At 59.8% G+C, this 230,148-nt stretch carries 204 protein-coding genes, 3 tRNA genes and 2 riboswitches (2 of these 209 running past the window's edge); of the genes, 124 read left to right on the forward strand and 83 right to left on the reverse strand.

Translation table 11 applies throughout. The annotated features are described in order from the left end of the window. The 3 genes in view from AC07NR_RS07320 to AC07NR_RS07330 are tightly spaced (each overlapping or abutting the next) and all read right to left on the reverse strand, a layout consistent with a single transcriptional unit that may run on beyond the window. On the reverse strand, positions 1-254 hold the beginning of the coding sequence (locus tag AC07NR_RS07320; protein WP_495078211.1) for a 3,4-dihydroxy-2-butanone-4-phosphate synthase. The gene continues 859 nt to the left of window position 1, outside the view; the window shows 254 of its 1,113 coding nt (coding positions 1-254); its start codon is at positions 252-254; its stop codon lies off the left edge, out of view. Further along, a complete protein-coding gene (lipP1, locus tag AC07NR_RS07325) occupies positions 251-1,177 on the reverse strand; it encodes a LipP1 family hormone-sensitive lipase (RefSeq protein ID WP_495078212.1) in 927 nt (308 codons plus the stop codon). The genes AC07NR_RS07320 and lipP1 overlap by 4 nt, the downstream gene beginning before the upstream one ends. Continuing rightward, positions 1,164-2,003 (reverse strand): SDR family NAD(P)-dependent oxidoreductase, encoded by an 840-nt coding sequence (locus tag AC07NR_RS07330; RefSeq protein ID WP_495078213.1) that lies wholly within the window; start codon positions 2,001-2,003, stop codon positions 1,164-1,166. The genes lipP1 and AC07NR_RS07330 overlap by 14 nt, the downstream gene beginning before the upstream one ends. 143 nt (positions 2,004-2,146) lie before the next feature. On the opposite strand from AC07NR_RS07330, the gene AC07NR_RS07335 reads away from it, so the two are divergent. The 3 genes from AC07NR_RS07335 (at position 2,147) to AC07NR_RS07345 (ending at position 4,750) form a co-directional block, all read left to right on the forward strand. Further along, positions 2,147-3,190 carry a 3-ketosteroid-9-alpha-monooxygenase, oxygenase component gene (locus AC07NR_RS07335; protein ID WP_495078214.1) on the forward strand — a complete coding sequence of 348 codons (1,044 nt, stop codon included), beginning with the start codon at positions 2,147-2,149 and terminating at the stop codon, positions 3,188-3,190. Positions 3,191-3,322: 132 nt separating this feature from the next. Beyond that, positions 3,323-4,453 (forward strand): helix-turn-helix transcriptional regulator, encoded by a 1,131-nt coding sequence (locus tag AC07NR_RS07340; RefSeq protein WP_114883150.1) that lies wholly within the window; start codon positions 3,323-3,325, stop codon positions 4,451-4,453. A 129-nt stretch (positions 4,454-4,582) separates the two neighbouring features. Continuing rightward, positions 4,583-4,750: a hypothetical protein gene (locus AC07NR_RS07345; protein ID WP_167443775.1), complete on the forward strand. Its 168-nt coding sequence runs from the start codon at positions 4,583-4,585 to the stop codon at positions 4,748-4,750. 79 nt (positions 4,751-4,829) lie between these two features. Here AC07NR_RS07345 and dmpG read toward each other — a convergent pair whose 3' ends face one another. From dmpG to AC07NR_RS07365, 4 genes are read right to left on the reverse strand one after another with little or no spacing between them, the layout of a single operon-like run. Next, entirely contained in the window at positions 4,830-5,864 is a 1,035-nt protein-coding gene (gene dmpG / locus AC07NR_RS07350; RefSeq protein WP_495078215.1) for a 4-hydroxy-2-oxovalerate aldolase, read from the reverse strand. A 13-nt stretch (positions 5,865-5,877) separates the two neighbouring features. Further along, positions 5,878-6,786, reverse strand: coding sequence for an acetaldehyde dehydrogenase (acetylating) (locus AC07NR_RS07355; protein ID WP_085709925.1), 909 nt, complete (start codon positions 6,784-6,786; stop codon positions 5,878-5,880). An 18-nt stretch (positions 6,787-6,804) separates the two neighbouring features. After that, positions 6,805-7,596, reverse strand: a complete 792-nt coding sequence (locus tag AC07NR_RS07360; protein ID WP_495078216.1) for a fumarylacetoacetate hydrolase family protein — start codon at positions 7,594-7,596, stop codon at positions 6,805-6,807. Next, complete coding sequence (locus AC07NR_RS07365; RefSeq protein ID WP_495078217.1) at positions 7,593-8,435, reverse strand: alpha/beta fold hydrolase; 843 nt, start codon at positions 8,433-8,435, stop codon at positions 7,593-7,595. Before AC07NR_RS07365 ends, AC07NR_RS07360 begins: the two co-directional genes overlap by 4 nt. Before the next feature lie 162 nt (positions 8,436-8,597). On the opposite strand from AC07NR_RS07365, the gene AC07NR_RS07370 reads away from it, so the two are divergent. Together AC07NR_RS07370 and AC07NR_RS07375 are read left to right on the forward strand one after the other, a co-directional pair. After that, a complete protein-coding gene (locus AC07NR_RS07370) occupies positions 8,598-9,371 on the forward strand; it encodes an SDR family oxidoreductase (protein ID WP_495078218.1) in 774 nt (257 codons plus the stop codon). 23 nt (positions 9,372-9,394) lie between these two features. Next, positions 9,395-9,850, forward strand: a complete 456-nt coding sequence (locus AC07NR_RS07375; RefSeq protein WP_495078219.1) for an SRPBCC family protein — start codon at positions 9,395-9,397, stop codon at positions 9,848-9,850. Positions 9,851-9,892: 42 nt separating this feature from the next. On the opposite strand, the gene AC07NR_RS07380 is transcribed toward AC07NR_RS07375, so the two are convergent. Genes AC07NR_RS07380 through AC07NR_RS07405 form a run of 6 tightly spaced genes read right to left on the reverse strand, consistent with a single transcriptional unit; the run spans position 9,893 to position 15,125 of the window. Beyond that, positions 9,893-10,276 carry a steroid Delta-isomerase gene (locus AC07NR_RS07380; RefSeq protein WP_495078220.1) on the reverse strand — a complete coding sequence of 128 codons (384 nt, stop codon included), beginning with the start codon at positions 10,274-10,276 and terminating at the stop codon, positions 9,893-9,895. Further along, a complete protein-coding gene (locus AC07NR_RS07385; protein ID WP_134826986.1) occupies positions 10,277-11,479 on the reverse strand; it encodes an acetyl-CoA C-acyltransferase in 1,203 nt (400 codons plus the stop codon). Then, the gene (locus AC07NR_RS07390) at positions 11,476-11,964 is read right to left on the reverse strand and encodes a MaoC family dehydratase (protein ID WP_495078221.1); all 489 of its coding nucleotides are present in this window, start codon (positions 11,962-11,964) and stop codon (positions 11,476-11,478) included. The genes AC07NR_RS07385 and AC07NR_RS07390 overlap by 4 nt, the downstream gene beginning before the upstream one ends. Position 11,965: 1 nt before the next feature. Continuing rightward, on the reverse strand, positions 11,966-12,748 hold the full coding sequence (locus AC07NR_RS07395; RefSeq protein ID WP_495078222.1) for an SDR family oxidoreductase: 783 nt from the start codon (positions 12,746-12,748) through the stop codon (positions 11,966-11,968). A gap of 14 nt (positions 12,749-12,762) precedes the next feature. After that, the gene (locus tag AC07NR_RS07400) at positions 12,763-13,956 is read right to left on the reverse strand and encodes an acyl-CoA dehydrogenase family protein (RefSeq protein ID WP_495078223.1); all 1,194 of its coding nucleotides are present in this window, start codon (positions 13,954-13,956) and stop codon (positions 12,763-12,765) included. Continuing rightward, complete coding sequence (locus AC07NR_RS07405) at positions 13,953-15,125, reverse strand: acyl-CoA dehydrogenase family protein (protein WP_495078224.1); 1,173 nt, start codon at positions 15,123-15,125, stop codon at positions 13,953-13,955. Before AC07NR_RS07405 ends, AC07NR_RS07400 begins: the two co-directional genes overlap by 4 nt. 636 nt (positions 15,126-15,761) lie before the next feature. On the opposite strand from AC07NR_RS07405, the gene AC07NR_RS07410 reads away from it, so the two are divergent. From AC07NR_RS07410 to AC07NR_RS07465, 12 genes are all read left to right on the forward strand, one after another. Further along, on the forward strand, positions 15,762-17,636 hold the full coding sequence (locus AC07NR_RS07410) for a 3-dehydroquinate synthase (protein ID WP_495078225.1): 1,875 nt from the start codon (positions 15,762-15,764) through the stop codon (positions 17,634-17,636). Then, a complete protein-coding gene (locus AC07NR_RS07415; protein WP_265814426.1) occupies positions 17,633-18,523 on the forward strand; it encodes a UbiA family prenyltransferase in 891 nt (296 codons plus the stop codon). The genes AC07NR_RS07410 and AC07NR_RS07415 overlap by 4 nt, the downstream gene beginning before the upstream one ends. Further along, complete coding sequence (locus AC07NR_RS07420) at positions 18,520-19,275, forward strand: EboA domain-containing protein (RefSeq protein WP_495078226.1); 756 nt, start codon at positions 18,520-18,522, stop codon at positions 19,273-19,275. The genes AC07NR_RS07415 and AC07NR_RS07420 overlap by 4 nt, the downstream gene beginning before the upstream one ends. Before the next feature lie 36 nt (positions 19,276-19,311). Further along, positions 19,312-20,196, forward strand: a complete 885-nt coding sequence (locus AC07NR_RS07425) for a TatD family hydrolase (protein ID WP_134826994.1) — start codon at positions 19,312-19,314, stop codon at positions 20,194-20,196. Further along, positions 20,193-21,425, forward strand: a complete 1,233-nt coding sequence (gene eboE / locus AC07NR_RS07430; protein ID WP_495078227.1) for a metabolite traffic protein EboE — start codon at positions 20,193-20,195, stop codon at positions 21,423-21,425. Before AC07NR_RS07425 ends, eboE begins: the two co-directional genes overlap by 4 nt. After that, entirely contained in the window at positions 21,415-22,860 is a 1,446-nt protein-coding gene (locus tag AC07NR_RS07435; protein ID WP_495078228.1) for an alkaline phosphatase family protein, read from the forward strand. The genes eboE and AC07NR_RS07435 overlap by 11 nt, the downstream gene beginning before the upstream one ends. Next, a complete protein-coding gene (locus AC07NR_RS07440) occupies positions 22,839-23,981 on the forward strand; it encodes a hypothetical protein (RefSeq protein ID WP_495078229.1) in 1,143 nt (380 codons plus the stop codon). Before AC07NR_RS07435 ends, AC07NR_RS07440 begins: the two co-directional genes overlap by 22 nt. A 10-nt stretch (positions 23,982-23,991) precedes the next feature. Beyond that, positions 23,992-26,361, forward strand: a complete 2,370-nt coding sequence (locus AC07NR_RS07445; RefSeq protein WP_495078230.1) for a hypothetical protein — start codon at positions 23,992-23,994, stop codon at positions 26,359-26,361. Positions 26,362-26,426: 65 nt separating this feature from the next. Next, positions 26,427-27,320, forward strand: coding sequence for a hypothetical protein (locus tag AC07NR_RS07450; protein WP_495078231.1), 894 nt, complete (start codon positions 26,427-26,429; stop codon positions 27,318-27,320). A gap of 46 nt (positions 27,321-27,366) precedes the next feature. Then, a complete protein-coding gene (locus tag AC07NR_RS07455; RefSeq protein WP_495078232.1) occupies positions 27,367-28,659 on the forward strand; it encodes a hypothetical protein in 1,293 nt (430 codons plus the stop codon). Positions 28,660-28,662: 3 nt separating this feature from the next. Next, positions 28,663-30,480 carry a hypothetical protein gene (locus AC07NR_RS07460; protein WP_495078233.1) on the forward strand — a complete coding sequence of 606 codons (1,818 nt, stop codon included), beginning with the start codon at positions 28,663-28,665 and terminating at the stop codon, positions 30,478-30,480. A gap of 30 nt (positions 30,481-30,510) precedes the next feature. Further along, positions 30,511-31,560: a hypothetical protein gene (locus AC07NR_RS07465; RefSeq protein WP_495078234.1), complete on the forward strand. Its 1,050-nt coding sequence runs from the start codon at positions 30,511-30,513 to the stop codon at positions 31,558-31,560. A 44-nt stretch (positions 31,561-31,604) separates the two neighbouring features. Here the strand turns inward: AC07NR_RS07465 and AC07NR_RS07470 are convergent, their stop codons facing one another. Then, the gene (locus AC07NR_RS07470) at positions 31,605-31,913 is read right to left on the reverse strand and encodes a cupredoxin domain-containing protein (protein WP_248739771.1); all 309 of its coding nucleotides are present in this window, start codon (positions 31,911-31,913) and stop codon (positions 31,605-31,607) included. 14 nt (positions 31,914-31,927) lie between these two features. Further along, entirely contained in the window at positions 31,928-32,899 is a 972-nt protein-coding gene (locus AC07NR_RS07475; RefSeq protein WP_495078235.1) for a metallophosphoesterase family protein, read from the reverse strand. A 154-nt stretch (positions 32,900-33,053) separates the two neighbouring features. On the opposite strand from AC07NR_RS07475, the gene AC07NR_RS07480 reads away from it, so the two are divergent. Together AC07NR_RS07480 and AC07NR_RS07485 are read left to right on the forward strand one after the other, a co-directional pair. Further along, entirely contained in the window at positions 33,054-33,566 is a 513-nt protein-coding gene (locus tag AC07NR_RS07480) for a sigma-70 family RNA polymerase sigma factor (protein ID WP_495078236.1), read from the forward strand. After that, positions 33,559-34,305: an anti-sigma factor family protein gene (locus tag AC07NR_RS07485; RefSeq protein ID WP_495078237.1), complete on the forward strand. Its 747-nt coding sequence runs from the start codon at positions 33,559-33,561 to the stop codon at positions 34,303-34,305. Before AC07NR_RS07480 ends, AC07NR_RS07485 begins: the two co-directional genes overlap by 8 nt. Before the next feature lie 7 nt (positions 34,306-34,312). Here AC07NR_RS07485 and AC07NR_RS07490 read toward each other — a convergent pair whose 3' ends face one another. Continuing rightward, complete coding sequence (locus AC07NR_RS07490) at positions 34,313-35,497, reverse strand: DUF2252 family protein (protein ID WP_495078238.1); 1,185 nt, start codon at positions 35,495-35,497, stop codon at positions 34,313-34,315. An 82-nt stretch (positions 35,498-35,579) separates the two neighbouring features. Then, positions 35,580-36,485, reverse strand: coding sequence for a helix-turn-helix domain-containing protein (locus tag AC07NR_RS07495; RefSeq protein WP_305832871.1), 906 nt, complete (start codon positions 36,483-36,485; stop codon positions 35,580-35,582). 162 nt (positions 36,486-36,647) lie between these two features. On the opposite strand from AC07NR_RS07495, the gene AC07NR_RS07500 reads away from it, so the two are divergent. The 5 genes from AC07NR_RS07500 (at position 36,648) to AC07NR_RS07520 (ending at position 42,851) form a co-directional block, all read left to right on the forward strand. Next, a complete protein-coding gene (locus AC07NR_RS07500) occupies positions 36,648-38,006 on the forward strand; it encodes a glutamine synthetase family protein (RefSeq protein WP_065257395.1) in 1,359 nt (452 codons plus the stop codon). Positions 38,007-38,147: 141 nt separating this feature from the next. Further along, complete coding sequence (locus AC07NR_RS07505; protein WP_495078239.1) at positions 38,148-39,236, forward strand: polyamine ABC transporter substrate-binding protein; 1,089 nt, start codon at positions 38,148-38,150, stop codon at positions 39,234-39,236. Further along, positions 39,233-40,534: an NAD(P)/FAD-dependent oxidoreductase gene (locus AC07NR_RS07510; protein ID WP_495078240.1), complete on the forward strand. Its 1,302-nt coding sequence runs from the start codon at positions 39,233-39,235 to the stop codon at positions 40,532-40,534. Before AC07NR_RS07505 ends, AC07NR_RS07510 begins: the two co-directional genes overlap by 4 nt. Before the next feature lie 96 nt (positions 40,535-40,630). Then, positions 40,631-42,286, forward strand: coding sequence for a PqiB family protein (locus AC07NR_RS07515; protein WP_495078241.1), 1,656 nt, complete (start codon positions 40,631-40,633; stop codon positions 42,284-42,286). A gap of 16 nt (positions 42,287-42,302) precedes the next feature. After that, entirely contained in the window at positions 42,303-42,851 is a 549-nt protein-coding gene (locus AC07NR_RS07520; RefSeq protein WP_248739781.1) for a PqiC family protein, read from the forward strand. Here the strand turns inward: AC07NR_RS07520 and AC07NR_RS07525 are convergent. Continuing rightward, positions 42,812-44,122: a sensor histidine kinase gene (locus AC07NR_RS07525; RefSeq protein WP_495078242.1), complete on the reverse strand. Its 1,311-nt coding sequence runs from the start codon at positions 44,120-44,122 to the stop codon at positions 42,812-42,814. The two genes, AC07NR_RS07520 and AC07NR_RS07525, sit on opposite strands and share 40 nt — an antisense overlap. Before the next feature lie 316 nt (positions 44,123-44,438). On the opposite strand from AC07NR_RS07525, the gene pmrG reads away from it, so the two are divergent. The 6 genes from pmrG to AC07NR_RS07555 all read left to right on the forward strand — a co-directional run bounded on the left by pmrG (position 44,439) and on the right by AC07NR_RS07555 (position 52,495). Further along, on the forward strand, positions 44,439-45,092 hold the full coding sequence (pmrG, locus tag AC07NR_RS07530) for a lipopolysaccharide core heptose(II)-phosphate phosphatase PmrG (protein ID WP_248739783.1): 654 nt from the start codon (positions 44,439-44,441) through the stop codon (positions 45,090-45,092). 293 nt (positions 45,093-45,385) lie between these two features. After that, complete coding sequence (gene arnT / locus AC07NR_RS07535; RefSeq protein WP_495078243.1) at positions 45,386-47,098, forward strand: lipid IV(A) 4-amino-4-deoxy-L-arabinosyltransferase; 1,713 nt, start codon at positions 45,386-45,388, stop codon at positions 47,096-47,098. Continuing rightward, on the forward strand, positions 47,095-48,624 hold the full coding sequence (locus AC07NR_RS07540; protein ID WP_495078244.1) for an ArnT family glycosyltransferase: 1,530 nt from the start codon (positions 47,095-47,097) through the stop codon (positions 48,622-48,624). Before arnT (AC07NR_RS07535) ends, AC07NR_RS07540 begins: the two co-directional genes overlap by 4 nt. A 203-nt stretch (positions 48,625-48,827) precedes the next feature. Then, positions 48,828-49,841, forward strand: coding sequence for an iron ABC transporter substrate-binding protein (locus AC07NR_RS07545; RefSeq protein ID WP_085709962.1), 1,014 nt, complete (start codon positions 48,828-48,830; stop codon positions 49,839-49,841). A gap of 3 nt (positions 49,842-49,844) precedes the next feature. Next, positions 49,845-51,440 carry an ABC transporter permease gene (locus AC07NR_RS07550; RefSeq protein WP_305832860.1) on the forward strand — a complete coding sequence of 532 codons (1,596 nt, stop codon included), beginning with the start codon at positions 49,845-49,847 and terminating at the stop codon, positions 51,438-51,440. Then, positions 51,437-52,495 carry an ABC transporter ATP-binding protein gene (locus tag AC07NR_RS07555; protein ID WP_495078245.1) on the forward strand — a complete coding sequence of 353 codons (1,059 nt, stop codon included), beginning with the start codon at positions 51,437-51,439 and terminating at the stop codon, positions 52,493-52,495. Before AC07NR_RS07550 ends, AC07NR_RS07555 begins: the two co-directional genes overlap by 4 nt. Before the next feature lie 7 nt (positions 52,496-52,502). On the opposite strand, the gene AC07NR_RS07560 is transcribed toward AC07NR_RS07555, so the two are convergent. Then, positions 52,503-53,348, reverse strand: a complete 846-nt coding sequence (locus AC07NR_RS07560; RefSeq protein ID WP_305832858.1) for a site-specific integrase — start codon at positions 53,346-53,348, stop codon at positions 52,503-52,505. A gap of 466 nt (positions 53,349-53,814) precedes the next feature. Here AC07NR_RS07560 and arnB point away from each other — a divergent pair, with 466 nt between their 5' ends. From arnB to AC07NR_RS07650, 18 genes are all read left to right on the forward strand, one after another. Beyond that, complete coding sequence (arnB, locus tag AC07NR_RS07565; protein WP_495078246.1) at positions 53,815-54,966, forward strand: UDP-4-amino-4-deoxy-L-arabinose aminotransferase; 1,152 nt, start codon at positions 53,815-53,817, stop codon at positions 54,964-54,966. Next, positions 54,963-55,985, forward strand: coding sequence for an undecaprenyl-phosphate 4-deoxy-4-formamido-L-arabinose transferase (gene arnC / locus AC07NR_RS07570; RefSeq protein ID WP_114883231.1), 1,023 nt, complete (start codon positions 54,963-54,965; stop codon positions 55,983-55,985). Before arnB ends, arnC begins: the two co-directional genes overlap by 4 nt. Beyond that, a complete protein-coding gene (gene arnA / locus AC07NR_RS07575; RefSeq protein WP_085709967.1) occupies positions 55,982-57,973 on the forward strand; it encodes a bifunctional UDP-4-amino-4-deoxy-L-arabinose formyltransferase/UDP-glucuronic acid oxidase ArnA in 1,992 nt (663 codons plus the stop codon). The genes arnC and arnA overlap by 4 nt, the downstream gene beginning before the upstream one ends. Further along, positions 57,973-58,857: a 4-deoxy-4-formamido-L-arabinose-phosphoundecaprenol deformylase gene (gene arnD, locus AC07NR_RS07580; RefSeq protein WP_085709968.1), complete on the forward strand. Its 885-nt coding sequence runs from the start codon at positions 57,973-57,975 to the stop codon at positions 58,855-58,857. Before arnA ends, arnD begins: the two co-directional genes overlap by 1 nt. Beyond that, on the forward strand, positions 58,854-60,503 hold the full coding sequence (arnT, locus tag AC07NR_RS07585; protein ID WP_248739789.1) for a lipid IV(A) 4-amino-4-deoxy-L-arabinosyltransferase: 1,650 nt from the start codon (positions 58,854-58,856) through the stop codon (positions 60,501-60,503). The genes arnD and arnT (AC07NR_RS07585) overlap by 4 nt, the downstream gene beginning before the upstream one ends. Next, complete coding sequence (gene arnE / locus AC07NR_RS07590; RefSeq protein ID WP_065257283.1) at positions 60,500-60,844, forward strand: 4-amino-4-deoxy-L-arabinose-phosphoundecaprenol flippase subunit ArnE; 345 nt, start codon at positions 60,500-60,502, stop codon at positions 60,842-60,844. The genes arnT (AC07NR_RS07585) and arnE overlap by 4 nt, the downstream gene beginning before the upstream one ends. After that, positions 60,841-61,254 (forward strand): 4-amino-4-deoxy-L-arabinose-phosphoundecaprenol flippase subunit ArnF, encoded by a 414-nt coding sequence (gene arnF, locus AC07NR_RS07595; protein WP_248739790.1) that lies wholly within the window; start codon positions 60,841-60,843, stop codon positions 61,252-61,254. The genes arnE and arnF overlap by 4 nt, the downstream gene beginning before the upstream one ends. Continuing rightward, positions 61,251-62,630, forward strand: coding sequence for a UDP-glucose dehydrogenase family protein (locus tag AC07NR_RS07600; protein WP_495078247.1), 1,380 nt, complete (start codon positions 61,251-61,253; stop codon positions 62,628-62,630). The genes arnF and AC07NR_RS07600 overlap by 4 nt, the downstream gene beginning before the upstream one ends. After that, complete coding sequence (locus AC07NR_RS07605) at positions 62,627-64,225, forward strand: ArnT family glycosyltransferase (protein ID WP_495078248.1); 1,599 nt, start codon at positions 62,627-62,629, stop codon at positions 64,223-64,225. Before AC07NR_RS07600 ends, AC07NR_RS07605 begins: the two co-directional genes overlap by 4 nt. Before the next feature lie 62 nt (positions 64,226-64,287). After that, on the forward strand, positions 64,288-64,806 hold the full coding sequence (locus AC07NR_RS07610) for a GNAT family N-acetyltransferase (protein WP_495078249.1): 519 nt from the start codon (positions 64,288-64,290) through the stop codon (positions 64,804-64,806). A 100-nt stretch (positions 64,807-64,906) separates the two neighbouring features. After that, complete coding sequence (locus AC07NR_RS07615; RefSeq protein WP_495078250.1) at positions 64,907-66,085, forward strand: MFS transporter; 1,179 nt, start codon at positions 64,907-64,909, stop codon at positions 66,083-66,085. Positions 66,086-66,244: 159 nt separating this feature from the next. Next, a complete protein-coding gene (locus tag AC07NR_RS07620; protein ID WP_495078251.1) occupies positions 66,245-66,931 on the forward strand; it encodes an HPP family protein in 687 nt (228 codons plus the stop codon). Between the two features lie 414 nt (positions 66,932-67,345). After that, positions 67,346-68,959 carry an acyl-CoA dehydrogenase family protein gene (locus tag AC07NR_RS07625; protein ID WP_495078252.1) on the forward strand — a complete coding sequence of 538 codons (1,614 nt, stop codon included), beginning with the start codon at positions 67,346-67,348 and terminating at the stop codon, positions 68,957-68,959. Continuing rightward, entirely contained in the window at positions 68,956-70,194 is a 1,239-nt protein-coding gene (locus AC07NR_RS07630; RefSeq protein WP_495078253.1) for a cytochrome P450, read from the forward strand. Before AC07NR_RS07625 ends, AC07NR_RS07630 begins: the two co-directional genes overlap by 4 nt. Further along, on the forward strand, positions 70,191-70,595 hold the full coding sequence (locus tag AC07NR_RS07635; protein ID WP_495078254.1) for a RidA family protein: 405 nt from the start codon (positions 70,191-70,193) through the stop codon (positions 70,593-70,595). The genes AC07NR_RS07630 and AC07NR_RS07635 overlap by 4 nt, the downstream gene beginning before the upstream one ends. 34 nt (positions 70,596-70,629) lie before the next feature. Then, the gene (locus AC07NR_RS07640) at positions 70,630-71,442 is read left to right on the forward strand and encodes an alpha/beta hydrolase (protein WP_495078255.1); all 813 of its coding nucleotides are present in this window, start codon (positions 70,630-70,632) and stop codon (positions 71,440-71,442) included. A 167-nt stretch (positions 71,443-71,609) separates the two neighbouring features. Beyond that, entirely contained in the window at positions 71,610-72,716 is a 1,107-nt protein-coding gene (locus AC07NR_RS07645) for an enoyl-CoA hydratase/isomerase family protein (protein ID WP_495078256.1), read from the forward strand. 3 nt (positions 72,717-72,719) lie between these two features. After that, positions 72,720-73,871: an acyl-CoA dehydrogenase family protein gene (locus AC07NR_RS07650; RefSeq protein WP_495078257.1), complete on the forward strand. Its 1,152-nt coding sequence runs from the start codon at positions 72,720-72,722 to the stop codon at positions 73,869-73,871. Positions 73,872-73,960: 89 nt separating this feature from the next. Here AC07NR_RS07650 and AC07NR_RS07655 read toward each other — a convergent pair whose 3' ends face one another. From AC07NR_RS07655 to AC07NR_RS07680, 6 genes are all read right to left on the reverse strand, one after another. Beyond that, positions 73,961-74,734, reverse strand: coding sequence for an enoyl-CoA hydratase (locus AC07NR_RS07655; RefSeq protein WP_085709980.1), 774 nt, complete (start codon positions 74,732-74,734; stop codon positions 73,961-73,963). A 14-nt stretch (positions 74,735-74,748) separates the two neighbouring features. Beyond that, positions 74,749-75,876, reverse strand: coding sequence for an acyl-CoA dehydrogenase (locus AC07NR_RS07660; protein WP_011334278.1), 1,128 nt, complete (start codon positions 75,874-75,876; stop codon positions 74,749-74,751). 20 nt (positions 75,877-75,896) lie between these two features. After that, positions 75,897-77,087: an acetyl-CoA C-acyltransferase gene (locus AC07NR_RS07665; protein WP_305832848.1), complete on the reverse strand. Its 1,191-nt coding sequence runs from the start codon at positions 77,085-77,087 to the stop codon at positions 75,897-75,899. 12 nt (positions 77,088-77,099) lie between these two features. After that, a complete protein-coding gene (locus tag AC07NR_RS07670; protein WP_007918867.1) occupies positions 77,100-77,861 on the reverse strand; it encodes an SDR family NAD(P)-dependent oxidoreductase in 762 nt (253 codons plus the stop codon). A gap of 15 nt (positions 77,862-77,876) precedes the next feature. Continuing rightward, a complete protein-coding gene (locus AC07NR_RS07675) occupies positions 77,877-79,541 on the reverse strand; it encodes an AMP-binding protein (RefSeq protein WP_495078258.1) in 1,665 nt (554 codons plus the stop codon). A 141-nt stretch (positions 79,542-79,682) separates the two neighbouring features. Then, positions 79,683-80,699, reverse strand: coding sequence for an AraC family transcriptional regulator (locus AC07NR_RS07680; RefSeq protein ID WP_495078259.1), 1,017 nt, complete (start codon positions 80,697-80,699; stop codon positions 79,683-79,685). A gap of 219 nt (positions 80,700-80,918) precedes the next feature. Here AC07NR_RS07680 and efeU point away from each other — a divergent pair, with 219 nt between their 5' ends. The 4 genes from efeU to efeO (AC07NR_RS07700) are packed head-to-tail and all read left to right on the forward strand — an operon-like array spanning position 80,919 to position 85,137. After that, positions 80,919-81,767, forward strand: a complete 849-nt coding sequence (efeU, locus tag AC07NR_RS07685) for an iron uptake transporter permease EfeU (RefSeq protein WP_248739800.1) — start codon at positions 80,919-80,921, stop codon at positions 81,765-81,767. A gap of 8 nt (positions 81,768-81,775) precedes the next feature. Beyond that, positions 81,776-82,975, forward strand: coding sequence for an iron uptake system protein EfeO (gene efeO, locus AC07NR_RS07690; protein ID WP_495078260.1), 1,200 nt, complete (start codon positions 81,776-81,778; stop codon positions 82,973-82,975). Positions 82,976-82,992: 17 nt separating this feature from the next. Beyond that, on the forward strand, positions 82,993-84,291 hold the full coding sequence (gene efeB / locus AC07NR_RS07695) for an iron uptake transporter deferrochelatase/peroxidase subunit (protein ID WP_119428205.1): 1,299 nt from the start codon (positions 82,993-82,995) through the stop codon (positions 84,289-84,291). A gap of 21 nt (positions 84,292-84,312) precedes the next feature. Further along, positions 84,313-85,137, forward strand: a complete 825-nt coding sequence (gene efeO / locus AC07NR_RS07700; protein WP_085709988.1) for an iron uptake system protein EfeO — start codon at positions 84,313-84,315, stop codon at positions 85,135-85,137. Between the two features lie 65 nt (positions 85,138-85,202). Here efeO (AC07NR_RS07700) and pssA read toward each other — a convergent pair whose 3' ends face one another. Further along, positions 85,203-86,546, reverse strand: a complete 1,344-nt coding sequence (pssA, locus tag AC07NR_RS07705) for a CDP-diacylglycerol--serine O-phosphatidyltransferase (protein ID WP_423203528.1) — start codon at positions 86,544-86,546, stop codon at positions 85,203-85,205. Between the two features lie 205 nt (positions 86,547-86,751). Here pssA and AC07NR_RS07710 point away from each other — a divergent pair, with 205 nt between their 5' ends. The 4 genes from AC07NR_RS07710 to AC07NR_RS07725 all read left to right on the forward strand — a co-directional run bounded on the left by AC07NR_RS07710 (position 86,752) and on the right by AC07NR_RS07725 (position 89,471). Then, on the forward strand, positions 86,752-87,318 hold the full coding sequence (locus tag AC07NR_RS07710) for a TetR/AcrR family transcriptional regulator (protein WP_096821489.1): 567 nt from the start codon (positions 86,752-86,754) through the stop codon (positions 87,316-87,318). 52 nt (positions 87,319-87,370) lie between these two features. Then, positions 87,371-87,850, forward strand: coding sequence for a nuclear transport factor 2 family protein (locus tag AC07NR_RS07715; RefSeq protein WP_085709991.1), 480 nt, complete (start codon positions 87,371-87,373; stop codon positions 87,848-87,850). A gap of 212 nt (positions 87,851-88,062) precedes the next feature. Next, complete coding sequence (locus AC07NR_RS07720) at positions 88,063-88,584, forward strand: hypothetical protein (protein ID WP_248739804.1); 522 nt, start codon at positions 88,063-88,065, stop codon at positions 88,582-88,584. Between the two features lie 107 nt (positions 88,585-88,691). After that, positions 88,692-89,471 carry a TSUP family transporter gene (locus AC07NR_RS07725; RefSeq protein WP_119428211.1) on the forward strand — a complete coding sequence of 260 codons (780 nt, stop codon included), beginning with the start codon at positions 88,692-88,694 and terminating at the stop codon, positions 89,469-89,471. On the opposite strand, the gene nudC is transcribed toward AC07NR_RS07725, so the two are convergent. The 3 genes from nudC to AC07NR_RS07740 form a co-directional block, all read right to left on the reverse strand. After that, entirely contained in the window at positions 89,439-90,269 is an 831-nt protein-coding gene (gene nudC / locus AC07NR_RS07730; RefSeq protein ID WP_248739806.1) for an NAD(+) diphosphatase, read from the reverse strand. The two genes, AC07NR_RS07725 and nudC, sit on opposite strands and share 33 nt — an antisense overlap. Before the next feature lie 6 nt (positions 90,270-90,275). Further along, on the reverse strand, positions 90,276-91,088 hold the full coding sequence (locus AC07NR_RS07735) for a crotonase/enoyl-CoA hydratase family protein (protein WP_248739807.1): 813 nt from the start codon (positions 91,086-91,088) through the stop codon (positions 90,276-90,278). An 82-nt stretch (positions 91,089-91,170) separates the two neighbouring features. Continuing rightward, positions 91,171-91,944 (reverse strand): class I SAM-dependent methyltransferase, encoded by a 774-nt coding sequence (locus tag AC07NR_RS07740; RefSeq protein ID WP_495078261.1) that lies wholly within the window; start codon positions 91,942-91,944, stop codon positions 91,171-91,173. Between the two features lie 158 nt (positions 91,945-92,102). Here AC07NR_RS07740 and AC07NR_RS07745 point away from each other — a divergent pair, with 158 nt between their 5' ends. The 4 genes from AC07NR_RS07745 (at position 92,103) to pncA (ending at position 94,616) form a co-directional block, all read left to right on the forward strand. Further along, positions 92,103-92,636: a tetratricopeptide repeat protein gene (locus AC07NR_RS07745; RefSeq protein WP_495078262.1), complete on the forward strand. Its 534-nt coding sequence runs from the start codon at positions 92,103-92,105 to the stop codon at positions 92,634-92,636. A 62-nt stretch (positions 92,637-92,698) separates the two neighbouring features. Continuing rightward, a complete protein-coding gene (locus tag AC07NR_RS07750) occupies positions 92,699-93,184 on the forward strand; it encodes an RNA polymerase sigma factor (protein WP_114886697.1) in 486 nt (161 codons plus the stop codon). Beyond that, the gene (locus tag AC07NR_RS07755; protein WP_495078263.1) at positions 93,181-93,939 is read left to right on the forward strand and encodes an anti-sigma factor family protein; all 759 of its coding nucleotides are present in this window, start codon (positions 93,181-93,183) and stop codon (positions 93,937-93,939) included. The genes AC07NR_RS07750 and AC07NR_RS07755 overlap by 4 nt, the downstream gene beginning before the upstream one ends. A 50-nt stretch (positions 93,940-93,989) precedes the next feature. Next, positions 93,990-94,616, forward strand: coding sequence for a bifunctional nicotinamidase/pyrazinamidase (pncA, locus tag AC07NR_RS07760; protein WP_495078264.1), 627 nt, complete (start codon positions 93,990-93,992; stop codon positions 94,614-94,616). A 39-nt stretch (positions 94,617-94,655) separates the two neighbouring features. On the opposite strand, the gene AC07NR_RS07765 is transcribed toward pncA, so the two are convergent. Beyond that, the gene (locus AC07NR_RS07765) at positions 94,656-95,957 is read right to left on the reverse strand and encodes an ATP-binding protein (RefSeq protein ID WP_495078265.1); all 1,302 of its coding nucleotides are present in this window, start codon (positions 95,955-95,957) and stop codon (positions 94,656-94,658) included. Positions 95,958-95,961: 4 nt separating this feature from the next. Then, positions 95,962-96,663 carry a response regulator gene (locus tag AC07NR_RS07770; RefSeq protein ID WP_007960391.1) on the reverse strand — a complete coding sequence of 234 codons (702 nt, stop codon included), beginning with the start codon at positions 96,661-96,663 and terminating at the stop codon, positions 95,962-95,964. Positions 96,664-96,846: 183 nt separating this feature from the next. Here AC07NR_RS07770 and AC07NR_RS07775 point away from each other — a divergent pair, with 183 nt between their 5' ends. The 4 genes from AC07NR_RS07775 (at position 96,847) to AC07NR_RS07790 (ending at position 102,526) form a co-directional block, all read left to right on the forward strand. Further along, complete coding sequence (locus AC07NR_RS07775) at positions 96,847-98,004, forward strand: efflux RND transporter periplasmic adaptor subunit (RefSeq protein ID WP_134827046.1); 1,158 nt, start codon at positions 96,847-96,849, stop codon at positions 98,002-98,004. Between the two features lie 15 nt (positions 98,005-98,019). Further along, positions 98,020-101,118 carry a multidrug efflux RND transporter permease subunit gene (locus AC07NR_RS07780; protein WP_495078266.1) on the forward strand — a complete coding sequence of 1,033 codons (3,099 nt, stop codon included), beginning with the start codon at positions 98,020-98,022 and terminating at the stop codon, positions 101,116-101,118. Positions 101,119-101,193: 75 nt separating this feature from the next. Further along, the gene (locus AC07NR_RS07785; protein WP_114883288.1) at positions 101,194-101,835 is read left to right on the forward strand and encodes a DUF1345 domain-containing protein; all 642 of its coding nucleotides are present in this window, start codon (positions 101,194-101,196) and stop codon (positions 101,833-101,835) included. A 223-nt stretch (positions 101,836-102,058) separates the two neighbouring features. Then, complete coding sequence (locus AC07NR_RS07790) at positions 102,059-102,526, forward strand: hypothetical protein (RefSeq protein ID WP_248739814.1); 468 nt, start codon at positions 102,059-102,061, stop codon at positions 102,524-102,526. A gap of 49 nt (positions 102,527-102,575) precedes the next feature. Here AC07NR_RS07790 and AC07NR_RS07795 read toward each other — a convergent pair whose 3' ends face one another. The 3 genes from AC07NR_RS07795 to AC07NR_RS07805 all read right to left on the reverse strand — a co-directional run bounded on the left by AC07NR_RS07795 (position 102,576) and on the right by AC07NR_RS07805 (position 108,243). Continuing rightward, positions 102,576-104,984, reverse strand: coding sequence for an autotransporter outer membrane beta-barrel domain-containing protein (locus tag AC07NR_RS07795; RefSeq protein WP_423203535.1), 2,409 nt, complete (start codon positions 104,982-104,984; stop codon positions 102,576-102,578). Positions 104,985-105,200: 216 nt separating this feature from the next. Further along, a complete protein-coding gene (locus tag AC07NR_RS07800) occupies positions 105,201-107,348 on the reverse strand; it encodes a hypothetical protein (RefSeq protein WP_495078267.1) in 2,148 nt (715 codons plus the stop codon). A gap of 76 nt (positions 107,349-107,424) precedes the next feature. Next, positions 107,425-108,243 (reverse strand): hypothetical protein, encoded by an 819-nt coding sequence (locus AC07NR_RS07805; RefSeq protein WP_248739817.1) that lies wholly within the window; start codon positions 108,241-108,243, stop codon positions 107,425-107,427. A 204-nt stretch (positions 108,244-108,447) separates the two neighbouring features. Between AC07NR_RS07805 and AC07NR_RS07810 the strand changes: the two genes are divergently transcribed. The 5 genes from AC07NR_RS07810 to AC07NR_RS07830 all read left to right on the forward strand — a co-directional run bounded on the left by AC07NR_RS07810 (position 108,448) and on the right by AC07NR_RS07830 (position 113,684). Beyond that, positions 108,448-109,473 carry a LacI family DNA-binding transcriptional regulator gene (locus tag AC07NR_RS07810; RefSeq protein ID WP_318653937.1) on the forward strand — a complete coding sequence of 342 codons (1,026 nt, stop codon included), beginning with the start codon at positions 108,448-108,450 and terminating at the stop codon, positions 109,471-109,473. A 64-nt stretch (positions 109,474-109,537) separates the two neighbouring features. Next, on the forward strand, positions 109,538-110,320 hold the full coding sequence (locus tag AC07NR_RS07815) for a sugar phosphate isomerase/epimerase family protein (protein ID WP_423203536.1): 783 nt from the start codon (positions 109,538-109,540) through the stop codon (positions 110,318-110,320). Then, positions 110,313-111,332, forward strand: a complete 1,020-nt coding sequence (locus AC07NR_RS07820; RefSeq protein ID WP_495078268.1) for a sugar kinase — start codon at positions 110,313-110,315, stop codon at positions 111,330-111,332. The genes AC07NR_RS07815 and AC07NR_RS07820 overlap by 8 nt, the downstream gene beginning before the upstream one ends. A 66-nt stretch (positions 111,333-111,398) precedes the next feature. Further along, a complete protein-coding gene (locus tag AC07NR_RS07825) occupies positions 111,399-112,697 on the forward strand; it encodes an MFS transporter (protein ID WP_495078269.1) in 1,299 nt (432 codons plus the stop codon). Between the two features lie 21 nt (positions 112,698-112,718). Beyond that, positions 112,719-113,684: a 2-hydroxyacid dehydrogenase gene (locus tag AC07NR_RS07830; protein WP_495078270.1), complete on the forward strand. Its 966-nt coding sequence runs from the start codon at positions 112,719-112,721 to the stop codon at positions 113,682-113,684. A gap of 6 nt (positions 113,685-113,690) precedes the next feature. Here AC07NR_RS07830 and AC07NR_RS07835 read toward each other — a convergent pair whose 3' ends face one another. The 4 genes from AC07NR_RS07835 to AC07NR_RS07850 form a co-directional block, all read right to left on the reverse strand. After that, the gene (locus AC07NR_RS07835; protein ID WP_495078271.1) at positions 113,691-114,878 is read right to left on the reverse strand and encodes a pyridoxal phosphate-dependent aminotransferase; all 1,188 of its coding nucleotides are present in this window, start codon (positions 114,876-114,878) and stop codon (positions 113,691-113,693) included. Positions 114,879-114,919: 41 nt separating this feature from the next. Then, positions 114,920-116,545 carry a methyl-accepting chemotaxis protein gene (locus tag AC07NR_RS07840; RefSeq protein ID WP_305832822.1) on the reverse strand — a complete coding sequence of 542 codons (1,626 nt, stop codon included), beginning with the start codon at positions 116,543-116,545 and terminating at the stop codon, positions 114,920-114,922. A gap of 224 nt (positions 116,546-116,769) precedes the next feature. Continuing rightward, positions 116,770-117,909 carry a glycerate kinase gene (locus AC07NR_RS07845; RefSeq protein WP_248739823.1) on the reverse strand — a complete coding sequence of 380 codons (1,140 nt, stop codon included), beginning with the start codon at positions 117,907-117,909 and terminating at the stop codon, positions 116,770-116,772. 91 nt (positions 117,910-118,000) lie between these two features. After that, on the reverse strand, positions 118,001-119,125 hold the full coding sequence (locus tag AC07NR_RS07850) for a sugar diacid recognition domain-containing protein (RefSeq protein WP_039768706.1): 1,125 nt from the start codon (positions 119,123-119,125) through the stop codon (positions 118,001-118,003). A 170-nt stretch (positions 119,126-119,295) separates the two neighbouring features. Between AC07NR_RS07850 and AC07NR_RS07855 the strand changes: the two genes are divergently transcribed. Beyond that, positions 119,296-120,606, forward strand: coding sequence for an MFS transporter (locus AC07NR_RS07855; protein ID WP_495078272.1), 1,311 nt, complete (start codon positions 119,296-119,298; stop codon positions 120,604-120,606). Positions 120,607-120,673: 67 nt separating this feature from the next. On the opposite strand, the gene AC07NR_RS07860 is transcribed toward AC07NR_RS07855, so the two are convergent. The 3 genes from AC07NR_RS07860 to AC07NR_RS07870 all read right to left on the reverse strand — a co-directional run bounded on the left by AC07NR_RS07860 (position 120,674) and on the right by AC07NR_RS07870 (position 123,973). After that, positions 120,674-122,698, reverse strand: coding sequence for a YncE family protein (locus AC07NR_RS07860; protein WP_495078273.1), 2,025 nt, complete (start codon positions 122,696-122,698; stop codon positions 120,674-120,676). 185 nt (positions 122,699-122,883) lie between these two features. Further along, complete coding sequence (locus tag AC07NR_RS07865; protein WP_495078274.1) at positions 122,884-123,255, reverse strand: DUF6124 family protein; 372 nt, start codon at positions 123,253-123,255, stop codon at positions 122,884-122,886. A gap of 352 nt (positions 123,256-123,607) precedes the next feature. After that, complete coding sequence (locus tag AC07NR_RS07870) at positions 123,608-123,973, reverse strand: VOC family protein (protein WP_495078275.1); 366 nt, start codon at positions 123,971-123,973, stop codon at positions 123,608-123,610. 97 nt (positions 123,974-124,070) lie between these two features. Here AC07NR_RS07870 and AC07NR_RS07875 point away from each other — a divergent pair, with 97 nt between their 5' ends. The 3 genes from AC07NR_RS07875 (at position 124,071) to rarD (ending at position 127,073) form a co-directional block, all read left to right on the forward strand. Further along, entirely contained in the window at positions 124,071-124,970 is a 900-nt protein-coding gene (locus AC07NR_RS07875) for a LysR family transcriptional regulator (protein ID WP_495078276.1), read from the forward strand. 69 nt (positions 124,971-125,039) lie between these two features. Then, positions 125,040-126,053: an aldo/keto reductase gene (locus AC07NR_RS07880; RefSeq protein WP_495078277.1), complete on the forward strand. Its 1,014-nt coding sequence runs from the start codon at positions 125,040-125,042 to the stop codon at positions 126,051-126,053. 138 nt (positions 126,054-126,191) lie between these two features. Next, positions 126,192-127,073 (forward strand): EamA family transporter RarD, encoded by an 882-nt coding sequence (rarD, locus tag AC07NR_RS07885; RefSeq protein WP_423203544.1) that lies wholly within the window; start codon positions 126,192-126,194, stop codon positions 127,071-127,073. A 62-nt stretch (positions 127,074-127,135) separates the two neighbouring features. Here rarD and hppD read toward each other — a convergent pair whose 3' ends face one another. Next, positions 127,136-128,212, reverse strand: a complete 1,077-nt coding sequence (hppD, locus tag AC07NR_RS07890; RefSeq protein ID WP_495078278.1) for a 4-hydroxyphenylpyruvate dioxygenase — start codon at positions 128,210-128,212, stop codon at positions 127,136-127,138. A 246-nt stretch (positions 128,213-128,458) separates the two neighbouring features. Further along, a complete protein-coding gene (locus AC07NR_RS07895; protein WP_495078279.1) occupies positions 128,459-129,406 on the reverse strand; it encodes a DMT family transporter in 948 nt (315 codons plus the stop codon). Between the two features lie 77 nt (positions 129,407-129,483). Between AC07NR_RS07895 and AC07NR_RS07900 the strand changes: the two genes are divergently transcribed. The 3 genes from AC07NR_RS07900 (at position 129,484) to AC07NR_RS07910 (ending at position 132,608) form a co-directional block, all read left to right on the forward strand. After that, positions 129,484-130,356: a LysR family transcriptional regulator gene (locus tag AC07NR_RS07900; RefSeq protein WP_495078280.1), complete on the forward strand. Its 873-nt coding sequence runs from the start codon at positions 129,484-129,486 to the stop codon at positions 130,354-130,356. A 115-nt stretch (positions 130,357-130,471) separates the two neighbouring features. After that, the gene (locus tag AC07NR_RS07905) at positions 130,472-132,007 is read left to right on the forward strand and encodes an EAL domain-containing protein (protein WP_305832814.1); all 1,536 of its coding nucleotides are present in this window, start codon (positions 130,472-130,474) and stop codon (positions 132,005-132,007) included. Between the two features lie 235 nt (positions 132,008-132,242). Continuing rightward, entirely contained in the window at positions 132,243-132,608 is a 366-nt protein-coding gene (locus AC07NR_RS07910) for a histone-like nucleoid-structuring protein, MvaT/MvaU family (RefSeq protein ID WP_064381416.1), read from the forward strand. Positions 132,609-132,816: 208 nt separating this feature from the next. On the opposite strand, the gene AC07NR_RS07915 is transcribed toward AC07NR_RS07910, so the two are convergent. After that, a complete protein-coding gene (locus AC07NR_RS07915) occupies positions 132,817-133,335 on the reverse strand; it encodes a DUF4946 domain-containing protein (RefSeq protein ID WP_305832813.1) in 519 nt (172 codons plus the stop codon). Between the two features lie 142 nt (positions 133,336-133,477). Between AC07NR_RS07915 and gloA the strand changes: the two genes are divergently transcribed. Further along, positions 133,478-133,999: a lactoylglutathione lyase gene (gene gloA, locus AC07NR_RS07920; RefSeq protein ID WP_085730808.1), complete on the forward strand. Its 522-nt coding sequence runs from the start codon at positions 133,478-133,480 to the stop codon at positions 133,997-133,999. A gap of 60 nt (positions 134,000-134,059) precedes the next feature. Here the strand turns inward: gloA and ahpF are convergent, their stop codons facing one another. The 3 genes from ahpF to AC07NR_RS07935 all read right to left on the reverse strand — a co-directional run bounded on the left by ahpF (position 134,060) and on the right by AC07NR_RS07935 (position 137,391). After that, positions 134,060-135,622 (reverse strand): alkyl hydroperoxide reductase subunit F, encoded by a 1,563-nt coding sequence (gene ahpF, locus AC07NR_RS07925; RefSeq protein WP_495078281.1) that lies wholly within the window; start codon positions 135,620-135,622, stop codon positions 134,060-134,062. Between the two features lie 130 nt (positions 135,623-135,752). After that, positions 135,753-136,316, reverse strand: coding sequence for an alkyl hydroperoxide reductase subunit C (gene ahpC / locus AC07NR_RS07930; RefSeq protein WP_003224621.1), 564 nt, complete (start codon positions 136,314-136,316; stop codon positions 135,753-135,755). Positions 136,317-136,452: 136 nt separating this feature from the next. Then, positions 136,453-137,391 carry a site-specific integrase gene (locus tag AC07NR_RS07935; protein WP_495078282.1) on the reverse strand — a complete coding sequence of 313 codons (939 nt, stop codon included), beginning with the start codon at positions 137,389-137,391 and terminating at the stop codon, positions 136,453-136,455. A gap of 177 nt (positions 137,392-137,568) precedes the next feature. Here AC07NR_RS07935 and AC07NR_RS07940 point away from each other — a divergent pair, with 177 nt between their 5' ends. After that, positions 137,569-138,573, forward strand: a complete 1,005-nt coding sequence (locus tag AC07NR_RS07940) for a DNA-binding protein (RefSeq protein ID WP_495078283.1) — start codon at positions 137,569-137,571, stop codon at positions 138,571-138,573. Here AC07NR_RS07940 and gorA read toward each other — a convergent pair. Further along, positions 138,570-139,928: a glutathione-disulfide reductase gene (gene gorA / locus AC07NR_RS07945; protein WP_248740571.1), complete on the reverse strand. Its 1,359-nt coding sequence runs from the start codon at positions 139,926-139,928 to the stop codon at positions 138,570-138,572. The genes AC07NR_RS07940 and gorA overlap by 4 nt on opposite strands. Positions 139,929-140,057: 129 nt before the next feature. Continuing rightward, on the reverse strand, positions 140,058-140,897 hold the full coding sequence (gene galU, locus AC07NR_RS07950) for a UTP--glucose-1-phosphate uridylyltransferase GalU (protein WP_007912230.1): 840 nt from the start codon (positions 140,895-140,897) through the stop codon (positions 140,058-140,060). Positions 140,898-141,144: 247 nt separating this feature from the next. Here galU and AC07NR_RS07955 point away from each other — a divergent pair, with 247 nt between their 5' ends. Together AC07NR_RS07955 and AC07NR_RS07960 are read left to right on the forward strand one after the other, a co-directional pair. Then, positions 141,145-141,333, forward strand: coding sequence for a hypothetical protein (locus tag AC07NR_RS07955; RefSeq protein WP_305832807.1), 189 nt, complete (start codon positions 141,145-141,147; stop codon positions 141,331-141,333). Between the two features lie 139 nt (positions 141,334-141,472). Next, entirely contained in the window at positions 141,473-141,769 is a 297-nt protein-coding gene (locus AC07NR_RS07960; RefSeq protein WP_248740572.1) for a hypothetical protein, read from the forward strand. A gap of 3 nt (positions 141,770-141,772) precedes the next feature. Here the strand turns inward: AC07NR_RS07960 and AC07NR_RS07965 are convergent, their stop codons facing one another. Then, a complete protein-coding gene (locus tag AC07NR_RS07965) occupies positions 141,773-142,003 on the reverse strand; it encodes a hypothetical protein (RefSeq protein ID WP_085710032.1) in 231 nt (76 codons plus the stop codon). Positions 142,004-142,075: 72 nt separating this feature from the next. Beyond that, the gene (locus AC07NR_RS07970; protein ID WP_134827072.1) at positions 142,076-142,432 is read right to left on the reverse strand and encodes a hypothetical protein; all 357 of its coding nucleotides are present in this window, start codon (positions 142,430-142,432) and stop codon (positions 142,076-142,078) included. 212 nt (positions 142,433-142,644) lie between these two features. Here AC07NR_RS07970 and AC07NR_RS07975 point away from each other — a divergent pair, with 212 nt between their 5' ends. From AC07NR_RS07975 to ada, 5 genes are all read left to right on the forward strand, one after another. Continuing rightward, positions 142,645-142,947, forward strand: coding sequence for a DUF1883 domain-containing protein (locus AC07NR_RS07975; RefSeq protein ID WP_007958929.1), 303 nt, complete (start codon positions 142,645-142,647; stop codon positions 142,945-142,947). A 28-nt stretch (positions 142,948-142,975) separates the two neighbouring features. After that, positions 142,976-143,152 (forward strand): hypothetical protein, encoded by a 177-nt coding sequence (locus AC07NR_RS07980; RefSeq protein WP_158593095.1) that lies wholly within the window; start codon positions 142,976-142,978, stop codon positions 143,150-143,152. 92 nt (positions 143,153-143,244) lie between these two features. After that, complete coding sequence (locus tag AC07NR_RS07985) at positions 143,245-143,958, forward strand: 2OG-Fe(II) oxygenase (protein WP_495078284.1); 714 nt, start codon at positions 143,245-143,247, stop codon at positions 143,956-143,958. Positions 143,959-143,963: 5 nt separating this feature from the next. Beyond that, the gene (gene alkB, locus AC07NR_RS07990; RefSeq protein ID WP_495078285.1) at positions 143,964-144,620 is read left to right on the forward strand and encodes a DNA oxidative demethylase AlkB; all 657 of its coding nucleotides are present in this window, start codon (positions 143,964-143,966) and stop codon (positions 144,618-144,620) included. 88 nt (positions 144,621-144,708) lie between these two features. Continuing rightward, positions 144,709-145,776, forward strand: a complete 1,068-nt coding sequence (gene ada / locus AC07NR_RS07995) for a bifunctional DNA-binding transcriptional regulator/O6-methylguanine-DNA methyltransferase Ada (protein ID WP_305832805.1) — start codon at positions 144,709-144,711, stop codon at positions 145,774-145,776. Here ada and AC07NR_RS08000 read toward each other — a convergent pair. Next, a complete protein-coding gene (locus tag AC07NR_RS08000; protein ID WP_248740577.1) occupies positions 145,773-146,231 on the reverse strand; it encodes a GyrI-like domain-containing protein in 459 nt (152 codons plus the stop codon). The two genes, ada and AC07NR_RS08000, sit on opposite strands and share 4 nt — an antisense overlap. A 61-nt stretch (positions 146,232-146,292) precedes the next feature. Continuing rightward, positions 146,293-147,276: an acrylyl-CoA reductase (NADPH) gene (gene acuI / locus AC07NR_RS08005; protein ID WP_495078286.1), complete on the reverse strand. Its 984-nt coding sequence runs from the start codon at positions 147,274-147,276 to the stop codon at positions 146,293-146,295. A 179-nt stretch (positions 147,277-147,455) separates the two neighbouring features. On the opposite strand from acuI, the gene AC07NR_RS08010 reads away from it, so the two are divergent. From AC07NR_RS08010 to AC07NR_RS08065, 12 genes are all read left to right on the forward strand, one after another. Beyond that, on the forward strand, positions 147,456-149,903 hold the full coding sequence (locus AC07NR_RS08010; RefSeq protein ID WP_495078287.1) for an autotransporter: 2,448 nt from the start codon (positions 147,456-147,458) through the stop codon (positions 149,901-149,903). A gap of 108 nt (positions 149,904-150,011) precedes the next feature. Beyond that, positions 150,012-151,073: an NAD(P)H-dependent flavin oxidoreductase gene (locus AC07NR_RS08015; protein WP_495078288.1), complete on the forward strand. Its 1,062-nt coding sequence runs from the start codon at positions 150,012-150,014 to the stop codon at positions 151,071-151,073. 176 nt (positions 151,074-151,249) lie between these two features. Then, positions 151,250-152,017 carry a molybdate ABC transporter substrate-binding protein gene (modA, locus tag AC07NR_RS08020; RefSeq protein WP_248740581.1) on the forward strand — a complete coding sequence of 256 codons (768 nt, stop codon included), beginning with the start codon at positions 151,250-151,252 and terminating at the stop codon, positions 152,015-152,017. Next, positions 152,018-152,698 (forward strand): molybdate ABC transporter permease subunit, encoded by a 681-nt coding sequence (modB, locus tag AC07NR_RS08025; RefSeq protein ID WP_085710042.1) that lies wholly within the window; start codon positions 152,018-152,020, stop codon positions 152,696-152,698. Positions 152,699-152,701: 3 nt separating this feature from the next. Further along, positions 152,702-153,781: a molybdenum ABC transporter ATP-binding protein gene (modC, locus tag AC07NR_RS08030; RefSeq protein WP_423203558.1), complete on the forward strand. Its 1,080-nt coding sequence runs from the start codon at positions 152,702-152,704 to the stop codon at positions 153,779-153,781. A gap of 72 nt (positions 153,782-153,853) precedes the next feature. Further along, on the forward strand, positions 153,854-154,882 hold the full coding sequence (locus tag AC07NR_RS08035) for a DNA topoisomerase IB (RefSeq protein ID WP_423203559.1): 1,029 nt from the start codon (positions 153,854-153,856) through the stop codon (positions 154,880-154,882). Between the two features lie 144 nt (positions 154,883-155,026). Next, positions 155,027-156,664, forward strand: a complete 1,638-nt coding sequence (locus AC07NR_RS08040; protein WP_495078289.1) for an ATP-binding cassette domain-containing protein — start codon at positions 155,027-155,029, stop codon at positions 156,662-156,664. 71 nt (positions 156,665-156,735) lie between these two features. Beyond that, positions 156,736-156,969, forward strand: coding sequence for a hypothetical protein (locus AC07NR_RS08045; protein WP_495078290.1), 234 nt, complete (start codon positions 156,736-156,738; stop codon positions 156,967-156,969). A 117-nt stretch (positions 156,970-157,086) separates the two neighbouring features. Continuing rightward, entirely contained in the window at positions 157,087-157,317 is a 231-nt protein-coding gene (locus AC07NR_RS08050; RefSeq protein ID WP_085710047.1) for a hypothetical protein, read from the forward strand. 86 nt (positions 157,318-157,403) lie between these two features. Further along, positions 157,404-157,688 carry a hypothetical protein gene (locus AC07NR_RS08055; RefSeq protein WP_495078291.1) on the forward strand — a complete coding sequence of 95 codons (285 nt, stop codon included), beginning with the start codon at positions 157,404-157,406 and terminating at the stop codon, positions 157,686-157,688. A 113-nt stretch (positions 157,689-157,801) separates the two neighbouring features. After that, positions 157,802-158,464, forward strand: a complete 663-nt coding sequence (locus AC07NR_RS08060; RefSeq protein WP_495078292.1) for a TetR/AcrR family transcriptional regulator — start codon at positions 157,802-157,804, stop codon at positions 158,462-158,464. Positions 158,465-158,583: 119 nt separating this feature from the next. Then, positions 158,584-159,420 carry an NAD(P)H-binding protein gene (locus AC07NR_RS08065; RefSeq protein ID WP_305832795.1) on the forward strand — a complete coding sequence of 279 codons (837 nt, stop codon included), beginning with the start codon at positions 158,584-158,586 and terminating at the stop codon, positions 159,418-159,420. Here AC07NR_RS08065 and AC07NR_RS08070 read toward each other — a convergent pair. Next, positions 159,375-159,833 (reverse strand): aldehyde dehydrogenase family protein, encoded by a 459-nt coding sequence (locus tag AC07NR_RS08070; protein ID WP_318653958.1) that lies wholly within the window; start codon positions 159,831-159,833, stop codon positions 159,375-159,377. The two genes, AC07NR_RS08065 and AC07NR_RS08070, sit on opposite strands and share 46 nt — an antisense overlap. 590 nt (positions 159,834-160,423) lie before the next feature. On the opposite strand from AC07NR_RS08070, the gene AC07NR_RS08075 reads away from it, so the two are divergent. Continuing rightward, complete coding sequence (locus AC07NR_RS08075; protein ID WP_248740588.1) at positions 160,424-162,301, forward strand: acyltransferase family protein; 1,878 nt, start codon at positions 160,424-160,426, stop codon at positions 162,299-162,301. A 269-nt stretch (positions 162,302-162,570) separates the two neighbouring features. Further along, a complete protein-coding gene (locus tag AC07NR_RS08080; protein ID WP_305832794.1) occupies positions 162,571-164,037 on the forward strand; it encodes a hypothetical protein in 1,467 nt (488 codons plus the stop codon). A gap of 506 nt (positions 164,038-164,543) precedes the next feature. On the opposite strand, the gene AC07NR_RS08085 is transcribed toward AC07NR_RS08080, so the two are convergent. The 7 genes from AC07NR_RS08085 to AC07NR_RS08115 all read right to left on the reverse strand — a co-directional run bounded on the left by AC07NR_RS08085 (position 164,544) and on the right by AC07NR_RS08115 (position 168,734). After that, positions 164,544-164,630 (reverse strand) — tRNA-Leu (locus AC07NR_RS08085). 194 nt (positions 164,631-164,824) lie between these two features. Next, positions 164,825-164,898 (reverse strand) — tRNA-Cys (locus AC07NR_RS08090). A gap of 47 nt (positions 164,899-164,945) precedes the next feature. Next, a tRNA-Gly gene (locus AC07NR_RS08095) sits at positions 164,946-165,021 on the reverse strand. 60 nt (positions 165,022-165,081) lie between these two features. Continuing rightward, a complete protein-coding gene (gene pgsA, locus AC07NR_RS08100) occupies positions 165,082-165,642 on the reverse strand; it encodes a CDP-diacylglycerol--glycerol-3-phosphate 3-phosphatidyltransferase (RefSeq protein WP_085603312.1) in 561 nt (186 codons plus the stop codon). A gap of 32 nt (positions 165,643-165,674) precedes the next feature. Then, on the reverse strand, positions 165,675-167,498 hold the full coding sequence (gene uvrC / locus AC07NR_RS08105) for an excinuclease ABC subunit UvrC (RefSeq protein WP_495078293.1): 1,824 nt from the start codon (positions 167,496-167,498) through the stop codon (positions 165,675-165,677). 2 nt (positions 167,499-167,500) lie between these two features. Further along, entirely contained in the window at positions 167,501-168,142 is a 642-nt protein-coding gene (gene gacA / locus AC07NR_RS08110; protein ID WP_032829778.1) for a response regulator transcription factor GacA, read from the reverse strand. Positions 168,143-168,269: 127 nt separating this feature from the next. Then, positions 168,270-168,734 (reverse strand): GNAT family N-acetyltransferase, encoded by a 465-nt coding sequence (locus tag AC07NR_RS08115; RefSeq protein WP_495078294.1) that lies wholly within the window; start codon positions 168,732-168,734, stop codon positions 168,270-168,272. Positions 168,735-168,905: 171 nt separating this feature from the next. On the opposite strand from AC07NR_RS08115, the gene AC07NR_RS08120 reads away from it, so the two are divergent. Then, the gene (locus AC07NR_RS08120) at positions 168,906-169,034 is read left to right on the forward strand and encodes a hypothetical protein (protein ID WP_263860270.1); all 129 of its coding nucleotides are present in this window, start codon (positions 168,906-168,908) and stop codon (positions 169,032-169,034) included. Between the two features lie 334 nt (positions 169,035-169,368). After that, complete coding sequence (locus AC07NR_RS08125; RefSeq protein WP_305832792.1) at positions 169,369-170,445, forward strand: 3-deoxy-7-phosphoheptulonate synthase; 1,077 nt, start codon at positions 169,369-169,371, stop codon at positions 170,443-170,445. A gap of 46 nt (positions 170,446-170,491) precedes the next feature. On the opposite strand, the gene AC07NR_RS08130 is transcribed toward AC07NR_RS08125, so the two are convergent. Then, positions 170,492-171,601, reverse strand: coding sequence for a hypothetical protein (locus tag AC07NR_RS08130; RefSeq protein WP_495078295.1), 1,110 nt, complete (start codon positions 171,599-171,601; stop codon positions 170,492-170,494). A gap of 337 nt (positions 171,602-171,938) precedes the next feature. Here AC07NR_RS08130 and AC07NR_RS08135 point away from each other — a divergent pair, with 337 nt between their 5' ends. The 10 genes from AC07NR_RS08135 (at position 171,939) to AC07NR_RS08180 (ending at position 184,782) form a co-directional block, all read left to right on the forward strand. Further along, positions 171,939-172,808, forward strand: a complete 870-nt coding sequence (locus AC07NR_RS08135; protein ID WP_495078296.1) for an esterase/lipase family protein — start codon at positions 171,939-171,941, stop codon at positions 172,806-172,808. A gap of 96 nt (positions 172,809-172,904) precedes the next feature. Further along, positions 172,905-173,186 (forward strand): peptidylprolyl isomerase, encoded by a 282-nt coding sequence (locus AC07NR_RS08140; RefSeq protein ID WP_041478733.1) that lies wholly within the window; start codon positions 172,905-172,907, stop codon positions 173,184-173,186. Between the two features lie 135 nt (positions 173,187-173,321). After that, on the forward strand, positions 173,322-175,190 hold the full coding sequence (locus tag AC07NR_RS08145; RefSeq protein ID WP_495078297.1) for an extracellular solute-binding protein: 1,869 nt from the start codon (positions 173,322-173,324) through the stop codon (positions 175,188-175,190). After that, the gene (locus AC07NR_RS08150; protein ID WP_495078298.1) at positions 175,190-176,251 is read left to right on the forward strand and encodes a microcin C ABC transporter permease YejB; all 1,062 of its coding nucleotides are present in this window, start codon (positions 175,190-175,192) and stop codon (positions 176,249-176,251) included. Before AC07NR_RS08145 ends, AC07NR_RS08150 begins: the two co-directional genes overlap by 1 nt. Beyond that, a complete protein-coding gene (locus AC07NR_RS08155) occupies positions 176,251-177,273 on the forward strand; it encodes an ABC transporter permease (RefSeq protein ID WP_495078299.1) in 1,023 nt (340 codons plus the stop codon). The genes AC07NR_RS08150 and AC07NR_RS08155 overlap by 1 nt, the downstream gene beginning before the upstream one ends. 13 nt (positions 177,274-177,286) lie before the next feature. After that, positions 177,287-178,861, forward strand: a complete 1,575-nt coding sequence (locus AC07NR_RS08160) for an ABC transporter ATP-binding protein (protein WP_495078300.1) — start codon at positions 177,287-177,289, stop codon at positions 178,859-178,861. 40 nt (positions 178,862-178,901) lie between these two features. After that, positions 178,902-180,317: a sigma-54 interaction domain-containing protein gene (locus AC07NR_RS08165; RefSeq protein ID WP_495078301.1), complete on the forward strand. Its 1,416-nt coding sequence runs from the start codon at positions 178,902-178,904 to the stop codon at positions 180,315-180,317. A 273-nt stretch (positions 180,318-180,590) separates the two neighbouring features. Beyond that, positions 180,591-181,982 carry a GntP family permease gene (locus AC07NR_RS08170; RefSeq protein ID WP_248740600.1) on the forward strand — a complete coding sequence of 464 codons (1,392 nt, stop codon included), beginning with the start codon at positions 180,591-180,593 and terminating at the stop codon, positions 181,980-181,982. A 7-nt stretch (positions 181,983-181,989) separates the two neighbouring features. Beyond that, positions 181,990-182,763 carry a 3-hydroxybutyrate dehydrogenase gene (gene hbdH / locus AC07NR_RS08175; RefSeq protein WP_495078302.1) on the forward strand — a complete coding sequence of 258 codons (774 nt, stop codon included), beginning with the start codon at positions 181,990-181,992 and terminating at the stop codon, positions 182,761-182,763. A gap of 63 nt (positions 182,764-182,826) precedes the next feature. Further along, positions 182,827-184,782 carry an acetoacetate--CoA ligase gene (locus AC07NR_RS08180; RefSeq protein WP_495078303.1) on the forward strand — a complete coding sequence of 652 codons (1,956 nt, stop codon included), beginning with the start codon at positions 182,827-182,829 and terminating at the stop codon, positions 184,780-184,782. A gap of 24 nt (positions 184,783-184,806) precedes the next feature. Here AC07NR_RS08180 and AC07NR_RS08185 read toward each other — a convergent pair whose 3' ends face one another. Beyond that, the gene (locus AC07NR_RS08185; RefSeq protein WP_305832783.1) at positions 184,807-188,685 is read right to left on the reverse strand and encodes a hypothetical protein; all 3,879 of its coding nucleotides are present in this window, start codon (positions 188,683-188,685) and stop codon (positions 184,807-184,809) included. A 39-nt stretch (positions 188,686-188,724) separates the two neighbouring features. Next, positions 188,725-189,831, reverse strand: a complete 1,107-nt coding sequence (locus AC07NR_RS08190) for a PilT/PilU family type 4a pilus ATPase (protein WP_495078304.1) — start codon at positions 189,829-189,831, stop codon at positions 188,725-188,727. 127 nt (positions 189,832-189,958) lie between these two features. On the opposite strand from AC07NR_RS08190, the gene AC07NR_RS08195 reads away from it, so the two are divergent. Together AC07NR_RS08195 and AC07NR_RS08200 are read left to right on the forward strand one after the other, a co-directional pair. Continuing rightward, positions 189,959-192,496 carry a PAS domain-containing hybrid sensor histidine kinase/response regulator gene (locus AC07NR_RS08195; protein ID WP_495078305.1) on the forward strand — a complete coding sequence of 846 codons (2,538 nt, stop codon included), beginning with the start codon at positions 189,959-189,961 and terminating at the stop codon, positions 192,494-192,496. 50 nt (positions 192,497-192,546) lie between these two features. Continuing rightward, a complete protein-coding gene (locus AC07NR_RS08200) occupies positions 192,547-192,822 on the forward strand; it encodes a peptidylprolyl isomerase (protein ID WP_065260528.1) in 276 nt (91 codons plus the stop codon). 48 nt (positions 192,823-192,870) lie between these two features. On the opposite strand, the gene AC07NR_RS08205 is transcribed toward AC07NR_RS08200, so the two are convergent. From AC07NR_RS08205 to AC07NR_RS08240, 8 genes are all read right to left on the reverse strand, one after another. After that, positions 192,871-193,806 (reverse strand): sugar kinase, encoded by a 936-nt coding sequence (locus AC07NR_RS08205; RefSeq protein ID WP_423203576.1) that lies wholly within the window; start codon positions 193,804-193,806, stop codon positions 192,871-192,873. Beyond that, entirely contained in the window at positions 193,806-195,026 is a 1,221-nt protein-coding gene (locus AC07NR_RS08210; protein WP_495078306.1) for an amino acid deaminase, read from the reverse strand. Before AC07NR_RS08210 ends, AC07NR_RS08205 begins: the two co-directional genes overlap by 1 nt. Positions 195,027-195,065: 39 nt before the next feature. After that, a complete protein-coding gene (locus AC07NR_RS08215) occupies positions 195,066-195,830 on the reverse strand; it encodes an IclR family transcriptional regulator (RefSeq protein ID WP_248740732.1) in 765 nt (254 codons plus the stop codon). Positions 195,831-195,908: 78 nt separating this feature from the next. Then, complete coding sequence (locus AC07NR_RS08220) at positions 195,909-196,298, reverse strand: RidA family protein (protein ID WP_007912330.1); 390 nt, start codon at positions 196,296-196,298, stop codon at positions 195,909-195,911. 31 nt (positions 196,299-196,329) lie between these two features. Further along, positions 196,330-197,127: an amino acid ABC transporter ATP-binding protein gene (locus AC07NR_RS08225; protein WP_495078307.1), complete on the reverse strand. Its 798-nt coding sequence runs from the start codon at positions 197,125-197,127 to the stop codon at positions 196,330-196,332. Then, a complete protein-coding gene (locus tag AC07NR_RS08230) occupies positions 197,124-197,786 on the reverse strand; it encodes an amino acid ABC transporter permease (RefSeq protein WP_115078105.1) in 663 nt (220 codons plus the stop codon). Before AC07NR_RS08230 ends, AC07NR_RS08225 begins: the two co-directional genes overlap by 4 nt. Positions 197,787-197,795: 9 nt before the next feature. Then, positions 197,796-198,458 (reverse strand): amino acid ABC transporter permease, encoded by a 663-nt coding sequence (locus tag AC07NR_RS08235; protein ID WP_248740608.1) that lies wholly within the window; start codon positions 198,456-198,458, stop codon positions 197,796-197,798. A gap of 51 nt (positions 198,459-198,509) precedes the next feature. After that, complete coding sequence (locus AC07NR_RS08240; RefSeq protein ID WP_102622731.1) at positions 198,510-199,358, reverse strand: transporter substrate-binding protein; 849 nt, start codon at positions 199,356-199,358, stop codon at positions 198,510-198,512. Between the two features lie 338 nt (positions 199,359-199,696). Between AC07NR_RS08240 and AC07NR_RS08245 the strand changes: the two genes are divergently transcribed. The 6 genes from AC07NR_RS08245 (at position 199,697) to AC07NR_RS08270 (ending at position 208,723) form a co-directional block, all read left to right on the forward strand. Beyond that, the gene (locus AC07NR_RS08245) at positions 199,697-200,128 is read left to right on the forward strand and encodes a thioredoxin family protein (protein ID WP_495078308.1); all 432 of its coding nucleotides are present in this window, start codon (positions 199,697-199,699) and stop codon (positions 200,126-200,128) included. 176 nt (positions 200,129-200,304) lie between these two features. Next, on the forward strand, positions 200,305-201,459 hold the full coding sequence (gene wecB / locus AC07NR_RS08250) for a non-hydrolyzing UDP-N-acetylglucosamine 2-epimerase (protein ID WP_495078309.1): 1,155 nt from the start codon (positions 200,305-200,307) through the stop codon (positions 201,457-201,459). After that, positions 201,456-203,630, forward strand: coding sequence for a cyclic di-3',5'-guanylate-activated glycosyltransferase NfrB (gene nfrB, locus AC07NR_RS08255; protein WP_495078310.1), 2,175 nt, complete (start codon positions 201,456-201,458; stop codon positions 203,628-203,630). Before wecB ends, nfrB begins: the two co-directional genes overlap by 4 nt. Continuing rightward, positions 203,627-206,785 (forward strand): NfrA family protein, encoded by a 3,159-nt coding sequence (locus AC07NR_RS08260; RefSeq protein WP_495078311.1) that lies wholly within the window; start codon positions 203,627-203,629, stop codon positions 206,783-206,785. Before nfrB ends, AC07NR_RS08260 begins: the two co-directional genes overlap by 4 nt. Beyond that, positions 206,785-207,663 (forward strand): DUF4434 family protein, encoded by an 879-nt coding sequence (locus tag AC07NR_RS08265; RefSeq protein WP_495078312.1) that lies wholly within the window; start codon positions 206,785-206,787, stop codon positions 207,661-207,663. The genes AC07NR_RS08260 and AC07NR_RS08265 overlap by 1 nt, the downstream gene beginning before the upstream one ends. After that, the gene (locus AC07NR_RS08270) at positions 207,647-208,723 is read left to right on the forward strand and encodes a GGDEF domain-containing protein (RefSeq protein ID WP_085710077.1); all 1,077 of its coding nucleotides are present in this window, start codon (positions 207,647-207,649) and stop codon (positions 208,721-208,723) included. Before AC07NR_RS08265 ends, AC07NR_RS08270 begins: the two co-directional genes overlap by 17 nt. A gap of 5 nt (positions 208,724-208,728) precedes the next feature. Here AC07NR_RS08270 and AC07NR_RS08275 read toward each other — a convergent pair whose 3' ends face one another. Further along, positions 208,729-210,285 carry a TerC family protein gene (locus AC07NR_RS08275; RefSeq protein WP_495078313.1) on the reverse strand — a complete coding sequence of 519 codons (1,557 nt, stop codon included), beginning with the start codon at positions 210,283-210,285 and terminating at the stop codon, positions 208,729-208,731. Between the two features lie 295 nt (positions 210,286-210,580). Next, positions 210,581-210,991 (reverse strand): MerR family transcriptional regulator, encoded by a 411-nt coding sequence (locus AC07NR_RS08280; protein WP_495078314.1) that lies wholly within the window; start codon positions 210,989-210,991, stop codon positions 210,581-210,583. A 79-nt stretch (positions 210,992-211,070) separates the two neighbouring features. Between AC07NR_RS08280 and AC07NR_RS08285 the strand changes: the two genes are divergently transcribed. After that, positions 211,071-212,294: an NADH:flavin oxidoreductase/NADH oxidase family protein gene (locus tag AC07NR_RS08285; protein WP_495078315.1), complete on the forward strand. Its 1,224-nt coding sequence runs from the start codon at positions 211,071-211,073 to the stop codon at positions 212,292-212,294. Between the two features lie 50 nt (positions 212,295-212,344). Here the strand turns inward: AC07NR_RS08285 and AC07NR_RS08290 are convergent, their stop codons facing one another. The 6 genes from AC07NR_RS08290 to cobW are packed head-to-tail and all read right to left on the reverse strand — an operon-like array spanning position 212,345 to position 223,250. Further along, positions 212,345-214,987, reverse strand: a complete 2,643-nt coding sequence (locus AC07NR_RS08290) for a P-loop NTPase fold protein (RefSeq protein ID WP_495078316.1) — start codon at positions 214,985-214,987, stop codon at positions 212,345-212,347. A 59-nt stretch (positions 214,988-215,046) separates the two neighbouring features. Beyond that, a complete protein-coding gene (locus AC07NR_RS08295; RefSeq protein ID WP_495078317.1) occupies positions 215,047-216,690 on the reverse strand; it encodes a phospholipase D-like domain-containing protein in 1,644 nt (547 codons plus the stop codon). 40 nt (positions 216,691-216,730) lie between these two features. Continuing rightward, positions 216,731-217,414: a vWA domain-containing protein gene (locus AC07NR_RS08300; protein ID WP_495078470.1), complete on the reverse strand. Its 684-nt coding sequence runs from the start codon at positions 217,412-217,414 to the stop codon at positions 216,731-216,733. Next, a complete protein-coding gene (locus AC07NR_RS08305) occupies positions 217,396-218,397 on the reverse strand; it encodes a magnesium chelatase ATPase subunit I (RefSeq protein ID WP_495078318.1) in 1,002 nt (333 codons plus the stop codon). Before AC07NR_RS08305 ends, AC07NR_RS08300 begins: the two co-directional genes overlap by 19 nt. A 2-nt stretch (positions 218,398-218,399) precedes the next feature. Beyond that, positions 218,400-222,173 (reverse strand): cobaltochelatase subunit CobN, encoded by a 3,774-nt coding sequence (gene cobN / locus AC07NR_RS08310; protein ID WP_495078319.1) that lies wholly within the window; start codon positions 222,171-222,173, stop codon positions 218,400-218,402. Positions 222,174-222,176: 3 nt separating this feature from the next. Then, positions 222,177-223,250 carry a cobalamin biosynthesis protein CobW gene (gene cobW, locus AC07NR_RS08315; RefSeq protein WP_495078320.1) on the reverse strand — a complete coding sequence of 358 codons (1,074 nt, stop codon included), beginning with the start codon at positions 223,248-223,250 and terminating at the stop codon, positions 222,177-222,179. 99 nt (positions 223,251-223,349) lie between these two features. Then, a riboswitch (cobalamin riboswitch) is annotated at positions 223,350-223,559 on the reverse strand. Between the two features lie 764 nt (positions 223,560-224,323). After that, positions 224,324-224,543: riboswitch (cobalamin riboswitch) on the forward strand. Positions 224,544-224,665: 122 nt separating this feature from the next. Between cobW and AC07NR_RS08320 the strand changes: the two genes are divergently transcribed. The 4 genes from AC07NR_RS08320 to cobM all read left to right on the forward strand — a co-directional run bounded on the left by AC07NR_RS08320 (position 224,666) and on the right by cobM (position 226,824). Further along, positions 224,666-224,863, forward strand: a complete 198-nt coding sequence (locus AC07NR_RS08320) for a CbtB domain-containing protein (RefSeq protein ID WP_016983301.1) — start codon at positions 224,666-224,668, stop codon at positions 224,861-224,863. A gap of 11 nt (positions 224,864-224,874) precedes the next feature. Next, on the forward strand, positions 224,875-225,576 hold the full coding sequence (locus AC07NR_RS08325) for a CbtA family protein (protein WP_495078321.1): 702 nt from the start codon (positions 224,875-224,877) through the stop codon (positions 225,574-225,576). Next, entirely contained in the window at positions 225,573-225,986 is a 414-nt protein-coding gene (locus AC07NR_RS08330; RefSeq protein WP_085710087.1) for a cobalamin biosynthesis protein, read from the forward strand. The genes AC07NR_RS08325 and AC07NR_RS08330 overlap by 4 nt, the downstream gene beginning before the upstream one ends. A 91-nt stretch (positions 225,987-226,077) precedes the next feature. Beyond that, positions 226,078-226,824, forward strand: coding sequence for a precorrin-4 C(11)-methyltransferase (gene cobM, locus AC07NR_RS08335; RefSeq protein WP_495078322.1), 747 nt, complete (start codon positions 226,078-226,080; stop codon positions 226,822-226,824). A gap of 144 nt (positions 226,825-226,968) precedes the next feature. Here the strand turns inward: cobM and nfuA are convergent, their stop codons facing one another. The 3 genes from nfuA to AC07NR_RS08350 all read right to left on the reverse strand — a co-directional run. Continuing rightward, positions 226,969-227,553 carry a Fe-S biogenesis protein NfuA gene (nfuA, locus tag AC07NR_RS08340; protein ID WP_007959519.1) on the reverse strand — a complete coding sequence of 195 codons (585 nt, stop codon included), beginning with the start codon at positions 227,551-227,553 and terminating at the stop codon, positions 226,969-226,971. A 90-nt stretch (positions 227,554-227,643) separates the two neighbouring features. Then, on the reverse strand, positions 227,644-228,678 hold the full coding sequence (locus tag AC07NR_RS08345; RefSeq protein WP_495078323.1) for an acyltransferase family protein: 1,035 nt from the start codon (positions 228,676-228,678) through the stop codon (positions 227,644-227,646). 59 nt (positions 228,679-228,737) lie between these two features. Then, positions 228,738-230,148 carry the 3' portion of a fatty acid cis/trans isomerase gene (locus tag AC07NR_RS08350; protein WP_248740624.1) on the reverse strand. 884 nt of this gene lie beyond the right edge of the window, so 1,411 of the gene's 2,295 nt are visible here — the last part of the coding sequence; its start codon lies beyond the right edge, outside the window; it ends in the stop codon at positions 228,738-228,740.

Consider the following 230,148-nt stretch of genomic DNA (forward strand, 5'->3'; position numbering starts at 1 on the left):
CCCACGCCGTGCTGCGCCCGCGAATGGGGCACCATCAGGTCCAGCCCCAGCTCGCGGCAGCGCTGCTCGGTCAGTGCCAGGCAGATCAAACCGCGCGCCTGCACTGCCATGAACGTCACTGCCTCGGCCCCGGCCCGTTCGGCGGCCATCAGCAGTGAGCCTTCGGCGTTGTTCTCGTCATCGGTGATGACCACCATCTGCCCCGCCGCGATGGCTTCGAGCAGTTGCGGCACGCTGTCGAACGCCAGACTCATTGCAGCGCCTCGCGCAGGTCGGCAGCGGCTTCAGACAAAACCTGGGCCGCACCTTCGACAAACGGCGCCATGCTGATGAAACCGTGAATCATCCCTTCGCAGCGCTGCACCCGCACCGGTACTTCGGCTGCACGCAGGCGCTCGGCAAATGCCTCGCCTTCGTCACGCAGCGGATCGAATTCGGCGGTGATCAACGTCGTCGGCGGCAAATGCGCCACGCTCCCGGCGCGCAATGGCGAGGCCAGTGGGTCCTCGCCCTGCCCGTCTTCCTGCAAATACTGCTGCCAGAACCAGTTCATCATGGCGCCGGTGAGGAAGAAACCATCGGCAAATTCCCGGTAGGAATGGCTGTCGCAACCAGCGTCGGTGACAGGATAGAACAGGCATTGATAACGAATCTTCGGTCCCTGCCGCTGTACCGCCAACTGACTGACCGCCAACGCCAGATTGCCCCCGGCGCTGTCCCCCGCCACTGCGAGCCGGCTGGCATCGACGCCCAGTTGCGCCGCGTGCTCCACCAGCCAGCAGGTCGCCCGGTAACAATCCAGTGGCGCCGCCGGGAACGGGTGTTCCGGCGCCAGGCGATAAGCCACCGACACCACGACGGCGTCGGTCAGGTGGGCCAGCGAGCGGCACAGGTTGTCGTGGGTGTCGAGGTTGCCGACGACAAAACCGCCGCCATGGAAATACACCAGCAACGGCAGGTTGCTCTCTTCCGACGGCCGATACAGACGCGCATCCAGTTCGCCAATCGCACCCTCGACCCGCAAGTTGCGTACCTCGGCCATTGGCAAACCGGGAATCGCCGGCTGCATGTTGTCGCAGAACTGCCGGTAGTGCGCCGCATCGAGCTGGCTGTAATCGGGTGCCGGCAGGTCGCTGAATTGCTGGAGAATCAGCGCGATCTGTTTATCGAGCGGCATGGGCATCTTCCTCTACATCGGACATGTTGAATTGTGGGTTGGACTCTTCGAGGATGCTCTGCACCCGCTGTTGCAGGGCGGCCTTGAAACCTTTGTGGGGAAAGACCCAGAAGCGCTTTTCGGCGATGGCGGCGAATACCTGTTCTGCCAGTTCCGCAGGCGTCATGCCCTGGCGGATGCTGCTGTCGAGCAGTTGGCTGAAGGACGAACCGGCACCGTCGACCACCTGATTGGAAGCCATGATTTCACTGGCCACCGGCCCCGGGCACACCACCGAAACCGACACGGGCGCGCCGAGCATGCTCAGTTCGTAATGCAGGGTTTCCGACAGTGCGACCACCGCCTGCTTGGTCACGTTGTAAGGCGCCATCAACGGGCTGCTGAGCAGACCGGCCAGGGACGCGGTGTTGATCACATGGGCCGCACGGCCCTGACGCAGAAACAACGGCACGAAACAGCGAATGCCGTTGATAACCCCGCAGAGGTTGACGTCGAGCATCCGTTGCCACTGCTGCGCGGTGATTTCCCAGCTGTAGCCGGTCTGCATCACGCCGGCATTGTTGAACAGCAGATCGACCCCGCCAAATTGGTCGAGGGCAACATCGCGCAAGTGCTCCACCTGTTCCAGATCGCCGACGTTGGTGACGCAGGCGACCACCTGCGTTCCGCCGCTTCGCAGTTCTTCGCAAAGTGCTTCCAGCCGCAACCCATCGAGATCGGCCAACACCAAACGCATCCCCAACCTGGCCGCATGTTCGGCCAGCCCTCGTCCTATGCCACTGGCGGCACCGGTAATGACCGCGACCGGCCCTGATTGCTGATTCATTGCCTGCTCCTGACAAACGTCCGATGACGTCAGTAGAGCGGGCGCCGCTCGGCCGGCCATCGTCCATTCAGACGATGCCCGCTTCTACAGGGGCGGCAGAATCTCCAGCAAGCTCAAACCCGTGAACCTGGGAGAATAACAAGATGAGTACCCTGCACCGTATCGAAGCCAAACTGCTGGAAGACCGCTACGCACGCGGCTGGCACTGCCTGGGCCTGGCCGCCCCCTACCGCGACGGCAAGGCCCACCGCCTGGACGTGTTCGGCACCCGGCTGGTGGCGTTTCAGGGCGAGGACGGCGAGTTGCACATTCTCGACGGTTATTGCCCGCACATGGGCGCCGACCTCAGCACCGGTTGCGTCGAAGGCAATTCGATTCGCTGCCCTTTCCACGCCTGGCGCTGGGGCGCTGACGGCGTTTGCGATGACATTCCCTACGCCAAGCGCATTCCGCCTCGGGCCAGGCTCAAAAGCTGGCCGCTGATGGAAGAAAACCATCTGCTGTTCGTGTGGAACGACCCCGAAGGCAACCCGCCACTGCCCGAGCAACGCATCCCGCGCATCGACGCCTGCTTCAGCAACGAATGGGCCGAGTGGGAAGTCGCCGAATTGCAGATCGACACCAACTGCCGCGAACTGATCGACAACGTCGCCGACATGGCGCACTTCGGCACGGTGCACGGCGCGCCGGTCGAGGCCTTCAGCAACGTGTTCGAAGGCCACCTCGCCACGCAGATCATGAGCGCCCGCAGCGAGCGGCTGTCCGGCGACAGTGCGTTGAGCACCGTGGCCACCTATTACGGGCCGGCCTACCAGATCACCGAAATGACCGGTGCCATGAACGGCCAGCCGATCCATTCGATCCTGCTCAACTGCCATGTGCCGATCGACCTCGACAGTTTCACCCTGCGCTACGGCGTGCTGGTGAAAAAGATCCCGGGGCTCAGCGAAGAACAGAATCAGGCGATGGCCAAGGCCTATGTGCAACAGGCCCAGGCAGCCTTTTACGAGGACGTGTCGATCTGGCACAGCAAGACCCGCGTCGACAACCCGTTGCTGTGCGATGGCGACGGCCCGGTCTATCAATTACGCCGCTGGTACGAGCAGTTCTACACCGACGTCGCGCTGCTTTCCGCAGAGGTGAAGGAGCACAAAGAGTTCATCGTGCGGGCCCGCGAACCCGCCTGATTAAAGGGTTTTCGCGATCCTGCGCCTGACCGGCCGCCGCCGGTCAGGCCTCGTGCCCGGGCGTTGCAAGTGGTCGATACAGGCGCTTATTCTCGGGCACCGCAAACCACTAATAATAAGAACGGGTTCCCCATGCAGCAGAGCCTCAGCCTCGACACGTTCAGCGATCTCATCGGCAACCTGTATCAGGGGCCGCTGGAAACCATTCCCTGGGCGACCTTTCTCAACCAGCTCAACGTTCATCTTGAAAGCAAATACGTGACTTTCATCCTGCGGCCGCCCAGCACCCACGTTGACGGACTGATGGTCAACACCACCGGCACCTCCACCGAGGCGGTCGCTTCGTACAACACACACTTTTTCACCCTCGACCCCTTCGTCGGCCTGCCCAACCGTCAGGTGGTGACCCTTGCCGAATTCGTCTCCAGCGATGACTGGCAGAAATCCGAGTTCTACAAGAACTTCCTCGAAGCGGTGGACGTGTTCCATATCCTCGGCGCCGACATCAATACCTGCGACGGCGCCCAGTGCCGGATCCGCATCAGTCGCGGGCGGGACGACAAGCCTTTCGGCGATGAAGAGAAAACCCTGCTCGCGCATTTCATTCCGCACCTCGAGCGCTCGATCAAGGTGCACATGCAGCTCAACCGCATCGAGGTCGAACGCAACCTCTACGCCGGTGCGGTGAATCAGATGGCGGTCGGCACGATCATCCTCGACGAGGCCGGCAAAGTGCTGCAGACCAACCAGGTCGCCGACCGGCTGATCCAGGAAAAGGACGGCATCAAACTGGTCAACGACGGCCTGCAGGTCGGTACGGACCGCGACACCCAGGAATTTCGCCGCTTGGTGAAGCAATCGCTGCTCTCGCAGAAAAGCAGCAACCCGTCGATGGTCGAGGCGCTGCGCGTGCAGCGGCCGTCCGGGCGCGCGGACCTGGGCATCATCGTGCGTTCGGTGCCGCTGTCGGAGTGGAGCGAAGGCAAACAGTGCCCGACGGTGGTGATCTTCATCAGCGATCCGGAGCAGCAGTCCACCGCGCCCCAGGAGATCGTCCGCGCCCTGTTCGACTTCACTCCGGCCGAAACCCAACTGGCCATGTTGCTGGCCAACGGGCTGACCCTTGATGAAGCCTCGGAAGAACTGGGCATCAGCCGCAACACCGCGCGTGCGCACCTGCGTTCAACCTTCTCCAAGACCGGCGTGACCCGCCAGACCATGCTGGTGCGGCTGATCCTGCGCAGCGTGGCGACACTGGGCTGACACGCCTCCCGCGCCATCGCCCGCCCGGGCGATGGCTTTTGCAAACAACTAGTCCATTCAGACGAAGCCGAAGATCCCCCGCCGCCTTACCTTGCCTCTACAACAATAAAAATCCGTATGAGGCCCGCCATGCGAAATTCCACCTGCGCCCTGCTGCTGATCGTCTGCGTCGGCAGTTCCGTCAGCCTGTGTCAGTTGTTCAGAAACGAAGCCTATCGACCGAGCGCCGCGCTTCTGGGTTGTTCGAGCACAGCGGTGAACTGCTACCCGCCGCTGGTACGCAATCTGCTCCCATAAATCTGCGTCCATAGATCTGTTCAAATAGAAAAGCACCGGCCTGCAAGCAGCGCCGGTGCTTTTGGTTGTCTGCCGAGGATCAGCTCGGCAGGAAGCCCCGCGCCCGGGACAGGGTCAGCGCCAGGTCTTCGATCATGTCTTCCTGGCCGCCGACCGTACCGCGCCGCCCCAGCTCCACCAGCAGTTCGCGGGCGGCCACCAGGTACTTTTTCTCGGCCCGTTTCGCGAACAGCAGGAACGAGCTGTAGACCCCGGCATAGCCCAGCGTCAGGGCATCGCGGTCGAGGCGGATCGGCTGATCCATCATCGGCACGATCAGGTCTTCGGCCACGTCCATGATCCCGTACAGATTGACGCCGCTTTCCACGCCCATCCGCTCCAGCACCGCCACGAACACTTCCAGCGGCGTGTTGCCTGCGCCGGCCCCAAGACCCGCTGCCGAGCCGTCGATACGCGCAGCGCCCGCTTCGATCGCGGCAAGGGAGTTGGCAATCGACATGCCCAGGTTGTGGTGGCCGTGAAAGCCCACTTCGGTGGCGGAGTTCAAACCGGCGCGCAGTACGCCGATTTTCTCGCTGACTTCGTCCGGAAGCATGTAGCCCGCCGAGTCGGTGCAGTAAATGCAATTGGCGCCGTAACTCTCCATCAGTCGCGCCTGTTCCAGCAGTTTTTCTGCGCTGACCATGTGGGCCATCATCAGGAAACCAACAGTGTCGAGACCCATTTTTGCCGACATGCCGATGTGCTGGCCGGAGACGTCGGCCTCGGTGCAATGGGTAGCGACGCGGATGGTCGACACCCCGTGTTCATGGGCCATGCGCAGGTGATCGAGGGTGCCGATGCCGGGCAGCAACAGTGCCGAGACTTTCGCCTGGCGCAGGCGCGGAATCACCGCCGAGAAGTATTCCTCGTCGCTGTGGGCCGGCATGCCGTAGTTCAGCGACGCACCGCCGAGGCCATCGCCATGGGTGATTTCGATCAGCGGCACGCCGGCGGCATCGAGGCCGGTGGCCACGGCGATCATCTGGTCCAGGCTGATCTGATGCTGTTTGGCGTGCATGCCGTCGCGCAGGCTCATGTCGTGCAGACGAACGCGTTTACCTTGCAGATTCATGGTCATTCTCCACTTAACGGGCGGGCAGTTGCAGGGCGCCCTTGTGGGCTTCTTCGGCGAACATTTCGGCGGTGCGCAGGCCGGCGGCGGTCATGATGTCCAGGTTACCGGCGGACTTGGGCAGGAAATCCCCGAGCCCTTCCACCTCAATGAAAATCGAGACCTTGCGGCCATCGAACACCGGGCCGTTGATCAGCTTGTAACCGGGCACATAACGCTGCACTTCTTCGACCATCTGCAGCACCGAGGCGCGAATCCGCTGCTGATCCGGCTCGTCGTCCGTCAGGCAATGGATGGTGTCGCGCATCATCAGCGGCGGTTCGGCCGGGTTGATGACGATGATCGCCTTGCCGCGACGGGCGCCGCCGATCTTCTCGACCGCACCGGCCGTGGTGCGGGTGAACTCGTCGATGTTCTGCCGGGTGCCCGGGCCCACCGAGCCGGACGACACGGTGGCGACAATCTCGCCGTAACTGACCGATTGCACCCGTGACACCGCCGCGACCATCGGGATCGTCGCCTGGCCACCGCAGGTGACCATGTTGACGTTCATTGCCAGCGACGCCGCGTGTTCCTTGAGGTTGACCGGTGGCACGCAGAACGGGCCGATGGCCGCCGGCGTCAGATCGATCATGATCACCCCCAGCTCGTTGAGCTTGCGGCTGTTCTGTTCGTGGACGTAGGCCGAGGTCGCATCGAAGGCGATGCGAATGTCATCGTCGAGCACATGGGGCAGCAATCCGTCGACACCTTCGGCGGTGGTTTTCACCCCCAGTTCGCGGGCACGCTTGAGTCCCTCGGACTCGGGGTCGACGCCGACCATCCACACCGGCTCGATCCATTCGGACCGACACATTTTCATCAGCAGGTCAGTGCCAATGTTTCCCGGGCCGATAATGGCCGCTCTGAGTTTCTTGTTCATCCGGTTAAACCCCACGGGTCAGGCGCAGAAAGACACCCGGGCAGTGCCCAGGCCATCGATGGTCAGAGAAAAACGGTCGCCCGCACGGGCAGGCTCAAGTGGAACCAGAGAGCCTGAGAGAATCAGCTCTCCAGCCTTGAACGGAATACCGAAGGCGCCCAGGGTGTTGGCCAGCCAGGCAACCGCCGTCAAAGGGTTGCCCTGCACGGCCGAGCCCAGTCCTTCGCTCAGCGGTTCGTCGTTCTTGAATACGCGCATGTGCAGGTTCGGCAGGTCCAGCGCTCGCGGATCGGCTTGCACGTCACCCAGCACAAACACACCACAGGAGGCGTTATCGGCGACGGTGTCCTGGATGCGGATGCGCCAGTCGTGGATCCGCGAGTCGACGATTTCGAAGCACGGCGTCACGTATTCGGTCGCCGCCAGTACATCGGCTTCGGTCACGCCGGGGCCGATCAGGTCATGCTTGAGCCGGAACGCGATTTCGCCCTCGGCACGGGGCTGGATCAGACGGTTGGCCGACAGGGAAATGTTCGCGTCATTGCCGAACGACATCTGCCGGGTGATGAAACCAAAATCCGGCTGATGCACGTTGAGCATTCGCTGAACCGCCGCCGAGGTCACGCCGATCTTTTTGCCGACGATCCGGTCACCGGCCGCGACCCGACGTTCGATGCAAAAGAGCGAAACGTGATAGGCGTCTTCGATGCTGATCGACGGCCAGCGCTCGGTCAGCGGGGCCACGGTGTTGCCCGTAAGCAACGCCTGATACAACTCTTCGCCGAACTGGCGACGCAATTGCGCGCTCATCGCTGGCCTTCCTGAAAGAAGAACAGGCATTCGCGATTGAACAGCTCGCGGTACTCGACCATCACCCAATGCCCGCATTCGCTGAGCAGCACAAACCGAATGTTCTGGCAAAGCTGCATCATCGTTTGCGCACCCGACACCGGGCAGAACTTGTCGTCCATGCCCCAGAACCCGAGGATCGGGCACTGCAATTCCTTGAGGCGCTCGCTCATGTTCGGCACTTGCATGGTCGACAGCACGCAGACCGGCTGCTCGCGCACCACGGCGACCCGTTCGTTGACGGTCTCGGCGCTGATCAACGACTCGTCGAACAATTGCAGGGTCAGCAAACGGCGCATGCCGTCGGCGTCGTGCAGCTCACCTCGGGCAAACGCGGCGCCCATTTTCTGGATGCCTTCCATCTGCAGGTAATACTGTTCCTTGTCCATCAACCCGCCCGGCGCCATCAGCACCAGTCGGCTGACCCGCTGCGGCTGGTCCAGGGCCAGTTTGATGGCGATGGCGCCGCCCAGGGAGTTGCCCACCAGAATGCAGCGCTGGACATCCAGAGCATCGAGCAGTCCGCTCAGGGCGCTGACGAAAAAGTCCAGGGTGTAGAGGGTGTCCGGTTTGTCGGAAGCGCCATAACCCGGCAGGTCGGGCACGATCACGCGGTAACCGGCGGTGACGAACAGCGGGTAATTCTGCTTGAAGTTGCTGTGGCCGCTGGCCCCGGGCCCGCTGCCGTGGATGAACACCACCGTCTCGGCGCTGCCGGTGCCCTCCCCGCCGATATCCAGATAATGCAGCCGCAACCCCTGCGGCAGCGTAACGAAGTGCCCTTGCGCCATTGCGCTCATAAGGTGTGCTCCCGGCTATTGTTGTGGCCGGATTATTTCCGCTGACCAGCCCCCCAACATCGTCCGACAGGACTAGCCGTCCTAGTCTTTTCGGACGTTGGCCGCCGGGGCCCGCGCCCCTAGCATCAAGGGCATTGATCTTTGACAGAACGAGGCTTTTGCATGCTGGATGCGCTGGATTTTCGCGGCAAAGTGGTGCTGGTTACCGGAGGCGGCAAAGGGGCTGGCCGGGGCATCACTCAGCGGTTTCTCGACGGCGGTGCCGAGGTGGTCATCTGCGGACGTGAGGCGCCGGAGTCACTGCCTGCCAGTGCGGGGCGCGAGGCGGTTTTCCTGCCGTGCGATCTGCGCGATGTCGAGCAGTCCGGGCGGTTGATCGACACCATCGTCGAGCGCTTTGGCCAGCTCGACGTGCTGGTCAACAATGCCGGCGGTTCACCGAATGCCGACGCTGCCAGCGCCTCGCCGCGTTTCAGCGAAGCGATCATTCGCCTGAACCTGCTGGCGCCGCTGAATCTCTGTCAGCAGGCCAATCGGGTGATGCAGGCGCAAGTCGACGGCGGTGCAATCATCAATATCTGTAGCGTCAGTGCGGTTCGGCCTTCACCGGGTACGGCGGCTTATGGCGCGGCGAAGGCCGGTGTGCTCAACCTGACCCGCTCGCTGGCTGTGGAATGGGCGCCGAAAGTTCGGGTCAACGCGGTCACGGCCGGGCTGATCCTCACCGAACAGGCCGCCCTGCATTACGGCGATCAGGCCGGCCTTGCCCGCGTGGCGGCGACCATTCCGTTGCAACGCCTGGCGGCGCCGGAAGACATTGGCGACACCTGCCTGTACCTCGCCTCCCCTCTGGCGCGTTATGTCAGCGGCGCGGACATCACCGTGCATGGCGGTGGCGAACGCCCGGCGTTTCTCGACGCAGCCCAATCTCATTGAGCTCAACAAAAAGGAAATCCAGCATGCCGGCAACTGCCTGCCACAGCGTTCTGCTCGAACTGACTCTGCCCGCCGCCTGGGCCAAGCTGCGAGATCTGCGCCTCGCGCCTCACTATGTGCCGGGACTCACCGGCTGCCAGCTGCATCCCGGACCAATCGAAGGGCTTGGCGCCAGTCGCCGGGTGTTTCGCAAGGGCGGCCAGTGGCTGGATGAAAGCGTGGTGCAATGGCAGGACGGCGTCGGTTTTGTCCTGGTGCTGCACAAGGCCAGCGCCGGCGCGCCCTTCCCGTTTCGCGAAGCCAGTTTCAGTTATGCCTTGCAGCGCGAGGGTGAATTCAGTCGCATGACCACCCAGATGCACTACAGCCTGCGCGGCGGCAGGCTGATGGAAAAACTGCTGGGCAAGGCGTTCGACAAGGTGGTGCGGCAGATCGCCGAGAATCTCAAGGTCTATTACGAAAACGGTATCTCGCAATGAATCGGGTTGCAGGCTGCGATATGGCGCAGCCTGCAACTGAAATCAGGGTTGCGGCCCTACGTTGGCTTCGCTCCAATAGGCTTTCATCGAGCGGATTTTGCCGGCGTCATCGAATTCCATCACGTCGATTACATGCAGCGAGCATGGTTGCCCCGCCCACTGCATGTCGACCCGAAACGGCATCGCCCCACAGCCGTTCAACGTCGCGCGAACCGGGCCGGTCAACGTGGCCGACACCTGGCTCGCGCCCAGGCCCTGGCGGTAGAAACGCTCGATGTCCGCGAGGCCCTGAATCGGTGGCTGACCGACCGGGTCTTCGACCGTCGCACCCTCGCTGTACAGTGCAAGAATTCCGTCGATGTCACCGGCATCCACCAATTCCACATAACGGGCCATGGTGGTTTGAATCTGCTGTGCGCTAATCATTCAGACCACCTCGAACAGTGCCGCAGCGCCCATACCGCCGCCAATGCACATGCTCACCACGACGTAGCGCAAGCCACGGCGCTGACCTTCGATCAACGCGTGGCCGACCATCCGCGCACCGGACATGCCGAACGGATGCCCCAGCGCAATTGCCCCGCCGTTGACGTTCAACCGCTCCTGAGGAATGCCCAGCGTGTCGCGGCAATACAGCACCTGACAGGCAAACGCTTCGTTCAGCTCCCAGAGGCCGATGTGATCCATGGTCAGACCCTGACGCTTGAGCAGTTTCGGAATCGCGTAGATCGGGCCGATGCCCATCTCGTCGGAGTTGCAGCCCGCGACGGCCATCCCGCGATAAATCCCCAAGGGTTCCAGCCCACGTTTCTCAGCCAGTTTGGCGCTCATCAACACCGAGGCAGACGCGCCGTCGGACAGCTGCGAGGCGTTGCCGGCGGTGATGAAACGACCTTTCTCGGTCCATTCACCGCCGGCCCAGACCGGTTCCAGTGCCGCGAGATTCTCGCGGGTGGTATCAACGCGGTTGCACTCGTCGCGTTGCAGGCTGAGGGTTTCGAAGCGGGTTTCGCCGGTGGCCTTGTCGAAGATCGCCTTGCGGCTGGTCATCGGCGCCAGTTCCCGGTCGAACAGCCCGGCACTCTGGGCCAGCGCGGTACGCACCTGGCTGTGGTAGCTGTATTCGTCCTGTTCCTCGCGGCTGATGCCGTAGCGGGCGGCGACGATCTCGGCGGTTTCGATCATCGGAATGTAGGCGTGCGGATCGCGCTCGAGCACTGCCCCGGACTGATTCCGATAGAGGTTCTTGTGCTTGTTCTGCACCAGCGAAATCGATTCCAGGCCACCGGCCACGGCGATGTCGATTTCGTCGCACATGATGCTTTTCGCGGCCATGGCAATGCTCATCAACCCCGACGAGCATTGGCGTTCGACGGCCATGCCCGACACGGAAAACGGCAAGCCTGCGGCAATCGCGCACTGGCGGCCGAGGTTATAGGACTGCGTGCCCTGCTGCGCCGCCGCGCCGATGATCACGTCGTCCACTTCACCGGGCTCGATGCCGGCCCGGCGCACGGCTTCGCGCACCACGTGGCCACCGAGCAGCGGCGCTTCGGTGTCGTTGAACGCACCGCGAAAGGCTTTGCCGATCGGGGTACGGGCGGTCGAAACGATGACGGCTTCTTTCATGCGGGACTCCTCGAAGGTGCTGCTGAATCTTGCGGGTAGTAGCGGCTGATGGTGTCGACCACGCAGCCCGGTCGTTCTTCGCCATCGATCTCGACGCTGACGCGGATGGTCGCCTGGACACCGCCCTTGACCTCGCCGACGGCCATCAACTGCGCACGCCCGCGCACGCGGGCACCCACTGGAACCACCGTGGGGAAACGCACGCGCTCGCAGCCATAGTTGACGCCCATGGCGATGCCGCGAACCTCGACGATCTGCGGCAGAAACAGGTTGACCAGTGACAGGCTCAGATAGCCGTGGGCGATGCAGCCGCCAAAGGGTCCGCTGGCGGCTTTGACCGGATCGACGTGAATCCACTGATGATCGCCAGTGGCTTCGGCAAACAGATTGATGCGGTCTTGCGACAGCTGCAGCCAGTCGCTGACGCCCAACTCCTCTCCCACCGCGTCGCGCAGGGCGAAAGGCGTTTCGAAAATACGCGGCATGTCACGCCCTCTGGCTGGAGACCGACAACACTTCGCCGGTCATGTAGGAGCTGTAGTCGCTGGCCAGGAACATCATCACGTTGGCCACCTCCCAGACTTCTGCGGCGCGGCCGAAGGCTTCGTTGGCCGCCAGTTGCTCGAGTACCGCCTGGGGCGCGGATTTGCGCAGGAAATCGTGCAAGGCAATGCTCGGGCTCACCGCGTTGATACGGATTCCGTAATCGGCGGCCTCGACCGCTGCGCAGCGAGTCAATGCCATGACCCCGGCCTTGGCCGCTGCGTAATGCGCCTGCTCTTTTTGCGCCCGCCAGCCGAGTACCGAAGCGTTATTGACGATGACCCCGGCGCGGCGCTCCATCATCTTCGGCAACATGGCGCGGGTCATGCGCATGGTGCCGGTCAGCGTCACATCGAGGACCCGGTTCCATTGCTCATCGGTCATCTCCACCAGCAACGCCGAGCCGCCAAGGCCAGCGTTATTGATCAACACGTCGACGCCTTCAAGGTCACGCTCGGCGCAGGCAATCAAACGCTGCACCTGGGCTTCGTCGGCGACGTTGCAGACTTGCCCGAAAACCTGCTGAAGACCGGTGGCTTCGCGGATTTTCAGCACCGCTTCGGCCAGCCGGCCTTCATGGATGTCGCTGATCATCAGGGCGCGACAGCCTTCCTCGGCGGCTCGCAGCGCGGCGGAAAAACCGATACCGGCGCCGGCCGCCGCCGTGATCAGCACCGACTTGCCACGCAACAGACCGTGACCGGCGACATAGTGAGGAACAGACATGGAAAACTCCTTGATCACACAGGAAGGCGTGGCTCTTTGGGCATGCCCAAAGCGCGCTCGGCGATGATGTTGCGCTGGATCTCGTTGCTGCCGCCGTAGAGGGTGTCGGCACGACTGAACAGATAAAGCGATTGCAGACGCGTGAGTTGATACGGCGCGGCTTCAAGCAGTTCGGCATCGGCGCCAAGCACATCCATCGCCAACTTGCCGAGACTGGCGTGCCAGGTGGACCAGAACAGCTTGTAGATGGTCGCTTCCTTGCGCAGCGAACCGTCCTGGGCACCCGACAGCATGCGCAGCGAGTTGTAACGCATGATCCGCAGGCCGCTCCAGGCCTGGGCCAGACGCTGACGCAGGGCCGGATCGCGCGCGGCACCATTGGCCCGGGCGATGCCGATGATCTCGTTCAGTTCATTGTGAAACTGCATCTGCTGGCCGAGGGTCGACACCCCGCGCTCGAAACCGAGCAGCGCCATGGCGATCTTCCAGCCTTCGCCGGGCAAACCGACGATGTTGGCGGCATCGGTGCGGGCGTCGTCGAAGAACACTTCGTTGAATTCCGACGTGCCGGTCAGTTGCTCGATCGGCCGCACGGTGATTTCGGCCTGCGCCATCGGCACCAGCAGGAACGACAGGCCACGATGGCCGACACTGCCGGGCTCGGTGCGGGCCAACACAAAACACCAGTCCGATTCATGGGCGAGCGAGGTCCAGACTTTCTGCCCGTTGATGACCCAAGTGCCGCTGTCCTGATCGAGCACGGCCCGGGTCTTGACGTTGGCGAGGTCTGACCCTGCGCCCGGTTCCGAATAGCCCTGGCACCAGAATGCCGTGCCGTTGACGATGCCCGGCAAGAATCGCCGCTGCTGTTCAGCACTGCCAAAGGCGGCGATGGTCGGGCCGGCCAGGCCTTCGCCGATATGCCCCATGCGTCCGGGACCACCGGCACGGGCGTATTCCTCGTGGAAGATCACTTGCTGACTGATCGACAGACCACGGCCGCCGTGCTCCGGGGCCCAACCCACGCAGGTCCAGCCACCCTCGGCGAGCTTGCGTTCCCAGGCTTTGCGTTCCTCGGGGAACATGTGCTCGTCACCCGGGCCGCCGCGAAAACGCAGGGCTTCGAATTCGCCGCTGAGGTTGACGCGCAACCAGTCGGCCACTTCCTGACGGAAGCGTTCATCGTGTTCGCTGAAACTGATCTTCATGGCTGCTCCCCCAGAATCGCCTCGGCGATACGCTCCAGATGCCAGGCCGGCAGACCGAGAAAACTCTCGCTGGCGCGGGCGCGTTTGAAATACAGGTGCACGTCGTATTCCCAGGTGAAACCGACCCCGCCGTGCAACTGGATGGCTTCCGAGGCGCAGTGAAAGAAGGTTTCAGAACACTGGGCCTTGGCCAGCGCGGAGGCTGTCGACAACTCGGCGGCCACCTGCGGATCGCCTTCGGGATCGAGTACTTCCTGGGCGACGCAGGCCGCGTAATAACTGGCCGAACGGGCGCATTCCACTTGCAGCATCATGTCGGCGGCGCGGTGTTTGAGGGCCTGGAAACTGGCGATCGGCCGGCCGAACTGCTGGCGTTCCTGCATGTAGGCGACGCTCAGATCCAGCACCTGTTGCGCGCCGCCGGTCTGTTCGCAGGCCAGGGCGATGCAGGCCAGTTGCAGCACGCGCTCAAGGTGCGGCCAGCCTGCGCCGAACTCGCCGAGCAGGCATTGCCCGTCGAGGTACACGCCGTTGAGCCGGATGCGGGCCTGGCGACGGGTCTGGTCCATGGTCGGCAGCATCTGCCGCTCGATTCCGGGGTGATCGGCATCCACGGCGAACAGGCTGATGCCTGCCTCGCCAGCGGATCCGGGCAGCCGCGCGGCGATGATCAGCAGGTCAGCGCCATGCCCGTCGAGCACATGATTGAGCGTGCCGTTGAGCACAAAACCGTCGCCCTCCTTCACCGCCGTGGCCTGCACGTCTTCGGCGGCCCGGCCATTGGCGCTGCTGAATGCCAACGCGGCGGTGACGCTGCCGTCGGCAATCAAAGGCAGCCAGCGCTGTTTCTGCTGATCGTCAGCGGCCAGCAGCAACGCCGGCGTGGCCATGCAGGCGGTAGCGAAAAAGGGAGAACACATCAAACGCCGGCCCATCTGTTCCAGCAGGATTCCCAGTTCGACAAACCCGAGCCCCAGCCCGCCATAGGCTTCGGGAATGTGAATCGCCGGCCAGTACATTTCACTGCACAGACGCTGCCACAACGCCTCGTCGAAACCCCGCTCACTGACCATCGCCGCGCGCACGGCGGCTGAATCCGAGACATCAGCCAGAAAACCTTCGGCGGATTCGCGGATCATTTCCTGTTCGTCGCTGAATGCAAACTCCATCGCGGCGCCTTCTACTCGTCTGGCGGAGCACCCGTGAAGTGGTGCCCCTTTGAGCAGCGAGTCTGGTCCGGGCGGTGCACGGCAGAATCGTCAGGCTTGCCTAGTCCGAATGGAGGTTGTCGAAAGTTTTGAACGAATCGGCTTTCATCCGGATCTTTATTTCGAGGTTAACTTGCAAGTTCAAGGACCAACTAACCGAGTAAACCACTCAACTATCAAGAACACTTATAGCCAGCCGCAATAACTCAAATAACAAAAAATAATGCCACATAGCCACCATCTAAGTAGCTTGCTAACAAACTCAGTTGAAACAGTTTCTCATCTGGCGCTTTAAACAGTATTTAAATAACTTCAACAAAAGCGCCCATCCTGTTGAATAGGCTAAGCAAATCCAATAACAAATCCCGATACCTGGCGACACTCTCACACCCACTAAACACCCTCTGAAAAACGCCATCACCCAATCGACTTGCAAAACCACGACAACCGTCTAGGTTCATGAATATCTTCGCAAGCGCTATCAATCGAATAATAAAAACAGCCCTCCCGGCGGGAGCGTTCATTCTTCTGAAACAAACAAGACGCTGCTTTAGTTGCTGAACGGAACTCAGTCATCACAATCAAGAGGGATGCTTGATGAAGCACAGCCGTTGGTATCGTGCGCTCTCGAAAAATGCGTCGGCCGGACATTTCTGGCTGTCACTGTTTTGCTTTGCAGTACTGGTGATTGCCAGCTTCCTGTTGTTCGAACAGCAGATCCAGGACTTCCTCAATCATCTCGACCTGTACCTGCCGAGTTCCCCCACCCAACAACTCAACCTGGCGCTTTTACTGATCGCCTTGTTGGCGCTGGACGTCGTGTTGCCCGTGCCCTCCAGTGTGGTCGCGCTACTGGCCGTGGCCATGCTCGGCAGCGTCGGCGGTTATCTGGTGATTTTCATTGGCCTGTGTCTGGGTGCCGGATTGGGTTACGCATTGGGCGCCGGCTATTTCCGGATGCTGTCCAGTCGTCTCGGCCTGCATCAACGCAAGCCTGGGCAGATGGCTTATCGACTGGGCACGCTGTCGTTGATCTGCCTGCGCGGCGTGCCGGTACTGGCGGAAACCTCGGTGGTGGCCGCCGGCATGCAGCGTTATCCGCTGCGCTCATTCCTGCTGGTGACGACCCTGGCCAACGCCGGGTTGGCTCTGGCCTACAGCGCCATCGGTACATTCCTCGTCGAGGAGAACGCGTTACTGGTGACGATTCTCGCCAGCATGGTGTTGCCGGGGCTGTTCATCGCCGGCTACAGCCTGCTCAAGGCCCTGCGCAAACACGCCGCCGGGCAAGTGCTACGCGGGCGCTTCGAGGTCAGTTACGACTACCCGGTGGTGTTCACCGATCACCTCTTCGATTCTTCCAACCCTTGTCTGCATCAACAACTCACCGCCCGGCAAAACGGCCGGGTGACGGTGATGGTGTTCGCCGATGAACAACTGCTGAAAAGCGCGCCACACCTGCTGGATCAGATCGATGGCTACTTTGCCGCCCATGCAGCGGACCTGCATTTGCAGGCGCCGCCGATTGCGGTTCCGGCCGGTGAACTGAGCAAGGATTCTCAGGTGCTGGAGCAACTCTACGCCGACATGCTGAAACACGGGCTGGACCGGCACTGTTATGTGCTGGCCCTTGGCGGCGGCGCGGTGCTGGACTCCGTGGGCTACGCCTGCGCCACCTTCCATCGCGGTATACGCCTGATCCGCGTGCCGAGTACCGTACTGGCCCAGAACGACGCCGGCATTGGCGTGAAAAACGGCATCAATGCCTTCGGCCAGAAAAACCTGCTCGGCGCCTTCTACCCCGCCACCGCCGTGATCAATGACTTCCAGTTGCTGACCAGCCTCACCCGCCGCGACCAGATCGCCGGGCTGGCCGAGGCGGTGAAAGTCGCGCTGATCAAGGACCGGGAATTCTTCGAATGGATGGAGCAACAGGCCGACGCCCTCGCCCGCTTCGATCATCCGGCCAGTCGCTACGCGATCCGCCGCTGCGCCGAACTGCACCTGGCGCACATCACCGGCGCCGGTGATCCCTTCGAACGCGGCAATGGGCGGCCGCTGGACTACGGGCACTGGGCCGCGCACAAACTGGAAAACCTCAGTCACCACCGCTTGCGCCATGGCGAAGCCGTTGCGGTGGGCATGGCCCTCGACGGGCTCTACGCCAATGCCCTCGGGCTGTTGAGCGATGTCGACTGTGAACGAGTGATGAGCCTGTTGACCCGGCTCGGTTTCAATCTGTGCCCAGCGGAGCTGACCCTCAAAGATGCGCAAGGTCGCTCACCGGTGTTGCTCGGGCTGGAAGAGTTCCGCCAGCACCTCGGCGGACAACTCTCGATCCCGATGCTCAGCGGAATCGGCCAGTCGGTGGACCTGCATGAAATCGACGACACGCGAATGGAACGGGCGCTGCAAAAGCTGTCCGCCCGCAGCGTCCCGGTGCTCGACCTGAGCGAGGGCTTCGCGAAATGAGCCAGACGCCGCAAAGCCTCAAGACCTGGCTGACCCTCGGCCGTGTCTCCAACCTGCCCACGGTGTGGACCAACACCCTGGCCGCCGCGCTGCTGGCCAGCAGCGCGGGTGCACTGGCGCCGCCCTCGTGGCTGGTGTGGATTCTGCTGCTGTTCACCCTGTCGCTGCTGTATCTGGCCGGCATGTTGCTGAACGATCTGCTGGATGCCGACTGGGATCAGCAACACCACAATCCTCGGCCCATCACACTGGGGCTGGTGAGCCGCCAGCAAGTGCGCCTCGCCACCGTGTTGTTGCTGACACTGGCGGCAGCGTCGGTGCTGGGCCTGAGCCAGTTGATCGATCAGCCGCATTGGCTGCTGGCCAGCGTCACGTTGTTGGTGGGCTGCATCATCGGCTACAACGTGCTGCACAAAAAATACGCCCACAGCGTGTGGTTGATGGGCGCCTGTCGCTCGGCGCTGTACCTCACGGCGGCGGCCAGTCTGGCGGTGCCGCCGGAGCCGATCTGGCTCTGCGCGATTTTGCTGGGCGTCTACATCAGCGGGCTGACTTATCTGGCGCGCAATGAGCACAACAACCAGTTGCTCAGTCGGCTGCCGCTGCTCCTGATGCTGAGCCCGCTGGCGTTGGCGATCTACGCCGACAACCTGTGGTTCTGGCCGGTGCTGCTGCTCTGGCTCGGCTGGCTGGGCTGGCATTACCGCCAGCACCTTGCCGACCCGCAGCAGCGCAAGGTCCGCGCCTTTATCGGGGCCGGCCTCGCGGCGCTGCCACTGTTCGATGCGCTGGTGATGGCCGTGGCCAACCAGCCGTTGGGCAGCCTGTTGTGTGTTCTGGTGTTTTTCCTGCTCCCACACTTTCAACGCTGGATCAAACCGACATGAACATGGACGTCACCGCGCCGCCGACGGCGGCCCTCGGCATGCGCCGCGATTGCCTTGCCGAACACCATCAGGCCCTCGCCCGGCAACTCGATGACAGCGAATTGCACTGGTGGCGTCAGGCACGGGAACAACTGGCCCGGCAACCGGACGCCAATACCGCATCGCTCCTGAGCGGCCAGTGCAAGCGTCACCTGCGTGACCGGGCACTGCCCGACAGCCACTGGAGTCTGATCCAGTTGGCACGTGCGTTATTGCTGGCACAGGTCCTTGAACAGTCCTCCGAGGGCGGACAATTGTCCTTGCTGCGCCAGCTTTTTCTATGGGGCGACGATCAGGAAAAGATCGCCACCCTCAAAGCCTTCGACTGGCTCGACAGCCATGGGCACTGCGTGGATCTGGCGTTGCAGGCCGGGCGCACCAGCAACAGCCAGGTGTTTGCCGCCCTCGCCCTCGATACGCCCTACCCGTCCCGTCATTACCCGGAACGGGCCTTCCACCAACTGGTGCTGAAAGCGCTGGGCATGGGGCTCGATGTGCGACGCCTGACCGGCCTGAGCCAGCGACACAGCCTCACCCTCAATCAACTGGCCCTCGACCTGTTGGAAGAGCAACTCGCGGCTGACCGGGCGGTGTCCGTCGGCTTGCCCCTGGCGATTGCCTTCGACCGGCTCACCCCGGCGCAGCGTCAGCGACTGGTCGAGCTGAACCAGCAGCAACGTTTACCACCGGAATGGCGCGCCCACCTGAACTGATACCCAACGTCTCCTTTCCCTTGACGAGGATTCACCATGCCCAAGTATTTCGATCCGCATATTCATATGGTCAGCCGTACCACCGACGACTACCAGAACATGGCTGCCGCCGGCATCACCGGGGTGATCGAACCGGCCTTCTGGCAGGGTCAGGCTCGCACCAGTGTTGGCAGCTTCATCGATTACTTCGACACCCTGCTGGGCTGGGAGCGCTTTCGCGCCAGCATGTTCGGCATCCATCACTTCTGCACCATCGGCCTCAACCCCAAGGAAGCCAATGACTTGTCGGTGGCCAATGAAGTGCTGGAAATCCTGCCGCGCTATCTGGTGAAGGACGGCGTGGTGGCGGTCGGTGAAATCGGCTACGACGACATCACGCCCGAAGAAGACCGCTTTCTCGCCGCACAGCTGGAACTGGCCAGACAGTTCAATCTGCCGGTGCTGGTGCACACCCCGCACCGCGACAAGATCGGCGGCACCAAGCGCACGCTGGCGGTGATTCGCGAGGTGGGGATCAATGAGAATCTGGTGATCATCGACCACCTCAACGAACTGACGTTGCCGCTGGTACTGGACAGCGACTGCTGGCGCGGTCACTCGATCTACCCCAACACCAAAATGTCGGAACAGCGCATGGTCGCCCTGCTCCAGCAGTACGGCACCGAAAAAATGGTGGTCAACAGCGCCGCCGACTGGGGCATCAGCGATCCGCTCAAGGTGCCGAAAACCGGTCAGGCGATGTTGGCGGCGGGCTTCAGCGAGGCTCAGGTCGAACAGGTGCTGTTCCACAACCCGGTGGATTTTTTCGCCCAGAGCGGGCAACTGGACAAAACCCTGATCAGCACCCCGCTGCCCATCGATCAGCGCCGGCAATGGCAGGACAACTCTGCCCTGCGCGGGCAGGAGCCGGTGATCAAATGAGTGCCGGCATGGGTTGGGCTGCCGCGCAGGTCGGGTATTGCAGCAACGTGCACCCGACCCATGACCTGGCCAGGCTGAAGGCCTCCATCGAACAGCACTTTCAGGGCGTGCGCGCACAACGCGGGCTGAAACAACAGGACAGTGGACTGTGGATCAGCGCCCTCGCCGCCACCGGGTTACAGCAGAAAACCGCGCGGGCGGAGTTCCTCGAACTGCTGCAACGCAGTGGATTGCGACTGACCTCGCTCAACGGTTTCCCCTACGGGCAGTTTCATGAGGGGGCGGTGAAAGCCGCCGTGTACCTGCCGAGCTGGGCCGAGCCGAAGCGCCTGGCGTACAGCCTCGAACTGGCGCAGATCCTCGCGCAGGCGTTGCCGGCGGATTGTCATCAAGGGGTGATTTCCACCGTGCCGCTGGGATACGCCGCCACCTGGAACCCGACGCTGCAACAACGCGCCGAGTTTCAACTGCGCGAGCTCACGACCTCACTGGCGAGGCTGCATCGGGAGACCGGCAAGAAAATCGTGTTCTGTCTGGAGATGGAACCGGACTGCGTGCTGGAAAACACCGTTCAGGCCATCGCCTTCTTCCGCCGCTGGCAAACCACCGATCCGCACCATGAGTATCTGGCGCTGTGTTTTGACGTCTGCCACCAGGCCGTGATGTTCGAAGACTGTTATCGCTCGCTGGTGAGGCTGCGTCAGGCGCGGGTGCCCATCGGCAAGATCCAGCTGTCGAATGCTCTGGTCTGTCGCCTTCCCTCTGCGGACGACAGCCGCCGCGAACTGGTCCTCAAGACCCTGCGCGACTTTTGCGAAACCACCTACCTGCATCAGGTGAAGGCGCTGGACGCACCGGGACGCTTGGTGGCCTGGGCCGATCTGCCAGCTGCCCTCGACGATTGCGCAAAGCATCCGGATCGCTATGCCGAGTTGCGTATTCATTTCCATATCCCGCTGTTCAGCGAACAACTGGTGTTGCCCGAGCTGAGCGGCAGTCAGATCGCTCTGGCGCAGACCTTCGACTATCTCGCCGACCATCGGGAGTTTCGCCCCGTGCTGGAGGTGGAAACCTACAGCTGGGGCGTCCTCCCCGCCCAGTTGCGCCCGACCACCGAACACGCCCAGCTGCAGGGCATCGCCGCGGAACTGAAATGGGTCGAGGAGCAGTTGCGCCAACGGCAACTGTTGCAGCCACAAGCGCAGGAGACGTACGCCGATGCCCTCTGAACAAACACGCCAACCGCTGCTGCTGATCAACGTGGTCGGGCTGACGCCGGCGTTGCTGGGCGACGCGACCCCGAACATCAATGCCCTGCTCAAAACAGCCAAAATGGCCAGCCTGCAACCGGTGTTTCCGGCCGTCACGTCGTCGGTGCAGGCCTCGATTCTCACCGGGCGGCCGCCGTCCGAACACGGCATCGTCGGCAACGGCTGGTACTTTCGTGATCAGGCCGAAGTGCGTTTCTGGCTGCAGCCCAATGCGTTGATTCAGGGTGAAAAGGTCTGGGAAACGCTCAAGCGCGAGATCCCCGGGTTTCGCTGCAGTCAGTTGTTCTGGTGGTACAACATGTACGCCGACGTGGACGCCGCCATCACCCCGCGCCCTCATTACCCCGCCGATGGCCGCAAGCTGTTCGGCCTTTATTCGTCACCGGCTTCGTTGCACGAAACCATCGAACGGCAGATTGGCGAGTTTCCCTTTCCGGGGTTCTGGGGGCCGGCGGCGGGCATTGCGTCGAGCCGCTGGATCGTCGATTGCGCCATCGCCGAATTCCAGCTCGACCGGCCCGACCTGCAATTGATCTACCTGCCGCACCTCGACTACAGCCTTCAGCGTGTCGGGCCCGAGCATCCGTCGATTGCCGATGAGGTGCGGGCCATCGATAAGGAAGTCGGGCGTCTGTTGGCGTTCGCCGATCAACAAGGCGCAGCGGTGATGTTGCTGTCCGAATACGGCATTGAAGCGGTCAGCCAATCGGTGTCCATCAACCGCGTGCTGCGCTCGGAAGGCTTGCTGGAAGTACGTCAGTCGCTGACCTGGGAATTGCTCGACCCCGGCGCCAGTGCAGCCTTTGCCGTGGCCGATCACCAGATCGCCCATGTCTACGTGAAAAACGCTCGGGACATTGCCCGCGTCAAAGCGTTGCTGCAGCGCCAGCCCGGTATCGAGCAGGTGCTGGACAAGGCCGAACAACGGGCGTTTGCGCTGGATCACCCGCGCAGCGGCGAACTGGTGGCCGTCGCCGCAGCGGGTTACTGGTTCGATTACTTCTACTGGTTCGACGATCGCAAGGCCCCCGACTTTGCCCGCACCGTGGACATCCACCGCAAGCCGGGCTACGACCCGCTGGAGCTGTTCATCGACCCGGCCATTCGCTTCCCGAAACTGCGAGTCGCGCGCCGCCTTTTGCAGAAAAAACTCGGTTTTCGCTACTACATGGACCTGATTCCACTGGACACCGGACTGGTCCGTGGCAGTCACGGCCGTCTGCCCGAGCGCGAGGACACCGGCCCGCTGCTCATCACCAATTGCGATCTGCCGCTGCCGCAAACCCTGGCGGCTACGGCGGTGAAACAACTGCTCCTTCAGCATTTTCTGGGGCACCTCTACCACCACTCGGCCAATGCCAAGGAGCTTCCATGCGGCGAGCCATTTCTTTAACCGTTCTCAGTGCACTGGCCGGTTTGGCTCAGGCACAGGACACCAACAGTTTCGATTGCAATCAATTCCTCAAGTTTGGAACCGACATTGCCAAGACCCGGGCCGCGTTCGAGCAGAGTCCCGAAACCATGGCCTGGAACTGGTTTGTCTGCCTGAACCAGTTCAGCCCCACCCAGGCCAGCAACCGGGTGTGGGAAACCATGAAGCCTTCGGACCAGGTTTACCTGCCCGATGGCGCGGCGCCCGGCGCCTACGCCAGTCCCGTGCCGCCTCCGACCGAGGTGCTGACACAGGCCCGAACGCTGGGGATGGACCTGAACCGGACCTTCCACAACATCAATGCCACGCAACAGGTCGACGGCCTGGCGCTGCACATGGGCGGTGCTGTGCCTGCCTCTCAGCGAGGCAACCCGGTGCGCTTTCAACTGCTGATGGGTCAGGACACCTTCGACTACATCGTGCAGCGTCAGGTCTACAACATGAATGGTCAGGCCGCGCTGCCGGACAACCTGGACTTCCCGGCCACCGCGTGGGAGTTGAAGGCCGCGTGGCTGTGGATCGGCTCGGACACCACCTACCGGCAAACCCTGGCCAACGACGGTTACTACATTGGCCAGGCTTATTACGAGCAGGATGACGGCACCTATCAGGTCGGCTATGCGGCGTTGAGCGGGCTGCATGTGGTCAACAAGCTGGACGCCAACTGGGTCTGGACCACCTTCGAAAACGTCAACAACAGCAAGTACACGGTGACCAACTCCCCCACACCGACGCCGATGACCAACACCACCGGGCCGACTCCGGCCGCCAAACCGGTGAACGTCAGCTTCCAGGCGAGCAACCCGACGCTATCGAAGTACGAGCTGATCGGGGTCGAGTTCCAGCCCGTCACTCAGGTGCTGGCCAACTCGCAGCTGGAGTCGGCGTTCCAGAACACCTCGTCCTGTCTGGCCTGCCACGGCACTGCGGCCTACTCGAACGACAAGGGCTACTACAACTTCGCCATGAAACAGGATGGCGGCATCGTCTACCCGACCACTCCGCTGCCGGCCTCCGACTTCGAAGGCTACAAAAAACTGGACTTTGTCTGGTCGCTGAAGCGCGCCCAGTGGCAACGCTAAGGAGCACGACATGAGCGTATTGAATTTCCCCCGGATCTACCTCAACGGCCATATGTTCTGGAATCCGCCGACGGCCAACAACAACGATGTGCTGCCGCTGTATGACGCGGTGAAGATGGACATCAACTGGCCGTTCACCCGCTACTACGACATCACCCAGGAGAACGCTCCCACCACCCTGATGCCCTGGATCATTTCACCCGTGCAGCAGAATGATCTGCCGCCCTATGTGCAGCAGGTGCCGACCAACGGAGGCCCGAACACCTTCCCGTTCATACCCGCCGAATGGGACCTGTTTGGCGACAACGCCTGCGGGACGGTGAGTTACCAGAGTACCCGCTCGACCATTATTGGCGGCGAGTTGCAGGCCAACACCTACATTGCTCAGGATGCACTGGTCGGCAGGGACTTCCAGCTGCTCGGCAATCCCTTTGGCAGTCAGAGCCCGACGGCCGCGCGCTTCGTCGATATCAGCCCGTGGCAGAACACTTTCACGGCGCTGTACTTCGACAAGTTGCAGCTGGGGGATGCCACCTGTGGCCTGACACTGAACCGGCAATACCGGATGCTCGACCGCTTCCTGACGTTCAATTGGGCCGGCGACTTCGGTGGTCTGGCGTATGTCACCACCACCTGGCAGACCTGCTTTCCCCGGGACAATCTGGAATGGGTCATTGGCGATTCCGTCCTGCTGAGCAATCTTCAGCAACAGATGGAGGCGCAAAACGCTCAGGGCCTGATGTTCAGGTTCGCCACGTACCTCACCTGTTACGACAGGAACGGTGTGTTCAACGACTTCCCGTACGTCAACACCCGCGACAATGGCCCAGCGGCGCAGGCCCGTTTGACGGCGATGTATCAAAAGGGGCTGGACAACGTTTCCGGTATTTTCTTCAACCCCGCCTACAACCGTACCGTAGCGACCCTGGGTCTGTGGCTCGACCACGAATACCCCACGGCGCCCGCCGGCCCGCGTCTGGTCACCGACCAGAAGATCATGGTCACTCGCCCCGACATGCCTAAGCCGACCAGCACCAATCTGGGTGTGACCTCGGCGCAGATCACCAACAACACGCTGTCGCTGGATCTGGCCAACACGTTCCCGTTCTATCCGCTGGACAAGAACGCCGATGTCCTGACGGCCGAGAAGTTCCAGGCCGGCGACTTCAAGCTGGGCGTATCGCAGAACGGGAATTTCGTGCCCGTGGTCGACATCGGCTTCGAGCAGTACCGACAGTCGGCCTTCGACAAGCGTTCGGGCCTGCTGGATATCCCTCTCAGCTCCACGCAAGCGACCACCTTGCAATCCGGCCCGCTGGAGTTGCAGCAACAGACTTCATCAGGCTCAGTGAAAGCCGCCACTCAGCAAATCTGGACTGCCGAGGTGGTAGAAAGCGGCACCTTCGTCGACGTGAACGATCGCAAGACGCTGAACATCATGGTGCAAAAAGATGGTCAACCAGCCGCCAACACCACACTCTGGGTGGTGGAATACGGCAACCCTTACAACGTGACCACCAGCGACTACTACCTGACGTTCTCGAATAATCCCGACTTCACGCTGTTCTACGACAACGCAGACCGCAACAAAAACACCGCCAACCTGCCACAGTTCAAGGGCACGGCGCCTGTAGCGAACTACCTGGCCACCGGCAGCGGTCGTCGACTGGTCAATCTGGAAACCAAAGACAAACCGGTGGGCGTTGAGGTCAGTTATCAGTCATTCATGAATGGCTCAAGTAAACCGATCACGGTGCCCCTGACCCCTTGCCTGGAATTCGACGCCGGCGTCTACACCCATGGAACGCTGGATAACGATCAGACGGTGGATTATTCCTACGTCGCCACCACCACCAACGCCGAAGGCATCGCCCAGGTGAGTTTCAAGGCTGTGGCCCCGGGTTTCCCTACGCTGCGCTTCATCATCAAGGAAGGCACCAGCGACCCGGCCATCCCATTCAGCTTCGCGCTCAACCAGGCCCAGATCGACTTCCTCGCCCCCCTGCGCGTCCTGCCTCTGGACATGCAGCTGCAGCAGGACTTCGTCAACTACTGGAACGAGATCTACAAGAACAAGAATGCGCCCGAGGCGATCTGGGATGACTTCATCTACCCACGGGTCCTGAAGACGTTCTATTACCTGTACCCGATCATGAACAAGTTCATGCCGCTCAACTCCCGCACACGGGTGGAAGGCGCTGTCGATCAGTTGATCCGGCTGATCAGCAAGGAGTACCAGGAAGAAAGCACCCTCGCAATGCCCATCACCCGTGACCTTTCGCAAAGCCGTCGTGCGGTACTGGAGTTGTGGGCGCAGAAACTGGTCAAGCGCAACTTCCCGCCCATGCAACTCAAGATGAGCGATTACGACGACCTCTGATCCATCAGGAAAGATGAGCCACTGCGGGACTCACGCCCGCAGTGCGCCTTGCCAGGGAGTGACCCATGAACGTCAGCCTCTTGAACCGTCTGTTGCTGTTGATCCTGCTGTTTTGCCCGCCTGCATTCGCCCAGGACAGCGGCGCCGTCTACTTCACCAATGGCGTACACAACACGCTGGGGTGCAATGAACAGAACGGCAACTGCATCGCCAAACGCAATCCGGGTGAGCCTTCCGACCCGTTTTTTCCGGCGTTCTGGATCAGTAACTGGACCATGTACCGGGTGATGCACAACTACGAAAACAACCCGCCGCCCTACAGCAACCCGCCAACGACCCTGAAACCTGCGGACTACACCGTCTCTCGCGGCACCAGCTACTACGACACGACGTACATCCCGCCGGACGGCGACGGTTTCGGCGCGATGATGGAGCACTACGAGAAATACTGCCTGCCGATCTTCCCGATCAAGAACAACAACTACACCTGCTCGTTCGTGTCCCTGGGCAACAAGGCGTACTTCCTGACCTACCCGCAGGATCGTCCGAAAGACATGCCGGCCTGCTGCATGTTTTCGCCGATGAATCATCCGCCACGGCAGGACTTCATCGAACACCTGCCCTACAGCGCCGAGCGCAGCAAGAATCTCGATGGCAGCGTGCAGGCCTACGCCCTGGATCTCGACTCGCCACAAGGCCCGATCCTGTTCGGCTACGCCTTCTACAAAAAGATGTCGGGGCAACCACCCTACCGGCCGCCGCAGTCATTCTTCTTTTCCGGCGATACCAGCGTCGCCAACGCACCGATCGTGAGCCAGAACTACACCGACTTCCGCATCGCCAAACCGGACCCGAAACAGACCTGGGCGCAGGTCGCCGCCATGTGTCCCTCGAACCCGCCGCCCTGCCAGTTGTTCGAGCCGCCGGCTTCGCAGAGCAACGGCCAGAAGGCGCAGTAGAACAAGCTCATGCAGCGTAAACCGTGATCAACGACGAAGGATCGCCATGAAAACCACACTCTGTTTTTCCGTGATGTTGCTGGGGCTGGCCAGCCTGCCGGCGCTGGCCAGGGAACAAGCCATGCCATCGGTGCAGGCCAGCCAGTTGAACTGCCAGCCGCCGAGCACCGCACCGGCCGCCACGGCCGGTCAGGACCAGTTCGATCAATACAGCTGGCAGATGTTCATCGCCCTGAGCTGGCCGGCCAAAAGCGGGCAGCGCGGCAATCCCGACTGCACCAAGCAGCCCGGTGCGGCCGGCTACACCGTCTGGCAGACCTACAAGACCGTGGGGGAAATCTTTCTGCCGAACGCCGCCAATCCGGGGCCGTGGAATTCCCCGCAGATCGCAAAAAGCTTCAACATCATCAACATCGCCTCTTTGAAAAACAGCGCGCAGGTGAACGCCGTCGATCAAGCGGTTGGCGGCTGGTTGATCGATCAGGCGAAAAACCCGACCTACTACGACATTTCGGCCAACGAGACTTCATACAACTACATCGTCAACAATAACTTCTACAACGCCGATGTCGTCTCCAAAGCCAACAACATCACGTTCCCGTGGGGTGTTATCGAGATCAAGTCGAGCTGGCGCATCCTCACCGCCCATGACAACGCCAGCCGTTACCTGACCCTGCTCGCCCGGGTGGCGACCTTCGATGAGCAGGGCCAGAAGAACGGTGTCACCGAGGCGTTTCTGGGGCTGGTCGGCCTGCACATCATCACCAAGGCCAACGGCTATCCGCAGTGGATCTGGTCGACGTTCGAACAGGTCGACAACGTTCCGCCAAAGGCACTGGTGAACGGCCAATGGGTCGATCAGCCCGTCGCGGGCACGGCCTATTCCTACTTCAACGCCGCTGCGCCCGCCGCGTCCCTCAACCAGTCGCCGTGCGACTGGCAGACCCAGGGCCCGCATCAGGTTTGCGTGCCCAAACCCGGCACCACGTTCCAGACCCCGAACCCGCTGAACCGGGTCACGCCGATCGCCGATATAACCAATCAGATCAACGCCAGTTACCAGGCCGACCCGGGGCTGCAAAACAGCGTGTTGAGGTACTACCAGCTCATCACCACCCAGCGCCCGCTGATGCCGGACAACCCCGGCAACCCGCTGGGCCAGCCGACGCCGGCACTCTCGGCCAACGTGACCATGGAAAGCTACATCCAGCCCAACAGCAGCTGCATGAACTGCCATTCCATGGCGACGCCGGTCAAGAGTCCCTACAAGTCCGATTACTCCTACCTGTTCAAATTCGCCAATTCGCCGCTCGGCAAAACCATCAAGGACGGGAAATAAATCATGAGCATCCTCAACGGCCCGCGACTGAATTTCTGGGGAGGCATCCGCACGGATGTCAGCCTGCCGAACAATTCACCGACCATTCCTTATGACGGCGATGACAACTGGCCGATCTTTGACCTGACCACTTCGACCCTGGCATCGGGGGCCCGGTCTTATACCGACGATCAGTTGAACAGCATGATCAATGCGCCTACGGGCGACTACTACACCGCCGGCGGCTGGAATCATTACGGGCAGCATGTCGTCGACATGCAGAATGCGCTGATCAGTTCTCAGGGCAGCCCGGGCAGCGTCAGTACCACCGGGGATATGGTGGGCCAGCCGGTCTATCTGCTGGGTTCCGTGGACCCGGTGACCGGACAGAAGCCGGTTTCAGGCCCTATGATGGTGGACCTCGACCCTACCTCGACCACCACCACCCAGATATTTGTCGGTGGCCTGCAAATCGGTGGCAGCAGCAACATCCAGTTGCTGATTCACGACAATGCAGTCTGCAGCAGCCTGGATCTCGGCAAGCGGGTGCTGCAGCCAACGCCGAAGGAGCTGGATGCACCCGGTTCCTGCCGTATCAGCGGCACTTTCCAGCTGACCTTTCCGCTGAGCAGTATTGTCAGCTGGAACCAGAACAGCGCCGGTTTGCGATCGATCATCCAGGCACCGGGTGCCACCGGTATCGTCCTGCGTTTCGTGATGTTCGAAATGTGCCCGACGATGACCACGCCCCAGTTGCAAGCCGATTATGCCGCCGGCAGAGACACCCCGAACCCGAGCATCGGCCGGGTCATCGGTACATTGGCGCCGGCGTTCGCCAATGAGCCGCGGGACTGTCAGGCGGGCCGTCAGATCGTCAATCAGGGCACGGGCGGCACCGGCTACGCAGACCTGAGCAACCCGGCCATGCTGAGCGTCGACATGGTCAATATCATTCCGAAACAGACGTTCAGGGCCGTCCGGGATGACATCACCAGCCCTATCGGACCTAACGGCAATTACGGCACTGTCACCGTGGCAGCCGGCGAGACCACCCTGGGCACGCTCGATCCGACCAGCAGTCCCCTGTTCGACTATTACGTGTATGGCGGCATTGTCGATCTGCCGCTCAATACGACTCAACAGTCGGCGGTCAGATCCTCGGCGCTGGCCATCAGCGCCCCCGGCAAGGTCGCAGAGACTACGTTGCAGGCCTCGGAGTCCGTCTACCGGATCTACGCGGATCAACGCAGTGTCTATACCGAGGACTACCCGCAGGGCCTGTCGATTACGCTGCAGGTCAGGTATCTGGGGGCTGCGGTGCCCAGCACAACCGAAATCGATCTCACTGCCGCGCCTTCGGGACCGTATTACACGCAACAGCGCTACTGCGACTTCCTTTATTTTCCCCCTGCGTTGACGCTGAGCCCCGGTCAGTTGTCCGTCACCTTCTCCGTCAACGTAAAACCCGCAGCGGCTCCCCTCGCCGGTTTCGTTGCCCTGACCTACACCGTCAACGGTCAGGACAGCGGCACGTATTTCACCAATTTCCGCAAATACGCCCAGACCGACTTCGGCATCCCCAGAGGCACCACCATCACCTGGGAACAGATGTACCCGAACGTCCTGCGTTTTCACTATCTGGCCTTCCCGGCCATGTCCCGCTACATCCCGCTGAACCAGCCCGACGCGATCATGGGCGCGAAGAACCCGATCCTCGCCCGGACCTCGGATGCCTACAAAGGCACCACGCTGTTCATGCCTGTGGTGAGGTCGATGTCGCCCTGTCAGCGGGCGCTGTTGCGGGCCTATCTCACGGGCGAGCCGTGGCAGCCGCCGCAGTAATCGCGCCCCTCAGCCCATGGAGAGAAACCTATGACTGTTCATATTCCTGCGCGCCCCCGCGAGACGCTGCGCCCCAGCACCATCATCGCCGAAGGCCTGCTGAACCCGCGTGGCGCCTGCCTGCAGGCCGATGGCAGCCTGCTGCTGGTCGAAGCCGGTTCAGGCCTGCCGGACCAGACATTCAGCGGCCGCATCAGCCGCCTGCAACCCGACCCGCTCCACCCCGGCGCCTGGCTTGCCCGGGAAACCCTGGCTCAGGGCTTTCGCTCGATGAACATGCAGGCCCGCATGCTGCGCGATGAAATCATGGGCCTGTCGGACATCGCCTGCGGTGACGGGCGCTGTCTGGTGAGCCAGACCGACTATGTCGCGGGCTCGAAACTGCTGGACCTGCAATACACCCCGCCGGAGCCTGTGTTTCACAGCCGGGGCAATCTGAATGCGCTGTGTTATCACCCGACCCGCCGCAGCTGGCTGGCGGTCAAACCCGATACCAATCAACTGGTGGAGTTCAGCACTGGCGAGGATGAACAGGTATTGGTGCAGTTGCCGGATCTGGACATGGGCCAGGAAGCCGTGCCCGTCACGCTAGTGTACGAACCGACGACAGACGCGGTGCTGATCAGCCTGTTCTCCGGGGAGCTGCAAAGCGACCCGGCCCGCAAAGGTATCGACTTTGACGATCAGGCCGGCCAGGTGATCCGGGTCTGGCCCGACACCGGCCGGATCGAAGTGCTGATTCGCGGCCTGCAATTGCCCACCGGGCTCGCGCTGTGTCCGCAAGGAAATGTGTTGGTGCTGGAGCTCTGCAGCCGTCTGCAACAACCGCTGCCGCCTGACTGGAATGGCGAAACCCTGCATGGCGGCTTCACCCGGTTCAGCGGGCGACTGTTGAGCTGCAATCTGCAAACCGGAGAAGTGACCGTGCTCGCCCGTGACCTGGATACCCCGTCCAACCTGTGTCTGGTACAGGATGCAGTGCTGGTGAGCGAAGGCATGGGTTTGACCGGGCGCCCCTTGCCCACGCCGGATAACAAGGTGGTTGCGTTGAGCGGCAGGCTGCGTCGGGTGCAGCTCTGAAAACAGAAAAAAGGGCGCTGCCTCATTGAAGCCGCGCCCTCTGTTTACTGAGTCACCACAATCTTCCCGATCATCTGCGGATGCAGCACGCAGAAATACTCGAACTCGCCCGGCGTGTTGAACACCCAGGAAAAACTGTCATTGGTGTCCAGCGCCCCCGAGCGAAACACCTTGTGGGTCTCGGCCACCGTGTGCGGGATCTGATCGTCGTTCACCCATGTCACCTTGGTGCCCACGGCCACGGTCAGGTCCTTGGGGCCGAACATGAACTCCTTGATATCGACCTTCACCTCCTGCGCCCACGCCGGCATCGACAGCATCAGGCACAGCACAACCAACAGTCGCGATTTCATCTGGCTGCCCTCCCCTAGACCAGTGTCGAATCGATCAGCGCCAGCGGATGATCGCCCTGTGTCGCACGCACATCGGTGATCCCCAGATAATTGCGCAATTGATCGGCCGCCACGGTCATCGGTCCCGGCGACGGCGCCGCGCCCGGTGCCGGTTGCGGATACGCTGTGCCACGTGCGGTGTGGAAGGTGATGTTGCCTTCGACCTTCTGGATGACCTGATGGATATGCCCGTTCAATACCGTCACCGAGCCGTACTTGCGCAACATCGCAATCGCCTGATCGCCATCCTCGGTGCCCCAGCCCCAGGGCTGATAGATCGTCCACAGCGGAATGTGGGTGAACACGACGATGGGCGTGCTGGTAGTCACCGCGCGCAGATCATCGGCCAGCCACGCCAGTTGATCGGCGCCGAGGGTGGCTTCATGGCCGGCCTGGAAGTTGAAGACATTGACCAGCGCGATGAAATGCACGCCATGGTCATCGAAGCTGTACCAGCCATTGCCTTTGGTGCCCTTGCCGTAACGCTCCAGATAGAGCTTGCCGCCGCCCTCGTCGAGGGTGTCGTGTTCGCCGGGGATGTAATGCACGGTGGACGGCAGACCTTTGAGCACCTGCGCCGCGGTGTCGAATTCTTCGGCCTTGGACAGGTGGGTGATGTCGCCGGTGTGCAGGATCAGCGACGGCCGTTTCGGCAGCGCGATGACCTTGTCGATCGCCACTTGCAGGGTTTTCACCGGCTCCGGATTGGCTTCCTTGTTGAAGCCGATGTGCGAGTCGCTGATCTGCACGAAATGAAAAGTGCTGGCCAACGCCTTGGGATCGCTGACGTTGCCCGCTTCATCCATCGCAAAGGCTCTGGGAATGCCGCCACTCAGGGCCCAGAGCACCCCGGCCCCGGCCCACGCCGAGCATTTGAGCAACGTTCGCCGGTCCGGATTGTTCAGAAAGCCGTCGGTGCGCAGTGGATGTTTTGCTTGATTGTCCATCGGTAGGTCCTCGCTGGCGGACTACAGTGATGTAGCTGACACCAGAGAGAACTTTGCGGTCCGGGCGTTTATTCCACGCCGCAAAACAAATTCTTTTCAGGGAATAAAACACGACGCATCACGGTTATAGGGGTGTGACGGTGCGGAAGCCACTATGAATCGATTCGAGGAACTGATTGCGCCGCACCTGGACGCGGCTTACAACCTCGCGCGCTGGATCACGGGCAACGACGCCGCTGCACGGGATGTCGTGCAGGAAAGCGCCTTGCGCGCCTTCCGGTTTTTGCAGCGATTTGCCGATGGCAACGCCAAGGCCTGGTTCCTGACCATCGTGCGTAACGAAAGCTACACCTGGCTCAAGGCTACGGCCGGGCGCCACTGGGTCGCCATTGATGACGAGACGGGTGATATCGACGGCGCACTGAATCACGGCCAGAGCCCGGAACTGTTGGCCATTCACACGGAAAACGCGGCGTTGCTCCAGCAAGCCCTGAGCGCCTTGCCGCCGGCGTTTCGCGAGGTCATTGTGCTCAAGGAACTCGAAGACTTGCCCTACAAGGACATCGCCCTGGTGGTCGATGTTCCCATCGGCACCGTCATGTCGAGGCTGGCCCGGGCCCGCGCCATGCTCAAGCTCGAACTACTGAAGTTGCACGATCATGAATGAACTCCACTGCACGGTTTGTCAGACACAACTGCATGGCTATCTGGATCAGGAGCTTGATCCGGCGATGGCGGCGGATGTCGCTGCACATCTGTGCACATGCGCTGACTGTGCGCGACTGCATGATGAGGCGAAACTGTTGAAGGTCAGTGTGAAGCGGCATGCACCGTATTACTCCGCGCCGGCATCAATGACGGCCAGCGTGCTTGCCGCCGTTGCGCCGGCTTCGCCGAGCCCGTTCGAACGCTGGCGAAAATGGTTCGCCCCGGCATTTTCCGCAGCGGCCCTGGCCCTGGCGATGGTGCTTTACGTGGCAACGCCAGGCAGCGAACAACCGTTGATGGACGAAGCCGTCTCCAGCCACGTGCGCTCGTTGATGGGCCAGCACCTGAACGATGTGGTGTCGTCCGACCGGCACACTGTAAAACCCTGGTTCACCGGCAAACTCGACTTCTCGCCGCCCGTCGTCGATTACTCGGCGCAAGGCTTTCCACTGCTCGGCGGGCGGCTGGATTACCTGCAGCACCAGACCACCGCCGCCCTGAGTTACGGTCGGGCCAAACACATCATCAACGTGTTTATCCTGCCGACTACGGAAGCCGACAAGTCGACGCAGAGTCAGTCGATTCGCGGTTTCAACGTGGTTTCCTGGCAGGCTGGCCACATGCGTTTCGTGCTGGTGTCCGATGTTGAAAAAGGCGAACTGGAAACGTTCGGCAAGTTACTCAGGGATGGTGTTTGAGAGTCCCTCAATGGTGCAGCGCGTACAAACGACAATGCTCCAGATAACCGCGTTCATGCTGCCCCACCAATTGCACGACACTGGACCAAAGCCACGACGGTGCATCCAGCGTCTTGGTGTGGCAACTGTTCAGGTCGCGGATCCAGGCCGCTCGCGTCACAAGGTCCATTTGCCGCGCATGAGCAAGGCCGACGACGTTGGCCAGATAAGCGGCGGCAAGCAACGCTTCAGACTGGCTCAATTGGTTCAACTCCAGCTTCATGTCTTGAGGCAGCAGTTCGCGCAGGAAAAAACCCTCGTCCAGGACGCGTGTTGCAATCATTCGATTGCCCAGACCGGGTGAGAGATGTCGGGCCCCTTCCACCACCCGCCGGCCATTGTCACGCGGCATGGAGGCTTTCGGCACACGTGGTGCCGCAGCGGCGACGGCTTGCTTGAGATCGAGCAGGCAAAACTCCTGATCGTCTCCGGCACCCACACCCAGCAACAGCGCATAGCGTTTCAGTCCCAGTGAACTGCAACCTTTGACCCAATAGGCGGAGTCGAGCAATTGGACCTTGTCGTCCTTCGACCTGCCCTTGAGCGACGTCACCAGCGTATGGACATCATCGGTCGCGCACAGCGTTTTCAGCGCGGCGCGTTCCGCTCGCGAAAGTGCCCAGAAGTGCTTGCCCAGAGGAATGGAAGGTTTGGTGTTTTCGATACGCTCATAGGCCAGGTGTTTCCAGGTGCGCTGCACGGCGCTGCGCATGCTGGCCTTGACCTGAGGCGGGCGCGTCGGGTCTTCATCTACGTTGCCTTCAAAGGCGCTTTCGTAACCTCGCATCATGCCTTCGAGCATTCTGGCGGTGGTTACACCTGGCAGATCCGAGCCTCTGGCAGCCGTCGCCAGGGACAATGCCAGCCGCACGAGGTCATGCGCCGGGTTGCCGATGACCGTCTGATCGAGGTCACGAATGTGAATATCGATCCGGCCCTTCGAATCCCCCGTCGGCCCCAGATTCCCGGCGTGGCAATCGCCACAGATCCACACCGCCGGCCCCCGTGGCAAACGCCTGCCGGGCTGGCTGTGCAGCCATTCGTAGAATTGAACGGTACTGCCCCGGACATAAGCATGGGCAGACCTGGCCATCTTGAGATTTCTGAGTTCGCTGAGTGTTTCCAGACGCTGGGAGGGTCGAGGGGTCTTCATGGAAAATACTTGAGTGGGTGTATTCCATCGACCCTTCGTGCGCGCGAATGTTTCAATTTGTTTCAGAGCAATAACTGTCTCTTCAGCGACATGTTCGCTTCAAGGTTTCACTCGGCAACTCATTGAACAGCGCCCGATAGCTATTGGAAAACCGCCCCAGGTGCCAGAACGACCAGTTCATCGCCACTTCGGCCACCGTGGTGCCCGAAGCGGCACCCTTGAGCAGTTCCCGGCGGGCACTGTTGAGCCGGCGCAAACGCAACCATTGAGTCGGTGACATCCCGGTATAGGCCTTGAACGTCTGTTGCAACTGCCGCAACGACACCCCGGCCACCTGGGCCAGCTCCAGCAGATTGAGGGTTTCTTCCGGCGAGTCCGCCGCCCATTCCCCCACGCGCTTCATGGTTTGCCGCTCTTCGGTGCGACGCTGTAAACCACCGCTGTCCAGGCACACCCGGGCGTTGTCGAGGATGAACAGGCAGTCCTCCAGCAACTGCTGGGTCAGTGCTTCTTTGCTTGGCTGATCAAGGGTTTGCGACAACTTCGTGAGAGTCGAGCTCAACCAGCGGCTGAACAGCGCGTTCTGCGCGCCGTTGAGCGGCGCCATGAACAGGCCTTCCAGCCGGGCCACGTCCAGACCGTTGCGGCGCACGAACTCGGGGCCGAACACCACGGCGATTTCCTGGTAGTTCTCCGGGGTGATCCAGATGTTGCGGCTCTCTTCGTTCAGCAGATAGAGCGCGTTGTCACTGCGATCGAAACAGAACGCCAGAGACCCCGAGGGCGCACTGAAATTCTGCTCCACCCGGGTGTTCATCTGTTCTTCGTAGACCTCCACGCCTTCCAGGTCCAGATAGCGGATTCGCCCGGCGAAATGCCCCGGCGACATCTGTTGGTAATGCTGGACCCAGCCCGGCGTCGCACGGATTTGCTCGGCGACATCGGCGGTGTTGAAAGCTTGAACCTGTAGCGGATTACACGTCGTCATGGGAGACCTTGCGCACTCTTTTGGTGCGCTTTGGTGCTGCTGAAAGTGGATAGATGGAACGGCAAGGCCCGCCCAAGATAGTCGTCAACGCGCCACAGGGGAAGCCTGCGAAAGATGAAATCGCATTTCCCCCGCGTCAATAAAACCAACGACGAGGTCTTTATGAATGCCCCTTTCGATCAGCTGTTCACATGGCTGAAAGATCACAAGATTACCGAAGTGGAATGCGTGGTCAGCGACCTGACCGGCATCGCCCGCGGCAAAATTGCACCGACCAACAAGTTCCTGCATGAGCGAGGCATGCGCCTGCCGGAAAGTGTGCTGCTGCAAACGGTAACCGGGGATTTTGTCGACGACGACATCTACTACGACCTGCTCGACCCGGCCGACATCGACATGGTCTGCAAACCGGTGAGCGACGCGGTGTACGTGGTGCCATGGGCCATCGAGCCGACGGCCATCGTGATCCACGACACCTTCGACAAGTTCGGCAATCCGATCGAACTGTCGCCGCGCAACGTGCTGAAGAAAGTCTTGCAGCTGTACACCGACAAGGGCTGGAAGCCGATCGTGGCGCCGGAAATGGAGTTCTACCTGACCCAGCGCTGCGAAGACCCGGACTTGCCGTTGAAGGCACCGCTGGGCCGCTCCGGTCGTGCCGAAAGCGGTCGTCAGTCGTTTTCCATCGATGCGGCCAACGAATTCGACCCACTGTTCGAAGACGTCTACGACTGGTGCGAACTGCAAGGCCTGGACCTCGACACGCTGATCCACGAAGACGGCCCGGCGCAGATGGAAATCAACTTCCGCCACGGCGACGCGCTGGATCTGGCCGACCAGATCACCGTGTTCAAGCGCACCCTGCGTGAAGCCGCGCTCAAGCACAACGTCACCGCAACCTTCATGGCCAAGCCGATTGGCGATGAACCCGGCAGCGCCATGCACCTGCACCAGAGCGTGGTGGAAATCGCCACCGGCAAGCCGATTTTCGCCAATGCCGACGGCAGCATGAGCGACCTGTTCCGCCATCACATCGGTGGTCTGCAGAAACTCATCCCAAAAGTGCTGCCGATGTTTGCGCCGAACGTGAACTCGTTCCGCCGCTTCCTGCCGGACACTTCGGCGCCGGTCAACGTCGAGTGGGGCGAAGAAAACCGCACTGTCGGCTTGCGGGTTCCGACCTCCGGGCCTGAGGCGATGCGCGTGGAAAACCGTCTGCCCGGCGCTGATGCCAACCCGTATCTGGCGATTGCCGCGAGCCTGCTGTGTGGCTACATCGGCATGGTCGAAGGCATCGAGCCAAGCGCTGCCGTCGAAGGTCGCGCCTATGAGCGCCGCAACCTGCGCCTGCCGATCACCATCGAAGAGGCCCTGACCCAGATGGAAGAGTGCGACACCGTCGCCGAGTACCTGGGCAGCAAGTTCGTGCGTGGTTACGTGGCGGTGAAGCGTGCCGAGCATGAAAACTTCAAGCGCGTGATCAGCTCCTGGGAGCGTGAGTTCCTGTTGCTGAGCGTCTGAGACCTTCATTGACTGATCCATCGCTATCGCGAGCAGGCTCGCTCCCACATTTGAAATGCATTCCCCTGTGGGAGTGAGCCTGCTCGCGATGGCACACCAGAGAATCACCTGAAAAATCCAATAATTCGAAGAGGTGTCGATATGCGTCTGTTGAAATCCCTGATCCCCGCCGCTCTGGCCCTGGCCTGCAGTGCAGGTGCCCAGGCCGAACCCCAGGTCAGCGTCTACAACTGGACCGATTACATCGGGCCTACCACCCTCGCCGACTTTCAGGCCGGCAGTGGCATCAAGGTGATCTACGACGTTTTCGACTCCAATGAAACCCTCGAAGGCAAACTGCTCGCCGGTCGCACCGGTTACGACGTGGTGGTGCCGTCCAACCACTTCCTCGCCCGCCAGGTGAAGGCCGGCGCGTTCCTCAAACTGGATCGCTCGCAACTGCCGAACTGGAAGAACCTCGATCCGAAACTTCTGGCCCTGCTCGAGAAGAACGATCCGGGCAACGAACACTCGGTGCCGTACCTGTGGGGCACCAACGGCATCGGCTACAACGTCGACAAGGTCAAACAGGTGCTGGGCGTCGACCACATCGATTCCTGGGCTGTGCTGTTCGAGCCGGAGAACCTGAAAAAACTCACCCAGTGCGGTGTTTCGATGATGGACTCGGCGGACGAAGTGTTCCCGGCCGTCCTCAACTACATGGGCATGGACCCGCGCAGCGAAAACCCTGAAGACTTCAAGAAGGCGGAAGCCAAACTGCTGAGCATTCGTCCGTACATCACCTACTTCCACTCGTCGAAATACGTGTCGGACCTGGCCAACGGCGACATCTGCGTGGCCTTCGGTTATTCCGGTGACGTGTTCCAGGCCGCCAACCGCGCCAAGGAAGCGAAGAACGGCGTGAACATCGCTTATGCGATTCCCAAGGAAGGCGCCAACCTGTGGTTCGACCTGCTGGCGATCCCCGCTGATGCCGGCAACACCAAAGAGGCCCACGCCTTCATCAATTACCTGCTCGACCCGCAAGTGATCGCCAAGGTCAGCGCCTCGGTCGGCTACGCCAACCCGAACCCGGCGGCCAAGCAATACATGGACGTGGCACTGGTCAGCAATCCAGAGGTGTATCCGCCTCAGGAAGTGCTCGACAAACTCTACATTTCCACCACCCCGCCCCAGTCGATCATGCGTCTGATGACCCGCTCCTGGAGCAAAGTGAAGTCGAACAAATGAATCAGTACACCCAGGAACACGCCCGCTCCTACTACGCCGCATCGGCCCGGGCGAGCACGCGATACCCTGCACTTGAAGCCGACCTGATCGCCGATGTCTGCGTGATCGGCGGCGGCTTCACCGGCGTCAACACTGCCATCGAGCTGGCCCAACGCGGTCTCTCGGTGGTGCTGCTCGAAGGCCGGCGCATCGGTTGGGGCGCCAGCGGGCGCAACGGCGGCCAGTTGATCCGTGGCATCGGCCATGAAGTCGAGGGCTTCGCCCGTCATGTCGGCGCCGAAGGCGTGCGCTACCTGCAACAGGCCGGCGTCGATTCGGTGGAGCTGGTGCGCCGACGCATCGAAGACAACACGATCGAGTGCGACCTGCGCTGGGGCTTCTGCGAACTGGCCAATACCCCGGCGCAGTTCGAGGCATTCAAGGCCGAACAGGACAGTCTCGCGGCTTCGGGTTATGACCATGCAACGCGACTGGTCGGCCCTGAAGACATGCGCCGGCAAGTCGTCAATTCGGGTGTCTATAAAGGAGGCCTGATCGACATGGGTTCGGGCCACCTGCACCCGCTCGATCTGGTGCAGGGCGAAGCACGACTGGCGGCATCGCTCGGGGTGCGGATCTTCGAGCAGAGCCCGGTGCTGGAAATCGTCCACGGTGCGACGGTAAAAGTGCGCTGCGCCTCGGGCACGGTGCGCGCCGGCAGTCTGGTGCTCGGTTGCAACGCGCATCTGGATGAACTCGAGCAGCAGCTCAGCGGTAAAGTCCTGCCGGCGGGCAGCTACATCATCGCCACCGAGCCTCTGTCCAGGGAACGCGCCGCCGAGCTGATCCCGCAGAACCTGGCGCTCTGCGACCAGAAAGTCGGCCTCGACTATTACCGGCTCTCGGCGGACCGACGCCTGCTGTTCGGCGGTGCCTGCCACTATTCAGGTCGTGACCCGTCAGACATCGCTGCCTACATGCGACCGAAGATGCTCAAGGTGTTCCCGCAACTGGCGGACGTGGGCATCGAGTTTCAGTGGGGCGGCAAGATCGGCATCACCGCCAATCGCTTCCCGCAGGTCGGGCGGCTCAAGCAACACCCGAACGTCTTCTACGCCCAGGGTTACTCCGGCCATGGCCTGAACGTCACCCACTGGTGCGCAAAACTGTTGGGCGAAGCGATTCATGCCGGCCACAGTCAGGGCATGGACGTGTTCAGCGGCGTGCCGCACATGACCTTCCCCGGCGGCCCGGCGTTGCGCTCGCCGCTGCTGGCACTGGGCATGTTCTGGTATCGCCTGCGGGAAATGCTGGGCTGAGGCTCGCCGATTTGCTCTATCGCAAAGCACTTCTATATTGATGAAGTGCTTTTGCGTTCCTGACGCTCAGTGCCCAACACACTCTGGAGGTCATGGATGGAGTCGTCAGCCGCCGATCAACCGCGAGCACCCGGCCAGGCACCGGTCAAGACCCGGCGCTTCAGCATTTCGCTGGTGTGGATCGTGCCGATCGTCGCGGTGCTGGTGGGCATTTCGCTGGTGGTGCACAACCTGATGCAGGAAGGCCCGACCATCGTCGTCACCTTCAAGACCGGCAGCGGTCTGACCGCCAACAAGACCGAAGTCAAATACCGCAACGTGGTGGTCGGCCAGGTCTCGGACGTCGAGCTGGCCGACGACCAGAAGAGCGTCAACGCCACGATCAAACTGGCCAAGCAGGCCGAAACCTTTACCCGCGAAGACTCCAAATTCTGGGTCGTACGCCCCCGTATCGGCGCCGGCGGCGTGTCGGGCATCGACACCCTGCTGTCCGGCGACTACATCGGGGCCGACATCGGCCAGTCCGACTCCCGCGGCAAATACTTCAAGGGCCTGGAAAACCCGCCGCCGATCACCTATGGCGAACCGGGCAGACGCTTCAACCTGCACTCCTCGGATCTGGGCTCGCTGGACATCGGCTCCCCGGTCTATTACCGCAAGATTCCGGTTGGCCAGGTCGTGGCCTACGCACTCGATCCCGATGGCAAAGGGGTGAATATCGAAGTGTTCATCCACGCGCCGAACGATGCCTTCGTCACCGAGAACACCCGGTTCTGGAACGCCAGCGGCATAGACGTGAACGTCGGCGCCAATGGTTTTGCGGTGAAGACCGAATCGCTGTCCACCCTGCTGGTCGGTGGCATTGCCTTCCGCGCGCCGGATTACAGCCCCAACGATGTGGCGGCAGCGGATGAAAAAACCTTCGACCTGTTCGACGACCAGCAGACCGCCCTCGCCCCGCCCGCCGGCAAACCGCAGTACCTGAGCCTGCGTTTCGATCAGGCCATGCGCGGTCTCAAGGTCGATGCGCCGGTCGAATTCCTCGGCATGGAAATCGGCCGTGTGGTGAGCATCAACCTGGACTACGACGAGAAGAAACGCAGCTTCCCGGTCAACGTCGGCATCGTGATCTACCCGCAGCGCCTCGGACGGGCCCACGAAAAGATGCTCAAGGTGCTCAACCACAACCCGGAAGACGAAGCCGCCGCCGTGCGCCTGATCGGCACTTTCGTCGACAACGGACTGCGCGCCCAGGCCCGCAGCGGCAACCTGCTGACCGGTCAGCTGTACATTGCTCTGGATTTCTTCCCCAAGGCCGAAAAAGTCGCGTTTGACCCGACGGCGCGTCCGATCGTCATTCCGACCATTCCCGGCAGCCTCGAACAACTGCAGGAAAAACTCGAGGCGATGGTCGACAAGCTCAACAAACTGCCGGTGGAACGCATTGCCGGCAATCTCGACGGCAACCTCGTCGAACTGCGCAAAAGCCTGACCCAGTTCAACGCGAAGACTTTGCCCGGTGTCCAGAACACTTTGGCGGACGTGAGCAAGACCCTGCAATCGGCCAATTCGACGCTGGCCGAAGATTCGCCGCAACGCGAAAAACTCACCCAGACCCTCGACGAACTCGGGCGCATGTCGCGTTCGCTGCGTGAACTGTCGGATTACCTCGGTCGCCATCCGGAATCGCTGATTCGCGGGCGCCCCGACAACGCTGCGCCACTGGATCTCAAGGGACCGCCGCGCAATTGAGCACAGGAGCCTTGCCATGGCTTTACCGCTGAAGTTCACCGTGCTCGCCGCGTGCCTGCTGCTGGGTGCCTGTCGCAGCGACCCGATCAGCTTCCACACCCTGACCCCGGCACAGCCGATGCCTGGCCGATCAGGGCAGGACATCGCAATTGAAAGCATCAGCGTGCCGCCCCAGGTCGACCGCCCGCAAATCGTCATTCGCCAGGGCAACAGCGGCCTGGCGATTCTGGAAACCCAATGGTGGGGCGCCAGCCTCGGCGATGAGTTGCGCAGTGCGCTGGTGGATCAGTTGAGCAACGCTGGAGTTGCGCGCAAAACGTCGGTGCGCATCGATGTGCAGCGTTTCGATTCGGTCCCCGGACAATACGGGCTGATGGACGTGAAATGGCGCCTGCGTCCGGCCGACGCGGGCGATAGCGGCCTGCTCACCTGCCGCTCGATTCTGCAGACCCCTTCCGGATCGAGCATCGACGATCTGGTGAACGCTCAGCAGAACAACGTCAAACGCCTCGCTGCGCTGATCCGTCAGGCCGCCGGCAATGCGCGCAGCTGCCCGCCGTCCTGAGCCGCCGGCTTCAATTCCACGCTGAAGCGGCTGCCGCTGGACTGGCCACTGCTCAATTGCACCCGCCAGTGCTGGCGCTTGCAGATCCGCTGCACCAGCGACAAACCCAGGCCAAGGCCCTCGCCGCGGCCCTCATCGCCACGCACGAACGGCTGGAACACCGCCTGACGCTGCTCCTCCGGGATGCCGATGCCGCTGTCTTCCACCACAAAACCGTTGCCGGTCAGGGTCAGCCGGACGAACCCGTGATCGGTGTAGTGCCAGGCATTGCGCAACAGGTTGCCCATGACCGACTGCAGGAACGTCAGGTTGAAGCGTTCCATGCACGGCTGCTCCACCTCGTAGAAAAAATCCAGGCCCTTTTCACGAATCAGTCGGCCCCAGATCTCGCTCTGGGCATCCGCGACGTCCTTGAGCGTGACGCAAATGTCGCTGCCGGTATCGTCCTCGGCGCGAGCCAGCATCAGGAAGGTATCGACCAGTTGGCGCATCTCGTGACTGGCCCGGGCGATGCGATTGACCTGCGCGGTTGAACGGGCATCGAGCGACGGATTGGCGAGCAACAACTCGCAGGAGCCGCAAAGCACCATCAACGGCGTGCGCAGTTCATGGCTGACATCGCTGGTGAACAGTTTTTCGCGGCTCAGGGTTTCGCGCAGGCGGCCCAGGGTCTGATCGAACGACAGCGCCAACTCCCCCACTTCGTCTGCGGCGTAGTCCGGGTGCAGCGGAGGCGCCAGCACCAGCAACTGATCGCGATGGCGCACCTGACGCGCCAGACGAATCACCGGCGCCATGACCCGGCGTGCCAGCAATCGCCCCAGCACGAGCGCCAACAGAACACTCAGGACAAAACCGACCGTGACCACGATGAACAGCAATCGCTCGCGCTGTTCGAGGCTTTCCTGATCGCGCAACAACACATATTTGCGTCCACCGACCACCTCGACCATGGCAAAGAAGTCATCGCCATCGAAGCTGATTTCCTGAAAACCGGGAGCCAGTGCCGCCAGTGAAGGAATGAGCGCCATCGGGCCCGGGCCGCCTTCGAAGAAGAACAACTCGCTCTTTTCCGGCTGATGGCTCCAGCGATTGATGTCTTCCATGGCCAGCAGGCGATGCAGGCCGCCGCTCAAGGTGCTGGTGGCCAGCCGGTGCTCGACGACGTGCACGGCGGCGACAATGCCCAGCGCAAACACCCCGGCGACGAGAGCGCTCATCAAAGCGAACACGATGACGATCCGTTTCGTCAGGCTTTGCTTGAGATCCATTCGGGTCGATGACTCCACTGCTGAATTCAGACTTCACGGTCAAAAACAGCGACATTGACCGAACCTGCGCAGCTTCACCGCAAACATAAACATTTGTTAAGACTGGCCGGTAAAAAAAGGGTATTTGAGTCTGGTTATCAAACACCGGATTAGTTGGGTTTTATCGACTCTCGCGAAATTTTCACATGTTCTTCACCGCCCCCCGACGTGCACAAACGTAATGTTCAGCCATTATTCAAGTTCACAACTATAAAAATTGGTTAAATCGCCGGCCAATCTCGCCTGCGACGTCAAGGGGCATGCCGTGGAGCGACAGATGCAATTAACAGCGACATATAAACAACGCCGCACGCTTCGACTTGGAAAACTGTTGACCGGCATCGGTGTAGTGGTCGCCATCGGACTGGTCAGCGGCTTCGTCTGGGTGACCCGCTCGCCCGTCGACCTGGGCAACGCCGGCAAGGCTGCCCGGGCTGACTGGACCCAGGCCTGGCAGGATGGCGAAGTGGTGGCGCTGGTGCGTCATGCCGAACGTTGCGACCGTTCCGACAACCTCTGCCTGGGCCCGGCCGACGGCATCACCCAGGCTGGCAACGACTCTGCAGCGCTTGTAGGTAAAGGCTTTGTGGGCCTGGGCATGCAGCAGGCGCAGGTGTTCACCAGCCCGCTGACCCGTACCGTGCAGACCGCACGCGCCATGTTCGGTCAGGACGCCACGACCCAGATCTGGCTCGAGTCCTGCGGTTCTTCTCTGCGCAACGACGTGGTGGCGCACAAGGTTGCCAAGCGCAATCTGGTGCTGGTCACCCACAGCGGATGCATCAGTGACTTCGAAAAACAGACCGGTTTTCCTCACGCGGTCGCCGCCGAATACGGTAGTACCCTGTTTGCTCGCATCGATGACAAAGGCCAACTTAAAGTGTTGGGCATCATGAATGCCGATGCCTGGTCTCAACTCAATAGTCATTAATGCTTTAGTTGGGGCGAACCGACAAGGTTGCACTTTTTTCAACTAGTCAGGAACGGACTTCATTAATTTGTAATGAAAGATGTATCTGCCCCCGATTTACTGGACAACGGTTTTTTTTAAGCTTGGCTATAGTGCGAGAACTCCGGCCTGGAGGTTCGGCAGCTCTCTGGATACAGGAAACGCCCGTCCCCCGATCGCACACCTGCATTCATTCAACACGATGACCCGCCCGCTCAGGAACACGCCGGGCAGGCCATCGACACAAGAACTTCGTTTGGCACCAAGGCTTTGTCATGACGTCTGAAAATAACCCGCTGCGACACGCTGCCCGTCATTTCTCCCCCACCACGACTTTCGAGCGTTGGGCCATTCCCGGTCTGATTCTGGCTTTCGTGGTGTTTTATCTGTTGCCGCTGATGACCCACGGCCTGTGGATCCCCGATGAAACCCGCTACGGCCAGATCAGCCAGGAAATGCTGCTCAGCGGCAACTGGGTCGCGCCGCATTTCATGGGCATCCGCTATTTCGAAAAGCCGATTGCCGGCTACTGGATGATCGCGATCGGCCAGGCGATCTTCGGTGAAAACCTGTTCGGCGTGCGTATTGCTTCGGCCCTGAGTACCGGTGTCAGCGTCTGGCTGACTTACCTCATGGCCCGCCGGCTGTGGAACAACCCGCGCATCAGCGTCGCCAGCGCCCTCCTTTATATGAGCTTCGGGCTGATTGCCGGCCAGGCCGGCTACGCCAACCTCGATCCGCAGTTCACCCTGTGGGTCAACCTGAGCATGGTCGCCGTTTGGTTTGCCATCGACAGTCAGACCCCTCGCGCCCGTCTGGGTGGCTGGGCGCTGCTCGGTGTCGCGTGCGGCATGGGCCTGATGACCAAAGGGTTCCTGGCGTTATTGCTGCCGGTGCTGATCGCCCTGCCCTACATGATCTGGCAACGCCGCTTCGGCGAACTGGTGCGTTACGGGCTGGTTGCCGTGGTGGTTTGCGTGCTGATCAGCCTGCCGTGGGTCTTGGCTGTTCATTACCGGGAACCCGATTTCTGGCGCTTCTTCTTCTGGCACGAACACATCCGTCGTTTTGCCGCCGGCGATGCCGCGCAGCACGCCCGTCCTTGGTGGTTCTACCTGCCGCTGCTGTTTGCCTCCACCCTGCCGTGGGCCGTTCTGCTGCCTTCGACGCTCCTGCGCACCTGGCGCGAAAAGCGTGACCCGAAAACCGCCTACCTTGCATTGTGGTTCCTGTTGCCACTGGCCTTTTTCAGCCTGAGCAGCGGCAAGCTGCCGACCTACATCATGCCGTGCCTGCTGCCGATCGCCCTGTTGATGGGGCAGACCGTGGTCAACTGGCTGAATCAGAACAGTGGCCGTGTCCTGCGCCTGAACGGTGTGATCAATACCGTCATCGCCAGTGCGGCGCTGGTGGCGCTGCTTTATTTGCAGGCAACCAAGGAAATCTACGAAAACACCGAGATGTTCAGCCTGTCGCTGGCCTATATCGTGCTGGTGGGCTGGATCATCGCCAATGCCTTGCAAGTGCTGCGTCCGCTGACGTTGTGGGCCATGCCGGCGCTGGGTATCGGCCTGCTGGTGGCGTTGTTGCCGGCGGCCATGCCGGGGCAGATCGTCAACAGCAAGATGCCCGACCAGTTCATTGCCGAGCATCAACAGGAACTGAGTGAAACCGCGTCGCTGCTGAGCAACGACCTGGGCGCAGCCTCGGCACTGGCGTGGCGCTTGAAACGTCCGCAGGTGGATCTGTTCAACACCATCGGTGAACTCAAATACGGCCTCGAAGACCCGGCCATGGAAGCACGTAAAGTCACGATGGACGGCGTCGGCCAGTGGATGACCGAAGCGCGGAAGAAAGGCGCGGTCGGTGTGGTCTTGCGCGTCAACAGCACGCAGGAAGAGCAGGAAGTCGGATTGCTGCCGGTAGACGGCAAGCATTACCGTCGCGGCAATCTGCAGATCTTCATCTTCCCGCAGCTCCAGCCATGATCTTGCGCAATAACGACCGGGGCGCCCTGCTGCTCCTGCTGGCCGCCAGCGCCCTGATGTTGCTGCTCGGTCTGGGCAGTCGCGAACTCTGGGGCGCGGAAACCCGCTGGGCGAACATCGCGTTGCAGATGATGCAAAGCGGCGATTACTTCGACCCGTACCTCAAGGGTGATCCCTACTACGACAAGCCGCTTTTGTCGTACTGGCTGATCACCGCGACCGCCTGGTTGACCGGCAGTCTCGATCACTGGTCGCTGCGCCTGTCTTCGGTGGTGTCCGCGTGGCTCAGCGTCTGGCTGGTGTATCTGCTGGGCGAGCAGCTGTTTCGCAAAGGCACGGGGCTGATCGCCGGCTGGATGCTGGCGACCACCTTCTATTTCGTGTTCTGGGCGCGGGTCGCCACTGCCGACATCCTGACGGTCTGCGGTGTGCTGGCGGCGGTCTGGTGGTACTGGCGCGGGCCGGACGATACGCGGTTTTCGCGCTATCTGGTGTTCTGCGTCCTGCTGTCCCTGACGTCATTGTTCAAAGGCCTGATCGGTTTCATCCTGCCGGGGCTGGTGCTGCTGCCGCACCTTCTGAATGAAGGCCGCTGGAAGCGCCATCTGAACCTGCGTCTGCTCGCGGCGCTGGTGATTGCCGGGGCGTTCTACATGACGCCGTTCCTGCTGTCACACCTCTACGGCGCACCGAATTACGGGGAAAGCGGCCTGGGACTGGTGTTGCGGGAAAACGTCGTGCGGTTTTTCCAGCCGTTCGACAACATCGGCCCGATCTACACCTATTTGCTGTACTTGCCGATCTACACCCTGCCCTGGGCGCCGTGCTGGATCATTGCCCTGTGGGTCGCGGCGAAGAACTGGAAACACATCGAACCGGACACCCGCTGGCTGATTCAGGGCCTCGGGCTGTTGATGCTGTTTTTCACCGCCAGCGGCAGCCGGCGCAGTTACTACGTGCTGCCACTGGTGCCGTTCGCGCAACTGCTCGGGGCCTGGTGGATTACCCGGCGCATGGCCGCGCGAAACGCCGAGAGCCCGTTTGGCGGGCGCGGCCTGAAAATCGGTTTCGCGGTGACCACGGTATTGCTGCTGGGGATTCTCGGCGTGCTCTACCCCTGGACCAACAGCGGTGGCGGCGCGATCCGCTTCGGCGAGACCGTGCGCCTGCAAGCCAGCCAGCGTGCGCCGTTGAGCCAATGGCACTTCGTCATGGTCGAGGTGGACAACAAGGTCCCGATGTACCTGCAGACCGGCGGCGAGCCGTTCTACTACGTGCCGGAAACCCGCGACTTCCCTCGCGATGGCGATGCTGCCGCGATGTTCGAATGGCTGGAACGCACCAGCGGCAAGCACTGGGATCCGAAGCGTACGATCTTCGTCGCCCAGTACCGCACCGGCGAACCCGTGCCGCTCTCCAAACTCGGTCAAGACCATCAAGTCATCACGACCACCCCGACCCGCGGCGAACAAGTGTTCCATGGCCGCGAGGATCAAAGCGTCGCCTACCTGCCCCAAGGCTCCTGAAAGACAACGCCGGGTTCGCCCGGCGTCCCCGCCCAGTGACTGCTAACCTGAATGGCAATGACATGTATTAACGGTTTGTTTGACGTTTTTTTCTCATTTGCCTCTCTACATTGCCAGCCAGCCAACATATGCAAATCATTCGCATTGAAGTTTTCCGGCGAATGCTTGCCCATAACGTCTAAAAAAACAGGAGCTGCTCCGTCATGAGTCCATCCCTTCCGTCCTTTCTCAAGCACGCTACTCTGGCAACCGCGCTGCTCGCAGCCGGTCAGGTGTTTGCCGCCGATTCCGTCGGCATCGTGGTCTACAACGCTCAGCACGAAACCCTGACCAAGGCCTGGGTCGCCGGCTTCACCGAGGAAACCGGGATCCCGGTCACGATCCGCAACGGCGACGACACGGAAATGGGCAACCAGCTCGTGCAGGAAGGCGCAGCCTCTCCGGCGGACGTGTTCCTGACGGAAAACTCCCCGGCCATGGTGCTGGTGGACAATGCCAAACTGTTCGCCCCGGTGGCACCGGCCACCCTTGAACAAGTGGGTTCGGCTTATCGTCCGGCCCATGGCCAGTGGGTCGGCATCGCCGCTCGCTCGACAGTCTTTGTCTACAACCCGGCCAAACTGCCGGAAAAAGACCTGCCAAAATCCCTGATGGATCTGGCGACCCCGGCATGGAAAGGTCGCTGGGCTGCATCCCCAGCCGGTGCGGACTTCCAGGCCATCGTCGCCGCCGTGCTGGAACAGAAAGGCGAAGCCGCCACTCTGGAATGGCTCAAGGGCATGAAAGCCAACTTCACCGCCTACCGTGGCAACAGCTCGGTGCTCAAAGCGGTGAACGCCGGCCAGGTGGACAGCGGCGTGATCTATCACTATTACGCTTTCGTCGATCAGTCCAAGACCGGCGAAAACAGCAAGAACACCGCGCTGCACTACTTCAAGCATCAGGATCCGGGCGCGTTCGTGAGCATCTCCGGGGGTGGCGTGCTGAAGTCCAGCAAACACCAGGAAGAAGCACAGAAATTCCTCCAGTACATCACCGGCAAACAAGGCCAGGAAGTGCTGCGCACCGGCAACTCCTTCGAATACGCCGTGGGCAAGGACTCGGCGTCCAACCCGAAACTGGTGCCGTTGAAGGATCTGGACGCACCGAAAGTCGACGCATCGAAGCTCGACAGCAAGAAAGCCGTCGAACTGATGACTCAGGCGGGACTGCTTTAATTGATGCCTGAAACTCTGCCGGCGGGGATCGCTGCGGCGCCCTCCGCCAACCTTTCACGCAGGTCCCGCGCCCTCAACGGGCGCGGGAGTCCCTGGGTGGTCGTACTGGCGATCGGTGTTTCATTGCTGTCGTTACTGCCGATCGGCTTTGTGGTCGGCGTGTCGTGGTACACCGGCTGGGCGACCATCGAAGCCTTGATCTTCCGCCCTCGAGTGGCCGAATTGCTGATCAACACCGTGCTGCTGGTGTTGATCACCCTGCCGATCTGCATTGTGCTGGGCATCACTCTGGCCTGGCTGACCGAGCGCACCAACCTGCCCGGTCGGCGTTTGTGGTCAGTGCTGGCGGTTGCGCCGTTGGCGGTGCCGGCGTTCGTGCACAGTTATGCATGGGTCAGCCTGGTTCCGTCGATCAATGGGCTGCCGGCCGGTGTGCTGGTGTCTGTGATCGCTTACTTTCCGTTCCTTTATTTGCCGATTGCGGCGACGTTGCGTCGTCTCGACCCGGCGATTGAAGACGTGGCCGAATCCCTCGGCCTGAAACCGTGGGCCGTGTTCTTCCGGGTGGTGCTGCCGCAATTGCGCCTGGCGATCTGTGGTGGCGCGCTGTTGGTAGGCCTGCACTTACTGGCCGAATATGGCCTTTACGCGATGATCCGCTTCGATACCTTCACCACGGCCATTTTCGATCAGTTCAAATCCACCTTTAACGGCCCGGCCGCCAACATGCTCGCCAGTGTTCTGGCGCTGTGCTGTCTGGCGATGCTGACCGTGGAATCTGCCGCTCGTGGCCATGCGCGTTATGCCCGGGTCGGCTCCGGCAGCGCCCGGGAACAGCGGACCGTGCGTCTCAAACCCGGCATCGCAGCTCTGGGTCTGTGTCTGCAAACCCTGACCTGCCTGTTGGCTCTCGGTGTCCCGATGCTGACGCTGGGCAGATGGCTGGTCGCGGGCGGCGCTGAAGTCTGGCAAGGCGAAGAGTTGTTGCCGGCCTTGCTCCAGACCTTGTCGTTCGGCGTGGCCGGTGCGGTGTTGACCAGCCTTGCAGCGATCCCGATTGCCTGGCTGTCGATCCGCGCGCCCGGCAAACTGCAACGCGTGCTGGAAGGCTGCAACTACATCACCAGTTCCCTGCCGGGGATTGTCGTGGCGCTGGCGCTGGTCACCGTGACGATCCACTTCGCCCGGCCGATCTATCAGACCACCATCACCGTGCTGCTGGCGTACCTGCTGATGTTCCTGCCGCGGGCGCTGGTCAGTCTGCGTGCCGGTTTCGCCCAGGCGCCCGTGGAGCTGGAAAACATCGCGCAAAGCCTCGGTCGCTCGCCGCTGCGCGCCTTGTGGCTGATCACCCTGCGCCTGGCCGCGCCGGGTGCGGCGGCGGGTGCAGCGCTGGTGTTTCTGGCGATCACCAATGAATTGACCGCAACCCTGTTGCTCGCGCCCAACGGCACGCGCACCCTGGCCACCGGTTTCTGGGCCATGACCAGCGAAATCGACTACGCCGCCGCAGCGCCTTACGCGCTGCTGATGGTGGTGCTTTCGCTGCCGCTCACGGCCATCCTCTATCACCAATCCAGGCGCAGTGCCGGCCGATGAACGCTCTCGACATCATCAATCTCAGCAAATCCTTCGGCGCGCAAACGGCGCTGGACACCATCAACCTGTCCGTCCCGACCGGCAGTCGCACCGTGATCGTCGGCCCGTCAGGCTCCGGCAAGACCACGCTGCTGCGGATGATCGCCGGCTTCGAGTTTCCCGATGCGGGAAGCCTGACGCTCAACGGTCAGACGCTGGTCGACAGCACCCACGCCGTGCCCGCCTACCAACGCCAGATTGGCTATGTTCCGCAGGATGGCGCGCTGTTTCCGCACATGACCGTGGCCGACAACATCGGTTTTGGACTGACTGAAACCGGCAGCGCCAGAACCGAACGCATCCAGGCATTGATGGACAGCGTGGCCCTCAACACCAACATGGCCGCACGCTGGCCCCATGAGTTGTCCGGCGGCCAGCAGCAACGGGTGTCGCTCGCCCGGGCACTGGCCCAGCAACCGCGCCTGATGCTGCTGGATGAACCCTTTTCCGCCCTCGACACCGGCCTGCGCGGTGCCATGCGCAAGATGGTCGCCCGTCTGCTCGAGGAGAGCGGCGTGACGACGATTCTGGTCACCCACGACCAGGGCGAAGCCTTGTCGTTTGCCGATCAGTTGGCGGTCATGCGTGACGGGCGACTGGTGCAGTCGGGGCATCCGATGGACCTCTACCGCTATCCGGACGATGAGCAGACCGCACGGTTTCTCGGCGAAGCAGTGGTCATGCCGGCGCAGATCGAGGCCGGTTGGGCCCATTGCGATCTTGGGCGGATCGCGGTGAACAGCAACGGTTTTTCCGGTCCCGCGCAGATCATGCTGCGCCCGGAACAGCTTCAGCTGTCCGACCTTCCCGCCGACTCAGAGGGCTGCAATGCCGTGGTCACCGAACGCGATTTCGGCGGCAACACTTGCACTCTGACGGTCGAGTTGCGCGCCGCAGCCAATGAAGAATCCGGTCGTTCGCTGCTGGTACGCAGCACCGGGATGCACGCGCCGCCGGCCGGCAGCGCGGTACAACTGTCGATTCTAGGGGCGGCGCACGTCTTCGACGCGTCGTAACAATCGACTACAGATCGAAACGATCCACGGCGCGACGCCGTTCATTGTCGTCGCGCACGTCGTAGTTGGCGGTCGTCTGGATATTGCTGTGGTGCGCAAGTTTCTGGGCGATCGACAGATCGTGCTCTTCGATCACCCGGGTAATGAACGAACGCCGGAAATCGTGGGGCATGATCTTCACCCCGACCTGAGTGCCGCGCTGGCGGGCGATGTAATAGATTGCATGCTTGGTGATGCGCTCGCGGGTGATGTGGCTGCCCCGGCGGATGCGGTTGAACAGAAACGTATCGTCGCTCTCGCCTTCCTTGAGCTCCGAGCGGCGAAACTCCAGCCAGGCATTGAGCTTGGCGAAGGCCCAGGCCGGCGCATATTTGATCAGTTGTTTGTTGCCCTTGGCGGTGACGCACAGGCTGCGTTCAGCGAAGTCCACCTGGTTCAGGTCCAGATCCACCGACTCGGATTTACGCATGCCGGTGCCGTACAACAGCGCAATCACCGCCGCATCCCGCAGCCCCTGCGGACGCGGATCGGCGGCGCAGACTTCCATCAATTCATGAATCAGCGTGCGCTTCAGGTTGCGCCCCTGAGACAGCCGCGTACCGGCAATCCCCTTGACCGAGCGCATCTTCAACAGGTGATCCTGGCTGATCAGGCTCATGCGCCAGGCTTCGTTCATGACGCCACGAATGGCGTTTACATAGAGTGAAGAGGTGTTGGGGGCGTAGTTATCGGCGCGCAATGCCGCGACTAACGCGACAACATCCTCGGGCTGCAGGGCGTGCCAGGGAATGTCCTCGACATTCATGTCTTCAAAGCCGAGGCGATCGGCGGCATCTTGTAAAACGTACCGCATGGTGAGTTGGCTGGAAGGTGCCAAACGTGCCAAATACAAGGACAAAGGGTTACTTGCGATAGATTCTGAAGAGGTAATGGATAAGCTGCTCAAACGAAAGGCCTTGAGTAAAAAACAGTCCAGCACAACAACTAACTACTGCAATGAACTTGATGTAAGGAAGAGTCTTGTAGTAGGACTTTTCCGATAAAGCCGCGGAAATCTGAACAGCGGCTGTATGAATTTGAGATAAACGATTCACCGACCGGTTTTTCATATTCCTTTCACAAAATCGGGAATAACCTTAGCTAGATAGGTCCTCAGTCGGTACCGCCCAACCTGCCGGGCAACGCCTGAAAAGTCAACCAACCCCCGACGTCATGCTTTCCAAGCAACTCGTTGATGCAAAACCTGTTTTTTGCGTCTACGCTGGGATTGGATCCGATGAACAGATGGATCTGTCCATTTTTTTCGCAATGAGGTGTCCATGAGTCAGGCGTTTCTCCCCTTCTCTCGCCCGAGTATCGGCGATGAAGAAATTGCGGCCGTCGAGCAGGTTCTGCGCTCGGGCTGGATCACCACCGGGCCGAAAAACCAGGCACTTGAAGAACAGTTCGCGCAGTACGTGGGATGCAAGCACGCCGTTGCACTGTCATCTGCCACCGGCGGCATGCACATCACCCTGCTGGCCCTGGGCATCGGTCCCGGCGATGAAGTCATCACGCCGTCGCAGACCTGGGTCTCCACCGCCAACATGATTTCCCTCCTGGGCGCCACGCCGGTGTTCGTCGATGTCGACCGCGACACCCTGATGACCGACGCCGCCCGTATCGAAGCCGCCATCACGCCACGCACCAAAGCCATCATTCCGGTGCACTACGCCGGTGCCGCGTTCGATCTGGATCCGCTGTACGCACTGGCGGACAAGCACGGCATCGCCGTCATCGAAGACGCTGCCCACGCCGCCGGCACCCGCTACAAGGGCCGCCACGTCGGCTCCCACGGCACCGCGATCTTCTCGTTCCACGCGATCAAGAACATGACTTGCGCCGAAGGCGCGATGTTCGTCACCCACGACGAAGCACTGGCCAGTCGCGTGCGCATGCTCAAGTTCCACGGTCTGGGCGTCGATGCCTACGACCGTCTGACCGGAGGCCGCAAACCGCAGGCCCAGGTCATTGAGCCGGGCTTCAAGTACAACCTGTCCGACATCAACGCCGCCATTGCCCTGGTGCAACTGGAGCGTCTGGACGCCATCAATGCCCGCCGCACCGAGCTGGCCGGTCAGTACCTGCAAAAGCTCGAAGGATTGCCGGTGCAGCCGCTGGCCGTGCCGCAGCAATACGCCCAGCAACACGCCTGGCACCTGTTCATCCTGCGCATCGACAGCGAGCGTTGCGGGATGGATCGCGAAACCTTCATGAAGGGATTGCAGGAGCAAGGCATCGGCACCGGCATCCATTTCATCGCAACCCACCTGCACACCTGGTACCGCCAGCGTGACCCTGACCTGTACCTGCCCAACACCGAATGGAACTCGGCGCGGCTGTGCTCGATTCCGCTGTTCCCCGACATGACCGACCAGGATCTGGATCGTGTTGTCGGCGCCATCGCCACTCTTATGGACAAACGCTCGTGAGACCTTACCCGATTAAATGCGTGTCGATCGTCATCCCGGTCTACAACGAACAGGACAGTCTGCCTGAGCTGCTTCGGCGCACAGAGGCGGCCTGCGCCCAACTCAAACATGACTACGAAATCGTGCTGGTCGACGACGGCAGCCGCGACGAGTCGGCCAACATGCTGGAAGAAGCCGCCGGACGCGAAAACAGCCCGTTCGTGGCGGTCATCCTCAACCGTAACTATGGCCAGCACGCCGCGATCATGGCCGGTTTCGAGCAGTGCAAGGGCGACGTGGTCATCACCATCGACGCTGACCTGCAGAACCCGCCGGAAGAAATTCCGCGTCTGGTGGCCGAAGCCGAAAAGGGTTACGACGTCGTCGGCACCGTGCGTGGCAACCGTCAGGATTCGGCCCTGCGCCGCTACCCGTCGAAGTTGATCAACCTCGCGGTGCAACGCTCCACCGGCGTGGCCATGAGCGACTACGGCTGCATGCTGCGCGCCTACCGCCGCACCATCATCGACGCCATGCTCGCCTGTCGTGAACGCAGCACGTTCATTCCGATCCTGGCCAACAGCTTCGCCCGCCACACCACCGAAATCGTCGTGGCCCACGCCGAGCGTGAGCACGGCGACTCGAAATACAGCCCGATGCGCCTGATCAACCTGATGTTCGATCTGGTCACCTGCATGACCACCACGCCGCTGCGTCTGCTGAGCATCGTCGGCTTCGCGATGGCAGGTCTGGGCGCACTGTTCGCCGTTGCGCTGATCGTCCTGCGCCTGGCGTTCGGTGCAGGCTGGGCCGGTGACGGCACGTTCGTACTGTTTGCGGTGCTGTTCGTGTTCACCGGTGGCCAATTCATCGGCATGGGTCTGCTGGGTGAATACCTGGGACGCATGTACAGCGACGTGCGCGCCCGCCCGCGCTTCTTCATTGAAAAGGTGTTGCGCAGCCAGCCGGCCTCCCCGGCACCTGCGGTCACCGTTGACGGCCTTACTTCCAATTCCACTTCCGATCAGGTTCTCTCATGAGTGCAAAAACTGTTGTCTTCGCTTACCACGATATTGGCTGCGCCGGCATTGAAGCCCTGCTTAACAGCGGCTACGACATTGCAGCAGTGTTCACTCACGCCGACGATCCGAAAGAAAACGCCTTCTACGCCTCGGTTGCACAGCTGTGCGCCAGCAAAGGCATCCCGGTCCATGCCCCGGAAGACGCCAATCACCCGCTGTGGATCGAGCGCATCGCCAAGCTCGACCCTGAGTACATTTTCTCGTTCTACTACCGCAACCTGCTGAGCGAACCGCTGCTGGCACTGGCCAAAAAAGGCGCGTTCAACCTGCACGGCTCGCTGCTGCCACGCTACCGTGGTCGCGCACCGGCCAACTGGGTGCTGGTCAACGGCGAAACCGAAACCGGCGTCACCCTGCACCGCATGGTCAAGCGCGCTGATGCCGGCGCTATCGTTGCCCAGCAACGTGTTGCCATCGAGCGCAGCGACACCGGTCTGACCCTGCACGCCAAACTGCGCACTGCCGCCAGCGACCTGCTGCGCGACACCCTGCCGAACATGCTGCAAGGCAAGATCACCGAAACCCCGCAAGACGAATCCAAGGCCACCGTATTCGGCCGTCGTACTCCGGCGGACGGCAAACTGGTCTGGGCCAAACCGGCCGAGCAACTGTTCAACCTGGTCCGCGCCGTGACCCGTCCGTACCCGGGCGCCTTCTGCGCCGTGGGCGAGCACAAGCTGATCGTCTGGAGCGCCGAAGTCGTCAAGGGCAACGAAGGTCAGGCCCCTGGCCGTGTGATCAGCGTCGATCCACTGCGCATTGCCTGCGGTGAAGACTCGCTGGTGATCAACGCCGGTCAGCGCAACGACAACGGTCTGTACCTGAGCGGCCCGCAACTGGCCAATGAACTGGGTCTGGTAGACGGCTCGCTGCTGCGCGGTGCCGAATCCGGCCGTGCGCCACGTCGCACCCGTGTGCTGATCCTGGGCGTCAACGGCTTCATCGGTAACCACCTGTCCGAGCGCCTGCTGCGTGACGACCGCTACGAAATCTACGGCCTGGACATCGGTTCCGACGCCATCGACCGTCTGCGCGACCACCCACGCTTCCACTTCGTCGAAGGCGATATCAGCATTCACTCCGAGTGGATCGAGTACCACATCAAGAAGTGCGACGTGGTCCTGCCGCTGGTGGCCATCGCCACGCCGATCGAATACACCCGCAACCCGCTGCGCGTATTCGAACTGGACTTCGAAGAGAACCTGAAACTGGTTCGCTACTGCGTCAAGTACAACAAGCGCGTGATCTTCCCGTCGACCTCGGAAGTCTATGGCATGTGCCAGGACAAGAACTTCGACGAAGACAGCTCCAACCTGATCGTCGGTCCGATCAACAAGCAGCGCTGGATCTACTCGGTTTCCAAGCAACTGCTGGACCGCGTGATCTGGGCTTACGGCGCCAAAGGCCTGAACTTCACCCTGTTCCGTCCGTTCAACTGGATGGGCCCGCGTCTGGACCGTCTGGACTCGGCCCGTATCGGCAGCTCCCGCGCCATCACCCAGCTGATCCTGAACCTGGTGGAAGGCACCCCGATCCGTCTGTTCGACGGCGGCGAGCAGAAGCGCTGCTTCACCGACATCGCCGACGGCGTCGAGGCGCTGGCCCGCATCATCGACAACGACAACGATGTCTGCAACGGCCAGATCATCAACATCGGCAACCCGGAAAACGAAGCCAGCATCCGTCAGTTGGGCGAAGAACTGCTGCGTCAGTTCGAAGCTCACCCGCTGCGCAGCAACTTCCCTCCGTTCGCCGGTTTCCGCGACGTGGAAAGCAAGGCGTTCTACGGTGCCGGTTACCAGGACGTGGAACACCGCAAGCCAAGCATCGCCAACGCCAAGCGCCTGTTGAACTGGGAGCCGACCGTGGAAATGCGCGAGACCATCGGCAACACCCTGGACTTCTTCCTGCGTGAAGCCATGCTCGAAATCGCGGACAAGCGTTAATGCAGGCAGGTCTTCGTATCGATGTCGACACCTACCGAGGCACCCGTGAAGGGGTGCCCCGGTTGCTGGAAATCCTCGACGAAGCGCAGGTCAAGGCAACGTTTTTCTTCAGTGTCGGCCCGGACAACATGGGCCGACATCTGTGGCGCCTGATCCGCCCGCAATTCCTCTGGAAAATGCTGCGTTCCAACGCCGCCGGCCTGTACGGCTGGGACATCCTGCTGGCCGGGACCGCCTGGCCGGGCAAACCGATCGGTCGCGACCTCGGGCACCTGATGCGTCAGGCCCGGGACGCCGGCCATGAAGTCGGCCTGCACGCCTGGGATCACCACGGCTGGCAGGCCAATGCCGGCACCTGGAGCGACGCGCAACTGATCGAGCAGATCCGTCGCGGCGTCGACACCCTGAGCGACATCATCGGCGAGAAAATCCAGTGCTCGGCCGCCGCCGGATGGCGCGCGGACGAGCGCGTGGTCGAAGCCAAAGAAACCTTCGGTTTTCGCTATAACAGCGATTGCCGCGGGAATCGGCTGTTTCGACCACTGCTGGCCGATGGTTCAGTGGGTGCGCCGCAGATTCCGGTGGACATGCCGACCTTCGACGAGGTGGTCGGCCCGACCGTGGCGGCGAAGGACTTCAACGCCTTCATCCTTGACCGGTTTCGCCCGGACAACCTCAACAACTACACCATTCATGCCGAAGTAGAAGGGATTCTGATGGCCGACGATTTTCGCCGTTTGCTGGCCGATGCACGCCAGCGAGAAATCGAGTTCAAGCCTTTGGGCGATCTGTTGCCCGAGTTTCTCAACACATTGCCTGTGGGTCGTGTGCAGCGTGGCGTCCTCGAAGGCCGTGAAGGCTGGCTGGGAGTGCAAGGGGCATGAGCAAACGCTGGGCACTGCCGCTGCTGATCGGACTGTTTCTGCTGGCCTACCTGCTGCCGCTCGGCACCCATGGCCTGTGGATTCCCGATGAAACCCGTTACGCCCAGATCAGCCAGGACATGCTGCTGAGCGGCAACTGGGTGTCCCCGCATTTCATGGGCCTGCGTTATTTCGAGAAACCGATTGCCGGTTACTGGATGATTGCACTGGGCCAGGAACTGTTCGGGCAAAACCTGTTCGGCGTGCGTTTCGCCTCGGCCCTCAGCACCGGTTTGAGTGTGCTGCTGTGCTTCCTGGTCGCCCGTCGCCTGTGGAACGAGCCGCGCAAAAGCTTCATCTGCGCCCTCCTCTACATGAGCTTCACGGTGGTTGCCGGTCAGGCTGGTTATGCCAACCTCGATCCGCAATTCACCTTCTGGGTCAACCTGAGCCTCGTGGCCCTGTGGTTTGCCGTCGACAGCCGCAGCACTCGGCAACGCGTAATCAGTTGGGCTGTGTTGGGGCTGGCCTGCGGCATGGGGTTCATGACCAAGGGTTTTCTCGCCTGGCTGCTGCCGGTGCTGATCGCCCTGCCCTGGATGCTCTGGCAGAAACGCTGGCGTGAACTGCTGATCTACGGCCCGGTGGCGGTTGCCGTGGCGATCATCGTCAGCCTGCCGTGGGTGCTGGCCGTGCACAGTCAGGAACCGGATTACTGGCGGTTCTTCTTCTGGCACGAACACATCCGCCGCTTTGCCGGTGACGATGCCCAACACGACGCGCCATGGTGGTTCTACCTGCCATTGCTGGTTGCCTTCAGTCTGCCATGGGTCGGCATGCTGGTGCCGGCGTTCAAGCAAGCCTGGCAGACCCGTACCCAACCGGGCATTGCCTTCCTGCTGCTGTGGCTGGTGATGCCACTGGCGTTTTTCAGCACTGCCAACGGCAAACTGCCGACCTACATCCTGCCGTGCCTGCTGCCGCTGGCGCTGTTGCTGGGTCATGCCCTGGCCGACCGTCTGCGTCTGGAACAAGGCCGGGCCTTGAGCATCAACGGTTTGCTGAATCTGGTGCTGGGCGTGGTAACGCTGATCGCACTGGTCTATCTGCAACTGAAAAAGCCGGTGTACGACCATGAGCTGCACAGCATGGTGCTCGTGTTCATTGCCCTGATCGGCTGGATCATCGCCAACCTTGCGCAGGCGTTTCTGCCGCTGCAGTGCTGGGCCGCTCCGGCGCTCGGCAGTCTGCTGCTGATCGGCGTGCTGCCGGCCGCGCTGCCAAAGTCGGTGGTGGCCAACAAGACGCCGGACCAGTTCATCCTGCATCACCTCGACGAACTGTCCGGCACCACGCACCTGCTGAGCAACGATCTCGGTGCTGCTTCGGCACTGGCCTGGCGTCTGAAGCAACCCAAAGTGGCGTTGTACAACACCGTGGGCGAGCTGAAGTATGGTCTGAGCTATCCCGAAGGTGCGGAACAGCGGATCACCACCGATGAAGTCCAGCAGTGGGTACGCGATGCCCGCCGCACCGGCTCGGTCGGCGTGGTCATGCGGGTCAAGGGCGACGACGAGCTGCATGAAGTCGACCTGCTGCCCAAGGACGGCACCCGCTACGAGCAAGGCAACCTGGTGATCATCGTCCTGCCCAAGGATCCGTCATGAGCTGGTTGCTGTTGCTGACGGCGTGTCTGCTGACATGCCTGGGCCAGGTTGCACAGAAGTACGCGGTGGAGAGCTGGCGCGGTGTCGACTCGTCCTGGGCCGACAAACTGCGCTCGCCGTGGCTGTGGCTGGCGCTGTTCGCACTGGGTTCGGGCCTGCTGGTCTGGCTGCTGGTGTTGCAACGCCTTGAAGTGGGCATCGCTTACCCGATGCTCAGCCTCAACTTTGTGCTGATCACCTTGATCGCGCGTTTCGTGTTTCGCGAACCGATCGATCGCCAGCACTGGATCGGCGTGGCGCTGGTGATCGGCGGCGTGGCACTGCTGGGGCAACAGTCATGAGTCAGGGTCGCGGAATCGGCTTCGCCCTGGGCAGCGTTTTGCTGGTCAGTGGCGCCCAGCTGGGCATGCGCTGGAGCATGACGCGCCTGCCGCAGCCGGAACAATGGTTGTCAGCCCTGAGCAGCGGCAGCGTCGATCTGTCGGCGCTGGCGGTGGTGTTCACGGCCATTCTCGCCTACGCACTGTCGATGCTCTGCTGGCTCGCCGCCCTGCGCGACCTGCCGCTGGGCCGGGCCTATTCGCTGCTGAGCATCAGCTATGCGCTGGTGTACCTGTTGGCGGCCAGTCTGCCGCTGTTCAACGAATCCTTCAGTTTCACCAAATCACTGGGCGTGGCACTGGTCATGCTCGGTGTCATCACTATCAACACTCGTCCGGCACAAGCGCCCGATTTGAGGAGTGCTCCATGAAAATCACAGTATTTGGAAGCGGTTACGTCGGCCTGGTGCAAGCCGCGGTTCTGGCCGAGGTCGGCCATGATGTCGTGTGCATGGATATCGATCAGAAGAAGGTCGAACTGCTCAGCCAGGGTCACGTCAGAATCTTCGAACCGGGCCTGTCGAGCCTGGTCCGTGAAGGCCTGGATTCCGGTCGTCTGCACTTCACTTCCGATGAGAAAACCGCCGTGCTTCACGGTCGCGTCGCCTTCATTGCCGTGGGCACACCGTCCAGCGAAGATGGCTCGGCCGACCTGAAATACGTGCTGTCGGTGGGCGACGCCGTTGCCCGTCATCGCGAGCAACCGCTGATCCTGGTGGAAAAATCCACCGTACCGGTCGGAACTGGCGACACCCTGCGCGCCCATATCCAGGCCGCGCTGGACAAGGCCGGTCGCGCGCTGCAGTTCGATATCGTCTCCAACCCGGAATTCCTCAAGGAAGGTTCGGCGGTCTCCGACTGCCGTCGTCCGGACCGCATCGTCATCGGCTGCGAAGGCGATGAAGTGCGCGACGTGATGCGCGACCTGTACTCGCCGTTCAACCGCAACCATGACCGCATCATGTTCATGGACCTGCGCAGCGCCGAGCTGACCAAGTACGCCGCCAACTGCATGCTGGCGACCAAGATCAGCTTCATCAACCAGATCGCCGAACTGGCCGAACACCTGGGCGCCGACATCGAGTCGGTACGCCAGGGCATCGGCGCCGACACGCGCATCGGTTACCACTTCATTTACCCGGGCTGCGGCTACGGCGGCTCGTGCTTCCCCAAAGACATGCGCGCGCTGATCCACAGTGCCGAACAGGCCCATTGCTCCAGCGACCTGCTGCAAGCGGTCGAAGCGATCAACGAGCGTCAAAAGCACAAGCTGTTTGACCGCATCAATGCGTTCTACAAGGGTGATCTTCGCGGCAAGACCTTCGCCTTGTGGGGCCTGGCGTTCAAGCCGAACACCGACGACATGCGCGATGCGCCAAGCCGCGTTCTGCTTGATTCGCTGTTCGCCGCCGGCGCCAGCGTTCGCGCGTTCGACCCGGAAGCGATGCAGGAAACCCAGCATCTGTACCCGAACGAAGAAAAACTGATGCTGATGGGCACTCCTGAATCGGTGCTTGCCGGTTCCGACGCGCTGATCATCTGCACCGAATGGCAACAGTTCAAGGCGCCGGATTTCGACCTGATCCAGCAACGCCTCAAGGATCCGGTGATCTTCGACGGCCGCAACCTGTACGACGCCGACCGTCTGGCACGCAATGGCTTCAAGTACTTCCCGATCGGCCGTGGGGACTCGCGCAAGCTGCCGATCCCGCTGCAACAATGGCCTAACACTGCGGACGTCGCTTGATTACGTTGTCGCCTGCCATCCGCCGGCAGTCCCTGATCGCAGGGCTGCTGGCACTGTTGTTGTTTATCGCCGGGGTTTATGGACAGGCACCCATTGGCTTTGATTCACGCTTTGTGCTGTTTGCCCAGGAAATGCTGCGACACGGGCCGACGGTATTCCCGACCACCTACAGCCAGCCGTACGCCGATTATTCGGCGTTATCGACGTTGTTCATCTGGCTGTTGGCGTTGCCTTTCGGCGCGATCAATACCCTGACTGCGTGGTTGCCCAGCGCCATCGCCGGCGGGGTGATCGTGACGTTGATGTACCGCTTGCTCGCGGTGCATTCGCAACGCTGGGCATTGATCAGCATTGCGCTGCTGATGCTCACCAGTACGTTCATCACGGAAGTCCGCGCCGTGTCGCAAGACCTGATGCTGGCCGCCGTCGCGCTGTCGGTGTTCTACCTGGGTTACGCGCACGACCATTTCGGCTCCAGCCGACGCTGGCCGCTGATTTTCGTCCTGTTGTTGCTGGGTTTTGGCATTCGCGGGCCGATCGGGCTGGTGGTGCCGACCGGCATGCTCTGCAGCTATTACCTGCTCAATCGTCAGTGGACACGGCTGTTCGTGTTCGGTGTGCTGGCGTCGATCCTGCTCGCGGCGTGTGTCGGCCTGTTGTTGTGGCTGGCCAAGCTCAGCGGCGGCGAGGCTTTCCTGCAAGACGTGATCCGCATGCAGTTCATGGGGCGCATGGATGGCAGTGAAGGCGTCAGCGGTTCGCTGTACTACTTCACCAGTTCGCTGGGCAACTACGCACTGGCTTATCCGCTGGCCATTGTGGTGCTGGCGGCGGCGTGGCTGAGCAAACCGCATCAGCGCGGACCGGCCTTGTGCCTGGTGCAATACTGCGCGGCGGCCGGGTTGATCGTGATGATCGGTCTGTCGATTCCACAGGCGAAGAAGGCGCGTTACCTGCTGCCGATGTTGCCGATGGCCGCGATCATCGCCGCGTATCCGTTCCAGGTGGCTCACGGTCGGGTATTCGCCTGGTTGCGCGGGATCATTCAGGCCCTGTGGCTGCTGACGCCGCTGTTGCTGATCGTTGCCCTGCTGGTTGCGCGACGCAAGTTCCCGGAGCTGTTGACCGGTGTCATGCCGGTGCTGATCGTGCTGGGCCTGCTGCAACTGCTGGCGCTGTCCCGACTGTGGAAGCCGCGCTGGCGTGCCGAGGTGTTGGCACTTAGCGCCGTACTGGCGTTGTGGACGGTCTATGCCGCCGTGTTCGAGCCGGTGGAACGCGCACTCTACGACACCCGTTCTTTCAGTCGGGCGGCGTTCGCCCAGGTTCAACAGAATCCGGCCCCGCTGGTGCTGCACGGCATGGGCAAGGACGCCAAGGCGATCAAGTTCATGGTCAACGTCGAGCAGGACCTGCAACCGCAGTTCACCGAAACCGTTCAGCAACTGGAAGCACTCCAGGGGCCGGCCTGGCTGATCATGGACAGCAAGGATATGCAGTCACTGCAAGGCACACCGCTGGCCAGCCTGCAACCGGTACTGAGCGGTCGCTTCGACAAGAACGATTATGTGCTGTTGTACCTGAAACCCTTGTAGACCTCGCTGAAGGCTGCGATCTTGCGGAGCTTCCCAGGATCGCAGCCATCGGCAGTTCCCGCATGACATTTCTCATTCGCCCCGCCCGGCCCGCAGACGCGGCCACCCTCCCCGCCATCGAACGTTCGGCCGCTGAACTGTTTCGTCTGGATCCTGCACTGGCCTGGCTGGCCGACAGCGATGTACCCGACGCCGCGCAGCATTTGCAGGCCATCGAGCAAGGACATGTATGGATTGCAGAAAATACTGTCGGACAACTTGCCGGTTTTTTAAGGGCCGTTGAAATCGACAACCAGTTGCACGTTGAAGAGCTGTCCGTCAGCCAACATTTTCAGGGCCAGGGCATCGGTCGCAAGCTACTGTTGGGCGTGATTGAACACGCGCGACGGCAGCAACTTGAGGCCGTCACGCTGACCACTTTTCGCGACCTGCCGTGGAATGCGCCGTTTTATCAGCGAATGGGGTTTGTCGTACTGGACGACGAAAATATCGGAACTCATCTTGCCGAGGCCTTGCGCGACGAAATTGCCCACGGCCTTCCCGGTGAACGTCGCTGCGCCATGCGCCTGTCGCTTCCCTGATATCACGACCTCCTTGCGCACGCTTGACCGGTAACCGGCACGCGGTGAGGATGGCTACGCCGCTCGTATTCGAATCTGAAATAAGGACATTGATCTTTTCGTGGCCACTTACTCGCGCCTTATTCGCCGGCTGATGATCACCTCGTTGACCATCGTCATCAGCCGCGCCCTGATCAGCCCTCTGTTGACCCTGTTCCTGAGTAATAAACTAGGGCTCGACCCACAGGAAGTCGGTCTATTGCTGGGCATCGCGGTGTTCAGCGCCACGCTGCTGTCACTGTACGGCGGCTACATCATCGACCGCCTCGACAAACGTCGGTTGCTGATCCTGACTATGCTGTCGAGCGGCGTTGGCCTGATTCTGCTGACGTTCGCGCAGAACCTGTATCTGGTCACCCTGGTGCTGATCATCAGCGAAACCGCTTCGGCGCTGTTCCTGATTGGCTCCAAGGCGATCCTCAGTGAAAACCTGCCCGTCGGCCAACGGGTCAAAGCGTTCTCGTTGAATTACACCCTGACCAATATCGGCTATGCCATTGGCCCGATGATCGGCGTGGTGATTGCCGGCATCCAGCCCACCGCGCCGTTTATCGTTGCTGGCGCGATTGCCTGCGGCAGCATGTTTCTGCTGCTCGGCGTCTCGCGGGAAGCTGATCCGCAATCGTCGGGCAAACAGCCGCAGAGTTTCCTGGACACGCTGAGAATCCTCAAGAACGACCGCACGATGGTCCTGTTCACTTTGGGCTGCCTGCTCAGCACACTGGTTCACGGGCGGTTCACCCTGTACCTGTCGCAGTATCTGTTGGTCACCCACACCCAGCAGCAGACGCTCGACACCATGGCCGCTTTGCTCGCCTGCAATGCGATTACCGTCATCCTGCTGCAATACCAGATCGGTCGTCTGCTCAAGCGTGAACATCTGCGGCGCTGGATCGCCGGCGGCACAGCGTTGTTCATCGGCGGGCTGATCGGCTTCAGCATGGCCGACAGCCTCATCGGCTGGTGCGTAGCCATGTTCATCTTCACTCTGGGCGAAATGATCATCTATCCGGCAGATTTCCTGTTCGTCGACACCCTGGCCCCGGAAGCCTTGCGCGGCAGCTACTACGGCGCGCAGAACCTGGCGGCTCTGGGCGGCGCCTTGAGCCCGGTGATGTGTGGATTCCTGCTGATGCACACCCCGGCGCCGAGCATGTTCTATGCCTTGAGTGCACTGGCCGCGCTGGGTGGATACTTGTGCGTGGTCAGTGGCCGCCGAATTAAAACAGTTCAAAAATAATGCACTGAAGATGCATTTATATGAATTTGTCAGCATCGAGATTGCTTGGCACACTGTGCGCGTTCCTCCCCCAATAGTTGGAACGCTTCGAAGGACTTTCCGGGTTGACGGACAAGTCCTTTTTTTTGCCTCCGGTTTTCTTCAAAGGATCGCGTCTTCATGCTCGCTCGCTGGTTGCCCGCTGCCATCAACACTCGCCCCACCGAATGGAGCCGCGCCGCCATCGGCATGGCACTGGGAACGTTGTTCAGTGTTTGGGCGTGCAGTCAGGTGTTCGGCATCGAAGTGGCCTACCACCTGATCGGCCCGCTGGGTGCGTCGGCGGTGTTGCTGTTCGCCGTGTCCTCCGGCGCCCTCGCCCAGCCATGGTCGATCATTGGCGGTTATCTGTGTGCGGGCGTCGTCGCATTGCTGGTGGCCCATGTGCTCGGCCGAACCCTCGGCAGTGCCTGTCTGGCGGCGGGCATGGCGTTGATCCTGATGTGCTGGCTGCGCTGCCTGCACCCGCCGGCCGGCGCGGTGGCATTGACGATGGTGCTGGCCGATCCGACGACCATCGCGATGGACTGGAAAGCCCTGGAACCGGTGATGCTCAGCGCCGCGTGCATGCTGCTGGCCGCACTGGCCTACAACAACCTGACCCGCATCCGCTACCCGAAACGCCCCGCCGAACCTGCGCCGGCCGTGGCGCCGGTCGATTCTCAGGCCATCACGGCCGAGGATCTGAAATTGGCGCTGGCCGATATGGAGGCGTTTATCGACGTCACGCCAGAGGATCTCGAACAACTGATTCATGCCAGTGAGTTGCATGCCAAGCGGCGGAGCATTGGTAAAGTCTTCACCTGAAGGCCGCGTCCTCCTCAAAAGAGGAGACGGAACCGACATACAATTGCGCCCTTTCGTCCGCGTCCGACCAAAGGGAGCTCATTGACCTTGCCAAGTGGCGAGCAACAACTAGATTTCAAATCTGTACCGCACAGAGTTGTCTGCCTTTCACTTGGAAGTCTGGCCCGCAGTTATGTCCAGTAGCGATGACACCGGTAGTCTGGCTATGGAGAAACGCTCAACGTCGTTGAGAAGCGAGCTGGCTTTACGCTTTGATTGAAACGTTCCTTTCAGAAAACACCGCTTTTTTTTGCGTAACCTGTTGTCCGCCAAAATGCCCTGCCTGCATCAGACGGGTGTGTGTGTTTTTCGCCAGCTCCGCGAATCTGGTGGTTTTCGAACTCAGTGTTTCGAATTCTGCGAGAGGAACGTTTCATGAGCGATCCACTACTGCAATTACTGCAAACACCCCTTTTCGACCCCGGGAAGCGTCATAGTCTGTCACTGCGCGAATACATGGATCTGAATATCGATCGTATGCGCGCAATCATCGACAAGGGGCTCATGACCAATGACATGTGGCTGGGCCAGCGCGATCAGTCCGCTTTCAGATTGATGCTTGAACGAGCAGCGTTTATCGGCGCCTGGGACTATTCATTGCTTGCCTGCATTGTCGACCACTTCATTGCCGGCGATGCATTGTTTGCCCACGGCAGTCAGCCCCAGATCGCGCAATATCATCAGGAAATTTGCAAGCTGGACGCGGTTTACGCTTTTGGCTGCACAGAGATCGCCAGCGGCTCCGATGTCGGCAACCTGCAAACCACGATCACCTATGACCCGCACAACGATTGCCTGATTCTGAACTCTCCCACACCGCAGTCCTGCAAGTTCTGGATCGGCAACGCATTGCACGCAGCAGGGGTGGTCATGGTGCTGGGACGTCTTATCGTCAATGACGTGGACGAGGGGTTGCACTGGTTCCGGGTACGAATTCGCGAGAAAGAGAACGGTCTGCTCCTGCCTGGTGTCAGCGTTACCTCCTGCGATCCCAAGGGAGGCATCCACGCCAATCAAGTTGCCGGAATCCGATTTTCTGAAATGAAGCTATCGCCGGACTCGATGATGCAACGCTATGCCAGGTTATCTCCCGAAGGTGTTTTCACCAGTGAGGTTCCACGAAAGGAGCGCCTGACATGCGCGATGCAGACCTTCATTCAGGAGCGCCTTTTCCTTATCGCTGGCGCGCGTGGTGCCGCCAGTATGTGTGTTTATCTGACGTACCGTTTCGCTTGCCATCGTTTGGTCAGGACTGACGACAACAATCAACCTCTCCTGACCAGGCCGCTGTTTCGACAGAGACTTTATGTCGAGCAACTCAAAGTCTTGGCCTTGAGGTTGCTGGAGCAAGCAGTGCTGTCGCGATTCGAAGCGTGCTGGCATCAGCCGTCCCGCAGAACAGAGCTGCATATTCTCGCGGCCATCGTCAAAAGCACCGGCACATGGCTGGGACTTGAGGTCATGAGGGCATGCAGAGAACTTTGTGGTTCGCAGGGTTTTCACCATGACAATCAAATCATCACTTTGTGCATGGATCACGAGATCAGCAGCACCTTCGCAGGCGATAACAACGTGCTGTGCCGTCAGGTTGCCAGGGATGCGATAACCCGACCACGGTTTACCTCCCACAACATCGCCCAGCGAATTGAGACGTTGATTGTTGATCATTGCCGCAGCGCTGGTGATTTTTCTCATCGCCAGGCGGTGGTGCTCACCCACTCCCGCGCACTGGATCTGATACTCGAAGAGGGACGGCGCAATCAGCTCGTTTCATCCGGGACACTTCAGGATATCGTCCACATATTTTCTTCGAGGCTTTATCCATGGGGGCTATCCGATGCCGGCGACGAACTGGAACGGCACGCCACCGACGCTCAACTGCGCCTGATAAACGACCTGCTCACACCGCCGTCAGAGCTGGTCAGTGCCCCTATCGACAAAGTGAACTACGTGGAGCACTTCACAAAGCCGCTATATGAGGGGCAATGAAAATGAACACCCAATCACCGCCTGACTTTTCGAATCCCGACACGATTCAGGACCCTTACGCGGCCTACGGCTGGCTGCGGGAACATCAGCCAGTCTATTGGTGTGAACATTTGAATGCCTGGTTTCTGACCCGTTATCGCGATGTCTTCGCTGCACAGGCCGATTCCCGGCGATTCTCTTCAGACCGCATGCAACAACTGATCGACACCCGGGTGCCTGAAAGCAAGCGCACGCAGCTGACCGAATTCATCAAGTTGGCGTCCAGGTGGATGTATTCCCAGGATGGCGACACTCACAAGGCCAGCCGTCACTTGCTGGGCAATGCCTTTACACCGCGCTCCATCGAATCCTTGAGAAAAATCATTCAAGACATCACTGATCGAGAACTGTCCGGCCTGCACGGGCAAATCGATTTGAAGGCCGGGCTTTTCGACCGGATTCCAGCCCTGATTCTGGCCAGTCTGTACGGCTTGGAGGATGACGAGGCACTGAAGCTTCGCCGTTGGACACGAGACATCGTTATGTTTCTCGGCGGCAGCCAGGACGCAGGTCAAGGGCCGGATCAGGCTCTGGAAGGCATCAAGGAAATGTACGCCTTTTTCGCTGAGCTCATTGAACAACGGCGCAGGCAACCCAGGGATGATCTCGTGAGCCGGGTACTGGAGAGTGGCCAGAACAGCGCCGCCAGTCTTGATGAAGTGCTGGCACAGATCGTGTTCATTCTGGTGGCGGGCTACACCACCAGCGCAGACCAGTTGAGCCTCGGCCTGTTGCATTTGCTGAAGCATCCCGGACAACTCAAAACTCTGTTGGCAGACCCGACATTGATTGGCTCCTTCATTGAAGAAATGCTGCGCTTCGATCCTGCCGGCTCCCTGAGCCATCGGTTGCTGATGGAAGACGTCACCATCGATGACGTCACGATGAAAAAAGGACAGCTGGTTTACCTGATCCGGGCCTCCGCCAATCGTGATCCGGAAAAATTCCCCGATCCCGACAAATTCGACATTCGTCGTGCAAAGAACGAGCACCTGACGTTTGGAAGAGGTGAACATTTCTGCATGGGCACGGCGCTGTTCAGACTTGAGGCCGAGATTGTATTCAGCTCGCTGTTGAAACGCTTCCCCGACTTGCACCTCATTGCGCGGCGGCCTGCCACGTGGCGCAACAGCAACCTGCAGTTCCGAGGGTTGAAGACGCTTCCGGTCGATCTGGGACAGGAGTCTGAACCATGAAATTCAAACGTGTTTATTCCGGAGCACCTTGGGAACGCCTTGCCGGTTACTGCAGAGCCGTGAAGGCTGGTAACACTATTCTGGTCGGAGGTACGGTGGCATTTCGCAAGAACGGCAAGCCCTTCAAACCCGGCGATGCCTATGCCCAGACACGGCGATGTCTGAAAATCATCGAACAGGCGCTGAAGCAACTGGGTGAGGATCGTACCCGCATCATTGCCACGCGCATGTACACCACCAACATGGATCTCTTGCCAGAAATCGCGCGGGCACACAAAGAGTTCTTCGAAGGGTATCCACCGACGACAATGCTGCTGGAAGTCTCTCGACTGGTCAGCCCTGAATACGTTATCGAGATCGAGGCAGAGGCCCGTTCGGGCAAGGGCTGCGGCCGTGGATGAAACCTCGTTGACTGTAGAGGACGCCAGATCGGCGTTGCGTCAGGCGCAAGTGACCTGCGTTCATGATCTGGCGATTGAAAGCCAGGGCCGGTCACTGCCGCTGCGCCTTTACACGCCACCCGGCAAGGGGCCGTTTCCCGTGCTGGTTTTCTTCCACGGCGGTGGCTGGGTGACGGGAGACCTGGACACCCATGACGGGTTCTGTCGGTTGATGTGTGAGTGGGCCGGTTGCAAAGTGGTTGCCGTCGATTACGCCCGTCCTCCGGAACACGTGTTTCCGGCAGCTCTGGAAGACTGTTGGACAGCTTTCAAGTGGGTGACACGGCAAGGCGTCGGTTCCGGACTGGACACTTCAGCAATTGCAGTCGCAGGCGGTGGCTCAGGAGGCGGGATGGCCGCCGTTATCAGCCAGCGCGACGCTGAATGTGACAGACCACGTATCTGCTTTCAGTTGCTGCTTTATCCTTTGCTCGACTGCCACACGCGCCGTCGCTCCCATACAAAATTCACGCAAGGGCATGGGCTGACCACAGACATGCTCGAATGGTACCTCGGTCACTATCTACCGCCCGGAACATCGCGAGCCGATACCCGGTTATCGCCGTTGCTGGGCGACTCGCTGTGCCGACTGCCCCGGACATTGATCATCACCTGCGGACATGACGTTCTGCGTGATGAAGGCCGTGCCTACGCTGCACAACTGCGCAAAGCAGGTGTCACAGTCAAACACAAAGAGTTTTCGGGCATGCGCCACGGCTTCATGAACTATCCCGCCGCCCATGAAGAAGCCAGACGCGCCCTGCTGTTTTGCGCCCGGACCCTTCAGGCACAGTTCTGCGGCAAATGACGGCCGGGACTGGAATCAACGTCTGCAAGCGGCTTTCCGGGCCAAGCAAAAATGCAGACACCCCATGCACATATCCCCGTTGTACACGGCAAATTTGCACTGTTACGATCCGCTAACGCCCGCGCGCGGGCTTCTCGAATAAAGACAATAAAAGCAGGGAGTTAGTGATGACTGCTCAGGCTTCATCCCCGCGGACTTCGTCCATGGATGCCACGCAAAACGAAGTGCTGGCCGAGGTTCGCAATCACATCGGTCACCTGACCCTCAACCGCCCCGCCGGCCTCAATGCCCTGACCCTCGACATGGTGCGCCAGCTCCAGCAACACCTGGATGCCTGGGCCGCTGATGCCAATATCCACGCCGTCGTGCTGCGCGGTGCCGGTGAGAAAGCCTTCTGTGCCGGTGGCGACATTCGTTCCCTGTACGACAGCCATAAAAGCGGCGACACGCTGCACGAAGATTTCTTCGTCGAGGAATACGCCCTCGACCTGACGATCCACCACTACCGCAAACAGGTGCTGGCACTGATGGACGGCTTCGTTCTCGGCGGCGGCATGGGCCTGGTGCAAGGCGCCGACCTGCGGGTGGTCACCGAGAAGAGCCGTCTGGCGATGCCGGAAGTGGCCATCGGGTATTTCCCGGATGTGGGCGGCAGTTATTTCCTGCCGCGCATTCCCGGTGAGCTGGGGATTTACCTGGGCGTCAGCGGTGTACAGATTCGTGCGGCGGATGCGCTGTATTGCGGCCTCGCCGACTGGTATCTGGACAGCAGCAAACTCGGCACCCTCGACGAACAGCTCGATCACCTGGAGTGGCACGACACGCCGCTGAAAGACCTGCAAAACCTGCTGGCCCGCCACGCCGTGCAAACCCTGCCGGATGCGCCGCTGGAGGCCTTGCGCCCGGCCATCGACCACTTCTTCGCCTTGCCTGACGTGCCGAGCATCGTCGAGCAACTGCGCGCCGTGACCGTCGCCGACAGCCACGAATGGGCGACCACCACCGCCGACCTGCTGGAAACCCGTTCGCCGCTGGCCATGGGCGTGACCCTGGAAATGCTGCGTCGCGGCCGACACCTGAGCCTGGAACACTGCTTCGCCCTCGAACTGCATCTGGATCGCCAGTGGTTCGAACGCGGCGACCTGATCGAAGGCGTGCGCGCCCTGCTGATCGACAAAGACAAATCACCACGCTGGAACCCGCCGACCCTCGCCGCGCTGCACGCCGAGCGCGTCGCGAGTTTCTTCCACGGTTTCGAAGAGAGCGGGAGCTGAGCCATGCACGATCTCGAATTGAATGAAGACCAGGTAATGATCCGCGACATGGCCCGGGACTTTGCCCGTGGCGAAATCGCGCCCCACGCCCAGGCCTGGGAAAAGGCCGGCTGGATCGATGACGGTCTGGTGGCGAAGATGGGCGAACTCGGCCTGCTGGGCATGGTGGTGCCGGAAGAATGGGGCGGCACTTACGTCGACTACGTGGCCTATGCGCTGGCGGTGGAAGAGATTTCCGCCGGTGACGGCGCCACCGGCGCCTTCATGAGCATTCACAACTCGGTGGGCTGCGGCCCGGTGCTCAATTACGGCAGCGAAGAACAGAAACAGACCTGGCTGGCGGATCTGGCCAGCGGCGCAGTGATCGGCTGCTTCTGCCTGACCGAACCCCAGGCCGGCTCCGAAGCGCACAACCTGCGCACCCGCGCCGAGCTGCGCGACGGGCAATGGGTGATCAACGGCGCCAAGCAATTTGTCAGCAACGGCAAACGGGCAAAACTGGCGATTGTGTTTGCCGTCACCGATCCGGATCTGGGCAAGCGCGGTATCTCGGCGTTTCTGGTGCCGACCGATACGCCGGGTTTCATCGTCGACCGCACCGAACACAAGATGGGCATCCGCGCTTCCGACACCTGCGCCGTGACGCTGAACGATTGCCGTATTCCCGAGGCCAATCTGCTGGGTGAACGCGGCAAAGGCCTGGCCATTGCCCTGTCCAACCTTGAGGGCGGACGCATCGGCATTGCCGCGCAAGCACTGGGCATCGCCCGTGCAGCGTTTGAAGCGGCGCTGGGATACGCCCGCGATCGGGTGCAGTTCGGCAAGGCCATCGTCGAGCACCAGAGCATCGCTAATCTGCTGGCGGACATGCAGATGCAGATCAACGCGGCGCGGCTGATGATCCTGCACGCGGCGCGGTTGCGCACGGCGGGCAAACCCTGTCTGTCGGAGGCTTCGCAGGCCAAGCTGTTTGCATCGGAAATGGCTGAAAAGGTGTGCTCGTCAGCGATTCAGATTCATGGCGGGTATGGGTATCTGGAGGATTACCCGGTGGAGAAGTATTACCGGGATGCGCGGATTACCCAGATTTACGAGGGGTCCAGCGAGATTCAGCGGATGGTGATTGCTCGGGAGTTGAAAAACTACCAGCTCTAAAAGCATCGCCAGCAGGCTGGCTCCCACAGGGATTTGTGTAATCACAGATCCAATGTGGGAGCCAGCCTGCTGGCGATGGAAGCGCCGCGTTACTTGCCTTGGAACTCCGGCGGCCGTTTGGCAACAAACGCCGCCATCCCTTCCTTCTGATCCTGCGTCGCAAACGCCGCATGGAAAACCCGGCGCTCGAAGCGCACGCCTTCAGTCAGGTTAACCTCGAACGCGCGGTTGACGCTTTCCTTGACCATCATCGCAATCGGCAGCGACTTGCTGGCGATCACCGCCGCGACTTTCAGCGCTTCATCCAGCAACTCGTCGCTCGGCACGATGCGAGCGACGATGCCGCAACGCTCGGCTTCCACCGCGTCGATCAAACGCCCGCTCAGGCACATTTCCATGGCCTTGGCCTTGCCCACGGCGCGGGTCAGGCGCTGGGTGCCGCCCATGCCCGGCAGCACGCCGAGGTTGATTTCCGGCTGGCCGAATTTGGCGTTGTCGCCGGCCAGAATAAAGTCGCACATCAGCGCCAGTTCACAGCCGCCACCGAGGGCAAAACCGTTGACCGCTGCGATGATCGGCTTGCGCCGGTTGGCCACGCGGTCGCTGTCGCTGAACAGGTCGTCCATGTAGATCTGCGGGTAGGTCAGCTCGGCCATTTCCTTGATATCGGCGCCGGCAGCGAAGGCTTTCTTCGAACCGGTGATGACGATGCAACCAATGTTCGCGTCGGCTTCCAGACCATCAAGGGCGCGGTTCACTTCGCTGACCAGTTGCGCGTTCAGGGCATTCAGCGCCTGCGGGCGGTTCAGGGTGATGACGCCGACGCGGCCATGGGTTTCCAGCAAAATCGTTTCGTAACTCATGTACAGATTCCTTCTCAAAGATTGCGCGAAATGACCATGCGCTGAATGTCGCTGGTGCCTTCGTAGATCTGGCAGACCCGCACGTCGCGGTAGATGCGCTCCAGCGGGAAGTCGTTGAGGTAACCGTAACCGCCCAGGGTTTGCAAGGCCATGGAGCAGACCTTCTCGGCCATTTCCGAGGCGAAAAGCTTGGCCATCGACGCCTCGACCAGCGCGGGCTGACCGCTGTCGCGCAGGGCGGCGGCGTAATGCACCATCTGCCTCGCCACGGCGATCTGGGTGGCCATGTCCGCCAAGCGGAACGCCACAGCCTGATGCTCGATGATCGGCTTACCGAAGGTGTCACGCTCGCGGGCGTAATCACGGGCCGCTTCGAATGCGGCGCGGGCCATGCCCACCGATTGCGAAGCGATGCCGACACGACCGCCTTCGAGATTGGCCAGGGCGATCTTGTAGCCCTCTCCCTCCTCGCCCAAACGGTTGGCCACCGGCACTTTGACGTCTTCGAACAAAATCTGGCAGGTGTCCGAGGCGTGCTGGCCGAGTTTGTCTTCGACGCGAGCGACTTTGTAGCCCGGCGAGTCGGTCGGCACGATGAAGGCGCTGATCCCGCGCTTGCCGGCACTCGGGTCGGTGACCGCAAACACGATCACGATCCCGGCGTTCTGCCCGGAGGTGATGAACTGTTTGCAACCGTTGAGCACATAGTGATCGCCTTCCAGCCGTGCACGGGTTTTCAGGCTGCTGGCGTCGGAACCGGCCTGAGGTTCGGTCAACGCGAAGGCACCGAGCATCTCGCCGCTGGCCAGCGGTTTGAGGAAACGTTCGCGCTGGTCGTCGTTGCCGAACTTGAGGATCGGCACGCAACCCACCGAGTTGTGCACGCTCATGATCGTCGAGCAGGCGCCGTCGCCGGCGGCGATTTCTTCCAGGGCCATGGCGTAGGCCAGGTAACCGGTGTCGCAACCGCCCCACTGCTCCGGCACCAGCATGCCGAAGAAGCCCAGCCCGGCCATTTCGCCGATGGCTTCTTTCGGGAAGCGGTGCTCGCGATCCCATTCGGCGGCGAACGGTTTCAGCCGTTCCTCGGCAAACTGCCGGGCCATGTCGCGGATTTGTTGTTGGTCGTCATTGGGAATCATGGCAAATCCTTAACTCGGGTTCAGACGCACTCGACGGCCATCGCCGTGGCTTCGCCGCCGCCGATGCAGATCGCCGCGACGCCGCGTTTCAGGCCTTTCTGGCGCAGGGCCGAGAGCAAGGTCACCAGAATCCGCGCACCGGAGGCCCCGATCGGGTGACCGAGTGCACAAGCGCCGCCGTGGATGTTCAGCTTGTCGTGTGGGATTTCCAGATGGGTCATCGCCGCCATGCCGACCACGGCAAACGCTTCGTTGACCTCGAACAGATCGACCTGATCCAGCGACCAGCCGGTTTTCTTCATCAGCTTCTTGATCGCGCCAATCGGTGCCACCGGGAACAGGCCCGGGGTGTCGGCGAACGCTGCGTGGCCGTGAATCACCGCCAGCGGTTTCAGCCCCTGTTTCTGCGCTTGCGACTGACGCATCAGCACCAGTGCGGCGGCGCCGTCGGAGATCGAGCTGGAGTTGGCTGCGGTCACGGTGCCGCCCTCGCGGAACGCCGGTTTCAGCGAAGCAATCTTGTCCAGTTTGGCTTTTGGCGGCTGCTCGTCGTTGCTGATCACCACTTGTTCCTTGCCGACGGTCACGGTCAGCGGAACGATTTCGTCCTTGAAGCTGCCGTCCTTGATCGCCTGCTGGGCACGGGTGGTCGAGGCGATGGCGAAAGCGTCCTGAGCTTCGCGGCTGAAGTCGTTGGTTTCGGCGCAATCCTCGGCGAAGGTGCCCATCAGGCGACCCTTGTCGTAGGCGTCTTCGAGACCGTCGAGGAACATCGAGTCCAGCACCCGGCCGTGGCCCATGCGGTAACCGGCACGGGCGCGATCCAGCAGGTATGGCGAATTAGACATGCTTTCCATGCCGCCGGCGATCACTACGTCGGCGCTGCCGGCCAGCAACATGTCGTGGGCCAGAATCGTAGTTTCCATACCCGAGCCGCACATCTTGTTGACCGTGGTGCAACGGGTGGACTTATCCAGCCCGGCGCCCAGTGCAGCCTGACGCGCAGGCGCCTGGCCGAGACCGGCCGGCAGTACGCAGCCGAACAGCACTTCATCGACCGCATCAGCGGCGACACCGGCACGTTCAACCGCAGCTTTGATCGCGGCAGCGCCGAGTTGTGGCGCGGTCAGGCTTTTCAGTTCGCCCTGAAAACCGCCCATCGGGGTGCGGACGGCGCTGACGATGACAATCGGATCGTTGGAGATGGTCATGGGAAATCCTCCTTACTTGGCGGCCATGCGCAAGGCGCCGTCGAGACGGATCACCTCGCCGTTGAGCATGCTGTTTTCAATGATATGCCGCACCAGCGCGGCGTACTCGGCAGGCTTGCCCAGGCGCGGCGGGAACGGTACGCCGGCGGCCAGCGAATCGCGCACTTCCGGGGTCATGCCGGCCATCATCGGGGTTTCAAAAATGCCCGGAGCAATGGTCATCACGCGGATGCCGAAGCGCGCCAGTTCACGGGCGGCAGGCAGGGTCAGGCTGGCGATGGCGCCTTTGGACGCGGAATACGCGGCCTGACCGATCTGGCCGTCGAAAGCAGCCACGGACGCGGTATTGATGATCACGCCGCGTTCGCCGTCGGCGTTGGCTTCGCTTTCGGCAATCGCCGCCGCTGCCAGACGCAGCATGTTGAAGCTGCCGATCAGGTTGACGTTGATCACCTGGGCGAAGCTGGACAAGGCGTGCGGGCCGTTCTTGCCGAGGATCTTCTCGCCGCGAACGATGCCGGCGCAGTTCACCAGACCATTCAGGCTGCCAAAGGCTTTGACGGTCGCCTGTACAGCGGCTTCGGCGGCGGCTTCGTTGCTGATGTCGGCGACCACGCTCTGCGCACCGAGGCGCTGAGCCTGAGCGGCAACGGCCTCGGCGTTCATGTCCACCAGCATCACTTTGGCGCCGGCGCTCACCAGCAACTCAGCGGTGGCGGCACCCAGGCCGGATGCGCCGCCGGTGACGATAAAAACCTTGTTCTCGATCTGCATGACTGACTTCCTGATTCAAGCTGAAACGTTGTGCACCGCGGCCTCTTGAGCCTTGGCGATTTCCTGGTTGCGCAAGATAAAGCGCTGCAATTTGCCGCTCGGGGTTTTCGGCAACTCGCTGACAAATTCGATTTCACGGGGGTACGAATGCGCGGCCAGACGCTTGCGCACGTGTTGACGCAACTCTTCGGCCAGCGCGGGTTCCGCGCGGTATTGCGGGTTGAGCACGACGAAGGCTTTCACCAGTTCGGTGCGCTCCGGATCGGGCTTGCCGACCACCGCAGCTTCGACCACTGCCGGGTGCTCGATCAGGGCGCTTTCCACATCGAACGGGCCGACCCGGTAGCCGGAAGTGGTGATCACGTCATCACTGCGGCCGACGAAGCTGATGCTGCCGTCCGGGTTCCACTCGACGGTGTCGCCACTCAGGTAGTAATCACCGACGAAGGCCTTGGTCGGCACCCCTTCGTAACCGGCGAACCAGCACATCGGCGACTGTGTGCGGTCGATGGCGAGGATGCCGGGCTGGCCGACGCCGAGTTCGTTGTATTGATCGTCGAGCACCACGATGCGATGGCCCGGCGAAGCAAAACCGGCGGCGCCGAGGTGGATCGGGTGTTCCAGGCCGTGGTGGTTGCACAGGACCATGCCCAGTTCGGTCTGGCCATAGTGATCGTGAATGACCACGCCGAGGTTGTCGGCGAACCAGCGAATCACTTCCGGGTTCAGCGGCTCGCCGGCGCTGCTGACGATGCGCAGTTTGCCCTTGATCGATTTGGCGAACTCGTCACCGCCGGCAATCAGCAGGCGATAGGCCGTGGGCGACCCGGTGAGGTTGGTGATTCCGTATTTGTTGATCACCCGGCAGGTGCTCTCGAGGGTGAACGGACCATCGTAGAACGTGATCGGATGGCCCATGGACAACGGGCCGGTCACGCCGAAATAAATGCCATAGGCCCAGCCCGGATCGGCGACGTTCCAGAAGGCATCTTCCGGGCGCAGATCCACGGCATCGCGGGTGTAGCTCTGGAACGCGACGACAGCCTTGAGCGGCACCGACAGCGCTTTCGACGGGCCGGTGGTGCCCGAGGTGAACATCAGCAGGAACGGGTCTTCGCCGGTCAGCATCACCGGTTCGCAGACGCTGGAATGATTGGGCAGTTCGGCCCAGAAACTGAAATCACCCCGGACAATGCCCTGGCCTTTCGGGCCGCCGACGGTAACCAGCGTCGGGCAGTCGGCGACTTCACTGAGCTTGGGCCGGTTGACGGCGTCGGTGACCACGACTTTGGCGCCGGAGCTGTTCAGGCGATGTTCGAGGGCTTTGGGGCCGAACGCGGTGAACAGCGGTTGATACACCGCGCCGATGCGCCAAGTGGCGAACACGGTGATTAGCAATTCGATATTGCGCGGCAACAGACCGGCAACCTTGTCCCCTTTCTGCACGCCCTGGGCGAGCAGGAAATTGGCGAAACGCGCGGCCTTGTCCTGCAGGTCGCTGAAGGTGTAGGTCGCACTGGCGCCATCGCGACCTTCCCAGAACAGCGCGATGCGCCCCGGCAAGGCGTGGCGGTCACAACACTCGACGCAGGCGTTGAGCGCCTCGAGCGAGCCGCTGAGTGCGGCGTCCACGGTGTGCTGATAATTGAACTGTTCGGTGGCAGACAAGTAATCGCGCATTGCCAGAATCCCTCTGTGTTTTTATTAGGTCGGGGAACCGTAAACATCAGAGGAATACTCGCGCCGCACGCCGGTTGCGGCAATGGCCAAAGCCTTCAAAGTGGATGACTGGTTTGGCCAAGGTTTGCGTCGATTCGAGGATCAGACCGCCTCGTTGAGGATCAGGCTGCGGTAATGCCCCGGATTGGTCCCGGACCACTTGCGAAACGCCTTGTAGAACGAGCTCGCGTCGGCAAATCCCAGGCGTGTGGCGATGTCGACAAAACTGATTGAAGGTTCCGCCAGCCAGGTGATCGCCAGTTCCTTGCGCACGCTGTCCTTCAACCCCTGATAGGTCTGCCCTTCTTCCGCCAGACGCCGACGCAGGGTCGAGGCCGACATGCACAACTGCTGGGCCAGGGATTCGGTCTCTGGCCACTGCTCGGCGGGCAACTGCCGCAGATCCTGCTTGATCCGGCTGGCGAGGCTTTCCGGATCGCGGTACTTCACCAGAATGTTGGCCGGGGCATGGGCGAGGAAGCGTTTCAACTCCTCGGCACTGCGCTTGAGCGGCAGATCCAGCACCTCGGCGGCGAAAATCATCCGCGTACGCGGCCGGTCGAAGCGCAGGTTTTCGGAGAACATCACCCGGTAGTCATCGCAGAAATCCGGCGCCGGGCAGCGCAGCTCTATGGCCAGAATCGGAATCCGCCGTCCCGCCAGCCAACACGCCACGCCGTGGACGATCATCCAGTAAGTGAAATAGGTGAAGGCGCGGCGCGGCTCGGGGTCGTCCTCCAGCAGCACGATCTCCGCCAGACTTTGCTGGTGCACCAGTTGCGCCGGCATACGTTCAAGCATCAGCGACAGGAAATTCAGACCGGTACTCAATCCCGCAGCCAGGTTCGGCTGGGCCATCGCGCTGCGGCAGAGGAACTCCAGGCTGCCGGATTTCAGCTTGCGCGGGTCCATGCCAAAGAACTCGTCATCGCCGCGCCGCGCCAGCAATCGCCATAACCGCGCGTACTGGCTGGCCGGCACACGGGCGTCATCGGTGGCCAGCAGCGCCGGATCGATGCCGACCTTGTTCAAGACTTCTTCCGTGGCCACGCCCGGGGCACAACTTTGCTGCAGTGCTTCACGCACCAGTTGAATGGCGATGGTGTCTTTTTCCGACATGGATCGAGGCAAATCCTGTTGTTGTTCGAGTGGCTGGCATCTTAACGCAGCAGCCCGGACACGGCTCGCTTCATCCGGAATGGCCGTGACGCATTTGAGAATGGTTGATCTTCAAGCCTGTTCAGCTACCGTTCAGGTAAATGTCAATGACTGACATGTGAGAATGACTTTCATTATGTTACAACTTGTAACCTCATTTCGTTACACAGTGGATGCCGAATGCTCGTTCCCTTTCTGATCATGCTGCGTGAAGGCATTGAAGCCGCGCTGATCGTTGGCATTATCGCCAGCTACCTGCAACAGACCGGTCGTGGCCAATGGATGCCGGCGGTGTGGATCGGCGTGTTTCTTGCCGCTGCGCTGGCCTTGCTGGTGGGCGGTGGCCTGGAGCTCGTCAGCGCCGAATTCCCGCAGAAACAGCAGGAACTGTTCGAAGGCGTGGTCGGCCTCGTCGCCGTGGGCATTCTCAGCTCCATGGTGTTCTGGATGCGCAAGGTCGCGCGTTCGATCAAGCATTCGCTGCAGGCGTCCCTCGATCATGCGCTGACGGCGTCGAAACATCAGGTCATCGCGCTGATCGCCATGGTGTTTTTCGCCGTGGCCCGGGAAGGACTGGAAACGGTGTTCTTCCTGCTCGCCGTGTTCCAGCAGAGCGAAGGCCCGGGCGCGCCGATCGGTGCCCTGCTCGGCCTGATCCTGGCCATCGTCGTCGGTTTCCTGATCTACAGCGGCAGCATGCGCCTGAATCTGTCGGCGTTCTTCCGCTGGACCGGGCTGTTCATCCTCGTGGTCGCCGCCGGCATCCTCTCCAACTCGGTGCAGGCACTGCATGAAGCCGGCGTCTGGAATCACCTGCAAACCGTGCTTTTCGACTTCAGCGCAACGCTGCCGATGGACGGCCCGCTGGGCTCGGTGCTGGCCGGCATGTTCGGTTATCAGGATGCGCCGACCGTCAGCACCCTCGGCGCGTACCTGATCTATCTGGTGGTGGCGCTGGTGATGTTCTTCTATCCGGCTCCCGCCCCGGCGCCCAAAGCCGCCGCCTCGAATTCCGCTTCCAGTCAATAAGGGCCTCCATGTCAAAGCCTAATATTCCTCAGGCATCCCCTCCCCGCGCCTTGCGCTGGGCAGTGGCCGGTTCGGTGGTCGTGATGATCGCCGCCGGTGGCCTGTTCTACTACGCCTCGAAAATGGCTGCGGCCAAGCGTCAGCACAACCATGACGAAGTGGTGGTCAACATCCACCCCGGCAGTTGCGAGCCCAACGAGCTGAGCGTGCCGGCCGGCCGCGCCAGTTTCCGCATCGTCAACCGCTCCGACCGGGCGGTGGAATGGGAAATCCTCGACGGCGTGCTGGTGATCGAAGAGCGCGAAAACATCGCACCGGGCCTGAGCCAGGTGATCAACGCTAACCTGCAACCCGGCGACTACGCCATTACCTGCGGCCTGCTGAGCAACCCGCGCGGCGTGCTGCATGTGACGCCAACCGCTGCCTCCGATGCCGCCGCCAAGGCCAAGCCGTCGATGGTGGCTTTTGTCGGGCCGCTGTCGGAGTTCCGGGTTTATCTGGCCACCCAGGGCAGCGCGCTGATCAGAGCCGTCACGGCGTTGAATCAGGCGATTAACAGCGGTGATCTGGCCCAGGCGCAAGCGGCGTACCTGCCGGCCCGTGCCGCGTATCAGCGTCTGGCCCCGGCCGCACAACGCCTGGCCGAGCTGGACAACAGCATCAACGCCCGCGCCGATTACTTCGAGAAACGCGAACAGGATCCGGCCTTCGTCGGCTTCCATCGCATCGAGTACGCGCTGTTCCAGCAACGCAATCTCGACGGTCTGTCGCCGATTGCCGAGCGCCTGCTGGGCGACGTCACCACGCTGAAGCAACAGTTGCTGGCCCAATCGCTGCCGCCGGAGCAACTGGTGGAGATCCTCGTGCGCAACCTCAACACCCTGGCCGACGTGCGCGCCGCCAGCGGCGAAGAGGAACGCTACAGCCACGGCGACCTCAACGGCTTCGCGGCGAATCTGGAGACGGCGCACAAAGTCATCGAACTGCTGCGACCCCTGCTGACGAAATCCGCCGCCGACCTGCTGCCGAAGATCGACAGCGCGCTGACTGACTTCGACAACACCCTCAACGGCTTCAAGGTCAAGGACGGCTACGCGAGTTACGACACCGTCAGCGGTGAACAACGCAAACAGATCGCCGACAAGGCCAAGACCCTGGCCGACGCTCTCGACGGCATCGATCCCGCCCTCGGCCTCTCCGGCCTGTAAGTAGAAGACGAATACCGATGAACGATTCCGAACACTTCAACCTGCAACGCCGTCGCGTACTGATGGGCATGGGCGCCGCCGGCGTCGCTCTGGCCGGCACCGCCCTGAGCTGCCCGGCCATGGCCGCTGCGCCTGCACAAGTCACCGAAGCGCCGAGCAGTGACAAGACCCAGGATCACCACGATTTTCACGGCGTGCACCAGACCGGCATTGTCACCCCGCGCCCGGCGTCGGGCATGCTGGTGTCGTTTGATGTGCTGGCCAGCGACCGTGAAGACCTCGAACGCCTGTTCCGCACCCTCAACGAGCGCATCGCGTTCCTGATGAAGGGCGGCCCGGTGGCGCAGATCGACCCGAAACTGCCGCCGCCGGATTCCGGCATTCTCGGCCCAGTGGTCACACCGGACAACCTGACCATCACGGTGTCCGTGGGCGAGTCGCTGTTCGACGAGCGTTTCGGCCTCGCCGCCGCCAAACCCAAGCGCCTGATCCGCATGGTCGGTTTCCCCAACGATGCGCTGGAAGCCGATTGCTGCCACGGCGACCTGAGCCTGCAGTTCTGCTCCAACACCGCCGACACCAACATCCACGCCCTGCGCGACATCGTGAAAAACCTGCCGGACCTGCTGCTGGTGCGCTGGAAACAGGAAGGCAGCGTACCGCCGCAAGCCCCGGCCAAACCCGGTGTACCGGCGCAATCGGCGCGTAACTTCCTGGGTTTCCGCGACGGTTCGGCGAACCCGGATTCCAACGACGGCAAGGCCATGGATCGCATCGTCTGGGTGCAACCGGGCAGCGACGAACCGGCCTGGGCGGCCCACGGCAGTTATCAGGCGGTGCGGATTATCCGCAACTTCGTCGAACGCTGGGACCGCACGCCGTTGCAGGAACAGGAAAGCATCATCGGCCGGGTGAAAACCACCGGCGCGCCGATGGGCGCCAGCCATGAGACCGAAGTCCCGGACTACAGCAAGGACCCGGAAGGCAAGCTGACCAAGCTCGACGCGCACATCCGCCTGGCCAACCCGCGCACCGCCGCGAGTCAGGCCAACCTGATCCTGCGCCGCCCCTTCAACTATTCCAACGGTGTGAACAAGAACGGCCAACTCGACATGGGCCTGCTGTTCATCTGCTACCAGGCCGATCTGGAAAAAGGCTTCATCACCGTGCAGACCCGCCTCAACGGCGAGCCGCTGGAGGAATACCTCAAGCCGGTCGGCGGCGGTTACTTCTTCACCCTGCCGGGTGTTACGGGCGACAAGGATTTCATCGGTCGCTCGCTGCTCAACGCTACCCAACCAAAAACAACTGCATAGCATTCAACAGGAGCCGCCCCCATGAAAAAGACGCCCATCGCGTTATTGCTGACCCTTGGTCTACTCAACACCCCGCTGTCGGCGTTCGCGGCGACTGCACCGCTGGATCTGGTCGGGCCGGTTTCGGACTACAAGATCTACGTCACCGAGCAACTGGACCAGTTGGGCACCCACACCAAGCAATTCACCGACGCCGTGAAAAAGGGCGACCTGGCGACCGCGCAGAAGCTCTATGCACCGACCCGCGTCTACTACGAGTCGATCGAGCCGATTGCCGAGCTGTTCAGTGACCTCGATGCGTCCATCGACTCCCGCGTCGACGACCACGAAAAAGGCGTTAAGGCCGAAGACTTCACCGGTTTCCACCGCCTCGAGTACTCGCTGTTCTCGGAGAAGAGCACCCAGGGCCTGAACGATCTGGCCGACAAGCTGGATAAAGACGTGCAGGACCTGCAGACCCGCGTCGCCGGCCTGACCTTCCCACCCGAGAAAGTCGTGGGCGGCGCTGCCGCCCTGCTGGAAGAAGTCGCCGCCACCAAGATCTCCGGTGAAGAAGACCGCTACAGCCACACCGACCTCTATGACTTCCAGGGCAACATCGACGGCGCGAAGAAAATCGTCGACCTGTTCCGTCCGCAGATCGAGAAGCAGGACAAGGCCTTCGTGGCCAAAGTCGACAAGAACTTCGCCACCGTGGACAAGATCCTGGCCAAGTACAAGACCAAGGATGGTGGTTTCGAGACCTATGACAAAGTGAAGGACAACGACCGCAAGGCGCTGGTGGGCCCGGTCAATACCCTGGCGGAAGACCTGTCGACCTTGCGTGGCAAGCTCGGTCTGAACTGAGTTCCGCGCATAAAAAATCCCCCGGACGCGTTCTGCGCGTTCGGGGGATTTTTTGTTTTCCGGCGTTACAGAATCCGGTACAGCAACCGCTCGACCCGCACCCGGCTCACGCGCTTGAGGAACTTGGCCACCCCGGCCGGGTAGTCCGGCAAGGCTTCCAGATCCTGGAATCGCTCGATCCGCGTGGTGTGTTCGAAGATGTTTTCCAGCTCCAGACGGCGCGGCTCCAGCCACTCGCCTTTCGGGTCATCGATCAGCAGCGCGTTTTCCAGATCGAGCCGGAACGCCCGCGGGTTGAGGTTGTTGCCGGTCAGCAGCGTGTAGCGCTGATCGATCCACATGCCCTTGAGGTGATAGCTGTTGTCGCCCTCACGCCACAGATGCAGGTTCAACTGGCCGCTGTCGATGTTGCGCTGATGACGCTTGGCGAAACGGCGCAGGCTGATCTCGTACAGATACGGTAGCGCGGCGATCACCTTGAACGGCTCGCTCGGCGGAATGTAGAAGTCGTTGGCGGTCTTGTCGCCGACCACGATGTCGATCTTCACGCCACGGGCCAGCGCCCGGTTGATCTCGCGGATCACCCCCAGCGGCAGGTTGAAGTACGGCGTGCAGATGGTCAGTTGCTTCTGGGCGCTGGCGATCAGCTCCAGAATCACCCGGTTCAGCGGGTTGTTCTTGCCCACGCCGAGCAACGGGCTGACCGACAGGCCGGTATGCGCCGTGCTGCCGGCGCTGGTGTCGTACGCCGCGTATTTGAGACGGCTGCGCAGATCGCCGATGTCGTTGCGCAGGCTGCGGGTGGTCGGCAAGTGCGGCAGATCAAGACGATGCACCGCTTTCGATTCGATCAGGCCGTGCTTGACCAGATGGTGCATCGAGTCCGCCAGTTCGCGGCTCTGCAACACGTGATAACGGTCGAAGCGGTACTTGTCGAATTTGTGCAGGTAGACGTTGTTCAGGCTGGCGCCGCTGTAGACCACGCAATCGTCGATCACGAAGCCTTTCAAGTGCAGAACGCCGAACAGCTCGCGGGTCTGCACCGGCACGCCGTAGACCGGCACCACGCTCTGGTGGGTACGGGTCATCTCCTGATACCAGGCGGCGTTGCCCGGCTGCTTGCCGGCACCGATCAAGCCACGCTGGGCGCGCAGCCAGTCGACGACCACAACGATTTCAAGCTCGGGGCGCTTGAGTTTCGCGGCGTGCAAGGCATCGAGGATTTCCTGACCGGCTTCGTCGTTTTGCAGATAGAGCGCGACGAGGTAGATGCGCTGGGTCGCCCGGGCGATTTTCTCCAGCAGGCAACGACGGAACTCGGCGGCGCCGGACAGAATGGTCACGGCCTCGGCGGTCAGCGGAAAGCTGCGCAACTTGGGCAGCAGAGAGCGTTTGAAAAGCAACGGCATAGGGCTCGCAATGGGTCGAATCCGAAGAACCCGAGAGCTTACACCATCAACTCCTTCGGGTCTTGTGAGTGTCTGTAATAACTTCGTCGCCAGCAGCCTGATTCCCACGTGAATCACATTTCCAATGTGGGAGTGAGGCTGCTCGCGAAAGCCAATTCAAAATCAGCGCTTGACCAAGGAGAACGATCGTTCTACTGTTCGCCACATGAACGAAATCACCAGCAACGACACGACCCGCGACATCATTCTGGATGTCACCGAAAAGTTGATCTACAAAAGTGGCATTGCGGCCACCGGCATGGATCTTCTGGTGAAAACCGCCGGTGTCTCCAGAAAGAGTATCTACCGCTACTTCGCCAACAAGGAGGAGCTGACCGTCGCCGCCCTGCAGCGCCGCGACGTGCGCTGGATGCACTGGTACAGAAGCGCCGTCGATCAGGCCGAAACCCCGGCCGATCGCCTGCTCAACCTGTTTACCGTGCTCAAGGGCTGGTTCGCCTCGGAAGGCTTCCGGGGCTGCGCCTTCATCAATACCAGTGGCGAAACCGGCGATCCGCAGGATCCGGTGCGCCTGGTCGCCAAAGACCACAAACAGAAGCTGCTCGACTACGTGTGCGAGCTGTGTACCGAACATGGTGCCGAGGACCCGCAACTGCTGGCCAAACAGTTGCTGATCCTGATTGACGGCGCCATTACCGTAGCGCTTGTGATGGGTGATCACAGTGCCGCCGATAATGCGCAATGCATGGCGCGAAAGTTATTGGACCTGTAAAGCCTCAATAAGCGAAAAGTTGTTAAATCGTTAATTTGATCGGGAGACAAACATGTCTACTGCAGCCGAAGTGCGTCCGCCATTGCCACCCTTCAACCGTGAATCGGCCATTGAAAAAGTTCGCCTGGCCGAGGATGGCTGGAACTCCCGCGACCCGCAGCGGGTGTCGCTGGCCTACACCCTGGATACCAAATGGCGCAACCGCGCCGAATTCGCCAACAACCGCGAAGAAGCCAAGGCTTTCCTGACCCGCAAATGGGCGAAGGAACTGGATTACCGCCTGATCAAGGAACTCTGGGCTTACTCCGACACCCGCATCGCCGTGCGCTACGCCTACGAATGGCACGACGACTCGGGCAACTGGTTCCGCTCCTACGGCAACGAAAACTGGGAATTCGACGAGCACGGCCTGATGTTCCAGCGATATGCCTGCATCAACGACATGCCGATCAAGGAAAGCGAACGCAAGTTCCATTGGCCGCTGGGTCGGCGCCCGGATGATCACCCGGGGTTGTCAGAGCTGGGTCTGTAACTGCGGACCTCGCTACTTCCGGTGGAAGCACGGATGCTTCCACTTAATGCTTTTCCTCAGAAACAGAAGTCAGTCGCTTTTATCGCAAAAGGTACTAATGGACTGTCAGTAATGACAGTAGCAGCCATAGAGGATCTATCAAATCATTGCCATGCAGCCAGATTTGGCCGAATTAACGGCCTCTCCTCTACCCATGACAGTGAGCGACTGATATGACCCAGAAAAACATGGTTCCAAATGGTGATTTCAGTACCGGTGATTTCAGCAAATGGATTCCACAAGGTTACGACACACCTATATCCGTCGAACGCCACAACGGTAACTATGCCGCACGCTTGGTCGGTGGTAGAAACCAGGGTCAGAGTCTGGCAACCGAGACCTTTCAAATTCATCCGGGAGAGTTCGATTTCAGTTTCCAGATCCAGGCTCCCGATGCCGCCCCGTTGCAAGGCACCAAGGATCGACGAATTCACCTCCCAGTCCTCGGCAAAACCTCCAACCCTCTGTTTCACGCGCACATCTATTACACCCTTTGGGCGACCAATCGCAACACTGGTGAACATGAACTATGGCCCGAAGTGCGCTTTATCGATTCGCAAACAAGAACGATGACGCTCAAAGGCACTATCCGGCCCGGTTACGAGTGGTTAAGTGTTCACTTCGCCATTCCCAACGATTTCTTTGGAAACAAAGGGCCGTATTTCATCGACAACGTCTGGTTCTCGACTATGTAGCCACTGACATTCAGACATTATTGGATCGATGAGTATCCCAGTCGCGATGAACGGGTGTTACAGCTATGATGACCGCCCGTTCCTGCCCTGCCGAATAAGCCGATTCCATGCCTTTCGAACTCAGCGTTGACCTCACCACCCTGGCCGTTCTGGCCCTTGTCGCTTTCATTGCCGGATTCATCGACGCCATCGCCGGCGGTGGCGGTCTGTTGACCACACCTGCGCTGCTCACCGCCGGCCTGCCGCCGCATCTGGTGCTGGGCACCAACAAGTTGAGTTCGACCTTCGGCTCGGCCACCGCCAGTTTCACCTTCTACCGGCGCAAGCTGTTTCACCCACGGCAGTGGATGCACGCGATCATCGGCACCCTGGTCGGCGCGCTGACCGGCGCCATCGTCGCCCACTATCTGCCGGCGGAATGGCTGAACAAGATGCTGCCAGTGATCGTCTTCGCCTGTGGCCTGTACCTGTTGTTTGGCGGCACACCCAAGGCGCCTCTGGACAGCGACGCACCGATCAAGAAGAAGTGGCAATCGAGCCAGGGCTTCAGCCTCGGTTTCTACGACGGCGTGGCCGGCCCGGGCACTGGCGCGTTCTGGACCGTCAGCAGCCTGCTGCTCTATCCGATCGATCTGGTCAAGGCCAGCGGCGTGGCGCGCAGCATGAACTTCGTCAGCAACATTGCGGCGCTGTCGGTGTTCGTGTTTTCCGGGCAGGTGGACTGGATCATCGGCCTGAGCATGGGCCTGTCGGTGATGGTCGGCGCGTTCTTCGGGGCGCGCACCGCGATCAGCGGCGGCGCCAAGTTCATTCGTCCGGTATTCATCACCGTGGTGCTGGGGTTGACCGTGCGTCTAGCCTGGCAGCACTGGTTCAGCGTGGCCTAAGCGCCGCGCCACGTAGACGTCGATCAGGTAACGTGCAATCGATTTGGACGCCGGCAACGGCGGCAGATCGTGCACGTTGAACCACTGGGCGTCTTCGATCTCGTCTTCCTGACAGACAATCTCGCCGCCGGCGTATTCGGCATGAAAACCCAGCATCATCGAGTGCGGGAACGGCCAGCACTGGCTGCCCATGTACTGGATGTTCTTCACTTCGATGCTGACTTCCTCGCGCACCTCGCGAATCAGGCAATCCTCGGCCGACTCCCCTGGCTCGGCAAACCCGGCCAGCGTGCTGTAGACCCCGGTGACGAAACGCGGCGAGCGCGCCAGCAGGACCTCATCGCCACGGGTCACCAGCACGATCATGCTTGGCGAGATGCGCGGGTAACTGCGCAAGTCGCACGGCTGGCAATACATCGCCCGCTCCCGTGCCACCTGAGTCATGGGCTGACCGCAGTTGCCGCAGAAACGGTGTTCACGGGCCCACGTCCCGATCTGCGCGGCGTAGCCCAGCACTTTGTAGATCGTGTGATCGCCATCGAGCATGAACGCCCGCAAGCCTTTCCAGTTACAGCCCGGCACCTCGCTGGCGCTGCGCAGTTCCAGCAGGTAGACCGGCTCGCCATCGAGGTGACCGATACCGTGCTCGGCAAGGATCGACAGGTCTTGGCGCTTGAGCCATTCCCGGGGGAACAGCGCGCCATTGTCATCGAACAGAAAACCCTCGGGGCTGCGCGCGACGGCCCAGCCGCCGGGTTGATCGGTGTCCAGTACTGCGGTGGTCCAGCGAGATGTCATGGTTTCTCAATCCAGAAATTCGGGTTTCTGTTTGCTCATATGGGCGGCCATGGCCACGCGCAAGTCGGTGGATTGCAACATGGCGGCGTTCCAGGTGGCAACGTACTCCAGACCATCGTCGATACGGTGGTCGCGCATGTAGCTGATCATTTCCTTGGTGCCGGTGACCGCGATCGGCGACTTGCCGGCGATGTCCCGGGCAATGTCCATCACGCCTTCGATCAGGCTGTCCTTGTCGCTGTAGACGCGATTGACCAGTCCGATGCCGCGGGCCTCTTCGGCGCCAAAGGTGCGACCGGTGTAAGCCAGCTCACGCAGCATGCCGTCACCGATGATCCGTGGCAACCGTTGCAAAGTGCCGACGTCAGCCGCCATGCCGATATCGATTTCTTTAATGGAGAATTGTGCGTCTTCGGCGGCGTAGCGCATGTCGCAGGCCGCGATGAGATCGATCGCACCGCCCAGGCAATAACCCTGGATCGCCGCGAGCACCGGTTTGCGGCAATTGTCGACGGCATTGAACGAGGCTTGCAGGGTCAGGATCTTTTTGCGCAGCAGGCGTGCATTGCGGCCGACGTCCTTGCCCAGTTCATTGGCGACGCCGGCCAGCATCATCAGGTCGATGCCCGAGGAAAAGTGTTTGCCGGCACCGCTGAGCACCACCACCCGCACTTCGTCGGTGTCGTCGATCCACTGGAACACCTCGACGATTTCGCTCCAGAACGCAGCGTTCATCGAGTTGATCTTTTCCGGCCGGTTGATCTGCACATGAGCGATGTTGTCGGCCAGTTCGACGCTGAAGGCGGTGTATTGAGTCATGGCAGAAATCCTTTACCGGTCTGAAAATGAGGCCTGAACTATATCAAGGCCTCAGAACGGCGGTTCGGCCAAATGCAGGACTCTAGCCGCCCTTCACCGCCACGAACGCTGCGGTCTCGTAAGGCACGGTCATCACATCCCGACCTCGCAGTTCGGGATCGGACGCAACCAACGCCCGCAGCTGCTCATCGATCCGCGCACGTTCTGTATCCGGCAGCGCCGCGATGAAACTGGTGGAGCGCACCCGGTTGAAAATCACATCTTCCGGCGAGCCGGTATGACCATGGTGAAAATGTTCGGCCTGCAACGGCCCGAATGCCGGATGCGGGAACACTTTGCGCCAGGCGCCGGTGTAGTAACGCGGCGTGTCACCTTCCCGGGCGTTGACGATGGCATCGAGCTTGGGCACCCAGCCGACCCGGGTATCGCGCAGGTTCCAGATCAGCCCGAGCTTGCCGCCGGGCTTGAGCACCCGGGCGATTTCGTCCAGCGCCTCGGTGCTGGCGAACCAGTGAAAGGCCTGGGCGCAGACCACCGCGTCCACCGAAGCGTCGGGCAGCGGCAAATCCGTCGCCATGGCGCTCACGGCCAGCACATCGGGCCAGTTGGCAGACAGTTTTGCCAGCATCTGCGCCACCGGCTCCACGGCAATCACCTGGGCACCGGTCGCCACCAGTCGTCCGGTGAACTTGCCGGTACCCGCGCCGAGGTCGATAACAGTCTTGTGGCCGTCCAGGTCCAGTGTTGTCGTCAGCCAATCGGTGACCGCCGGCGGATAGTCCGGCCGGCCTTTGACGTAGGTTTCCGCTGCGGTCTTGTAACCGGCGGCAGCGGAGTGGTGAACCTGATCTTTCATGGCGCAACTCCCGGGGTAGAACGGCGGATTGACGACAGACGACACGAGCATAGCCCGCGACTTTGAGCTTTCCTTGAATGGCACCTGACAAAGCAATGAATAAAACTTCACCTTGCGGTGTTCAACGTGACACATGACCCCACTATGGAGCCTTGCCCATGACTATCCGTTCCGTTATGTTCGCCGCCCCGTTGCTGATGGCCGCCATGTTGTCCAGCTCTTTGGCCCTGGCCCACGGTGATGAAGACGAGCCGGTGCAGAAACCCAACTGCCCGAAAGGTCAGGTGTACGACAGCAAAACGCAGAAATGCGTGACGCAGACCAGCAGCCTGGTACCGGATGCCGACCGCACCGACTACGCCTATCGTCTTGCGAAGGACGGTCGCTATGAAGAAGCCCTGGCCTTGCTCGACACCCTGAAACAGCCGAACACCGCCAAGGCCCTCAACTATCGCGGTTACGCCACGCGCAAGCTGGGCCGCACCGACGAAGGCATCGGTTATTACCTGCAATCGGTGAAGCTTGATCCGCAGTACGCGCAAGTCCGCGAATATCTGGGCGAGGCTTATGTCATCAAGGGTCGGGTCGATCTGGCGCAGGAGCAATTGCAGCATATCCAGAAGATCTGCGGCACGACCTGCGAGGAATACCGGGACCTGGCCGAAGCCATCAACGATTCATCGAAAACCTGACACGACACGCGGAGGCGAACATTTTCAGCGATCAGGCATTCAGAGCCGAACTCGGACAACACCTGGCGCGCTTGTGGCGCTACGGCTTGCTGCTGTCGCGCAATCGGCACGTGGCCGAGGATCTGGTGCAAGCCACTTGCGTGCGGGCGCTTGAACGTTCAGGCCAGTACGTAGCCGGCACGCGCATGGATCGCTGGCTGCTGAGCATCCTGCATTCGATCTGGCTCAATGAAGTGCGCGCCCGCCGGGTGCGCCAGGGCCAGGGTGTGGTGGACGCCGACAGCCAACTGACGTTCGACGGCGAATACGCCGCACAGACCCACGTCATGGCGGCACAGGTGATCCGCCGCGTCGATGCGCTGCCGGAGACCCAGCGCGAAACGGTCTATCTCGCCTACGTCGAAGGACTGTCCTATCGCGAAGTCGCCGAGATCCTGCAAGTGCCGATCGGCACGGTCATGAGTCGCCTCGCCACCGCCCGCCTGAAACTGGCCGAATACCCACCGCTGCATGCGGTACCGAACACCCCCGCAGGAGACCGGCAATGAATACGCCTTCCGACGAGCAACTGGTGGCGTATCTGGACGACGAGCTCGACGGCGAACAACGCAGCCAGCTCGACAGTCTCATCGCCGACGATCCGCTGCTCAATCTTCGGGTACAGTGGCTGAGCCGCAGCAACCTGCCCTATCGCGACGCCTACGATGAGCTGGCACGACAGGCACCGCTCGATCGCCTGCAAGCCCGGCTGGATGCCGCGCCCTCCCCGCAACGCCCCGGCTTCAGTCGTCGCTGGTTCATCGGCACAGCAGCAGCGGGCATGGTGCTCGCGGGCGTCGCGGCGGATCGGTTGTTCCTCGGCTGGCAAGCGCAGCAATCGCATGGCTGGCGCGAGCGGGTGGGCGATTACATGGCGCTGTACGTGCCGCAAACCCTTGAACATCTGGCCACCGACGAAGCCTCGCAACTGGCGCAGTTGCGCACGGTTGACGCTCGACTGGGCCTGAACTTGTCGCCCGCGAAGCTGAAACTGCCCGGTGCGCAGTTCAAACGTGCGCAACTGCTCGAATACGACGGCGTGCCGATTGCGCAGATGACTTGGCTCGATGCGACCCATGGCCCGCTGGCACTGTGTGTCACGCGGTCCAACAGCGGCAGTCAGGCGCTGGCCCATGAGCGTCGGCACGGGATGAACGTGGTGTACTGGACCGAACGTGAGCACGCGTGGATGCTGATCGGGCATAACCCGCCGGCCGAGCTCGAAGAGATGGCGAAAATGTTTAAGACCCGGCTGAACGTTTAAAGAATTTTGTCACTATGCTGCCTGGGTGATTTTTCAAGAAGGATGGATTCATGCCGATTTCGCCACGCACAGCCCTGCTGGTCATCGACGTACAGAACGATTTCATACCGGGCGGCCAACTGGCCGTGCCCGAGGGCGACCGGATCGTTCCGCTGATCAACCGTCTCGCCGAACAGTTCAAGCAAGTGGTCATTGCCCAGGACTGGCATCCGGCGGGTCATGCCTCATTTGCCTCCAGCCATCCCGGTCGCCAGCCTTACGACGTGATTCAATTGCCGTACGGCGAGCAAACTCTGTGGCCGGATCACTGCATTCAGGGCTCACGCGGCGCCGAGTTTCACTCGGGACTCAATCTGCCCCACGCTCAACTGATCATCCGCAAGGGCTGCAACCCGGACATCGACAGCTATTCGGCGTTTCTGGAAGCGGACCGGACGACCACTACCGGGCTGGCGGGATATCTCAAGGAACGCGGCATCGACACGGTGTACATGGTCGGGCTGGCGCTGGATTTCTGCGTGATGTTCTCCGCGCTGGACGCACGGGCGGCGGGGTTCAATACCTTTGTGGTGCTGGATGCCTGTCGGGCGATCGATATGAATGGATCACTGGCCTCGGCGATAGAACGGATGCAAGTGGCCGGGGTCGGGTTGATTCAATCCACTGAATTGCTCTGATCACGGATCGCTCCCGCGCCATACGCGGGAGCGATCGAATCAAACCGGAGTCGGCAACCAAAGCCTGAACCGCGCCCCACCCAACGGCGAACCTTCCACCGTCAACGTCCCGCCCTGGGCTTCCAGCGCCCGACGGCTGATCGCCAGTCCCAGGCCAAACCCGCCAGTGGCCCGGTCACGGCTGCGATCCAGCCGATAGAACGGCTCGAAAATTCGCTCCCGCTCGTCTTCCGGAATGCCGATGCCATCGTCATCCACCCAGATCTCACAGCCCTTCGGGCAGACCTGCACACCGATCTGAATGCGTTTTTCGCAATAGCGCATGGCGTTGCGCAGCAGGTTCTGAATCGCGCGAGCCGTCAAACGCGGGTCGAGGGAGAAGCGTTCCAGTTGATTGTGCAGCAACACATCAATGACGATTTCCGGTGATTCCAGTTCTTCGTCGACGCTGCCCAGAATGCTGTCGATGAACTCGTCCAGCGCCACTTCGACCTGCTCCGGCAAGCGCGCCGGGTTTTGCAGGCGGCTGTAGGACAGCAGCTCCAGCACCAGCTCATCCAGTTCACGAATGTGCGCGACCAGACCTTGCAGGCGTTCACGACTGGTTTGTGGCAAATCATCGGACAGCGCCAACGCCAGTCCGAAGTCCAGTCGGGTCAGTGGTGTACGCAGCTCATGGGACACAGCGTTGAGCAAGTCACGCTGTTGATTGAGCAGGTTTTCAATGTCGCCGGCCATGGTGTCGAAGACGTTGGCCAGGCTGCCGATGTTCGAACTCGAGCCGATTTGCGTACGTTCGCTCAGATGGCCTTTGCCGAAACGCTCGGCGGTGCCCTTCAGGCGTTCCAGGTCACGCCAGTGCGGACGCAGCCAGAGCAGCAGGCACGCCAGCAAACTCGCACCGATCAGAACGTTGATGCTCCAGTACAGCAAGTTCACGTCCATCGGATCCGGCGGCACCACCATTTGCACGGCGACCTGGTCGTTCAGCGGTGTCACCGCCAGCGTACGCCAGCCCCAGTCGCCGATGCGCACCACGTTTTCACCACGGCGCAGGCGTTCTTGCTCGATCGGGGTGAAGTCGGCGTTATCGATACGGGCGAGGACGATGTGCAGCGGCTGGAAGTCCTTGTCCATCGCAGCGGCGACCGCCGGCCACTGATCCTGCGGCACCGCGCGAAACTGCTTGGTGATCAGCGATTGCAGGCCCCGGGAATAGTCGAGGTTGTAAGTCACGAAGCGATCCCTGAACGCCATTACCACCAGATCCGGCACCAGATAGATTGCCGCGCTGTAGGAAACGATCGTCACCAGATAAAGGCGAAACAGGATTCTGAACATCGACTCAGCATTCCCACTCGGAACGGCTGAACAGATAACCCTTGCCCCACACGGTCTTGATCTTGCGCGCTTCGCCCGCGTGGTCGTCGAACTTGCGTCGTAGCTTGGAAATTGCCACGTCCACCGAACGGTCGGTACCGTTGAACTCTATGCCGCGCAGGCGTTGCAGGATCTGGTCGCGACTCAGCACTTCACCGGCATGACGGGCCAGTACCACCAACAGGTTGTACTCGCCGCTGGACAGCTCCACCGGTTGTTCGCGCCAGGTCACGGTGCGTTCGGACAAATCAATGCACAGATTGCCCATCAGGATGCGGTCGTTGGCGGTCATCGGTTCGCCGAGGCTGCTGCGGCGCAACAACGTGCGTACTCGCGCTAGCAAGACCCTTGGCTCACAGGGCTTGGTGACGTAATCGTCGGCGCCCATTTCAAGGCCCAGCACCTGATCGTGGCTGTCGTCGCGGGCGGTAAGCATCAGGATGGGTAGCGTTGCCGAGTCGGCGCGCAACAGGCGACAGACCTGCAAACCGTCGAGGCCCGGCAGCATCAGGTCGAGAATCACCAGGTCCGGCGGATTGAGCCGCGCCCGTTCGCGCACATGGTCGCCCCGGCCGATCACGCTGACGGAATAGCCGTTGCGCTCGAGATAGCTGGAGATCAGTTCGGCGAGGGCGGTGTCGTCTTCGACCAGGAGGATGTTGGGCATTGAGGTGTCCAGAGCGAGCGATAGCGACGGTCATGTCGCAATAAATTTCAAGGCGTAAAGGATATACGCCCTCACTCGTCCCTGAGCAAAACCCTTACACAATTTCACACAGCACCTACAAAGCTTCACCGCTACCTTCGGCACCTGGCCGTAGGATGCGCAGATCAATATTGGGGGTTGTACATGTCGAAGAATCTGCTGGCCGGGCTCGGCCTGATCGCATTGGCGCTGACGCTGAGTGCCTGTGGTAAATCCTCGAGCACTGAGGAACAGGCGCCACCGGCCACCGTGCGGGTCGAAACCCTTGAGGCACGCCCCCTGTCGATCAGCAGCGAACTAAGCGGGCGCATTGCCGCACCGCGCATTGCCGAAGTCCGCGCCCGGGTCGCCGGCGTGGTGCTGCAACGCACCTATCGCGAAGGCAGCGATGTGAAAAAGGGCGACGTGCTGTTTCGCATTGACCCGGCACCGTTCAAGGCCGACCTGGACAGCGCCGAAGCCGCCCTGCGCAAAGCCGAGGCCAATGCGTTCCAGGCAAAACTGCAGGAGCAGCGCTACGCCCAGTTGATCGACGACAAGGCCATCAGCGCTCAGGACTACGACAACGCCCGCGCCAACGCCCGGCAGACCGCCGCCGACGTCGCCGCCAACAAGGCCGCTGTAGAACGGGCGAAACTGAATCTGGGTTACGCAACCGTCACTGCGCCGATTTCCGGTCGTGTCGGTCGTGCCCTGGTCACCGAAGGCGCACTGGTCGGCCAGAACGAAACCACGCCCATGGCGCTGATCCAGCAACTGAACCCGATCCACGCCGACCTCACCCAGTCGACCCGTGAATTGAATGAATTGCGCCGGGCCTTCCGTTCCGGCCAGTTGCAGCAGGTCGGCCAGGATCAGGTCAAGGCCACGCTGATTCAGGACGACGGCAGCCTCTATCCGCTGCCGGGCAAGTTGCTGTTCAGCGACATCACGGTCGATCCGGGCACCGGGCAGATCGTTCTACGCAGCGAATTCCCCAACCCGGACCTCGATCTGCTGCCCGGCAGTTATGTTCGCGTGCGTCTTGAACAAGGCGTGATCCAGCATGGCCTCACCGTGCCGCAACGAGCCGTGCAACGTGACAGCGCTGGAGTCGCGCAGGTGCTAACCGTCGACGATCAGATGCGTGTCGCCCTGCAACCCGTGCAACTGGGCGCTGTGCAGAACGACCGCTGGATCGTCACCGGTGGCCTGAAGGCCGGCGACCGCGTGGTCATCGAAGGCCTGCAGCACGCCCGCCCCGGCGAAACCGTGCAGATCGACGACACCCCTCTTCCACTTGCCCAGACCTCTGGTCAGTAAGCAGGACGCTCTTCTATGCCGCAGTTCTTTATCGACCGCCCGGTGTTCGCCTGGGTCGTCGCATTGTTCATCCTGTTGGCCGGTGCGCTGGCCATCCCGCAATTGCCGGTGGCGCAGTACCCCGACGTCGCACCGCCGCAGATCGAAATCTATGCCGTGTACCCGGGCGCCTCGGCGCAGACCGTCGACGAAAGCGTGGTCAGCCTGATCGAGGAAGAGCTCAACGGCGCCGATCACCTGCTGTATTTCGAATCGCAGAGCAGTCTGGGCAGCGCCACGATCAAGGCCACGTTCCAGCCGGGCACCAACCCGGAGCTGGCGCAGGTCGATGTGCAGAACCGCCTGAAAGTGGTCGAGTCGCGCCTGCCGCAAGCGGTCAATCAGCAAGGCTTGCAGGTGGAGAAAGTCTCCGCCGGTTTCCTGCTGCTGATCACCCTGACTTCCAGCGACGGCAAGCTCGACGACGTAGCGCTCAGCGATTATCTGGCGCGCAACGTGATGAACGAGATCAAACGCATCGACGGTGTCGGCAAGGCCCAACTGTATGGCGCCGAGCGGGCGATGCGGATCTGGGTCGATCCGCAGAAGCTGATCGGTTTCAACCTGACGCCGGCCGACGTCAACGCCGCCATCGTCGCGCAGAACGCCCAGGTTTCGGCGGGCAGCATCGGCGATCTGCCAAACCCGAGCACCCAGGAAATCACCGCGACGATTCTGGTCAAGGGACAACTGTCGACGCCGGAAGAGTTCGCCGACATTGTGCTCAAGGCCAACCCGGACGGCTCCACCGTGCGCATCAAGGATGTGGCGCGGGTCGAGATCGGCAGTCAGGAATACCAGTTCGGCACCCGCCTGAACGGCAAGCCGTCCACCGCCGTCGGCGTGCAACTGTCGCCGGGCGCCAATGCCCTCAGCACCGCAACGTTGATCCGGGCGAAGATGGATGAACTGTCGCGCTACTTCCCGGCGGGCGTGGAATACAAGATCCCCTACGACACTTCGCCGTTCGTGAAGGTCTCGATCACTAAAGTGGTCTACACCCTCGGCGAAGCGATGCTGCTGGTGTTCGCGGTGATGTTCCTGTTCCTGCAGAACATCCGCTACACGCTGATCCCGACGCTGGTGGTGCCAGTGGCGCTGATGGGCACCTTCGCGACCATGCTCGCGCTGGGTTTCTCGATCAACGTGCTGACCATGTTCGGCATGGTGTTGGCCATCGGCATTCTGGTGGACGACGCCATCGTGGTGGTGGAGAACGTCGAGCGAATCATGGCCACCGAAGGCCTGTCGCCGAAAGAAGCAACGCGCAAGGCGATGACCCAGATCACCGGCGCGATCATCGGCATCACGCTGGTGCTGGTGGCGGTGTTCATTCCGATGGCGTTCATGCAGGGTTCGGTGGGCGTGATTTACCGGCAGTTCTCGCTGTCGATGGCCACCTCGATCCTGTTCTCGGCTTTCCTCGCCCTGACCTTGACCCCGGCGTTGTGCGCAACCTTGCTCAAGCCGATCGCCAAGGGCGAGCATCACGAGAAGACCGGGTTCTTCGGCTGGTTCAACCGCCGCTTCGAGCAACTGACCGATCGCTATCAGGGCTGGGTCGGTTACGCGCTGAAACGCACCGGTCGTTATCTGCTGATCTACGTTGTGTTGCTGGTCGGCCTGGGCCTGTGCTTCGCGCGCCTGCCCTCTTCGTTCCTGCCGGTCGAAGATCAGGGTTACACCATCACCGACATCCAGTTGCCGCCGGGCGCGACCAAGAATCGTACGGTACAGGTCGCCGAACAGCTTGAGGCCCACAACAACGGTGAGCCGGGCATCAGTGACAGCGTGGTGATCCTGGGTTTCAGTTTCTCCGGCAGCGGGCAGAACGCCGCACTGGCCTTCACCACACTCAAGGACTGGTCGCACCGTGGCAGCGACGACTCGGCAAGCTCGATTGCCGAGCGTGCCAACATCGCCCTGAGCCAGATCAAGGACGCGATGGCATTCTCTGTACTGCCACCGCCAGTTGACGGTCTCGGCACTTCCAGCGGCTTCGAGTTCCGTCTGCAGGATCGTGGCGGCCTCGGTCATGCGACCCTGATGGAGGCGCGCACCCAACTGCTGGAAGCCGCCGAGAAAAGTCCGATTCTGATGAACGTCCGTGAAAGCGCACTGGCCGAAGCGCCGCAAGTGCAGCTGGAAGTGGACCGCAAACAGGCCAACGCGCTGGGCATTTCCTTCGCCGACGTCGGCAACGTGCTGTCCACCGCCATTGGCTCTTCCTACGTCAACGACTTCCCCAATCAGGGGCGGATGCAACGCGTGGTCGTACAGGCCGAAGGCGACCGTCGCAGTCAGGTCGATGACTTGCTGAAGATGCACGTGCGCAACGACGCCGGGAAAATGGTACCGCTGTCGGCATTCGTCCGAGCCACCTGGACTCAGGGCCCGGCGCAGCTGACCCGTTACAACGGTTACCCGGCAATCTCGATTTCCGGCGAACCGAAACCCGGCCACAGCACTGGCGAAGCCATGGCGGAGATCGAACGTCTGGTAGCGCAAGGGCCGAAAGGCATGGGTCAGGAATGGACCGGTCTGTCGTTGCAGGAACGTTTGTCCGGCAGCCAGGCGCCGATTCTGCTCGGCCTCTCGTTGCTGATCGTGTTCCTGTGTCTGGCGGCGTTGTACGAGAGCTGGTCGATTCCGACTTCGGTGCTGCTGGTGGTGCCGCTCGGGGTGCTTGGCGCAGTGCTGGCGGTGACGTTGCGCGGGATGCCCAACGATGTGTTCTTCAAGGTCGGCCTGATCACTATCATCGGTCTGTCGGCGAAGAACGCGATCCTGATCATCGAGTTTGCCAAGAGCCTGTATGACGAAGGTCACGATCTGATTGATGCCACGCTGCAAGCGGCGCGTCTGCGGTTGCGGCCGATTGTCATGACGTCGCTGGCGTTCATTCTGGGCGTGGTGCCGCTGGCGATTGCCACGGGCGCGAGTTCGGCGAGCCAGCAGGCGATTGGTACCGGGGTGATTGGCGGGATGATTACCGCAACATTGGCAGTGATATTCGTGCCAGTGTTCTTCGTTGTCGTGATCAAGCTTGTGCGCCGGTTCACCAAGCCTGATTGATTGCTCCCGGCGCGGTGGCCAGAGGTCGCCGCGCTGGGCTAAGGTGTCTGAACCACCCTGGCCCATCGAGTCCCCATGCGCTTCCTCGCCCGCACCCACCCTCGCCTCTCCGCTGCCGCGTTGCTCGGCCTTGCCGCAGGCCTCCTGGCCCCGGCGGAATCTGTCATCAGCAAAATCCTCATCGGCTGGAACGCCGGGGTCTGGACGTACCTGATCCTGATGCTTTGGCTGACCATCCGCGCCAAAGCGCCGGACGTCAAACGCATTGCCGAAGTCGAGGATGAAAATGCCGGGCTGGTGCTGTTTGTCGTCTGCATCGCCGCTTTGGCGAGCCTGGCGACCATTACTGTCGAGCTGGCTGGCAGCAAGGATCTGGAAACCACCCGCAAACTCCTGCATTACGGTTTTACCGCGCTGACGGTGATCGGTTCGTGGCTGCTGATCGGGGTGATTTTCTGCGTGCACTACGCCCGGCTGTTTTACACCTGGGACGGCAAGGAGCCGGCGCTGCGATTTGCCGAGGGGCTGACCACACCCAATTACTGGGACTTCCTGTACTTCTCGTTCACCATCGGCGTGGCGGTGCAGACGGCGGATGTCGGTGTGGCAACGCGGGAGATCCGCAAGATCGTGCTGGCACAGTCGTTGATCGGGTTTGTGTTCAACACGGCGATTCTGGGGTTCTCAATTAATATTGCTGCTGGTTTGTTCGGCTAATGAAAGTTTCTTTCCAAAGTCGATGGCGCATATCCAATCTGTCACGATGCTTGTTTTTTATATAGCGGAAATGTATAAAAACCAATCCATACTTTCTTCCATCTGCCTACCTGTCAACTCTGACAGTATACAAAATCAAGTACTCGCGCTTATATAGTCCATCCATGCTTTAGGCTGGATCCGGCTTATGGATTAGTTCCCCCTTAACTCTGGAGAAACATTCATGAATGCGCTAGTAAAACCACAAATCAGACTCGTCAACTCATTCACTGCAAAAGTACTTCGCAATGGAGACACTGAAGATTTCGCCGCAAAATTTTTCACTCTTGAGCTTAAAGACCTACCGGACCTAGGTGGGCACTATTGGGTGTTTGCTGCCGAATACACCGTAAGAGTAGATGAGAATCGAGTTGACAAGAAAACTATTACTTTAGCCCTTCCAGAAAAATCAAAATCAGGCGAATTTTTTATTCCGGACGACCCGAAGGGTCTGTACATCGACTATACCGACACCTCTGACCCAGAGCCGTATATTCATACAGCGACGAAAGGCACGGTGATATTGACACTCGGCTACAAAGGAGATGAATTGAGCAACATATCAGGCAAGATGGACATCACAGTCAGTGATACGGATGGACAGTCATTCATGATCTCCGGGGATCTGACTTACAGCACTTCTGTCATTTGACCCGTTTCATGGAAAAACAAAAAAGGAAGCAATCGCTTCCTTTTTTATTCTAGAAATTGTAACTCAAGCCTACACTTGCGCCCCATTCCTGGCTGACCGTCTTCCCTTTGCTGGAGCTGACTTCGGAGTATACCTGCCAGCTTTTCCGCGCTGGGACCCAGTTAATGCCTGCGCCCAACTCCACGCTTGTGGACGAAAGGTCATTAGTGAAGTCGGTCCCATTTACACTGACTTCGTTATTTTTTATAAACTCATGCGCCAGGGCTACCTTTAGCCGAGGCTGCAGTTCTCCGCCGCGATCCAGGCGAATTTGACTACCGACCGATGCCCCTACCTTGCCTACGAGTGAGCGTGCGTGATCATTGCTCACTCGCATGCCATTATCGAGCGTGTAGTCCTTGCCCTGCGCAACGGCAGCGGCAAACTGGGTAAAAGGTTCAATAAAAATTCCGTTATCAAACGCAACATATTTACCCACTTCAACAGAGCCGCTCACAGCAAGGTTTTTATAGTGTCCTTTGGTGCGAGTTCCATCGCTCATGGTGATTTTGGAACTGTTGTCAAACTGGTTGATCTTGCTCACTGTGTCGACGTAATAACCACTTCGAGCATCGTACCAGGTCAAATAACCACCCGCGTAGTAACTGTCGATGGCAGCAGTACTCCCCCACTTCAGATCCATATCCGTCTTGCTGTAGCCACCGAATCCACCTATTAGCCATTGTCCATCACCAAACGGAAATGGCGTGTCGGCACCCACTGATATCCCACGCTGTTTTTGTGAGAAACCGTCACCATAGGCGTTAGCCACGTTGTACTGGTTCGCATAGCTGCGGATCCATACACCGGAGGGGGATTCGCCAGTGGCCCGCGTCAAGGTATTGGGCTCGCTACCACTCAACCGTCGGTCACCAAGACGACTATTCAACGTCGTCATTTCCGAGTACAGGATAGTCGGCGCGGTGCCGGCAATCGCCAGAGCTGCATTGGTACCGGTACTGACGACTTCCTTGTCTGGCGCCAGGTACACCCCGCCATTTTCGCTCAATAGTTTATAGGTGAAAGCGCCTGCATCTACCGGTCGCCCGTTATACAGGCTGAATGCGGCATCTCCCGTGTTAACGCTACCGACTTTTACCGCGTTGCCTGTTGCAAATTCAGTTCCGCTCGCGGCTACCCGCAGTTGATGATTACCTGTCGCCGTACCGGTCACATTGAAGAAGTCGCTCTTGTCAGCTGCAAAATCTGCTCTTATATCAAACAAACCATTACCAGACAGGTTGACAATATCCAGCGTTTTGAAATCGCCACCAGTACCCAGAACAACATTACCGCCATTGAGGTGCAACCTATTGAGCTGGTTATTACCTGCCATGGTCCACCGGGAGCCGTTGCTGATATCTACACGCGAAGAATTAACAATATCCCCGACTATCGCAGAGCCGTTATCAATCAGCACTGAGGAACCGCCGGCCACGCCACCGACCACATTCCCTTTGAGAGAGCTTTGATTATTCAAGCTGATCACTGCTACGTTATTCAGATTACCAGTCAACGAACTGGCGTTTTGCAAAGAAATATTGGTGGTTGCTCCACCTGTCACGACCACATCGCCTTTCAGTACGGCATTGTCAGCAGTAAGATTTACCGTTCCCCCGTTACCGACTTCCAGAAAATTACCATTCCCGCCGGTCAAACTGGCGCCATTGAGTATATGGATATTGGTAGCAATTGGGCGTCCGCTGGGGTCCACGGAAATAGCTGCGCCACTTCCCCCTGTCACCTTCGTGCCATCCAGTACAAGTGTATTGGCCTGACTGATGAAGTTATCGCCACTCAGAAGTATGCCGTTAAGCCCGCCTTCCATTCGCCCCCCTTTAGCGAAGACATCTCCACTCGCGAGACGCAATCCGTAGCCCGTAGAGCTCTGAGACACCAGGTCTGAGTTGCTCATATTGAGTGTGGTTTGTGCGCTGACCACGGCTCCACTTGTCCCACCCATTACAGTGCTACCGGACAACGAGACCACCGTCGTAAGTGGAGAATTGGGCACCCGAGCAACTTGTAGCCCAGCACCATCACTTGTGATGGTGCTGTTGTTGATCGTTGCCGTCGAGTTGGTGATTGTGACCCCTGGCTGATTTGCTCGAGCAATGACGGTCGCTTTGTCAAGCGTGACAGTGGAACCATTATTAGCTCTGATATCCTGCAACGTGCCAGTATTGACCACCAACTGTGCCGCATTCGTAGAAATATTAAGAGTGGTAGCGTCATTAACTGTTAACGTCGCACCTTGACCAACAATGAAATCCTCCACAGGCGCTCCGTTGTTGATAGTCTCGTCAACAATAATGGGTCGAGCCTCGGCAAAAGATGTAATCAGGAGGGAAAGTGCAACAAGGCACAGCTTTTCTTTGTGAGGAACAGATACGTCTGTCGAACCAATGTGCGAAGCCATAAGAATAACCACTCGGAGGTATCATATTGTTGACCAGGATGACTCACTCATCAGAGCAGTCCGACCCGAAAGCGCACGCAAGACTACAGACCAGCCGCCTACGTTTATGTAGGATTAATCCTCAAGTCATGGAGGGTAAATCCGGATCTATCCGAAGACAGATAACGCAAGGAGGCACTTTCATGCCTCCTTGTCATTCATGGAACTCCGTACGCGTCACCTCACCTCGTGACAGAACTCACGATTGCCGTTCACCAGTGAAACCATTTTCACGGTGGCGTTCGAAGTGGCTTTTGTACCGTCTGTCCATTCCACCGAATACTTGAGCGATGCATAAGTAATGGGTGGAGGGGGCGCAGGGAAAGGATCCGGCCGAGTCTGGATAGGTACGATTTTAGTCAGATACTCAGCAATCGACCCAACGATCCCCGTCGTGGCTTCATTACCCGTCACTGGAATGACAACATCCTGGTCCGTACCGGCGATCGGCCCCGTCCCGTCAGCATTACTTGTTCCGACCCAATGCGCAGTGATGCTCTTCAAGCCTGCCAGAACCGGGCCTGCTGCTGTCTTGAATGTGAGAGAAGGGAATTCAGGTTTGTTTCCCCTGACAAATCCAACGGTCGGGCAGTTGATCGTTGTGGTGAGATACAGTCTTTCAATTTCAGGAGCTGGTACCTCTTTTCTGACCGTTGTCACGGTCACCGTTTCATCGAGTGAGCGTTGCAGGTTGATGCCACCGATATACGAACAACTCCAGTATGTAAGCTTGTCCCCCGCACCACCGCTGACAACCTCTGCAGCCGGCAGCTCACCTTCATATTGAGTCAATCCATCAGGGGAAAATTCGGCGATCGGCTTCCCGTTGTAATACCAGGTACCAACAGTGTTGGCAGGCAATTCGGCGCTGCCAGTCGGCATAGGGATGACGACCTTCGGATTTGTAACCAGGTCACCTGGCCCAAGGATATTGAGCAGATTGTCGACACCACGCAGTTGTACCTTGGCGAAATTGCGGTTGATCACGCTGGGTTCATCCGGGTTGTCACCTGGATAGGACAAATCCAGATCCGGCGTAGCCGGCGGGGAGTCTTTGGTCTGGACACCTCGTACCCAGGTCCATTTGAAACTCAGAGGAATTTCCCGGGCATCCGGGTCTCCCCCCGTTTCAGTGGCATAGATCAACTTAAGATCTGCGTACTTCATTCTGAACACCAACTCATTGTTGGTTCCAAACGCGTCCACCGGCGGAACAAGATCAAGGGTTTCATAGCCTTCTACGAAGACCGTAGCCTGATCCGTATCTTGAGTATTGAGCGGTCGAGTGACCCTGACGGTGATACCGTCTGGCTCGGCATCCTCGGCATCCTTGATATCGATCGTGTTATCTCCGGCCTGGCTAGCGGCATCAACCACAGGAGGCGCAGGCACAGGCAGGGGCACAAACTCGACGATTCGGCTGTTGGCAAGCATATCGAGGCTGCGGTTACCGGCCACATCCTCATAGGCCATGATCAGCCAACAGGTTCCGTTTGGCAGTTTGCCGATCTCTGATGCGGGTATTGAGACTTTTCCGTCCGCAGGCACCGGGTCAACAATCAACGTGGGTACAAGCTGGCGTGATGGCCGCAAGTTCGGACTCAGATAAATAAAGGCCTTATCCGTCGCCTTGCGGTCCCACTTGGCGTCAGTGACCGGGAGCGTGAATTCCATCCCGGTGGTTGCGATGGCTCCCAGATAAGCGCTATCAATTTTGGCACCGGGGGGTAACGGAAAGTCGATACGAGTTGGAGGGGCGAGTCGTACATCGCCCTTGTTGTGAAAAGGAGCATAAATATCGACGTAATAATCCGCGATCTCAGAGTATTGCGGGTTGCCATCCAAGGATCCGGAGCTCTGGATTTTCCAGTGCGTGGGCGAAACTGATCCCGTAGCTGGAAGGTCCGTCAATTTGCCCGCAGGTATCGTGACGTTCCAGGCGCTCGGGCGATTTGCAACCGGAGGCGCCGCTTCAGTATGGAGTACTTCCCAAGCCCATTCCTCCGGCTTGTCGGGATCATCCACACCGTCCTTAAAAGGGTAGCCCTCGATCACCACCATATCCCGGTCATTCGGAAACTCCCAGCCGGAAACCCTCAATGTGACAGGCAGATCCGGCTGGCGAGCGGCTGTCGTGGTTCCCGCTTGCGCCGCAGTACTTTTTAACAACGCGACCGGAACCGTGCCTCCATCCGGCACACCGACGATCACGGGCTTCGGTGAATCCGCCTGTACTCCGCCTGCACTCAGTCTTTTTTGCCTGAGTGCTACCCGAGAGTTTTCGGCAGCCTGTTGAACCGCATTCAACTTCATATCGATTGTCATGTGACAGTTCCTTTCGTCTAGTAGTGATACCCGCACTAACACATTTCATTAACCAACATCGAACACACGCCATTGATCATGATCCACAGAAATAACTTTTCCCGGGGATGGTACGATCAATCTTTACGAGTCCCGCAGCGGACTTGGCAATAAGTGATCCTTTACGGTAAATCGAATATACCGCGAGGACTGAGGCGTCCTTTTCCAACGGCTCTATAAAATTCTTGAAATCAGTTATTCGAAACTCATAATCGCCAATCACATCCTGCGCTGTCAGTGTTTTAATCACCGTATGCGAGAAAAGCGCAGTTCCGGATCCATTCAGTGTTTTATATCCTGACCACAAAAGATGCAGTTCATCATCTACCTGCCAGTTTGTTTTTGTGGGTAACGGAATCCGCACAATCACGACCACCCAAATTGGCGGCTGGGTAGAACAGTTCAGGTATCCCCACAGTGTAGCGGCCGGGAAAACGGGCTCAGGCAGCAAGACCACAGGCAATCGCCTGACAGTAAGATCCCGGGGATCGGAATAAGCGTGATTACCGGTGGTAACAGTTTCATACGTAAGTCGATACGTACCATCGATCGAGAAGTACTTCGGATCAATGACCGGACGATACTCTGGCTGAGTGAGAGGGCTGATATAAGTACCGTGAAAAACCTCCATGCCATTCAAATACAGATACAGTTCATTCGGCAATCCGTCCGGGGAAGGTGAATCCCATCGTGGAACAATTACAGTCAATCCATTTTGATGGGCAATATCGAGGATGACCCAGTTCGCATCGACTTCCACGACACCGGGAGGTGCATAGTCCAGTATCGAGACAGGATCAGCTGAGGCGGGGCTGACCACAGTTTTTTCATCAGCCGGTGATTTTTTCTCGGACATTGGGGGCTGCCTCTATAACGCAAATACAACTTAACGAGATGGTGTTTATTAAGCGCTCATGCAGGAATATCGCCCACTGTCAGATCTGACAGGTCTCGCTACCGCTGGTCGGATTTGCTCATTATTTAGAAATTTTTCAGCTTGACGGGAGTGGTCATTATCCTGTCTCCTGAAACCGGTTTCAGACAATAAGAAGACTCAACCGTGAACGATTTCTCCGCCGCCCAGCGCAGCCGCGTGACCATGCTCGACGTCGCCGAACACGCGGGCGTGTCCAAGGCCAGCGTCTCGCGCTTTATCGGCGACGACCGTGCCCTGCTCTCCGATGCCATCGCCCAGCGCATCGAGCAGTCGATTGCCGAACTCGGCTATCGCCCCAATCAAATGGCCCGAGGCCTGAAACGCGGCCGCACCCGCCTGATCGGCATGCTGGTAGCCGATATCCGCAACCCTTATTCGATTGCCGTGATGCACGGGGTGGAAACCGCCTGCCGTCGACACGGCTACAGCCTGGTGGTGTGCAACACCGACCGCGATGACGAGCAGGAACGCCAGCACCTGGCGCTGTTGCGCTCGTACAACATCGAAGGGCTGATCGTGAACACCCTGGGCCATCACCGGGATGAACTGGACGAGTTGAAGCGGGAAATGCCGCTGGTACTGGTGGATCGCAAGGTCGACGGGCTGGAGAGCGACATGGTCGGGTTGAACAACCCGCAAGCCATTGAGATGGCTCTGGAACATCTTGAGCAACGCGGCTATCGCGATGTGCTGCTGGTGACTGAACCCTATGACGGCACCAGTTCGCGGATCGAACGGGTCAGCAGTTTTCAGCAGCAGATTGGCCAGCGCGAAGGCATGCATGGCGCGGTGTTGGAGACCGGCTCAAGCCTTGCGAACGATCTTCACACCTTCTTGAACACACCTGATAACGGCCCGAAAGCCCTGTTCTGCGCCAATGGCGTGGCGGCGCTGGCTTGCACACTGGCCTTGCGCGATATCGGCTGCCGGCTGTTCGAGGATGTCGGGCTGATCGCGCTGGATGATCTGGATTGGTATCCGTTGGTGGGCAGCGGGATCACCGCCCTCGCCCAGCCAACCGCCGAGATTGGGGCGCAGGCATTTGAATGCTTGCTCAAGCGTTTACGTGGGAATGATGAGGCGGCGCGAACCGTGGATTTTGCACCGGTGCTGGTCGAGCGTGGTTCGACGCGCAGCAAGGCGGAATAAGGCCGTACGGGGCCACCCAAATTTTTTTGAACAAAAATGAAACCGGTTTCAGAGGTAGATAACAATGAATAAACCTGACGTTTCCATCAGTCTTTCCAGCTACGGCGCTGACCTTGTACGCCGTCGTGGCCAAGGCTCTTTCATCGAGGTTTTGGCCACTGCCGGCGCCAATCGCATCGAATGGCGCGAAGAGCTGCTGACCAACGAAGTCCCCGGGCAACTCGCCGCCGCCACGCAAGCTCAAGGCCTGCAAAGCATCTACTCCTCGCCCACCGAACTGTGGCTCGCCGGACAGTCGCGGCCCAATCCCGAACTCATCACCGCACTGCAAAACGCCGAAGCGTTCGGTTCGAAGTGGCTGAAGGTTTCCCTTGGTTTTTTCACCGACAACAACGATCTGCAGGCGGTGGCGCAGATCCTTGCGCAAAGCCCGGTGCAATTGCTGGTGGAAAACGATCAGACCCTGCACGGCGGTCGAATCGAACCGTTCCAGCGCTTCTTTGCCGCCGTCGAACAACACAACCTGCCGATCAAGATGACCTTCGACATCGGCAACTGGCAGTGGCAAGACCAGTCCGCCACCAGCGCCGCACGACTGTTGGGCCGCCACGTCGGCTACGTGCATTGCAAAGCCGTGGCCCGCCGTGCCGACGGCAAACTCGTAGCCGTACCACCCGCCGCCACTGACCTGCATCTGTGGGAACAACTGCTGCGGCACATGGCCCAAGGTGTCATGCGCGCCGCCGAGTATCCGTTGCAGGGCGATGACCTGGTGCAACTCACCACCGAACACGTCGCCGCCCTCGCCCGCCTCGGCCAATCCTGCCTGGAGCCTGCTCATGTCTGAGATCGATATTCTGTCGTTCGGCGAAACCATGGCCATGTTTGTCGCCGAACAGAGCGGCGATCTGGCATTCGTCGACCAGTTCCACAGGCGGATTGCCGGGGCGGACAGCAATGTGGCCATCGGTTTGTCCCGGTTGGGTTTCAATGTTGCGTGGCTGAGTCGGGTCGGTGCCGATTCGCTGGGACGATTTGTCGTCGAGACCCTGGTCCGCGAAGGTCTGGATTGCAGCCATGTCGAAGTCGACAACGCGCACCCGACCGGTTTCCAGCTCAAGTCGCGCAACGATGACGGCAGCGATCCGACGGTCGAGTATTTCCGTCGCGGTTCGGCGGCCAGTCATATGTCGCCGCAGTCGATTACCCCGACGCTATTAAGTGCCCGGCATCTGCACGCCACCGGCATTCCGCCGGCGCTGTCCGCATCGGCCCGGGAAATGTCCCGTGAATTGATGACCCGCATGCGCAACGCCGGGCGCAGCGTGTCGTTCGACCCGAACTTGCGCCCGAGCCTGTGGGGCAGTGAGCGGGAGATGATCACCGAGATCAACCGCCTCGCCGCCCTCGCCCATTGGGTGCTGCCAGGTTTGAGCGAAGGCCGGTTGCTGACCGGGTTTGAAGACCCGGCGGATATCGCTGCGTTTTATCTCGATCAGGGTGCCGAAGCCGTGGCGATCAAGCTCGGGCCGCAGGGCGCGTATTACCGAACGCATCTGGATCAGGGGTTTGTCGCCGGGGTGCCGGTCGAGACCGTGGTCGATACGGTCGGCGCCGGCGATGGATTTGCGGTGGGGATGATCAGCGCCCTGCTGGAGCACCAGAGTTTTCCGGAAGCCGTCAGACGCGCCAACTGGATTGGCAGCCGGGCGGTGCAGAGCCGAGGCGACATGGAAGGACTGCCGACCCGATCCGAACTTTCGGCTGAGCTGGAGGCCGTCAATCGCGAGCAGGCTCGCTCCCACAAGGGTTCTGAGTTGGAATCCGATCCAGTGTGGGAGCGAGCCTGCTCGCGATAAGGCCAGTGCAAACAACAGATTTTTTGAACCTGCTGCGACAAAAACAACAAGCTCAGGAGCAAGACCATGAAAACCGCAACCCTCGCCACCCGCCGCTGGTGGTACATCATGCCGATCGTGTTCATCACCTACAGCCTGGCGTACCTCGACCGCGCCAACTACGGCTTCGCCGCCGCCTCCGGAATGGCCGCCGACCTGATGATCACCCCAGGCCTGTCCTCGCTGCTCGGCGCGCTGTTCTTCCTCGGTTACTTTTTCTTCCAGGTGCCAGGCGCGATCTACGCGCAAAAGCACAGCGTGAAGAAGTTGATTTTCGTCAGCCTGATTTTCTGGGGCGGACTCGCCACGTTGACCGGCGTGGTCTCCAACGCCTATTGGCTGATCGTCATCCGCTTCATGCTCGGCGTGGTCGAAGCGGCAGTGATGCCAGCGATGCTGGTGTACCTGTGCCACTGGTTCACCCGTGCCGAACGCTCGCGGGCCAACACCTTCCTGATCCTCGGCAACCCTGTGACCATGCTGTGGATGTCGGTGGTTTCGGGGTATCTGGTGCAGCATTTCAGCTGGCGCTGGATGTTCATCATCGAAGGGTTGCCGGCGGTGCTTTGGGCATTCATCTGGTGGAAGCTCGCCGATGATCGTCCGGCCCAGGCCAAGTGGCTCAGCGACCAGGAAAAGCACGATCTGGAAAGCGCTCTCGCCGCCGAACAGGTCGGGATCAAAGCGGTGAAGAACTACGCCGAAGCCTTCCGTTCGCCGAAGGTGATCATCCTGGCGTTGCAGTTTTTCTGCTGGAGCATCGGCGTCTACGGCTTCGTGCTGTGGCTGCCGTCGATCCTCAAGGCCGGTGCGCAGATGGACATGATCGAGGCCGGCTGGCTGTCGGCATTGCCGTATCTGGCGGCGGTAATCGGCATGCTGCTGGTGTCCTGGGGCTCGGACAGACTGCAAAAGCGCAAACGCTTCGTCTGGCCGCCGCTGCTGATTGCCTCGGTGGCGTTTTACGGTTCCTACGCCCTCGGTGCCGAGCATTTCTGGTGGTCGTACACGCTGCTGGTGATTGCCGGCGCCTGCATGTACGCACCATACGGCCCGTTCTTCGCCATCGTCCCGGAGATCCTGCCGGCCAACGTTGCCGGCGGCGCCATGGCGCTGATCAACAGCATGGGCGCCCTCGGTTCGTTCGGTGGCTCCTATCTGGTCGGTTACCTGAACAGCTCCACCGGTTCGCCCGGCGCTTCGTACCTGTTGATGAGCGGCGCGCTGATGCTCTCGGTGGTGCTGACGATTTTTCTCAAGCCCGGCGCCAGCGACCGGGTGACGGCCAAGCGCGTCGCACCGCGTCCGCTGCCGGCCCATTCCTGAATTGACAGAGAGATGACTGCGATGAAAAAGCAGGTTGTGTTGTACAAGAAACTGTCGCCTTCTCTGATGGCGCGTCTGCAAGAACAGGTTGATGTAACGCTGATCGACAGCCTCGACGCCGACGGCCTGATGAAACTGCGCGACGCCCTGCCCGCCGCCCACGGTCTGCTTGGCGCCAGCCTGAAACTGGACGCGGCGCTGCTCGATCTGGCGCCGCAGCTCGAAGCGATTTCCAGCGTCTCGGTGGGCGTCGACAACTACGACATCGACTACCTGACCCGGCGCAGGATCCTGCTGACCAACACCCCGGACGTGCTCACCGAAACCACCGCCGACACCGGTTTCGCCCTGATCCTGGCCACCGCCCGGCGCGTGGTGGAACTGGCGAACATGGTGCGCGGCGGTCACTGGCACCGCAGCATCGGCCCGGCGCATTTCGGAACCGATGTACACGGCAAGACCCTGGGCATCATCGGCATGGGACGGATCGGTGAGGCTTTGGCCCAGCGCGGGCATTTCGGGTTCGGGATGCCGGTGATCTATCACAGCCAGTCGCGCAAACCGGCGGTCGAAGAGCGTTTTGATGCGCAGTACCGCAGCCTTGAGGATTTGTTGCAGCAGGCGGATTTCATCTGCCTGACCTTGCCGTTGACCGCGCAGACTGAAGGTTTGATTGGTGCGGAACAGTTTGCGTTGATGCGCCCGGAGAGCATCTTCATCAACATTTCACGGGGCAAGGTGGTGGACGAGGCGGCGCTGATCGACACCTTGCGCCATAACCGGATTCGCGCAGCGGGGCTGGATGTGTTCGAACGCGAGCCGCTGAATCATGACTCGCCGTTGTTGCAGTTGAACAACGTGGTGGCGACGCCGCACATGGGGTCGGCGACCCATGAGACGCGCGAAGCGATGGCGCGGTGTGCGGTGGAGAATCTGTTGGCGGCGTTGGCGGGAGAAAGACCCGCCAATCTGGTGAACCCACTCTGATCGAGGTCAGGCGCTGCGCACTTGCAGAAGCTGCGCAGCGCACAACGCAATCCTTGAACACGCATCCGCCAGCTTCACCCGATCCACTACCAGCCCGATGCGAATATGCCCCGCCGCACTCGGCCCGAACGCTTCACCGGCCAGCACCGAAACTCCATACCCTTCCAGCAGCCGCTCGGCAAAACCCTGCGCACCGATCCCGGTCTGGCGCACATCGACCATCACGAACATCCCGCCATCCGGCTTGATCGGGTACAACCCCGGACAGCCGCGCAGGCGCTCGCACACGAGATCCCGGCGCAACCGGTATTCCTCGCGCATCTGCGTCACTTCAGGCAAATCTTTTTCCAGTGCGACCTGCGCGGCTTTCTGTACGAAGTCCGGCAGACCGAACAACATGCTCAGCGACAGGTTCACCAGATGCTCGGCCAACGGCTTGGGCCCGATCATCCAGCCGATGCGCCAACCGGTCATCGCATGGGATTTGGACAGGCTGTTGATAGTCGCCGTGCGTTCGGCCATGCCCGGCAAACTCGCCGGGCTGACGTGCTCACCCTCGTATAACAATTCGCTGTAGACCTCATCGCTGATCAGCCACAGGTCATGACGGATGCACAGCGCTGCCAGCTCCTGCCAGATCAGCAGCGACAGACTGGCGCCGGAAGGATTGTTGGGACTGTTGAGCAGCATGGCCCGAGTCTTCGGGGTGATCCGCGCCGCGACATCTGCCGGATCGACACGAAAGCCGTTTTCCGGGCGAACCGGCACCGGCACCACGGTTGCGCCGCAGGCACCGAACACACCTTCGTAGGTGACGTACATGGGTTCGGCGACGATCACTTCATCGCCCGGATCCAGCAGACATTGCGCCACCGAATACACCGCGCATTGCGCGCCGGGCAGCACAATCACATGGTCAGCGTCCACGTCCTGGCCGCTTTTTCGCCGATGGCGCTCGGCGATCCGCTTGCGCAGCTCCAGCCGGCCGCGCACTTCGGAATAATGGGTATCGCCCGCCAACAGGCTGTCGATGGCGCCATGGATGATCGGCAACGGCGTATCGAAATCCGGATCACCCACCGACAGCAGCAATACATCGACCCCTTCGGCGCGCAGCTCCAGCGCTCGGTCGTGAATCCGCCAGGCCGCTGCTCCCTCCCCGGCGATTCGTTGGGTCAAGGCTGAATAGCGCATGTACGTCTCCTGATTGCGCGGTCTCCAGCCTTCACCCTAGGTCAAATCACAAACCGCGCCACCATCGCATTCAAATCCACCGCCAGACGCGACAGTTCGTGGGTCGCGGCGCTGGTCTGGTTGGCCCCGGCCGCCGATTGCGTGGCCAGATCACGGATATTCACCAGGTTGCGGTCGACTTCACGGGACACTTGCGCCTGCTCTTCGGACGCGCTGGCGATCACCAGATTGCGCTCGTTGATCTGGTGAATCGATTGAGTGATCTGCTCCAGCGCGACGCCGGCGGCCCGTGCCATTTCCAGGGTCGTCTGGGTGCGCTGGTTGCTTTGCTGCATCGAATCGACGGCTTCGCCGGTGCCATTCTGGATGCCGGCGACCATTTTTTCGATTTCCTGGGTCGATTGCGCGGTGCGATGGGCCAGGGCACGAACCTCGTCCGCCACCACGGCGAAACCACGCCCGGCCTCACCGGCACGGGCCGCTTCAATGGCGGCGTTGAGTGCCAGCAGGTTGGTCTGTTCGGCAATGGCACGGATCACGTCCAGCACCTTGCCGATGTCACGGCCCTGAGCGGCGAGGCCTTCGATCATCTGTGCGGTGTTCTGCACGTCCCGGGTCATGGTCTGGATCGCATCGACGGTTTTCACTACCTGATCGCGACCTTCACGGGCGGCGTGGGTGGACTGGTTCGACGCTTCGGAGGTCGAGACGGCATTGCGCGCCACCTCTTCCACCGCTGCGGTCATTTCGTTGACGGCAGTGGCGGCCTGTTCGATTTCGTCGTTTTGCTGCTGCAGGCCACGGGACGCTTCTTCGGTCACGGCGCTGAGTTCTTCGGCAGCGGCGCCCAGTTGCGTGGCGGAACCGGCAATCTGCTCGATGGTCTTGCGCAGGTTGGCCTGCATCACAGACAAGGCTTCAAGCAGACGCGCCGGCTCGTCCTTACCGTCGACTTCGATGGTTTTGGTCAGGTTGCCGCCGGCGATGGTTTGTGCGGCGGCCACGGCACGGTTCAACGGGGTGACGATGCTGCGGGTCAGCATCAAGGCGAGCAGCACGGTAGCCACGGCAGCGATGACCGCCACAATGACCACGCCAGTAATGGCGCTGTCGTAATGCTCACCGGCCTGAATCGAGGCGTCTTTGGCGCCGGCGGCATTGATCGCAATCAGCTTGTTAAGCTGCTCGCCCATCTGGTCGGTGCCGTCCTTGATCTTCGTGTTGATCAGGGTGCGCATGTCCTCGACCTTGTCCTGACGGGACAGCTCCATCATCTGGTTCTGCGCTTGCAGGTAGTTGTCCAGCGTCGTCGCGAAGGCTTGATATTGTGCCTTCTCATCGCTATCAGCCGGCAATGCGGCGTAAGCGGCCTGGGCACTGCGCACCTTGTCGACGAGAACGCCGATGCGGGTCTGTGCATCCTGCAGACCGGCGGCGTCACGGTTGACCAGAATGCGGAACGAGAGGATCCGCAGGCGCAAGACGTTTTCCGTCACCACGCCAAGGTAGGCGACGCTGGGCAACTGATTGGTCTGCATTTCGACGGACGCCTGACGGATGACCGACATGCGGTTGACGGCGAAAACGCCGAGCACGATCACCAACAGGGCAATAAAGGCAAAACCGAGGAAGGCACGGGGCGCGATGTTCAGATTACGCAAGGACATAGTAGGACTCTCGGATGATTGAAACTGCGAGCGTCCATGCCGTAATCACTGCCCCGCTAAAGCGGGTTTCAGTCCGGCGTCACTGTTTGTGGAAGTCTTGTGCGCGCCTGATCTTTATATCGGCCAGGCTTGAGGAATTTTGCAGGTAAAGAGCAAATATTTTTCAAATTATTGCGAGTGTTTCGCTATTGAAACACCCGACGCTTTATATGGTGGGTGACAGGTCAGCCCGGCGTCGCCATGCGCCAGACGCGGGCAATGTCCGTAGCACGTTCACGTAACAGACGCGGCGCTTCGGCGCAGGCTTGTTCCAGCGTCATCGGGCCGCTGGTGACGGCGAAAGCTGCGTCGATGCCGTGATCGTAAAGTGCTTGATAGCCCTCGCCCAAGGTGCCGGCAATCACGATCACCGGTACGCCGTGTTGCTTGGCAATCCGCGCCACGCCGAACGGGGTTTTGCCGCGCAGGGTCTGGGCATCGAAGCGCCCTTCGCCAGTGATCACCAGATCTGCGCCTTTCACTGCATCGGCCAGTCCGACCAGTTCCGCGACCACTTCGACCCCGGCCTGAAACCGTGCGCCGAGAAACGCCTTGGCCGCAAAACCCAGTCCACCCGCTGCACCGCTGCCCGGCTCGTCCCGAACATCCTTGCCCAGCGCTTGCGCGCAGAGTTCGGCGAAGTGACCGAGGGCTTGATCCAGTTGCTGCACTTGCGCGGGGGATGCGCCTTTCTGCGGGCCGAAAATCGCCGAGGCGCCGTGGGGGCCGCACAGCGGATTGTTGACGTCGGCGGCGATGTCGAAACGCACCTGCGCCAGACGCGGGTCGAGTTCGCTCAGGTCCAGTCGTGCGAGTTGCGCCAGCGCCAGACCACCCGGCACCAGTGATTGCCCTTGAGCATCCAGCAGTTTCACGCCCAGCGCCTGCATCGCCCCGGCGCCGCCGTCGTTGGTGGCACTGCCGCCGATGGCCAGAATCACCCGTTGTGCGCCGGCATCCAGCGCAGCGCGAATCAGTTCACCGGTGCCGAACGTGCTGCTGATGCACGCATCACGCTGCCCCGGCGGCACCAGTTGCAGGCCGCTGGCTTCGGCCATTTCGATGATCGCGGTGTGGTTGTGCGGCAACCAGCCCCACGCGGCTTCAACCGCCGCACCCAACGGGCCACGCACGCGGGTACGGCGCAACTCGCCTTCACAGGCGTCGAGAATCGACTCCACCGTCCCCTCGCCACCGTCGGCCATCGGGCATTTGACCAGCGTCGCCTGCGGCCAGACCTGCGCCAGGCCCAGCGCAATGGCTTCCGCAACGCCTTGGGCACTCAGGCTGTCCTTGAACGAATCGGGGGCGATGACGATTTTCATGCGAATTCTCCAGTTCCAATGCCCCTCATGCTGCCAGTCGCTTGAAACGTTGACGCCTGTCCGCTGCACAAGTGGCGCAGGCGTTTATTGTTCATTTCGACAAATCGTCGGTCTGCGGCAGCAATTGCACCCCGAGATACAACGCCAGCATGCCGTCGAGTTTCAGCGGATCGACCCCGCTCAACTCGGCAATCCGCTCCATCCGGTAACGCAGGCTGTTGCGGTGAATCCCCAAGGCATCGGCGCAGGCCTGGCTCTGCCCGTCGTGGTCGCACCAACTGCGCAGGGTCGCCAGCAACTGGCCGTTGCTGTCCTTGGCGATGACTTTGCGCAACGGTTTGAGCAGTTCATCCAGCGCATCATCGTTGCGATGGCGCCAGAGCATCACCGGCAAGCGATAACGATTGAGTGTCAGCAGGCGTGAGCGCGGGAGCACTTCGCGGCCATAGGCGAGCAAGTCGCCGACCCGCCGATAACAACGGCGCAACCCGGCCAGCCCATCGGCCTGCCCGCCGACCGCAATGCGCAGGATGTTCCAGCCCAGACCATCGAGTTTTTCCAGCAGCCGATCATGCTCGACGTTCTGACTTGCCGGCCGGCACCACAACAGTGACGACTTGGCCGAACTCACGCACCAACTGTCGGGGTAGCGCGACATCAGCCAGGCACTCAGTGCCTCGACGGTTTGCCCCGGCCCATGCTCCAGACCCAATTCAAATAGATAGGGCACCCGCGTCAGTTGCGGCTTCAGCCCAAGTTGCTGAGCTTCATCGACCAGCCTTGGCGAATCCCCCGCTTCGCTCAACAGCAACGCCAGCAAGTCATCGCAACGTTGCCGACGCCATTGCTGTTCGGATTGCTGGTTGCGTTGGCCGACCAGCATTTCGGCGGTCATGCGCACCAGTTCGGCGTAAGTGCGCAGTTGCTCCGGCTCGCCGGTAATGCCGAGTACACCGATCAAGCGCTGATCGAGCAACAACGGCAGATTGATCCCCGGCTGCACACCTTTCAAATGCACAGCGGTCTGCGCGTCGATCTCCACCACCCGACCGTTGGCCAGCACCAGTTGCGCGCCTTCGTGGCGGGTGTTGATCCGCTCCGGCTCGCCGCTGCCAAGGATCAGCCCCTGGCTGTCCATGACGTTGACGTTGTACGGCAAAATGGCCATGGCCCGGTCGACGATGTCCTGGGCGAGGTCGTGATCGAGTTCGAACATAAGGGTAAAATCCTTGAAAACAGGCGCGGACGGTTGTTCACCCGCACAGGGTCTGGCAGCAAAGCCTGTGCTCAGGCACAAAGACAATCCGGCCAAAGGTGACCGAGACTCTCAGGGCGATCAACGTTACCCTTTGCATCGCAAAAAATCATAATAAAGAGAGAGCCGCCATGTCGCAGAGCGCCGCTGCCGCCCAGACCATCGCTGACGATAAAAATGCCGTCTACAAACGCATCACCCTGCGTTTGATCCCCTTCATCTTCATCTGCTACCTGTTCAACTACCTCGACCGGGTCAACGTTGGATTTGCCAAACTGCAGATGCTCGACGCGCTGAAATTCAGCGAAACCGTGTACGGCCTCGGTGCCGGTATCTTCTTCATCGGCTACGTGCTGTGCGGCGTACCGAGCAACCTGGCGCTGACCAAATTCGGCCCACGGCGCTGGATCGCGCTGATGATGATCACCTGGGGCACGCTGTCGACTTGCCTGCTTTTCGTCACCACCCCGACCGAGTTCTACACCCTGCGCCTGTTCACAGGTGCGGCCGAAGCCGGGTTCTTCCCGGGCGTTGTGCTCTATCTCTCGCAGTGGTTCCCGACCTTCCGCCGTGGCCGGATCATGGCGCTGTTCATGTCGGCGATCCCGGTGTCGGGCCTGCTTGGCAGCCCGTTTTCCGGCTGGATCCTCAATCACTTCGCTGCGGGCCAAGGCGGTTTGGCCGGTTGGCAGTGGATGTTCCTGCTGCAAGGTATTCCGACTGTGATCCTCGGCGCACTCGCCTACTTCCTGCTCAGCGACAACTTCGCCGCTGCCAAATGGCTGACCCCGCATGAGCGTTCGGTGCTGGAAGCCGATCAGGCGGAAGACCTGGCGAACAAACCGAAAACCACTTCCGATTCGCTGATCGCCGTGTTCAAGAACCCCGCGATCTGGGCCTTCGGTTTGATCTACTTCTGCATCCAGAGCGGCGTGTACGCGATCAACTTCTGGTTGCCGTCGATCATCAAGAACCTCGGCTTCAGCGACAACCTGGTGATTGGCTGGTTGAGTGCGATTCCTTATCTGTTGGCCGCTGTGTTCATGCTGGTGGTCGGTCGTTCGGCGGACTTGCGCAAAGAACGTCGCTGGCATCTGGTGGTGCCGATGTTGATGGGCGCTATCGGCCTGTTGATCGCGGTGAACTTCGCGGCGAATCCGGCGATTGCGATTCTCGGCCTGACCATCGCGACCATGGGTGCGCTGACCGGTTTGCCGATGTTCTGGCCGGTGCCGACCGCCATGTTGAGTGCGGGTGCGGCGGCGGGTGGATTGGCGTTGATCAACTCCATGGGGCAGATGGCTGGATTCCTCAGCCCTTATCTCGTGGGTTGGGTCAAGGACAGCACCGGATCGACGGATGCGGCGTTGTATCTGCTGGCGGGTGTGATCGTGGGCGGGAGTCTGCTGGCGTTGCGGATGACGCGGACGTTGCGGGTTTAAGCCTTGGCGGAACACAGAAACGGCCCTTTTTCGGGCCGTTTTTTTATACGCCCTTTTCCATGAACGATCACCGAAACAGAGGCGAATCAGCAACACTCCCGCCTCCAAACTGCGGATCATCAGTTGGTACGCCAGCAACGTTAGACGACATGCTTTGCAATCCTGCTTCGAGAGAAATGACGTACACACTGTCGCTCCCACCACTGGCGACATAAGCTCGCGTGTCATCGTGGCTGATCGTGACACTGACAGATCCAGGTCCGATCGATGTGTAGGCGATGATTATCCCCCTGAGCAAGTCGATGGTCGCAAGCTTGTCGGATTCCACCAGACAGCAATAAGCCAGAGTTCCGGCACGATTAAGAACAATATCTCTTGGTGTTCCACTAACAGGTATAGCTCTGACGCCTGCCAGTGTTTGAGTATCTATTTGCCGTATCTCACCGTTATAGTTTGATGTCCAAAAACCGCAATAGATGTATCTACCGTCTGGACTGACAGCCAAACCATACGGAACATTTGTCCCGATTAATGGAATCGTGGCAGTCACCGTCAATGATTGCGTGTCAATGATCGAAATCGATTTGTTTGTTCCTGTAGCACCATCAACGCAGCAAACAAAGAGACGATCTTGATTCGCAGTGATCGCCAGTGACCATGGATTGACGCCTACCGGGATACGTTGGACGACCGACTGGCTTTTAAGATCAACCACTGAAACGCAGCGCTCGTGATAACTGGACACATAGGCCAGACCACCCGATCGGCTCAATACAACCCCAGCGGTATTCTTGACAGCAGCCAGCGTCGCAACAACTACCGAACGCTCAAGATCAATGATCGCAAGCGGCTGTGTAGTTGTTGGTGAACTGTCGAGGTCACATGCATAAGCGCGCGTCCCCTCTTTGTTGACACCTATGTCCCAAGAAATTTTCTGTCCCGGCACCGCTATATTCTGAATAACACGTGACGTTGTCGTATCGATCACGGCCACCGATGAACTGCTGGATTTGGCGACATACAATCGGGTGCCATCTGCACTGATCGTAACGCCAAGCGGCTGTGCGCCTACTGGCACTACCCCGGCGGGACCATAGGCCTTGATTGTAAAGGCAACATTTGTCGCTGCGCCTCCACTGCTGGCAGTGAATGAAAAGACTCCAGGCTTATCACCGGCAATAACCCCGCTGACGTTAACCGTGCCGTCCGGCTGGGTAGGAAAATCGCGTGCCCCCCCTGCTCCATCGGCATACACCGTACCCACTGGAAGCGTCACCTCGATAACGCCTGCAACCGGCTGGCCTGCCTTGGTCAGGCTCAGTTGGACATCCTTTACTTGCCCGCCGGCAGCCACGGTGTAAGGCCCATTGAGAAATGTGACCACAACCTGTGACTGATTGGCACGAATATCGATAGTGGTCGTTGGCGACACATTGCGGTTACCTAGCTGATCGGCCACTGTGGCGCTCACCGGATGGGTGCCGTCACCGATCTGCTGAAGATCGGTGGTTGTCAGGGTGTAGGTGACCGGGTTGGCAGGATGGACGTAGGTGATGGTTTTGCTCCACGTCCCCACCGTCAGCGTCACCACGTCATACTCGCGCGGATAGCTGCGCGTTAAAGTGAATGTGGCCGGCTGCCCCGGGCCAATGCTGGCCGGATGGCTGACCGTGATACCGGAGACCGGGTTGTTGAACAGCACGTTCAGTATCGGATCGGATTTATCTTTATTGCCGCTGACCCGGGTGACTTCGTAGTGCAGCGTATTGAGACCATCCTTCAACCCTCCCCAAGGCAACTCCATAAAAATGCGGTCGTTCTCTTCACCCGGCTTGATAGGCTTGATCACGGATGTCGCCTGGCTGTTGACCCACAGCCTTACAGAGTCACCTGCCGCGAAGGGAGTAGAAAACAACGTGACCGGGTCGATCACCATGAAGAGTTTGGTGGAGGGCGAATGAATGCTTTCGGGAATGCCGAGATGGTAGACCCCTGGCGGTTGCAGGTTTTCTTCTGCGCCCGGGATGGCCATCGGATACAGCTGGAGCAAGGCGCTGATCTGTGTGGAATTGATGTTGATGCTCGTACTCATGCTGCTCTCCTGGCGTAGCGTGCGAAGCCATCTTCGGGACGTACCCCATCACACCGCGAGAGAAGAGAATCGTCACCTGTCAGATCTGACAGGTGAGTGTGATTTCAAGACGAATGGTCGTCGGTGAACGGTTTTCCTGCAGACACAAAAACGGCCCCACAAAGGGGCCGTTTCGGTTTTATCACTCAGGGCCGAGGTTCAGCCGCCACGTCCTGGTTATCCAGCACCCGGTTCACCGCCAGTTCCGCCAGCATGATCAGTTGCCCGATGCCCAGCAGCACATGCCGCTGCGGCGCATCGATCATCCCGGCGAAATCGCTGGCCATGGTTTTGGCGGAGGTCAGGGTTTCGCAGGCATCCGCCAATAGTTCTTCGCTCGGGATGCCGGGGGCGATGAGGTAGCGGGTGTTGGGTTTGAGCAGCGGTTTTCTGGGGTGGAACGGATTGAGGTAGTGATCGAGGGCGCGTTCGGCGGCTTCGTGGAATTTCTTGGAATCGAGGGTTTCGTAGGGGGACGTTGAATCGGCTTCGGGTGGGTTGGGTGTTGGTTTGATCATGGTGAAACTCCTAAGGCACTTATATAGAGCCACCACTCTCGCTACCAAACGATGGTGGTGGCCAGACGCAGGTTGGTAGACCGGGCCTTAGGAGAAACGGCGCGCCCGAAGGCGCCCTGCGAATGGCCACCATAAAACAGAGACGAAAGACTCTGCAAAATGGAGCACTCTGCATTTAAAGACCCGGGCTACCAAACCCGATCGCTGTTCTTTTCAGCGACAGAACAACGATAAAACCCGGCCTATAAGCGCACAAGCCGGCGGATTCTGGCTTAGTCGTAGGCAACGGCGCAAGGTTGTGTAGCCTGGGGTGCGTGTCTGAACGTGTCCTTTAAACACCACAATTAAACACTCACAAAATCCCCGTCTTTGCGTCCAGCTCCAGCACCAATCCCCCCGGCATCTGCACAAAAATTTGCCAGATCCCGTCCTCCGGCACCTGCGCCAGTTGATACGGCAACCCACTGCCCTGCACCCGTTTCAAAACCACCGCCGCGTCTTCATCGGTACGAAACGCAATATGACTCAACGCAGCCTCATCCAGCGCCGGCTGTTCAATCACATGAACCAGCGCCTGCGCGTCCTGATACAACCAGCGCCCGGGAAACGGAAACGGCGGCCGACGCCCCGGTTTCAGTTCCAATAGCGCACCAAAAGCGTCCTGCAGCGCCTGTCCGTCAGCGGTGTTGAACGCCAGATGATCGAATGTCCACGTCATGTCTGTCTCCTGCGGTTATTCAGGATTGCAGTATCTGCGCTTGCCAATCCCGGAAAAATCCCGCAAAACGCCAAGGATCTTCAACGGATTTTTACTAATGAGCTCAATCCTCGATCTGGAAATCTTCGTCCGCACCGCCGACTCCGGCAGCATTTCCGCCGCCGCCCGGGCGCTGGAGCTGACCCCGGCCGCCGCCAGCATCGCGCTGAAACGTCTGGAAACCCGCCTCGGCATCCGCCTCTTCGCCCGCTCGACCCGCAGCATGCGCCTGACCGAAGAAGGCCGGCGCTACCTGGAAAGCGTGCGCCTGGCACTGGCCACCCTGGCCGAGGGCGAACAGGCGCTGAAGCAGCAGACCGAAGGCCTGAGCGGCGTGCTGCAACTGGCGGCGCCGTCGGACTTCGGGCGCAATGTGTTGCTGCCGTGGCTGGACGATTTCAAGCGCGAGCACCCGCACATTCAACTGCAATTACTGCTTAACGACCGGCATGCGGACCTGTTTCGCGAGACAGTGGATGTGGCGCTGCGCTTTGGCGTGCCGAGTGATTCGACGCTGGTGGCGTTGCCCATTCTGCCGGAGCATCGGCGTGTGGCCTGCGCCAACCCTGCGTATCTGGAGCGTCACGGCACACCGCAAAACCCGGCCGAATTGAGCGAGCACAGCGCCCTGCTCTACCTGCGCAACGGTCGGCCCTATAACACCTGGCGTTTCCATCGCGAAGACGAAACGGTCGAGGTCGAAGTACGCGGCGATTACCTCAGCGATGACGGCGAAGTCGCCCGCCGCTGGGCGCTCGCCGGCCATGGCATCGCCTACAAGGCCTGGCTCGATGTGGCCGAAGATGTCCGCGCCGGGCGGCTGGTGACGCTGTTCGATGACTGGCACGGCGAGAGCGTGCCGTTCAATCTGCTGTGCCCGCATCGGGTGCAGGTGTCGGAACGGGTGAAGGTGTTGCAGGCGTTTTTGCGCGAGCGCTGCGAGGCATTGCGCCGATAAATTCACTTTGCCGCGCCGGATGCTTCTGGTATTTGATGGAAGCTTTCCCACCGACAAAAGGATTTCGGCATGAGCTATCGCACACTGGGTCAATCGGGGTTGCAGGTGTCCACCCTCACCCTCGGCACGATGATGTTCGGCGAGCAGACCAGCGCGGAAGACTCGCTGCGCATCATCGACAAGGCGTGGGATCAGGGCATCAATTTCATCGACACGGCGGACGTGTACACCAGCGGCCGCTCGGAAGAGATCGTCGGTGAAGCCATCGCCCGTCATCGTCATGAATGGGTGCTGGCGACCAAGGTCGGCTTCGGCCCGGTGGACGGTGTGCCGAACCGCAGCGGTTTGAGCCGCAAACACATCTTCAATGGTCTGGAGGCCAGCCTGACCCGGCTCGGCACCGACTACCTCGACATCTATTACCTGCACCGCGAAGACCACAACACGCCGCTGGAAGTGACGATCTCGGCCATTGGTGACCTGATTCGCCAGGGCAAGATCCGTTATTGGGGCCTGTCGAACTATCGCGGCTGGCGGATTGCCGAGGTGATTCGCGTGGCGGACAAACTGGGCGTCGATCGCCCGGTGATCAGCCAGCCGCTGTACAACATCGTCAACCGTCAGGCCGAGACCGAACAGATCACCGCCGCCCAGACTTACGGCCTCGGTGTGGTGCCGTACAGCCCGCTGGCCCGTGGCGTGCTCAGCGGCAAGTACGCACCCGACGTAACGCCGGACGCCAATAGCCGCGCCGGGCGTCAGGACAAACGGATTCTGGAGACTGAATGGCGGGTGGAGTCGTTGCGCATTGCCCAGCAGATTCAGCAATACACCCAGGAGCGCGGGGTCGGGATTGTCGAGTTTGCGATTGCCTGGGTGCTGAACAACGGCGCGGTAACGTCGGCAATTGTCGGGCCGCGTACGGAAGAACAATGGGATGCGTACACCAAGGCGCAGGCGGTAAAGATTACGGCGGAGGATGAGGCGTTTATCGATTCGCTGGTGACACCGGGGCATGCGTCTACGCCGGGGTTTAATGATGTGAGCCATTTTGTGTCAGGGCGCAAACCGCGCCAGCCTTAAGCACCTATGCTTCGACACAGGTCCTGCTCTCACAGGATCTGTGTCGAATGTTGGAAATATCGATCACTCGACCAATATTCACCACAAAAACCACGTATCCTGCGCGCCCCGTTTGACCATCACCCCCGCGAGGACAGTTTGTCTAAAGGTATCGCTCTCTCGGTAACAGCCTCGACGCTGTTTGCCGTCATGTATTACTACACCTCGTTGCTCACCCCGTTGAGCGGCGTAGAAATCTACGGTTGGCGGATGCTGCTGACCGTGCCCTGCATGACCGTGTTCATGTTGCTGTCCGGCGAATGGCGGCGGGTGCTGGAGCTGCTGCGCCGGGTTCCTGCGCTGCCGAAGTTGATCGGCGGCCTGATCCTCTCATCAGCGCTACTCGGCGTGCAGTTGTGGCTGTTCATGTGGGCGCCGCTCAATGGTTACAGCCTCGATGTGTCGCTGGGCTACTTCCTCTTGCCATTGGCCATGGTGCTGACCGGGCGCATCGCTTATGGCGAAAGCCTGTCGTACTTGCAGAAAGTCGCGGTGTTCTTTGCCAGCCTCGGCGTGTTGAACGAGCTGTATCAGGTCGGCGGGTTTTCCTGGGCGACGCTGGTGGTGGTCGTCGGTTACCCGCTGTACTTCGTGCTGCGCAAATACCTCAAGACCGACAACCTCGGTGGCCTGTGGGTGGACATGACCCTGATGCTGCCGGTGGCGTACTGGTTTGTGCGCGGCGGTGAACAGGGTTTCGGCGTGTTCGATCAGTATCCGGCGCTGGCGTGGCTGATTCCGCTGCTCGGTCTGATCAGTGCGTCGGCGCTGGTGGTGTACATCATTGCCAGTCGTTTGCTGCCGTTCAGTCTGTTCGGATTATTGAGTTACGTGGAGCCGGTGCTGTTGCTCGGTGTGGCGCTGCTTCTGGGTGAGAGCATCAAGCCCGGCGAATGGCTGACCTACATTCCGATCTGGCTCGCGGTAGTGGTGCTGGTGTTTGAAGGGTTCAAGCATCTGATGCGCCAGCGGCGCCCGTAAGACGCGCAATAAAAAGCCCGGCCTGCAACATTGCAGGCCGGGCTTTTTACATCTGATGCGAATTACTCGGTGGCGAGCACACCGCGACGCACCTGGTCACGCTCGATCGACTCGAACAGTGCCTTGAAGTTGCCTTCGCCGAAGCCATCGTCGCCTTTGCGCTGGATGAATTCGAAGAACACCGGGCCCATCAGGGTTTCCGAGAAGATTTGCAGCAGCAGACGCTTGTCGTCTTTGTCCGATGCGCCATCGAGCAGGATGCCGCGCGATTGCAACTGATCCACCGGCTCGCCGTGGTTCGGCAGGCGGCCTTCGAGCATTTCGTAGTAGGTGTCCGGCGGCGCGGTCATGAAGCGCATGCCGATCTTCTTCAACTGATCCCAGGTCTTGACCAGATCGTCGGTGAGGAACGCCACGTGCTGGATGCCTTCGCCGTTGAACTGCATCAGGAACTCTTCGATCTGCCCGGCGCCCTTCGACGATTCTTCGTTGAGCGGGATGCGGATCATGCCGTCCGGCGCGGTCATCGCTTTCGAGGTCAGGCCGGTGTATTCGCCCTTGATGTCGAAGTAACGGATCTCGCGGAAGTTGAACAGCCTCTCGTAGAAGTTCGCCCAGTAGGCCATGCGACCGCGATACACGTTGTGGGTCAGGTGATCGATGATCTTCAGGCCGGCACCGACCGGGTTGCGGTCAACACCTTCGATGAACACGAAGTCGATGTCATAGATCGAGCTGCCTTCGCCGAAACGGTCGATCAGGTACAGCGGCGCGCCGCCAATGCCTTTGATCGCCGGCAGGTTCAGCTCCATCGGACCGGTTTCGATGTGGATCGGCTGGGCGCCGAGTTCCAGCGCGCGGTTGTAGGCCTTCTGCGAATCCTTGACCCGGAACGCCATACCGCATACGGACGGACCGTGCTCGGCCGCGAAGTACGAGGCCACGCTGTGAGGTTCGTTGTTGAGGATCAGGTTGATCGCGCCCTGGCGATACAGGTGCACGTTCTTGGAACGGTGGGTCGCTACCTTGGTGAAGCCCATGATCTCGAAGATCGGCTCCAGGGTGCCGGGTGTCGGCGATGCGAACTCGATGAACTCGAAGCCCATCAGGCCCATTGGGTTTTCGTATAAATCTGCCATGGTTGGCGCCTCATCATTCTTATCAATTAACCAGAGTTATTTGTCAGTAATGCTGAGACCGGTGGGCGGCGCACAGGAAATGCCACGCACACTGCGGGCGAGAAAGTCACCGTAGATCAGTTGAAACCCGAATATCTTCATTGTCGACCCAAGGCTCTTGCGGGCGAGGCTTCTGCTGCCAGAAGACGATTATTATTGTATGCGTAACCCGATTCTACACAGCGTAAATAGGGTTGTCTGCCCTCTCTATAAAATCCGCTTTTTTCGGCCCGGTGCAAGGGGTTTGTTGCACAGCCAGATGCCCGCCAGAATCAGCACGCCGCCCAGGCACATGGGCAGCGTCAGTTGCTCGCCCAGCAGGACGGCACCAGCCAGCACGGCGGTCAGCGGGTTGAGCGCAATGAACACGCCGGAGCGGGTCGCGCCGATCTTGCGGATGCCGTCGTAGTAACCGATGTACGCCAGGGCCGATCCCAAGACCCCGAGATAGATCAGGCTCAGCCATTGCGTCATCCCCAGACTGACCACCGCCGCCCCGCTCACTTCGCCACGAACGGCGGCCAGCGCCCAGAGCATCAGCGTGCCGAGCAGAATCGAAAAGGTCACCGTCTGCAACGGGCCGATGCTTTGGTTGAGGGTGCGGGAAAACAGCGAGTAAATACCCCAGCTCAACACGCAGCCGAAAATCAGCAGATCACCGATCCAGGCATCTGGTGTCGCGGCCAGCAGTTGCGGATTACGGCTGACGATCACTACACCGGCGCCGCCGATGCAGATCAGGATTCCGATGACTTTCAGTCGACTCAGACGCTCCTTGAACAATAGCCATGAAGCCAGGCCAATCACCGCCGGATTCAACGCAACGATCAGCGAGGCCCGCGACGCATTGATGTATTGCAAGCCGTAAAAGAAACACAGGTTGTAGAAGAAGATCCCGAAGAACCCCAGCCATGCCAGTTGCAGCCATTGCCCGGCATTCGGGCGTGCGAGGGGAATTCGCGCCAGCCACAAAAATCCGAGCAACGCGACGCTGGCCAGCAAGAACCGAAGGCTGGCAGCGAGGATCGGACTCAGGCTGCCGGCGAGAAATCGCCCGGCCACCCAGGTCCCGCCCCATATCATGCTGACCATGGCGAGGTTCAGATAGACGGGCATGTCCGAGGCCACCGGATGGATTGATTCATGACTATTCATAACGCGCTCGACGACGAAACTGACGGATGCCGTATCATTCGAGTAATTGTCGATCATCGTAAAATGAGCTTTTACTCATGACTTTGACCCAGCTCGAAATCTTCTCTCTGGTGGCCGAACTGCGCGGCTTCACCCTCGCCGCCCATCGTCTGGGGATTTCGCAGTCAGCGGTTTCCCATGCCTTGAAGTCACTGGAGCAGGAACTGGGTGTCGAATTGTTTCGCCGGCATCAATCGCAAGTCGAACTCAGCGATATTGGCGAGCAATTGCTGCTGCGCGCACGGGCGATGCTCGGGCTGGCCAACACATTGCGCCAGGAGGCCGCCGATGCGCGCGGGCTGAAAAGCGGCACCTTGCGTATCGGCTCGTTCGGCCCGACTTCATCGATCAGGTTGCTGCCGCGGATCCTCCAGCAATTTCGCCGGGCGCACCCGGGCATCGAGGTTCACATCGACGAAGGGCCGGACCGGCAGGTGCTCCAGTGGCTTGACGAGCGGCGGATCGACATCGGTTTCGTGGTATTGCCCGAAGAACGCTTCGATACGTTCGCCCTGATGGAAGACCAGATGGTCGCCCTGCTCCCGCTCGACCATCCTCTGGCCTCGCAGGTGGAACTGAGCCTGAAAGACCTGTGCAGCGACCCGTTCGTGCTCACCGAAGCAGGCTCTTCGGAACTGGTCTCGCGACTGTTCAACGCGGCAAGGCTGAGCCCGAATATCCGCTACCGCTGCTCGCAACTGCTGAGCACCCTCGATACCGTGAGCCGGGGCGACGCCATCACCCTCGTTGCCGAAGGTTCGCTGCCCATCGAGTCAAATCCGCAATACGTGAAGCGGCCATTGTCACCCGCCGTGGTGCGCCACATCGGCCTGGCCGTGCTGGATCAGCGTCAGGCATCACCCGCCACTCTGGCTTTCATCAAACTGGCGACTGCACTCGATAACCGCTGAGCGGCGCAAGCGCCAACGGCCATCTATCATGGGCACAGACCCAACGCTTTCCAGAAGGTGCATCCTTGCCCCGCCTGCCGTCGAGAGCCCCACACCACCGCAACAGGATGCGCCCATGCCTCTGACCGTCAGGCCCCGCCGCAAACGCAGCACCCGAATCATCGTGACGCTGCTGTGCGGTTTGCTGCCGATCATCATCGGCACAGTGATTCTGCATATGCAGGCCGAGCGCACGCTGGAACAGAGCTCCCGGCAAACCGCCGAAGAAGCCTTGCGCCAGTTCGACCTGATGCTCGACAACACCGCCCAGTCCGCCCGGGAATTGCTGCCGCTGGCGGGCCAGACCTGCGAGGATGTCAAACTGGCCCTGCGCGAACAGGTCACCCGTCGCCCGTTCGTGCGTTCGACCAATCTGGTGTGGGACAACAACCTCTATTGCAGTTCGCTGTTCGGCGACTTCAAGGAAGCCGTCAATCCGGGGGACTACACCCAAGGCAAGTTATGGCTCATGAACGGCAACCCGGTTACGCCTGATACGGCGCTGCTGGTGTATCGACTGAGCGAAGGCCGGGGCGGTGCGCTGACGACGCTGGACGGCTATCACCTGAGCAATATTCTGCGCCTGATCGGCCGGCAGACATTGTTATTGCTGCAAGTGGGCAATAACTGGCTTTCGGCCGACGGCAAAGTGCATCAAGGTGCCCTTCCCGAGTTGCCGGTGGCCCAGAGCACGTTGAACTCTCCGCACTATGCCTACACGGTGAGCGCCGGTTTCCCTGAAGATGAAACCTGGAACTACATGAGCGACGAATACCCGCCGCTGTTCAGTCTGTTGATTTTCTTTGGGGCGGTGTCAGGGGCAATCGGTTATATCGTGCAGAACCGCGCGACATCCCCCAGTCACGAAATGCTGCGCGCGCTGGAAGCCGGAGAGTTCATTCCCTACTTCCAACCGGTGGTCTATGGCGACAGCAAACGCTGGTCGGGCTGCGAAGTACTGATGCGCTGGAATCATCCCAAAGAAGGCCTGGTGCGTCCGGATCTGTTCATACCGTTCGCAGAACATTCCGGGCTGATCGTACCGATGACCCGTTCCTTGATGCAGCAGACCGCCGTAGTGCTCGGGCCGCTGTCGGCTTCCTTCGAGGCCCCCTTTCATATCGGCATCAACATTACGGCCAGTCACTGCCACGATCTGGAGTTGCTGGAAGACTGCCGCGAGTTTCTGGCGGCATTCGTCCCAGGCAGCATCAGCCTGGTCCTGGAGTTGACGGAACGCGAGTTGATCGAGCCGACCGACATCACCCATCAGCTGTTTGCACAACTGCGTGCCATGGGTGTGAAGATCGCGATCGACGACTTCGGCACCGGTCATTCGAGCCTGGGCTATTTGAGAACATTCAATGTCGACTTCCTGAAGATCGACCAGACATTCGTTGCCATGATTGATAAGGACGCCCTGTCCCGACACATTCTGGACAGCATCATCGAACTCTCCGCCAAACTGGATCTGGGCATTGTGGCCGAAGGCGTGGAAACACAGGTCCAGGCGGATTATCTGGCCGCGCATCACGTCAACTTTCTGCAAGGCTATCTGTTTGGCAAACCGATGCCGGCCGCAGACTTCATCGATGCATTAACTCACCATTAACTAATCGCGATAAAACCGGCGGGCTCAGACCGTCCGCACCAAATTGATACAAGACATCGCTGTTTTTACATAAAGAAAACGTCAGGATTTACTCTTGACGCATTAACTACTACAATTTTTCTTACCTGTTGCTATATTGACAGGTGAGCCACTATCACCGAGTCGCTTCAAGGCTCTTGGCTTATAGCTTTGTTTGCGGTTGGTATCAGCCAAACACACTATTGGAGTAAAGATATTGTCCAGACTCGCTGAATTTCGTGCAGCTGAAAAGGCCCTTCAGGAACAGCTCAAGCAGCTGGAATCGCTGAAGAACGATGCCGGGCTCAAGAAAGAAATCGAATTCGAAGAAAAGCTCCAGGGGCTGATGAAAACCTACGGCAAAGGCCTGAAAGACATCATCGCCATTCTCGATCCGAACCCGGCCAAATCCGGTCTGCAACTGACCGCAGCACCTAAGACCCGCCGCGCTCGTGTGGTCAAGGTCTATCAGAACCCGCACACCGGCGAGCTGATCGAGACCAAGGGTGGCAACCATCGCGGCCTGAAGGCCTGGAAGGAACAATACGGTGCAGCCACCGTTGATTCCTGGTTGCGCGGTTAATCCCCCGCAAACATAAAAGCCCTGCAGATGCAGGGCTTTTTTTTGGACAATATCTAACAAATGCAACAATTTCCCGTCTCTAAAGTTCAGAGCCAAACAGCCTCTTGCACTGGAACTATGCTTCCGGATGTTGCGTCTTCGCAGGGCGAGCAACTTTGTATTTAATCACTTCAGGTATCTAACGGGCTGAGGATCACCGAACAGCTGACTAAAATTTCAAGCTGTTTCTCGCCGCCACTATTTCATCAGCGCTGGCCTTGTAAACCTCGGCTTGCCCGGCATACGAAAGTACATAGGCCTTGTCTGCCTCTACTGCAGCAACCAATGTTTGTGATAGCACATGACGGCCGTTTTCGGTGACGGTACAAGTGGTCTCGAGCGCCGCGAGCGAACCGAGTGTGCTCGAATGAACCTTGTTACAGACACTCTGATAACCGCCCTGGAAAAAGTCCTTCTGCACCGACTTGCGCATCTCCAGCAGCACGCCTTGCAGATTGACCTGATGACCCGTTTCCACACGCGTCATCGTCAACTCCATCACCATCACCTGATTGCCATCGGCATCGGTCTTCACCGCCCGCTGACGGGAAACATCCGGTGCTGTTTCGGGCAACGCTTCGACTTGCCAGCCCGCAGGCCAGGTAATGCTCGGAGCATCCGCGCAGGCCGAAGCGGCGATGAGGGACAAGCCGAAGAAAACGAACAGCGATTTGAACGGTCGGATCATTACCAGAGGCACTCGCGGATTGAACCGTAAAGTCTGAGGTTCGCCCGCTTGCAGGGCAAGCCCGCGCTTTCGGTTTGGCGATGCCGCAAGGCATGCGTATCATTGCGCCCATTCACTCGCCCCAATTTGTTACGGAGGGCCCATGAGCCTGCAAGAACTGAACACCTTCCCTGGCGTCACCGCCACCCCAGACAGCGCAACCCGCAACTTCGTGTTCAATCACACCATGCTGCGCGTCAAGGACATCACCAAGTCGCTGGACTTCTACACCCGCGTGCTGGGTTTCTCGCTGGTAGAGAAGCGTGATTTCCCGGAAGCGGAATTCAGCCTGTACTTCCTCGCCCTGGTCGACAAATCGCAGATCCCGACCGACGCCGCTGCCCGCACCGAGTGGATGAAGTCGATTCCCGGCATCCTGGAACTGACCCACAACCACGGCACCGAAAACGACGCTGATTTCGCCTACCACAACGGCAACACCGACCCGCGCGGTTTCGGCCACATCTGCATTTCGGTGCCGGACATCGTCGCTGCTTGCGCACGCTTTGAAGAACTGGGCTGCGACTTCCAGAAGCGCCTGACCGATGGCCGCATGAAGAGCCTGGCGTTCATCAAGGACCCGGATGGCTACTGGGTCGAGATCATTCAGCCGGCGCCGCTGTAAACGCTGAAAAGAAAAAACCCCATCATCGCTGATGGGGTTTTTCTTTTTTCGGTCCGGGATTTACGCTGGGGCCGAAGTACGGATCAGGTGATCGAAAGCGCTGAGAGAAGCCTTGGCGCCCTCGCCCACCGCAATCACGATCTGCTTGTACGGCACGGTGGTCACGTCGCCGGCCGCGAAGATACCCGGAATCGAAGTCTCACCCCGGTTGTCGACGATGATTTCGCCACGCGGCGACAGCTCGATGGTGCCTTTGAGCCAGTCGGTGTTGGGCAGCAGACCGATCTGCACGAAGATCCCTTCCAGCTCGACCGTGCGCAACTCGTCAGTGTTGCGATCCTTGTAACGCAGGCCGTTGACCTTCTGGCCATCGCCAGTGACTTCAGTGGTCAACGCACTGGTGATCACGGTGACGTTCGGCAGGCTGTCCAGCTTGCGTTGCAGCACCGCGTCAGCACGCAGTTGTACGTCGAACTCAAGCAAGGTTACGTGGGACACGATACCGGCCAGATCAATCGCTGCCTCGACGCCGGAGTTGCCGCCGCCAATCACCGCCACACGCTTGCCTTTGAACAGCGGGCCGTCGCAGTGCGGGCAGTAAGCCACGCCCTTGTTGCGGTATTCCTGTTCGCCCGGCACGTTCATTTCGCGCCACCGTGCACCGGTCGCCAGAATCACGCTCCTGGCCTTGAGGGTTGCGCCACTGGCGAAGCGGACTTCATGCAGCTCGCCGTTCTTGCCCGGGATCAGCTTGTCGGCGCGCTGCAGGTTCATGATGTCGACGTCGTACTGCTTGACGTGTTCTTCAAGCGCGGTTGCCAGTTTCGGGCCTTCGGTTTCCTGCACGGAAATGAAGTTCTCGATGGCCATGGTATCCAGCACCTGACCGCCAAAGCGCTCGGCGGCAACGCCAGTGCGAATGCCTTTACGTGCGGCATAGATTGCCGCCGAAGCACCGGCCGGGCCACCGCCCACTACCAGCACATCAAAGGCTTGCTTGGCGCTGATTTTCTCGGCCTGACGCTCGATGGCGCCGGTGTCGAGCTTGGCGAGGATCTCTTCCAGGCCCATGCGGCCCTGGCCGAAATTTTCGCCGTTCAGGTAAATGCTCGGCACGGCCATGATCTTGCGATCGTTGACTTCGTCCTGGAACAGCGCGCCGTCAATGGCGACGTGGCGGATGTTCGGGTTCAGCACGGCCATCAGGTTCAGCGCCTGGACCACGTCCGGGCAGTTCTGGCAGGACAGCGAGAAGTAAGTCTCGAAGTTGAACTCGCCCTTGAGCGAGCGGATCTGTTCGATCACTTCGACACTGGCCTTCGAAGGGTGACCGCCGACTTGCAGCAGGGCCAGCACCAGCGAAGTGAATTCATGGCCCATCGGGATGCCGGCGAAACGCAGGCTGATGTCGGCACCCGGGCGGTTGATCGAGAACGACGGTTTGCGTGCATCGTCGCCGCTGTCGATCAAGGTAATCTGGTGCGAAAGACTGGCAACGTCTTTCAGCAGGTCGAGCATTTCACGGGATTTCGCACCGTCGTCGAGTGAGGCAACGATCTCGATCGGCTGGGTGACCCGTTCCAGGTACGATTTCAACTGGGCTTTAAGATTGGCGTCCAACATACGGGCGATCTCCTGACTTTATTTGAGGCGAAAAAAAGCCCGAGCGAATCTCGCCCGGGCTTTTCTATTGGGCGGTGCAGCTTACTGAGGTAGGTGCGGAGTCCCGCCCTGCATTGCGTGTGTCACAGACTCAGATCTTGCCGACCAGGTCCAGGGACGGAGCCAGAGTGGCCTCGCCTTCTTTCCACTTGGCCGGGCAAACTTCGCCTGGGTGAGCAGCGACGTACTGAGCAGCCTTGATCTTGCGCAGCAGCTCGGAAGCGTCACGGCCAACGCCGCCGTCGTTCAGTTCAACGATTTTGATCTGGCCTTCAGGGTTGATCACGAAGGTGCCACGGTCTGCCAGGCCAGCTTCTTCGATCAGCACGTCGAAGTTGCGGGAGATGACGTGGGTCGGGTCGCCGATCATGGTGTATTCGATTTTGCCGATGGCTGGCGAAGTGTTGTGCCAGGCAGCGTGGGCAAAGTGGGTGTCGGTGGAAACGCTGTAGATCTCTACGCCCAGTTTCTGGAAGGCAGCGTAGTTGTCGGCCAGGTCTTCCAGCTCGGTTGGGCAAACGAAGGTGAAGTCGGCCGGGTAGAAGAAAACTACGGACCATTTGCCTTTCAGGTCAGCGTCCGAGACTTGTACGAAGTCGCCGTTTTTGAACGCGGTAGCTTTGAACGGTTTTACTTGGCTGTTGATGATAGGCATTGATGACTCTCCGTCAGGGTTGTGAATTCGATGGGTGAATCCTACCCACTCACTCGACGGATGGCTCATTGGCAAACCTGATGCTGCTGATTTGTTTTCGCTATTAGCTGACTGTATTAATAGAAGAAAACGATATCTACGAAGACAACGGCTTATCCGTAATCCGGGCCATCCCGTGAAAGGGGCTCGCTTCAACATAGCGCATCGCGGACTTCATATCCTTCCAGCCCACGTAACTCATCAGCGACTTGAGATCCCAACCGCTTTGATGGGCCCAGGTGGCAAAGCCACGGCGCAACGAGTGGCTGGTATAGCGCTCGGCGGAGATCCCGGCGCGTTCCAGGGCCTGACGCAGCAGCGGAATCACACTGTTGGCGTGCAAGCCCTCCTCGCTCAGATTGCCCCAGCGATCGACACCGCGAAACACCGGGCCACGTACGAGCGCCGCTTCGGTGATCCAGTCGATGTAGGCCTGCACCGGGCACAACTTCAGTAACGCCGGAGCCTGATAGGTCTGACCGAGGTTCTCACGGTCGCCCTTGCTGCGTGGCAGGTACAGGGTGATGCCGCTGCCGGCGTGGGCCTGGACGTGCTCGATTTGCACCCGGCACAGCTCGTCACTACGAAAGCCGCGCCAAAACCCCAGAAGAATCAGTGCGCGGTCTCTACAGGCTCTTAGCAGCAACGGCCGGTCCTGTTTTTCTCGGGCCTCTTTCATTTCCTGCTCAAGCCAGGCAACGGTCTGCTCAAGATCCTGCAGCTGTAACGGCTCGGCCTGTTTTTCCTGCGCGGGATGTAGCGCACGGATGCCCTTGAACACTTTGCGCACCACCGGCGTCTTGGTCGGATCGGCGAACCCCTGACTGTTATGCCACTGCGCCAGGGCCGACAGGCGCAGCTTCAGCGTATTGACCGACAGCACACCCGCGTGAGCCACCAGATAGCGCGCGACGCTGTCCGCCGTCGCGGGCAGGAACCCGCCCCATACCGTTTCGAAATGCTCGACGGCCGCACGATAGCTGCGGCGGGTGTTGTCACGGGTGGCGGCTTGCAGATAGCGATCCAGATCGCTCATGGGCTGTTTTCTCGCAGATGTACTGATTTGAAGATTGAAAAGCGGATTCTGGCGCTTCACACGGGGTAATACCAGTATATCCCGCCCGTTTATCTTGAAACATTTAACTTTATTTTCAGCATGGTACACTGCGTACTTTGGTGGCATGTACCACAGTACGTAATCGTAGGAGCATATATGGCCCGTGGCGGCGTTAACAAAGCAGTAGTCCAGATCGCGCGCTCAGCGATCCTCGCCCGTGGCGAACACCCAAGCATCGACGCAGTACGCATCGAGCTGGGGAATACCGGATCGAAAACCACGATTCATCGCTATCTGAAGGAGCTGGATGACGGCAGCGCACCGGCGGATCCTTCGGCAGAACCCATCGATGACGAGCTCCTGGCACTCGTCACGCGCCTCGCACAACGCCTGAAAGAACAGGCACAGGACCCGATCGATCAGGCGCGCGAACAGTACGAGCAACAACGCCAGGCGCTGGAATCTGAGCTGAATCAGCTTCGTCAGGACCATGCGCAGCTGGAGAAAAAGCACGACATCCAGGGCGCAGCGCTAACGAAAGAGTCCGAAGTCTTGAGCGACACCCGCTCGATGCTGCAAACCGAACAGACACGCAATGCCGGCCTGAATCAGGCGCTGGCAGATTTCGAATTGCGCTTGCAGGACAAGGACGAGCAGATCCGCTCGCTGGAAGAAAAGCACTTGCATGCTCGAGATGCGCTTGAACACTACCGCAATGCCGTTAAAGAGCAGCGCGAACAGGAACAGAGCCGTCACGAAAGTCAGGTTCAACAATTGCAGATGGAGTTGCGTCAGGCGCAGCAAAGTGCGCTGGTTCGTCAGGACGAAATCACTCAATTGCACCGTGACAACGAACGCCTGCTGACCGAGAACCGTGGCACGCTGCGTGAACTGAGCCTGCTGCAGGACCAGCTCAAGCACAGCAATCAGCGTCAGGATCAACTGCTGGAGCAAGCGACGCGTGTCGACAGCGAGCGCACCCTCCTCCAGGAACGCTTGCGCGTGGCGCTGCTGGAAAGTCAGACGCTCAAGCAGAACGTCGACGAGCAGTCGCAGCTCAATCAGTCATTGGAGAAGGAATTGACCAAGGCGCAAGACAGCCTGCGCCTGGCCACCACCGTTGCGGCAGCGCCAGACGCAGCAGAGGCGAAAAAGACTTAAGCGCCGACCGGCGTACGCATGGTGACAAACTCTTCGGCCGCCGTCGGGTGCACCCCGATGGTGTCGTCGAAGTCACGCTTGGTGGCGCCAGCCTTCAGCGCGATCGCCAGTCCCTGCACGATCTCGCCGGCATCCGGCCCGACCATGTGGCAGCCCAGCACCTTGTCGGACTTGCCATCGACCACCAGCTTCATCAGCGTGCGCTCCTGGCATTCGGTCAGGGTCAGCTTCATCGGGCGGAAGCGACTTTCGAAGATCACCACATCGTGCCCCGCTTCACGCGCTTCTTCTTCGGTCAAACCGACAGTGCCGATGTTCGGCAGACTGAATACCGCTGTCGGGATCATCTTGTAATCCACCGGTCGGTATTGCTCCGGCTTGAACAGACGTCGCGCCACCGCCATGCCTTCAGCCAGCGCCACCGGCGTCAGCTGAACGCGACCGATGACATCACCCAGCGCAAGAATTGACGGCTCGGTGGTCTGGTATTGCTCGTCGACCTTGATGAAACCTTTGTCGTCGAGCTGTACGTCGGTATTTTCCAGCCCGAGATTGTCCAGCATCGGACGCCGGCCAGTGGCGTAGAACACGCAATCTGCTTCCAGCACGCGACCATCCTTGAGGGTCGCTTTCAGGCTGCCATCTGGTTGCTTGTCGATCCGCTTGATATCGGCATTGAACTGCAGATCCATGCCGCGCTTGGTCAGCTCTTCCTGCAGATGTTTGCGCACCGAACCGTCGAAGCCGCGCAGGAACAGATCACCGCGATACAGCAACGTGGTATCTGCACCGAGACCGTGGAAGATGCCGGCAAATTCGACGGCGATGTATCCACCACCGACGACCAGGACGCGCTTCGGAAGCTCTTTCAGGAAAAACGCCTGATTGGAGCTGATGGCATGCTCATGCCCCGGGATTTCCGGAATCTGCGGCCAGCCGCCCGTGGCGATCAGAATGTTTTTTGCAGTGAAACGCTCACCGTTGACCTCGACTTCATGCGGGCCAACGATTTTCGCGTGCGCTTCGTGCAGGGTCACGCCACTGTTGACCAGCAGATTGCGATAAATGCCGTTCAGGCGATTGATCTCGCGATCCTTGTTGGCGATCAGGGTCGCCCAATCAAAGTCCGCTTCGCCCAGGCTCCAGCCGAAACCGGACGACTGCTCAAAGTCTTCGGCGAAATGCGCGCCGTACACCAGCAGCTTCTTCGGCACGCAGCCGACGTTGACGCAGGTGCCGCCCAGATAACGGCTCTCGGCCACCGCCACTTTCGCGCCGAATCCGGCCGCAAAACGCGCAGCACGTACACCGCCGGAACCGGCACCAATCACATAAAGGTCAAAATCGTAGGCCATTTCTTTCTCCTCGGCAGGGGATCAGCATACCCGCCGTCGTCCTTTGGGCAAGCACTCCTGCCGATATAGGGGCGGAAAATGAAAAAGCCACCCGAAGGTGGCTTTTTCGTACAGACAGGTCAGGCGCTATCAGTAGGCCTTGCCGGTCTTGTAGAAGTTTTCGAAGCAGAAGTTGGTTGCCTCGATGTAACCCTCGGCACCACCGCAGTCGAAACGCTTGCCCTTGAACTTGTAGGCCATCACGCAGCCGTTCTGGGCCTGCTTCATCAGGGCGTCAGTGATCTGGATTTCACCACCCTTGCCTGGCTCGGTCTGTTCGATCAGGTCGAAGATGTCCGGGGTCAGGATGTAACGACCGATGATCGCCAGGTTCGACGGCGCGTCTTCCGGCTTTGGCTTCTCGACCATGCTGTGTACGCGGTAGATATCGTCGCGGATCATCTCGCCGGCAATGACGCCGTATTTGCTGGTTTCTTGCGGATCGACTTCCTGAATGGCAATGATCGAGCAGCGGAACTGCTTGTACAGCTTCACCATCTGGGTCAGTACGCCGTCGCCTTCGAGGTTGACGCACAGGTCGTCCGCCAGCACTACCGCGAACGGCTCATCACCGATCAGCGGACGACCGGTCAGGATCGCATGGCCCAGGCCTTTCATTTCAGTCTGACGGGTGTAGGAGAACGAGCACTCGTCCAACAGCTTGCGGATACCGACCAGGTATTTCTCTTTGTCGGTGCCCTTGATCTGGTTTTCCAGCTCATAGCTGATGTCGAAGTGGTCTTCCAGGGCGCGCTTGCCACGGCCGGTCACGATGGAGATCTCAGTCAGACCAGCATCCAGAGCTTCTTCGACGCCGTACTGGATCAGTGGCTTGTTTACCACCGGCAGCATTTCTTTGGGCATGGCCTTAGTCGCTGGAAGGAAGCGAGTACCGTAACCGGCTGCTGGGAACAAGCATTTCTTGATCATATAAGTCCTTGAAAGGGCTGTGTGTACGAGTTTCGGCGCAGTCTAATCAGGCGGCGTGCACCTTACAATGCCCCGCACTGGCTAACCGATGTCAACATAGAGAAATATTCTGGCGGATAGTTCAATCCGCACGCAGAAGCTGCGCATTCAGCGTAGCCCAAAGATTCAGGAACACCGCATCGAACCGCGCCTGCTCGCCCGTTTCCCGTTATCATGACGCCTTTGAACCAGCCAACGAGGCCGCTAGATGTCCGCAGCAAAAATCATCAACGGGTACACCGTCGCCAAGGCAAAAGATGGCCAGTGGCATATCACCGCCGCCAACGGCGAAGATGTGTCCGGCCCATTGCCCACTGAAGCGATGGCGGTTGAAGTAGCCGCGGTGCTTGATTACACGCCTCCCTCGCCGAAGCGTCGCGGCAAGGATCAAGACTGATCGGCGACCACAAATCCCGGCCCTGCCACTGTGCAGGGCTTTTTTTGGCCCGCACACAAAGACGTGGCCAATCGCTATAACCTTTTCGCACCGGCGCTGTCATAGCGTCTAGCCCTCTCCTTCCGAAGACGACATCGCCATGAACATCCGTACCCTGCACCGCATGCTGCCACTGATTGCGCTTCTGGCCCTGGCCGGCTGCGCCACGTCCGAAACGACTTATCTGAACAATGGCGAACAAGGCTTGAGCATCGACTGCTCCGGCGAGGCGAACTCCTGGGCCAGTTGCTATGAAAAGGCCGATGCCTCCTGCGCCGGAACCGGCTATCGCATCGTTGGAACGGAAGGTACGCCTGCGTCGAAGGAAAGCGACAAGACACTGGGTGTCGACGTCGGCAATTACAAGACTCGCAGCGTCGTAGTGGTCTGCAAGTAGGTTTTACATGTGGATTTCGGCGAACTTGATCCCCAGCCCGCGAACGACCTCAATCAGGTCATCCAGACGGCCAAACGATTCGACTTCGTCGTTTTCATCCACCAGAAAATAACTGCGCCCGGCGCTCTTCTTGAAAAACACGATCCACTCACCCGGATTCGCCGGGTTCTGAATCACATGTGTGGCTGCAATCAACCCTTCTTTATGGCGCTCGCGCACCTGCTCCCGCTTCATGCACATCTCCAGAAATGACAATGCCGCCCAAGCGTGGCCTGAACGGCATCAATACCGATGACTGACAGTTTATCAGCCGGAAATGCACACCGTGGCGGCATTGCGAACATCCCGAGGACGTATCGGCACATTGGACATGCGTTCATGCAACTTGATACTGCTGCCGCCGGAGCGATCCTCGATGTCAAACACCGCCGCCGGGCCGGATGACAATTTCCCCGGCACGATCACCCGAACCCCGTCCTTGTGCGGCTCCATTTGCAAGGCCCCGCGGCTTTGCGCCAGCTGGTCAGCCAGGCACTGCGCATATTCGTGGGGCTTCTTGCCGGAAATGACGTTCATGGTCGGCAATGTCTCGTTAATCTCCGAAACGCTTGCACAACCACCCATCGCCAATGCCAACGGCACAATGACCACACCCCACTTCATACAGAATCTCCTATAAAGACCGTCGGACAGCACGAATGCCAATTTTCTCCGAGGCTCATTGCATTTAACGCACATGGAATCGCGAATAACTGTTTTTAATTGTCAAAGCAGCGCCCGACGGCCGGATAATAACCTGTCCGGACTGATAAACTGCCGCCAATCGACCTTGCTATCGTTTTGATTTTGTAGAAAAAGCCCTTCTGGAGGCGCCCATGAAATTTATTCACCAGCGCGAGCACCTCAACGAAGACGACATCGTCGTCATCCAATGCTCGCAAACCTGCAACATCCGTCTGATGAACGACGCCAACTTCCGCAGCTTCAAGAACGGCGGCCGTCACACCTACCACGGCGGCGCCTTCGACACCTTTCCGGCCCGCATCACGGCGCCGAGCACCGGTTTCTGGAACATCACCATCGACACCGTCAACCGCCGCGCAATCAGCGTGACCCGCAAGCCGACCCTGACGCACTCGATCAAGATCATCCGTCGTTCCAGCTCGAAACTCAGCTGATCGCCCCCCTCAATACAATCAGGTAAGCATGACCGTGGCTCAAACGACCAAATACGTCATCAAGTACAAACTCAACGGCGAGCGCCGCTTCGAATTCGCTCAGCTGGAAAACGGCACGCCGGAAGAAGCCAAGGCTGCGCTGGATGCCCTGCATGGCCAGAGCGGCGACGTGATCAGCGATATCAGCGTCAGCAAGGCCTTGTAAGGCACGGGTGACAATTCGACCGCAAGCGCCGGAGTGTTCCGGCCTCGCGGGCTGCCTAGACTGATCACTTGGACAAGCACCAAGGAATCAGCATGCCGATGTCACCCGAATCGCCCCTCGATACGCTCGACTGGGTCGCGCTGGAACAACAGCTGGATCAGGACGGCTGTGCCGTTATCCGCTCGTTGTTGCGCCCGGAAACCTGCGAGCGCCTGAGAGCGCTTTACCCGCAAAGCGAACCGTTCCGCTCGCAAGTCATCATGGCCCGCCACGGTTTCGGACGCGGCGAGTACAAATATCTGCGCTATCCGCTGCCTCCATTGGTGGAGCGCCTGCGCAGTACGCTTTATCCGCATCTTGTTCCCCTGGCCAACCGCTGGCACGAACGAATGGGTTTGCCGCAACGATTTCCACCCCTGCACAGCGAGTTTCTCGCGTGCTGTCACGCCGCCGGTCAACTGCGGCCTACCCCGCTCTTGCTGCAATACGGCCCGCAGGACTACAACTGTCTGCATCAGGATTTGTACGGCGAACACGTCTTTCCACTGCAAGTGGCGATTCTTCTGTCAGAGCCTGGCGAAGATTTCAGCGGTGGTGAGTTCGTCCTGACCGAACAACGTCCGAGAATGCAGTCTCGGCCGCTGGTGATGGACCTGAGAAAAGGTGACGCCTTGATCTTTGCCGTCAACCAGCGTCCGGTCAAAGGCGTGCGCGGCGATTATCGGGTCACCATGCGCCATGGCGTGAGTCGCCTGCACAGTGGAAAACGGCATACTCTCGGCATCATCTTTCACGACGCAACCTGACCATCATGCACAGCAATTTCGACCTCTTCGCCGACACCGAGCAGCCACCCCGCTCCGAGCAGATTGGAGAGCAATCGTGGGTCTTGCGTGGCTTCGCCCTGTCCCGTATCGAGCAATTGCTGCCGGCGCTGGAATCGGTCATCGAACGTGCCCCGTTGCGGCACATGATGACGCCCGGAGGCTTCAGCATGTCCGTTGCCACCAGCAGCTGCGGCGCTTTGGGCTGGATCACCGATCGCAGCGGTTACCGCTACTCGGCCGAAGATCCAATCAGCCACCAGCCCTGGCCGCAGATGCCTGACGTCTTTCGCGAATTGGCCCTGGCAGCGGCGAAGCAAGTCGGATTTTCCGACTTCATACCGGATTCCTGCCTGATCAACCGCTATGTCCCCGGCGCGAAAATGTCTTTGCATCAGGACAAAGACGAACATTCCTACGCCGCACCTATCGTGTCCCTGTCATTGGGCTTACCCGCCATGTTCCTGTTCGGCGGCTTCGCCCGCAGCGACAAGAGTCAGCGCATTTCGCTGTTGCACGGCGACATGGTGATCTGGGGCGGCGTCGACCGGCTGCGCTATCACGGCGTCCTGCCGATCAAACACGGCCGGCATCCGCAACTGGGCGAACAGCGTTTCAACCTGACGTTTCGCACCGCTGGATAACCTCACGGAATTTGACCGCAAGGGCCGGAGTGTTACGGTTGGCGGCACTGGTTAACCTGAAATTCAACAGGTCAACGGACTCTCCATCATGAAAACGCTTTCGACCCCTTTGAACACTCAAGACGATCCACGCTGGGCCGCTGTCGTCGCCCGCGACCCACGTGCGGACGGCCAGTTTGTCTATGCCGTGAAGACCACCGGCATCTATTGCCGCCCGAGCAGCCTGGCGCGCCTGCCGAAGCCGCAGAATGTCGAATTCTTCGACACCGCCGAAGAAGCCGAAGCGGCGGGATATCGCCCCAGCAAACGGGCGAGCAAGGATCAAAGCGACGTGGCCGCGCAACATGCCGCGACCGTAGCAGCGGCCTGCCGGCAGATCGAAAGCGCCGAAACCCTGCCGGCACTCAACGAACTGGCAGAAGCCGCCGGCCTTAGCGCCTTCCATTTCCATCGGGTCTTCAAAGCCGCCACCGGCCTGACACCCAAAGGTTACGCCGCCGCACATCGCTCCCGCAGAGTGCGGCAACGCCTGGCGGATGGCGACTCGGTGACCGATGCGCTGTACGACGCCGGTTTCAACTCGAACAGCCGCTTCTACGAATCCGCAGACCAGTTGCTGGGCATGAAGCCCGGCGACTTCCGGGCCGCCGGGCAAAACAACGACATTCGTTTTGCGGTCGGCCAATGCTCGCTCGGCGCCATTCTGGTGGCACAGAGTGACCGGGGGATCTGCGCGATTCTGTTGGGGGACGATCCTCATCAGCTTGTCTGTGACCTGCAGGATCAGTTTCGCCGGGCAAACCTGATCGGGGCTGATGCCGAGTTCGAACAACTGATCGCCCATGTCGTCGGTTTCATCGAAGCACCGGCCATCGGCCTCGATCTGCCACTGGATGTGCGGGGCACCGCGTTTCAGGAACGGGTCTGGCAGGCACTGCGCGAAATTCCGGTTGGCAGCACCGCCAGTTACGCCGACATCGCACAGCGCATCGGCTCACCCAAAGCGGTTCGGGCGGTGGCCCAGGCTTGCGGCGCCAACAGCCTCGCGGTGGCGATCCCTTGCCACCGCGTGGTGCGCAGCGACGGCAATCTCTCGGGCTACCGCTGGGGCGTGGAACGCAAGCGTGAGCTGTTGTCCCGGGAAACCCGGTCTTAACGAATGCCGATGTAGATGGCTACCGACTCGGGGCCAAGGTAGGCCTCGAAGTCGGTGGCGTAGCGGCGCTGGATCTGCGGATTGGCTTCGAAGTGTTTCCAGATCCGGCCCCAGGTGGCGATGACGGCGTCCGGCAATGCGCCCTGCCCCTGAAACACCAGATACTCGCCACTCTCGATCAGAATTGTTTCGAAATCGCTTTGTGGATCAACGACAGCAACGCCGGCGGTCACATCAAAGGCACCCGAGGCATCCGACTCGTAGGCCGAATACACCCCATAAATCGGCGACTCGGTCAGTTTGCCGGGAATGACCTCTGCCAGGTTCCTGCCGAAGAACTCGCCCCACATCGGGCCGATTTTCGCGGTCTCGGCCTTGTGTTCTGCGGCATTGGTGGTTCGAACGCGCAAGCCTGAAACCGTGAACGACTCAACGTGCTGTTGTTGTAAATCCATCGAAGTGCCACTCCCTTTTTTTGAAGTGCGGCCCGGCAGGTCCGCGATGGCGCTTAATGTGTCAGCGATTGACGTCCACGACAACCCGTCCGCGCAACTGTCCGGCGAGCAATTTCGGAGCAGCTTCGATCGCTTCGCTGAGGCCGATTTCGTGGCTGATCAGGGGCAACAGGGCGAAATCCAGATCCTTGGCCAGACGCGCCCAGGCCTCGATTCGGCGGGCCTTGGGCTGGGTCACGCTGTTGATGCCGGCCAGTGTCACGCCACGCAAGATGAATGGGGCCACCGATGCCGGAAAGTCCATGCCCTGAGCCAGACCGCATGCTGCAACGGTGCCTTCGGCGCGAGTACTCGCACAGGCATTGGCCAACGTATGACTGCCGACCGAATCGATCACCGCCGCCCAGCGCTCCTTCGCCAAGGGTTTGCCAGGCTCGGACAAGGCTGCACGATCAATGATTTCGCTGGCGCCCAGTCGCTGCAGATATTCATGCTCCGACACCCGCCCGGTGGACGCCACCACGCGATAGCCAAGTTTGTCCAACAAGGCAATGGCAAAGCTGCCGACCCCGCCGTTGGCGCCGGTGACCAGCACTTCACCCTGCTCTGGCGTCACGCCATTGCGCTCCAGCACCATGATGCACAGCATTGCCGTGTAGCCCGCCGTACCAATGGCCATGGCTTGCGCGGCAGTGAAGGCTTCTGGCAGCGGAATCAGCCAGTCGCCGTTGAGCCGCGCCTTCTGGGCCAGACCGCCCCAGTGGTTTTCACCCACGCCCCAGCCGTTGAGCAGCACCTGATCGCCAGCCTTATAGTCGGGATGCGAACTGACTTCGACCGTACCCGCCAGATCTATTCCCGGCACCATCGGGAACTTGCGCACCACAGGGCTGCTGCCGGTAATCGCCAGCCCGTCCTTGAAGTTGAGCGTGCTGTACGCGACGCGCACTGTCACATTGCCTTCGGGCAACTGCTGCTCGTCGATTGTCTGCAGGCTGGCGCGATAACCGCTGTCGTCTTTGTCGATCAGAATGCCGTTGAACATGACTGCCTCTCAGGGGAAGGATTCAGGGGATCGTGGCATTCAAATAGCACACTGCAACATTTTGCCCCACTCGACTTTCCGCCAATCGCTGAAACCGGCGGGTGATTCCAGATCAGGCGACTATGCTTTTTCGACTGCTTCCGTTTATCCCCGAGAAGCCTTTGTCGATGGAGCTGACAATGTCCCGCGCCCACCCTTTTCTTGCCTGTCTGATGCTCTGTCTGTTGGCATTCAACAGCGCGTGGGCGGCGCCTGCGGCCAAGACGGCAGACGCCGCTGCCGTTGAGCCGACGTGGCCCCAGGTCATCACCAGCGGCAAGTCAAAACTCACCGTGTACCAGCCCCAGCTCGACAGCTGGGACGGCTACACCTTGCAGGCCCGCGCCGCCGTCGAGGCGACCGATGCCGACGGCAAGGCGACTTACGGGATCGTCCAGTTCAGCGCTCATACACTGGTCGACAAGACGACTCGCTGGGTCATGCTCGACCAGTACAAGATCATCAAGGCCGACTTCCCCGCCGACGCCAATCAGGCCGACACCTGGATTACGACACTGCAAAACGATGCGGCCAAGCGCAAGAAAACCATTTCACTCGATCAATTGGAGGCTGCCGTCGGCGTACTGGCCGCCGAACAGAAAGCCGACACGGCGCCTCTGGAAAACACGCCACCGACCATCATCAGCTCTGATGTGCCGGCCATGCTCGTTTATATCGACGGTGAGGCCGCGTATCGCCCGGTCGACGGCACCGGATTGCAACGGGTCATCAACACTCGTCCTCTGCTGCTCAAGGACGGCCAGGGCAAACACTATCTGCACGTGTTCGACGGCTGGATGGTTGCCGATCAATTGACAGGGCCGTACACCCTGCTGTCCTCGCCTTCGGCGGATCTGGAGAAAGCCAAGAAAGCCGCGATCGAGAGCCGGCAAGTTGACCTGCTCACCGGGCAAAGCGATCCCAAGGACAAAGTACCGAGTCTGGCCAAACCGCCGCAGCCAAAAATCTTCGTGGCCACGACCCCGACCGAACTGATCGTCACCGACGGTGCGCCGCAGTGGCTGCCGATCCAGGGAACGCAATTGCTGTATGTCAGCAACACCACCGGGCACATCTTCAAGGAAATCGGCGACCAGAACACTTATGTGCTGATCTCTGGCCGCTGGTTCCGCGCCGCTGACATGAACGGCCCGTGGACATTTACCCCGGCGGACAAGCTGCCGGCCGACTTCGCCAACATCCCCGACGACAGTCCGAAAGAAAACGTCAAAGCCTCGGTCGCCGGGACACCGCAGGCGAAGGAAGCGGCCATTGCCGCCACGATCCCCCAGACGTCGGCGATCAAGAAAAGCGCGGTCAAAATGACTGCCCCGCAGTTCGATGGTGAGCCTCAACTCAAAGCCATCAGCGGGACACCGCTTCAGTATGTGATCAACAGCGCGACGCCAATCATCCGGGTCGATGAAAACAGTTGGTACGCGGTCGAGAACGGGATCTGGTTCGTTGCGACAGCGGTCACCGGGCCATGGACCGTCGCAGGCTCGGTTCCGGCGGTGATTTACTCGATTCCGCCGAATTCGCCGATGCACTACCTCACCTACGTCAAAGTCTATGAATCCAGTGGTGACACGGTCGTTGTCGGCTATACCCCGGGCTATCAGGGATCGACGCTGGATCCTGCGACCGGCGTCGTGGTTTACGGCACGGGCTATCCGTACACACCCTGGGTCGGCACTGTCTGGTACGGGCCGCCGGTGACTTACGGTTTTGGCGTCGCCATCCGCTACACGCCGTGGACGGGCTGGACCTTCGGTTTCGGCTTCGGCTGGAGTTGGGGCGGCAACACTGCCGCGATGGGTTGGGGCTGGGGCGCCTATCCATGGTGGGGCAATTACGGCTGGGGTTACGCGTGGGGGCCACACCTGTATCCGGCGCCGTTGGCCTGGGGAGGCGCAGCCTACGGATATCACGGCGGCGCCGTGGCCTGGGGCCCAGGCGGCTGGGCCGGCACCACCGGCAACATCTATCGGCAATGGGGCGACCGGGCGTCGGTCAGCCGCTATGGCGCGGGCTACAACGCCTGGACCGGCAACCGCTGGGCCGGTCAGGTCGGCTCTTCCTATAACTCACGCACCGGGATTGCGACTGCAGGTCAGCGCGGTGCGGTACACAATGTCTACACCGGCAACTATGCAGCGGGACACAGTGGTGAAGTGGTCGGGCCCAACGGCGGTGCAATTGCCGGAGGCCGCGTTACGGCAGGCAATGTTCGCAATGGCACGCAGGTTACGGCCAATCGTGGCGCCGTCTACAACCCGAACACCGGCAACACCACGCAGTACGGCGGTATCCATGGTCGCAACAGCGGCGCCGCGCGGGTTGGCGACAACGTTTACGCCGGGCATGACGGCAACGTCTACAAGAAAACCGATGATGGCTGGCAATCGATGGTCAAGGGAGGCGCGACACGAGCGCCGATCAACAACAATGCTCAGTTGCAGAACCTCAACCGCGATTCGGCGGCGCGTAACGTTGGCAATCAGCGGTTGAACAACTTCCACAACTCTTCGCAGTTCATGAACCATTCATTCGGTGGAGGCGGTGGTGGCGGATTTCATCGACGCTGAGCCGAATCCCGCAAGACTATAAATCTCGGCTGGCCCTGAACCCGGTTTTGCTGGTAAAAAAACCGGCTTCAGCTTCTCTGCCCTGCTTTGTCCTTCGGAGTCTTTTCCATGAACCAATGGCCAGATACGCGCATTCTCGACCTGCTCGGCATCGAACTGCCGATTATCCAGGGCCCTATGGCCGGTGCCACCAATTCGTCGATGGTGATTGCCGTGTGCAACGCGGGCGGTTTGGGTTCGATGCCGGCGGCGATGCTGAGCATCGAGCAATTACGCGAAGAACTGAAGGCCATCCGCCAGGGCACCGACAAACCGTTCAACGTCAATTTCTTCTGCCACCAGCCACCGGCCGCCGATGAGCAGCGGGCACGGGACTGGAAGAATCTGCTGGAACCCTACTACCGCGAACTGGGTGCCGATTTCGACGCTCCGACGCCAGTATCCAACCGTGCACCGTTTGATGCAGCCGCTTGCGAACTGCTTGAAGAGTTCCGCCCGAAAGTGGTGAGTTTCCATTTCGGCCTGCCGGAAAAATCCCTGCTGGACCGGGTCAAGGCCACCGGCGCGAAAATCCTGTCTTCGGCCACCAACGTCGATGAAGCTATCTGGCTGGAACAGAACGGATGCGACGCAATCATCGCCATGGGCTATGAGGCCGGCGGGCACCGGGGCATGTTCCTCAGCGATGACCTGAGCAGCCAGGTCGGGACCTTTGCCCTCGTGCCGCAAATCGTCGACGCGGTCAAAGTGCCGGTGATAGCCGCCGGTGCGATCGCCGATGCGCGAGGCGTCGCAGCGGCCTTCATGCTCGGTGCGTCGGCCGTGCAGGTCGGCACGGCTTATCTGTTTACTCCAGAAGCCAAAGTCAGCGCCTCTCATCACAAGGCGCTGCGCACGGCAAAAGACAGTGAAACAGCGATCACCAATCTGTTCACCGGGCGCCCGGCTCGGGGAATCCTGAATCGAGTGATGCGCGAAGTGGGTCCGATGTCGGACAAGGCACCGGCGTTTCCACTGGCCGGCGGTGCTCTGATGCCCTTGCGCGCCAAGGACGAGGCCGACTTCAGCAACCTGTGGGCGGGCCAGGCGTTTACGCTGGGCAAGGAGTTGAGCAGTGCTGAACTGACCCGGCAACTGGCGGAAGGAGCGCTCGCGAAACTCGCTCGGTAAAGGCACGGCAGACCGAGGGATTCCATGCCCTCACCTGCCCACCTGAAACCAGCACTTTCCGTTTGGAAGCATTTCGCTATATATTCAGCTATATAGCGATTCACCCCCTCGCATCGGCGCAGTCTACCCCTCTAACAACAACTGCCCACTGCACCTGCCAACAACGGAGCTGTTACATGACCATTCGTGCCTCACGTTTTGCCCCTACCTGCCTGGCCTCCCTGCTTGCGGTATTCGCCGTCGGCGCTGTTCAGGCCGATGAAGTGCAAGTTGCCGTCGCGGCCAACTTCACTGCACCGATCCAGGCAATCGCCGCCGATTTCGAAAAAGACACCGGGCACAAACTGGTCGCAGCCTATGGCGCCACCGGGCAGTTCTATACCCAGATCAAGAACGGAGCGCCGTTCGAGGTATTCCTCTCCGCTGACGACACCACGCCTGAAAAACTGGAAAAAGAAGGCGACACCGTCAAAGGCTCGCGCTTCACCTACGCCATCGGCACCCTGGCGCTGTGGTCGGCCAAAGAAGGTTACGTCGATGCCAAAGGCGAAGTCCTGAAGAAAAACGAATACCAGCACCTGTCCATCGCCAACCCGAAAGCCGCGCCTTATGGTCTGGCAGCCACCCAGGTGCTGGAAAAGCTGAAACTGACTGAAGCGACCAAAGCCAAGATCGTCGAAGGCCAGAACATCACCCAGGCCTACCAGTTCGTTTCCACCGGCAATGCCGAGCTGGGCTTCGTAGCGCTTTCGCAGATCTACAAGGATGGCAAAGTCAGCAGCGGTTCGGCCTGGATCGTTCCGGCGAGCATGCACGACCCTATCAAGCAGGACGCCGTCATTCTGAACAAAGGCAAGGACAACGCCGCTGCCAAGGCACTGGTTGACTACCTCAAAGGCCCGAAAGCCGCTGCGGTCATCAAGTCCTACGGTTATCAGCTGTAAATGTCGCTGACGAGTGCCGATTTCGCGGCGATCTGGCTGACCCTGAAACTGGCGTCCCTGACCACTGCGATCCTGCTGGTCATCGGCACTCCGATTGCCCTGTGGTTGTCGCGTAGCCGTTCGTGGCTGCGCGGTCCCATCGGGGCGATCGTCGCCCTGCCCCTGGTGTTGCCGCCGACTGTCATCGGTTTCTATCTGTTGCTCGCAATGGGGCCGAATGGCTTTCTTGGCCATTTCACCCAGTGGCTGGGGCTTGGCACGCTCACCTTCAGTTTCACCGGACTGGTCATCGGTTCGGTGCTCTATTCCATGCCTTTTGTGGTGCAGCCGTTGCAAAACGCCTTCTCTGCCATCGGCACACGCCCACTGGAAGTGGCCGCCACTTTGCGCGCCAATCCCTGGGACACTTTTTTCAGCGTCATCCTGCCGCTCGCGCGCCCTGGCTTCGTTACCGCGGCGATCCTCGGTTTCGCCCATACGGTTGGCGAATTCGGCGTGGTGCTGATGATCGGCGGCAATATTCCCGACAAGACCCGAGTGGTCTCGGTGCAGATCTACGACCATGTCGAAGCCATGGAATATTCACAGGCCCATTGGCTCGCCGGAGCAATGCTGGTGTTTTCGTTTCTGGTGTTGCTGGCGCTTTATTCCAGCCGCAAGTCGCGCGCAGGCTGGAGTTGATCGATGATTGAAGCACGCTTGAAACTCACTTATTCAGGCTTCGGCCTGGATGTCGACCTGCACCTGCCCGGTCGTGGCGTGACTGCATTGTTCGGGCAATCAGGCTCCGGCAAGACCACCTGCCTGCGCTGCATCGCCGGACTTGAACGGGCCTCGGACGCCTTTGTGCAAATCAACGACGAAGTCTGGCAGGACAGCGAGAAAGGCATTTTCGTCCCGCCGCACAAACGTGCGCTCGGCTATGTCTTTCAGGAAGCGAGCCTGTTTCCACACCTCTCGGTGCTGGCCAACCTGCAATTCGGACTCAAGCGGATTGCCAGGAACCAGCGCCGGGTCGACATGGCGCAAGCCACCGAACTATTGGGAATCGGCCATTTGCTGGAGCGTCATCCGCAGCATCTGTCCGGCGGTGAACGTCAGCGCGTCGGCATCGCCCGGGCTCTATTGACCAGTCCGAAACTGCTGTTGATGGACGAACCGCTGGCCGCCCTCGACAGTCAGCGCAAAAGCGAAATCCTGCCTTACCTGCAAAGGCTGCACGACGAGCTCGATATCCCGGTTCTGTATGTCAGTCACGCACAGGATGAAGTCGCGCGACTGGCCGATCATCTGGTGCTGCTCGACAACGGTAAAGCGCTGGCCAGCGGCCCCATCGGCGAAACCCTGGCGCGTCTCGATCTGCCTCTGGCAATGGGCGATGACGCTGGCGTCGTGATCGAGGGGCAAGTCGTTTCCTACGATCACGACTACCAATTGCTTTGCCTGCAATTGCCCGACACGTTGTTGAGCATCCGTGTGACTCACTCCCCCATGGAGATCGGCCAGGCGTTGCGCTGCAAAGTGCAGGCTCGCGATATCAGCCTGACCCTGCATAACACCGAGCACAGCAGCATCCTCAATCGGTTGCCGGTCACGGTGGTCAGCGAAATGCCCGCCGACAATGCCGCTCATGTGCTGATTCGCCTCGATGCGGGCGGCACTCCGCTGCTGGCCCGTATTACCCGCTACTCACGGGATCAGCTTGGTGTACATGCCGGCCAACAATTATGGGCGCAGATCAAGGCTGTCGCGGTTCTGGCATAAATCGGTCGGCACGACTGCCGGGGTCTGCGGTCAATCGCTGTAACAGCCCGATTGCCGCCCAGGAACCCCGCCATGCCCGATACCGCGCTGACCGATGTGTTGCCTTCGGATCTGCATTACGTCGATGACACCCAGCCGGGACTCACCCGCAAGAAGCTGCGCGGCAAGTTCTGCTACTTCGACGCAACCGGCCAGCGCATCCGCGATCCTGACGAAATCAAACGCATCAATGCGCTGGCTGTGCCGCCGGCCTACACCGATGTGTGGATCTGCGCGGACCCTTGCGGCCACCTGCAAGCCACCGGCCGCGATGCTCGCGGGCGCAAACAATACCGCTATCACCCACGCTGGCGCGAAGTCCGCGATGCCGACAAATACTCGCGACTGCGCGAGTTCGGCATGGCGCTGCCGAAGCTGCGCAAACAGCTTGAAGTGCTGCTGGACGCGCCGGGGTTCAGCCGCGACAAAGTCATGGCTACGGTAATCACGCTGCTCGATGCCACACTGATTCGCGTCGGCAATACGCAATACGCGCGGGACAATCGTTCGTACGGCCTGACCACCTTGCGCAGCCGGCATGTCGAGATCAATGGCAGCGCAATCCTGTTCCAGTTTCGCGGCAAGAGCGGTATCGAGCATCAGATCACCGTCAAAGACCGACGCCTGGCGCGGATCATTAAACGCTGCCTGGAAATCCCGGGGCAAAACCTGTTCCAGTACCTGGATGAACAGGGCGAACGACACACCGTCAGCTCTTCCGACGTCAACGCCTACCTGCAAACCCTGACCGGAGCGGATTTCACCGCCAAGGACTACCGGACCTGGGCGGGCAGCGCCCTCGCCCTGGCGGTGTTACGGGAGTTGCAATGGGAGTCGGAAACCGAGGCCAAACGGCATGTGGTGGAGATGGTCAAAGATGTGGCGCGACAACTGGGCAACACCCCGGCGGTATGCCGCAAATGCTATATCCATCCGGCCGTGGTGGAGCATTTCATGCTGGGCGCACTGGCGGAGCTGCCAAAGCCGAGGATCCGCAAAGGCCTGCGCAAGGAAGAAGTCGCCCTGGCGCTATTTCTTGAACGCATGTCTGACATGGCTTGAAGCGGTCGAACGTCTCGACTAGGCTATCGAACTTCCCCTCCCAAGGACGACCGCAGAAAGTGAACAACTAAGCCTTCAAAAATGTAATCGCGACACGCCTCTCAGGGCGCTTGTCTGTTTTCACGACATTTTTTGGAGGTGCCGATGACTCACGTCTCGCGTACGCCTGCCCTCGTCTCCCTGAATCAACTGGGTTTCCAGTTCGCCAATGGCGAGACGATTTTCGATGCACTTAATTTGAAGTTCGATCACACGCCGACCGCCATCGTCGGACGCAACGGTGTCGGCAAAAGCGTACTTGCGCGCTTGATCGCCGGACAATGGCTACCCACCACCGGCAGCGTGACGCGCACAGTGGCCACAACCTACGTAGCGCAAACCTTGGTCGCTGCACCTGGCGAGACGGTCGCCGAGACCACCGGCAGCGCCGCCATTCTTCAGGCCCTGGAACGAATGAACCGGGGCTGCGGGTCCGTCGAGGATTTCGACCTCATTGGCGAACAATGGGATCTCGCGGAGCGTTTGCGGCGCTTGCTCGATGACGCCGGGCTGGCCGAGGTCGCATTCACAGACTTGACCGAACAACTCAGTGGCGGCCAGCAAGCACGAGTCGCACTGATCGGAGCGTTTTTGAGTCAGGCTTCGTTGCTGGTCCTTGATGAACCGACTAACCATCTGGATTCATCGGGACGGCAATGGCTGATGAACTCACTGGCGCGCTGGCACGGCGGGCTGATCGTCGTCAGCCATGACCGGCAACTGCTCGATGGCATGCAACGGATTGTCGAATTGAATGGCGTGGAGGCAAATGACTTTCGCGGCAATTATTCGGCGTTCCGTGAACACCAGCGGATTCATCAGGCGGCGGCACAAGCACGTCTCGACCAAGCCCGAAGCGAGCGCCAGCGTGAGCACGTGCGGTTGCGGCGTGAACACGACACGATACAACGCCATGCAGCCAATTCCCGACGCAAAGCCGAAACCGCCAACATTGCCAGTTTCGAATACGTGGCGATCAAAGGCGCCGCCCGGGAAATCATGGGCCACGTCAGGCAGGGCCATCAGGCACGCAAGTCCGAGCTCGATGCCCAGGTACGGGAGGCATACGCCAAGGTACAGCCCGCCGACGGTGTGCTGGTCAACCTGCCCGGAAGCACCGTGCCGAACAATCGTCAGGTCTGCACACTGATTGAAGCCGGATTGCCATGGCTGCCCCGCGCAGCAGCAACAAGCCGCCTGAGCCTGGCGATCCGTGGCCCGATGCGAATCGCTGTCAGCGGTCCCAACGGGTGCGGCAAATCGACCCTGCTGAAGGTGCTGGCCGGGCAATGGGCGCCAATCGGCGGAATCGTCACGACTCACGTGCCGTTCGCGTTTATTGATCAGCAGCTGGCCCTACTGGACGATCAGCGCTCGATCACCGAACAGCTGATGATGCAGGGCGCGGGACTGGACGAAGGCACGCTGCGCAGCAACCTCGCTCACCTGCAACTGGATGCTCGTCGCGCCACGGGATGTTGCGTTTCACTGAGCGGTGGCGAACGCCTGAAAGCCGCACTGGCGCTCGCATTGTGGAGAGCAGACCCCGCGCAATTGCTGTTGCTGGATGAGCCAACCAATCATCTGGACCTGCCCTCAGTGGAAGCTTTCGAACGAGCCTTGCAGACATTTCCGGGAGCGATAGTTGCCGTTTCGCACGACCAGGACTTCCTCAAGGCATTGAAACCCACTCACTCTCTGAACTGGCATCGTTCCGGGTGGCTACTTCAACCGACGAACTGACCTGCCTATTTTTTGCACGATTTGTCAGGGCTTCTATAGTTGATCTGATATGAATCAGCTGCGGTGACGCCATGGAAGACATATTCGTCGTGAAGCGTTGCAACAAGATCATCATTCACGGTCGCCGCGCAGGAGAAAGTCTCCACGAACCCGCCGAGGCCACCAGTTGGTATCGCATCAACGACACGCGTACCGGCGGTTTCATCGGGGATGGTTACGATCTGGAAGAGGACGCCCGGCGAGAATGCCAGCGACTGAATGCCGTCAGCTCACGGGTGACGGACTGTGAGTCTTCGGGCGGATAGCTGTCATTTACGGGTCTATACTCAAACCAGCTGAAGGAGCAGCGCCCCAACGGCAGAGAGCTCGCGCTTCGCGGGCTTTTTGCTGCCTCAGAGCGGTTTCCTGAACGGAGGTGTTCCATGTCCGAAAGAGAGTCCATCACCACTCTCCTCACCTTGCTCGAGGCCCGGGAGGCACGCCTTGCCGCGGCCTGCAAAGAGATCGCCGACTGGGTTGATCATCAAGGCGGGCACCCGACCGCCCTGCGCATTCGCGATCGCTTGAACGACATCGAAAAGGATACGCCGCTGATTCGCAGCACTCTTTCGTCGCTCAAACCTGTCGATCGGCCGCTGCCACGCTTCAGGTGATTCACTGATTCGCACAATGCCTGCAAAAAAGAACGTCCTTGGTGGTGAAAGGTCAAACCCTTTACACGTCACCAAGGAGGCGTCTCATGGTCATTCACTTCAAAGTCGACGGGCATCTGGCCTGTGGTCACAAGGGCAACAACCTCAGCTCCAGCCCCGAACTCAATCGCGTCAAGTGCCGCAGCTGCCGCAATACCGACGCTTTTAAAAATGCACGTAAAGACCAGCGCAATGCGGCGCGCCGGGCCGCTCGCCATGCCAAGGCAACGAACCATGCATCCAGTTGGCGTTCCGAGTGGATCGAACGTCTGACGGAGATGGCTGGCCTCCAGCGCCTGCCAAGGGGTTTCACCGGGCAAGCCTTCGTCTAGACCGGGAACACAATGGGCCGTCCGTTCGGCCCATTTCTGCTGATGTGTTTATTACTGTGTAGCCCTGCCGATGCTATGGTGAGTCCTGTCGGTTCCAGTTTCGGTAACTCAGCGTGCAAACATCCCTTGATCCTGAAGACAGCTTCGGAGCGCCCCCCTCGCCTCGCCGCAATCCGTCGCAAAAACGCAGCCGTGAACGGCAGGAACGGATTCTCGGCGTGGCTACACGGCTGATTGCCAGCAAGGGCAGCGATCAGTTGAAGATGAGCGAAATCGCTTCACTCTGCGAGATATCCATCGGTTCTCTCTACCAGTATTTTCCCGACAAAAGCTCGATCATCCTCAGCCTCGCGCAGCGTTACAACGCCGAAAGCCGCCGCTGCATTCAGGTTGCTCTGGAGACGGTCCACAATGCGCAATCGCTGAAAGTCGCTTATTCGGACCTGCTGGATCTGTACTACCAGGTCATCACGGCAGAACCGGTCATGCGCGATATCTGGTCAGGCATGCAGGCTGACAAACAGCTGCTGGATCTGGAACTGCAGGAAAGTCGCATCGCGGCGCAAATGTTGACCCGTGCGGTGCTGCGCGCCTTTCCTGACGCCAATCAACAACAAGTCAGCGATGCGGCTTTTCTGGTCTGGCAACTGGGTGAATCGACGATGCGCCTGGCCATTTCCTGCTCCGAGGCAGAAGGTAAGCGACTGGTCGAAACCTTCAAGCGCATGTCGCTTCGGGAAATACTGCATCCGGCCCTCGCCGACTCTTCGATTTAAATCCGTGACGTCCAACAAATGACCTGTCGTCGGCTGAGGGCAGGCGTTTCTTGACGGAATAACGTGAGCATCTATCGTATTTTTTTGTGAGAGATGCTCACGTTAACAGAGAGATGATCATGACAAGCTCAGAAGCCCAACCCGTTCTGATACTCGGCGCTACCGGAAAAACAGGAAGCCGAATCAGTAAACGACTCATCGAAGAAGGACATCCGGTTCGACCAGGGTCGCGCAATGCACCCATCCCCTTCGATTGGGAGAATCCTTCAACATGGAGCGCTGCTCTCACAGGTGCGCGCGCAGTCTATATCTCCTATCAGCCCGATCTCGCCATGCCCGGCGCGCTGGAAACCCTGCAGGCGTTCGTTTCGCTCGCCGTCGAGCACCACGTCAAACACTTGGTACTGCTTTCAGGACGCGGTGAAATTGAAGCGCAAGAAGCTGAACGGATTGTGCAAAACAGCGGTACCGACTGGACAATCCTGCGTGCCAGCTGGTTTTTCCAGAACTTCAGCGAAGCGCATTTCCTCGATCCGATCATTGAAGGTCAGCTCGTGCTGCCGGTCGGCAATATCGCTGAACCCTTTGTCGATGCGGAAGATATTGCCGAGGTTGCCGTGCAAGTCCTCACAAAACCGGGTCATAAAGGAAAATTTTATGAGCTCACAGGGCCAAGGGCACTGACCTTTTACGAAGCGCTAGAAGAAATCAGCTCGGCGACCGGACGGGATATTCAGTTCACGCAAGTCTCGGCGCAGGCTTACCTCAAGGAACTTGAGCATAGGCAATTGCCGACACCCTATGTCAACCTGTTGCTTTACCTTTTCACCACCGTGCTAGATGGGCGCAATGCGGCTGTAGCCGATGGAGTGAAACAAGCCTTGGGGCGCCCTGCGAATGACTTCAGCGCTTATGCCAGGCGCACGGCTTCGACCGGAATCTGGAACGCGCGGTAGTAAAAGGCGATTGGACGAACACGTATGTATTTATCGGAAACACAAAAGCAGGTATGCATGAGAAATATCATGCAAGCTTTTAGATTTAACAAACGACTAGCGTATGCAGACCTGCTCAGTCCATCGGTGCATTCGCAATCAAAGTCTTGGGTTACAGATACGTGTTCATTCCCCCAACGCTCCATTTCTCGCCCCGGCACCGAATGCTTGAACCCACTGAAAGGAGCTCGTGGTTTGTGAGTCAGCGTATTGATCAACACACGCCCCGAATCAATCTGACGGGCAATACTCACACAGCGTTCATCGCTGTTTCGGTGTACCAGCGCGCTCAGCCCTAAGGCCGTGTCGTTGGCAATCCGGATCGCGTCAGCCTCATACTCACACGGGATGATTGTCAGTACGAGGCCGAAAATTTCTTAGCGCACGATTCGCATTTGATTGTTGGCATCCGTGAAAATCCTGGGTTTCACGAACCATCCCGTATCCAGGCCTTGTGGACGACCATCGTTCCTTTACAACCAGGAACATTGAGTTAAACCAAGCAATGTGCGCCAGCAAGCGACGAGATTCCCGTTGCATTTATCGCGAGGAACTCAGTGTTCCGTGTCAATCACCCATGACCCTTTGCGACGGATGCAACGAATCCTGGCTGGTCGAGTCGGACGGCCAGAACGACCACGCAGCATCGATCAGTAGTCTGAGACCGAGTTGACTCACAACAGGAAATTCTGCCACTTGACCTCCCAAATGATTACACTAGGCCACCAGATTTCAGGGAGCTAGTTCGATGGATTACACGGCCGTAGAAATTTCCTTTCTCATACAAGGATCGTTGATCGCGCACCACCATCCGAAGTGCGCCACCTACTCACTACGGAGAGGACGAGTAGACCACAGACAGACAACAACTACTTAGATAAATAGAGTTCACTCCAAACTCCTCAAAAAATAGATTTATAAATCTTACTCCACGCCAACGCGCCGAGTAATAGGGATTTTTTTGATGTTGCGCTACCGTTCTGACATTGATGGGCTTAGAGCACTTGCGGTGCTCGGGGTAATAATATTTCACTTGAAATTAGGCTTTCTTCCAGGAGGATATACGGGGGTAGATATATTTTTTGTGATCTCCGGATATCTAATTTCCAAAAGCATCTTTGAAGAGATAGGTAGATCAGAGTTCTCAATTGCGAAATTTTACGTCAGACGCGCGCGACGTATTTTGCCCGGCTTTTTATCGGTGGTTGCATTAACTTCAATTGCAGCATACATTTTTTTGTACCCTGCCGAACTAACTCATTATGCTAAAACTGCGATAGCATCTGCATTTTTTGCCGCTAATATTTTCTTCTATAGCAGTCTCGATTACTTCTCCGTTGGCGCCAACGAAATACCACTACTGCATCTATGGTCTCTAGGCGTAGAAGAGCAGTTTTACATTTTTTTCCCTTTAATAGCTTTGGCAGCCATAAGATTTGGAAAGCTTTGGCTAAGCGTAATTATCGCAATCATCATGCTTTTTTCGCTTCTGTACTCCCAAAGTCTTTTATACATAGATCCTACAGCTTCATTTTACCTGCTCCCCTCAAGAGCATTTGAACTCCTGATCGGAAGTTTGATTGCGCTCCCCAACTTGCCTAGTATACGAAACCAAAAGGCGGGCTTAATATCGGCGACAATCGGCATAACCGCGATTGGCTTTAGCTTCTTCTTTTACGATGAAAATACTAAATTTCCTGGGATTGCAGCCTTGCTTCCCTGCCTAGGCACCGCCTTGCTGATAGTAGGCTGCCAGCAAGAAAACATTGTTGGACGCGCTCTATCATTACCGCCGGTGAGATTCATCGGGAAAATATCCTATTCATTGTATCTTGTTCACTGGCCACTTATAGTTTTTGCTGATCGCCTTTTCCCAACAGCCGACCAAAACTTACGTGCCGCGTGCGTTTTTGCATTATGCCTTATTTTGGCTACACTGAATTACATGATTATCGAGCAGCCTTTTCGCAAAGCGAAACAAGACTGGCGCCCGTTTAGAGTACTGAGTCTTTCAGCAACATCACTGTTTTTTGTTGCTGCAATCTCAGGTTACGTAACAGTAAAAAATGGCTTTCCTCAGCCGACTACAGCGCGAACTGTAAATGCCATCGCCATGCTTCAATATAGCTATGCGAAAGACTTTCTTGATGGCACGTGCTTCCTCCGGCCGGAACAAACTTCAACAGATGCGCTTCGCAGTGGATGTATTCCTGCAGCTGGCCAAAAAAGCATCATGCTCTGGGGAGATAGCCACGCTATTCATTTATACCCTGGATTGAAACCTTTGATAGAAGAACGAGGGTATTTCCTGGGAGCGCTAACTACTTCAGGCTGCCCACCGATATTAGAAACCGATGCGGCGTTACGGCCAAACTGCCGGGCATCTAACACTCATGATTTTGAGATTATAAAACAAATTCACCCGTCTCTCGTTATCATGAGCGCTATCTGGCCGTCGAGCCCCGAGACCATAGGAAAGCTCAAGGACACCATCGACAAGCTGTCTAGTCTAGGCATCAAAACAGTGGTCCTCGGCACATCTCCAATATACAAACAAAGTGTCCCACTGCTGGTTATTAAGAAAGTCGAAGCGGGAGAAACCAGCATGATGTCTTCCGACGAGCTGGAACTTCCGGCGATCATAACCAGCAGAAATGCAGCTGCCGCTGTCGTCGCAACTACAAATGCCAAATTTGTAGATGTATTTAAAACGATTTGCCCAAAAGACACATGCGCCATGGCCAGCGCTGACGAAACACCTTATTACTACGATATACACCACTTTACTCCAGTAGGATCTAGACATTTTGCGAAGGAACTGCTGCCTCAGATAATCAACTAAGATGTTCTGTTTGATTTGAACCGCCCCGGAGCAGTCGCTGTGGCGGATCAAATCAGTACAACTGTTTCAGCCGCTGCTGGCATATGATCCCCCACCCTCGCCGTCTCTTGCCTTGCCAGCAGCGATCCGACATTGCGCCAGATCGCGAACCGGGACCAATATCAGGTTGACTGGGTTCAGATAGCGGATAAATCTAATGGCTAATGTTGTAGAATTTCACGACCGCATAAAAACGACACAAAAACATCGCTAAGGGCAAAGGACACAATATGGAATCACTGGCTTTGGGATCAATTAAAAAAACGTGGCTGGAGTACTTCGCAAAAATCGCGAATAACGATCAGAAAATAATCGCCTTTATTGCGGCAACATTTATATTTTATATCGCGCAAAAATCTATCGATGCAAAAATATTCTTGGGCGATGCGAAAGACTACTGGTATTTGAGCTCCTACATTTGGGACTTCTCCTTCCCCCAAAATCTTCGAGGATATTTTTTCCCGCTTTTGCTTTCACCCGCAAAATACCTATCTGAAGCCATGCCGCAATTTGGATACTTTCCATTAAGAGTCCTACAATCCGTTGCGTACAGCTACATCCTTGGTATCGTTTTTCCCGATCTGTTTGTAAAAATCTTTGGGGGGACGAGCACACTTCCGAGAAGACTTATTGTTCCATCACTTGTTGCAATATTTTTTCCTGGGCTTGTCTCGTACCCCCTGAGCGACTTGCCTGCGCTTTCGCTGACTTTCCTTAGCATTTACCTTTTGATCTGCGCCAAAGAAAAAACATCCATCACTGGTATGCTATCGTTTGTTTTCATTGCGGGAATACTTGCTTACGGAGCTTGTAACACCAGATCGATTTACATATTCACGCTAATCGCATTAACAATTGCTGTTCCAGCTGTGATTTTTAAAAACAAATCAATAAAAACCCGACTTCTCGCAACCGTTGTTTTCATTATTGGGTCTGCAGTTTGCTCCACTCCCCAGACACTGATAAACATCAAACATTTCGACACCCCTTCGCCTTTTGTAATATCAAACATTGGCGACGCCTCTCTGTTTGCCACCCAATTAAAATGGGGAATTACAATACAGCGCTATGAGACTCTTCTAGACGAAGAAAATGCAAAAGTGTCGGGTATCTATTATTTCGACCCAGAAGGTGAACTTTTTTTTAGCAATAACGGAATGAAAGATATAAAAGCAACAGTGCCTTGGTACCTTAAAATGGCACTATCAGAACCAATCGAGTTTTCCAAACTATACGTACGACACTTTATCAATGGCATCGATGTGCGCGACCATGAGGTATACACAACGTCCCCTTCGCATGAAAAAGTATTTCGTTCAGCGATAAGCCTGTCGGTATTTTTTTTCGGATTATTTATTCTTGCTCGTGGCCTCATAGAGAAGCCAATTGAACATTCAAAATCCGACACAACAATTTCAACCAAAGTTTTCTGGGTATTATTGTTTATACTTCCGGTGGTAGCAATTATTCCTGGCGCAATAGAGACGAGGTTCTTCATTCCACTACAGATTCTCTGCTACGGCGCAATCGCATTCAAACTCTGCGCACCTGAAATTAAAAATCTGCCATCCCTGAAAAACTTAACGATCGCACTTGCATATGTAGCGATTCTTACGTGCTCAATAGCCATGACAAATACTTCTATATTGTCAAGATATAGCATTATTTTCGAAGACCACAAGGCGCCTCAAAAGTAATTGCGTTCAAATGAATAACGGCCGCCCTTTACGAGAGTCGAGGGCCAGATTCATGGACAACGCTAGATGGCATTGCCGACCAGCGGTGGAGGACTCACGTGACAACCTCTACCGCTGTCAGCGCTTTAGAATACTTCTGCCAACCCTTCGCCAACACAACCCCTCAACGGCCGCATCGCCCACTCGAAGCGCCAGCAAGAACGCCCCATTGAGCAGATAGGGCTGCTGCGGAAGCGGCCCAAATGCCCTCCAACGGGTAAAGAATTGCGCGTTACTTTACTGACAATAATCCGTGCCTTTCTGCACCAAATCAGCACCTTGAACCGCGCCCCGGCCCCGACCTCGCACAGAATCACAGACACCCTAATGATGGAAAAGCAGGACATCCGGTATCTGATGAGTAATAGAGTGGCGGCGACCAAGTGAGTGTGGCCAAATTCAAAACGTCGGCCTAGAAGCAAGCAAGGGTTTGCATCAGCTTTCGCCCGCAAACCCTTGATTTTAGATGGTGCCCGAAGCCGGAATCGAACCGGCACGTCCTTACGAACGGGGGATTTTAAGTCCCATGCGTCTACCAGTTTCGCCATTCGGGCGGTAGCGCGGTGCAGCGTTATCCTGATACAGATTCCCAATCCTGACAGATTGAAGCCTACGCAACAGGAGGGGGGAAATATATACATCAGTCCCCGCTGAAGCAAGTTTGCAAAGGTAATTTTCAAGATTAAATCTTGCTAAAATTTGCAAAAAAAAGCTCCGTAAATCATGGATCTACGGAGCTTGTTTATAGTGGAGGCCGAGGTCGGAATCGAACCGGCGTAGGCGGATTTGCAATCCGCTGCATAACCATTTTGCTACTCGGCCTCAAAGCATTTGTTGTCAGTAGCGCGACAACAAACGCTGTACAAACTTGGAGCGGGAAACGAGACTCGAACTCGCGACCCCGACCTTGGCAAGGTCGTGCTCTACCAACTGAGCTATTCCCGCTTGGTGTGGCGCATTCTATAGAAATCAGAAGCGCCGTCAACCCTTTGATTCAAAAAAGTTTTATTTCTTTTCAACATCGGTCTTCAGATGTGGCCAGGCAGCCCGAAGGTATTGAACCATCGACCACAACGTCAGACCTGCCGATACCATCAGCAATGCATAACCGATGAAAACCCAGAAGCTGAAAACCTTGGGGTTGGCCAGAAGGATCACCAACGCAAGCATTTGAGCAGCGGTTTTCCATTTGCCCAGGTTCGACACCGCCACATGGGCCCGTGCACCGAGCTCGGCCATCCACTCACGCAGCGCCGAAACAACGATCTCGCGACCGATGATGACGGCTGCCGGTAGTGTGAGCCACAAGTTGCCGTGTTCTTGCACCAGCAACACCAGCGCAACGGCAACCATCAATTTGTCAGCGACGGGATCCAGAAACGCGCCAAACGGAGTGCTTTGCTCCAGGCGTCGTGCCAGATAACCATCCAGCCAGTCCGTTGCTGCCGCGAAGGCAAAGACCGAACTTGAGGCCAGATAACTCCACTGGTAAGGCAGATAGAACAGCAAAATGAAGATCGGGATGAGCAGGACACGGAGAACGGTAATCAGATTAGGGATATTCATCGGCACAACTGGCTACGAGGTGAATGGGCATTCTACTCACTATGCAGGTTTGCATAAATCGACTCTGCTAGCTTTTTGCTGATCCCCGGTGCTTTGGCGATCTCTTCGATGCTTGCACGAGACAGCTCCTGCAATCCACCAAAATGTTTCAACAAGTCCCTGCGACGGGTCGGACCTACGCCCGCCACGCCTTCCAGCGTTGACGTACGACGGGTTTTGCCACGACGCGCACGGTGGCCGGTGATTGCAAAGCGGTGAGCTTCGTCACGGATCTGCTGAATCAGGTGCAACGCGGGGGAGTCACCACGCAATGTGAACTCATGCGCAGCATCATTCAGATACAAAGTCTCGAACCCCGCCTTGCGCGTCGCGCCTTTCGCGACACCGAGCAGGATCAGATCCGGCACGGCCAGTTCGTTGAGCACATCACGCGCCATCGACAACTGCCCTTTGCCGCCGTCCACCAGCAGAATGTCCGGCAACTTGCCCTCCCCGTCCTTCAGTTTGCTGAAGCGCCGGGTCAGCGCCTGATGCATGGCCGCATAATCATCACCGGCCGTTACGCCTTCGATGTTGTATCGACGGTAATCCGACTTGATCGCCCCTTCCGGCCCGAAAACCACACAGGACGCAACGGTTGCCTCGCCGCTGGAATGACTGATGTCGTAGCACTCCAGCCGTTGCGGCGGCTCGTCGAGATTCAGCACCTCGGCCAGGGCCTCGAAACGTGCGGCAACGTGCTGACGGTTCGCCAGCCTCGCGCCCAGCGCCTGTTCGGCGTTGGTCACGGCCAATTGCTGCCAGCGCGCCCTCGTTCCGCGAACCCGATGACTGATCGTCAGTTCGCGCCCGCGAAGTTCCTGGATCGCCTCGACCAGCGTGGGAAAGTCTTCATGAACAACGTTGACGATCAGTTCGCTTGGCAAATCCCGCTCAGGGCTGCTGATGAAATACTGGCCAAGAAACGCCGCCATGACTTCCGCAACGTCTTCCTCGATGCCGACCTGCGGAAAGAAGTTCTTGCTCCCCAGAACCCGACCGCCCCGCACGCTGATCAAATGCACGCAGGCACCACCGGGGTTGACGAAAGCAGCGATCACATCGATGTCGCCAGTCCCGCCTTCCATGCTCTGCTGATCCTGGACGCGACGCAGCAATGCAATCTGGTCGCGCAGCTCTGCAGCGCGCTCGAACTCGAGATTGATTGCAGCCTCTTCCATCGCGGTCGACAGTTCATTGGTCAACGCATGGCTGCGGCCCTCGAGGAACATCACCGAGTGCCGCACGTCTTCCGCGTAGACCTCTGGCTCGACCAGCCCGACACAGGGAGCCTTGCAGCGCTTGATCTGGTACTGCAGGCACGGACGTGTGCGGTTCTTGTAATAACTGTCTTCACACTGACGGACGAAAAACGTCTTTTGCAGAAGGCTCAGGCTCTCACGAATGGCCCCGGCACTCGGATAAGGCCCGAAGTATTTGCCCTTGGCCTTCTTGGCGCCGCGATGGATGCTGAGACGAGGGAATTGCCCGTCAGACAGAAACACATACGGATAGGACTTATCATCACGCAACAGAATGTTGTACGGCGGCCGCCACTCCTTGATCAGCGTTTGCTCAAGCAGCAGGGCTTCGGTTTCGTTGGCGGTGATGGTCGTTTCGACCTGGGCGATTCGCCCGACGAGAGCAGCGGTTTTCGGCGCCATCCCGGTCTTGCGAAAGTAACTGGCCAGGCGCTTCTTCAGATTCTTGGCCTTGCCGACGTATAACAGACGCGCATCGCTGTCGAACATGCGATAAACGCCAGGGCGCCCGCTGACAGTCGACAGGAAGGCGCCGGAATCGAATGTTTCAGTCATGGTCAGAGGCTGGCATCAACCATGCCGTGACGAACTGCCAGAAGCGTCAGCTCGACATCGCTGCTGATCGAAAGCTTCTCGAAAATGCGGTAACGGTAGGTGTTTACGGTTTTTGGCGACAAGCACAATTTGTCGGAAATGATCTGCACCTTCTGACAGCCGACAATCATCAGCGCAATCTGAATTTCCCGCTCAGACAAGGCGTCGAACGGAGAATCATTGGTTGGCTGAAACGACTTGATTGCCAACTGTTGGGCAATTTGCGGGCTGATGTAACGTTGACCGGCAAAGACCAGGCGGATGGCCTGTACCATTTCCGGCAAGCCGGCACCTTTGGTCAGGTAGCCAGCAGCGCCCGCCTGCAGCAATCGTGTAGGAAACGGATCTTCTTCACACACGGTGACCGCGACCACCTTGATGTCCGGATGGCTGCGCAATAGTTTGCGCGTGGCTTCCAGGCCGCCGATGCCAGGCATCTTGACGTCCATCAGCACCACGTCGGGCTTCAACTCACGGGCCTTGATAAGGGATTCTTCCCCGGACTCGGCCTGGCCGACCACTTGCAGGCCATCGATATCGGCCAGCATTCGTGTAATGCCTGTACGAACGAGATCATGGTCATCGACCACTAGCACCCTAATCAAGCAGACACCTCGCGATATGGTCTTATTGGGATGCCGGACACCTTAGCAAAAAGTGCCAGACAGACCTAGCGGCAAGCAACATATAAAAAGTTTCAATTCATCATTCAGGGCTTGCCGGCCGTGGGTTTCAGAGCACAGTTGTACTGAAATCGAGCTGCATCCTCAGGAAACATTCGTCCTCGCCCTGCACAACCATTCCTTTTCTGCGATACAGATTCTGCGCCGGATTATTCTTGAACACCGTCAGACGCAATGCCGGTCGACGTTCCTGACGTGCAATTGCAACAACCTGATCGATCGCCCAGGCTCCTGCACCTTGTCCCTGAAATCCCTCGCAGACCTGCAATTCGCGAATATACAGCGCGCGAGCATCGCGACTGAGGCTGAAATAACCGACGGGCCTGCCATCGCACTCAATCAACCAGTTCTCGCGTCCGGCCCAGGCAAGATCGAATGCTTCGTCCTGCCACAGCAGATCGTAGTTGATGTAGTAGGGAAGCATATTCCGACAGGTGATTTCTCGCGTAAACGACAGGTCATCGGGCGATGCCGGTCGTAATTGAAAGCTTGTTTGCACATCCACCACCTGCATGACTTGCCCTCCCTGATGCGACTGCGACGCTACTCAACCCTGAGCAGCTGAAAAGCCACAGTGTGTCACAGGCTCAACCGATAGAGGCCTTCTTGTACCTGCAATAGCAATTTCTGATTGCTGACGCGTAGCGGGCTCTAGTAAGCTCGGCGCATTCATCGGAGACAGACCATGTTCAACGCCATTGCACAGCTTCATGCCACCGGCGCCCAGCGCTCGGTTGCGGCTGCCTGCGTGAACAGCATCTGCGCTCCAGCCAGCTTTTATTTTGGGTATTGGTTTAGCCACTGGCGCGCCTGATACCCACACGGCGCCCATATAGACGGGTCGCCTACCAGAGAATTCTCAACCCCCGGTCGGCCTCCCGACCGGGGGTTTTGTTTTTTCAGGCCCTGAATTTTCAGCGACACACCAGACACTTGAGGAATAACGACATGAACTACGCCACTTATTACCGCTACGACAGCTTTACCGCCTGGCGATTTAGCAGCCTCCGCTCGGGACAGCCTGCCGCCTCCGATCGGTCACCCACAGGTGGCAAGCCAACACACGTAGCCAATACGGCCAACTGTCGAACACCCCAATAGGGCCGAGTCGGCGGGAAAGACCCGCGACCAGCCCAGGAAGACCGAATATGAACTCGTCCGTTTCTGCTCTGCCACTGTCCACCCTGAACCCGGCCAACGAAGCATTGACCCTGCGTCTGCCCAGTTCGCTGCAACTCAAGCAGCAACTGCCCCTGAGCAATGCCTTGAACCAGCGGGTTGCCGATCACCGTCAGGCGATCCGCGCCATACTCAACGGCGAAGACCACCGTTTGCTGGTCGTCGTCGGCCCTTGCTCCATTCATGATCCTGAATCCGCGCTCGAATACGCAGGCAAACTTGCTCGACTGGCCGATGAAGTCAGCAGTGAAATGCTCCTTGTGATGCGTGCTTACGTCGAAAAGCCCCGCACCACCATCGGCTGGAAAGGCCTGGCCTACGATCCCCATCTCGATGGCAGTGACGACATGGCTGCCGGCCTTACATTGTCACGTGAACTGATGCTGGAAATGATCCGCCTCGGCCTGCCCGTTGCCACCGAACTTTTGCAACCCATGGCGGCCGGCTACTTCGACGATCTGCTCAGTTGGGTCGCCATCGGTGCGCGGACAACCGAATCACAGATTCATCGCGAGATGGCCAGCGGGCTGAGCATGCCGGTCGGCTTCAAGAACGGCACTGACGGGGGCGTGGCTATCGCCGTCGACGCAATGCGCTCGGCTGCTCATCCGCATCGCCATTTCGGCGTAGACAGCCAGGGCCATCCGGCAATCATTCCGACTTCAGGCAATCCGGATACACACTTGGTCCTGCGCGGTGGCCACCAAGGGCCGAACTACGATCGTGCCAGCGTGTCCCGAATCCATACCGAACTGAGCCGACTGAAGATCCCGAGCCGGATCATGGTCGATTGCAGCCATGCCAACAGCGGCAAGGACCCTCTTCGTCAGCCGGAGGTTTTCAACGATGTGCTGGAGCAGCGCCTGCAGGGAGACCGCTCACTGGTCGGCATGATGATCGAGTCGCATCTGTTCGAAGGGTGTCAGCCATTGAGCGAGTCGTTGCGCTACGGCGTCTCGGTAACGGATGGCTGCCTGGGTTTCACTGCGACGGAACATCTGCTGCTCAATGCTGCGGAGCGTCTTCGGAATCCGTCCCTGGCCTGAATATGAACCAGCCTTCCGGAGCATGCCTGCCCGGAAGGCCGCTCGATCAAGTCTGCACGTTCAGCAGTGCCACATCGGATACCTGACTGACATCATCCCGTCGCTCAACCGAGTAGGACACGCGAACAGCCGTACCGACATGCTCGCGCCAGAAGCGATAGGGAACGATAAACACCAGGGGCTCAATCTCCATTCCGCTGGTTATTTCCCGATCATCGCGATGAGAGTAGTGCTCGCCATCGCACTTGAGAAAAACCAGTTCACCGACCTCTACCTGCGCATTGCTGATCACTACGCTGACGCCATCAATGGTTTCGCTTACGTCCAGCCCCCCTTCCCGTGCTTCAAGCACTTGTGGTGCGGCCAGCTCGTCGCGTACCAACGGAGCAATGATGATGTTCCTGGAGCCCGACTCGCGCAGCGCTCCGTTTTTTTGTTCGATGACATATCGAACAAGCACTTCGCTGCCACGATGCGGGATGATGAATCGAGGATCGACACCGAACACCAGCGGCGTTCCGACAGCAAAGGATTCGACGATCAAGCTGTCCCGGAATGAGGCGTGCTCTGCAGCCCCCTGCCAGAACAAACCCACTCGATCACCCACCGACATCCCGGCATAAGGCTGGAGAGTGACAGTGGTGCCTTCGTTGACGCGCGCCGGATCAAGATGCCCGCCAACGGCATCGTCAACCGTGGGCGGCAACAGACTGTATAGAACATCCCCCACATTCAGCCGAGTCCTGACGGAGTTGACGGGCAACAACCATTTCATGCTGCTCAACGTCCAGAACACTTCCAGCGAACCGCCATCCAGCGCAGCGATATGAGGACTGCTGACGACAAAAACGATATCCCTCCCCAGCTGAGCCTCGCTGATCGCTCGCGCAAACTCTTGTCGATACGGCAAACCCTCGATATCGAGACCGTGCCAACTCAGTACCAGTCTGTCACCGCATGCCATATCGGGATATGGCGCGATCCGGATGACGACCCTGTTCAACGAGGGCTCAAGGACACCTCTTTCCACCGATTCGAGGGTAACCGCGGGCAATAAATCCGACGGTTCGCGCAGACATGCGTGCCCCGATGAGCCGATCGTCGTTACGGCTAAAACATTGCCCCGTATCTCTTCTTGCACGCTCTGCATATTCATTCGTAGCTCCACTCCATGGAAACGCCCTGCAGCTTGCTTGCTGCGTCGAAGAGCCCCTATTCAATCAGTCAGACAAGAAAAATGATGTCGTCCATCCACACCGCGTTCCGGTCGCAACCGCATCGCAGCAGGTAGGCAATGACGGAACAAATCCATTGGACGAGGCAAAAGATGTCCAGATATTCCGATCCGGATTTCAAACTTTGAGGATATTTCCTGCACACACCGACCCAGTTTCCGCTCCCCGAGAGAGACGCTTCATACATCGAGAGTTCCGAGACTGATTTAGAGTGGCACCCGGCAACTATCGATGAACTTCTGCGATCAAGGATGAAAAATGCAACAAGACACCACCACCCTTTACCCCATCCTCTTGGTGCACGGTTTGTTCGGATTCGAGCGTATCGGCCCATTTGAGCTGTTCCACGACGTCCGGCAGGCGTTGAAGGCCATTGGCGCGCAAGTTTTCGTACCTCACTTGTCAGCCATTCACGACAATGAAGTACGCGGCAGTCAGCTGCTTTGCCAGATCGACTCCGTGCTCAAGGGCACAGGTGCGGTCAAAGTCAACCTGATCGGCCATAGCCAGGGCGCACTGGCGGCTCGCTATGCAGCAGCGCTTGCCCCACACAAGGTTGCATCCGTGACATCGGTCAGCGGGCCGAATCACGGGTCGGAACTGGCGGACTTCCTGCGCAAGGCACTGATCCCCGGAAAGCTGCCGGAAATCGTGGCGCAGAACGTGGCCACACTGTTTTCCGACTTTCTGTGCCTGCTCAGCGGGACCACAGCGCTGCCGCAACATGCATTGGCCGCATTGAACGCCCTGACGACCGAAGGCGTCGGCGACTTCAATGACAAGTACCCGCAAGGCCTGCCCCAGAGCTGGGGCGGGCAAGGCGCCGACCAGGTCAATGATGTGCGCTACTACTCCTGGAGTGGTGTCGTGCCGTCAATGAACCTGCAACAACCCGACCCGGTGCAAGACCTCTGCCGGGCCCTGTCGCAATACTTCATGACCGAACCCTTGCAAAACGATGGTTTCGTCGGGCGCTACAGCTCTCATCTGGGCACCGTGATCCGTTCCGACTATCCAGTTGATCATCTGCGCAGCCTCGGCCGAACCGCTGGCACGCACGCCGGAGCGGTCGATTCGACCCAGTTGTACGTCGAGCACGCCTTGCGCTTGCAGGCCGCCAACCTCTGAGAGCCTGCGTCAGACAACCGAACGGAACTTTGCCGAGAAATCGGCCACTGAATCCGGTAGGCTCCACCCTTTACTGATTTGATTGGAGATTTCCCCATGGCCAAAGCCACCGCCCGACACATCCTGGTTTCCAGCGAAGACAAGTGCAACGAACTCAAGGCCCAGATCGAAGCCGGTGCCGATTTCGCTGAAGTCGCCAAAGCCAACTCCACCTGCCCGTCCAGCCGTCAGGGCGGTGATCTGGGCTCGTTCGGCCCGGGCCAGATGGTCAAGGAATTCGATACCGTAGTGTTCAGCGCACCGATCAACGTCGTGCAAGGCCCGGTCAAGACTCAGTTCGGTTATCACCTGCTGGAAGTCACCAGCCGCCAGGACTGATCCTTCGTCCGATCCGCTGTGTAACGGCCCGCCAGATGGCGGGCCGTTGTGTTTTGGTTACACCACGCGGCTGGCGAACAGCGCCGGGCTCGCGTACAAATTGCGCTTATCGATCACCCGGCTTTAAGGCTGACAATGCGACTGGCTTTCTCCTCTTTGATGTTCACTGCCGTGGCTCTGTTGATGGGCGCCGCCGGTGTGAGTGCTGCACCGCAGCATGCATTGACCGTTTACGGCGAACCGGCAAAGTATCCGGCCAATTTCAGTCACTTCGACTACACCAATCCGCAAGCGCCCAAGGGCGGAACGATGCGTCGTTCGGCGATCGAGATCGGTCACTTCGACCATGTACTGCCCTACATCGACAAAGGCATCGGCGTCACCCAGATCGACGGCCTGCTGTATTCCCCGCTGGCCCAGCGCTCGATGGACGAGCCCTACACCGTCTACGGACTGGTGGCGCAAAAGATGGAGCGTTCCGAGGACGGTCTGTCCCTGCGCTTCTTCATCAACCCCAAGGCACGCTTCGCCGACGGCAAGCCGATCACCGCCGAAGACGTGCGCTACACCTACGACCTGCTGATGACCCAGGGCAGCCTGCGCTATCGAACCCAGTTCGCCGACGTCAAAGGCGTTGAGGTGGAAGCGCCGCTGACCGTGCGCTTCGATTTCAAAAGCAATGAAAACCGCACTCTGCCACTGGATATCGCGACCCTGCCGGTGTTTCCCGAACACTGGTGGAAGACCCGCGACTTCGCCGGCGGTGGCGGCTATGAACCACCGCTGGGCAGCGGTCCGTACCGGGTCGGCAAGGTCGATTCCGGACGCAGTATCACCTTCGAGCGCAATCCCGACTGGTGGGGCAAGGACTTGCCCGTCAGTCGTGGGCTCTACAATTTCGATCACTTCAGCATCGAGTACTTCGGCGATACCGATGTCGCCCGCCAGGTGTTGCGCGGCGGCGCCTACGACTACAACCGCGAATTTTCCGCTACCGGCTATTCGATCGGCTACGACAGCCCGGCCCTGAGCGACGGGCGCCTGCAGAAGGCTCACCTGGCAACCGAAGCACCGCAATCGGCGCAAGGCTTCGTGTTCAACCTGCAAAAACCGATGTTTCAGGATCGCCGCGTACGCCAGGCCCTGGCCATGCTCTGGGATTTCGAATGGAGCAACCGGCAGATGATGCGCAACATGTACATCCGCCAGCAGAGTTACTTTTCCAACAGCGCCCTCGCCGCCCGTGAACTGCCGGACGCTGCCGAACTGAAGGTTCTTGAACCGTTGCGCGGGCAGATTCCCGACGAGGTATTCACCCAGGTCTTCGAGGCGCCGAAAACCGACGGCAGCGGGCTGATCCGCGACAAGCAGCTTCAGGCGCTCGAACTGCTGGAACAGGCCGGCTGGAAACCCGACGGAGACCAGTTGGTCAACGCGCAGGGCGAGCCGCTGAGCTTCACCTTCCTGGTCAGCCAGAACGGCATGGACCGGCTGCTGCTGCCCTACAAGCGCACGCTGAAACAGATCGGCATCAACCTCGACATCCGCCGCATCGACTCTTCGCAATACGTCAATCGCCTGATGAGCCGCGACTACGACATGATTGTCACCGGTTACCCGGTCACCACCTCACCCGGGGGCGAACTGCTCAACTACTTCGGTTCCGCGTCGGCCAACGATCCTGGCGCCAACAACTACATGGTGTTGAAAAACCCGGCGGTCGACACCTTGATCAACGGCCTGATCCGCGCCTCGACCCAGGCCGACATGCTGCACTACGCCCACGCGCTGGACCGGGTGCTGCAATGGAACTACTACTGGATTCCCAACTATTACCCGCCGGGCACCTCGACCGTGTGGTGGAACCGCTTCGGCATTCCCACCGTGCAGGCGAGCAATGACGAAGCGATCGAAAGCTGGTGGGAAATCAGCAGCACGCCGCTGACCAACCAGCAGATGACGGCCGAGAAAATCAGCCGTGGCAGACCCGGAGGGCCGCACTGATGTGGGCTTACATACTGCGGCGCCTGCTGCTGATCATCCCGACGCTGGTGATCATTCTGCTGGTCAACTTCGTGATCATCCAGGCCGCGCCGGGTGGTCCGGTGGAACAGGCCATCGCCCATCTGCAAGGGATTGGCGGCGCCAGTGTCGGTGGCGGCGCGAGCGAGACCATGAGCAGCACCTCCCGCGCCAGCCGAGGTCTCGACCCGCAACTGATCAAGGACATCGAAAAACAGTACGGTTTCGACAAGCCGGCCCATGAACGCCTGTGGCTGATGCTCAAGAACTATGCGCAGCTGGATTTCGGCAAGAGCTTCTTCCGCGGCGCCACAGTCACCGACCTGATCCTGCAAAAGATGCCGGTGACCATTTCCCTCGGGCTCTGGGCCACGCTGATCACCTATCTGGTGTCGATCCCGCTGGGCATCCGCAAAGCCGTGAACCACGGCAGTCATTTCGATATCTGGAGCAGCACGGCGATCATCATCGGTTACGCGATGCCGGCGTTCCTGTTCGCGATGTTTCTGATCGTGGTGTTCGCTGGCGGCACGTCACTGAACTGGTTCCCGGTGCGCGGGCTGGTCTCGGACAACTTCGAATCCCTGTCGACACTGGGCAAGATTGCCGACTATTTCTGGCACCTTGTTCTGCCGGTCACTGCATTGGTGATCGGTGGCTTTGCGACCCTGACCATCCTCACCAAGAACTCGTTCCTCAATGAAATCACCCGTCAGTACGTGGTCACCGCTCGCGCCAAAGGCCTGAGCGAACGCCGGGTGCTGTATGGCCATGTGTTTCGCAACGCGATGTTGCTGGTGGTGTCGGGCATTCCCCAGGCTTTCATCAGCGTGTTCTTCGCCGGCTCGCTGCTGATCGAGGTGATCTTCTCCCTCGACGGCCTCGGGCGCATGAGCTACGAAGCAGCCGTCTCCCGGGACTACCCGGTAGTGTTCGGCTCGCTGTTCATCTTCACCCTGTTCGGCCTCCTGATAAAACTGATCGGCGACCTGTGCTACACGCTGGTCGATCCGCGCATCGACTTCGCCGCGAGGAACGCCTGATGTTCAAGCTCTCGCCTCTGGGCCGTCGCCGTTTCCAACGTTTCAAGAAAAACCGCCGGGGCTGGTGGTCGTTGTGGTTGTTCATTGGTCTGTTCGTGATCAGCCTCGGTGGCGAGCTGATCGCCAACGACAAACCGCTGGTGGTCAGTTATCAGGGCCAGTGGTACTTCCCGGTATTCAAGCGCCACACCGAACAGGAGTTCGGCGGCCAACTGCCGTTTCAGGCCGATTACCGCAGCGATTACGTGCAGAACCTGATCCGCAAGGACGGTGGCTGGCTGCTGTTTCCGCCGATCCCGTTCAGTGACGACACACCGAACTACGACCTCAACAAACCGGCGCCAAGCCCACCGACGTCGGTCAACTGGCTGGGAACCGACGATCAGGCGCGGGACGTGCTGGCCCGGGTGATCTTCGGTGCGCGGGTATCGATCCTGTTCGCCCTGATGCTGACCTTCGTCAGCGCCCTGATCGGCATTGCAGCCGGCGCCCTGCAAGGCTACTACGGTGGCTGGGTCGACTTGATGGGTCAGCGTCTGCTCGAAGTCTGGTCGGGGCTGCCGGTGCTGTACCTGCTGATCATTCTTTCGGGGTTCGTCGAGCCGAACTTCTGGTGGCTGCTGGGGATCATGGCGCTGTTTTCCTGGCTGGCACTGGTGGACGTGGTGCGGGCCGAGTTCCTGCGCGGGCGCAACCTGGAATACGTCAAGGCTGCGCGTGCCCTGGGCCTGACCGACCGCAAGGTGATCTTCCGGCACATCCTCCCCAACGCAATGAATGCCACATTGAGTTACCTGCCGTTCATTCTGACCGGGGCGATTTCCACCCTGACGGCGCTGGACTTCCTGGGTTTCGGCATGCCGGCGGGCAGCGCTTCCCTGGGCGAGTTGATCGGCCAGGGCAAGCAGAACCTGCAAGCACCGTGGCTGGGTTTGACGGCGTTCTTCACCCTCGCGCTGATTCTGTCCCTGCTGGTATTCATTGGCGAAGCATTGCGCGACGCCTTTGACCCGCGCTCATGAACGGATCCTTGAAATGACTGACAACCTGATCGAAATCCGTGACCTCAGCGTCGCCTTCCATGGCCAGGCCGTGGTGCGCAATCTGTGCCTGGACATCCGCCCTGGCGAGTGCCTGGCGCTGGTGGGCGAATCGGGCTCGGGCAAATCGGTGACGGCCCACTCGATCCTGCAACTGCTCCCGGACAGCGAAGCCCGGACCACCGGCAGCATTCGCTATCGCGGCCAGGAGCTGGTCGGTGCCGATCCCAAGACCTTGCGCGACCTGCGGGGCAACCGCATCGCCATGATCTTCCAGGAGCCGATGACCTCGCTCAATCCGCTGCACACCATTGAAAAGCAGATCGGCGAGACCCTGCTCCTGCATCGGGGCATGGGTGGTAAAGAAGCGCAGAAACGCATTCTCGAACTGCTTGAACTGGTGGGCATCCAGAAGCCGAAAGAACGGCTCAAGGCTTACCCTCACCAATTGTCCGGCGGCCAGCGCCAGCGGGTCATGATCGCCATGGCCCTGGCGTGCGAACCGGAACTGTTGATCGCCGACGAACCGACTACGGCCCTCGACGTCACCGTGCAGCGCAAGATCCTGGTGCTGCTCAAATCCCTGCAGCAGCGCCTTGGCATGTCGCTGCTGCTGATCAGCCATGACCTGAATCTGGTGCGCAGCATCGCCCAACGGGTGTGCGTGATGAAGGCCGGGGAAATCGTCGAGCAGGCACCATGCGAGACCTTGTTCACTGAGCCGAAACACCCGTATAGCTGCGTGTTGCTTAATGCAGAGCCTGAGGGTGAAGCACTTCCCCGCGACGAGCGGGAGAACGTGCTGGAAGTCGAGGACTTGCGGGTCGATTTCGCAGTCGGTGGCGGGTTGTTCCAGCGCAAGCAATACCTGGGCGCCGTTGACGGCATCAGCCTGAACATCCAGCGCGGCAAGACCCTGGGTATCGTCGGCGAGTCCGGTTCGGGCAAGTCAACGCTGGGTCAGGCGATCCTGCGTCTGCTCGACTCCGAAGGAAGCATTCGCTTTCAGGGCGTGTCCCTCGACGGTCTCAACCAGAAACAGCTGCGACCGTGGCGCCGGCAGATGCAAGTGGTGTTTCAAGACCCATTTGGCAGCCTCAGCCCGCGCATGTCGGTGGCGCAAATCATCAGTGAAGGATTGGAGGTGCATTGCCAATCCACCGCCGACGAGTGCGACGACCAGGTGATCCGCGTGCTCAAGGAAGTCGGCCTCGACCCCGAAAGCCGTCATCGCTACCCCCACGAATTTTCCGGCGGCCAACGCCAACGCATCGCCATTGCCCGGGCGCTGGTGCTCAAACCGGCGCTGATCCTGCTCGACGAGCCGACGTCGGCACTGGATCGTACCGTGCAGAAACAGGTGGTCGCCCTGCTCCGCCAGCTTCAGGAAAAACACGGGCTGACGTATCTGTTCATCAGCCACGACCTGGCGGTGGTGCGGGCACTGGCCCACGACATGATCGTGATCAAGGACGGCAAAGTGGTCGAACGCGGCGCCAGTCACGACGTGTTCGACTCGCCGCAGCACCCCTATACCAAAGAGCTGTTGGCAGCGGCGCATCCGGGATAGGCATAATCGCGCCACCTGACTTCCGCCAATGGACGCCGCCATGAACACCACCGAAAGCCTCAAGGATTACCAACGGGTTCGCACCCTGGCGATCCGTTCGTTGTTCGAGATCATCGAGCAATCCAGCGAAGGCACGGTGATTGTCGACCGCGACGCGAACATCGTCTGGATGAACGAGCGCTATGCGCGGCGCTTCGGGCTCCACTCTGCGGCCGGGGCCATCGGCAAGCCCTGCGAAAGCGTGATTCCGGGCAGTCTGCTGCGTGAAGTGGTGCGCACCGGGCGGCCGATACTGCTGGACATGCAGGACACCCCGAAAGAACCGCTGGTGGTGATGCGCCTGCCGATCCATGACGATGCCGGATCGGTGATCGGCGCCATCGGCTTCGCCCTGTTCGATGAGTTGCGCACACTGTCGCCGATGCTCAAGCGCTACCTGAGCATGCAGGAGGAACTGGCCTCGACCCGTTCGCTGCTGCGCGCACGCCAGACCAAATACAACTTCGCCCACTTCATCGGCACCAGCGCCGCTAGCCTGGAGGTCAAGCGCCGTGCCCGCCGGAGTGCCAGCGCCGAGTCGCCGGTTCTGTTGCTGGGCGAAACCGGCAGCGGCAAGGAGTTGCTGGCGCAGGCGATCCACGGCGCTTCGCCTCGGGCGCACAAGGCCTTTGTCAGCATCAACAGCGCGGCGATTCCCGAAGCGTTGCTCGAAGCGGAGTTCTTCGGCACTGCGCCCGGTGCCTTCACCGGGGCCGACCGCAAGGGCCGCACCGGCAAGTTGCAGATCGCTCAGGGCGGGACATTGTTTCTCGATGAGATCGGCGACATGCCGTTGCCGCTGCAAAGCAAATTGCTGCGGGTCCTTCAGGAGAAAGAGTTCGAACCGGTCGGCTCCAACGACGTGATCCAGAGTGATGTGCGGGTGATTGCCGCCACCTCGACGGATCTGGAGGCAGCGATCAAGCGCGGCGAGTTTCGTGCGGATTTGTACTACCGGCTCAACGTGCTGCCGATTCAGGTGCCGCCGCTGCGTGAACGGCTGGATGATCTACCGGCCCTCAGTGAAGCGATTCTTGAAGAGTTGCGCAGTCAGCATGAACTCAATCGCGAGGCTCTGGAATTGCTGGGGCAGCATGCCTGGCCGGGAAACATTCGCGAGTTGCGCAACGTGCTGGAGCGTGCGGCGCTGCTCAGTGATGACTTGATGCTGACGGCGAACGACATTCGTTCTGCAATCGGTACGTTTACACCCGTTGAGCGCACGCTGCCGCCCCTGTCAGGGCCTGTAACCCATGAAACCTTCAGTCAGGCGCGGGAGCGTTTTGACCGGCAGTTGATTCAATCAACCCTCGCGCAATGCGAGGGCAAGGTGATTGAAGCGGCTGAGAGATTGGGACTTGGGCGTTCGACGCTGTACAAGAAAATGATTGCGCTGGGGATTGCGGAGTCTCAATAAAGAGACTCCATTCTCCGGACATGGACTGAATCAAAAACATCGCGGGCAAGCCCGCTCCCACAGGTATGCGCTCAACTGTGGGAGCGGGCTTGCCCGCGAAGGCGCCCGCTCAGGCACAAAAAATCTCTGAAACGAGACAAACCTCGTCCACACGCTGCATTACTCAGATTTATTTCCTTATATTTCAATATCTTAGATATCTGGCACAGTTCTCGCTAAAGCCCCTTCCTGCACCCGTTCCACCCACAAAAATAACAATCGAAGGAGCACACCATGAGTGTGATCATCGCCTTGGCAGCCCTCGCGCTGCTGATGCTCGCGGCCTACCGTGGCTACAGCGTTATCCTTTTTGCCCCGATCGCCGCCCTCGGCGCCGTCCTGCTCACCGATCCGTCCGCCGTCGCCCCTGCCTTCACCGGGGTGTTCATGGAGAAGATGGTCGGCTTCATCAAACTCTACTTTCCCGTGTTCCTGCTCGGCGCCGTGTTCGGCAAGCTGATCGAGCTGTCGGGTTTCTCGCGCTCGATTGTCGCGGCAGCGATTCGCTTGCTCGGCACCCGTCAGGCAATGCTGGTGATCGTGCTGGTCTGCGCCCTGCTCACCTACGGCGGCGTGTCGCTGTTCGTAGTGGTGTTTGCGGTGTATCCGTTCGCGGCAGAGATGTTCCGCCAGAGCAACATCCCCAAGCGCCTGATTCCGGCGACCATCGCTCTCGGCGCGTTCTCCTTCACCATGGACGCCCTGCCCGGCACGCCACAAATCCAGAACATCATCCCCAGCACCTTCTTCAACACCACCGCATGGGCAGCACCCTGGTTGGGCCTGATCGGCACGATTTTCGTGTTCTGCGCCGGCATGCTGTTCCTGCAGCGCCAGCGCAACAAGGCTCAACGCGCCGGTGAAGGCTACGGCACCGAACTGCGCAACGAACCGGAAACCGCCGAGGATCTGAAGCTGCCCAACCCATGGATTGCCCTGTCGCCGTTGCTGGCGGTGGGCATCATGAACCTGCTGTTCACCCAATGGATTCCACAGTGGTACGGCAAGACCCACAGCCTCGCTCTGCCAGGCATGGCCGCGCCGGTCACCACTGAAATCGCCAAGCTCACGGCGATCTGGGCAGTGCAAGCGGCTTTGCTGGTGGGCATCCTGATGGTGCTGGCATTTGGTTTTAAAGCGATCAAAAGCAAGCTCGCCGAGGGCAGCAAAAGCGCCGTCAGCGGCGCGTTGCTGGCGGCGATGAATACCGCGTCGGAATACGGTTTCGGTGCAGTCATCGCTTCGTTGCCGGGTTTTCTGGTGCTGGCCGACTGGCTCAAGAGCATCCCCAATCCTTTGGTCAACGAAGCGATCACCGTAACCTTGCTGGCCGGTATCACCGGCTCCGCCTCGGGCGGGATGAGCATCGCGCTGGCGGCAATGTCCGAACAATTCATCAGCGCCGCCCATGCCGCCAACATTCCGCTGGAAGTGCTGCACCGGGTGGCCGCGATGGCCAGCGGCGGCATGGACACCCTGCCGCACAACGGCGCAGTGATCACGTTGCTGGCAGTCACCGGCCTGACTCACCGTGAGGCCTACAAGGACATTTTCTGTATTACGCTGATCAAGACCCTGGCGGTTTTTGTGGTCATCGGCACTTTCTACGCCACCGGCATTGTGTGAGGTATTCATGACGACTCTTACTGGCAAGACCACACTGGTCACCGGCTCCACCAGCGGCATAGGACTGGGCATCGCGCTCACGCTGGCCAAGGCCGGCGCCAACCTGATCCTCAACGGCTTTGGCGATGCCTCGAAGGTGATCGCCGAAGTCGAGCAGTTCGGCGGCAAGGTCGGCCATCACCCGGCAGACGTCAGCGACCCGGCGCAGATCGCCGACATGATCGCCTACGCCGAGCGCGAGTTCGGCGGCGTGGACATTCTAGTCAATAACGCCGGTATCCAGCATGTCGCGGCGGTTGAAGAGTTTCCGGTGGAGCGCTGGGATTCGATCATCGCCATCAACCTGTCGTCGGTGTTTCACAGCACTCGCCTGAGCCTGCCGGGTATGCGCGCCAAAGGCTGGGGCCGGATCGTCAACATCGCCTCGGTGCACGGCCTGGTCGGATCCACCGGCAAGGCCGCTTATGTCGCGGCCAAGCATGGCGTGATCGGCCTGACCAAAGTGGTCGGTCTGGAAACCGCCGCCAGCAACGTTACTTGCAACGCTATTTGCCCGGGCTGGGTGCTGACACCACTGGTGCAGAAGCAGATCGACGATCGCGCGGCCAAAGGTGTCGACCCGCAGCAGGCGCAGCACGATCTGCTGGCCGAGAAACAGCCGTCGCTGGAGTTCGTCACGCCGGCGCATCTGGGTGAACTGGTGCTGTTTCTGTGCAGCGAGGCCGGCAGTCAGGTGCGTGGCGCCGCGTGGAATATCGATGGCGGGTGGCTCGCGCAGTAAGCTTGCAACTGATCGCTCCCACGCTGTCGTGGGAGCCTTCTGACAAACAATAAGAGGCAAACCATGTCCGACATCCTCTGGCAGCCCGATGCCAAACGCATTGCCCGGTCCCGCATGGACGGCTTTCGGCGCTTCATCATTCAGCGTCACCCTGTGCACCTCGATGACTACCCTGCCCTGCACCAATGGTCCATCGACCATCGTGAGGCCTTCTGGCAGGCGATCGTGGATTTCTTCGGTATCAGTTTTCACACCCAGCCCGACGCGGTTCTGCGCGAAGGCCTGAAGATGCCCGGTGCCGAATGGTTTCCCGGCGCTACGTTGAACTTCGCCGAACACCTGCTGAGTCGACGGGACGATGCCGTCGCTGTGATTGCCATCGCGGAAAACGGTCAGCGCGAACTCTTGACCTGGGCCGAACTGGCCCAGCATGTCGCCGGGTTCCAGGCCAGCCTGCAAGCGGCCGGTGTTGTGCTCGGCGACCGGGTTGCCGCCTGCATGCCCAACACCTGGCAAACCCTGGTGGCGATGCTCGCGACCACCAGTCTCGGCGCAATCTGGTCGTGCTCTTCGCCGGACTTCGGCACCCACGGCGTGATCGACCGTTTTGGCCAGATCGAGCCGAAAGTGCTGATCACCTGCGCCGGTTACCGCTACGCCGGCAAGGAGATCGACCAGACCGTCAAGATCAACGAAATCCTCGAGCAGCTGCCGACTTTGCAGCAGTTGATCATCGTGCCTTACGCACGCCCTCACGCCCATGCCACGGATTACCGGACACCCGCCAACGTCACGTTGTGGGACGATTTCTATGAGCCGGGTGATGAGCCGCAATTCGTCCCCGTGCCTTTCGATCATCCGCTGTACGTGCTGTATTCCAGCGGCACCACGGGCGTGCCGAAGTGCATCGTTCACAGCACCGGTGGCGTGTTGCTGCAACACGTCAAGGAGCACGGCTTGCATGTGGATTTGGGCCCCGGCGACCGGTTGTTCTACTACACCACTTGCGGCTGGATGATGTGGAACTGGCTGGTCTCGGCGCTGGCGGTCGGCAGCGCGGTGGTGCTGTACGACGGTTCACCGTTTTATCCGGACAACGAGCGAATGCTGGAGCTGCTCGATGACGAGCAGGTCAGCGTGTTCGGCACCAGTCCGAAATTCCTCGCGACCCTGGAAAGCAGCGGCATCAAGCCCCGTGAAAGCCATGACTTGAGCCACCTGAAAACCCTGCTCTGCACCGGTTCTGCGCTATCGCCGCAGAGTTACGACTTCGTCTACCGTGATTTCAAACCAGACGTCTGCCTGTCCTCGATGTCCGGCGGCACCGACATCGTGTCCTGCTTCGTCAATGGCAACCCGATGTCGGCCGTACGCCGGGGCGAAATCATGGGCAAGAGCCTGGCCATGGCGGTCGAAGTGTGGAACGACGCCGGGCAACCGGTGATCGGCGAAAAAGGTGAATTGGTGTGTACCCGGCCGTTCCCCGCCATGCCCATCGGGCTCTGGAACGATCCCGATGGCGAGAAGTTGCGCAAATCCTATTTCAACCAGTTCCCCGGTGTCTGGGCCCAGGGTGACTATGCCGAACAGTTGCCTCATGGCGGGATGCTGATTCACGGGCGCTCCGACGCCGTGCTCAACCCCGGTGGCGTGCGTATCGGTACGGCGGAAATTTACCGTCAGGTGGAAAAAATCCCCGAGGTGCTGGACAGCGTCGCCATCGGCCAGCAATGGCAGGACGACGTGCGCGTGGTGCTGTTCGTGCGCCTCAAGGATGGCGTAACGCTGGATGACGCGCTGCAACAGCAGATCCGCCAAGTGATCCGCGCCAACACCACACCGCGCCATGTACCGGCGAAAATCGTCGCGGCCACAGACATTCCGCGCACCATCAGTGGCAAAGTGGTGGAGCTGGCCGTGCGCAATGTGGTGCATGGCGAGCCAGTCAAAAACACTGATGCATTGGCCAATCCTGAAGCGCTGAAGCAATTTCGGGATCGGCCGGAGCTGAATCACTGAGATCTGTTCCGCCCCAGAGGCAGATTACGCAGGTCGATTCAGGGTCAACAGTACCGGCTCGATGACCGCGCCGGTGCCAACACTCTTAAGGTATTGCTCAAGAATGTAGAGGTTGCGCTTATGTTCGGCGTTGTGGGTGTAGTACTGATCGAGCAAAGAAACCACCAGCGCCAGCGAATCGGCATTCTCAATGGCCTTGGCAGCCGGATGGTATTGCGTCTCGGAGTTACGCTCAGCCAACGGGTGTTTGCCGTTGGCCAGATTCAGCAGCGGTGTCACATTCAATACCTGGTTGCCTGACCCTGGTTGTGCCACGTCGCTGGCATAGCTGACATCCTCCGTCTGCGCCGCACCATGAAGCATTTCGTGAATCAGGTCATCCGCGACCACGTCATGATTGTAGTTGTGGCCAATGAAATGAGCATTCAGATTACGTGTGTGGATTTTCATGAACATCAACTTCGATCTCTCACTGGCGCTGGCCGCAACCCATTGCCGATAGAGTCCGGGATCGAAAGAAGCGATATTTCCGTTGTCCTTATGAGGGTCAAGGGCCATGTTGCTCAGGGAAAAGCCGTTGAAATCGGTACGGATCAACTTCAGGTACTTCAACACCCGGTCAGTGGCATCTGACCGGTTGCCACCCAGAAACGCTTTAAAGATAGACTCAAGTTCTTTGCTGAAGTCATGGTCGCTGAGCGCCTTGATCGCGTTCTCTATCTTGGCCTTGGCACGTGGCAAACTTTTCTGGATCACCGCACGGGTGTAACTGACCGGTAGTGTTTTATGGAAACGGTCTCCTCTGAAGGGCGCGACAAAGTTGAAATGATTCAACTTTGGCCCCCAGGGTTTACCGCTACGGCTAAGGGCATACCAGTAAAAGTCCTCACGCGCGGCCAGCACCGTCATCGTTTCTACGCTGGTTGCTTTTGGTCGCCAGATCCCCTTCCCGGCTAAAGCGCCTCGGCCTGCCGAGACTGCAGTTTTCCGGGCTCCTCCGATATGCCTCATCTGAGACTGGGCCAGCGCGATAATTTCGTGCGCCTGTTGACTCAAACGCATGCCCCCCTTGTAAACCAGCTTGCCACTACCGCGAAGGATGGAGGGCAGATCGTCCAGTGGATTGAAGATTGAAACCCCTGTGCCGATGATCAGCTTGGCGAGATATCCCAACTTGACGGACATGCTGGTAGCCTTCGCCGAAATCGATGCAGCCGAAAAAGCGAAACCGGCAACGGCCCCCACCAATGCGATGGCATCCATGGCACAACCATAGACTCCGTCCACCAGCCGATTGAACTCTCCGGAACTCAGGTCTTCCACGCACTTTTTGAATGGCACGGCGAGATCCACGATGTAGGTCGCGACGGCGTTACCTTGCGCTCGCTCCTTTTCAAGCGCCGTAGGCACGATTGCGGCTTCTTTCAACTGTTCGAATGTCATCAGGGGATGACGGGATACGATCATCGCCGAGATTTGCTCAATCCTGGGATCAGAGAAATTCTGGTATTCACTTTTTTTCGGGGTGGCAGGTGTGGCCGGCGCAGGCAATACAATCAACTTTTCAATGATCGCTTCGCTGCTGGTCACCCGAAAATCGTTCGCTACACCCTCGATGTAACACTTGCGGTTGATTGGCAGACGTTCCTTGGGAGTGGGTGATTCTTCAGCTTTCAAGTCCCCCCTGAAATCCACCCGTGCCGGCGCCTTGAGCTTCCCGCTTTGAACGATGAATTTGCCCAAATGATCATTGCGATGGATTTCGCCGCGCAAGGTGAACAGCTCATAGCAGTCGAGTTTGCCGCCATGAGAGGCACACATGACAATGCCGAAGCGCCCTGTGACCGCATCTTTATTCGCTTGACTCTCCCAGGTTGCCCTGTGGGCTTGCCCCTCTCCTAAAGGGATGGTTCGGGTCATTACCGCTGAATCACGCACGGTAAAAAACGTCAGCTCACCGCGCAGTACCTCTTGCAGATCGAAATAGGACAACCTCGACATCGCCAATTTGAGCGTGGTGGCCAGTGCTGCGTTCAACCCGCTCAAATAACCACGTAACTGTCGATGAAACTCGACATCGTTGTCTGTCATTCTCAGTAATCGCGGAAAGCGAAGGTAAAGACTTTCGACCTTTGGATCGTATAAGGCCGGCCACCCGCTTCCGGAGATCTGGCCCAACAGATCAGGCTTCTTGCTATCGGGAAAAACGGCACGAAAATCCCATTCCTGTTTCTTCAGGTCGCCAGACACATGCAAATCGATCATGGACATTTTTGTGGGCGAAGAGTAAAGCCCCGGTCGCTGATCAAGCACTGGTTTGTGCAGAAAATCACAATCTGGCGCCGCTCTTTCCAGTGCTGCCTGGGCGATAGCTTTACGATCAGGCATTGGTGTGGAAAAGGCGACGCTGACCTGCGAGAAATTCGCCACATAACTTTGATAGGCAACAACTGCTCGTTGTGTGGTTGCGCTTTCGGATTGACGCAGTTCAACGTCGGTGATGACGCCATTGATCAGTGCCCAGTCAACGATCGGATCGATCAATGCCAGCGCGTGTACATCAGCCAGTGCCTTGCTGACGGGTTCCAGCTCTGCATAGGCCATGATCTGTTCGTAAGTCATCATCCGGGCCGCGCCCCGGGAGACCGCTTCGACCAAAGCCACGCCACGACAGTAGGTAACCCATTCAAGCGAACCTAACGTCAGGGAGGTGGGAACTTGTCTGACAATGAATTCAGGGGCGATCTGTGCCAGACACAAGTGGATGGCCAGCGGTGCCGCATCGTGACTGACCCATTTGTTTACGACCATATGATCGCGCAATCCTTCCAGAACAATTGCCAGAGGTCTGCCAAGGTAACTTGGCGAATACATCTCAAAGGATCCGACGGCCTTTCTATTTAACGCTTTACCGATGAAAGGGTTTATATCGAGCAACATGGCAGTCACCAATAGTTGCCCCGGCACTTCCTGCCCGGCAGGTTCACTGAACCAGTCAAGTTGCCGCAGACAATCTCGAGCCCATTCTTGAGAGTTCGTGTGTTCGATTACTTTTTTCAACAGCGTGGCGGCATTGTCGTGCAGGGCAATGCCGGATTTACTCTCGTGTAACAGATGATCCAGCAGCCTGGTGTTTTTTGGAAGTTTCCGGAGCATGAGCTGCCTGATAGCCGCGCATTGCTCACTGGACAATACAATCAATGCGTCATCGTCCGCTGCAAGCTGCGTCCAATAATTACCAAGCCCGTCGACTTCCGGAAATCGAAACTCGAAACAGCTTATTAGGTTTTTAAGCTCACCTATACTTTTCGGCACGTCGAAGCCATGAAATGTCAGCCATTGTTCAACGAGGATGACTCTGTCTTTCCAAATATACCCGCCTGCCTCTTTGGCGATCTCCACCAGGATCGCCAGTGTGTCCTGGCCAGACTGGAAATGATTGAAATAACCCAACTCGACAAAATCGATCCAGCCGATATCGCTCAATACTTCCAGCTTGCCGGATTCGTTAACACGAATTTGTGCATCGGGTTTAATAGCCTGCTGGCTCATGACACTTTGTAACGGGAGGCTTTCCACCAATTCCGTCAACAACGCACTACCTGGCGCGTAAATATCATCCAGTGAAGAATTCCTCTCCAGTTCTACCTCATAGCCCCAACCGAGTATCTGTTCGTTACCCCTGTGTTGCGTCACGCATTCCTTCAATTCGGAAATTACTTGCTCACGCTCCCTCGCATCTGCGGCACCACGCCGTTTCTCATCATTTTCCGGCACATACTTATCGGACTTTCGCACATCGAAACTCATGTTTTTTCTCTCAATAGATATCAATGCCTGTTTGGCCGGAGCGATAGTACGTTCAACAAAGAAACTTTCCAGCCGATATCTATTAATCAACATTTCATGCTCAGATCATTACCACCAGAAAAAGCGCCAACACTAATCAACCAATCCCCACTCCCCTGTTGCAGCCCCTGTAGTGCCCTGCTGAAACTCTAGTTTAAATCGCAACTTCAAATTATTAATTGAATCCGCATGTTTAAGTGCTTCCTGCACACTGATAACGCCTTCTACAACCAACTTGTAAAGTCCATCATCGAACGTCTGCATACCCAGTTCGCCGGATTTTTCCATGTTGTCTTTCAATGCGCCCAACTCGTTTCGCCGGATAAGGTCGCCGATGGTTGGCGTCCCTAGCATGACCTCAACGGCAGCTCGACGCTGTCCATCAATGGTGCGTACAAGACGTTGCGAGACAAAGGCTTTCAAATGGTTTCCCAGTGCATGCAACAGTTGCGGCCGGCGCTCTTCGGGAAAGAAATTGATGATCCGGTCCAACGCCTGATTGGCGTTGTTGGCGTGTAACGTCGACAGCACCAGATGCCCGGTTTCGGCAAATGACAACGCCTGCTCCATGGTCTCGCGATCACGGATCTCGCCAATCAGCACCACATCCGGCGCCTGACGCAAGGTGTTCTTCAGCGCTGCATGGAAACTGCGGGTGTCGACACCCACCTCACGCTGGTTGATGATCGAACGTTGATGTCGATGGATATACTCGATCGGGTCTTCGACCGTGACAATATGTCCGCTGCTGTGGCGATTGCGATGGTCGATCAGCGCTGCCAGTGAAGTGGATTTACCCGAGTCGGTGGCGCCGACGAACAGGATCAGCCCCTGTTTGAGCATGACCGTTTCCAGCAGCACGGGCGGTAACTTGAGGTCTTCGAAGCGCGGGATGTCGAGCTTGACGTTGCGGATCACGATCGACACGTCATTGCGCTGTTTAAAGATGTTGACCCGAAAGCGGCCGATCCCGGTGCGGGAGATTGCCAGGTTCATTTCCAGCTCCCGGTCGAACTCCCGGCGCTGCTCGGCGTCCATCAGGGACGCGGCGACAGTTGCCACCTCACCGGGCTTGAACGGTTGTTCGCCCAGAGGCGTCAGCACCCCGTCAAACCGCGCACTCGGCGGTGCGCCCGTGGACAGGAACAGATCCGAGCCGTGTCGGCTCGCCAGTTGTTTGAGCAGTGCGTCGATTTCCATGGCCAGTAACACCCGCGAAGCTTTCAATGAACACAAGACCGTGCGTCGTGACGCGACGGGCCTTTCAGCGTCTACCGCACTAGGATAGTAGACGCCGCCTCACCGACCGACGCTCAGGACTGATGTGATGAACGCTGTACCGAACACCAACGACGCCCAGGCATTGATCGCCCGAACCGACTGGAGCCGCAGCCCGCTCGGCAGCGCCGGCACCTGGCCGCAGAGCCTGCGCACCGCGGTGGACATTGTGATTCACTCGCCGATGCCGATGCTGCTGTTGTGGGGTCCGCAGCTCACCCAGATCTACAACAACGGCTTCGCGGTACTGGCCGGCAACAAGCATCCACACGCTTTCGGACAGCCGGCGCACCAGATATGGCCTGAACTTCGAGACTTTACCGACCCGATTTACAGCGCCGTCCTACAAGGTCAGGTGCGAACCTACAGCGAGCGACGCTTCACCCTGCAACGGGACGGCAAGGAGTCCGACTTCTGGCTGGACCTGACTTACAGCCCGATTCGCGACGAAAGTGCGCAAGTGGCCGGCATTCTGGTCACTGCTATCGAAACCAACGAACGCCGACGTATCGCCCTGGAACTCAAGCAGCGTTCCGAAGAAAGCCTCAAGGCGCAAAAACAGACCGAGGAGCGCCTGCAACTGGCGCTGGCGGCTACCGACGCGGTTGGCACCTGGGATTGGGACATCGGTCAGGACCGTTTCATCGCCGATGCGCACTTCGCCCAGTTGCACGGGATCGACCCGGCGTTGGCCAGCCAGTTGCCGATCAGTGAATACCTGCACGGCGTGCACCCGGAAGACCGCGCGCTGATCGCCCGCAGCATCAAGCACTGCATCACCCATGGCACCGAATACGCCGAGGAATACCGTCTGTTGCAGGCCAATGGCGACGTGCGCTGGGTCTTCGCTCGCGGGCGTTGTTACAAGGATCATCACGGGCGGCCGATGCGCTTTCTCGGCGCGGCGCTGGACCTGACCGAGCGCAAGCACACCGAGCAGGCCCTGCGCCAAAGCCAGACCGAGCTGCAACTGATCATCAACGCGATGCCGATCCTGATCAGCTACGTTGACCGCGAAGAGCGTTTTCGCCTGAACAACGCCGCGTACCTGGACTGGTACGGGCTGACCCCGCAGGAGCTTTACGGTCGCACGATCCGCGAAGTGATCGGCGAAGAGTCCTACTTTCTGCGCGCCCCGTACATCGCCGAAGCTCTGGCTGGCCGCCCTTGTTCGTTCAGCCTTTACACCCCCCATCGCGATGGCAGCCAGCGCCATGCCCTGATGAACTACCTGCCACGCCACGGCCCGGACGGCGCGGTGAACGGTTTCTACATCTTCGTGATCGACGAGACCGAACGCAAAAAGACCGAAGAAGCCCTGCGCAACCTCAATGAAACCCTTGAGGAACGCGTGAGTGCGCGCACCGAGCAACTGGCCCAGGCCAACCAGCGCCTGCAGAACGAAATGTTCGAACGCGAACGCGCCGAAGACGCACTGCGCCACGCGCAGAAAATGGAAGCGGTCGGCCAGCTCACCGGCGGCATCGCCCATGACTTCAACAACATGTTGACCGGGATCATCGGCAGCCTCGACCTGATGCAACGCTACATCGCCAGTGGCCGCGCCGATGAGATCGGCCGGTTCACCGACGCGGCCGTGTCATCGGCCAATCGCGCCGCGGCGTTGACCCACCGCTTGCTGGCGTTTTCCCGCCGCCAGTCGCTGGATCGCAAGACTCTTAACGTCAATGAACTGATCCATTCGCTGGAAGACCTGATCCGCCGCACCAAAGGCGACCCGATCGAACTGACTTTGCGCCTGGCCGACAACGTCTGGCCCGTCAGCACCGATGTCAGCCAGCTGGAAAACGCCCTGCTCAACCTGGTGATCAACGCCCGCGACGCCATGCCGGACGGCGGCGAGCTGTTGATCGAAACGGGCAACGTTTATCTCGACGGTAACGACATCACCACCCTCGAGCCGGTCAAGGCCGGTGATTACCTGATGCTGGCCGTAAGCGACAACGGCACCGGCATGACGCCCTCCGTGCGCTCGAAAGCCTTCGATCCGTTCTTCACCACCAAACCGATCGGCCAGGGCACCGGACTCGGATTGTCGATGATTTATGGTTTTGCCCAGCAATCCGGCGGGCACGTCAGCCTCGACAGCCTGCCGGGCCAGGGTACCTGCGTGCGCCTGTACCTGCCTCGCCTGCATTCTCTGGTGGCGGAGCCGGCGGTGATTGAAACGGCGACGCAGACACCCGCCGTCGCGACCGGCGAAACCGTGGTGGTGGTCGAGGACGATCCGGCGGTGCGCATGCTGGTCATGGACTTGCTCAAGGAACTGGGCTATCGCGCCCACGAGGCCGAAGACGCCAAGGGTGCCCTGCCGTTGCTGGAATCCGACCTGCGTGTCGACCTGCTGGTGACCGACGTCGGTCTGCCGGGCATGAACGGCCGGCAACTGGCGGAAATCGCCCGCCAGCACCGTCCGGGGCTCAAAGTGTTGTTCATGACCGGTTACGCGCAGAAAGCCGCCGAACGCCAGGGTTTCCTGGAGGACGGCATGGACATGGTGGCCAAGCCGTTCTCCATTGATCTTCTGGCTGGCAAGATCCGTACGATGATCAGCCAAAACCCGTGACTTGAGGCATAATCCGCGCCCCGCCGTCACCCCGCTACAGGTATTGCACGATGAAAGCCCAAGCCCGCCACATTCTGGTCAAGACTGCCGATGAGGCTGAAAAACTCAAACAACGCATCGCCAACGGTGAAGCGTTCGATGTGCTGGCGAAGAAGTTTTCGACCTGCCCGTCCGGCAAACGCGGCGGCGATCTGGGTGAAGTGCGACCGGGACAGATGGTCGGCGCCATCGACGCGGTGATCTTCAAGAAACCGCTGCGCACGGTGCACGGGCCGATCAAGAGCAAATTCGGCTATCACCTGGTGCAGGTGTTTTTCCGCGACTGATCCAGTTCCCCGAAGGCGCAGCTTCGGCAGCGCCTTCGGGGATCGGACTCACTCCTTGGGGATCAGTGCTCCAGGCACTTGAATCACCCGACTCGCCAACCGATGCCCCGCCTCCGCCGCCTGCGCAGGGCTTGCGCCCGACAAGCGACTTGCCAGATACGCCGCACTGAACGAATCCCCCGCCGCCGTGGTGTCCACCACCTTCTCGACCTTCTGTGCCGGCACTTCGAACGCTTCCCCGTCGCAACGGATCAGACAGGCTTCGGCGCCGCGCTTGAGCACTACCTCCGGCGTGCCGATCTGCGCGTACGCCTCAAACACAGCGTCACAGTCTTCGAAATGGAACAGCGCCTGCTCGTCGTCCACCGTCAGCAACGCCAGATCGACATGGGGCAAGACGCTGCGATACGCCGCTCGCGCCTCTTCTACCGAGGCCCACAGCCGTGGCCGGTAATTGTTGTCGAAGACGATTCGCGCATCGCGCTGGCGGGCTTCAATCAAGGTCTCGATCAGTTTCTCCCGCCCCTTCACGCCGAGCACCGCCAGCGTGATACCACTGAAATACAGCACGTCGTAATCCGGCAGCGCTGCCAGAATTGGCGCGGCCGCCGGGGTCGTGAAACAGTCGCGAACGGCCGCCTCGTTGCGCCAGTACAGAAAGCGCCGCTCCCCGGCAGCATCAGTCTGGATGCAATACAGACCCGGCAAACGACCGGGCAAGCGCTGGACCAGATCCAGGCCGATGTTCTCAGCGGCCCAACTGCGGCACATGGCGTCACTGAAGCTGTCGTCGCCCAGCGCAGTAACGTAGTCCACCTGCGCCTTGTCGCCCATGGCGCGGGACAGATAGACAGCCGTGTTCAGCGTGTCGCCGCCGAAACTCTGTTGCAGGCTGCCGTCGGCACGCTGCTGAAGCTCGATCATGCATTCGCCGATCAGGGCGATGCGCGGGGTGTTCGGCCCCAATGGGGTGAGCGTGTTCATCAGAAACAGGTTTCCATGGTTTCGATCACCGACAACTGCTCGTCCACCAGCAACCCCACGCGCCACTTGTCGAAGGTCAGGCATGGGTGCGAAGTGCCGAAGGAAATGATGTCGCCGACGCGCAATTCCACGCCCGGCGCCACGGTCATGAATGCGTGCTGGTCCATCACCGCCGTCACCTTGCAGGCACCGACATCATCGCCCACCGCTGGCACCACGCCGGCCTTGTAACGCAGCAACGGCACCGGCATCCCGGCATCGAACGCCACGTCACGCTTGCCCAAGGCAATCACGGCAAAGCCCGGCTCCGGCATCGATTGCACATGAGCCCAGACTTCCAGTGCTGGACGCAGGCCTTCGTGCAGATCGCTGCGACGGTCGAGTACACAGCACTGCGCCTCTTTGTAGATGCCATGGTCATGGGCCACATAACTGCCGGGGCGCAACACGCTGAGGAAACGCCCGCCAGCGTTTTGCGCTTCGAACGATTCGGCGATCAAGTCGTACCAGGCCGAACCCGACGCGGTGATGATCGGTTTGGCGATGGCGAACGCGCCGCTGTCCTGCAACTGCACTGCCAGACGCACCAGCGAGGCCGCGAACTCACGGATGCCGCTGACGGCGTGATCGCCATGGATCACGCCTTCGTAACCTTCGATACCGGTCAGGGCCAGCGCCGGTTGCGCACCGATAGCCTTGGCCAGTTCGATGACTTCCTGCTCAGTCCGGCAACCGCAACGACCGCCGACCACACCGTATTCGATCATCACGTTCAGGCGCACACCGCGTGACGCGAAGTAAGCGCCCAGATCGGCGACGTTGTCCGGGTGATCGACCATGCAATAGAAATCGAAGCCCGAATCGGCCGCCAGCAGATCGGCAATCAACGCCATGTTCGGCGTGCCGACCAGTTGATTGGCCATCAACACCCGACGCACGCCGTGGGCGTAAGCGGCACGGGTCTGGGTGGCACTGGCCAGGGTGATGCCCCAGGCGCCGGCGTCGAGCTGACGGCGAAACAATGCCGGGGTCATGCTGGTCTTGCCGTGGGGCGCGAGTTCGGCGCCACTGTCGCTGACAAACTTTTGCATCCAGCGGATGTTGTGCTCCAGCGCTTCGCGGTGCAGCACCAGCGCCGGCAGGCTGATGTCACGCACCAGTTGCGCGCCAATGGCGGCATCACCCTTTTCCACGGCAGCAGTGTTGTTGGCAGTCGTCATGGTCGTACTCCTCACGGTCGCGTCCGCTGGCGGGCGCAGTTATTCGTTGATACGCCGGGCGAGGCTGTTGGCGCTCTCGATCAGAACCCGGCGATAGTCGTTGTAGTTGGTCTTGGCATCCGCGCGCGGTGCGACGATGCACAGGGTACAGATGGCCACGCCACTCGGATCTTTGACCGGCGCGGCGAAGCAATGGGTAAAGGTGTCGGCGACACTGTCGAACGAGAAGAAACCGTCGATGCCGGCCTGACGGATTTCCTTGAGAAACGTCTCCATCGGCAGGCGTTCGCCATCCGGCAGGATGAAGTCGTCGGGGTCGATCAGGTCGCTGATCGCCTGGTCACTCAAATGCGCCAGCAGCAAACGTCCGGACGCGGTCCACGGGATCGGCGCGTTTTCGCCGATATCGGAAGAAATGCGGAAATGCCGCTCGCCCTCTTTCATCAGCGCCACCGTGTATTTGCGCCCGTTGAGCAGGCACATCTGCGCGGTTTCCCGGGTCTGGCTGACAATCTCCTGCAAGGCGTGATCGGCCTCGCGACTGAGGTCGAAGTGCCGCAGATGCGCCTGGCCAAGGAAGTACAGCTGACGACCGAGATAGACGTGACCGTCCTTGCCCACCGGCTCGAGAATCCGCCGTTCGAGCAACGACGCCACCAGTTCGTAGACCGTGGATTTCGGGCTGCCGATACCGTTGGCGATGTCGTTCGGACGCAGTGGCTGGCCGATTTCCTTGAGGAAATCGAGGATATCGAACGCCCGGTCCAGACCGCGTGCCCGGCGTTTGATGGTGTCTTCGGTCATTTCAGTGGTTCCCATTCAAAGTGCCGGGAGTTTATCGCGAAAGATCGCTCCCACGCTCTGCGCGGGAGCGGCCAATGCTCAGGCCTTTTTCTTGTACGCAATGCAGTCGATCTCGACCTTGCAGTCGACCATCATGCTCGCCTGCACACAGGCCCGGGCCGGTGCGTGTTCGGGCTTGAAGTACTCGCCGAAGACCTTGTTGAAACTGCTGAAATCCCGCGGATCGTCCAGCCATACGCCGGCGCGTACCACGTCTTCCAGGCCATAACCGGCTTCTTCGAGAATCGCGATCAGGTTCTTCATGGTCTGGTGAGTCTGTTCGACGATGCCGCCCACGATGATCTCGCCATCCACCGCCGGCACCTGACCGGAAACGTGCAGCCAGCCATCGGCCTCGACTGCGCGGGCGAATGGACGTGGCTGGCCGCCAGCGGCGGTGCTGCCGGTGCCGTAACGCGTAATGCTCATGGATGTGTCTCCTGATTGAAAAAGTGAAAGGTCAGAACCGCGTGCTTTTGAGAAATTCCGCCAGCCGCGGCGATTGCGGACGCTCGAACAGTTCCTTGGGAGGCCCCTGCTCTTCGATGCGTCCCTGATTCATGAAAACGATCTTGTCCGAGACCTCGAAGGCAAAACGCATTTCGTGGGTCACCAGCAACATGGTCATGCCGTCCTCGGCCAGGCCCTTGATCACGTTCAGCACTTCACCGACCAGTTCCGGGTCGAGGGCCGAGGTGACTTCGTCGAACAGCATCAGGCTCGGGTTCATCGCAATCGCCCGGGCAATCGCCACGCGCTGTTGCTGACCGCCGGACAACTGGCCGGGAAAGTGATTGCGCCGCTCCAGCAGGCCGACCCGTTCCAGCCATTTCTCGGCCAGGACCACGGCTTCGTCCTTGTGCATTTTTTTCACCTTGAGCAAACCCAAGGTGACGTTCTGCAAGGCAGTGAGGTGCGGAAACAGGTTGAACTGCTGAAACGCCATACCGGTCATCGCCCGATGGCGGGCGATGACTTTTTCCGGGTGACGCAAGCGTTTGCCGTTGAGTTCGTCATAACCGATGGATTCGCCGTCGAGCAGGATCTGCCCGCCCTGGAACTCTTCCAGCATGTTCACGCAGCGCAGCAGCGTGGTCTTGCCCGAACCGCTGGAGCCGATCAGTGTCACCACGTTGCCGCGCTGCATGCTCAGGTCGACACCCTTGAGCACTTCGACCGCGCCGTATTGTTTGTGCAGGCCACGGATGTCCAGCAGGGGCTGGCCGTTCTGGACGTTGGAAACTTGAGCTTGAGTCATGGCAGGGCCACCCGCTTTTCAATGTGCCGGCCGAGTAATTCGATGCCGTAGTTGATGACGAAGAACAGAAAACCGGCGAACAGATAAAACTCCAGGGTCATGAACGTCCGGGCGATGATCTGCTGGGTGCTGAGCAACAGCTCGGCCACGCCGATCACCGACAGCAAAGTCGAAGCCTTGACGATTTCCGTGGACGAGTTGACCCAGGTCGGCAGGATCTGCCGCAGCGCCTGAGGCAACAGCACGTAACCGAGGGACTGATAGAACGTCAGGCCAATGGCCTTGCTGGCTTCCATCTGTCCGCGCGGCAAGGCCTGCAACGCGCCGCGCACGATCTCGGCCACGTGGGAGCCGCAAAACAGCGTCAGCCCGAGTGCGCCGGCCTGAAACGCGCTGATCTGCCAACCGAGCGCCGGTGCCATGTAGAAGCACGCCAGCACCAGCACGAACACCGGGGTGCCGCGAATCAGGTCGACATAAAAACGGAACGGCGCGCGCATCCAGAACTTGCCGTAAGTCAGCACCAGCCCGGCAAACACACCGATAATCGTGCCGAACAGAATCGCCAGCGCCGACACCTGCACACTGGTCAGAAAGCCTTGCCACAAGGCTTCGCGGGCAATCCACAATTCATGCAACCAGCTGGGGGATTCGTACATCGCAGCCTCCTATCGGCGGATCGCCAGACGCTGCTCCAGGTAACGCAGCAGCATGGCAATGAGGTAACAGGCCGCGACATACAACGCCGTGGTCACCAGCCAGGTTTCGATCACCCGGTAGCTCTCGACGTTGATCTTGCGCGCGTAATAGGTCAGCTCCGGCACCGCAATCGCGGCGGCCAGCGAGGTGTCCTTGAACAGAGAAATGAAGTTGTTCGACAGCGCCGGCAGCACGTTGCGCAACATCACCGGCACGGTGACGTAGGCCCTCACCTGCCACTCGCCCAGACCGATGGCCAGCCCCGCTTCGCGCTGGCCCTTGGGGATGCTCAACAAGCCACCGCGGAACACTTCGGTCAGGTACGCCCCGGCATACAGCGACAGGGTGATGATGAACGACGGAATCTTGTCCAGCCGGATCCCCAGGCTCGGCAACGCAAAGTAGATCAACAGAATCAACACCAGAATCGGCGTGTTACGGATCACCGTCACATACACCGATGCCAGGACCCGCAAGGCGCGATGCCTGGACAACAAGGCAAACGCCATCAGCAGGCCGATCACGCAGCCGATGGCGATCGACACCAGCGCCAGTTCGAGGCCCAGACCGAGCCCCGCCAGCAAGGTGTCGAAATCGCGCCACACGGCGGCAAAGTTCAACTGATAGTTCATGGTTGGCAGTACCTTGAGCGGGGCGCGTCAGGGCGCCCCACTCTCACGGGATCATTTGAATTCGACAGGGAAACCGATGGCGGGCGATGGCAAATCTACGCCGAACCATTGCTTGAACGAGGCCGCGTAAGTCGGGAATTCAACGCCGGTCATGGCCTCATGCAGGGTTGTGTTGACGAAGTTCAGCCAGTCCTGATCGCCGCGTTTGACGGCGCAGGCGTAGGTCTGCGGGCTCCAGGCGTAGGTCGGGCTGCGGTAGCGGCCTGGGTTCTGCACCATCAGGTATTTGACCGAAGACTGGTCGGTAGCAGCGGCATCGGCACGGCCCGAGTTCACGGCCTGATACATCAGATCGACGCTGTCGTACTGATCGACCTTGGCCTTGGGCAGCGCCTGATGCACCAGCTCCTCGGCGTACACGTTCTGCAGCACCGCCACGGTCACGCTGTCGCCGGCGGCCTGCAGGTCTTCGATTTCCTTGTACTTGCTGTTGTTCGGCAACAGCAGGCCGACGCCTTCGCGGTAGTACGGCAGGGTGAACGCCACTTGCTGCGCGCGGCTGGCGGTGACGGTGATGAACTGGCAGCTCATGTCGACCTTGTCGGTCAGCAGGTTGGGAATCCGCGCATCGGACGACTGCACCACGAACTCGACCTTGCTCGGGTCATTGAACAACCCCTTGGCCACCATCCTGGCGATGTCGATATCAAAGCCCTGCAACTTGCCGTCCGCGCCCTGGAAATGCCACGGCGCGTTGGTGCTGCCGGTGCCCACGATCAGTTTTCCACGGGCCAGGACGCTGTCGAGCTTGCTGTCGGCCGCCTGGGCCATGCCCATGACAGCGGACGAAGCCGCGAGAACAAAAACACACGCTTTGAACAAGGATAGTCGGCGATGCATGGCAAGCACTCCAGAGGATTGTTTATTCCGCTATACCGGAACTCGGTTTGTTACTACGGAATAGACAGCAGAAAGTGTGCCACGGGATTCGAGGGGAATCAGCAATGGATCGAAATTTGTTTTGAATCAAAGGGATAAAAAGAAGGGTGAAGCTTGTGTTACGCGAGGTGTCATTACAACGCGCTACCGTTGGCTACACACGACGAGTATTCGGGCCACATATCGGTGCGCTTTGCACAAAAAAATGTGCTCGGCACCTGTCAACTCTGACAGTTGCGACAGCGACCGCTACCCCTTTAACGTCGTGACGTCTTGTGCATCGAGCAAAGGAGGCTCCAATGACAAAGCCGACTCGATATTCAGCGTTGCCCCCGACGTACCGGAAGGTCTTGAAAGCCAGGCGCCTCGTCGTCTTGTACTTCTTCAACGAGCATTGCGGTGCCTGCGTGTTCTCCGGCCCCGTTTTTCTCGAAGTCGCCAAGCCCTTCCGGCCCTGGATGGATATCTTCATGCTCGATACTGCACAGTCGTGTCGACATCCGGATGTCACAGGCACTCCGACGGTGTTGTTCTACAAGGAAGGCGTACTGGTCAAAAAACTGAAAGGCATCGGTACGGATGAATCCCTCCTTCAAGACTTCTCCCAATTCCTCGGCAAAACCAGATATCCCGCCCCGCCACGCAATCCAGCCCATGACCTGAGCTGGCTTCGTCGCACCCTGCGCACCCTCTGCACCGTCCCCCGCGCAAAACGATGGAACTTTTCCTGAAAGTGCCACCTAAGAGCCATCAGGTAATGGCACTTTCGTTCCAATTGATCTGTAACAACTAGCCTCGAGGCCGGATTGGACAAGCTCCCATCCGGCTGCTTTTCTTTATTTCTCAGAAAGAGATAGGTGCTGTTGGCCAATCGGCCACGGCCTTGCTTCGTCCCAGGAGGGGTCTAATGTCCTTTAACGTCATGATGGTTTTCGGTACTCGCCCGGAGGCCATCAAAATGGCCCCTTTGGCCCGGGTTCTGCGTCAGTGGCCCGACATCAAACTCAACATCTGCTCGACCGGCCAGCATCGGGAGATGCTCAAGCAGGTCCTCGACGCGTTCGAACTGACGGTCGATGAAGACCTGCAAGTCATGACCCAGGGCCAGACCCTCAACGGTCTCTCGCAACATCTGCTTGCACAACTCGATCAGGCCTACGAACGGGTCAAACCGGACATCGTGCTGGTCCACGGCGACACCACCACCAGCTTCATCGCCGCCCTCGCCGCCTTCAATCGCCAGTTGCCGATCGGCCACGTCGAGGCAGGCTTGCGTACCGGCAACCTGCGCGCGCCCTGGCCGGAAGAAGCCAACCGGCGCCTGACCGGCGTCATCGCCGACCTGCACTTCCCGCCGACCGGCAAGGCCGAAGCCAATCTGCTGCGCGAAGGCGTACCTCAAGACAACATCGAAATCACCGGCAATACCGTGATCGATGCGCTGCTGTGGATGCGCACGCACCAGCAGCAAAGCCACTGGCGCCCGGCGGCCGACTCGCCCTTGTCGGTGCTCGACGACAGCCGTCGCATGGTGTTGATCACGGGGCATCGCCGGGAGAACCTCGGCGACGGTTTCCAGAACATCTGCCAGGCCCTGGCCGATCTCGCCCTGCGCTACCCGGATGTGCAATTCGTCTACCCGGTACACCTCAATCCGCAGGTGCAAAGCGCGGTGTACGGCATGCTCGCCGACAAACCCAACATCTATCTGGTCGCCCCTCAGGATTACCCGAACTTCGTCTGGCTGATGGGCCGTGCGCACTTCATCCTGACCGACTCCGGCGGCGTCCAGGAAGAAGCGCCGGCCATCGGCAAACCGCTGCTGGTATTGCGTGACGTCACCGAACGCCCTTCCGTACTTGAGGGCGGCACCGTGCTGCTGGTGGGCACCGACACCGCGAAGATCGTCAAGGAAGCCAGCCAGTTGCTCGATGACGAAGCGACCTACAAACGCATGAGCCGTGTCCACAGTCCGTACGGTGACGGCCACGCCAGTGAACGCATCGCCAAACGCCTCCACGCCTGGCTGAGCGCACGCTCGGCGGCGGGTAACGGCGTATGAGTCTGGGTTGGGTCGACTTCTTTGCGTATGTGCTGTTTGGTCTGAAGTATGTGGCGATCATCCTCGCCCTGCTGATGTTCATCCTCGGCCTCGATGACCTGTTCATCGACCTGGTGTACTGGAGCCGCAAGCTGATCCGGCGCTGGCGGATCTACGAGAAATTCAAGCGCGCCGACGAGGAACGCCTGTATTCGATTCCCGAGAAGCCGCTGGCGATCATGGTGCCGGCGTGGAACGAAGTCGGTGTGGTCGGCGAGATGGCGCGCCTTGCCGCCTCGACCATCGACTATGAGAACTATCAAATTTTCGTCGGCACCTACCCCAACGACGCCGAAACCCAGGCCGACGTCGACGCGGTCTGCCAGCACTACCCCAACGTACACAAAGTGGTGTGCGCCCGACCGGGCCCGACCAGCAAGGCCGACTGCTTGAACAACATCATCGACGCAATCCTGCGCTTCGAGAGCGAAGCGAAAATACAGTTCGCCGGATTCATCCTGCACGATGCCGAAGACGTGATTTCGCCGATGGAGTTGCGCCTCTACAACTACCTGCTGCCGAACAAGGACCTGATCCAGATTCCGGTCTACCCCTACGCACCGGAATGGAAAGGCTTCACCGCCGGCCACTACGTGGATGAGTTCGCCGAAAACCACGGCAAGGACGTCATCGTGCGCGAGGCCCTCACCGGCCAGGTGCCGAGCGCCGGGGTCGGCACGTGCTTCAGCCGTAAAGCCATCAGCGCCCTGCTGGAAGACGGCGACGGTATTGCCTTCGATGTGCAGAGTCTCACCGAAGACTACGACATCGGTTTCCGCCTCAAGCAGAAAGGCATGAAATGCATCTTCGCCCGCTACTCGGTCAGCGATCCGAAACTGGCGCTGGAACAACCCTGGGTGTTCGGGATGAACCGCGAGTTCTCCCAGGTGATCTGTGTGCGGGAGCACTTCCCACGGGACTTGCAACATGCGATCCGGCAGAAGTCGCGATGGATCATCGGCATCGTGTTCCAAGGTACCAAGAACCTCGGCTGGAGCCGCAAGGGTCTGCTCAATTACTTCCTGTGGCGTGACCGTCGCGGCTTGATCGCCTACCTGCTGAGCTTTCTGGTCAACCTGCTGTTCCTGGTGCTGCTGGCGATGTGGGCGGTCACGGTGATTTCCCCTGACTCGTGGCGCTATCCGTCGATCCTCGCCGACAGCTCGTTGCTCTCGGTGCTGCTGTGGCTCAACGGGCTGATGTTGTTCAACCGTCTGTTCCAGCGTGGCTGGTTCGTTACCCGCTACTACGGGCTGGTCGAAGGTCTGTTGTCGGCACCGCGCATGATGTGGAGCAACTTCGTCAACTTCTTCGCCAACCTGCGCGCCCTGCGCCAGGTCATGGAGATGGGCGACTCGCGGCGCGTAGCCTGGGACAAGACCACCCACGAATTCCCGGCGCTGACCAAGGCCCAACGTACCCCGCTTGGCCATCGGCTGGTGGAAAAAGGTCTGCTGACCGAAGAGCAACTGGAAGCAGCGATTACCAGCCCGGTGCGCCGTCGCCTAGGGCGCGAATTGCTGCTGCGCGAATACATCGACAGCACACAACTTGTGCAAACCCTTGCCGAACAGCTGGATCTGGAATGGGCGCCGCTCAATCCGTTCAAGCTCGACAAGCGCCTGATCGATGCTGTGCCACGCCGAGTCGCATCGCACTACGGCGTGCTGCCGGTGGGCGAAGAAGGCGAAACCCTGATTCTTGCCTCCGAAGGCCCGGTCAGCCAGGTCTCGCTCGGCGCCATCAGCCGTCAATTGAAACGCCCGGTGCGTAGCCGTCTGGCACCCCAGGGCCGCGTCACATTGGGGATTCGCTACTGGTACGCCAGTCCCCGCCAGAATGAGGAAGTGCGTCATATGCTTGAAGTGCTTGAGCGCCATCAGGACGATGAAGCCTTGCTGGAGCGGGTCAGCCGCCATCAGGTGCTGCTGGGCAATCTGTTGCAGGTACGCGGCATGGTGCCGCCGACTCTTTTCAATCAGGCGCTGATCGACTTTGACGCCGAACAGATGTCGCTCGGCGAACACCTGATTTCCCGGGGCATGATCACCCAGGAAGTCCTGGAACAGGCCCTGGCCGATCAAGCCAGCGAACAGCAAGCCGCCTACCGCATTGTCCGGGAGGTCGCATGAAGCCTGTGCATCGTCAAACCTTGCTGATGGGTAGCCTGCTGTTAGGGCTGAGCGCTGCCTATCCGCTACAGGCTGCACCGCTGAGCGATTTCGAACAGTTCCGCAGCTATCCCTACATGGATCGCAGTTACCGCGAAGCGAAAAAGGGCAACTGGAAAGAAGTCGAGCGACTGATGCGCCACTTGCTGGAAAAGGTCCCGAAAAACGACGAAGCCCGGGCACTGCTGGTTGAATCGCTGGCCAAACAACGCCGTTACAAAGACGCGATGCAAGCGTTGCCGGCCAACAGCGACGCCCTTCTTGACCTGCGCCTGACCTGGATCGAGCAGGATCCGCCGACCAGTACTCAGGTTGAAAGCTGGATGGCCACCAGCAGCCTGAACGACCGCGTACGCCTGTGGCAGGCTTATAGCCTGAGCCTGGCCAAGTTCGGCGGCGCGGCCAAGGCTCACGACTGGCTGGCGCAACTGTCGCCCAAGGGCGATGACAACATCCTGCGTCTGGCGCGGGCCAACTGGTCGGAGCAACTGCGCGACTGGAGCGGCACCATCGATCAGCTCGCACCGCTCGCTGCCCGCAAACAGCTGGATGCCGAAGGCTGGCAACGTCTGGCCAATGCCTACGTCCAGCGCCTCGACGAGAAACCGCTGCAACAATTGCTGCAGCAGGCGCCAAGTCCAGAGGCCGCACGCAAAATCCGCCTGGCAATGGTTGACCGTGCCATCGCCATGGGTCACGAACAACAGGCACAACGCTGGATTCAGTCGTTGCCGGACTCCGATCTGGCCGACCCGGCGCAACGTCAGCGCCTGTGGGAACTGGCACGCAAGACCGAAGACGTACCGACCGTGCAGCGCTTGAGCAACGATCTGCAACGCCCTTGCCTAGAGACCGCGGAATGGTTATCGCGCCAGGATCCGGAAGCAGCACTCAAACAATTTCGCAGCTGCACACCGGACGACGACCCGCAAACCTGGCTGATACTAGCTCAACGCCTGCAAGCCACCGACCTGCTGCAAACCACCCGACTGCCGCAGCCGTGGGACAGTCGCCGTCAGGAGCAAATCTTGAATGTCTGGCAGGATCAGGGACGCAGCGACAAGGTCGATGCATGGCTGGCCGGCCAGACGCAAACACCTGAAATCGTCAAACGTCGGGCGGAACTGTCGCAACGCATGGGCCGCATGACCGAAGCCCAGACCTTGTGGGAGCTTCACTATCGGCAGACCGGCAACCTGAATTCGCTGAACCAGGCCACCTATCTGGCGGTAAACAATGGCGATCGCGCACAGGCGCAACAGTTGCTGGAAACCGCGTTCGACCGTCATCAAGGACGCTTGCCGGCCACTGCACTCCAACGTCTGGCCGGTCTGTATGCGGCTTCGAAAACCACGACACCGGAACAACAACGGCGCATGGCTTCGTTGCTCACCCATGTGGATGGTGCCACCCGTGGTCAGTTGCTTGCGCAGCTCGCGGAGAACGGTCAGTGCGACGCCGTTCAGCAAGCCATCGGTAACCATCCGCAAGCCGCCGGCGATTATCGTGCACTGGGTCGGTGTGCAATGCCGGACCGACCAGGTGAGGCTGTCGTGTATTACCAGCAAGCGCAAAAGCTCGGAGACCGAAGCAGTCGCCTGCCACTGGCCTACGCTCTCGAAGCCGCTGGCGATTCCACTGGTGCGCTGGCCATTTGGCGCAGCATTCCCGCAACAGAACTGAGCGACAACGCCCGCCTCACCGCCAGCCGAAGCGCGCTGAATGCCGGTGACAGCCAGGCCGCTGAAGGTTACTGGCAGCAAAGTACGACGCGTGGCGCCAATGAATGGGCCCTTGGTGCGGCCATCGCCGATGCCCGTGGCGATCATGCCCAGGCACTTGAACGCCAGCGCAAAGCCTTGCAACAAGCGCCGGACGCCGGGCATTTTTACGCAGCGTCGGTCACCGCGCAAAAGGCCGGGGATTTGCCGCAAAGCACTGCGTGGCTGGCCGAAGCTGTACGCCGCGACCCCAACAACCCGCGTTACCGCGCTGACTACGGCATGCGTCTGGCCGGTGCCGAAACCCGCGAGGAACGCGCCACCGCAATCCCCTATCTGCAACAGGCCACCCGTGACTTCCCCGAGGATTATCGACTCGGCGAAACCCTGGCCTGGCGTTATGACGAAGTGGAAGACAGTGCCTCGGCCCGCAAGGAACTGCGCCGGGTGATCGATCTGGAACAAAACCCGGTGGCCGCCGACGACGAGGATGGCAGCATGGAAGCGCGCCGCTACCGTCAACGTCGCGCTCATGAAACCCTCTCCCGCCGTGACAGCCGGACGATTGCCAGCACCTGGTCACCGGCCGGCGTATCGACGAATGACTTCGTGCGACCGGACGAGAGCAAAGGTTCGAACCGCCGCGCCGATTCGCAAAACGTACAACTGGCGATGTGGGATCACGCCCTCGGCGATGAACCAAGCCGCGCCGGCAGTACGCTGTCGGTGTACGGTCGCGTACTGCTGGGTGGACAAGGTCGCTCCAATTACGCCGAATCCCTCGCCGCCGGCGTCGGCCTGCGCTACAAGCCGTGGGGCACGCAGAACATCAACTTCTACGGTGAGATCTACAAACAGAGCCAGTTCAACGATGACGACAACCACAGCCTGAGCCTCGGCCAGATGCTGGTACCGGAAAAACTGCTGGATCAGATCAACGATCACCGCCAGGACGGCCACACCACCACCGACTACCTGTTGCGCGCTACGGCCTCGTTCCTCGATCAGGGCAAGTACCGCAACGACTGGCGCGTCGACGAAAACGATTGGGACGAGCGTTTCCTCTATCTCGACGCCGCCTGGTGGACCAAGGCCGGCGATCACCAGTGGCTGTCGCGGTTCCAGCAGGGGCATGCCTGGAAGCTGCCGAACAGCGGTGCCCAGACGATCATGCCTTACGGCTTCCTCGAATTCGCCAGCCAGGACCCGAGCAACGATTGGCGCCAGGATCTGCGTACCGGTGTCGGTTTGCGCTGGCAATGGTGGTACGACGAAGATCGCTACAACGCCTACCGTTCGAAACTGACGGTACGCACCGAATATCAACAGTCGCTGGGCGGCAATCTGTATGAAGGCGGCAATGGTGTGCTGCTGGGCGTGGAGTGGAATTTCTGATGGCTCGATGGATGTTGTGTTTCTGCCTGCTGCTGGGCGCCACGCTTGCACGGGCCGATGAGCGGGTGTTCTATCAGCCGCTGAATGTCGACGCCGGCCTGACCCAGGCGCAGTGGCAGAAAGTCTGGCAGGACACGGCCCGGCAAGGCACGCGAACCGTGATTGTGCAGTGGACCGCGTACGGCGACTCGGACTTTGGCGGTGCCAATGGCTGGCTCGCCAACAGCCTGAAACTCGCCAGACAGCAAGGCCTGCAACTGGTGCTCGGGCTGTCGATGGACCCGGCGTACTACAAACGCATCGACGAACTGGACAGCGCCGGCCTCGGCGCCTACTGGCAGGCGCAACTCGGCCAATCGCTGGCACAGCACCAGAAGCTGCGTCAGGAGTGGAAGCTGCCGGTCAGCGGCTGGTATCTGCCGCTGGAACTGGATGACTTGCACTTTCTGGCGGCCGACCGGCGGGCAACGCTCCAGCGTCAGTTGAAGGATTTCGCCGCAAAACTGGATGCACCGCTGCATGTCAGCGCCTTCAGTGCCGGCAAGCTTGCCCCGACAGTCAATGCCCAATGGCTGGGGGATCTGACGGCAGCCGGCGCACAGGTCTGGTGGCAGGACGGCGCGGGTACCGGGCGCCTGCCAGTGCTGGTGCGCAACGGCTATGCCAGCGCACTGCCCTGCTCCGTCGGCATCGTGCATGAAGCGTTCCGTCAGGTCAGCCGTGAAGGCGAGGCTTTCCGAGCCGAGCCGGCAACACCGGATGCCACTTCCACCGGCTGTCATCAAAGTGCCGTGTTTTCCCTGCGATACCGGCCGTGGGGACAGGTGATTCTCGACAACCAGCGCAAGCATCCGGGCAGCAATGTACAAAACCATTGAAGACGAAGTCCTGAAGCGAACCGCACCCGCCGAGTTGTGGGACGAGTTCATCCAGCATGAGTTCGAACGGCTGCATTCGTTCTGCCTGCTGATCTATCTGGCCAGCATGGGCATCTGGCTGGCCTTCGACCTGATCGTCAGCTTTCTCGGCGATCAGGGCTTCACCTGGCGTTCGATGATCTTCATCGCCGCGTTTGCAGTCCTCGCCGTGGTGTTGATGTTCACGCGCAAGGCCCGTCACTTCGACTGGCTGAACCTGACCTTCGTGTTCCTCATCACCCTGGGCATACGGCTAGTGATCGACGGCCTGCCACCGACGTTTCACGGCATCTGGCTGGTGCTCGCTGCCGCCACCACGCTTTACAGCGCCTCCGTGCTGCCCCTCAGTCGCTGGTCGTTCTTCGGTGCGCAAGTCGTTACCTGGCTGATACTCAACCCCTTCATGGGGACCGGTATCGGCCTGCTGGAACTCAAAGGCGTCATGACCATCGCCTACAGCGTGTTTCTCTGTGCTTTGACGATCTACACGTTTTTGAAACTGCGCGAGACCAAGCTCTACAACTACATCATGTCCAAGCTGTTGCTGGATCAGGCCTACAACGACACGCTGACGGAAATCCCCAACCGCCGCTCGTTCATGACCCGCGCCGAAAAGAGCCTGCAAGCAGCGCCTCGCGAGCACGACCATTATCTGGCGATGATCGACATCGACAACTTCAAGAAAGTGAATGATGTGTACGGCCACGACATCGGCGATGAAGTGCTCAAGCGGATCGCAGCAGACATCAAGGCGGTAATGGCACCGTTCGAATACGCGCGACTGGGTGGCGAGGAGTTTGCGATTTATCTGGCGGGCGTACGCCGCGAGGACGTCGAGGCATTGGCCGGTGAGTTATGCCGGGTGGTGCGTGAGCAAACCACCCGGCATCCGGTGACCATCAGCATCGGTGTGGCCCGGGTCGAAGATGGCGACACCCTCAACCAGGCCCTGATCAAGGCTGACGAAGCGTTGTATGAGTCAAAGCACACCGGGAAAGACCGGTATACCTTTCATCAGTGAGGCCGTCAGGCCTCACGCTTGAGCAACACTCGCGTCACCCGCCGCTCCTCCACCGCCATTACGGTCATGCCCCAACCTGAATGCTCCAGGCGATCACCCTTCATCGGCAAGCGATCCAGCAAGCTCATGACCAACCCGGCGAGGGTCTGATAATCCTCGGTCGGCTCCGCCACAAAACCGGTGCGCTGGCGGATCTGCGTCAGGTTCAGTGCACCGTTCACCACAAACCCGCCCTGCTCCTCGACCACGTCCGGGCCGGCGATTTCACTGGCGTCCGGCAACTCACCGGCGATCGACTCGAGAATGTCGGTCATGGTCAACACGCCGACAAAATCACCGAACTCGTTTACAACAAACGCGATGTGGGTCGACGCAGCGCGCATCTGTTCCAGTGCGTTGAGAATCGAATAGCTGTCGAGCAGGTTCAGCGTCTTGCGCGCCAGGTGTTCAAGGTTCGGCTCGTTACCGGCCAGATACTCTTTCAACAGCTCCTTCTTGTGAACGAAGCCCAACGGTTCATCCACCGCACCGTTGCGAATCAGCGGCAAGCGCGAATAGGAGGAATGCATCAGTCGCGTACGAATCGCCGCTGCGTCGTCCGCCAGATCAATGTGATCGACATCCGCGCGCACGGTCATCAGCGTGCGGATCGGGCGCTCAGCCAGTTGCAGCACGCCGCTGATCATCACCCGTTCGCGACGGTCGAACAGCTCCGTGCTTGGCGCCTCGCCATCGTCCAGCAAGTCGGAGATCTCCTCGCCCACCTCTTCCACCGCCAGTTTTCGACCGCCCAACAAACGCATCACCGCGTGGGCCGTACGCTCACGCATCGGGCGCAAACCCTGCATCGAGCGCTTGCGACGAGCACGGGCGATCTGGTTGAACACTTCGATCAGGATCGAGAAACCAATGGCCGCATACAGGTAGCCTTTCGGGATGTGGAAACCCAGACCTTCGGCGGTCAGGGCAAAACCGATCATCATCAGGAAGCCCAGACAGAGCATGATCACCGTCGGGTGCGCGTTGACGAAACGGGTCAGCGGCTTGCTGGCAACGATCATGACACCAATGGACACGACCACCGCGATCATCATCACCGCCAGTTCATCGACCATGCCCACGGCAGTAATCACCGCATCGAGGGAGAACACGGCATCAAGTACGACAATCTGCGCCACGATCGGCCAGAACAACGCATAAGCGGTGTTGGTCGAGCGCTCGCCGACGTGGCCCTCAAGCCGTTCGTGCAACTCCATGGTCGCCTTGAACAGCAGGAACACACCACCGAACAGCATGATCAGGTCACGGCCGGAGAAGCTCTTGCCGAACACCTCGAACAACGGCTGCGTAAGCGTAACCAGCCAGGAAATACTCGCCAGCAGGCCAAGACGCATGATCAGCGCCAGGCTCAAGCCGATGATTCGTGCGCGGTCGCGCTGATGCGGCGGCAGTTTGTCCGCCAGGATCGCGATGAACACCAGGTTGTCGATACCCAGCACCAGTTCCAGCACGATCAGTGTCAACAAGCCCAGCCATGCCGTGGGATCCGCTAACCATTCCATAATCTGTCTCTATCTCTCTTCAGTGATTTCAGGCTGCCGGGCACGGCAAAGTGCGGCGCGAAAGCTCGAAGGCTGCGCCATCAACGATAGTCGGGAGTCGGAAAACCGGATGCTGCGAGTGCGTCAAGACCGCGCCATGGCGCGAGGGGAACGTGGTTCTTTGAATAGAACTGGGAGGCTCCGAGAGGGTGTTCATGCAAATCCTGAATGAAAAAAGGCCTTGAAGCGTACAGGCTCAGATGACTTTTCCTACAGCTGGAAATCATTTCAAAATCTGTACGCCTTCGCCGCCGCGTCAGGAATCCGGATAGATCGAGGCCAGGACCCGTTCGGCATTCGCGCCGCAACTCATGCCTTCGGGTTTGGATTGAATGCTGTCGATCACCTCCAGCAACCGGGCCTTGCTTTGGGCCAGGTGCTGTTGCATGACTTCGATCTGCTCGACCTTGCGCGTCAGGCCTTCCACCAGTTCCTCATGCTTGAATTCGCCGGTTCCGGCAACTGGCAGCAACTGTTTGAGTTCTTCCAGGGAAAACCCGGCCTGCTGGGCACTGCGGATGATGTTCAAGGTTTGCAGCACTTGCGGCGGGTAGCGCCGATAACCATTACCCAAGCGCTCCACTTTGGGAATCAGGCCCTGAGCCTCGTAGAAGCGAATGCTCGAAGCGCTCAGCCCGCTCTGTTGCGCCAGTTCACCAATTTTCATTTCAGCCTCGAATTGCCTGCTTGACATTAAAGTTAACTTTAAGCTTAGCCTCTCTCCATCACTGATGAGGAGTCAAGCAATGTCGCCCTTCCAGATTTTGAAACTGCCCAACGGTCAGACCGTCGGCAACCGTATCGCCAAAGCCGCCATGGAAGAAAACCTCGCGGATCGTGACCAGGCACCATCCCGCGAATTGTTCCGCCTGTATCAGGCCTGGGCCGACGGCGGCGCCGGGTTGCTGCTGACCGGTAACGTGATGATCGACCGCCGCGCCATGACCGGCCCCGGTGGCGTAGTGCTGGAAGACGAACGGCATCTGGATCGCTTCCGTCAATGGGCCGAAATCGCCCGCAGTGGCGGCGCGCAGGTCTGGGTGCAGCTCAACCACCCCGGCCGCCAGACCTTCGCCAATATGGGTCAGCAAGCGTTGGCACCATCAGCGGTGGCACTGGAAATGGGCTCGTTCTCGAAATTGTTCGCCGAGCCAAAACCGATGACCGAGGACGACATCGAAGATGTCATTCAACGTTTCGCCAGGAGTGCCGCGCTTGCCGAAAAAGCCGGATTCACCGGCATCCAGATCCACGCGGCTCACGGCTATCTGCTCAGCCAGTTTCTGTCGCCGCTGACCAATCGCCGCACAGATCGCTGGGGCGGTTCGCTGGAAAACCGTGCGCGCCTGCTGCTGTCGGTGATCGAGGCTGTGCGTCAGGCCGTCTCGCCACAGTTCTGCGTGGCGGTGAAGCTCAATTCAGCGGACTTCCAGCGCGGCGGTTTCGACACGGACGATGCCCGTCAGGTAATCGAATGGCTCAACGAGCAGCCGATCGACCTGCTGGAACTGTCCGGCGGCAGCTACGAAGCCCCGGCCATGCAGGGCGAAGCCCGCGACGGACGCACCCTGGCCCGTGAGGCATTCTTTCTGGAAATGGCCAGCGAACTGGCCAGCGTGGCCCGCATGCCGGTGATGGTCACCGGTGGCATTCGGCGCCTGCCAATCGTCGAACAGGTACTCGACAGCGGCATCGACATGGCGGGTATCGCCACTGCGCTGGCCATCGAACCAAGTCTGGTCAAACACTGGCGCGAAGGCCGCCACAGCGAACCGCAACTGCCGCCGATCCGCTGGAAACGCAAACCGCTGGCCGCGCTGGCGAACATGGCCGTGGTGCGTTTCCAGATGGCGCGCCTGAGCCGCGGCCGCAAGCCACATCCCGAAGTGTCGGCACTCTGGGCGCTGATTCGCGACCGCTTGTACCTCAGTCACCGCACCCGGCAGTATCGGCGGGCGATGTCTGCCTGACGCGGAAGAACCACAGCAACATTTGCAGCGAACGGCTGTTTCACTTTGGATCAGCCGTCAAACGAGTAACGCTGGATGATGCCAGTGTATTTTTCGACTTGATACTTTGATCCACCTTTCTGTTTCGAAATCATCCCTGCGTAGACGTCTAGAATTTCACCAAAACGTTCGTACTCGAACAGAAAGTCATCTCTGTCCATGTAGGGGATCAGCGACTTGATATCGCTCATCGCACAGCTACCCGACTTTTTTGCAAGGGACGTCAGTACTTCCGAAAAACAAATCGGTGTTCCCATTGCAATCGCAAGCAGCGTCAGCAACGCCTTATATTCACCGCCTTCGAGCGCCTTGAAATCATCAGTTTTGAGGCTGGCCTTTATCAGGCGATAAACGTTCAGGAAACGAAGCGCACGTCGGGGGGACGAACCAATGAAGGGCGCAAGCTTTTGCAACGTATCAGTCTCGCCTGGCGTGATATTCAACGCTTGCGCCGTGACATCTTCAACGCCGGGGACATTTACTCCGCCAGAATCAGCGAGTACCGAACCAGTTGACTTCACGGACTTGGGAATTTTCGTCCTATCCAGCCGCCCATTCAAGAATTGCGCGCTGGATGCCCTGTCCATTGGGCGCATCCAATAGGGAATCTGGAAAATCTTCTCCAGATAATCAGATACCGATGCAGTCTGTCGTTCTCCGGTTTCACCCATCAAATTCGGATAATGTTGAAGCAATGCCTGACGTACCCAACGTACATCTACGGCAACCATCACCACGAACAACGGAAACGTCAGCAGCAGATGCACAGCCTGCAAGACTTCTACGACTTTATCCGGTGGGCAGCGATCCAGATCATCGATATAGAGCACAATACGTTTAAATGATTGAACGTCAGTTAGAGGCTGCTCTGCTGTGGCCTCCAACTTGGCAATATCCTCATCATCAAGCAACGTTTTGTTCTCTAACAGGAACTCTTTCATTTTCGCAGCAAATGCCTCACGTTCCGCCTCGACGGACTCCTTCAGGCTGCCCGCCTCGGCCACGTTAAAGGCCAGCTCTTCGAAGTCTTTGCGTACGGTGGCGATCAGTCCCAGGTGCTGTGCGTAGGTGCCGTCAGTCGCTCGGGCACGAACAAATTTCTTCAGGCGACCGGCCCCTGTACCTTGAGAGAAATCGTGGTTAGCCAGAGCCAATTGCTCACTTGTAACCTGCACCAGCGCTTTCGCCTCGTCGACGCACGCATTCATCCTCGCCAGTTTTTCGTGCGCGACTTGAAACTTTTCTACCTGCTCGGCGAGCTCACTCTCAATACTTTCATCCAATGCCTTTTTACCTGCTTCCAGCTGTTTCAAAGCCTCACTAACTTTGTCCCAGACGAAGCGAAGCCGCGTAGTCACTCCAGCGACTAACACACTGGCCAACAAGAAACTCTCGCGCACGTTCTCCAGAAAAGGAAGTTGAGCCTTAAGCAGTGCCATTCCTTCTGTCGCGACCCACGGCAACGACAAGGTGATTACGATGAAAGCACCTACGTTCTTCCAGCTCAATAACTGCGCTTTATACCCTCCTGCCAGCAGCTTTGCCCTCCCAGCCTCGCTGTATAGCGCATTGGAAATGTCTTGAAATCCTTTGCAGCTTTCGGAAAAAGCATTTATCCCCAGAACCTCGGCCGCATCATGAAACTCGTCTTTTGCTTTCTTGATCTTGTCGCTGGGATTTTTCGCGCCGAACACCTTTCTAATCGCGGTTAGATAGACAAACGGAGAGGACGCGGTATTTGCTTGAGTCTCCTCAAGCTCCTCGCGAGCCCTAAATAACTGCTCTGAGGCTGCACGCTGCTCTCGGCGGCGGCGAACCAGTTCCTGAGCCGCATCCAGCGTCAACATTCGAGAAGTCGACAAATGCTCGAGCAAGGGGTCTCGCACCTCGGGATTGTGCTTTGTGTACCAACGATCCAGTTCGATGAACAAATGACTGACCAGACTGGCCCACAGATTGGTTTCCGCGTAATGCCAGGCATTGAATCGAATCTGAACAACATCCGTATGGAATGCCTCGGAACCTGACTCAGGAGCTTGGGCGATCGGTTTGCCCTGGCTTAAACGCTCGATGTGTTGATAGATCAACCGCATGAAAAATGACTTTCCGCTGCCCCAGTTACCAAACAATCCAATCGCCAGCGGAGGCGTGAAATCCTTGGCAACGGCCAAGCGTGCAAACGCTTTCGCTTCATCATTCGCACCGAGGCGATCATCCAGATCAGACGCCCAAGGATCATCGTTTTGAGTTATTGCGATGGAAGTACTGACCGGGGAGGTGGAAGGCTTTTTCTGGACCGAATCAAAAGCTTGTCCCCTATCCCCCATATCGTTGGGAACTTGAAAGAGGGCGTCTTGGAGAGGTTTCTCTGAGGGGACAGATGTTTTATTCGGTGCCGAATTAGACTTCTCATGTGCTGTTTGATTGGCTTCCGATGGCTGAATTAGCTTCTCAAGCGGGATGTGTTGCCTTGAGCGCTGCTCAGCTAAAAAATCCGTTTTACGGGTGTAACCGTCACCTTCTTTCAAGCTCTCGTCAGGTCTGTTCGAGTTCTCGTCTCGCTTTTGTAAGCGCTCGTCGGGTCTTTTCGAATTCTCGTCTCGCTTTTGTAAGCGCTCGTCAGGTCTTTTCGAATTCTCGTATTTGTTATCCATTACGACTCCGTCTCCTACAAGCAACCTGAGATAAGGTTGGGTAAAAAGGTATATACACGCTAACGCCCGGCAAACCGCAGGCGAGACAGCTGGCGCAAATCCCCTTCGACGTAGTAGTCGTTGGTCCAGCTGTCATCCGCCGCCAGCGGCTGCACCTGTTTCAACGCCAGTTTCTTCGCAAAGTACCGGAAGCGGTAATGCTCGTAGAAGCGCAGCAGTTCCAGGACATAACGGTCCGCCAGTTCGGTGTCGCCGCGGATGATCAGGAAGTTCTCGTCGTTGCCGTTGCTGGCCGCGGCGCTGAGGTTGTGGCTACCGCTGATGATGGTCGGGCTGTCACTGGTGAAGTCGGTGACGATGGCTTTGGTGTGCACCAGCAGGTTGCCCTTCTGGCCTTTCATGTTCTCTTTCAGCCAGCCCTCCAGCCCGGTGTTGAGCAGCGCGGTGGCGGCGAACTCGGCCGTGCGGTCGGCGTGGAATCCGGTGATGCGACTGGCGGTGTTCTGCAGGCCGTAACGCAGGATGTCGTCATGGGGCTGACCGAGCAACGCGTTGAGAATGGCGTCGGGCAAGGTGAACGCTGTGACGAACAGCACATCCTTCTTCGCCGCATTGATGATGTCGACGAACTCGCGCAGATCGGCACCACCACTGCGCGGCGAAAACCCGGCAAACAGCGGTTGCGCCGGGTTCATGGGGTTGTGCTGGGTGATCCAGTCGCGGGTGGCGCCGACGTCTGCCGGCGTTGCCCAGACCTGCTCGAACGTCTGCAAATAGCTGGACGCGATGGCCGTGTCGTCCAGCACATGCACCACGTTGGCCTGGCGATAGACGCCGTTGGCGGTGAAATTGGTGCTACCGCAGAGCACGGTCTGGGGCTGCCGCTCACCGCCAGCGATGCGACTGAGGACGATGAACTTGTCGTGGAAAATATCGTGGGTCACCCGCCCGCGCTTGCTCGTTTCCGGCAATTTGGCGAGGCTGGCCTCGTTCATTGTGGTGTCTTCGTCACCGGGCCTGGCTTGATACAGCACTCGTACCTGCACGCCGCGATCGAATGCTGCGTTCACCGTGTCGATGATGGCTTGCAACTGATACTCGTAGATCGCGATATCCAGTGCACACTGGCTATCGACTGCGCGCTCGATAAAGCCCTGCAAACGTCCGAGCAGACCGTTCTCCAGCCATTGCCGTGCCGCATCGGGCCAGGCTTCGATGGGCATGTTCTTGTTGGCGCTGATCTGCGCGTCGAGATCCGGAAACTTGCGCTGGAATGCCTGACTGGCGGCCACGGCGCGGTTGAAGATCACGCTTTGATTGGCCGGGTGACCGTCATCCGAGGTAATGCTCAGCTCCAGCGATTCCCCGAGCACCGGCGCATCGGCCGTGCCGTAGGCCAGGTGTACGCGGTAATGCATGGTAGTCCCTGGATTGACCGCGTAATCGGCCCAGCGAAATTTCTGCAGCGGCGCGATATCGCTGGGCGTGGCGTGAAACTGCGGGAAGGTATGTTCCTTGCCGGGGAAGGTCAGGCTGTTGAACAGGAACTGCCACGGCTTGTCGCCCTGCTGCTTCTCGATGGCAAACCCCAACAGGCCTTTGCGACGGGGTTCGGCGAGGTCCATCGCCAGCAGCACACCGTTGGTGCCGGCGTAAGCCTTTACGCGAAAATCGTCCTGAGGATTGGCAACCAGTACGCGCATGATTCACTCCTTGTGATGTGGGCTGGATGCAGCATAGACCTCAGACAGACAGCAGGTCGTCGATATGCCGGTAATCCGCGTCCAGTGCAGTCGCCAACTGTCTGGCCCGGCCCAACCGGATCGGCCCGCGCTCGATATCGATCAACAGACCCGGACAGGCCAGTGCCGGCAACCCTGACCATTCTTTCAAGCGCCCATCGGTGAGCACCAGCAGGCGCTGTTGTTCGGCGGGGAATCGTTTGCGGCGCACCGTCAGCCAGTGTTCGGCCTCGTTCAGCGCCGCCAGCAATGGCGTGCCGCCGCCCGCGCCCAAATCATCGAGCCAAGCTCGCAATCCACTGGAAGCTTTCAAACCCTGCACCTGCCATTTCGGCGCTGAGCCACTGGCAGTCAGCAAGGCCAGTCGCGCCCGTTGCCGGTAAGCGTTGTCGAACAATTGCGCGAGTACGCCTTTGGCATCGCTCAATGCTTGATGACGACGAGTCGAGGCCGAAGCGTCGACAATCACCAGCCACAGTTGATGGGGTGTGCGGGTGCGCAGTTGAAACAGCAGGTCAGCGCGCACTTTCGGGCGGCCGTTGAGCAAGGTTCCCGGCCAGTTCACCGAGCCACTGCGAGCCGCGTGACGCTTGCCCTGTCGGCCATTGTCCAGACGTCCGGCGCGGGGTCTGGCATTCGCCCCCGCGTCGGATCGGGGGCGAATGCCTAAGGCTTTTTTGGCCAGACCGGCACTTCGCGGCGCGCGCCGGTGGCCAGGGCCGGCGCCGGCATTTCACCCCATTGCCCCTGCCCTTCACTCGGCTCGGTCTGGGAGCCGGACGGCGATTGTGCAGGAGGCTGCGCATGGGACGAGGACTGTTCGCGTCGACGATGACGCAGTGCAAATTCGGCCACGGCATCGATGTCCTGCTCGGCAATGGCTTCGGCACCACGCCAAGCCGCATGAGCCCGTGCAGCACGCAGCCAGACCAGATCGGCACGCAAACCATCGACGCCAGCGGCAAAGCAACGCTCGGTGATCTGCGACAGTGCTTCATCGTCGAGAGGAATATTCGCCAAGGCATTACGGGCGTTTTCACAACGCTCGCGCAGGGCTTGTTGCTCGGCTTCCCAACGCCCGCAGAAGGCCTGCGGATCACTGTCGAAATCCAGTCGCCGACGAATGATCTGCCCGCGCTCGACCGGCGCCGTATGACCACTCAGGGCGACGTTGAGACCAAAGCGATCGAGCAATTGCGGGCGCAACTCGCCCTCTTCCGGGTTCATCGTTCCGATCAATACGAACTTCGCCGAATGACGATGGGAAATGCCATCGCGCTCGATCAGGTTGGTGCCGCTGGCGGCCACATCAAGCAGCAGATCCACCAGATGATCCGGCAGCAAATTCACTTCATCGACATACAACACACCGCCGTCAGCCTTGGCCAGTACGCCGGGAGAAAACTGCGCGCGGCCGTCGCTGAGTGCCGCATCCAGATCCAGGGTGCCGACCAGCCGTTCTTCAGTCGCACCCAATGGCAACGTGACGAACTGACCGCTGGCCAGCAGATCCGCCAGACCCCGGGCCAGGGTCGACTTGGCCATGCCACGCGGGCCTTCGATCAACACGCCACCGATCTTCGGGTCGATGGCCGTCAAATACAGCGCCAGCTTCAGATCGTCGGCGCCGACCACGGCGGAGAGCGGGAAATGTGGGGTATCGGTCATGTTCAGCTCTCTTCTTCTATATCCAGCAGCAGGTTCTCGAGTGCTTCTTTGTAGGCACCCGGCTCCTGCCACATCCCGCGCTGCTGCGCTTCGAGCATGCGTTCGGTCATGTCGCGCAAGGCGTGGGGATTATGCTCGCGCACGAACTCGCGGGTCGCCGGGTCCAGCAGATAGGCGTCGGCCAGCAACGCGTACTGGTGATCGTCGATCAGCTGCGTGGTCGCATCGAAGGCAAACAGGTTGTCGATGGTCGCCGCCAGTTCGAACGCGCCTTTATAGCCGTGGCGTTTGACGCCGTCGATCCATTTCGGATTCGCCGCCCGGGAGCGGATCACCCGGTTCAGCTCTTCTTTCAGAGTACGGATCTTCGGCAGATCCGGCTGGCTGTGATCGCCGTGATAACTGGCCGCCGCCTCGCCGCGCAGGCTTTCCACGGCGGCGAGCATGCCACCCTGGAATTGGTAGTAATCATTGGAATCGAGCAAGTCATGCTCGCGGTTGTCCTGATTTTGCAGCACGGCCTGCACTTGGCTCAGGCGCTGGACGAACTGCTCGCGGGCAGCGGTGCCTTCATCGGAACCACCATAGGCATAGGCGCCCCAGTTCAGGTAGACCTCGGCCAGATCCTCACGGGTTTGCCACAGGCGACCGTCAATGGCGCCCTGCACGCCCGCGCCATAAGCGCCGGGTTTGGCACCGAAAATCCGCCAGCCGGCCTGACGTCGCGCAGCCTCCTCGTCCAGCCCCGACTGCTGCAGCGCCTCGCGTTCGGCACGCACTTTGGCGGCCAACGGGTTGAGATCGTCTGGCTCGTCCAGTTCCGCCACGGCTTGTACAGCGGCGTCGAACAGGCGAATCAGGTTGGCGAACGCATCACGGAAAAATCCGGAGACTCGCAGCGTGACATCCACCCGAGGCCGATCGAGCAGGCTCAGCGGCAGAATCTCGAAATCATCGACCCGCTGACTGCCCGTCGCCCAAACCGGACGCACGCCCATCAGCGCCATGGCCTGAGCGATGTCGTCACCGCCGGTACGCATGGTCGCGGTGCCCCAGACCGATAGACCGAGCTGGCGCAGGTGGTCGCCGTGATCCTGCAGGTGTCGCTCCAGAATCAGCGTGGCGGACTGGAAACCGATGCGCCAGGCAGTGGTGGTTGGCAGGTTGCGCACGTCCACCGAATAGAAATTGCGCCCGGTAGGCAACACGTCGAGGCGACCGCGACTCGGTGCACCGCTCGGGCCGGCCGGGACGAAACGGCCGCTCAATGCGTCGAGCAGACCGCGCATTTCGGCCGGGCCGCAGGCGTCGAGGCGCGGGGCAATCACTTCGCGCAGGGCGGTGATGATCGTCTGCACATCTGACCAGCCTGCAGCCTCCAGTTGCGCTACATCTCCCGCCAGTGACTGCTTGATCAATTGCGCCGCGAACAGTTCCAGACGCTCTCGGGTATCTCCCGCCGTACGCCAGACTTCATCGCTCAGCAATTGCAGCTCCATCGGACGCGGGCCAGTCCAGGGCTCGGCCAAGGCGCAATCCAGCGGATCGAACCCCAACTGAAACGCCTTGGCCAACGCCCGCAACAGACTCGACTGCGCCCCTTTACCATCGCCACGGGGAATCCGCAGCAGCGCCAGCAAGGTGTCGATGCGCAGCCGTCCGGTCGGAGACTCACCGAAGATGTGCAGGCCATCGCGAATCTGCGATTCCTTCAGATCACACAGATAAGTGTCCAGACGCGGCAGCCAGATCGCCGCGTCGGCATCGCTGTCGAGGGTGGCATCCAGTTGCAGTTCGCGATCGATCTGCGTGTCACGCACCAGTTGCAGAATGTCGCGCTGCAATTCACGGGCGCGGCGCGGATCGAGCAATTGCGCTTCGTAATACTCGTCGGCGAGCAGTTCGAGATTGCGCAATGGACCGTAGGTTTCGGCGCGGGTCAGCGGCGGCATCAGGTGGTCGATGATCACCGCCTGAGTGCGACGCTTGGCTTGGGCGCCCTCGCCCGGGTCGTTGACGATGAATGGATAGATATTCGGCAGCGGCCCGAGCAACGCGTCCGGCCAGCAGTTCTCCGACAGGCCCACGCCTTTGCCCGGCAGCCATTCGAGGTTGCCGTGCTTGCCGACGTGGATCACGCCATGGGCGCCGTAGGTCTGACGCAGCCAGAAATAGAACGCGAGGTACGCGTGCGGCGGCACCAGATCCGGGTCGTGATACACCGCGCTCGGATCGACCTGATACCCCCGCGCCGGTTGAATACCGACGAAGATCAGGCCAAACCGCAGGCCGGCGATCATCATTCGCCCGTCACGGCACATCGGGTCGTTGTGCGGCGAACCCCAACGCTGCAGCACCGCCGTGCGATTGGCGTCGGGCAGTGCATTGAACATCGTTAGGTAATCATCCATTGCCAGGCTTTGCTGGCACGGACGCTGATCGAGGGTATCGAGGTCGTTGCTGACGCCGCCGAGCAGTTGCCGGATCAGTTCGGTGCCGCTGTCCGGCAGTTCGGCCGGCAGCGGATAACCTTCGGCCTGCAACGCCCGCAGGATATTCAGCGCGGCGGCCGGCGTGTCGAGGCCGACGCCGTTGCCGATGCGCCCGTCCCGGGTCGGGTAGTTGGCGAGAATCAGCGCGATACGTTTTTCAGCGTTCGGTACCCGCGCCAGATCGACCCAGCGTCGCGCCAGTTCGGCCACAAAATCCATGCGCTCCGGCTGCGCCCGATAACACACCACATCGGACTGACTGCGCTCGCTGCGCCAGGCCAGATCCTTGAAGCTGATCGGCCGACTGATGATCCGGCCGTCCAGCTCCGGCAGTGCGATGTGCATCGCCAGATCACGAGGGCCAAGCCCCTGCTCGCTGTCGCGCCAGCCGGGCTCGTTGTCCTGGGCGCAGATCGCCTGGATCACCGGAATGTTGCGACGGAATGGCCGCAGATGCGGCGCTTCCGGGCTGGATTGAGCAAAACCGGTGGTGTTCAGAATCACCGACGCTTCGACCGCGTCGAGCCAATTCTCGACCACCGACAGGCAACCGGGCTCTTTCAGACTGGCCACGGCGATCGGCAGCGGATTGAGTCCGGCAGCCTGCAACCGTTGACAGAACACGTCGATAAACGCCGTGTTGGCCGCTTGCAAATGCGAGCGATAAAACAACACCGCCGCCACCGGTTGACCGGGCAGCCAATCGGCTTGCCAGTCGCTCAGTGCGGCGGTGTTTTTGTTCGGGTGGTAAATCGCCGTGCGCGGCAGGGTTTGCGGCTCGCCCCACACGTAATCCCGCGCCAGCCAGCGGTTGGCCAGACAGCGGAAGAAATCCAGCGCATTGCCCATGCCGCCCTGACGCAGAAACTGCCAGAGCCGGTCGCGATCCTCGGCGCCTACGGTGCTCAAGTCGCTGAGCTCCGGGTCGGGCCGATCATCGCCCGGCACCAGAATCACCTGCACGCCAAGCTCGGACAATTCGACCAGTCGCTCGACGCCATAACGCCAATAAGCGATGCCGCCGTGCAGCGAGATCAGAATGACCTTGGCGTGGCGCAACACTTCATCAACGTACAGGTCGACCGACGCATGGTTCTGCACCTGCATCGGGTTGGCCAGCCGCACGCTCGGGTAATCGTCGGGCAGTTGCTGCGCCGCTTCGGCGAGCAGTGCGAGGCTGGAGTCGCCGCTGCACAGGATCACCAGCTCGGCGGGGGTTTGTCCAAGGTCGGCAATGTTGTCATCCGACACGAAACCGCCGGGCTGGGTCCTGAGCAGGTGCATGGCTTAAACGCTGAGCGCGGCGCGCAGTTGCGCTTCGAGCCTGGCCGCGTCCAGTTCCTGGCCGATCAATACCAGACGCGTCACACGTGCCTCATCGGCGCCCCATTGACGGTCGAAGTGCTTGTCGAAACGCGTGCCCACACCCTGAATCAGCAGACGCATCGGCTTGTTCGGGATCGCCGCGAAACCTTTGACCCGCAGAATGCCGTGCTGAACCACCAGTTGCGTCAGCGCGTCGAGCAGCAAGCTTTCGTCGGCTTGCGGAAGCTCGATGGAGATCGAATCGAAGGCGTCGTGATCGTGGTCGTCGTGATCGTCATCGCCTTCACCGTGGTGGTGATCGTGATGGCTGTGGCGGCTGTCGATGTGCTCTTCGGAACCCGCGCCGAGGCCGATCAGCACGTCCAGTGGCAGGCGACCGTTGCTGGCCTCGATGATTTTTACCGCTGGCGGCAGTTCTTCGGCGACTTCAAGACGCACGCGAGCGAGGTCTTCAGGGCTGGTCTGGTCGGCCTTGTTGAGAATCACCAGGTCGGCGCTGGCCAGTTGGTCGGCGAACAGTTCGTGCAGCGGCGATTCGTGGTCCAGGTTCGGATCGAGTTTACGCTGGGCGTCGACCTGATCCGGGAACGCGGCGAAAGTGCCGGCGGCCACGGCCGGGCTGTCGACCACGGTGATCACGGCGTCCACCGTGCAGGCGCTGCGGATTTCCGGCCACTGGAAGGCTTGCACCAGTGGTTTTGGCAGGGCCAGGCCCGAGGTTTCGATCAGGATGTGGTCGAGGTCGCCACGACGGGCCACCAGTTCGCGCATCACCGGAAAGAATTCTTCCTGAACCGTGCAGCACAGGCAGCCGTTGGCCAGTTCGTAGACACGACCGGTGGCTTCTTCTTCGGTGCAGCCGATGGTGCACTGCTTGAGGATTTCACCGTCGATGCCCAGCTCGCCAAACTCGTTGACGATCACCGCGATGCGGCGGCCCTGAGCGTTGTCGAGCATGTGCCGCAGCAAGGTGGTTTTGCCCGAGCCGAGGAAACCGGTGACGATGGTGACGGGGAGTTTGGCCAGTGTTTTCATCGGATGCCCTTTGGCAAGGTGGCGGGCATACGGGACGAGACCGGCAACGCGGGTGCGTGCCTGGAGAGTTCGCCACCGGATCACCCCGCCCGGTTGAAAGTGAGAATCTGTGACGAGGCAGGTCTCCTGGCTGACGGTGTTCGGGCCTTGGCCCGGTATTCGCTGCGCCTTCCCGCTGGCTCTGGATTGAGTTGGCAGTGGCGTGGCAGCGAACAGCACCGTTCACAGTTGCGGGGGCAGCCGCGGCTTGGACCGCGTTCCCTTCTTAGCTTCGGCGTGGGCCGAAGAACCTCGAAAGCGCAAGGCTACGCATCGTGTGTTGACCGGTCAATGTTTGGATTGGGGGCATATCCGTTGCTGCGGTTATGGCCACTTAGGGTTCCGCCCTTACGGCGGGTCACTTTTGGCAAACGCCCGGAATGCCGGCCCAGCCAAAAGTAACCAAAAGGTCTGCGCCCTGACGTACGGCCCTCGCTGTGGCTCGGGTTCCTTCGCTCCGGGATCGATCCGGGGGCATCGCCTACGGTTTGCTTCGCTGCACCTCCTCTCGATGTGTTTGGCTTCGCCAAACGGTCGCTGCGCTCCCCCCCGGATCAATCCCTCCACTCAGCCTGCCGACGGGCCCTGCGATCAAAAGCTTTACTCGAGCTAACGCTCATCGTGGTGTGTGGTGCGTGGAGGGCTTTTGATCTGGCTTTTGATCTGGCCTTTGATGTGGCTTTTGATTTTTTGCCCCTTCGGCAGGCCGAACGGAGGTGTCCATCAGGGGGTAGGCGCGCAGCGCCGTGCGGCGAAGCCGCATACATCGAGAGGAGGTGCAGCGAAGCAAACCGTAGGCGATGCCCCCTGATGGACACCGTAGCGAGGGAACACTGAGCCTAAGCGAAGTGCCGTACGCCGGGGCCAAGACCTTTTGGTTACTTTTGGCTGGGCCGGCATTCCGGGCGTTTGCCAAAAGTGACTCGCTGTAAGAGCGAAACCGCCAGCGGCAGCTCCCGAAGCAACGGATATGCCCCCCCTATCCAAACACACCTCACCCCATTCAATTGACTAAAAACCCCAGCCCATGGTCTCCTACACAACTTGTTACGGGTGCCCTTCACAGGGTGAAACGGGAAACCGGTGAATCATGTGCTTTACTCTAAAGCCATGTCAGTCCGGTGCTGCCCCCGCAACGGTAAGCGAGAGAGCGTCAGATCCACTGTGCCCACGGCATGGGAAGGTGACGCTTGCAGGTCGGCCTGACGCCAACCCCTCGTGAGCCCGGAGACCGGCCCGCAACACACAGTGCGCACTTTGCGTCACTGAACATAACAAACCCGCGGTGGGCGGGCGCTGTTCGAACCTCTGCGTGCCCGACTCGCAGGGGCTTTCATGCGCTCCATTCACCCGCTGACACTCCAGAGGGAAGCGCCATGTCGATCATCAGCAGCACCGGCAGCAACACGGACAAAATCTCCAGCACCACTACCCTGAGCCAACGCCTGACCGCTGCGATCTTCGCGTCGATCCTGGGTGCCAGCCTGGTCTACTTCGCCGGTTTCTCGCACATCGAAGCGGTGCACAACGCCGCGCACGATACCCGCCACAGCGCCGCGTTTCCGTGCCATTGAGACCTGACGACATGATCAAGCGTATCGCGCAGACCGCAGGTTTCACCGGCCTTCTGGCCGCCCTGCTGCTGACCTTGCTGCAAAGCTTCTGGGTTTCGCCGCTGATTCTCCAGGCTGAAACCTACGAGAAGGCCGAGCCGGTGGCAGAAGTCCACGAACACGCCGCCGGCACCGCCGCCCACACCCACGATGCCGAAGCCTGGGAACCGGAAAACGGCTGGCAGCGCGTGGTCTCCACCACGGGCGGCAATCTGGTGGTTGCCGTAGGTTTCGCCCTGATGCTGGCGGGCCTGTACACCCTGCGTGCGCCGACCAAAACCTCGCAAGGCCTGCTCTGGGGTCTGGCGGGTTACGCGACGTTCGTACTCGCTCCAACACTGGGCCTGCCACCTGAGCTGCCAGGCACCGCCGCCGCTGACCTGGCTTCGCGCCAGATGTGGTGGATCGGCACTGCTGCTTCGACCGCTGTCGGCCTGGCGCTGATAGCATTTGGCGGCAACTGGCTGTTGAAGATCCTCGGCGTGGCGATCCTCGCTGTGCCGCACGTGATCGGCGCGCCGCAGCCGGTAGTGCACTCGATGCTCGCCCCGGAAGCGCTGGAAGCCCAGTTCAAAATCGCTTCGCAGCTGACCAACGTGGCGTTCTGGCTGGCCCTGGGCCTGATCAGCGCCTGGTTGTTCCGTCGCAAAAGCGATGGTCAATACCACGCATGACCGATGACAGCGCAGCGCCGACCTTCGTGGTCGGCCTGGGCTGCCAGCGCGGCTGCCCGGCCAGTACGCTGCGCGCCTTGCTCGACCAGGCCTTGCAAGCCCATCGCATCGAACTCGAAGCTGTCAAGGCTTTGGCGAGCATCGACCTGAAACGCGACGAACCCGGCCTGCAGGAACTGGCGGCACAACTGGCGCTGCCGTTGCTGTACTTCAGCAGCGAAGAACTGGCCAGTTATCAGCAACGACTGAGTCACCATTCACAAATCGCTTTCGAACGCACCGGCTGCTATGGCGTGGCGGAAAGCGCTGCTTTGGCGCTCGCCGAACAACTGATCCAGGCCCCGGCAAAACTGCTGATTTCCCGGCAAAAGTACGCCCAGGCAACTCTGGCATTGGCCGGCGCGGCGTAAATTCCCGATAATCCCCGCTTTCGATCATGAGCATTGTTCATCTGAAGTGCTCTTGAAGCCTCGATCCGCCCTACTTTCACAGGATCCAACGATGACCGTTTACTTCATCGGCGCCGGCCCCGGCGACCCGGAATTGATCACTGTCAAAGGCCAGCGACTGATCCGCAGCTGCCCGGTGATCATTTATGCAGGTTCGCTGGTGCCGGCGGCGGTACTGGAAGGTCATTCGGCAGAAACCGTGGTCAACAGCGCCGAACTTCATCTGGAACAGATCATCGACCTGATCAAGACCTCCCACGCCAAGGGCCAGGATGTAGCGCGGGTGCATTCGGGCGATCCGGGCCTGTATGGCGCCATCGGCGAGCAGATTCGTTATCTGCGCGAGATGCAGATCCCGTTCGAAATCATCCCCGGCGTAACTGCAACCGCTGCCTGCGCGGCGTTATTGGGCGCCGAACTCACGTTGCCGGACATCTCGCAAAGCGTGATCCTGACCCGTTATGCGGACAAGACTGCGATGCCTGTCGGGGAAGAACTGGGCAACCTGGCGCAGCACGGGGCGACCATGGCGATTCATCTGGGGGTCAATCACCTGCAGAAGATTCTCGCCGAGCTGTTGCCGCATTACGGCGCGGATTGCCCGATTGCAGTGATCCACCGGGCGACGTGGCCGGATCAGGACTGGGTCGTCGGGACACTGGAGGATATTGCCGAGAAGGTGGCGGCCAAAGGCTTTCGGCGTACGGCGCTGATTCTGGTCGGGCGGGTATTGGGCAGCGATCATTTCAGTGAGTCGTCGCTGTATCGCGCGGGGCATGCACATTTGTATCGGCCCTGAAGCCGCTTCGCGAGCAAGCTCGCTCCCACACTGGGAATGCGATCCGATGTGGGAGCGGGCTTGCCCGCGAAGGCGTCATTGAATCTCACGCATAAAAAAACGGCGCTCACGGGGCGCCGTTTTTTTATGGTTGCAGCGAACGCCTTAGTAGTAGGCGTTTTCTTTCTGCGTGTGGTCGGTCACGTCGCGAACGCCCTTGAGCTCCGGAATACGCTCGAGCAAGGTGCGCTCGATACCTTCCTTCAGGGTCACGTCCGCCTGGCCGCAGCCCTGGCAACCGCCGCCGAACTGCAGCACGGCAATGCCGTCTTCAACCACATCGATCAGGCTGACCTGACCACCGTGGCTGGCCAGCCCCGGGTTGATTTCGGTTTGCAGGTAATAGTTGATGCGCTCGTTGATCGGGCTGTCGGCGTTGACCATCGGTACTTTGGCGTTAGGCGCCTTGATGGTCAGCTGACCGCCCATGCGGTCGGTGGCGTAGTCGACGACAGCATCGTCGAGGAACGCTTCGCTGAACGAGTCGATATAGGCAGTGAAGCTTTTCAGCCCCAGCGCGGTATCTTCAGGTTTCTCTTCGCCCGGCTTGCAGTAGGCAATGCAGGTTTCGGCGTACTGGGTGCCAGGCTGGGTGATGAAGACGCGGATGCCGATGCCCGGGGTGTTCTGCTTGGACAGCAGATCGGCCAGGTAATCATGGGCGGCGTCGGTAATGGTAATAGCGGTCATGGAAACTCCTCGCAGGCTTGGGCGGAGTTTACGCCAATCGGCGCGCGGCACAAAGTCCCAGTATTTACGTAGGAATAGTTCGCAAATCGGCTAAGCGCCAAGTTCGCCGTCAATCCGCGCTTTAAGCCACTGATAGCTGCGCTTTTCTATCCATTCGTAGCTCAGCCACGAACCGATACCGATGGCCAGCGCACAGACAAAAAACATCAAATACGGGTTGATCCCAAAGCGTCTGGCCAGATAAGCGCCGGCCGACAGCACCAGCACGTGCATCAGATACACCGAGTACGAACAGTCGCCCAGAAGCTTCAGCAGCCTGTTGCGTTCGACATAACGCTCCAGCGCCATGCATCCCATGACCAGCACCGCGCCGGGCACGCCCCAATTGAGCAATCGGGGTTCCGGTGGCAGGTGATAGATCGCCAGCAACGCCGCACCGATCCCCAGCAGCGGCAGCCAGAGCGCCGGGCCGATCCCCAGCAGCGGCAGCCAGAGCGCCGGGCCGATCCAGCCGCGACGATAGAGCATGCCGATGCCGATCCCCAGCAGGAATTCGTAAACGATGTCCGAGCGATAAAACTCGCTGACCCAGCCAAACCCGGTCCAGGCCTGACACACCGCATACAACAGCGCCGCAACCACCAGCAAACGGACTTGCAGCCGAAACAACAGTGCCCAGGCGAACAACACGTAGAACAGCATTTCGTAATTCAGCGTCCAGCCGACATTCAGGGTCGGATAGATCCCGTAGCCACCGGGGTTTTCGGTCGGGATGAACAGCAACGACAGCAGTAAATGACGCCAGTCCACCGTCTGATCCGGCAGCAGCGGCCGGGCAAACACCACCAGCAACGCCATCAGCACGGTGTAGAGCCAATACGCCGGAACAATCCGAAACAGCCGATACAGCAGAAACCGCGCCGGCGGCAGCGCCTTGCCTTCGGTGGACAGGAAAATCACCAGCCCGCTGATCACGAAGAAGATATCGACGCCCACGGCGCCCTTGTCGATGAACAGCTGCCCTATCGGCCCGCGCGCCTCGAAGTCGAAGAAAATCTGCATGAAGTGATGGCAGACCACTGCCCACGCGGCGAGCGCTCGCAGGGCCTGCACTGAAATCAACATCGATGGTGCTCCCGATCCCGTACTCCACAGGATTGGGACAGCGGCCATCGTTCAAACGATCAAAGATTCTCGTACCGGTTCATGTCCAGCACACCCTCTTCCACCGGGTCGGTTTCGTGGATGTACTGGCTCAGGTCATGGAAATAGAACCAGAACTGCGGATGGCTGCGGCGGATGCCCCAGCGTTCGACGATCTTCTCGAACTGTGGCGCATCCTTGGCGCTTTCCATGGCATCGACAAACGCCGGCACCTGGTCCGCCGGGATGTTGAACATGAAGTTCGGATAACTGCTGAGCACGCCCGGGTAGATGGTCAGAGTATCGAGCCCCGGCTGATAGCGCAGCGACTCACCGAGCAGGAACGCCACGTTGCTGTGGGCGCGGTTGCGAAGCAGGCTGTAGACCTCGCGTTTGCCGCTGCGGGTTTCGATGCGCAACATGGTCGCTTCCGGCAGTTGATCGATCACCTTCAGCCCCGCTGCAGGACGCGCCGTCAGGCGGCTCAGGGCCTGTTCGGCATTTTGCAGCGCCGGATCGATGTTCGGCCGCGAGCAATAGGCATCCACGCAGCGGTTGATCGGATCGGGCCGCGCGTTGAGGTCGCCGTAGCGAGCGAGCAACTGCATGGCGAAGTCATGTTTCGGGTCCTTTTCGTCGAGTTTCAGCGCGGTCGGCTTGTCATCATCGATGGACTCGTAATCCAGCCACATCTTGAACTGGCCGCTGCTCTGGTACCAATCGTCGAGGTAATCCTCGCGGGAGTCTGCCGGCATCAGGCGCAGGAAGTTCTGTTCGGCGCCGTTGCGGATCAAGTCGAAGTACAGCCGGGTCTGCGCCTGATGGGAGACGTTGCCGAACACGTCGAAATTGACTGCCAACTGGTAATAGGTGCGTTCGAGCAACGGATAGTCGAACAGCCACATGGTCTGCGGCACCTCACCGATCAGGCCTTTGGTCACCGAGGCGCTGTCGAAGTGGCGGAAGATGCTCAACAGTGCATTGTCGTTGCCCGCCCACAGGGTCGACCAGCTCGGCGCCGGTTGATCCGCGTAGCTATCCCGGCGCAGGGCTTCGTATTTGTTGCGCTTGTTGCGGTAGTCGTGCCACAGGCTCAGGACGCTGCCGACATCGTCGTTCTGCCCCGGCATGGCCAGCAACGGCGTGGCCTGGCCGCGATAGTTCGGGTCGGTGATGTACAGGTCGTGTTCCGGGGCCTGGAACAGCGCCCAGAAGTTGTCGCGAATCACGTCGGTCGCGATCTGCCCACGGCACACCGGGCCGCGAATGAAGGTACGCACGAAGTATTCGGCGTTATCGAGCATGAACTGATACCGCGCCTGCGCCGGAATCGCCTCGAAGGTGGCGAACGGGTTGGCGCGGCTCTGCGGCCCGTAGCCCGGCAGAGCATGCACCTGCCAGTTGCCGTTGTAGAACAGGCTCTTGACCCGCGCCATCTTTGCCGCGCTCAGC

Source organism: Pseudomonas sp. GW821-FHT09C09, from assembly GCF_059418105.1.

Excerpts from the sequence above, each read along its gene's own strand:
- AC07NR_RS07410 (WP_495078225.1), top strand. The coding sequence starts at position 15,762 with ATGAAGCACAGCCGTTGGTATCGTGCGCTCTCGAAAAATGCGTCGGCC.
- AC07NR_RS07375 (WP_495078219.1), top strand. The coding sequence starts at position 9,395 with ATGCCGGCAACTGCCTGCCACAGCGTTCTGCTCGAACTGACTCTGCCC.
- AC07NR_RS07475 (WP_495078235.1), bottom strand. The coding sequence starts at position 32,899 with ATGGACAATCAAGCAAAACATCCACTGCGCACCGACGGCTTTCTGAAC.
- AC07NR_RS08185 (WP_305832783.1), bottom strand. The coding sequence starts at position 188,685 with ATGTTGATTAATAGATATCGGCTGGAAAGTTTCTTTGTTGAACGTACT.
- AC07NR_RS07655 (WP_085709980.1), bottom strand. The coding sequence starts at position 74,734 with ATGAGTTACGAAACGATTTTGCTGGAAACCCATGGCCGCGTCGGCGTC.
- wecB (WP_495078309.1), top strand. The coding sequence starts at position 200,305 with ATGTCCTTTAACGTCATGATGGTTTTCGGTACTCGCCCGGAGGCCATC.
- AC07NR_RS07515 (WP_495078241.1), top strand. The coding sequence starts at position 40,631 with ATGGAGTCGTCAGCCGCCGATCAACCGCGAGCACCCGGCCAGGCACCG.
- eboE (WP_495078227.1), top strand. The coding sequence starts at position 20,193 with ATGAGTGCCGGCATGGGTTGGGCTGCCGCGCAGGTCGGGTATTGCAGC.
- arnF (WP_248739790.1), top strand. The coding sequence starts at position 60,841 with ATGAGTCAGGGTCGCGGAATCGGCTTCGCCCTGGGCAGCGTTTTGCTG.
- AC07NR_RS07795 (WP_423203535.1), bottom strand. The coding sequence starts at position 104,984 with ATGGCTTCGCACATTGGTTCGACAGACGTATCTGTTCCTCACAAAGAA.
- AC07NR_RS08015 (WP_495078288.1), top strand. The coding sequence starts at position 150,012 with ATGAACCAATGGCCAGATACGCGCATTCTCGACCTGCTCGGCATCGAA.
- AC07NR_RS08220 (WP_007912330.1), bottom strand. The coding sequence starts at position 196,298 with ATGAGCATTACGCGTTACGGCACCGGCAGCACCGCCGCTGGCGGCCAG.
- efeO (WP_495078260.1), top strand. The coding sequence starts at position 81,776 with ATGTCAAAGCCTAATATTCCTCAGGCATCCCCTCCCCGCGCCTTGCGC.
- AC07NR_RS07710 (WP_096821489.1), top strand. The coding sequence starts at position 86,752 with ATGAACGAAATCACCAGCAACGACACGACCCGCGACATCATTCTGGAT.
- AC07NR_RS07625 (WP_495078252.1), top strand. The coding sequence starts at position 67,346 with ATGAGCGATCCACTACTGCAATTACTGCAAACACCCCTTTTCGACCCC.
- AC07NR_RS08080 (WP_305832794.1), top strand. The coding sequence starts at position 162,571 with ATGGAATCACTGGCTTTGGGATCAATTAAAAAAACGTGGCTGGAGTAC.
- ada (WP_305832805.1), top strand. The coding sequence starts at position 144,709 with ATGAAAACGCTTTCGACCCCTTTGAACACTCAAGACGATCCACGCTGG.
- AC07NR_RS08040 (WP_495078289.1), top strand. The coding sequence starts at position 155,027 with ATGACTCACGTCTCGCGTACGCCTGCCCTCGTCTCCCTGAATCAACTG.
- AC07NR_RS07935 (WP_495078282.1), bottom strand. The coding sequence starts at position 137,391 with ATGAGCGATCTGGATCGCTATCTGCAAGCCGCCACCCGTGACAACACC.
- AC07NR_RS07860 (WP_495078273.1), bottom strand. The coding sequence starts at position 122,698 with ATGAGTACGAGCATCAACATCAATTCCACACAGATCAGCGCCTTGCTC.
- pmrG (WP_248739783.1), top strand. The coding sequence starts at position 44,439 with ATGCAATTAACAGCGACATATAAACAACGCCGCACGCTTCGACTTGGA.
- AC07NR_RS07345 (WP_167443775.1), top strand. The coding sequence starts at position 4,583 with ATGCGAAATTCCACCTGCGCCCTGCTGCTGATCGTCTGCGTCGGCAGT.
- AC07NR_RS07845 (WP_248739823.1), bottom strand. The coding sequence starts at position 117,909 with ATGAAAATCGTCATCGCCCCCGATTCGTTCAAGGACAGCCTGAGTGCC.
- AC07NR_RS07485 (WP_495078237.1), top strand. The coding sequence starts at position 33,559 with ATGAATGAACTCCACTGCACGGTTTGTCAGACACAACTGCATGGCTAT.
- AC07NR_RS07775 (WP_134827046.1), top strand. The coding sequence starts at position 96,847 with ATGTCGAAGAATCTGCTGGCCGGGCTCGGCCTGATCGCATTGGCGCTG.
- acuI (WP_495078286.1), bottom strand. The coding sequence starts at position 147,276 with ATGTTCAACGGCATTCTGATCGACAAAGACGACAGCGGTTATCGCGCC.
- AC07NR_RS07520 (WP_248739781.1), top strand. The coding sequence starts at position 42,303 with ATGGCTTTACCGCTGAAGTTCACCGTGCTCGCCGCGTGCCTGCTGCTG.
- AC07NR_RS08000 (WP_248740577.1), bottom strand. The coding sequence starts at position 146,231 with ATGGATTTACAACAACAGCACGTTGAGTCGTTCACGGTTTCAGGCTTG.
- AC07NR_RS07725 (WP_119428211.1), top strand. The coding sequence starts at position 88,692 with ATGCCTTTCGAACTCAGCGTTGACCTCACCACCCTGGCCGTTCTGGCC.
- AC07NR_RS07555 (WP_495078245.1), top strand. The coding sequence starts at position 51,437 with ATGAACGCTCTCGACATCATCAATCTCAGCAAATCCTTCGGCGCGCAA.
- AC07NR_RS07960 (WP_248740572.1), top strand. The coding sequence starts at position 141,473 with ATGAACATCCGTACCCTGCACCGCATGCTGCCACTGATTGCGCTTCTG.
- AC07NR_RS07610 (WP_495078249.1), top strand. The coding sequence starts at position 64,288 with ATGACATTTCTCATTCGCCCCGCCCGGCCCGCAGACGCGGCCACCCTC.
- arnA (WP_085709967.1), top strand. The coding sequence starts at position 55,982 with ATGAGTGCAAAAACTGTTGTCTTCGCTTACCACGATATTGGCTGCGCC.
- modA (WP_248740581.1), top strand. The coding sequence starts at position 151,250 with ATGACCATTCGTGCCTCACGTTTTGCCCCTACCTGCCTGGCCTCCCTG.
- arnT (WP_495078243.1), top strand. The coding sequence starts at position 45,386 with ATGACGTCTGAAAATAACCCGCTGCGACACGCTGCCCGTCATTTCTCC.
- galU (WP_007912230.1), bottom strand. The coding sequence starts at position 140,897 with ATGATCAAGAAATGCTTGTTCCCAGCAGCCGGTTACGGTACTCGCTTC.
- AC07NR_RS07880 (WP_495078277.1), top strand. The coding sequence starts at position 125,040 with ATGAGCTATCGCACACTGGGTCAATCGGGGTTGCAGGTGTCCACCCTC.
- AC07NR_RS08345 (WP_495078323.1), bottom strand. The coding sequence starts at position 228,678 with ATGTTGATTTCAGTGCAGGCCCTGCGAGCGCTCGCCGCGTGGGCAGTG.
- AC07NR_RS07815 (WP_423203536.1), top strand. The coding sequence starts at position 109,538 with ATGAATAAACCTGACGTTTCCATCAGTCTTTCCAGCTACGGCGCTGAC.
- AC07NR_RS07470 (WP_248739771.1), bottom strand. The coding sequence starts at position 31,913 with ATGAAATCGCGACTGTTGGTTGTGCTGTGCCTGATGCTGTCGATGCCG.
- AC07NR_RS07770 (WP_007960391.1), bottom strand. The coding sequence starts at position 96,663 with ATGCCCAACATCCTCCTGGTCGAAGACGACACCGCCCTCGCCGAACTG.
- pssA (WP_423203528.1), bottom strand. The coding sequence starts at position 86,546 with ATGCCGTTGCTTTTCAAACGCTCTCTGCTGCCCAAGTTGCGCAGCTTT.
- AC07NR_RS07330 (WP_495078213.1), bottom strand. The coding sequence starts at position 2,003 with ATGAATCAGCAATCAGGGCCGGTCGCGGTCATTACCGGTGCCGCCAGT.
- AC07NR_RS08115 (WP_495078294.1), bottom strand. The coding sequence starts at position 168,734 with ATGCAGGTGGTGGATGTGCAAACAAGCTTTCAATTACGACCGGCATCG.
- AC07NR_RS07805 (WP_248739817.1), bottom strand. The coding sequence starts at position 108,243 with ATGTCCGAGAAAAAATCACCGGCTGATGAAAAAACTGTGGTCAGCCCC.
- AC07NR_RS08075 (WP_248740588.1), top strand. The coding sequence starts at position 160,424 with ATGTTGCGCTACCGTTCTGACATTGATGGGCTTAGAGCACTTGCGGTG.
- AC07NR_RS07940 (WP_495078283.1), top strand. The coding sequence starts at position 137,569 with ATGGCCCGTGGCGGCGTTAACAAAGCAGTAGTCCAGATCGCGCGCTCA.
- AC07NR_RS07670 (WP_007918867.1), bottom strand. The coding sequence starts at position 77,861 with ATGCAGATCGAGAACAAGGTTTTTATCGTCACCGGCGGCGCATCCGGC.
- AC07NR_RS07395 (WP_495078222.1), bottom strand. The coding sequence starts at position 12,748 with ATGTCTGTTCCTCACTATGTCGCCGGTCACGGTCTGTTGCGTGGCAAG.
- nudC (WP_248739806.1), bottom strand. The coding sequence starts at position 90,269 with ATGACATCTCGCTGGACCACCGCAGTACTGGACACCGATCAACCCGGC.
- AC07NR_RS07545 (WP_085709962.1), top strand. The coding sequence starts at position 48,828 with ATGAGTCCATCCCTTCCGTCCTTTCTCAAGCACGCTACTCTGGCAACC.
- AC07NR_RS08160 (WP_495078300.1), top strand. The coding sequence starts at position 177,287 with ATGACTGACAACCTGATCGAAATCCGTGACCTCAGCGTCGCCTTCCAT.
- AC07NR_RS07600 (WP_495078247.1), top strand. The coding sequence starts at position 61,251 with ATGAAAATCACAGTATTTGGAAGCGGTTACGTCGGCCTGGTGCAAGCC.
- AC07NR_RS07870 (WP_495078275.1), bottom strand. The coding sequence starts at position 123,973 with ATGACGTGGACATTCGATCATCTGGCGTTCAACACCGCTGACGGACAG.
- cobW (WP_495078320.1), bottom strand. The coding sequence starts at position 223,250 with ATGAAAACACTGGCCAAACTCCCCGTCACCATCGTCACCGGTTTCCTC.
- efeU (WP_248739800.1), top strand. The coding sequence starts at position 80,919 with ATGCTCGTTCCCTTTCTGATCATGCTGCGTGAAGGCATTGAAGCCGCG.
- hbdH (WP_495078302.1), top strand. The coding sequence starts at position 181,990 with ATGACGACTCTTACTGGCAAGACCACACTGGTCACCGGCTCCACCAGC.
- AC07NR_RS07765 (WP_495078265.1), bottom strand. The coding sequence starts at position 95,957 with ATGTTCAGAATCCTGTTTCGCCTTTATCTGGTGACGATCGTTTCCTAC.
- AC07NR_RS08145 (WP_495078297.1), top strand. The coding sequence starts at position 173,322 with ATGCGACTGGCTTTCTCCTCTTTGATGTTCACTGCCGTGGCTCTGTTG.
- modC (WP_423203558.1), top strand. The coding sequence starts at position 152,702 with ATGATTGAAGCACGCTTGAAACTCACTTATTCAGGCTTCGGCCTGGAT.
- AC07NR_RS07465 (WP_495078234.1), top strand. The coding sequence starts at position 30,511 with ATGACTGTTCATATTCCTGCGCGCCCCCGCGAGACGCTGCGCCCCAGC.
- AC07NR_RS07745 (WP_495078262.1), top strand. The coding sequence starts at position 92,103 with ATGACTATCCGTTCCGTTATGTTCGCCGCCCCGTTGCTGATGGCCGCC.
- AC07NR_RS07875 (WP_495078276.1), top strand. The coding sequence starts at position 124,071 with ATGAGCTCAATCCTCGATCTGGAAATCTTCGTCCGCACCGCCGACTCC.
- AC07NR_RS08275 (WP_495078313.1), bottom strand. The coding sequence starts at position 210,285 with ATGGAATGGTTAGCGGATCCCACGGCATGGCTGGGCTTGTTGACACTG.
- AC07NR_RS07865 (WP_495078274.1), bottom strand. The coding sequence starts at position 123,255 with ATGATCAAACCAACACCCAACCCACCCGAAGCCGATTCAACGTCCCCC.
- AC07NR_RS07720 (WP_248739804.1), top strand. The coding sequence starts at position 88,063 with ATGACCCAGAAAAACATGGTTCCAAATGGTGATTTCAGTACCGGTGAT.
- AC07NR_RS07420 (WP_495078226.1), top strand. The coding sequence starts at position 18,520 with ATGAACATGGACGTCACCGCGCCGCCGACGGCGGCCCTCGGCATGCGC.
- pgsA (WP_085603312.1), bottom strand. The coding sequence starts at position 165,642 with ATGAATATCCCTAATCTGATTACCGTTCTCCGTGTCCTGCTCATCCCG.
- gloA (WP_085730808.1), top strand. The coding sequence starts at position 133,478 with ATGAGCCTGCAAGAACTGAACACCTTCCCTGGCGTCACCGCCACCCCA.
- AC07NR_RS07660 (WP_011334278.1), bottom strand. The coding sequence starts at position 75,876 with ATGATTCCCAATGACGACCAACAACAAATCCGCGACATGGCCCGGCAG.
- AC07NR_RS07790 (WP_248739814.1), top strand. The coding sequence starts at position 102,059 with ATGAATGCGCTAGTAAAACCACAAATCAGACTCGTCAACTCATTCACT.
- AC07NR_RS07480 (WP_495078236.1), top strand. The coding sequence starts at position 33,054 with ATGAATCGATTCGAGGAACTGATTGCGCCGCACCTGGACGCGGCTTAC.
- AC07NR_RS08325 (WP_495078321.1), top strand. The coding sequence starts at position 224,875 with ATGATCAAGCGTATCGCGCAGACCGCAGGTTTCACCGGCCTTCTGGCC.
- AC07NR_RS07970 (WP_134827072.1), bottom strand. The coding sequence starts at position 142,432 with ATGAAGTGGGGTGTGGTCATTGTGCCGTTGGCATTGGCGATGGGTGGT.
- pncA (WP_495078264.1), top strand. The coding sequence starts at position 93,990 with ATGCCGATTTCGCCACGCACAGCCCTGCTGGTCATCGACGTACAGAAC.
- AC07NR_RS07445 (WP_495078230.1), top strand. The coding sequence starts at position 23,992 with ATGAGCGTATTGAATTTCCCCCGGATCTACCTCAACGGCCATATGTTC.
- AC07NR_RS07675 (WP_495078258.1), bottom strand. The coding sequence starts at position 79,541 with ATGCGCGATTACTTGTCTGCCACCGAACAGTTCAATTATCAGCACACC.
- gorA (WP_248740571.1), bottom strand. The coding sequence starts at position 139,928 with ATGGCCTACGATTTTGACCTTTATGTGATTGGTGCCGGTTCCGGCGGT.
- cobM (WP_495078322.1), top strand. The coding sequence starts at position 226,078 with ATGACCGTTTACTTCATCGGCGCCGGCCCCGGCGACCCGGAATTGATC.
- AC07NR_RS07355 (WP_085709925.1), bottom strand. The coding sequence starts at position 6,786 with ATGAACAAGAAACTCAGAGCGGCCATTATCGGCCCGGGAAACATTGGC.
- AC07NR_RS07800 (WP_495078267.1), bottom strand. The coding sequence starts at position 107,348 with ATGACAATCGATATGAAGTTGAATGCGGTTCAACAGGCTGCCGAAAAC.
- AC07NR_RS07740 (WP_495078261.1), bottom strand. The coding sequence starts at position 91,944 with ATGAAAGATCAGGTTCACCACTCCGCTGCCGCCGGTTACAAGACCGCA.
- arnD (WP_085709968.1), top strand. The coding sequence starts at position 57,973 with ATGCAGGCAGGTCTTCGTATCGATGTCGACACCTACCGAGGCACCCGT.
- AC07NR_RS07985 (WP_495078284.1), top strand. The coding sequence starts at position 143,245 with ATGCCGATGTCACCCGAATCGCCCCTCGATACGCTCGACTGGGTCGCG.
- AC07NR_RS08205 (WP_423203576.1), bottom strand. The coding sequence starts at position 193,806 with ATGAACACGCTCACCCCATTGGGGCCGAACACCCCGCGCATCGCCCTG.
- AC07NR_RS07390 (WP_495078221.1), bottom strand. The coding sequence starts at position 11,964 with ATGCCGCGTATTTTCGAAACGCCTTTCGCCCTGCGCGACGCGGTGGGA.
- AC07NR_RS08050 (WP_085710047.1), top strand. The coding sequence starts at position 157,087 with ATGTCCGAAAGAGAGTCCATCACCACTCTCCTCACCTTGCTCGAGGCC.
- AC07NR_RS08125 (WP_305832792.1), top strand. The coding sequence starts at position 169,369 with ATGAACTCGTCCGTTTCTGCTCTGCCACTGTCCACCCTGAACCCGGCC.
- AC07NR_RS07900 (WP_495078280.1), top strand. The coding sequence starts at position 129,484 with ATGACTTTGACCCAGCTCGAAATCTTCTCTCTGGTGGCCGAACTGCGC.
- hppD (WP_495078278.1), bottom strand. The coding sequence starts at position 128,212 with ATGGCAGATTTATACGAAAACCCAATGGGCCTGATGGGCTTCGAGTTC.
- AC07NR_RS07490 (WP_495078238.1), bottom strand. The coding sequence starts at position 35,497 with ATGAAGACCCCTCGACCCTCCCAGCGTCTGGAAACACTCAGCGAACTC.
- AC07NR_RS07645 (WP_495078256.1), top strand. The coding sequence starts at position 71,610 with ATGACTGCTCAGGCTTCATCCCCGCGGACTTCGTCCATGGATGCCACG.
- efeB (WP_119428205.1), top strand. The coding sequence starts at position 82,993 with ATGAACGATTCCGAACACTTCAACCTGCAACGCCGTCGCGTACTGATG.
- AC07NR_RS07525 (WP_495078242.1), bottom strand. The coding sequence starts at position 44,122 with ATGGATCTCAAGCAAAGCCTGACGAAACGGATCGTCATCGTGTTCGCT.
- AC07NR_RS08240 (WP_102622731.1), bottom strand. The coding sequence starts at position 199,358 with ATGCATCGCCGACTATCCTTGTTCAAAGCGTGTGTTTTTGTTCTCGCG.
- AC07NR_RS07495 (WP_305832871.1), bottom strand. The coding sequence starts at position 36,485 with ATGACGACGTGTAATCCGCTACAGGTTCAAGCTTTCAACACCGCCGAT.
- AC07NR_RS08180 (WP_495078303.1), top strand. The coding sequence starts at position 182,827 with ATGTCCGACATCCTCTGGCAGCCCGATGCCAAACGCATTGCCCGGTCC.
- ahpC (WP_003224621.1), bottom strand. The coding sequence starts at position 136,316 with ATGCCTATCATCAACAGCCAAGTAAAACCGTTCAAAGCTACCGCGTTC.
- AC07NR_RS07440 (WP_495078229.1), top strand. The coding sequence starts at position 22,839 with ATGCGGCGAGCCATTTCTTTAACCGTTCTCAGTGCACTGGCCGGTTTG.
- AC07NR_RS07365 (WP_495078217.1), bottom strand. The coding sequence starts at position 8,435 with ATGAGCGCAATGGCGCAAGGGCACTTCGTTACGCTGCCGCAGGGGTTG.
- AC07NR_RS08130 (WP_495078295.1), bottom strand. The coding sequence starts at position 171,601 with ATGAATATGCAGAGCGTGCAAGAAGAGATACGGGGCAATGTTTTAGCC.
- AC07NR_RS08035 (WP_423203559.1), top strand. The coding sequence starts at position 153,854 with ATGCCCGATACCGCGCTGACCGATGTGTTGCCTTCGGATCTGCATTAC.
- AC07NR_RS08150 (WP_495078298.1), top strand. The coding sequence starts at position 175,190 with ATGTGGGCTTACATACTGCGGCGCCTGCTGCTGATCATCCCGACGCTG.
- AC07NR_RS07840 (WP_305832822.1), bottom strand. The coding sequence starts at position 116,545 with ATGTCCTTGCGTAATCTGAACATCGCGCCCCGTGCCTTCCTCGGTTTT.
- AC07NR_RS08225 (WP_495078307.1), bottom strand. The coding sequence starts at position 197,127 with ATGACTCAAGCTCAAGTTTCCAACGTCCAGAACGGCCAGCCCCTGCTG.
- AC07NR_RS08245 (WP_495078308.1), top strand. The coding sequence starts at position 199,697 with ATGACAAAGCCGACTCGATATTCAGCGTTGCCCCCGACGTACCGGAAG.
- AC07NR_RS07455 (WP_495078232.1), top strand. The coding sequence starts at position 27,367 with ATGAAAACCACACTCTGTTTTTCCGTGATGTTGCTGGGGCTGGCCAGC.
- AC07NR_RS07425 (WP_134826994.1), top strand. The coding sequence starts at position 19,312 with ATGCCCAAGTATTTCGATCCGCATATTCATATGGTCAGCCGTACCACC.
- AC07NR_RS07335 (WP_495078214.1), top strand. The coding sequence starts at position 2,147 with ATGAGTACCCTGCACCGTATCGAAGCCAAACTGCTGGAAGACCGCTAC.
- lipP1 (WP_495078212.1), bottom strand. The coding sequence starts at position 1,177 with ATGCCGCTCGATAAACAGATCGCGCTGATTCTCCAGCAATTCAGCGAC.
- AC07NR_RS08010 (WP_495078287.1), top strand. The coding sequence starts at position 147,456 with ATGTCCCGCGCCCACCCTTTTCTTGCCTGTCTGATGCTCTGTCTGTTG.
- AC07NR_RS08140 (WP_041478733.1), top strand. The coding sequence starts at position 172,905 with ATGGCCAAAGCCACCGCCCGACACATCCTGGTTTCCAGCGAAGACAAG.
- AC07NR_RS08215 (WP_248740732.1), bottom strand. The coding sequence starts at position 195,830 with ATGACCGAAGACACCATCAAACGCCGGGCACGCGGTCTGGACCGGGCG.
- arnE (WP_065257283.1), top strand. The coding sequence starts at position 60,500 with ATGAGCTGGTTGCTGTTGCTGACGGCGTGTCTGCTGACATGCCTGGGC.
- dmpG (WP_495078215.1), bottom strand. The coding sequence starts at position 5,864 with ATGAATCTGCAAGGTAAACGCGTTCGTCTGCACGACATGAGCCTGCGC.
- AC07NR_RS07965 (WP_085710032.1), bottom strand. The coding sequence starts at position 142,003 with ATGAAGCGGGAGCAGGTGCGCGAGCGCCATAAAGAAGGGTTGATTGCA.
- AC07NR_RS08280 (WP_495078314.1), bottom strand. The coding sequence starts at position 210,991 with ATGAAAATTGGTGAACTGGCGCAACAGAGCGGGCTGAGCGCTTCGAGC.
- AC07NR_RS07905 (WP_305832814.1), top strand. The coding sequence starts at position 130,472 with ATGCCTCTGACCGTCAGGCCCCGCCGCAAACGCAGCACCCGAATCATC.
- AC07NR_RS08210 (WP_495078306.1), bottom strand. The coding sequence starts at position 195,026 with ATGACGACTGCCAACAACACTGCTGCCGTGGAAAAGGGTGATGCCGCC.
- AC07NR_RS08305 (WP_495078318.1), bottom strand. The coding sequence starts at position 218,397 with ATGACCGATACCCCACATTTCCCGCTCTCCGCCGTGGTCGGCGCCGAC.
- AC07NR_RS08200 (WP_065260528.1), top strand. The coding sequence starts at position 192,547 with ATGAAAGCCCAAGCCCGCCACATTCTGGTCAAGACTGCCGATGAGGCT.
- AC07NR_RS07980 (WP_158593095.1), top strand. The coding sequence starts at position 142,976 with ATGACCGTGGCTCAAACGACCAAATACGTCATCAAGTACAAACTCAAC.
- AC07NR_RS07370 (WP_495078218.1), top strand. The coding sequence starts at position 8,598 with ATGCTGGATGCGCTGGATTTTCGCGGCAAAGTGGTGCTGGTTACCGGA.
- AC07NR_RS07450 (WP_495078231.1), top strand. The coding sequence starts at position 26,427 with ATGAACGTCAGCCTCTTGAACCGTCTGTTGCTGTTGATCCTGCTGTTT.
- AC07NR_RS08235 (WP_248740608.1), bottom strand. The coding sequence starts at position 198,458 with ATGAACTATCAGTTGAACTTTGCCGCCGTGTGGCGCGATTTCGACACC.
- AC07NR_RS07785 (WP_114883288.1), top strand. The coding sequence starts at position 101,194 with ATGCGCTTCCTCGCCCGCACCCACCCTCGCCTCTCCGCTGCCGCGTTG.
- nfrB (WP_495078310.1), top strand. The coding sequence starts at position 201,456 with ATGAGTCTGGGTTGGGTCGACTTCTTTGCGTATGTGCTGTTTGGTCTG.
- AC07NR_RS07630 (WP_495078253.1), top strand. The coding sequence starts at position 68,956 with ATGAAAATGAACACCCAATCACCGCCTGACTTTTCGAATCCCGACACG.
- AC07NR_RS07825 (WP_495078269.1), top strand. The coding sequence starts at position 111,399 with ATGAAAACCGCAACCCTCGCCACCCGCCGCTGGTGGTACATCATGCCG.
- AC07NR_RS07550 (WP_305832860.1), top strand. The coding sequence starts at position 49,845 with ATGCCTGAAACTCTGCCGGCGGGGATCGCTGCGGCGCCCTCCGCCAAC.
- AC07NR_RS08320 (WP_016983301.1), top strand. The coding sequence starts at position 224,666 with ATGTCGATCATCAGCAGCACCGGCAGCAACACGGACAAAATCTCCAGC.
- AC07NR_RS07895 (WP_495078279.1), bottom strand. The coding sequence starts at position 129,406 with ATGAATAGTCATGAATCAATCCATCCGGTGGCCTCGGACATGCCCGTC.
- AC07NR_RS07915 (WP_305832813.1), bottom strand. The coding sequence starts at position 133,335 with ATGATCCGACCGTTCAAATCGCTGTTCGTTTTCTTCGGCTTGTCCCTC.
- AC07NR_RS08055 (WP_495078291.1), top strand. The coding sequence starts at position 157,404 with ATGGTCATTCACTTCAAAGTCGACGGGCATCTGGCCTGTGGTCACAAG.
- cobN (WP_495078319.1), bottom strand. The coding sequence starts at position 222,173 with ATGCACCTGCTCAGGACCCAGCCCGGCGGTTTCGTGTCGGATGACAAC.
- AC07NR_RS07360 (WP_495078216.1), bottom strand. The coding sequence starts at position 7,596 with ATGAGCGCGCAATTGCGTCGCCAGTTCGGCGAAGAGTTGTATCAGGCG.
- AC07NR_RS07460 (WP_495078233.1), top strand. The coding sequence starts at position 28,663 with ATGAGCATCCTCAACGGCCCGCGACTGAATTTCTGGGGAGGCATCCGC.
- AC07NR_RS08260 (WP_495078311.1), top strand. The coding sequence starts at position 203,627 with ATGAAGCCTGTGCATCGTCAAACCTTGCTGATGGGTAGCCTGCTGTTA.
- AC07NR_RS08290 (WP_495078316.1), bottom strand. The coding sequence starts at position 214,987 with ATGGATAACAAATACGAGAATTCGAAAAGACCTGACGAGCGCTTACAA.
- AC07NR_RS08285 (WP_495078315.1), top strand. The coding sequence starts at position 211,071 with ATGTCGCCCTTCCAGATTTTGAAACTGCCCAACGGTCAGACCGTCGGC.
- AC07NR_RS07855 (WP_495078272.1), top strand. The coding sequence starts at position 119,296 with ATGTCGCAGAGCGCCGCTGCCGCCCAGACCATCGCTGACGATAAAAAT.
- AC07NR_RS08135 (WP_495078296.1), top strand. The coding sequence starts at position 171,939 with ATGCAACAAGACACCACCACCCTTTACCCCATCCTCTTGGTGCACGGT.
- AC07NR_RS07510 (WP_495078240.1), top strand. The coding sequence starts at position 39,233 with ATGAATCAGTACACCCAGGAACACGCCCGCTCCTACTACGCCGCATCG.
- AC07NR_RS07415 (WP_265814426.1), top strand. The coding sequence starts at position 17,633 with ATGAGCCAGACGCCGCAAAGCCTCAAGACCTGGCTGACCCTCGGCCGT.
- AC07NR_RS07850 (WP_039768706.1), bottom strand. The coding sequence starts at position 119,125 with ATGTTCGAACTCGATCACGACCTCGCCCAGGACATCGTCGACCGGGCC.
- efeO (WP_085709988.1), top strand. The coding sequence starts at position 84,313 with ATGAAAAAGACGCCCATCGCGTTATTGCTGACCCTTGGTCTACTCAAC.
- arnT (WP_248739789.1), top strand. The coding sequence starts at position 58,854 with ATGAGCAAACGCTGGGCACTGCCGCTGCTGATCGGACTGTTTCTGCTG.
- alkB (WP_495078285.1), top strand. The coding sequence starts at position 143,964 with ATGCACAGCAATTTCGACCTCTTCGCCGACACCGAGCAGCCACCCCGC.
- AC07NR_RS07715 (WP_085709991.1), top strand. The coding sequence starts at position 87,371 with ATGTCTACTGCAGCCGAAGTGCGTCCGCCATTGCCACCCTTCAACCGT.
- AC07NR_RS07680 (WP_495078259.1), bottom strand. The coding sequence starts at position 80,699 with ATGTCGGAAAAAGACACCATCGCCATTCAACTGGTGCGTGAAGCACTG.
- AC07NR_RS07385 (WP_134826986.1), bottom strand. The coding sequence starts at position 11,479 with ATGAAAGAAGCCGTCATCGTTTCGACCGCCCGTACCCCGATCGGCAAA.
- AC07NR_RS08230 (WP_115078105.1), bottom strand. The coding sequence starts at position 197,786 with ATGTACGAATCCCCCAGCTGGTTGCATGAATTGTGGATTGCCCGCGAA.
- uvrC (WP_495078293.1), bottom strand. The coding sequence starts at position 167,498 with ATGACTGAAACATTCGATTCCGGCGCCTTCCTGTCGACTGTCAGCGGG.
- AC07NR_RS07735 (WP_248739807.1), bottom strand. The coding sequence starts at position 91,088 with ATGACTCAATACACCGCCTTCAGCGTCGAACTGGCCGACAACATCGCT.
- arnB (WP_495078246.1), top strand. The coding sequence starts at position 53,815 with ATGAGTCAGGCGTTTCTCCCCTTCTCTCGCCCGAGTATCGGCGATGAA.
- AC07NR_RS08190 (WP_495078304.1), bottom strand. The coding sequence starts at position 189,831 with ATGGAAATCGACGCACTGCTCAAACAACTGGCGAGCCGACACGGCTCG.
- AC07NR_RS08270 (WP_085710077.1), top strand. The coding sequence starts at position 207,647 with ATGTACAAAACCATTGAAGACGAAGTCCTGAAGCGAACCGCACCCGCC.
- AC07NR_RS08120 (WP_263860270.1), top strand. The coding sequence starts at position 168,906 with ATGTTCAACGCCATTGCACAGCTTCATGCCACCGGCGCCCAGCGCTCG.
- AC07NR_RS07500 (WP_065257395.1), top strand. The coding sequence starts at position 36,648 with ATGAATGCCCCTTTCGATCAGCTGTTCACATGGCTGAAAGATCACAAG.
- AC07NR_RS07505 (WP_495078239.1), top strand. The coding sequence starts at position 38,148 with ATGCGTCTGTTGAAATCCCTGATCCCCGCCGCTCTGGCCCTGGCCTGC.
- AC07NR_RS08065 (WP_305832795.1), top strand. The coding sequence starts at position 158,584 with ATGACAAGCTCAGAAGCCCAACCCGTTCTGATACTCGGCGCTACCGGA.
- AC07NR_RS08330 (WP_085710087.1), top strand. The coding sequence starts at position 225,573 with ATGACCGATGACAGCGCAGCGCCGACCTTCGTGGTCGGCCTGGGCTGC.
- AC07NR_RS08155 (WP_495078299.1), top strand. The coding sequence starts at position 176,251 with ATGTTCAAGCTCTCGCCTCTGGGCCGTCGCCGTTTCCAACGTTTCAAG.
- AC07NR_RS07835 (WP_495078271.1), bottom strand. The coding sequence starts at position 114,878 with ATGCGCTATTCAGCCTTGACCCAACGAATCGCCGGGGAGGGAGCAGCG.
- nfuA (WP_007959519.1), bottom strand. The coding sequence starts at position 227,553 with ATGACCGCTATTACCATTACCGACGCCGCCCATGATTACCTGGCCGAT.
- AC07NR_RS07340 (WP_114883150.1), top strand. The coding sequence starts at position 3,323 with ATGCAGCAGAGCCTCAGCCTCGACACGTTCAGCGATCTCATCGGCAAC.
- AC07NR_RS07380 (WP_495078220.1), bottom strand. The coding sequence starts at position 10,276 with ATGATTAGCGCACAGCAGATTCAAACCACCATGGCCCGTTATGTGGAA.
- AC07NR_RS07435 (WP_495078228.1), top strand. The coding sequence starts at position 21,415 with ATGCCCTCTGAACAAACACGCCAACCGCTGCTGCTGATCAACGTGGTC.
- AC07NR_RS07755 (WP_495078263.1), top strand. The coding sequence starts at position 93,181 with ATGAATACGCCTTCCGACGAGCAACTGGTGGCGTATCTGGACGACGAG.
- modB (WP_085710042.1), top strand. The coding sequence starts at position 152,018 with ATGTCGCTGACGAGTGCCGATTTCGCGGCGATCTGGCTGACCCTGAAA.
- AC07NR_RS08170 (WP_248740600.1), top strand. The coding sequence starts at position 180,591 with ATGAGTGTGATCATCGCCTTGGCAGCCCTCGCGCTGCTGATGCTCGCG.
- AC07NR_RS07955 (WP_305832807.1), top strand. The coding sequence starts at position 141,145 with ATGTCCGCAGCAAAAATCATCAACGGGTACACCGTCGCCAAGGCAAAA.
- AC07NR_RS08195 (WP_495078305.1), top strand. The coding sequence starts at position 189,959 with ATGAACGCTGTACCGAACACCAACGACGCCCAGGCATTGATCGCCCGA.
- AC07NR_RS08265 (WP_495078312.1), top strand. The coding sequence starts at position 206,785 with ATGGCTCGATGGATGTTGTGTTTCTGCCTGCTGCTGGGCGCCACGCTT.
- AC07NR_RS07400 (WP_495078223.1), bottom strand. The coding sequence starts at position 13,956 with ATGAAGATCAGTTTCAGCGAACACGATGAACGCTTCCGTCAGGAAGTG.
- AC07NR_RS07620 (WP_495078251.1), top strand. The coding sequence starts at position 66,245 with ATGCTCGCTCGCTGGTTGCCCGCTGCCATCAACACTCGCCCCACCGAA.
- AC07NR_RS07820 (WP_495078268.1), top strand. The coding sequence starts at position 110,313 with ATGTCTGAGATCGATATTCTGTCGTTCGGCGAAACCATGGCCATGTTT.
- AC07NR_RS07975 (WP_007958929.1), top strand. The coding sequence starts at position 142,645 with ATGAAATTTATTCACCAGCGCGAGCACCTCAACGAAGACGACATCGTC.
- AC07NR_RS07635 (WP_495078254.1), top strand. The coding sequence starts at position 70,191 with ATGAAATTCAAACGTGTTTATTCCGGAGCACCTTGGGAACGCCTTGCC.
- AC07NR_RS07405 (WP_495078224.1), bottom strand. The coding sequence starts at position 15,125 with ATGGAGTTTGCATTCAGCGACGAACAGGAAATGATCCGCGAATCCGCC.
- AC07NR_RS07560 (WP_305832858.1), bottom strand. The coding sequence starts at position 53,348 with ATGCGGTACGTTTTACAAGATGCCGCCGATCGCCTCGGCTTTGAAGAC.
- AC07NR_RS08165 (WP_495078301.1), top strand. The coding sequence starts at position 178,902 with ATGAACACCACCGAAAGCCTCAAGGATTACCAACGGGTTCGCACCCTG.
- AC07NR_RS07665 (WP_305832848.1), bottom strand. The coding sequence starts at position 77,087 with ATGACCATCTCCAACGATCCGATTGTCATCGTCAGCGCCGTCCGCACC.
- AC07NR_RS07780 (WP_495078266.1), top strand. The coding sequence starts at position 98,020 with ATGCCGCAGTTCTTTATCGACCGCCCGGTGTTCGCCTGGGTCGTCGCA.
- AC07NR_RS07650 (WP_495078257.1), top strand. The coding sequence starts at position 72,720 with ATGCACGATCTCGAATTGAATGAAGACCAGGTAATGATCCGCGACATG.
- ahpF (WP_495078281.1), bottom strand. The coding sequence starts at position 135,622 with ATGTTGGACGCCAATCTTAAAGCCCAGTTGAAATCGTACCTGGAACGG.
- AC07NR_RS08295 (WP_495078317.1), bottom strand. The coding sequence starts at position 216,690 with ATGCGCGTACTGGTTGCCAATCCTCAGGACGATTTTCGCGTAAAGGCT.
- AC07NR_RS07830 (WP_495078270.1), top strand. The coding sequence starts at position 112,719 with ATGAAAAAGCAGGTTGTGTTGTACAAGAAACTGTCGCCTTCTCTGATG.
- AC07NR_RS07540 (WP_495078244.1), top strand. The coding sequence starts at position 47,095 with ATGATCTTGCGCAATAACGACCGGGGCGCCCTGCTGCTCCTGCTGGCC.
- AC07NR_RS08045 (WP_495078290.1), top strand. The coding sequence starts at position 156,736 with ATGGAAGACATATTCGTCGTGAAGCGTTGCAACAAGATCATCATTCAC.